We start from the raw sequence: 225,791 nt of genomic DNA on the forward strand, positions 1-225,791 counted from the left end.
CCGCGACCTGATGGTCATGAAGCGGGGTGCCGGTCACGACGCCGGGTCCATCACGTCGCGAAAGCCCGACGGTGCGTGCGGACCGATCACCAGCTGTTCCAGAACCCCCTTGCCGCGCCGCACCGTCCCGTCGGGCCCGGTCATCGTCACCCCGACGCTGGCCTGCACGTGCAGATGGTGCGGCTGCATCGGGTCGCATTCCTCGGGTGTGAAATCCTCGCGCTCGACCGCCAGCGCCTCGCCGTGGCTCAGCCCGTGCGCCCATGTCGGGTGGCCATAGCCCAGCCCTTTCATCATGAAGGTGCGCCCGATCGCGAAGTCGACGCGCGTCTCCCCGTCGGCATCGCGCAGCGTGATGCCGGCCGCCTCCGCGCGCCGCGTGCCGGTGCGCCAGCGCACCGTGCAGTCGGCATCGTCGTAATGATGCTCGTCCGCCGCGCCGCCGCCCTCCGGCCGCCAGGTCGCGCGCCGGTTCCAGAAACGGCCGTGCGCATCGTCGTTAGTGTGGAAATACAGGTCGCCGCCCTCGACCACGCACGGGCTCCACAACCAGTAGAATTGCGGCGCGACCGGCGGGCTGGGCGGCTGCGCGTCGGGCGCGCCGATCGGGCGCACGCCCCAGCTGCGGTCGCGCGTGCCGATCCAGCCGGTGACGTCGGTGCGCACCCCGTCCACCTCGACCCAGCCGGCGTAGCGCCCGTTCTGCGTTAGCCGCGTGACGTCCATCAGCACGCGCGGCCCGTTGCGGCGGGTGAAGCGCGGCTCCTCCAGCGGAAAGGCGCGGCCGGTGAAGGTGATGTCGGCGCGCACGCGCTCGTCCGGCGCGTCCACCGTCACGCGAAGGATGCGCAGCGGCTCGACCACCTCGATCGCGATCGGGCCGACACGCGTGTCCATCCGCTCCATCCCCAGCCCGCGGCTGGCGTGCAGGTTCACCTGCCGTCCCCCGATCAGCCAGCAGAAGCTGGCGTCGATGACGTTGATGTGCGGATAGATGCCCATCGCCGCCGCGAAGAAGCCATCCTCCTCCGCGCCCGGCGCATAGCCGTTGAAATAATAGCGGTCGTAGAAATTCCGGTCGGTCCCGGCATAGGCCACCGGGTCGGGCGTCTGGTGGATGGGGTAGTCGTCACCTTTGGTCAGGACCATCGCTCGCTCTCCCGCATGCGGATCACCGCCCGCCTGTCGTTGCGCCGTGGGTGGACCAGCCGCGCGCCCCGTGTCAACGACAAGATAACAAGAGTTACGGCGAGACGCTTTCGTGCTGCGGCGTCCGCGGCTATCCTGGGGGCGGGCGCCGGCTTGCGGCGACTGTCATATCAACGTAAGACACCAAGTGACCATGCGCCCCGATCCCTACGAACCCGGCCGCGTCCGCTATCATCACGCCCGCGCCGATGCGGCCGATCCCGCGCCGCCGCCCCCGCCGCCCGCCCCGGCGCCGTTGCCCTCGTTCGACGCGTGGCACGGTGGCGGCGATCCCGCCACCGGCAGCGGCGGCGGTGACGGGCATGGCGGCGGCTGGGGTGGCGGCGGCTGGGGTGGCGGCGGCTGGGACGGTGCGCCGCCCCCGCTCCCGCCGCGTCGCCGCCGCTTCGCCGGCGCGGGCAAATGGATCGTGCGCGGCGCGGCGGCGGGGATCGTGCTGTTCGTCCTTGCGGTGATCTGGCTGGCGGTCACCGCACCGCTGTCGCGCTCGCTCAAGCCGCCCACCCCGCCCTCGATCACGCTGACCGCCGCCGACAATACGCCGATCGCGCGGCGCGGCGCGATCATCGGCACGCCGGTCGATGCCGCGAAGCTGCCCGCGCATGTGCGCGATGCGTTCATCGCGATCGAGGACCGCCGCTTCTATTCGCACTGGGGGATCGACCCGCGCGGCATCGCGCGCGCCGCCTTCGCCAATCTCGGTTCCGGCGGGGTGCGCCAGGGCGGCAGCACGATCACGCAGCAGCTGGCGAAGAACGCCTTCCTCGATTCGGATCGCACCGCCGCGCGCAAGCTGCGTGAGGTGATGATCGCCTTCTGGCTGGAGGCGTGGCTGACCAAGGACGAGATTCTGTCGCGCTATCTGTCGAACGTCTATTTCGGCGACAACGTCTATGGCCTGACCGCCGCGGCGAAACATTATTTCGGGCGAACCCCCGATCGGCTCAACGTCGGTCAGGCGGCGATGCTGGCCGGGCTGGTGAAGGCGCCGTCGCGGCTGGCCCCCACCGGCAACCTGAAGGGCGCGCGCGCGCGCCAGGCGGTGGTGGTCGGCGCGATGGTCGACGCCGGTTTCCTGACGAAGGCGCAGGCCGACGCGGTTCAGCCGCAGCGCGTGCTGGCCGACCGGCCCGAGACCTTGCCGACCGGCACCTATTTCGCCGACTGGGTGCTGCCGTCCGCGCGCGAGGTGGCGGGCGATGCCGGCACCGACGCGACGGTGCGCACCACGCTGGACCCCAAGTTGCAACGCACCGCCGAACGGGTGGTGCGCCAGGCCTCGCTGCGCCGGATGCAGGCCGCCTTGGTCGCGATGAAGCCGGATGGCGAGGTGGTGGCGATGGTCGGCGGGCGCGATTACCGCGCCAGCCCGTTCAACCGCGCGGTCCAGGCGAAGCGCCAGCCGGGATCGACGTTCAAGCTGTTCGTCTATCTCGCCGCGATGCGCGCGGGCCTCACCCCCGACACGGTGCGCGACGATTCGCCGGTTGAGATCGCCGGGTGGAAGCCGCGCAACGACGACGGCCGCTATCTGGGGCCGATCACGCTCCAGCGCGCCTTCGCCCGCTCCTCCAACGTCGTCGCCGCTCGGCTGACGCAGGAAGTCGGCGTGCGCAACGTCATCAAGGCGGCGCGCGACCTGGGCATCACCACCCCGATCGCGAACGAGGCGACGATCGGGCTGGGCACGTCGGAGGTGTCGCTGCTCGAACTGACCGCCGCCTATGCCGCGATCGCCGGCGGCCGCTACCCGGTGGTGCCGCGCGGGGTGGAGGGCAACCGCAACGCCAGCTGGTACGAGGCGATCGCGGGCCGCGACACCGCGATGCCCGGCAAGATCCGCGACGAGATGCGCACGCTGCTCGGCTCTTCGATCCGCGGCACCGGGCGCGACGCCAACCTGCCGGTGCAGGCGTTCGGCAAGACCGGCACCAGCCAGAGCGGGCGCGACGCGTGGTTCATCGGCTTCGCCAACGATCTGGTGGTCGGCGTGTGGGTCGGCAACGACGACAATTCGCCCAACCCGGGCCTCCACGGCGGCGGCATCCCGGCGCAGATCTGGCGCCAGTTCATGATGTCCGCGCTCAACATCCCGATCGTCGTCGACCCGGTGGTCGAGGAGGACGAACCCGTCGACATGAACGGCATGGACGTGGAGGGGGTCGACCCGGTCGGCGACCTGATCGAACAGACCCGCCCGGCGATCGGCGACGCCTACGACCGGTTGCGCGACCTGGGCGTCGACCTGCCGCCCCCGCCCGAACCGCTGCGCGGCCCGCGCGATCGTATCCCCGCTGACCGCGCCCCCGCCGACCGTGATCGCCCGCCGCCCCCGCCCGACGAATTCTAGGGCCGGATCGACATCCAGGCATATGACCCGTTCGTGCTGAGGAGGCTGAGCGACGTCGAAGCCTCGTCTCGAAGCACCGTTTCGACGTCGCTCAACGGCGCCTCGGGCAACGCCCGCCATTCCGGTCAGCGATATTGACCCGCCGCGCGCACTGACCGACAGCGGCGGGCATGCGTTTCTTTTCCGACAATGCCGCCCCGGTCCACCCCGCCGTCCTCCGCGCGATCGTCGCGGCGGACGATCTCGACACCGCCTATGACGGCGATCGCTGGTCGAAACAGCTCGACGCGCGCTTCTCCGCGCTGTTCGACACCGAGGTGCGCGCGCTGTGGGTGCCCACCGGCACCGCCGCCAACTGCCTCGCGCTCGCCGCTCTGTGCCCGCCGCACGGCGCGGTCGTGTGCCACCGCGACGCGCATATCCAGAACGACGAATGCGGCGCGCCCGAATTCTACACCCATGGCGCCAAGCTGATGCTCGCCGACGGCGACGGCGCGAAGCTGACCCCGGAGACCGCCGGGGCGGTGCTGTCGCTTGCGCGCTACGACGTCCATCAACAGCGCCCGCATGCGCTGTCGATCACCAACGCCACCGAATATGGCCGCGTCTATACCCCCGCCGAGACCGCCGCGCTGGGCGCGCTGGCGAAGGAGCGTGGGCTGGGCTTCCACGTCGACGGCGCGCGCTTCGCCAATGCGGTGGTGGCGACCGGCGCGCATCCCGCCGACCTGACGTGGCGCGCCGGGGCCGACGCGCTCAGCTTCGGCTTCGTCAAGAACGGCGGGATGAATGCCGAGGCGCTGGTGTTCTTCGACCCCGCCCTGGCCGAGGCGACGCTGTTCCGCCGCAAGCGCGCCGGGCACCTGTTGTCGAAGGGGCGCTATCTGGCGGCGCAGCTGCTCGCGATGCTCGACGGCGACCTGTGGCTGGACTGCGCGCGCGCCAGCAACGCCGGCGCTGCGCTGCTCGCCGCCGCCGCTGGCGACCGGCTGATCCACCCCGTGGAGGCGAACGAGCTGTTCCTGCGCGTCACCCCCGCCGAAGCGGCAGCGCTACGCGCGCAGGGCTTCGACTTCTACGACTGGGGGCCGGGCGAGGCGCGGCTGGTGGTCAGCTGGAACCAGCGCGAGGATGCGCTGCGCCCGCTGGCCGACGCGATCGCCGCGCTGTGAGCGAGGCGCCCGGCGCCCTGATCGGCCACCGCCGCCCCAACAGCACGCGCGCCGCGGTGCTGGTGCCGTTCGCGATCGTCACGCTGATCTGGGGATCGACGTGGATCGTCATCCGCGACCAGCTGGGCACCGTGCCGCCCAGCTGGTCGGTCACCTATCGCTTCCTGGTGGCGGGCGTGGTGTTGCAGGCGGTGGCGATGGCGCGGCGCGAGGTGGTGACCCGCGACGCCGGCTTCTGGCGCTTCGCCGCGACGCTCGGGCTGCTGCAGTTCGTGCTCAACTTCAACTTCGTCTATCGCGCCGAACAGCATATCACCTCGGGGCTGGTGGCGGTCACCTTCGCGCTGCTGCTGGTGCCCAATGCGCTGTTCGCGCGCCTGTTCCTGGGGCAGCGGCTGGGGCGCCAGCTGCTGGCCGGCAGCGCGGTGGCGATGGCCGGCGTCGCGCTATTGTTCGTGCAGGAGGCGCGCAGCGATCCCAACGGCCCCGGCCAGTCGCTGCTGGGCATTGGGCTGACGCTGTGCGCGATCCTGTCCGCCTCCTGCGCCAACGTGATGCAGGCGACGCGCGCCGCCGCGCGCTATCCGATGGTGCCGACGCTGGCGGCGGCGATGCTGATCGGCGCCGGGCTGGACGCCGCCTGGGCGTGGATCACCACCGGCCCGCCGGTGTTCGACTTGCGCCCGTCCTATATCGCGGGGGTGCTGTACCTGGGCGTCGTCGCCTCCAGCCTCGCCTTCACGCTCTATTTCCGCATCATCCGCGCGATCGGCCCGGCGAAGGCGGCGTACAACAGCGTTATCGTCCCCGTCATCGCGATGCTGCTGTCGACCTTATTCGAGGGCTATCGCTGGTCGCCGCTGGCGGCGGCGGGCGGCGTGCTCGCCGGCATCGGGCTGGTCGTCGCGCTTAGCGCGCGCAGGCCGGCACGGTAATCGGGATACAGCGGGCGCCAGCCCAGCACGCGCCGCGCCTTGCCATTGGCGACGCGGCGGTTTTCCAAGTGGAAGGCGCGCGCCGCCGGCGTCAGCGCGTCGAGCGGCACCACCGGCGGCGCGGGCAGCCCCAGCAGTTCGGCCGCGAACGCCAGCACATCGTCCTGCGGCGCCGGTTCGTCGTCGGCCAGGTTATAGACCCCCGGCGGCGCGGCGAACCCCGCCACCACGCCCGCGGCGATGTCCGCCACATGCACGCGGCTGAACACCTGCCCGGCCACCCCGGTGCGCTGTGCCTTGCCCTCCGCCACCCGCTCCAGCGCCGACCGCCCCGGGCCGTAGATGCCCGGCAGGCGGAACACCCGCGCGCCCAGCCCCCGCCATGCCGCATCGGCGGCGTTGCGGTTCGCGCGCCGCCCGCGATCGGCGGGCGCGGCTTCGTCCACCCACGCGCCGCCGGTGTCGCCATAGACGCCGGTGGACGACAGATAGCCCAGCCACTTCCCCGACAGCACATCGCCATGGCGCGCCAGCACCGGGTCGGCGTCGCCCTCCGGCGGCACCGACGACAGCACATGCGTCGCCGCCGCCACCCCCGCGCGCACCGCCGCATCGTCGTCGAAGCGGATCGTGCCGTCGCGCCCGTCGCGCGTCGTCGCCATCGCCACCCCGCCCGCCGCCGCGGCTATCGCGCGCGCGGCGTAGCCCAGCCCGAACACGAACAGCCGCGTCATTGCGCGCCGCCGCCCGCCGCCGGCCGCGCGGGCCGCACGATCGTCGCGCCGGGCACGTGATCCTTCTTCCACTGCATCGCCATGCGGATACGCGTCGCCCCCGACGGATGATCGAAGAACAGCGCCTCCTCCAGCGGCGTCGGCTCCAGCTTGCGATACTCGCTCAGCCGGATCGCGGTCATCGCGAACGCATCGGGCTGCCGCGCCGCGTCCAGCCCGAACGCATCCGCCGCGCTTTCATTGTGGCGGATGATCGTGTTCTTGACCGGCTCCATCACCATCGCCCCCGCCGCGATCAGCCCCAGCAGCACCGGCGTCGCCGCCGGGTCGGCCAGATCGCGCACGCCCCAGCGCGGGTTGCGCCGGATCAACCACGGCCCGATCCGCGACGCGGCGAACAGCAATGCGGCGACCACCGCCGCGAACTCCGCCACCAACCACCAGATATGGTGGAGCACATAATGCCCCATCTCATGCCCCATCACCGCCACCACCTCGTCCGGGGTGGTGCGGTTGAGGAGGTTGTCGTTCAGCGTGATGCGGATCGTCGGCCCCAGGCCGGAGACATTGGCGGAAATCCGCTTCGTCTGCCGCGATGCGTCGGACACGTAGATATGGTCCGCCGGTATCCCCTGTGCGCGCGCCACCGCGACGATCCGCTCGCGCAGCGGCCCGGCCGGCAGTTCGCTATAGGTGTTGAACAGCGGCGCGATGAACACCGGGGTCACCGCCACGGCAACCATCATCGCCGCTACCGTGCCCAGCGTGCCCCATATCCACCACGTCCGCGCGAACCGGCGCAGCGCGGCGAACAGCGCGACGAACAGCACGGCATTGATGACCAGCCCGATCGCCAGCAGCTTCGCCGCATCGCCCGCCCAGGCGGCGAATGTCTGGTTCGACAGCCCGTACTGATGCTCGCGCACGAAATCGGAGTAGACCGACCACGGCAGCAGCATGACGCTGGTCACGATCACGAACGGCAGCGCGTACCACGCCGGCACCAGCCAGCGGCGCCGGGTCCTGCGTTCCGCCCAGTCGCGCCAGCGCGCCGACCAGCCCGTCGCCAGCACCACGCCGTACACCAGCACCGCGACCAGCGCATTCCACGCGATCAGCCAGTATCCGCCCTCGAAATAGGCGTCCGACGCCGCGCGCGCCGGACCGGACAGCAGCTCCAGATACGCCCGGCTCGCCGCCGCCACGTCGAAACCGGGGTTCATCCCCTGCGCCGCCGCCGCGGTCGCCAGCATCCATTCCCCCGGCATCGCTCCCCCTTATGGTGCCATCGGCCCCTTGTAGAGGGTGCCGAAATAATCGCCCTTGTTCCACACCGGGCGCTGCGGCGCATCCGCGATCTCGCGCGCGATGCGGTAATTGGCGTCCAGGAACCTGACGCCCTCGCCCCACAGGAACGGCTGGTTCAGGTCGTCGCACGGCCGGTGGTAGCAATTGTTCATGAACGTATCGAACGCCGCGCGCCCCGGCCCCTTCAGCCCCGGCCACAGGAACACCGACGGCACGCCCTTGCGCACGAAATTGTAATGGTCGGACCGCACGAAGATCGACATTTCCGGGATCGGATCGGGCGACAGCGCGACGCCCAGCGCGCCCGTCGCGCGCGCGATGATCGGGCCGAGCGTCGACCGGTCGCCGCCGAACGCCACCATATCCTCGAACCGGTACGTCAGGATCGGCATGTCCAGGTTCACGTCGGCGACGATCCGGTCGATCGGCACCGGCGGGTGGTTGACGAAATAGTCGCTGCCCACCAGCCCCTTCTCCTCCGCGGTCACCGCCAGGAACAGGATGCTGCGTTTCGGCGCGGCGCCCGCCGCCTTGAACCGGCGCGCTTCCTCGATCAGCGTCGCGATCCCCACCGCATCGTCCATCGCGCCGTTGTAGATCGCATCGCCGTTCACCGGCTTGCCCACGCCGACATGGTCCAGATGCGCGGACAGCACCACCATCTCGCCCGCCAGCGCCGGGTCGCTGCCCGGCAGCATGCCGACGACGTTGCTGCTGGGCATCGCGCGGAACGTCGTGGCGCTGGTGATCGTCAGCGGCGCGACCGAGACGGCGGGCACGCGGCGCAGAGCCTTGCGCGCCGCCGCCTTGACGATCGCGGGCCACGCCTTCCCGAACAGCTTCGCGCCGCCCGCCGGGGACAGCGTGGCGAGCAGCGGGGTGGCGGGCGTCGCGCTGTTGCCCACCCCCGCCGGGGTCGCCCAGGTCACGCGTTCGCTCGCCTGCGCGGTGACCACGCCGGCGAAGGCGGGCGATCCGCGTCCGGCCGCGCGCAGGTCGGCCAGCGCGATCGCGCCCACCGCGCCATGCGCCGCCGCGGCGCGCAGCCGCTCCTGCGGCCCGCCCATCGTCGCGGCCACCTCGCTCGGCAATCCGGCGGGCGCCCCGCCGATGTAGGCGACGATCCTGCCGCGCACATCAAGGCCCGCATAATCGTCGATGCCGAACGCCGGCGCCTCCAGCCCGTGGCCGACGAACACCACCGGCGCGCTGACCGCGGTCGCCTTGGCGGCGGGGTTGGCGGCGAACGCGATATCCTGGCCCGCCTCCAGCGCCGCACCGTCCGCCAGCGCGGCGCGCGCGCCCTCGGCCAGCTTGTACGCGACCAGCGGCACGGGTTGCAGGTAGCTGCCGTTCGCGCCCATCGGGGTCAGCCCGGCGGCCTGGAATTGCGCCGCGACATAGGCGGCGGCGATGTCATATTCCCCGCTGCCGGCATCGCGCCCCTTCATCGCGTCGGACGCCAGGAACATGACGTGCGACTTCAGCGCCGCTTCCTCGGGCGGCAGCGGGGCGGCAGTCTGGGCGGAAGCGACGGCGGACAGCGGCAGCAGGGCAAGCGCAAGCGAACGGGCGATACGGGGCAAGGGGCGGGACTTTCCGGATTATCGGGGGGACGACCGTGACGGATGATACGATCCTGATGCGTTGAGGCAAGCTTTGCGATGGAACCATCGGCCATGCCAGCTATAGTCGCGGTCATGGCCGACACCCGCGCAACCGCCGCCGCCCCCGCCACGCCCGTGGTGACACGGCGCAGCGACTATGCCCCACCCGCCTGGCAGGTGCCGCAGGTGGCGCTCGATGTCGCGCTCGATCCGCTCGCCACGCGCGTCCATGCCCGGCTGGAGGTGGTACGTGCCGGCGCGCACGACGAACCGCTGCGGCTGGACGGCGCGGGGCAGGTGCCGCTGGCGGTGCGGGTCGACGGCATCGCGGTCAACGACTGGCGGATCGTGGGCGAACAGCTGGTGCTCGCGCTGCCCGGCGACGCGCATGTGGTCGAAACGGAGGTGGAGATCGCGCCCGATCGCAACACCCAGCTGATGGGCCTCTACGCCTCGGGCGGGATCCTGTGCACGCAGTGCGAGGCGGAGGGGTTCCGCCGCATCACCTGGTTCCCCGATCGCCCCGACGTGCTGTCGACCTATCGCGTGCGGATGACCGCGGACAAGGCGCGCTTCCCGGTGCTGCTCGCCAATGGCGATCCGGTCGCGGCGGGCGACGGCGCGGACGGCACGCACTGGGCCGAATGGCACGATCCCTATCCCAAGCCGTCGTACCTGTTCGCGCTGGTGGCGGGCGACCTGGCGGTCAATCGCGGCACCTTCACCACCCGCTCGGGGCGCGTCGTCGAACTGGGCATCTGGGTGCGCGCCGCCGATCTGGCGCGCACCGGCCACGCGCTCCATGCGCTGCAACTGGCAATGGCGTGGGACGAGCGGGTCTATGGCCGCGAATACGATCTCGACGTGTTCAACATCGTCGCGGTGGACGATTTCAACTTCGGCGCGATGGAGAACAAGGGGCTGAACATCTTCAACAGCCGCTACATCCTCGCCGACCCGGATACCGCCACCGACTGGGATTATGACGCGATCGCCGCGGTGGTGGCGCACGAATATTTCCACAACTGGTCCGGCAACCGCGTCACCTGCCGCGACTGGTTCCAGCTCAGCCTGAAGGAAGGCTTCACCGTCTATCGCGATCAGGGCTTCTCCGCCGATCAGGGATCGCCCGCGGTCAAGCGGATCGAGGATGTGCGCGGGCTGCGCGCCGCGCAATTCCCGGAGGATGCCGGCCCGCTGGCGCATCCGGTCCGCCCCGAAAGCTATATCGAGATCGGCAATTTCTACACCGCCACCATCTACAACAAGGGGGCGGAGCTGATCCGCATGATGGCCACGATCCTCGGCCCCGAACGCTTCCGCGCCGCCACCGATCTCTATTTCGACCGGTTCGACGGCACCGCCGCCACGTGCGAGGATTTCGTGGCCTGCATGGAGGAGGCCGGCGGCGTCGACCTCACGCGCTTCCGCCTGTGGTACAGCCAGGCCGGCACCCCGCGCGTTTCCGCCACGCTCGATCACCGTCCCGGCAGCGGCCGTGCCACGCTGCATCTGGCGCAGAAGGTGCCCGATACCCCCGGCCAGACGGCCAAGCAGCCGCAGGTGCTGCCGTTGCGGCTGCGGCTGTTCGGGGCCGAAACCGGCCAGCCGCTGGGCGACGAACGGCTCGTCATCCTGTCCGACGCCGCCGCCAGCATCACGTTCGAGACGGTCACCGAACGCCCGGTCGTCTCGCTCAACCGCGGCTTCTCCGCGCCCGTCGTCATCGACAGCGATCGTTCGGCCGCCGATCTCGCCTTCCTCGCGCGGCACGACGACGATCCCTTCGCCCGGTACGAGGCGATGCAGCAGCTGATGCTCGACACGCTCGTCGCCGCGACCGTGGAGGGCGAGGCGGATCATGCCGCGGTGATCGCCGCGGTCGCCGACACGCTCGACGATCCCGCGCTCGACCGCGCGTTCGTCGCCGAGGCGGTGCTGCTGCCCGCCGAAAGCTTCATCGGCGACCAATTGTCGATCGTCGATCCAGAGGCGATCTTCCAGGCGCGCGAGGCGCTGCGCCGCGATCTGGGCCGCGCGCTGGACGCGCGCTGGCGCGCCGCCTGCGACCCCGCGCTGCGCCGCCCGTTCGCCTATACGCCGGAGGACAAGGGCATCCGCAGGCTGCGCAACGTCGCGCTTGGCTATGTCGCCGCATCGGGGGCGGCCGATGCCGCCGCGCTCGCCTATGCGCAGTTCGAGGCGACGGACAACATGACCGACCGCCACGGCGCGCTGACCACGTTGGTCGCGGGCCACTCGGCGGAACGCGACGCCGCGCTCGACGTCTTCTACCATCGCTATGCCGGCAATACGCTGGTGCTCGACAAATGGTTCCAGACGCAGGCGCTGTCGCCGCTGGAGGATACGCCCGCGCTGGTCGCCGAACTGGCGCAGCACCCAGATTTCACGCTCGCCAACCCCAATCGCGCGCGCGCGCTGATCGGCGCGTTCGGCGCCAACCAGCGCGCCTTCCACGCCGATGGGGGCGACGGCTATCGCTGGCTCGCCGACCAGCTGCTCGCGCTCGACGCGCTCAACCCGCAGACCGCGGCGAAGCTGCTGCCCCCGCTCGGCCGCTGGCGCCGCTTCGATCCGGCGCGCGCCGAACGGATGCGCGCCGAACTCGCGCGGATCGTCGCCACGCCCGACATATCGAAGGATCTGTTCGAACAGGCCTCGAAAAGCCTGGAGGGATGACCGGCCCGTTCCCGCTATGCCGGCCTGACGCATGACCGACGCAACCCGCCCCCGCCCCCCGCGCCGCTGGACGCGCGCCCGCTATCTGGCGCTGATGCGCGCCACCGGGCCGCGCTCGGTCCGCTTCCGCACCCGGCTGGCGATCCTGACCGGCGCGGTCGCGGTCGGGCTGGTCGCCACCTTGTTCGCCGCCGCCGCGGATGCGGCGGGCGCCTTCTTCGCGACCCAGGCGCGCGCCCATCGCTACGCCCCGCTGGTCGTCACCCCGCTGCTGTTCGTCGCGCTCGCGTGGCTGACCCGTCGCCTCGCCCCGCTGGCACGCGGATCGGGCATCCCGCAGGTGATCGCCGCCAGCGAGGATCCGCAGGGCGCCACCCGCTCGCTGATCTCCCCGCGCACCGTGTCGGTGAAGGCGGTGCTGACGCTCGGGGCGGTCGCGGGGGGCGCCTCCGTCGGCCGCGAGGGGCCGACGGTACAGCTCGCCGCCGCGGTGATGGGCTTCAGCCACCGGCTGCTGCGCGTGCCGCTGCGGATGCCGGTGGTGATCGCGGGCGGCGCGGCGGGCGTCGCGGCGGCGTTCAACACCCCGCTTGCCGGGCTGCTATTCGCAATCGAGGAACTGGCCTCCGCCTATGAACAGCGGGTCACCTTGCTGGTCCTGTCGGCGATCGTCATCGCCGGCATGGTCGCGCAGTCGGTACAGGGCGACTATGTCTATTTCGGGCTGATCGGCGCGCATATGCCGATCCTGTCGGCATTGGTGGTCGCGCCGGTCGCGGGGGTCGCGGGCGGCATCGCCGGCGGATTGTTCGCGCGGCTGATGCTGGGGATGGCCAATGGCGGCCATCGCCTGTCGCGATGGGCGCGCGCGCATCCGCTGCTGTTCGCCGGGGGCTGCGGCACCGTCGTCGCGGTGCTGGGCGTCGCCACCGGGCTGACCTGGGGCACCGGCTATTCGGCGGCGCGCGCGATGATCACCGGCGTCGATGCACCCTTGTGGTTCGGCCCCGCCAAGTTCGCCGCGACGCTCGCCACCGCGGTCGCGGGGCTGCCGGGGGGCATCTTCGCCCCCTCGCTCGCGGTCGGTGCGGGGGTGGGCAACCTGCTGCGCGAACTGTTCCCGTCCGATCCGGCCTCCGCGGTCGTCATCCTGGGGATGGTCGGCTATTTCGCGGGCGTGGTGCGCGCGCCGCTGACCGCGGTCATCATCCTGTCCGAAACTACCGCCAGCCGCGGGCTGATGCTGCCGATGTTCGCCACCGCCTTCATCGCCGACGCCGCCAGCCGCTGGGTCTGCCGTGAAAAGCTGTACCACGGCCTGTCGCGCACCTTCGTCGGGCAATAGCGGGCGCTATCCCCGCGCGCGCCCGGTCAGCATCGCCGCCACATCGCCGCGCGCCCGCACGCTCAGGAACAGCAGATACGGCAGCAGGAACCCCGCCCCGCCGAAGAACGCCACGACGCCCAGCGCCATTCCGCCCGGCGAGAAGCGGTTCCGCCAAGCGGTCCACAGCGCCGACAGCGTCAGGAAACACAGGAAATCGGCATTGAACTGCCCCGGCCAGCCACCGCGCGCGATATCGCCGAGGAATATCGGCAGCAGGTCCATGCCATGCCGCGCCACGACCATCCCGGTATAGCCGGCCAGCGCCAGCCACGCCGCGACCAGCAGCACACGCAATCCGCGCATCCCCCTGTCCTCCCCTGTCCGCGCCGGTCGACCGGCGCCTTGTCCGCCGACAGCCTATCGCGTCACTTGCCGGATGCAATGCCGGGCCGCGGGCCGATCCCCGCCGCCGGCGCGGGCTGTCCTACACGCCCCGCCTCTGCCATGGTCGCGACGCTCCTTCCCAGCGTCGATCCCCCGACCAGCGACCTGCCCGCCCTCGGCGGGGCCGCGACGAAGAACCATCCCGGGCCGGATCGCCCTTCCCCCTCCGTTCGTGCCGAGGAGAGGCTGAGCCTGCCGAAGCCTCGTCTCGAAACATCCTGCGAAACGCCGTTCCGACAAGCTCGACGGCTCCTAGGGACGAACGGAGGCGAATGTTGATCGGTCCTGGAGCGGCTTCCTCCGTCAGGCCTGCCGCCTGCGCTTTCAGACGAGCACGCCACACCCGCGCTACCGCGACGCGCCACCCACGCGCCGCCCCGGCGCCGCACGCGCGACGAATCACCGCGCCAGCGGCTCAACATTCGCAACATTCGCGGCCGGCGATCGACCCCGCCGCGTCGGTCAGCCTGAATTGCGCAACGCGGTCGCGATCGCATTGATCGACAACAGGATGCCCTGCCGCACGCGCTCGTCATCCTCACCCGCGCGGTGCCGCTTCATCAGCTCGATCTGCAACAGGTTCAGCGGCTCGATATAGGGCAGGCGCAGCCGGATCGACGCATCCAGTGCCGGGTGCCGTTCCAGCAGATGCGCCTGCCCGGTCACGTCCAGCAGCCCGTCGTGCGTCTGCTGCCAGCCGTCATGGATGCGGCCGAACACCGCGTCGCGCAATGCCGTGTCCTCGACCAGCCCGGCATAGCGCCCGGCGATCCCCATGTCGGACTTGGCGAGCACCATCTCCATGTTGGCCAGCGTCGCGGCGAACAGCGGCCAGCCCTGCGCCATCTCGCGCAACAGCCCGCGGTCCTCGAACGCCGCGATCGCCTGCCCCACGCCGTACCAGCCCGGCAGCATGACGCGCGCCTGCGCCCAGCTGAACACCCACGGGATCGCGCGCAGGTCCTCGATCGCGTCGGATTGCTTGCGGCTGGCCGGGCGGCTGCCGATCTTGAGGCCGGCGATCTCGGCGATCGGCGTCATCTGGCGGAAGAAGGTGCGGAACCCCTCGGTCCCGTACACCAGCCCGCGATAGGCGTGGAACGCCGCATCGGACAGTGCATCCATCGCCGCGCCGAACGTCGCATTCTCGCCGTTCGACAGCTGCGCCGGCTCCAGGCTGGCCAGCAGCGTCGCCGACGCCATCGCCTCCAGGTTGGTCGTCGCGCTTTCGCGCGTGCCGTATTTGCCCGCGATCACTTCGCCCTGTTCGGTGATGCGGATGCGGCCCTGCACCGTGCCCGGCGGTTGCGCGCGGATCGCGGCGAAGCTGGAACCGCCGCCGCGCCCCACCGCGCCGCCGCGCCCGTGGAACAGCTGCATCCCGACGCCGACCGCATCGAACACCGGCTTCAGCGCGGTCGACGCCTTCGACAATTGCCAGGTGGACGTCAGGTATCCGCCGTCCTTGTTGCTGTCGGAATAACCGATCATCACTTCCTGGTGGCCGCGCGCGGTGGCGATCGCGCGCACCTCCGGAATCGCGAACCACTCGGTCATGATCGCCGGCGCCGCCTCCAGATCCTCGATCGTCTCGAACAGCGGAACCGCCATGATCGCCGCGGTCGCCGGATGGCCGTTGCCGGGTCGGTACAGGCCGACTTCCTTCAGGAGCAGGTGGACCTCCAGCAGGTCCGACACTGACTTGGTCATCGACACGATATACTGGCGGATGCATGCCGCGCCGTAGGTGGCATGCGCCGCCGCCGCCGCGCGGACGATCGCCAGTTCGGACGCGGTCTCCTCCGAATAATCGGCGAACGGGCTGGTCAGCGGGCGCGCGGTGGCCAGTTCCTGGCGCAGCAGCATGACGCGCGCATCCTCGCCCAGCGCGGCGTAATCGTCGCAGACGCCGGCCTTGGCCAGCATTTCCGCCACCACGCGCTCATGCACCGCGCTGTTCTGCCGCAGGTCCAGCGTGGCGAGGTGGAAACCGAACACCTCGACCGCGCGGATCAGCCGCCCCAGCGCGCCGCCGGTGCCCAGCAGGCCGTCGCCATTGTCCGACAGCGGCCGCGCCAGTGTCACCACATCGGCGCGCAGCGCGGCCGGATCGGGATAGGGTTCGCCGGTCAGATGCCCCGGCCGCGGCGGCGCCTGCCCGGTGATCGCGCGGTACGTCGCCGCGACACGCGCGTAGATCCCCGACAGCGCGCGGCGATACGGCTCGTCGCTACGGCTCTCGGCGGTGTCGCCGCTCGCCTCGGCCAGCGCCAGCACGCCCTCGTCGACCACCGCATGGTGCGCGGAGATCGACAGTTCCGCTCCCATCGCGTGCAGCTGGTCCATGTAGAAGCCCAGCACCGCCTGCGCCGCCTTCGCCAGTGCGGTGCGCAGCGAATCGGCGGTCACGAACGGGTTGCCGTCGCGGTCGCCGCCGATCCAGCTGCCCGGCTTCAGGAACGACGGCACCCGCTCGCCCATCGCGCGGTCCCACCTTTGGTACAGCGCCGGGATCACCGGCAGGAACACCTCGCGCAGATAGCTCAGCGCGGTGTCCACCTCGTCGACGACGTACAGCCGCTCGCGCCGCAGCACGCGCGTCTGCCACAGCAGCGCGACCTGGCGCACGATCGCCTCGTCCACCCGGTCGCCGTCGGGCGTCGTGTCGATCCCGCGATCGCGCAGCGCCATCAACTGGGCGATGCGGTTGCGGTGGTCGATCATGCTCTTGCGCCGCACCTCGGTGGGGTGCGCGGTCAGCACCGGGGCGATCAGCGCATCGTCGAGCAGCGCGGCCACCGCCTCGCGCCCGATCCCCTCGCGCGCCAGCCGGTCGAGCGCGGCGGCCAGGTCGGCCCCCTCCTCCGCGGCGATGCCCTGCCGGTCCTCGGCCAGGTTGGCGAGCATCGAGAACAGCATGAACCCGCGCACAAAATCGAGCGTCTCGTCCAGGTCCAGCGTCCCCAGTTCCGCATCGGGCGATGCCTGGTGGTTGCCGCGATGCCGCTCCACCGATGCTGAGCGGATCGCCTCGGTCCGCTCGTAGAGCTTTTCCCCGCCATACGCGCGGATCACGTCGCCCAGGACGCGGCCCAGATAGCGGACATCGGGATTGTTGGTGATCGGGGGAAGCGTGGCCATGGCGCCTTTGCTGCGCTGCACCAGCGCCGCGGTCAACCCGCCTTCGACGCAGCGGTGTTGCTCGCCGGCTCGTCTGCGGGGGTCGGCAGGTCGGTTTCGTGCTGCTCGCGCGCCCGCTCGCGCTCGTCGCTGGTCACCGTGCCGTCGTGGTTGGCATCCTGCCGGTCGAACCGCGCCATCATCCAGCGGCTCCATTCCTCGTTCGAGATCGCGCCGTTTCGGTTCGCGTCGATCTCGTCGAACCGGTCCTGCAGCCGCTTCGGCAGTTCGTTGCGGGTCAGCTTGTCGTCGTTGTTGACGTCCAGGCGCCGGAACCGCCGCTCCACTACCCCGCCGAAATCCAGCCGCGACATCACGAAGGGCGGGACGTAATTGTCGAGCGCGCCGTTCTCCAGCGCCTTCTGCTCCTCGCTCGTGCCGGAACAGGCGGCCAGCGCGATCGCGCCGGCTACCACCACCAATGTCGTGCGCATGCTTGTCCCGGCTCCGTCGTTACGCTTCCAGCTCAACATCCCAATAGAGCCAGTCGTGCCATGTTTCGTGCAGATAATTCGGCGGGAAGCGCCGGCCGTGTTCCTGGAGGTGCCAGCTGGTCGGGCGGATCGGCTCGATCGCCAGCGGCATGCCCGCCTGTCGCGGGGTACGCCCGCCCTTCTTCAGGTTGCACGGCGCGCACGCGGTGACGACATTCTCCCAGGTCGTCCGCCCGCCCTGCGCCCGCGGGATGACATGGTCGAACGTCAGCTCGCGCTTGGTGCTGCCGCAATATTGGCAGGCGAAGGTGTCGCGCAGGAACAGGTTGAACCGCGTGAAGGCGGGGAATTGCGACGGCCGCACGAACTGCTTCAGCGCGATCACCGACGGCAGGCGCATCGTCTGCGTCGGGCTGCGCACCTCGCGCTCGTAATGCGCGACGATGTCGACACGGTCCAGGAACACCGCCTTCACCGCGGTCTGCCACGGCCAGATGCTCAGCGGGTAATAGGACAAGGGCGTATAATCGGCGTTCAGCACCAACGTGGGGCAACTGTCCGGATGCCGGATCAGATCGGGATGGAACACGCTTCGACGTCCCCCTTTCCGCTTTCGTGCCGGGGCATGTCGCCCATCGGCGTGACGACATGATGACACCCCGCGCGACCGGGTCAAGGCTGGTCGCGGCGAAGCGGTTGTGCCACGACGCCGGGCACCCCTTATCAACGGACCTTCCATGTCGACCCATTCCGCCCGCCTCGCCGCGCTTCGCGAACAATTGTCGCAGATGCGCCTCGACGGTTTCGTCGTGCCGCTGACCGACGAGCATATGAGCGAATATGTCGGCGCCTATGCCCAGCGGCTGGCGTGGCTGACGGGGTTCCAGGGGTCGGCGGGCGCCGCGGTGGTGCTGCCGGCGGAGGCCGCGATCTTCACCGACGGGCGCTATACGCTGCAGGTGCGCGAACAGGTATCCGCCGACGACTGGCAGTTCGTCGGCGTCCCGGACACCAGCATCGCCGCCTGGCTGCGCGACCATGCCCCGGCCGGCGCGCGGGTCGGCTACGATCCGTGGCTGCACACCGCGGCCTGGGTGGAGGAGGCGCGCGCCGCGCTGGCGGCCGCCGGGGCCGAATTGGTCGCAGTGGAGGCCAACCCGGTCGACGCGGTGTGGCCCGACCGCCCCGCCCCGTCCGATGCGGTGATGACGGTGCAGCCCGATGCGGTCGCCGGACGCTCCTCGGCGGCCAAGCGCGCCGATGTCGCCGACTGGCTGGGCAGCGCGGGCGCCGATGCGACGGTGATCGCCGCACTCGATTCGATCGCCTGGCTGCTCAACGTGCGCGGCGCGGACGTTGCGCGCACCCCGGTCGCGCTCGCCTATACGATCGTCCATGCGGACGGCACCGCCGACCTGTTCGTTTCCCCCGACAAGGTGACGCCGCCGGTCGCCGAGCATCTGGGCAACGCCGTCCGCGTCCATGATCGCGCCGCCTTCGCCGCGGCGTTGGCGGGCCTGTCGGGCAAGCGCGTCGCGATCGACCCGGCCTTTTCCGTGGCGGCGATCGCGCAGGCGGTGGAGCAGGGCGGCGGCACCGTCCTGCCGCTGCGCGATCCGGTGATCGTGGCCAAGGCGACCAAGAACCCGGTCGAGATCGCCGGCCACCGCGCCGCCTCGATCCGCGACGGCGCGGCGCTGACGCGGTTCCTGCGCTGGATCGCGGCGGAGGCGCCCAAGGGCGGGCAGACCGAATTGTCCGCGGCGGCGCAGCTCCACCGTTTCCGTGCCGAAACCGGGGTGCTCAGGGATCTGTCGTTCGACGCCATTTCCGCGACCGGGCCGCACGGCGCGATTCCGCACTACCATGTGACCGAGGAATCGAACCTCGCGATCGCGCCGGGCCAGCTCTACCTGATCGATTCGGGGGGACAGTATCAGGACGGCACCACCGACGTGACCCGCGTCGTGCCGATCGGCGCCCCCGCCGCGGAGATGCGCGATCGCTTCACCCGCGTGCTGAAGGGGCATATCGCGCTGGCCACCGCGGTGTTTCCGCGCGGGACGACCGGCGGGCAGCTCGACGCGCTGGCGCGGCTGCCGCTGTGGCAGGCGGGGCTCGATTTCGCGCACGGCACCGGCCACGGCGTCGGCAGCTTCCTGTCGGTGCACGAAGGGCCGGCGCGGATCGCCAAGCCCAGCTATGGCGGCACCGGCCCGTCCGAACCGCTGCTGCCCGGCATGATCCTCTCGAACGAGCCGGGATATTACAAGGCGGGCGACTTCGGCATCCGCATCGAGAATCTGTTGCTGGTGGTCGAGCGCGACCTGCCTGGCGGCGAAGCGACGATGCTGGCGTTCGAGACGTTGACGCTGGCGCCGATCGACCGCGATCTGATCGATCCGGCCCTATTGACGGAAGCCGAACTGATGTGGCTCAATGCTTATCACGCCCGCGTCGCCGACGAATTGGCGCCGGCGCTGGGTGGGGAGGATCTGGCATGGCTCACATCAAGGTGTTCGCCCGTCGTACGCTGATCGTCGCGGGACTTTTCGGGGCGCTGGGCGCCGCCTCGCTGGGCGCGTGGCAGGGGATCGCCGCCGCCTTCACGCTGGGTCATTACGCCGCGGCGACGCGCTGACCGGCTGCTCGCCGTCGCCGAGCGGGGGACCGTCCTGCGCCGCGGCAGCGCGCGCCTGCGCCTTGCGCCGTTTCAGATTGGCGCGCAGCTGCTCCGCGAGCCGCGCCGCCCGCCCGTTCCGCGCGTCTTCATCCCGATCGCTCATCCTTTTCGCGCTAGCCGCGCCGATCCGGCTTGACAATCGGCCCTACCTCGTCTCTTAGGCCCGCTCCCGCCCGCAAGGTGGTGAGTGCTGCCGTAGCTCAGTGGTAGAGCGCATCCTTGGTAAGGCTGAGGTCGTGAGTTCAATCCTCACCGGCAGCACCATTTTTCCCTGACAGATCATCCGGCCGGACCGTGCGGCGCACGCGGGACGCACCGCCGTGCCGGACATGCCGGACGACGGCGCCAAACGCCTCAATCCTCCGCGATCAGGCTGTCCTGCCGCGTGTCGCGCATCCGCAGATAGACGATCAGCGACACGCCGATCATCGCGGTGACATACCAGTAGAAGCCCTGTTCCCACCCGGACGACTTGAATTTCAGCGCCACCCATTCGGCGGTGCCACCGAACAGCGTATTGGCCAGCGCATAGGGCAGCGCGACGCCCAGCGCGCGGATGTGCGCGGGGAACAGCTCCGCCTTCACCACCGCGTTGATCGAGGTATAGCCCGTCACGATGATCAGTGCGGCCATCACCAGCAGCCCCGCGGTGAACATGTCCTGCGTATGCTGGAGCGCGGTGAAGATCGGATAGGTGAACAGCATCCCCGACACGCCGAACGTGATCATCAACGGCTTGCGCCCGATCCGGTCGCTCAGCGCGCCGGCCACGGGCTGGAGCAGCATGAAGACGAACAGCGTCACCGCATTGATCTGCGTCGCGGCTTCCTTGGTGAAGCCGGAGGTGTTGACCAGGAACTTCTGCATGTAGATCGAATAGGCGTAGAAGGCGAGCGTACCACCCGCGGTCAGCAGCATGACCAGCGCGGTTTCCTTCGGATGATGACGCAGCAGCGCAAGGAAGCCCGATTTCGGCGCATCGCCCTTGCTGACGTTCTTGAAGCTCTGCGTCTCGGCCAGCCCGCGGCGCAGGCGGAAGACGACGACGGCGAGCACCGCGCCGACCGCGAACGGGATCCGCCAGCCCCATTCCTCCAGCGCCGGCTTGCTCATCACGTTCTGGAGCAACAGCAGCAGCAGGATCGCGAGCAGCTGGCCCGAGATCAGCGTGACATATTGGAACGACGAGAAGAAGCCGCGCCGGTCCTTGCCCGCCATTTCCGACAGATAGGTCGCGCTGGCGCCATATTCGCCGCCCACCGACAGTCCCTGCATCAACCGCGCGATCACCAGCAGCGCCGGCGCGGCGACGCCGATCGTGGCATAGCCGGGAGTCAGCGCGATGATGAGCGAGCCGGCACACATCAGCGTGACCGACAGCGTCAGCCCCGCCTTCCGGCCGTGGCGATCGGAATAGACGCCCATTACCCACGCACCGATCGGCCGCATCACGAAGCCGACGGCGAACACCGCTGCGGCGCTCAGCAACTGCGCGGTCTGATTGCCGCTGGGGAAGAAGTGCGGCGCGAAATAGAGCGTGAAGGCGGCATAGACGTACCAGTCGAACCATTCGACCAGATTGCCGGTCGATCCGCCGATAATCGATTTCAGCCGCATGTTGGTCGTCGGTGGCGCGTCCTGCGCGGCATCGGTCATGGGTAGGGTCGCCATCTCGTCTCTCCCGATTTCGTTCGGTTGCATCATCAGAAGCGGAAACTGCCCGGCTGCGCGAGCATGGCGCAACGGGCATCGCCCGCGCCCGCCGGCACGACGGTGCGGCGGGCGAAGCGGGGACCATCACAGGTGGGAAAAGCCATCATCCATCCTCTCGCGCCCGATGTTTCGGCACGTCGGCAGCATGGGGCCGGCGGCGCGATCGGCCAAATCGCCGGACCCGCGGGTTTTTTATATGTTATTCCAATGACCTACATCATATCAAGCTTGTCGACGGCCGCCCGCCCGTGCACGATTCCGCATGACAGGCACCGCAAAAGTGCAGCATCCTGCAACGATGCCGCCCCGCCGCGTCCTTCCGCTGACCCTGGCCTGCGTTGCCGCCGCGACGATCGGGCTGCTCGTGTGGGTGGCGGCGGGGGCGTGGCTCGGCCGGTCGGCGATCACCGATCTGCGCGACGAGGCGCAGCGCGTGGCCGCACAGCAGAACCGGCTGTTCGCCAGCGACCTGATGCAGTTCCGGCTGCTGCCGCTGGTGCTGGGCGAGTATACCGATCTGGACGAGGCGCTGCGCCGCGGCGACACCGACGCGCGGCGACGGATGGATGGCAAGCTGAAGCTGCTGGCGGAGCGGACCGGCGCGCCCGTCCTCTACCTGATCGACAGGAACGGCCGCACCGTGTCGGCATCCAACGCCGATACCGCCGAAAGCTTCGTCGGGCGCGATTACCGGTTCCGGCCTTACTTCATCCGCGCGATGCAGGACGGCGCGGCGGAATATTATGCGGTCGGCAACGTCAGCGGACGTCCCGGTTTGTTCCTGACCCGGCGGATCGGCACCGCGAACGATCCGGCGGGGGTGATCGTCGTGAAGGTGGAATTCGACAAGCTGGTGCGGATCTGGCGCGGCGATCCGGGCCAGACCTTCATCATCGACGGGCGCGGCATCATCCTGCTGGCGACCGACCCAGCCGAACGGTTCCGCGTCACGCGGCCGCTGACCGCCGCGGCCCGCGGCGCGATCGCCGGCGCATCGCAGTTCGGCGCGGCCCCGCTGGCGCCCAGCCGCTATGTATGGGCCGGCAACGGCACCGCGCGGGCGCCGGACGGTGCGCGTCTGATCGTCGGCTCGGCGGCGATGCCGGTGCCCGGCTGGCGGCTGGTCCACGTCGCCCCGGTGGCCGCCGCGCTGCGCGACGCGGCCAATCTCGCGCGACTGATCGGTCTGGTCGCGGCATTGCTGGCAGGGATCATCGCCGGCCTGCTGCTATGGCGGATGACCCGCGCCGCGGATGCCGCCCGCGAACGCGCCGCGCTGGAAGCCGCGGTCGCGACCCGTACCGCCGAACTGCGCGACGAGATCGCCGAGCACGCGCGGGTCGACCGCCGCTTCCGCGAGGCGCGCGAGGAACTGGCGCAGGCGAACCGGCTGGCGTCGCTGGGGTCGATCACCGCTGGGCTGGCGCATGAGATCAACCAGCCGGTCGCGACGATCCGCACCCTGTCCGAAAACGCGCGGGCGCACCTGGACGCCGGGCGCCTGGACCGGGTGGCCGCCAACCTGGACAGCGCGATCGCGCTGACGGCGCGGATCGGCGCGATCACGCACGAAATGCGCGGGTTTGCGCGGCGCGGGACGGGGACGATCGGCCCCGTCCCGCTCGACGCGGTGATCGCGGGGACCCGCCTGCTGATCGGCGACCGCTTTCGCGCCGCCGGGGTCGCGCTGGACTGGCCTCCGCCCGGGCAGCCATCAGTGATCGCGGGGCGCGTCCGGCTGGAACAGGTGCTCGTCAATCTGCTCCAGAACGCGCTCGACGCAGTGGCGGGGCGTGCCGGCGCGCAGGTCGCGCTGACGGTCGACGCCGACGGCACCAGCGTCGCGCTGACTGTCGCCGACAATGGCCCGGGGATCGACCCGGCGATCGCCGGCCAGATTTTCGACCCCTTCGTCACCGGCAAGCGCGACGGGCTGGGACTGGGGCTGGGGATCGTGCACGATATCGTCACCGCCTTCGACGGAAAGGTCGCCGTCACGCGCTCGCCGCTGGGCGGGGCGGCGTTCCGCATCACCGTCGCGCTGGCGAGGGAGACACCGGAATGAACGTCCTGCTGATCGACGACGACGATGCGCTGCGCGCCGCGATCGCCGACACGTTCGCGATCGCCGGGATCGCGGTGGAATCGCATGCCGATCCGCGGATCGCGCTGCGCCGGATCGACCCCGATTTTGCGGGTGTCGTCGTCACCGACATCCGTATGCCGGGGATGGACGGTCATGCCGTGTTCGATGCGGTGCACGCCGCCGACCCGGAGCTGCCGGTGCTGCTGATGACCGGGCATGGCGACATCCCGATGGCGGTGGCCGCGATGGAGCGCGGCGCGTTCGATTTCATCGCCAAGCCGTTTGCGACCGACCATCTGGTCGCCAGCGTGCGGCGCGCGCTGGAAACGCGGCGGCTGGTGCTGGAGAACCGCCGCCTGCGTGCCGAACTACCGGTCGCGGAGGAGGATTTCCCGCTGATCGGCACCACTGCGGCGATGGCCGGCCTGCGCGCCGCGATCCGCCAGCTGGCTCAGGTCGAGGTCGACGTGCTGATCGAGGGCGAGACCGGCACCGGCAAGGAACTGGTCGCGCGGATGCTCCATCGCCAGAGCCGGCGCCGCGCGCGCGAGTTCGTCGCGATCGACTGCGCCGCGCTGCCCGATCATCAGGCGGACGAGACGCTGTTCGGCGGGCGGTTGCAACAGGGGCGGATCGGCGATGCCGACCGGGGCACGCTGTTCCTGGACGAGATCGACAGCATGTCGGCGACCCTGCAGGGCAAGCTGCTGCGCGTGATCGAGGAGCGCGAACTGCCCGCAGTCGGCGGCGGCTCGCCGCGCAGCATAGACCTGCGCATCGTCGCCGCGGCAAAGGGCGACCTGGCGCAGGCCTGCACCCGCGGGCGTTTCCGCGAGGATCTGTTGTACCGGCTGGAAACGGTGCGCGTGCGCATCCCGCCACTGCGCGAGCGGCGCGCGGACGTGCCGCTGCTGTTCCGGCATTTCCTTCAGGATGCCGCCGAGCGGTTCGGCCGCCCGGTGCCCGACCTGACCGCACCGGTCGAGGCGCGGCTGATGACCGATCCGTGGCGCGGCAACGTGCGCGCGCTGCGCAATTTCGCGGTGCAGACGGTGCTCGCGCTTCCACCGACAGGGGGCGAGGCCGACAGGGTGCCGCTCGCCGAACAGGTCGCGCGCTTCGAGACCGCCGTCATCGTCGAGGCGCTGGCCAGGGCCGCCGGCGACGTCACCAGCGCCGCGCAGGCGCTGTCGATATCGCGCCGCAGCCTGTACGATCGCCTGCAACGCTATGGGCTGGATGCCAGCGAGCATCGCCGTCCGGGCTGACCGGCGGCGACCGCAAGAAATGTCGAAAAGCCGGACAATCACGTGCAACGCCCGCTGGCGTCGGCTGCGCTACCTGTGACAGCCTTGCGAGGCCGTTCGAAAGCGTTTGCAGGAGAGGGACCATGGGGTGCGCGTTCGCCACGATGCCGCCAGCGGCCGATCCGGCGATGACGCGAACGACGGTCGTCATCACGTCGCAGGGGAACGGCGCCGGGTGCCGTTCCGCAACCATGAACGGAGCTGGGACATGACCGTCGCCCCCTTCTCGCTCGCCGGCAAGCTGGCGCTGATTACCGGCGCCGGTTCCGGCATCGGCGCCGAAACCGCGCGCCAGTTCGCCGCGCTCGGCGCGCGCGTCTTGGCCGCCGATATCAACCCCGACACTGCCGCCGCGACCGCCACGGCGATCGGCGGCGGCGCACAGGCCATGCAACTCGACGTGTCCAGCCCGGATGACTGGACGCGCGTGTACGGCACGATCGGGCGCGAGCACGGACATCTGCACGCGCTGGTCAACAATGCGGGGATCATGATGTCGGCACGGTTCCAAGATGCGCCGATCGCCACGCTCCACCGTCAACAGGCGATCAACGTCGACAGCCTGTATGCCGGCATGCAGGGCGCGCTGCCGCTGCTGCGCGCGGCGCGGGCGGCGGGCGCGGAAACCACCGCGATCGTCAACGTCTCGTCCGTCTATGGCATGGTCGCAGGTTCGCAGTTCGCGGCGTATAGCGCTACCAAGGGTGCGGTGCGCGGCCTGTCGCGCGCGGTCGCGTTCGAGCTGGCGAAGGAAGGGATTCGCGTCAACACCGTCCTGCCCGGCCCGGTCGCCACCAACCTCGGCGCGGACTGGGATCCGCCCGTCGATGCCGATGGCAACCCGATTTCCCCGGAAGCGGCGCTCGCCGCCTGGACCAGCCTGATCCCGATGGGGCGGCTGGGCGAACCGCGCGACATCGCGCCGGTGATCGCCTTCCTGGCCAGCGACGCGGCGCGGTTCGTCACCGGGGCGGAATTCGTCGCTGATGGCGGCTATACCGCGGGCTGACCCCCACGCGCGCGATATTCGCGATGATCGGGTACAGCTGTTCTATAAGTCCGCTGGTCGTGATACATCGCTCGCGGTGCAAGCGCCGCCGCGACGGTGCCGCGCGACCCTCCCGGATGGGCGCACGGACCGCGACGTCATCCCGCGGCCTGCCGACGGAGTGGGAGAGGTCGATCATGCGCGGCAACGAAGCCATTATCGCCGAAACGCTGGGCCGCGCGCCCGATCGCAGCGTCGGTATCGGCGCGTGGCGGTTCGCGCGCTGGCGCCAGTTCATCGGCAGCTATGATCTGCCGGCGCTGGTCGATCCCGTGTTCGTCGTCCATGTCGGAGGAAAGCCCGATACGCGCTTCTGGGAAGTGGACCGGTGGAGCGAGGCGCGCTCGATCCCCGGCTGCGCCACGATCGTCCCGGCAGGCGTCGCCACCGGCTGGCGCATCGACGGCGAACTGGACGTCGTCACCGTCTCGATCCCGGTCGAACAGCTGCAACGCCAGCAGGCCGCCGAGCAGTTCGGCGCGATGCGCTTCGCCTTCGCCGACCCGCTTGCCATCGCACTGACGCGCCAGATCTTGGCCGAGCTGTACGCGCCGCAGACCGTGGAGAGCGCCGCCTATGTCGACACGCTGCTGACGGCACTGCGCGCGCATACGCTCCGCGGCGCGTCACCGGAAACCGGCATGGCGATCCCGAATGCGGATACCTCGTCCTATCGCATCCACCTCATCATGAACGAGATTCTGGCGCATCCCGAGCGCGGCCACACCCTGGAGGCGCTGGCGCAGCAAGCGGGCCTGACGCCGTCGCACTTCTGTCGCGTATTCCGGAAATCGACCGGCACCACGCCGCACCAATATGTGATGAAGGCACGGCTGGACCGTGCGCAGGAACTGTTGGGCGGATCCGACATGTCGATCGCTGCGATCGCCGACCGGCTGGGTTTCGCCAGCCAGAGCCACTTTACCCGCGCCTTTCGCCAATATGCCGGCCAGACGCCCAGCGGCTGGCGCCACACCATCCAGTAATCGGAGAGAGATGAGATGCAGACCACCGCCGCCGTCGCCCGCATGCCGAAAGGTGATTTTTCGATTGAGGAGGTGACGATCGACGCGCCGCGCGCGGGCGAGGTGCGCGTCAGGATCGCGGGCGTCGGGCTGTGCCATACCGATCTGATCTTCCGCGACCAATTCGCCCCCTACCCCCTTCCCGCGGTGCTGGGGCATGAAGGCGCCGGCGTGATCGAGGCGGTGGGCGACGGGGTCGAGGGGCTGGCCGTCGGCGATCGCGTCGTGCTGGGCTTTTCCAGCTGCGGGCAATGCGCACGCTGCGCGGAGCACCTGCCCAGCTATTGCCGCGACTTCCCGCCGATGAACTATGCCGGGATGCGGCTGGAGGACGGGTCGAAGGCCTATTCCGCGAACGGCGAGGCGGTCTCTTCCCACTTCTTCGGCCAGTCGAGCTTCGCCGAACACGCGATCGTACGCGCGCGCAACGTCGTGAAGGTGGAGGATGCCGACGCCCCACTCGACATTCTCGGCCCACTGGGCTGCGGGTTGCAGACCGGCGCAGGCGGGGTGATGCGGTCCATGGCATGCCCCGCGGGCAGCTCGATCGTGATCGTCGGCGGCGGCCCGGTCGGGCTTGCCGCGGTAATGGGCGCGAAGGTGCAGGAATGCGGCATGATCGTGCTGATCGAACCGGTTGCCGCGCGCCGCGAACTCGCGCGCGAACTGGGCGCCAACCATGTCGTCGATCCCACGGCCGGCGACGTGACCGAGGCCCTGCGTGCATTGCTGCCCGACGGATTCGATTTCGCGTTCGATACCAGCGGGCGCGTCGACACGATCCAGGCGGCGCTGGGGGCGCTGACGTCGCGCGGCATGATGGGGCTGGTCGGGGTGCCGCCGTCGGCGGAGGACGGCATCATGATCAACATCGCCGGCATGATTACCTATGGCCAGCGCGTCGTGGGCATCATGGAGGGCGACAGCGACCCGCAGGTTTTCATCCCGCAGCTGATCGCGCTGCACCGCGAGGGCCGCTTCCCGTTCGACCGGCTGGTCCGTACCTTCCCGCTGGCGCAGATCAATGAGGCAATCGCCGCGCAGGCGCGTGGCGATTGCGTAAAGGTGGTGTTGATCCCCTGATCAGGTGATCGTGGGGCACCACGCGCCCCGCGCCTCATCCCTCGATCGCGGCGATCGAATCCCAGTCGATCGCCGCCGAAAGGTTGCGCCGCAGCAGCGCCAGCAACAACGCCTTGACCGGATCGGTCAGCGGGATCAGCGAATAGGCCGCAATCGTCGTCATCAACCCGCCGAGCAGCTGGACGCGATAATCCTGCGTGATCTGCTCCGGCGGATAACCGTCGCCGAACACGGCAGCATAATACGCGAGCAGGTCGCGCTCGTGTGCGCGGCGATCTGCCCGGGTCACGCTGCCCGACAGGAAATAGCCGACATCGTGCATCGGGTTGCGCCACCCCGTCATCTGCCAGTCGATCAGCACCGCCTCGACGGACCCGTCATCATGGTCGAGGAACAGGATATTGTCGACGCGCGGGTCGCCATGGGTCAGCGTCGCGCGCGTCACCGGCAGCGAATACCAGCGGTGCGCCGCAGCGACGGCGGCGGCCACGGTCGCCATCTCCGCCTCGCTGATGTCTCCCGCGGCGACGTCGCGGATCAGCGGCAGCGAATTGGCGATCGCGCCGCTCCAGTAATCAGCGGTCGCTGCCATGGTCATCGCCCAGTCGGGCGCCGATGCGGCCGCCATCGGATAAAAGGTGCGGTGCAGCTTCGCCAGTTCGCCGACGACCGCCCGAGCATCGCGCAGGTCGCACCCGGCGATCTGGTCGCCCGCACGCGACACGCGCGACAGGTCTTCCATGACGAGGTTAATGTTGTCGTACCCGCCCGCGATCCAGTACAGCCGCGGCGTCCGGCAGGCGCCCGCGACCGCCGGAAAGCTGCCGACCTCGCGATAATAGGAACCGCTGCTGATCCCGTGGGCATGTGCCTGTTCGCCGGAGCAGCGGAACTTGCACACCAGCGACGGCGGCTCCGCGCCGGCCTGGCGATGCGTCAGGTCGACGCGCACCGTGTCGCTGACGTTGCCCGCGCCGATCGGTGTCAGCACGAAACCGGTCAACTCGGCGTCGGGGTGCCCGGACTGGCGCAGCACCGCGGTCAGCCAGTCGGTATCGATCTCGTCCAGACGGGACAGCAGCCGCGGTGGGTGCGCGGGGGCCGCGATGACGTTCATTCACCTCTCCTTGCCGTCGCCGTTCCCCGGCGATCGCAAGCACAGGTGGCATCACCGCCGCCGCGGCACCAATCGAAACACGCGCGGCATTGATCGGCAGGGATGATGATCCGGCATGGATTTCCGATTGGCCATCCCGGCGCGCCGCCATCACGTTCTGACGAGAAGAAACGACAGGAGAGCAGCGCGTGGCACGATCGGCCGTCGACATCGTCAGGGCGTATGGCGTCCAGGCCTGGACCGAGGGGCGCGACGACTGGATTCCGGAGCTGTGCGCCGATCCGATCATCCGCCACGATGCCAATCGCGAGGTGCGGCTGAGCCACGCCGAACAGCGCGCCCGGATGCGCCACAATTACGAGGAGCTGCGCCCCGTCTTCGAGGAAGTCGTGCTGGCCGGCGACGATGAGTATGTGACGTTGGTGTGGAACGTCACAGGGCGCGACCCGAACTGGAAATTGTGCGGGATTGAGGTGTTCCGTGTGGTGGATGGCCGCATCGCGGAGGTGTGGAACTCCACCTACATGGACGGGCGCTGGGGACTGTCGAAGTCGCTGGGCGCGCACTTCGGTGGCGGAGCCGGCGCACCCGTCGCGCTGCCGCTGGTCCACGCCGATGTCGCGGTGGAAGGGCAGCGTGCGACCGGTACCCTGCTGGTTCCGGCCGAAACCACGGGGCTGACGCACTGGTTGACCCAGCTTCTGGGCGCACCCACGCCGGACGGCGACGCGCCCTGCGCGCGCTTCGCGCCGGGCAAGCCGGCGACGCCGCTGTCGCTGACGCTGGCGGATACACAGGCGCCAGCGATCGGGTTGGAGGGGGTGGCGGTCGCCAACCTGTCGATCGCGCTCGAACGGTCCGGCCTGGTCAACGCCGCGGTCGCGCTGTCGGCCGACGTGGCACCGGCGCGTGCCGACGGCCCCTTCCTGCCGCCAGCGCTCCACCGGCTGGCCGATACGTTCGGGACATTCGAGCGCGACGGGCTGCACGCCGCGGTGGCCGACGCGGCGGTGACGATCGATTCGCGCGGCGCCGCGCATGGATGCGTCACGCTGCTGTTCGACGGTGCCGATGCCGCGGCAGTGGCGGGCGAAGGCGTGCTGACGTTCGGCTGGCGCGACGGCGATCACCAACTCGCCTTCACCGGACCGGCACGATTGTCGTCGCCCTTCAACGACTTCGCCGAAGAAGCGCGCGTCCAGGCCAGCTACGAATGGCACAGCGACGCCATGTCCGCCCTGGTGACCACGCCCCGCGCATAGACGATGGTCGCCATTGTGCTATCCTGGGCACAACGGCGGATCATCGGCCGGGCTGGAGAGGTTGAGATGTTTCACCCGGAACTGCGCCTGTTGCGCAGCTTCGCCGCGATCGCCGCCGAAGGATCGGTCACGCGCGCCGCGGAACGGCTGAACCTGACCCAGCCGACCGTTTCGGGGCAGCTCAAGGAACTGGAGCAGGCGATCGGCCACCCGCTGTTCCACCGCACCACGCGCAGCATCACGCTGACCAGCCACGGAGCGCGGCTGCTGCCGTTGGTCGACGCGCTGCTAGTTAAAGCCGACGTCGTGCGCCACGAAGTGGAAGCGATGCAGGTCGCGGGGCGCACGCAATTCCGGCTGGGCGCGGCGATGTACACCATGGACATTCCCGAACGGGTCGCGCTGCTCGACGCGTTCGCCGCCGAGCATCCGCAGATCGACTTCGTGATCGACAATCGCCTGCAAAGCGCGCAGATTCCCGACCTGCTGAACGAACGGCTCGATGCGTCCGTGCTGCTGGGCCTGAGCGCACCGTGGCACGGACCGGATGCGACCGCGGGCGCGATCTACAACGAAACCCAATATCCCGAGACGCTGGACCGCGTCGTGCTGCGCCGCCAGCCGATGACGCTGCTGGTGCCGCGCGATTCGTCGCTGGCGTCGCATGTCGTGATCCCGCGCGCCGCGCTTCGCGGCCAGTGCGTCGCGATGCTGGGCCACGAGCACGGCGCCGCCATCACCCATCCGATCGAGACGTTCTTCGCCGCCTGTGGTGCCGATGCGGTGATTCCGTCGGAAGGCAATGCGCTGGCGGTGGAGCGCTATGCCGAGCGGCGCGGCATCTGCGCAATGGGGATCGGGTGGTTCCCGGTCCCGGCCGGGCTGGTATCGCGACCGGTCGAGGGGATGGACTTCTTCCTCGATTTCTCGGTGGTGCTCGGGGTCGGTACCAATCGTGCCGCGCGCCAGTTCTTCGCCTTCGCGCAGCGCTGGCAGGCCGGGCGCGACGGCGAAGCCGCCCGCGCCGCCTGACCCCTCGCGGCTGCCGGCACCCTGCCGGCCCGATCGCGCGGCGCCGCGCACCGGGCCGGCATCGTCATCAGAACGCGACCCGCACCGCCCCACCGAACGTCCGCGGCGCAGCGGGCGTCAGGAACGGATAGGGGAAGCCCGCCCCGCGCAGGTCGAGACCATACACGTAGGTCTTTCGGTCGAGCAGGTTGTTGACGAACCCCTTGATCGTGAAGCGCCCGATCGTCCACGCCGCCGTCGCGTTAACCTTGGCATAGGCGCGCTGTTGCAGCTCGGCATTCTGCTGCGCGGAACCGGGGGCGTTGGTCTCGTTCAGCGGAGTGAAGAACTGCCGGCTGAAATAGACGACGTTCGGCGAGAAGACGAGCTTCGAACTGCCGGTGTCGAACAGCTTCAGGTCGACGCCCCCCTGCACGGTCCAACGCGGCGCGAACGGCAGGTCGTTACCCGCCAGGTTCGCGCCCTGCAAGATCAGCTCCTTGTACTTGGCATGCAGGTAGCCGACCGCCGCGTTGATCGTCAGCGCGCGGCCCAGGCGCAGATTGCTCTCGACCTCCGCGCCATAAACCTCCGACTTGGGCGCGTTGACCAGGATGCCGACCGGGCCGGGGCGCAGATCCTGCAGCTGCTGCTTCGAATAATCATAGTAAAAGCCTGCCGCCGACAGTGTCAGCGCGTTGTCGATGAACCGGCCCTTGGTCCCGATTTCATAGGCGTTCACGCGCTCGGGATCGACGAAATTGATACCCGAGGACGACGTGTAGCTGCCCCCGTTGAACGCGCCCGACCGGTAGCCGCGGTTGTAGCTGGCGTAGATCAACGGCCCATTGTCGAACTGATAGGACAGCGACGCGCGGCCGGTCAGCGCGTTGTTGCGCCCGTTGGTGGCGAAGGTCGCATCGGGGTTGTACGCGCACGTCCCCGGCTGGCCCGCGCACGGCACGGTCGTCGCCAGTGGCGTCTTCACCGTGTCGACATAACCGGCATAGAGGAAGGCATAGCCGTCGCGATATTGCAGCCGGTCCCAGGTATAGCGCGCGCCCAGCGTCAGCGTCAGGCGCGGCGCGATCTCGTAATCGCCCTGCGCGAACACGGCGTAGGACCGGCGCTCCTGACGGTAATGCTGGAAGAAGCCGCCACTTGCGCCGGGGCCGAACACGCTGCCGATGCCGAAGTCGTTGTCGGTGACGACACGATCCCAGCCGTAGAATACGCCACCGACCAGGTTCAGCCCCTTGGCGCTGTAGTTGAACCGCGCCTCTTCGCTGAACTGCCCGAACTTCGACTGCCACCACACGTCGAGGATGTCGAACGGCGATCCGTCGGCCGCCTGCTGGATATATTGCGACCCGCCGTCGCGCGACGTGATCGACGTGAAGCTGAGGTTGGGCGACAGTTCGTAGCGGATGTTCGCCGAAATGCCGTAGGCGTCGGTACGGTTCAGACCGATGCGATTCTCGTTCACCTGGAAGAAGTCGAGTCCGCTGCGCGCGGACAACAGGCCGTGGATCGCCGCCTGCGTGCCGTGGTCGCGCCCGCCATAGATCTTGATCTTGATGTCGAGCGGGCCGCTGCCCGGATTGATGCGCAGCGTCGCGCGACCCTGCAGCGTGTTCTGCCGGTTCGGGTCGCGCCCGCCGGGATAGACGTTCTCGAACAGCCCGTCGCTGCGCACGTAATTTCCCGCGATCCTGAGACCCAGCTGGTCCTCGACCATCGTGGTCTCGATCGCGCCCTGCGCGGTCCAGCTGTTGTAATTGCCGTAGCCGACCTCGGCATAGCCTTCATTGCCGTTCAACGACGGGCCGCGCGTGATGAAGTTGATCGCACCGCCGGTGGTGTTGCGCCCGAACAGCGTACCCTGCGGGCCGCGCAGCACCTCGACACGGTCCAGATCGAATAGACCCATGCCGTGCGACGACCGGCTCGCCATATAGACGTCGTCGATATAGACGCCGATAGGCGATGCCTGGTTCGAATTATATTCGTTGGCCACGGAAATGCCACGCAACGAGAAGTTCGGCTGCGTATTGCCGTAGGGGCTGCTGACCTGAAGGTTGGGGACCGCGTCCGACAGGTTCGCGGAATTGACGATCCCCTTGGTCGCCAGCGCAGCGCCGCCCACCGCCGAAATCGCGATCGGCACCGACAATACGGTCTGTTCGCGGCGGTTGGCGGTCACGATGATGTCGTTCGCGGCGCCGTCGTCCTGCGTCGCGGCGGGCGCGGTCTCGGGCGCCGTACCGACCACTGGCGCGGGCTGCTGATCCTGCGCCAACGCGGCGACGGGATGGAGCGCGGTTGTGGCGGCCAGCATGGCCCATGCCAGGTGCTTCATGTTTCCTCTCCTTTTCAGTGCGGCGACATTCGCTGGCGCCGTCGTTATCGTGATATGTGTTGCAGCTACCGCCCCAGCGCACCGACGCGATCGCCCGCGTCCCCGCCGACCGTCGCCCAAGCCGATCCCGCGGCGCGGCCCGCCAGGAAATCGATCGTCGCGGCGGTGTCGAACGCCTCGGCGACATGGCGGATGCCGGCATCGTCGGCGCGGACGAACAGCGAATATTCGTTCTCGTACCAGTCGCCGCGGAAATGCGACCAGGCACGATAGGTGAAGCGCACCGCGCTACGGTGATCATCGCCCGCCTCGTCCAGAATCGTGACGGTGCAGTCGGGGCGGTGATGTTCGGTCCACACCTGCATGTTGAACGCGGCCACCGCCTCCACCCCCTCCAGCCGGGGCACGCCGAGCGAGGCGGAGATCAGCCAGACGACGTCGGGCGCGTAGAGCGACCGCATCGCCGCGGGATCGCCGAACCGCTCCGCCAGTTGGCGCGCCGGGGTCACGCGGCGGCCGCCCGGTAACGGACCGGCAGGCTCTTCAGCCCCGACACGAAGCTCGCCTCCACCCATTTCGGGTCGCCGGCCAGCTGGAAATCGTCGATCCGGCGCAGCATTTCGGTATAGAGGATGCGGATCTCCAGCTTCGCCAGCGCATTGCCAAGGCAGGTGTGCGGGCCATAGCCGAACGCCAGATGCTTGCGCGCATCGGGGCGGTCGACGCGGAATTCGAACGGCGCCTCGAATGCGGCCTCGTCACGGTTGGCGGACGGGTAGCACATCATCAGATTGTCGCCGGCCCGGATCGTCTTGCCACCCAGCTCACACTCCTCCACGGCGGTGCGGAAAAAGTGCTTCACCGGCGTCGTCCAACGGATGAATTCATCCACCGCCTTGCCGATCAGCGCCGGGTCGGCACGCAGCTTCGCCATCTCCGCCGGGTTCTGGATCAGCGCCAGCAACCCGCCGGAGATCGACGAACTGGTCGTATCGTGCCCTGCGGCGGCAACGATCAAATAATAGGCGTTGCGCTCCGCCTCGCCGATCGGTTCGCCGTCGATGGTGGCATTGGCCAGGATCGTCGCGACGTCGTTGCGCGGGTTGCTGCGGCGATCCTGCGTGACCTTGCTGAAGTAATCGTTGAAAGCGTTGAAGGCGTCGACCATCCCGGCCATCCCCTCCACTCCGCCGACGGCGCCGAACAGCTTCTGCGACAGATGCAGCATCAGCGGCTCGTCCTCACGCGGGACGCCCAGCACGATCATGATCGTGCGCAGCGGGAACCATGCCGCGATCTCCGCCGCGAAATCGCATTCGCCGCCCATGTCGATCATCTTGTCAACGGTCTCGCGCGCCAGCGCGTTGATCTCGTCCTCCAGGCTCTTCAGGCTCTTGGCCCCGAACCACGCGGAGGTCAGCGCGCGATAGGCGCGATGCTTGGGGTCGTCCATCGCGACCAGATTCTCGGCGAACTTGCGACTGCCGGTCTGTTCGAAGAGCAGGTCCTCGTCCTTCGCCGTCACCAGGAACTGGCGCGGATCATTCAGGAAGTTCTTCGCGTTGATCTCCACCGCCATGATATCGGCGTGCCGCGTCACGGCCCAGAACGGCCGGTACAGTTCAGGCGTCGCATAATGGACGGGATCGTTGGCGCGCAACCAGCGAAACGCGTCGTGATAGCTGTGTTCGTCCCCATAGGTCCGGGGATCGACGATGATCTCGTCGATGTTGCGCGACAGCGTCTGTTCCACGCTTTGTCTCCTCTCCGCCTGGCAGGTTGCGCGGGTGCCGCCTGTGCGTCCAATCGGCATTATCAACCCATTCATCGCCGCTGCCGATCGCTCGCATCCTGCTGCACGCACGCGCGGACGGGCGCGCCGACACGCGCGCGCCGGTCCATCCGGTTGCTTGTGAGTGCCGGTGCGCCTAGGCGGCGTGTGCGGTGTGGATCGTTTGCGGCGTGGTGAATTCCAGCAGCCCCTCCAGCCCGTTCTCCACGCCGAAGCCTGACTGCTTGGCACCGGCGAAGGCGGCATAGGGCGTCAGGTTCTGCGTCGAATTGACCCACACCGTGCCCGTTTCCAGCCGCGCGGCGACGTCGGCGGCGCGTGCCGGGTCCGACGACCACACCGATCCCGCCAAGCCATATTCGGACGCATTGGCGCGCGCGATCGCATCCTCCAGATCGTCGAACCGCAATAACGGCACGATCGGGCCGAATGCCTCCTCCTGCACCACGCGCGACTGTTCGGGCGGATTGTCGACGATTGTGGCGGGTACGAAGTAACCCGCGCCGTCCCATTCGCCGCCGCCGGTCAGGAACCGGTGCCCGGCATCGCGCGAATCGGCGACCAGCGCCTTGACCCGTTCGAACTGCTGGCGGTTCTGCACCGGTCCCAGCGTCACGCCCTGCGCGGTGCCGTCGCCCATCGCCACGTCGCGCGCGACGCGCACCAGCGCGGCGGCCAGCGCGTCATAGACCCTGGCGTCGACATAGATGCGCTTGGCCGCGACGCACACCTGCCCGCTGTTCTTGAACGCCGCCCAGAACAGCGGCTCCGCGATCGCATCGACATCCACGTCGTCCAGCACGATCGCGGCATCGTTGCCGCCCAACTCCAGCGTCAGCCGCTTCAGATTCGCCGCCGCGCTCGCCATCACGCGTCGCCCGGTCGCGGTCGATCCGGTGAAGCTGATCTTGTCGATCCCCGGATGCTCGGTCAGCCACGGCCCGAGCTGGTCGCCGCCGGTGACGATGTTGAGCACGCCCGCGGGCAGCTGGTCGCGTAGCAGCTCGGCCAGCCGCAGCGTCGCCAGCGGGGTGAACGGCGACGGCTTGAGCACCATCGTATTGCCGGTCAGCAGCGCGGGCCCGATCTTCCACAGCGCCAGCAGCACCGGGAAATTCCACGGCACGATCGCGCCGACCACTCCTAGCGGGACGTGCCGCGTCGTGCTGCGCTGCCCTGGCATCGCGTCGGTCACGGTGACGGGCAGCTCGTTCTTCGCCACCTCGCCGATCCACCACGCGCCCGCCTGGATCTCGCCCAGCGCATCGGCCAGCGGCTTGCCCTGTTCGGCGGTCAGCAGGCGCTGCAGTTCCTCGGCATGGGTCATCAGCGTCGCAGCGATCCGCCCCAGCGCCGCCTGGCGATCGGCATAGGGCGTGTCGCGCCATGCCGGATAGGCGGCACGCGCCGCGGCGACCGCTTCGTCCAGCTGCGCGCGCGAACAATCGGGAACCTGACCGATCACCTCCTCGGTCGCCGGATTGACGACGTCGATCCAGCGGTCGGCAACGGCAGCCTTGCCGTCGATGGTCATGGCCGGATGATAGGGTTCCATGTCGCGTCGCTCTCCTGCTCGGGCGGTCGGCATCGTCGCGCGCGGCGGCGGCCGGTTCGACGCTGCGCGTGCGCGTCGCATGGCTGCATCCGATCCTCTCGACCTGGCCGTCCCCGCCGGTTCGATCGCAGACTGAGACGCGGTCCCGCCGTCGTCAAATCAATCCTGCTTCGCCAATCATCGCGGTTGCCGATCAATGGATCGGCGGGCCATTCATCGCGCGCGCCGATCGATCGCGGCGCAACGCCGATTGGACCGGCGCGTCTCCCCGCATCTACCCCATCGGTCGCCGACACGACGAGAGATCGGCTGGGGAGAAGGACGACCATGGACTTGCGGCATGTCACCGGCAGGCGGGCGCGCTGATGCATCCGTCGATCCATGCGCAGACCGTGCCCGATCGCCCCGCCTATATCATGGCGCCCTCGGGTGAGACCGTCACCTATCGCCAACTGGACGAACGCTCCTCGCAGGGCGCGCACCTGTTGCGCGCGCTGGGGCTGCGGCGCGGCGACGGCATCGCGCTGATGCTGGAGAACGACGCCCGCTTCTTCGAGATCGTGTGGGCGGCGCAGCGCGCCGGGCTTTACTACACCTGCATCTCGACCCGGCTCGCCCCGCCGGAGATCGCCTTCATAGTCCGCGATTCGGGGTCGCGCGTGCTGGTGTCGACCGCCGCCGTCGCGCCCGAAATGAGCGATGCGGTGGAGATCGTCTTCGCCCCCGGCGCGCGCGATTTCGTGGGCGAGCGCGCGGCCTTCCCGACGCACCCGATCGCCGACGAGGCGCCGGGCATGGACATGCTCTATTCGTCCGGTACCACCGGCCAACCCAAGGGCATCCGCCCGCCGCTGCCCGAAGGGTCGCTGGACCAGTCCAATGCGCTGACCGAATTCGGGCGCACCACCTTCGGCATGGGGCCGGACATGACGTTCCTGTCGCCCGCGCCGCTCTATCATTCGGCGCCGCTGCGCTGGTGCATGGCGGTGCACAAGCTGGGCGGCACCGCCATCGTCATGGAGAAGTTCGACGCCGCCGCCGCGCTCGCGCTGATCGAGCGATATCGCGTCACCCATGCGCAGTTCGTGCCGACGCATTTCATTCGCATGCTCAAACTGCCCGAGGACGTGCGGAAGCGTTACGACCTGTCGTCGCTGCGCGTCGCCTATCATGCCGCCGCACCCTGCCCGGTCGACGTCAAGCAGGCGATGATCGCGTGGCTCGGCCCGATCGTCCATGAATTCTATGCCGGCACGGAGGCGAACGGCCTGACCACGATCGGGCCGCAGGAATGGCTGGAGCGTCCCGGCTCGGTCGGCCGCGCGGTGTGGGGGACGATTCGCATCTGCGACGAGGATGGCGAGCCGTTGCCGCCGGGCGAGACGGGCGCGATATACTTCGCGGACGGCCCGGCGTTCGAATATCACAACGATCCCGCCAAGACCGCCGCCAGTCGCAACCACCACGGCTGGACGACACTGGGCGATGTCGGCCATGTCGATGCCGACGGCTATCTCTACCTCACCGACCGACAAAGTTTCATGATCATCTCCGGCGGGGTGAACATCTACCCGCAGGAGATCGAGGATGCGATCGTGGCGCATCCCAAGGTGATGGACGTCGCGGTCATTGGCGCACCCGATGAGGAAATGGGCGAGCGGGTCGTCGCGGTGGTGCAGCCCGGCGACTGGGCGGATGCCGGGCCGGCGCTGGCCGCGGAGCTGACCGAGTGGCTGCAAGGGCGGATCGGCCGGATCAAGCAACCACGGCAGATCGACTTCGTACCGGAGCTGCCGCGCCATCCGACGGGCAAGCTGCTGAAACGGCTGGTCCGCGAACGCTACTGGCCCGCGCCTGCGGTCCGCGCCTAACGTCACATCTCCGTGCGGACGCGCCACAATTCCGGGAACAGCACCACGTCGAGCATCCGCCGCAGATAGGCGACGCCGGATGTGCCCCCGGTGCCGCGCTTCGATCCGATGATCCGTTCCACCGTGGTGACGTGGTTGAACCGCCAGCGCCGGAAGTAATCCTCGAAATCGACCAGCTTCTCGGCCAGCTGATACAGGTCCCACTGCCCCGCGGGATCGGCATAGACGCGCGCCCAGGCCGCGACCAGCGCATCGCTGTCGGCGCGCGGCTGCGACAGGTCGGCGCGCTCCGCCTCCACCGCAAAGCCGCGCCGCGCCAGCAGCCGGATCGCTTCGTCATACAGGCTGGGACGCACCAGGATCGCCCGCAGCCGCGCCTCCAGGTCGGGGCGATGCGCGTGCGGTTTCAACATCGCGGCGTTGCGATTGCCCGCGACGAATTCGACCGCGCGATACTGATACGACTGAAATCCCGACGACTGGCCGAGCGCGTCGCGGAACTCCGAATATTCCGACGGCGTCATCGTGCGCAGCACGTCCCACGCGCCGTTCAGCTGTTCGAAGATGCGCGCCACCCGCGTCAGCATTTTGAACGCCACGTCCAGCCGGTCGGTCGCGATCGCGGTGCAGGCCGCCTCCATCTCGTGCAGCGCCAGCTTGAGCCACAATTCGCTGGTCTGGTGCTGGACGATGAACAGCAGTTCGTCATGCGCCCGCGACAAGGGGCGCTGCGCGTCGAGGATCGTGTCGAGCGACAGATAGTCGCCATAGGACATGCGGCCGCGGAACGACATCTGCGCACCGTCGGCGGCCGGATCGGCCGGGGCGGGATCAGGCGGGGCGCCCTCGTCGCTCACGTCACCGCCTGCCGCTGCTGGAAGCGCGCCTGGCGCCACGTCCCCTCGCGCATGATCTGCGCCAGCACCCCCGCGGCGCGCACCACTTCATCCTCGCTCAGGTACAGCGGGGTGAAGCCGAAGCGCAGGATATCGGGCGCGCGCACGTCGCCGATCACGCCGCGGTCGATCAGCGCCGCCATCACCGGATAGGCGTGCGGGTGGCGGAACGACACCTGGCTGCCGCGCCGCGTGGCCTCGCGCGGGCTGGCCAGTTCCAGTGAGGGGCACTGCGCCTCCACCTCGGCGATGAAGCGTTCCGACAGCCGCAGCGATGCGGCGCGGACGTCGCGCATGTCGACCATGTCCCATACGTCGAGCGCCGCCTCCAGCGCGGCGAGCGCGATCACCGGCGGGGTGCCGACGCGCATCCGCTCGATCCCCGCGCCGGGGCGATAGGCCGCATCGAACGCGAACGGCGCCTCATGCCCCATCCATCCCGCCAGCGCCGGGCGCGCCACGCCGGCATGGCGCGGCGCGACATGGATGAACGCCGGCGCGCCCGGCCCGCCGTTGAGATATTTGTATGTGCACCCGACGGCGAAATCGGCGTCGGCACGCGTCACGTCGACCGGCATCGCGCCCGCCGAATGCGCCAGGTCCCAGATCGCCAGCGCGCCCGCATCATGCGCCGCGCGGGTCAGCGCGGCCATGTCGTGCAGGCGGCCGGTGCGGTAATCCACCTCGGTCAGCAGCATCGCCGCGACCTCCTCGGTGATCGCGCCCGCGACCTCCTCCGGGGCGACGACGCGCAGTTCGTGCCCCTGCCCCAGCGTGTCGAGCAGCCCCTGCGCGATATACAGGTCGGTGGGAAAATTACCGCTGTCGGACAGGACGATGCGCCGTCCGGGACGCAGCGCCAGCGCCGCGGCCAGCGCCTGATAGACCTTGATCGACAGCGTGTCGCCGACGACGACGCTGCCGCCCGGCGCACCGATCAGCCGCGCGATCCGGTCACCAACGCGCGCGGGCTGGGTCATCCAACCGGCATCGTTCCACGCGCGGATCAGCCGTTCGCCCCATTCGCCGCGGATCGTCCGTTCCACGCGCGCCGCCGCACCGCGCGGCAACACGCCCAGCGAATTGCCGTCGAGGTAGATCACCCCCTCCGGCAGGTCGAACGCCGCACGGGTCGCCGCGAAATCGGTCACGCCCCGGGCTCCGTCGCGATGCCGCGCCGCTCCTCGGTCAGGATCTGCCATCCGGTGATGAACAGCGCGGCGACCAGCGGGCCGACCACGATGCCGCTGAGTCCGAACATCTCGATCCCGCCCAGCGTCGTCACCAGCACCACCCAGTCGGGGATGCCGGTGTCACGGCCGACCAGGATTGGGCGCAGGATATTGTCGGCAAGCCCGATCACCAGCACGCCCGACACGATCACCACCACGCCCTGCCACACCCCGCCCGTCGCCAGCAGGTATACCGCCACCGGCACCCAGACGAGGCCCGGGCCGATCGCCGGCAGCAACGCCGCAACCGCCATCAGCAACCCCCACAGCAGCGCCGCCGGCACGCCCACGATCCAGAAGGTGATCGCCCCCAGCGCGCCCTGCACCAGCGCGACGATCACCGACCCCTTGATGGTCGCGCGCACCACCGCCACGAACTTGTCGACCAGCCGCACCGCGACGCCGCGCTCGACCGGCAGCGCGTCGCGTACCTGCGGCCCCAGCCGCTCGCCGTCACGCAGCAGGAAGAAGGTCGCATACAGTCCGACGCCCAGCGCCAGCAGGAACGACAGGGTGTTGCGCCCGATCGACAGTGCCTGGTTGGCGAGCGTCTGCACGCTGTTGCTTGCCAGTTCCGACACCTGCGCCTGCGCGCGTTCGAACGTGCCGAACCCTGCATTGTCCAATGCGGTGCGCAGCCGCACCGGCAACGCATCGCGGATCTGGCGGAAATACTCGCCGAAGTCGATCTGCCCCGAACGCACCTTGGCATAAACGCCGATCGCCTGGTCGAGGATAAGGCTTCCGAGCAGGAACGCGGGCACCACCACCGCGACGGTGATGATCAGCAGCGTCAGCGCCGCCGCCGCGTTGCGCCGCCCGCCGATGCGCGGCAGCAGCCAGCGGAACAGCGACTGGAACAGGATCGCCGCCAGCGTCGCCCACAACAATGCGCCGGCAAAACCCGACACGATCGTCGCCAGCCCGATCGTGATCAGCGCCAGGAACAGCAGGAATCCGCCCGTCTCCAGGCGACGTGGATCGATCATCGTGTTCGCTTACCCCCAAACAATCGCGCGATGAACCCGCGTCGCGCCGCGGCGGTTCCGGGCGCCTTCCTAACGCCGCGTTAACCATGCCACCCTACACCCCGGCGACGATCATCGGTAAAGGTCCATCATGGCGGGCAGCCTCGACAGCGCATTGCACAAGGCGGCCCTCGCCGAAAAGCGCGGCGACATGGCCGAGGCCCGGCGCGTGCTGGACGCGGTGCTGGCGCGCTTCCCCGCCAACCGGCGCGCGCGCGTCGCCGCCGACCGGCTGGCACAGCGCGCGGCCGAGGCGGATGCCGCCCCGATCGCGGAGCTGTCGCGGCTCCACGCATTCTATGCCGCGGGCGATCATGCCGGCGCGGCGGCGGGCGCTCGCACGCTTGCGGCCGCCTTCCCGCGCGACGCGCGCGTCCATGCGCTGCTGGGCGGCGCGCTGCTGGCGGGGGACGATGCGCTGGCGGCGATCGCGGCGTTGCGTGCCGCGATCGCGCTCGCCCCGGCGGAGGGCGCCTATCACAGCAACCTGGGCGTCGCGCTGCGCCGTACCGGCCGCGCGGCGGAAGCGGAGGCGGCCTATCGCGCCGCGATCGCCGCCGCGCCCGATCATGCCGATGCGCATTTCAACCTCGCCAACCTGCTGGGCGCGGAGCGGCGGTTCGACGATGCCTTCGCCGCCTATGACCGCGCGCTGGCGCTGGCGCCGCGGCACGTCACCGCCTGGTACAATCGCGCCAACCTGCACCGCGCCGCGCGCGATGCGCCTGCGGCGCTGCGCTGCTATCTCGCGCTGCTCGACCTCGCGCCCGATCATGCCGACGGCCTCAACAACATGGGGTCGCTGTTGATCGAGCTGGATCGCCCGGCGGAGGCCCTCGCCGCCTGCCGCCGCGCGACGCAGGCCGCGCCCGGCAACCTCAAGGCGTGGCTCAACCTGGGGCAGGCCGCCGAAATGGCCGGCGCGCTGGACGAGGCGCAGGCCGCGCTGGCGCGCGCCACCGCGCTCGATCCCGACGATGCACACGCACGCGCGCACCTGCTGTTCCTGGAAGCCTATATGGCCGACTGGCGCGGGCGCGACACGTTCGCCGCGCTGCCGATCGCGATGGCCGCGGCGGACCGGGTGATCGAACCGTTCGTGGCGCTGCCGTTCGAGGACGATCCGGCGCGCCAGCCCGCCCGCGCGCGCGTCTATGCGCAGTCCAGCTTCGCGCGCACCGCACCGCCGCTGGTCCCCGCCGCACCGCGCGCCGATGCCCGGATCCGCATCGGCTATGTCTCCGCCGATTTCTACGACCATGCCACGCTCTACCTGATGGCCGGGCTGCTGCGCGAACACGACCGTTCGCGGTTCGAGGTTCGCGCCTACAACTACGGCCCCGGGGAGGGCAGCGCGGCGCGCGCGGCGATCCTCCCGCACCTCGACGCCTTCGTCGACGTGCGGGCTCTGGACGATGCCGCCGCGGTCGCGCGCATCCGCGACGATGCACTCGACATCGCGATCGACCTCAAGGGCTATACGAAGGGCGCACGCGCGCCGCTGTTCGTCGATCGCATCGCGCCGGTGCAGATCGGCTGGCTGGGCTATCCCGGATCGCTGGGCAGCGACGCGCTCGACTATATCATCGGCGACGCGGTGGTGATCCCGCCGGGCGCGGAGCGTGATTACAGCGAACAGGTGATCCGCCTGCCCGGCAGCTATCAGGCCAACGACGATCGCCGCGCGATCGCCGATGCCGCGCACACCAGCCGCGCCACGTTCGGGCTGCCGGACGAGGCGCTGGTGCTATGCTGCTTCAACCATCCGTACAAGATCGGCCCGCGCGAGTTCGACCTGTGGACGCGACTGCTCCATGCCGTCCCCGATGCGGTGCTGTGGCTGCTGCGCCCCAATCGCTGGGCGGAGGCGAACCTGCGGCGCGAGGCGGCGGCGCGCCGCGTCGACCCGGCCCGGCTGGTCTTCGCCGACATGGTGCCGCATGCCGAGCATCTGGCGCGCCACGTCCACGCCGACCTGTTCCTCGATACCTTCGCGGTCAATGCGCACACCACCGCCAGCGACGCCTTGTGGGGCGGCGTGCCGGTGCTGACGCTGGCCGGGCGGCAATTCGCCGCGCGCGTCGGTGCCAGCCTGGTGACCGCGATCGGCCTGCCCGAACTGGTCGCGCAGAGCGAGGCGGAATATGAGGCGATCGCGCTGGCGCTGGCCAACGACCGTGCGGCGCTGGCGGCGCTGCGCGCGCGGCTGGCGGCGAACCGGCTGGTAATGCCGCTGTTCGATACCGCGCGCCATGCCCGCGCGATCGAGGCCGCCTATGCCACCGCGCACCGCCGGCGGCTGGACGGGTCGCCGCCCGCCGCGTTCGACGTCGCGGGCTGATGCCGGCGGCTCAGGCCGCCAGCTGCATGTCCTGTTTCGACAGCAGCGCCAGCAGCGACGCACCGTCGAAGAACCACAATTGCTCCATCGTCAACGCGCGCGACCGGCGGATCGTCTGCGCGAACGTATAGGGTGTGTACCAGGCGAGGTGCCCGGGGTGGACCACCTCGACGAAGGTCTGGCGCTCGGCGCTATAATCGAACCGCTCACCACGGCACTGGAACACGTCGGGCACCGCCACGAAGAAGCACGGCGCGTCGATCGTTTCCAGCCGCGCCAGGAACGCCGCCGCATCGGGCACCTGCGCCATCATCGCGGGTGCGATCACCACGTCGTAGCGGCCGGCGATCTCGTCCCACTCCGTCACCAGCCGCCCCGCCGCATCGGGAGCCAGCCGCGTGAGCGCGGCAAGATCGGGGTCGTAACCGTCCAGCACCCCGCACGCCGGCGCCAGCTGGCGATACAGCGCACCCTCGTCGGCGGCACAGCCGATGTGCAGCACGCGCTTGCCCGCGCACATGTGCGCGAACACCTCGGCGGGCGGCAGCGTGGCGATCGCGCTGCTGACCGCGACACGGTGCACCCAGGGCGCGGCATGGCGCGATTCGAGCGGCGATACGGTATCGACCGGCGCCGCCGCGACGGGCACCGGCACGAGCGCTGGCGCGGCCACCGCCGTCGCTTCCGCGGTCACGTCGCTGGCGTGCAGCTGGTCGTAGACGCCGCGCGTCGACCCCCAGAATTGATGCGCATAGACCGGGTCGCGCCCCTGATACGCCAGGCCCGTGAAATGCGTCGGGATGAAATAATGGCTGGGATAGATGCGTAGCGCCGAATAGGTATAGCGGCGATAGCTGTCGGTCAGCCGCTGCGGCCCCACCGTCACCCACGCCATGTCCTCCACGACGCTGGGCATCGCGGCGATATCGTCGATGATCCGCTTCACGAACGGATTGGCCGGAACGCTGCCGAAATAGCCGGCGGCGATCAGCCCCGGCCGCGCGATCTCGTTCTCCCAGCAGGCGAACGCCTCGCAATCCAGCAGATGGTCGTCCAGCGCGCGCAGGCAGATGCTGTCGGCGTCGATCACGATCCCGCCGTGCGTGTGCAGGATTTCCCAGCGCATCATGTCCGCGACGCCGTTCAGCTCGCGCGCGCACATCGCGGCCATGTGGCGGCGGTTGACCCAGTCGGTGCCCTCCAGCTCGGCATTGCCCCACACGCGCACGTCCCAGTCGGGATGGAGCGCGCGCCAGGTGTCGATGCAATTGTCGGGACGGATCGTCTCGTCGCCCACCCAGATGAAGTGCAGGATCTTGGGTATCACATGCATCGTCCCATGAAGCGCGCCGGCCGCGTACGCGCGCATTCTGGGTGGATATGGTTAACACGCCGCTAAGGGCCGACCTTTCGGTCAGGCGGCGACGACGTGCGCCAGCGGCAGCGGCGCGGGCCGCCCGATCAGATAGCCCTGCACCTCGTCGCACGCCCATTGCCGCAGCATCGCCAGCTGCGCCTCGGTCTCCACGCCCTCGGCCACCACGGGGATACCCAGGCTGCGGCCCAGCGCGATGACGCTGCGCACGATCGACGCCGACGGCGCATGGTCGGCCATCGACATGACGAAGCTGCGATCGACCTTCAGCTTGTCGAACCGGAATTCGCGCAGATTGCCCAGGCTGGAGTAACCGGTGCCGAAATCGTCCATCACCACCCGCGCGCCGCGCGCCTGCAATTCGCGCAGCGTCGCCAGCACCGCCTCGCTGTTGCGACCCAGCAGCGTCGCGCTTTCGGTCACCTCGAATTCCAGCCGTTCCGGCGCGATGCCGTGGCGGCGGGCGGTCGCCAGCAGATAGCCGGCCAGCGCCGGTTCGCGGAACTGGATCGGCGACAGGTTGAGCGCGATCGACAGCGACGGGTCGACGCGCGCGATATGCGCCATCGCGCTGTCGGCGACCCAGCGGCCAATCGCCGCGATATCGCCGCTCGCCTCCGCCAGGGGCACGAACACGTCGGGGGCGATCTCGCCCAGCTCCGGGTGCGACCAGCGCAGCAGCGCCTCGTAACCCGTGGTCGCCAGCGTATGCGCATCGGCGATCGGCTGGAACAGCAGCCGCATCTCGCCGCGGTCGATCGCGCCGTCCAGGTCGCGGCCCAGCCGCCAACGCAGCCGCACTTCCTCCTTCAGCCGGTCGTCGAAGAAGCGCGCGGTGTTCCGCCCTTCGGACTTGGCGCGATACATCGCCATGTCGGCCAGGTTGTACAGCTCCTCGAAGTCCTGGTCGGGGCCGGAAACCGCGATGCCCACGCTCATCCGCAGCGTGATCTCTTCCTTGGCGGTTTCGGCCAGCGCAGCGAAGATCCGCTGCAACAGCGCCTCGGCCGCGCGCGGCTGCTGCGCGGCGGCCTGGATGATCGCGAATTCGTCGCCGCCCAGCCGCGCGACCAGATCGTCGCCGCGCGCCGCATCGCGCAGCAGCTGCGCCGCCCGCTTCAACGCGCGGTCGCCGCCGGCGTGGCCGAACCGGTCGTTGATCGCCTTGAAATCGTCCAGGTCGATCGCGAACACCGCCACCGTGTCCCCGGTGCGCGCGCTGCGCGCCAGCTCGTGCGCCAGCCGCTCCTCGAACAGCAGGCGGTTGGGCAGGCCGGTCATCACGTCATGATGCGCCAGGAACGCCACCCGCCGTTCCGCCCGCCGCCGCTCCTGCATCGCACGGCGATATTCGGCCAGCCCGCGCGCCAGTTCTCCCAGCTCGTCCGGGCGGTCCGCTCCGGGTACGTCCGCGCGCTCGTCCTGACCGGCGTTGAACTGGCGCAGCCGTTCGGCGATCGCCAGGATCGGGCGGATCACTGTCTGGCGCATCCATATCACCAGCAGCAGCAGCACCGCCAGCATCGCGGTTCCGCCGATCAGCACGTGCAGGCGGTTGCGCCGCACCTTGAAGGCGCTGCGCGCCACCGCATCGTCAATGCCGTGCGTCAGCGCGCGGCGCAAATCGGCGCGTACCTGCTCCAGCCGGTTCAGCGTGCCCAGGAATTGCGGCATCCGCCGCTTGATCGCGGCCGGATCCTGCTGCGCGGCGGCCAGCATCGCGGCGCCCTCCACCGCGAATTCGCGCGTGGCTGCGCCGCGTTCGGCCAGCAGCGGCGCGATATCGGCGGGCACGTCCTCGTCCTTGCGAGTCGCGGCGCCCGCGGCGAACGCGCGCAGCTCGCGCCGGACGCGAGCGGCCTGGCTCGGCTCCACCGGTTCGCCGCGCTCGGCCACACGGGTCAGGTCGCCCAGCGCGAGCCGCAGGTGCTGCTGCGCCTCGTCCCCGGTGTTCTCGTCGCGCAGGATCTGGCTCAGCCGGCCGACGCGCACATTTTCCAGGCTGACGTCGCGCGCGATCACGCCGCCGCTGAACAGCAGGCCGAGCGCCAGTGCGAGCACCAGGCCGAAAGCGCACAGGGCGCGGAACGAGATCGAGCGCGGCAACATCGTGGCAAGTGCCGAACGAGGTGACAGAATCAGGTTACGTAATCCTTTATCGTCCGCGGCTCGCCACCGAACACGTGCGGCGGCGTTATTCCCTTCGGATCAGTCGCGATGGACGATGGAAGGAAGGCCGCGATGCTCGAACATCTTCCCCACTGGCTGGGCAGCATGTTGCGCCCGGTACGTGCCGGTCATGCCAAGCTGGCGATCGTGCAGGACGGCATCGCGCCGCCCGCCGCGCGCCTGTCGCTGACCAGCCCGGCGTTCGCCGATGGCGGACGGTTACCGGTGCGGTTCACTGCCGACGGCGACGGCGTGTCGCCGCCGCTGGTCTGGCACGGCGTCCCCGCCGACGCCGCGGCGCTGGCGCTGCTGGTCGAGGATCCCGACGCGCCCACCCCCAGCCCGCTGGTCCATGCGCTGCTATGGGATCTGCCGCCCGCCGACGGCGCGCTGGCCGAAGGTGCGATCGCGCCGGATTCGGGTGAGGATATCGGGCGCAACAGCTATGGCGCACACGGCTGGCTGCCGCCCGATCCGCCCAACGGCCATGGCAACCACGATTATGTATTCCAGCTGTTCGCGCTGTCGCGCGTCCCCGCGCTGGACGAAGCAGCCGGCCGCGCCGCGCTGCTCGATGCGATCCGCGGGCATGTGATCGATGCCGCGCTGCTGACCGGCACCTATTCGCGCGGAGAAGAATCGCCCATCGGCCCGGTGGGAACAGGGGAAGCAGCGGTGGCGACCGGCGGCTGACGGGCTCGGCCCGCCGCCACGCCGCCACGCCCCGGCGTCCAACGCTCTTGCTTTGCCCGCTGCTGCGATGCAGCGTCCCGCCGACCTTGCGGGAGCCCGGGCTTGCCTTTTCTCATCAGTCCCGTCCGCTTCATGCTGCATTATGTGGCGGCGCGACCGTGGATCTTCCTGTTGCTCGGCGTGCTGGTCGCCGGCGCGTCGGTCAGCTCGATCGGCGTGCAATATGCGATGAAGCTGTTGATCGACGCGATGACCGGCACCGACCGGTATCGCAGTCACGTCTATGCGATGCTGGCGGTGTTCCTGGGTTTCGTCCTGCTGGAAAGCCTGCTGCAACGCGCCGCCGCACTGACGCTGGGCCATGCCACGGTGGTGTCGGGGGTGGGCATCCGGCTGGACATGGTGGATTACCTGACCGGGCACCAGATGCCGTTCTTCCAGAACCAGCGCGCGGGATCGCTGGGGCACCGCATTTCCGGGCTGGCGGGCATCTTCGGCGCGATCGTCCACCGCCTGCTGCAGGAAGTGACCCCGCCGCTGATCGCCTTCGCGGGCGCGATCATCATCTTCCTGACGATCGACGTGCGCATGGCGCTGGTGCTCGGCGCGATCTTCATCGTCGTCACCGTCGCGCTGGTGCTGCTGGGGCTGCGCGGGCACGTCCATCACAAGGCGTTCGCCGAAACCGCCGGCACGGTCGGCGGCGAGCTGGTCGACCTGATCGGCAATATCTGGGTGGTGAAGGCGTTCGCGGCGCGCCAGCGCGAGCTGTCGCGGCTGGAAAGCTTCCTGGACGACGAAGCGACCGCGCAGCGGCGCGGCTGGTTCTTCGTCGAACAGATCCGCGGGCTGCACGATCTGGTGCTGGCGGTGCTGGTCGGCGGCACGCTGATCTGGGCGATCGGGCGCTGGTCGACCGGCGCGATCTCGACCGGTGACGTCGTCGTCATCAGCACGATGACCTTCCGCATCCTCCACGGGTCGCGCGATCTGGCGATGGCGCTGATCGATACCAGCCAGCAGTTCAGCTACCTGCGTGAGACCCTGGACATCATCGGCGTGCCGCAGACGCTCAGCGATGCCCCAGACGCCGCGCGGCTCAGCGTCGGCGAAGGGCGGGTCGAGCTATCGCATGTCACCTTCGGCTATGATCCGCGCCACCCGATCCTCCACGACCTGTCGCTGGAAGTGCCCGCCGGGCAGAAGGTCGGCATCGTCGGCCCGTCGGGCGCGGGCAAGTCGTCGCTGCTGCAACTGATCCAGCGGTTCCACGATCCGCAGATCGGCAGCGTGTCGATCGACGGACAGCGGATCGACCGGGTGACGCAGGAATCGCTGCGCGACGCGCTGGCAGTGGTGCCGCAGGAAGTGCTGCTGTTCCACCGCTCGGTGATGGAGAACATCCGCTTCGCCAAGCCCGATGCCAGCGACGCGGACGTGCACCGCGCCGCCGAGGCCGCCGGCTGCGACGATTTCATCCGCCGCCTGCCGCACGGCTATGACAGTATCGTCGGCGAACGCGGCACCAACCTGTCCGGCGGGCAGCGCCAGCGGATCGGCATCGCGCGCGCCTTCCTGAAGAACGCGCGGATCGTGCTGCTGGACGAGGCGACGTCCGCGCTCGATTCCGAATCCGAGCTGGAGGTGCAGAACGGGCTGGAGGCGCTGATCGAGAACCGCACCGTCATCGCGGTGGCACACCGCCTGTCGACAATCGCCAATTTCGATCGCGTCGTAGTGGTCGATCAGGGCCGCGTGGTCGAGGACGGGCCGCCGCAGCAGCTGCTGCGCAACCGCGGCGGCGCGTTCCGCCAATTGTGGGTGATGCAGGTGGAGGGGCTGGACCGCGCCTCGAACATCTCGCTGGCCGGCGAACGGCTGCGCCACATGTCGGAACGCAGCCGCGAACAGTTGCAGCGGATGGTCCGCCGCGCGTGGCCGGGGGCGGCCGACCGCACCTGACCCGGCGTGTGTGTAGGCGGGGGTGTCACCCCCCGCGGCGCGCCTCGATGTAACGGCCGACATTCTGCGCCAGCACGTCCAGCGGCACGTTGCCGCCGTCGACCACCGCCTGGTCGAAATCGCGCAGGTCGTAACGCGCGCCCAGCGCCGCCTTGGCGCGGTCGCGCTGCGCGTTGATCTCGATCTGCCCCAGCTTGTACCCGCACGCCTGACCGGGCCAGGCGCAGTAGCGGTCGATCTCGCTGCGCGCATTGCTGTCGGGCAGGCCGGTGGCCGCGACGAACGCGGCCAGCGCGCGCTCGCGCGACCAGCCCATCGCATGGATGCCGGTGTCGGTGACCAGCCGCACCGCGCGCCACGACAGTCCCATCAGATACCCCAACCGCCCGGCCGGATCGCTGTCGTACATCCCCAGTTCGTCGGCCAGCTGCTCGGCATAGAGCGCCCAGCCCTCCGAATAGGCGTTGAACGCCAGGATCGATCGGATCAGCGGCAGCTGCTGCGCATATTCGCCCTGCCACACATGGCCGGGGATCCCTTCGTGAAACACCAGATCGGGGATGGTGACGCGGTTGTGGATCGACGGATCGCCCAGATTGACCCACACGCGCCCCGGGATCGACCCGTCGAGCGACCCCGGCCCGCCATAGGCCGCGGGTGCGCCCGCTTCCTGCGCGGCGGGCATCCGCCGGATCTCCAGTCGCCCCGCCACCAGCCGCCGGAAGGCACGCGGCAGCTTCGGGCGAATCGCGTCGATCTTGCCCTGCATATAGGCGACGATCTGCCGCCGCCCCTCGTCCCCGTCGGGAAAGGCGATGCCGGGGCGGCGCTGCAACGCGATCGCGCGCTCGGCGACACTGCCCTGCGTCAGTCCGAAGCCCTTCAGGATGACGTCCATCTGCGCCTGCAGCGCCGCGACCTGCTCGATGCCGATGCGGTGGATCTCCTGCGGGCTGCGCCGCGTCGTCGTGCCCGCGCGCAGGCCCCAGGCATACCATTCCGCGCCATGCGGCCGCGCGCCCATCCCCGCCGCATCGGTGGCGACCGCACGCTGCGCGCGGATCTCCGCCAGCTGGCGCTCCAGTGCCGGGACCACCACGGTCCGTGCGATCCGTGCCGCGCGCGCGGGGCCGTCGCCGCCCAGCGCCGCGCCCTTGCGCCGTAGCGGGCCGACCAGCGGACCGTCGTCCGCTCCCGCCTCCGCGATCGTCCGCGTGATCCCTTCGATCGTGCGGTCCAGCAGGAACGATGGCGGCACCAGTCCCTGCCCGCGCGCGGCGCGAATCCGCACCGTTTCCCCGTCCAGCTGCGCCGCCATCCCCTCGACCCGCGCCAGATAGGCGTCGACATCGGCGGCATCGCGCACCGGCTGGTCGCCCTCCAGCAACTGCGGCACGTCCAGCCATGCGCCGACGTTCTGGACCACCGCATAGGGGGTGTTGCGCCAGTCGCCGATCGTCGCCACGCCATAGGGCAGCGCCATGCCGTCGCGCGCGGTGGCAAGCGCACTGTCGACCACCGCCAGGCTGGTCTGCGTCGCGGGGTCCAGCCCCGCGCGCGACACTTTGGCCAGCGCGGCGATGCCGTCCTCCACGAAGCGGCGCCGCTTCTCCATTCCGGCGGGCGAGCGATCCTCCAGTCGCCCGCGCAGCGCCGCATGCGCACCGGTGTCGACGCCCAGCCGCGTCGCATCGCCCGGCTGCAGCTCCAGCAGTTGCCATGCCAGCCGGTCGAGCAGCGCCGCCGCCTCCCCCGCCGGGGCCTGCGCGCGTGCGGGCAGATGGGTCAGCAGGGCACCGGCCGCCAGGCCGGTCAGGGTGTCGCGCCGCGAAGGCCGAAAGTGCGTCATCCCGCGCAGCTTAGCCGCGCCGCCGGGCCGGTCAAACCCGCGCGGGCGGCGCGCTGTCCTCGGTCAGTTCGACGACATCGAAGTCATAGCGCCGCCACCCGCGCTGGCGCGCCGCATCGGCGGCCGCCTCGCGCTTGCCGCGCGCCTCCTTCAGCGACGCTTCATGGCCCCAGAACACCTCGGTGGCGCCGTTTTCCAGCACCGCGACGATCCGCCAGTAATGCGTGAACGGCGCCGCGGTCGGCCCGATCGTCTTGACATAGCCGTCGGGCAAGGTCGCGGTCAGGTAGCGTTTGCGCCGCGCCACCGCGGTCAGTCGCCGCTGTGCTGCGACATCGCCAGCGCCTGAACGCGCAACCGGGGGAACACCGCCTCCAGCGGCTTGGTATCGGGCATGACGTAGACATAGCCGCCCTTGCGCCGGAACGCGGGCGACAGCGTCTTCGCGTAGAAGGCGCGCGGCACGTTGATGCAGCCGAAGGTGATGCGGTTGTCGTCGGGCGTCGGCGACAGCATCCGCTCGCGCCGCCGCTCCGATCGCGCGGCATCGGCAGGGATCGGATGGATCGCGACCGAATTGGCATAATCGACCCACAGAATCCGCTCGCGCCCCAGCGCCAGTCCGAACCGCGCCAGATAGCGGCCGGCGGGCGTGGTCTTCTCGGCCGGGCCAATCTGCGCCAGTGTCTTGGCACCGACGCCCGGCGTGGCATCGTCGCCCGGCGCGATGCCGATCAGCACCGGCTCGGCCGCCAGCGCACGCCCCTTGGCATCGAACAGGAAGATCGCCGCCGACAGCTTGTCGACGATGGCATAGGGCAGGCCGTGATTGTCCTTCGCCGCCGCGATCCATTCGGCGACGCGCGCGGCGCCTTCCGACGGAAGGATGGCGGGCGCGGTGGCCGGCGCGGGCCGGGCCGCTGCCTTGGGCGTCCGACGCGGCGCGGCGTCGGCCGCCTCCATGGCAATGGCCGGGGCGAACGCTGCCGCCCCGGCCATCATCCAGCCGAGCATCGTGGGATGCCGGATCATTCCTGCGCCGCGATCAGTGGCGCGGACGCTTCGGGCGCGATTCCTGCGCCTGCAACCGCTGCTCCACGCTGTCGACGCGGCCATTCAGCTGGTCCAGCCGCTGCCCGTTGCCCTGCGACTGCTGCGATGCCGCCTGTGCCTCGGCCAGCGCGGACTTGGCGGTCGCGTCGGTCGCCTGGAGCCGCGTTTCGAGCGAATCAACGCGCTGGCTGACCGGCGCGATCTGTTCGCGGACATAGGATTTGGTGGCACAGCCGCCGAGGGCGACGGCCCCCGCCAGGACGGCGATCGGGGCAAGCTTGGACGCAGTACGATACATGACTGTTTTCCGTAATGGTTAACCAGTCGTAACAACCAAGCCGAGCCGTGGCGGGGCAACAATGCGGATTGTGACCGTCCGTGCATCTTCTCCGGCCAGCCGTTCGCCGCGGCGGACGTCAGCGACGCGACTCGCGGCCCGCGGATGGCGCGAACGGATCGCGCGGAATCGCGCCGTCGCGCTGGCGTTCCGCGCCGCGCTTGCCGGCCAGCGCGGCGACGCAGCGGCGCAGTGCCGCCACCGCCGCACCGCTGCCGTCCAGCGCCAGCCGCTCGACCGGCACGTCGCCGCGCGCGATGTCCAGCGTGCGGGTCGCGGCGAACTGCGCCGGGAAGTCCTTGCCGAACGTCGTCACGAACCCCTGCCTGCCATCGGCCGCGATGCCGATCGCGGCATGGCGCGGATAGGCCGCCTTCGACAGCCGGAACGTCAGCCTCACCCGCTCGCGCGCGCGGATCGACCAGTTGGCGTTGAGCACCGACAGGCGGTTGCTCCCGTCACGGTCCAGCCCCAGCAGCACCGTCGTCTCGCCCGCCCGGTCGAAGGTGCGGGTGACGAAACATCCCGCGCCATCCTCCGCGGGCGCGACCGTCCACCCCGCGACCGTCGCCGGTGCCGCCACGGCACTCGCGGCACTGCCCATGGCCAGCCCGAGGGCCAGCAGACGATCGCGCAACCTTGCCATGGACGATGCCTCCTTCGTTCCCGGCCCTTAACGCGCCGCCGCCGGGCTGGCCACTGGCGGCGGGTCTGGCGGTGGGAGGCGATCGATGACATGCAGCGCGGATGAGCTCCTGGCATTTCTGGATCGACCGCGGCGGCACCTTCACCGATGTGGTGGCGCGCCGCCCCGACGGCAGCTGGGCGACCGCCAAGCTGCTGTCCGAAGACCCCGATCACGCGCATGACGCGGCGGAGGCCGCGATCCGCCAGCTGACCGGCATCGCCGATGGCCCCCTTCCCCCCGCCGACATCCGCATCGGCACCACCATCGCCACCAACGCGCTGCTGGAACGGCGCGGCGAACCGATGCTGCTGGCGATCACGCGCGGGTTCGGCGATGCGCCGGTCATCGGCTATCAGGACCGGCCCGATATCTTCGCGCGCGACATCCGCCGCGCCGCGCCACTGTTCGCCGACGTGGTGGAGATCGACGAGCGCGTCGCGCAGGACGGCAGCGTCCTCATTCCCCTCGACCACGATGCCGCGGCGGCGGCGTTCGCGCGCGCTCATGCCGCCGGGCTGCGCGCGGTCGCGATCGTGTTGATGCACGGCTGGCGCCACCCCGCGCATGAAGCCGCGCTCGCCGATCTGGCGGCGGCGGCCGGCTTCACGCAGATATCGGTCAGCCACCGCACCGCGCCGCTGATCCGGCTGGTCGCGCGTGGCGATACCACGCTGGCCGACGCCTATCTGTCGCCGGTGCTGCGCCGCTATGTCCACGGGCTGGAAACGTCGCTGGGAAGCGCCTGCGCCGATCGCGGGCTGTTGTTCATGCAGTCGAGCGGCGGGCTGGTCGCCGGCAGCGCGTTCGGGGGCAAGGACGCGCTGCTGTCCGGCCCGGCGGGCGGAATCGTCGGCATGGTGCGCACCGCCGCCGGCGCGGGCTTCGACCGGGTGATCGGGTTCGACATGGGCGGCACCTCCACCGACGTGTCGCTCTACGCCGGCCAGTACGATCGCCGCTCCGACGCGGTGCTCGCGGGGGTGCGCGTCGCGGTGCCGATGATGCGGATCGATACCGTCGCGGCGGGCGGCGGGTCGATCTGCCGCTTCGACGGCGGGCGCTTGCTGGTCGGCCCGGCATCGGCGGGGGCGGATCCCGGCCCGGCCTGCTACCGGCGCGGCGGGCCGCTGACCGTCACCGACTGCAACCTGATCCTGGGGAAGATTCAGCCTGCGCATTTCCCCGCGCTGTTCGGCCCCGACCGCAACCTGCCGCCCGATCGCGCCGCGTCCGAAGCCGCGCTCGACGCGCTGCTCGACGAGGTGGCGGCCGCCACCGGCCAGCGGATGACCCGCGCCGCCGCGGCGGAGGGGCTGGTGGCGATCGCGGTCGCCAACATGGCGCGCGCGATCCGCGCGGTATCGGTGGCGCGCGGCGAGGATCCGGCCGGCTATGCGCTCGCCTGTTTCGGCGGCGCGGGCGGGCAACATGCCTGTCTGGTCGCCGACGCGCTGGGGATGACACAGGTGCTGATCCACCCGCTGGCCGGCGTCCTGTCCGCGGTCGGCATCGGGCTGGCCGATCGCAGCATCGTGCGCGAGGCGACCGTCGCACTGCCGCTGGGCGACACCGCGCTCGCCTCCGCACTGGCGGGGCTGCGCGATGCCGCGGTCGCCGCGCTGGCGGCGCAGGGCGTCGCTGCCGGCGCGGTCGACGTCGCCGTGCAGGCGCAGCTGCGCTACGCGCGCAACGACCAGAGTATCGAGGTGCCATGGGGCGACGCCGATGCGATGCGCGATGCCTTCGCCGCCGCGCATCGCCAGCGGTTCGGCTTCGTCTCTGACGATGCGCTGGTGGTCGAGCGGCTGCGCGTCGAGGCAATCGCGCGCGCCGACGACCGCCAGTTGCCCGCCCCCGCGCTGCCCGCGACCAGCGCCGCGCCGCTCGACCATGTCGCCATGTATCTGGCGGGCGCGGACCGGCAGGTGGCCGTGCACGCGCGCGACACGCTGGCGGCGGGGGCGATGCTGGCCGGCCCGGCGCTGGTGATCGATCCGGTATCGACGGTGGTGGTCGAACCGGGCTGGCGCGCGCGCGTACTGGCGGACGGCACCTTGCTGCTGGAACGCGCCGCCGCCGCGCGCGACGGTGCCGCCGACGACACGGTCGATCCGGTGCGGCTGGAAATCTTCTCCGGCCTGTTCATGGGCATCGCCGAGGAGATGGGCGCCGCGCTCCAGCGCAGCGCCGCGTCGGTCAACATCCGCGAACGGCTCGACTTTTCGTGCGCGCTGTTCGATGCCGAGGGTGGCCTGGTCGCCAATGCGCCGCACATCCCGGTGCATCTGGGGTCGATGGGCGAAAGCATCCGCACCGTCATCACCGCGCGCGCCGGCACGATGCGCGATGGCGAGGTCTATGCCCTCAACGATCCCTATCGCGGCGGCACGCACCTGCCCGACATCACCGTCATCATGCCGGTGTTCGCCGGCGGCGACGCGCCCGCCTGGTTCGTCGCCGCGCGCGGCCATCATGCCGATGTCGGCGGCACCACTCCCGGATCAATGCCCCCCGACAGCCGCACGCTGGCGGACGAGGGCGTCGTGTTCGACGACGTGGCTGTCGTCGCCGACGGCGCGATGCGCGAAGCCGCGATCCGTGACCTGCTGGCGGGCGGCCCGCACCCCGCGCGCAACATCGACCAGAATATCGCCGATCTGGCGGCGCAGGTCGCGGCGTGCGCGCGCGGTGCCGCGGGGCTGCGCGACCTGGCGGCACGGCAGGGCGCGGGGGTCGTCACCCGCTACATGGCGCATGTCCAGTCGCATGCCGAGGCGATGGCGCGGCGGATGATCGCGACCCTGTCGGACGGGCATTTCCGCTACGAACTGGACGACGGCGCCGCGGTCGAGGTGGCGGTGCGCATCGATCGCGCGGCGGGCCATGCGACGATCGACTTCACCGGCACCAGCGAACAGCGCCCCACCAATTTCAACGCGCCGCTGGCGGTGACGCGCGCGGCGGTCCTCTACGTCCTGCGGCTGCTGGTCGACGAACCGGTGCCGCTCAACGAAGGGTTCCTGCGCCCGGTGACGATCCTCGTCCCCGACGGATCGATGCTCAACCCGCGCTTTCCCGCCGCGGTGGTCGCCGGCAATGTCGAGGTAAGCCAGGTCGTCACCGATGCGCTGCTCGGCGCGCTGGGTGCGATGGCGGGCAGCCAGGGGACGATGAACAACCTGACGTTCGGCGACGACAGCTATCAATATTACGAAACGATCGCCGGCGGCGCGGGTGCCGGCCCGGGTCATGCGGGCGCCGATGCGATCCAGACGCACATGACCAACAGCCGCCTGACCGACCCGGAGGTGCTGGAGACGCGCTATCCGGTGCTGGTCGAACGCTTCGCGATCCGACGCGGATCGGGCGGCGACGGGCAATGGCGCGGGGGCGACGGGGCGGTACGGCGGCTGCGCTTCCTGGCGCCGCTGCGCGCGGGCATCCTCAGCAACCGCCGCCGCGTCGCGCCGTTCGGGCTGGCGGGCGGCGCCGACGGGCAGACCGGCGCCAACCGCATCGAGCGCGCCGACGGCCGCATCGAGCCGCTGGCGGCGACCGCCACGGCGCAGATGGCGGCGGGCGACGTCATCGTCATCGAAACCCCCGGCGGCGGCGGTTACGGCGCGGCGGGCCAGCGCTGATGCTGGTGCTGGCCGGCATCGCCGTCATCGCGGGCGGTTTCCTGCTGCGGTTCAACCCGCTGCTGGTGATCGTCGCCTCCGCCGCGGTCACCGGCTGGGCGGCGGGGCTGGACCCGCTGCGCATCCTTGCCACCTTCGGCCATGCGTTCAACGAAACCCGCTACGTCACCGCCATCTACATGGTGCTACCGGTCATCGGTTTGCTGGAACGGCGCGGGCTTCAGGAGCGCGCGCGCGGGCTGGTCGCGGGGCTGCGCGGCGCCACCGCGGGGCGGCTGCTGGCCGGATACCTCCTGTTCCGTCAGGTGACCGCCGCGCTGGGCCTCACCTCGGTCGCCGGGCCGGCGCAGACCGTCCGCCCGCTGGTCGCCCCGATGGCGCAGGCCGCGGCGGAACGCCAGGGCGCGACCGACGATGCCGCGACCGAACGGGTCAAGGCGATGGCCGCCGCCACCGACAATATCGGGCTGTTCTTCGGCGAGGATATCTTCATCGCGATCGGGTCGATCCTGCTGATGAAGGGCGTGCTCGACGGCTATGGCATCGTGCTGGAACCGTTCCAGCTGTCGGTGTGGGCGATCCCCACCGCGATCGCCGCCTTCGCGATCCACGGCGCGCGGCTGATGTGGCTCGACCGGCGGCTGGCGCGAAAAAGGCCGGCGGCATGATCGGGCTGAACCTGGTCTATGGCATCGCCGGCGCGGTGTTCGCGATCTTCGCGGTGCTGGCGCTGCGCGACCGGCGGCTGGCCAACGCCGGTTTCCATGCGCTGATCGCGGCGTCCTTCCTGATCGGCGACCGGCTGGGCGATATCGCCAACGGCCTGCTGGTGCTCGCGCTGGTCGCGATCGCCGCCTCGGGCCGGATGCGCCGCGCGGATCCCGCCCCGCCGCCCGCCGCGCGCCACGGCGCGCGCGTGTTCGTCCCTGCGCTGGTGATCCCCGCCGCCGCGCTGGCGGGCACGTTGCTGTTCAAGCAGCTGCCGGGGCTGGTCGACCCGAAACAGGCGACATTGGTGGCGGTGACGTGCGGCACGCTGATCGCGCTGGCGCTGTGCCTCGCCCTGCTGAACGCGCGCCCGGCCGAGCCGTTCGTCGCCGGACGGCGGCTGATCGACGATATCGGCTGGGTCGCGGTGATGCCGCAGATGCTGGCCAGCCTGGGCGCGGTGTTCGCGCTCGCCGGGGTCGGCGGGGTGGTCGGCGAGCTGGTCGGCGCGGTCGTGCCGGCCGGCAACGTCGCGGGCGCGGTGCTGGCCTATGCGCTGGGCATGGCGGCGTTCACGATCGTGATGGGCAATGCCTTCGCAGCCTTTCCGGTGATGGCCGCGGCGGTCGGCGTGCCGCTGCTGATCCGCGGCGCGGACGGCGATCCGGCGGTGGTCGCGGCGGTAGGGATGCTGGCGGGCTTCTGCGGCACGCTGATGACGCCGATGGCCGCCAACTTCAACCTGATGCCCGCCGCGCTGCTCGACCTGAAGGACCGTTACGGCGTGATCCGCGCGCAATTGCCCACCGCGATCCCGCTGCTCGCGTTCAATGCCGCGCTGCTGTACGCGATGATCGCATGACGATGCTCGACCGCGCGCTGGCGCAGCGTTTCGCCGCCCTCACGCTGGGGCATGTCGGCCGCGAATATCCCAATGTGCTGGTGCATGTCCTGAACGGGCCGCAGGACGCGCAGCCGCCGTCGGCGCTCCACCCTGTCTTCTACGGCAGCCTCGACTGGCACAGCTGCGTCCACGGCTGGTGGCAGTTGCTGCGCCTAACGCGTCGCGTCCCCGACATGGACGCCGCGCCCGCGATCCGCGCCCGCGCCGACGCGATGCTGACGCCGGAGGGAATCGCGGCCGAGATCGCCTATTTCGAACGCCCCGGCGCGGCGGGGTTCGAACGCCCCTATGGCTGGGCCTGGGCGCTGGCGCTGCATGACGAGGCGAGCCGCCACGACGCCCCCTGGGCGGCCGCGCTGACCCCGCTCGCGCGGCTGATCGCGGCGCGGTTTCGCGCGTTCCTGCCGCGGCTCACCTATCCCTTGCGCGTCGGCACGCATTTCAACACCGGCTTCGCGCTGACGCTGGCGTGGGACTGGGCGGGGCGCCACGATCCGGCCCTGCGCGTGCCCATCGCCGATGCCGCCACCGGCTGGTTCGCCAACGACCGCGATTGCCAGGCGTGGGAACCGGGCGGCGACGAATTCCTGTCACCCGCCTTGTGTGAGGCGCTGGTGATGAGCCGCGTGCTCGATGCCGCCGCCTTTCGCGACTGGTTCGATGCCTTCCTGCCGCGCGTCGCCACGGGGGAGCCGGCGACGCTGTTCACCCCCGCGATCGTCTCGGACCGGTCGGACGGGAAGATCGCGCACCTCGACGGGCTGAACCTCAGCCGCGCGTGGTGCTGGCGCACGATCGCCGCCGCGCTCGGCCCGGCGCATCCGGTCGCCGCGCGCGCGCAGGCGGCGGCCGCCGACCATCTCGCCGCCAGCCTGCCGCACCTGGGCGACGACTATATGGGCGAACACTGGCTGGCGACCTTCGCGCTGCTCGCACTCGATCAGCCCTCTACCTGATCCAGATAGGCGCCATAGCCCGCGGCCTCCATGTCCTCCTTGGGCACGAAGCGCAGCGCGGCGGAATTGATGCAATAGCGAAGGCCGCCGCGATCGCGCGGCCCGTCCTCGAACACATGCCCCAGATGGCTGTCGCCATGCGCGGAGCGCACCTCGGTGCGCACCATGCCGTGGCTGCGGTCGGACAGTTCGTTGACGTTCGCCGGCTCGATCGGCTTGGTGAAGCTCGGCCAGCCGCAATGCGATTCGTACTTGTCGGCGGACGCGAACAGCGGCTCGCCCGACACCACGTCGACATAGATGCCAGCCGCGTGGTTGTGCAGATACTCGCCTGTGCCGGGGCGCTCGGTCCCGCTCTGCTGCGTGACATAAAATTGCTCGGGCGTCAGCCGCGCCAGCGCCTCGTCAGTCTTGCGATAATCGGTCATCGTCTTCTCCGAATGGTCCGTCGCTGCGCGATATAGGAAGCCCCAGCGCCCCGCCCAACGCCGCTCAGCGCCACTCCCGCCCGCGCGGCAACTGCCCGACGCCGGGGTTCAGCTGGTTGCGCGGGTCAAGCGTGCGATAGAATTCCGCCAGCGCGGGCTTGGCGCGATACAGATGCCCGACGTTATGCTCGGCAGGATACTCCGCCCCGCGCGCGTCCAGCAGCGTCCACAGCCGGTGTTCGAATGCCACCGGATCGGTGCCGCGCCGCACGATATAATCCTGGTGGAACACGTGGCAGAAGAAATGCCCGTAATACAGCGTGTGGATAACCTCCGCCGCCAGATCGGCCGGCAGCGTCTCGGTCCAGTCGCGCGCGTTGCGCGGCAGCGCGACGTCCAGCGCCACGATATCCTCCACCGTGTCGCGATGCACCGCGCGGTATCGCACCGCCGCCCCCGCCGCGACGAAACGGTGGAGGAACGCCTTCTTCGCCTCGATCGCGTCGCACGCGAACCAGCCGTCGGCGCCGATCGTCTCGTCCAGCAGCGCGCGCGTCGCCGCCGCCGCCGCGCCCGGCACCTTCAGGATCAGGTGATGCGGATACCGGTCGCGGAACGCCCGCATCCGCAGCGGCAGATGATCGCGCAGCAGGCGTCCCGCTCGCTGCATCCACCGGTCCGCCGCCCCGGGTAGCAACGCATCGACCCGCCCCTTGGCCGCCCACAACGCCGGCAGCCGCGCGGTGCCCAGCCGCTCGATCACCGCGAACATGTCGCGCCCGTAGCGGTCGGCGATGTCGAACGCGGTGCGGTGCATATATTCGCCCGCGATCGGCAGCAGTTCGGGGCGCGACAGGATCGCACGGCGCAGCGCGGTCAACGCCATCGGATCGCCGGTGCCGATATAGAAGGTGGCGGTGTCGCGCTCGACCGGGAAGGTATCCAGCCGCACCGCGAACACGATCAGCTTGCCCGCGCTCCCCGCCGCCTCGCGCAGGCGTCGGGGGTCGGCGTTGAAGCGCGCCGGCGTCTCGGCATCGATCGCGCAGACGTGGGCGGCATAATCATGGTCGTGCGCGCGCGCCGTATCGCAGGCCGCCACGTCGGCATCGGAAAAATCGCCGCGCTCGACGCGGGCCAGCACCTCTTCCGGCGTATCGCCGAGCGCGATGCCCAGCCGGTTGACCAGCCGCAGCACGCCGTCCGCGCCGACCTGCCCGTACAGCGCCAGCTCGGTATAGGCGGGGCCGCGCCGCACCAGCGACCCGCCCGAATTGTTGCACACGCCCCCGATCACCGACGCCCCGAAGCACGACGATCCGATCACGCTGTGCGGTTCGCGCCCCAGCGGCGCCAGCGCCTTTTCCAGCGCGTCCAGCGTCGTCCCCGGCAGGCACACCACCTGGCCCGCATCGCGGATCAGGTGCAGCCCCGCGATCCGCATCGTCGCGACGATCACTACCCCGCCGGGATAATCGTCGCCATCGGGGGTCGATCCGCCGGTCAGCCCGGTATTGGCGGCCTGCATGATGATCGACACGTCGGCGGCGACGCACGCCTGCGCGACATGCCACAGTTCGACCAGGCTGCCCGGCCGCACCACCGCGAGCGCCGCGCCAGCGCCGGTGCGATAGCCGTGGCGGAACCGCGCGGTCGCGCGCTCGCCGGTCAACAGGTGCCGCCGCCCGACGATCGCGCGCAGGCGCGTCAGCAGCGCATCGGGGTCCGGCGATGGTCGGGTCATGCGCACTCTTGTGGCGCCGCCCCCGCCCGGCATCAAGGGCGCGGCCACGGCGCGCGGTATAACCGCAAGACATTCGCGGCCCGCGTCCCTACAGCGACCGGCATGACCATCGCCCAGATCCGGCGGCGCTGATGGTGCGTCGCATCCTCGCCGTGTTCGAACCGTTCGTGCTGATGCTGCTCGGCACCGTCCTCCTCGCCTCGCTGCTGCCGCCGGTCGGGCGTGCGGCGATCGTGTTCGGATGGGCGGCGGATGCCGGGATCGTGCTGCTGTTCTTCCTGCACGGCGCGCGGCTGTCGCGCGACGCGATCGTGGAGGGACTTCGCAACTGGCGGCTGCACCTGGCGGTGTTCGCCACCACCTTCGCGCTGTTCCCGCTGCTGGGGATCGCGGTCGCGCACCTGCCGCTGCTGGCGCCGACGCTGGCGGGCGGGTTCCTGTTCCTGACGCTGCTGCCGTCCACCGTCCAGTCGTCGATCGCCTTCACCTCGATCGCGCGCGGAAATGTCGCCGCGGCGGTGTGCAGCGCGTCCTTCTCCAACCTCGCCGGGATCGTCCTCACCCCCGCGCTGGTCGCGCTGACGATGCAGGGGATGGCCGGCGCCGGGCAGGCGCATGTCTCGCTGGCGCAGGCGGAGGGGATCGTGCTGCAGCTGCTCGCGCCCTTCGTCATCGGGCATCTGATGCGCCCGCTGGTCGGCGCGTGGATCGCGCGGCGCAGGGCGCTGGTGACGACGGTCGATCGCGGGTCGATCCTGCTGGTCGTCTATACCGCGTTCGGCGCGGCGGTGGCGGACGGGCTGTGGCGCCGGGTGACGGGCGGCGATCTGGCGATGCTGCTGGCACTGTGCGCGGCGCTGCTGGCGGTGGTGCTGGCGGTCACCTGGTATGGCGCGAAGGCGCTGCGGCTGCCGCGCGGCGATGCGATCGTGCTGCTGTTCTGCGGGTCGAAGAAAAGCCTGGCGGCGGGGGTGCCGATGGCAGGCGTGCTGTTCCCCGCCGCGCAGGTGGGCCTCGCGATCCTGCCGGTGATGCTGTTCCACCAGATCCAGCTGATCGCCTGCGCGGTCATCGCGCGCCGGCTGGGCGCCGCGGCGCCCGCCGACGCGGACTGACCCGCCTACCGCGCGGCCGCCGCCGCCGGACCGTACAGGATGCCGTTGAACAGCAGCTTGAACGTGGCATAGGGCTGCGCGCGCTGGGTCACTTCCGGCCCCATCGCGAACAGCTTGCCACGCCCCAGGTCGGTTTCCGCCACCGCGACGGTGCCGTTCAGCTTCTCCTGCCCCACGGCCCAGCCGCTGCGCAGCGGCGCGGCGCCCTCGAACCACGCGATCCGGCGCAGGTCGGGGGCGGCGACGAACGGCTGGCTTTCGTCGAAGAACATGTCCACCGTCGGGGTCATGCCATAGGCGAGCGGCTGGCGCGGATCGACGCTGGCGCGGATCAGCGATCCGGGGATGTAGAACTCCTTATGCGGCAAGGCCGCGACGCTGCCGTCGGGCTTCTTCGTCACCAGCGCGAGCTGGATCGTCGGGGTCAGCCACGTCGCCAGCGTGTTCGCGCTGCCCACGGTGATGACGGTGCCGCCCGCCGACGCGAAGTCGCGCACTGCCGGCAAGGTCTTGTCCTGCGTCACCTCGCCCAGCCAGCCGCGATATTCGGCCGGAATGTCCTCCGCCTTGGGCAGAGTGTTGCGATAGCCGCCCGGATAGGCACCGCCGCGCGCCACCGGCACCGTGCCGTCGGCGAACAGCAGCACGTCGTACTTCGCCTTGATGTTCCCGGCGTCGAGCTGCCCCGGATAGACGACCTCGAACGGGAATTCGTACTGTTCCAGCAGCCAGCGGGTCCAGCCGGCGGGCATGACCCCGCCATAGCGGTCGACCAGCCCGACCTTCACCGGCTTCAGCTTCCACGTCGTCCCCGCCGGCGCGCGCGCCATCGCATAGGCATCGACCCCCAGCGGCGCGGACTGCGCGATCACGCCCTGCGCCGCCGGCGATGCCGGCACCCACAGCGCGCCCGCCGCCAGCGTCCGCCCGGCGACCTTGGTCTCGCCCGGCACCCAATGGACGGGCACCCCGGCCTTCAGCAGCCGGTTGGTCAGGATGAAGCCGTTGTTCGCCTCATGCCCGATCAGCCACCCGGCCTTCCCGCTGCCGATCACGCGCCCGGCGGGCGGGGCCAGCAGCTCCTCGGTCACCTTTTCGAACCGGCCGTCGAACCCGTCGACGACGCGGTCGAACTGCACCCCCATCTGATACGCCAGCGTATAACCGGTGATGTCGTACGGGGCCTTGGGCGGGCCGCCGGGATATTCGGCGTCATGCGGGTGATCCTGCGGCTCGAACATGTCGAGGACGTGGGGGCGATACGCCTGCGCGGTGCGCACGACATAGCTGCCCGCCGGATAACGCTTGCCCCCCGCCATGAACGGCGCGGCGGCGCGCTCCACGTCGACGCCGTTCTTCAGCAGCGCGTTGAGGAACGCGATCGTCGTCGGCAGGTCGCGCTGCTGCGCGGGCGGCAGGATATAGCCGCGCGCGTCGCGCATCGCCGGATCGTTGAGCACCGACCGGTACAGCGCCGGATCGACCGCCGGCGGCCCGCGGAAATAGGTCTCGCCGCCCGGCGCGGTCTTGCCCTTCGCCGCCTCCATCACCGCATCGACGCGGCGCGGGGTGATCGTCCAGCTGTCCTGGCTGCCCTTCTCGATCGCGGCATGGCCCATCCGCCAGATGTTCATCAGCAACCGTTCGCGGTTGCGCGCGGCGTAATCCATGACCGCGCGGTTCAGCGTCCACTGATATTCCAGGCTGTCCTTCAGATGCCAGTCGCGCGGGCCGATCGGCAGCGTCTCGTCGTTGCGTGCCAGCTGCGTCTGCGGGATCAGCGGGATCTTCTCGGGCGTCGGGCCGCCGATGATCTCGGTCAGCAGCCCGATCGAATTGTGGAAATAGGCGACCGACCGCACCATGCCGTTGTGCCACGTCGAATAGGGCGCGGCGGACCGCGCGCCCGATCCGGCCTTGTCCTCGGCGACCAGCCGGCTGTGCATCGCCGCGCCGACCTCCTGCAATTCGTTCATCACGATCGGCGAATAATTGTAGTTGAACGGGTCGCGGAACGGCGGGACGAACACCACCATCCCCGCCGGCCCGGTCTGGTGCTGGTTGAAGATGATCTGCGGATACCATTGGCGGAAGAACACGCGGTTCAGCGCGGTCGTCTCGGGCATCTGCGACATGAAGCTGTCGCGGTTGTTATCGTGCCCGACATACTTCTGGTACAGCCGCGGGATCGTGCGGAATTCGCGGTCTTTCGGGTCCTTGTTGCGCATGTACCAGTCGGCGACCAGTTGCAGCCCGTCGGGATTGTCCTGACCGAACAGCACGATCGTCTCGTCCAGGATGCGCCTGGTTTCGGCATCCTGCCCGCTCAGCATCCGGTACAGGACGTGGATCTGGCTCTGCGTCGTCACCGTCTCGGTCGCGTGCAGGCCGGCGTCGATCCACACCACCGCGCGGCCCTCGTTGGCCAGCGCCTGCGCCTGCGTCTCGGTAAGGTTCTCGGCCCGCGCCAGTTGGCGCGCGATGTCGCGATACCGGTCCAGCTTCGCCAGGTTCTGCGGGCTGGAGACGACCGCGACCCACATCGTGCGCCCCTCGGCCGACGTGCCGATATCGATCAGCTTGATCCGGTCCGACTGCGCCGCCAGCGTCTTCAGATAGCGTTCGTAATCGTCGTAATCGGCCAGATAGTAATCGCTGCCCGGCTCGCTGGCGAAGGCTTCGGCGGGGGATGGCAGCGTGCCCGCCTTCGGACTGATGGGGGCGGCCCCGGCGGGCATCGCCAGCGCCAGCGCCGCAGCGCCGATCAGAAAGGCCGTCTTCATCGCCTCAGTCCCCTTATGTCGCCTGTTTCAGCTGTTTTTTCAGCTGTTCTTTCTCATGACGCAGGAACCGGCCGCCCCCGCACCCGGTGGCGCGAAAAAATCACGCCGGCACCACGTCGAACGCCACCGTCAGCCGCGGCGCATCGCCCGTAAACGGCTCGGTCCCGTGCCACAGATACGACGGGAACAGCGCCACCATCCCCGGTTCGGGGCGGATATGGCGGAACGGCGCCAGCACCGGGCGCGTCGGCACCCCCGGCCGCCCCAGCGCCAGCCACCCCTGCGGCGCGCGCTCCACCGCATCGGGCAATGCGACATAGAAGGCGGAGGACAGCCACCCGGCGGGGTGGACGTGATCTTTATGGAAGCCGCCCGCCCGCAACCGTGCCGACCATGCTCCGGCAAAGCGATAGCCGCCCGCCGCCCGGCGCCGCACCGGATCGTCGCCGCTGCCCAGCCCCGCGATATGCGCGCGGATCGGCGCATCCAGCGCCGCGAACAGCGCGCGGACCACCGGCACATCCAGCCGCGACAGGTCGACCTGCGTCTGGCTGCCGTGGCGGATCGACTGTTCCAGCGGATGCGCCTGCCAGCCGTGCAGCGCCTCCAGCGCCGCCGCCAGATCGGCTAGGAACGCCGGCAAGTCGGCCCAGCCGGCGGGCGTCGAAATCCGCTGCGCCGTCACCAGCGCGGGATCCTCGCACAGCGGCGCATGGCGCGGGTCGCCCGCCAGCCGCCACGCGGTCGCCAGCAGCGCGATCGCGGCCTGATCGTCGGGCGCGGCGGCGACCACCCGCTCCGCCAGCGCCGCCGCCTCGCCGATCCGCCCCAGATGCAGCAGCGCCTCGGTCGCGGCGCGCGCCGCCTCGATCGACGCGGGCGCGGCGGCCAGCGCGGCGGTGGCGTGGTCCAGCTGGCGCTGCGCCCGGCCCAGCTGCCCCGCGACGCCCGCCGCCGCCAGCCGCACCCCCACCGCGCCGGGCGCGCGCGCCGCCGCGCGGTCCAGCACCGCCGCGGCGCGTTCGGGCTGGCCGACGCCGTTCAGCACCGCGCCGCGCACCAGCGCCAGTTCGACCGTGTCGGGCGCCGCCTCCAGCGCGCGCAGCGCCGCCGCCGCATCGCCGCTGCGCATCCAGCGCAATTGCGCCCAATCACGGTGCGCCACCGCATAATCCGGGCGCCGCGCGACCGCCGCGGCGAACGCGCGATCCGCCTCGTCCCACCGGCCCAGCGTCTGCAGCGCGCGGGCATGGACCAGATGCGTCTCCGGCGCGTCGCCCCCCGCGGCAAAGGCGCGCGCGCACGCCGCCACCGCGCCCGCGGCATCGCCCGCATCGCCCAGCCGCGCGGCCAGGTTGTGCGCCGATACCGCGTCGCGCGCGCTCATCCCCGCCGCTTCTTCGGCGCCAGCGCCGACAGGACGCCGCGCACGGTGCGCACCTCCTGGCTCGACCATGCCGGCTTGGTCAGCAGCGTGCGCAGCATCCGGCGAGTCGCAACGGTACGGTCGGGCGGGAAGAAATAGCCCGCTTCGTCCAGCATCGCGTCCAGCTGCGCGATCATCCCGTCCAGCTCAAATTGCGATGCGGGCGGGTTCAGCTCGACCTCCGGCGGACTGGCCAGCGCCACCCCCTTCGACCATTCATAGGCGACCAGGATCACCGCCTGCGCCAGGTTCAGGCTGCCGAACTCGGGATTGATCGGCACCGTCACGATCGTGCGCGCCAGCGCGACGTCGTCGGTTTCCAGCCCCGACCGCTCCGGCCCGAACAGGATCGCGGCGCGCGCCGTATTGCGGTGGATCGCGGCGGCGGCGGCCTCGGGCGTTACCACCGGCTTGGTCACCCCGCGCTTGCGCACCGTGGTGGCATAGACGTGCGCACAATCCGCCACCGCCTCCGCCACGCTGTCGAACACCCGCGCCTGCTCCAGCACCACATCGGCCCCGGATGCGGCAGGCCCCGCCTGCGGATTGGGCCAGCCGTCGCGCGGCGCGACCAGCCGCAGCTCGGTCAGCCCGAAATTGAGCATCGCCCGCGCCGCCTTGCCGATATTCTCGCCCAGTTGCGGGCGGACCAGGACGATCACGGGGGGCGGGGCAGCGCTACGGCCATCCGTTAGGGTCACGTCAGCGTCGAGCGAAACCGTGGCTGCCCCCTTCGTTCGGCTTGAGCCAGCGTCGAGCGAAGCCGAAACTGCCCCATCCGTTCGGTTCGAGCCAGCGTCGAGCGAAGCCGAGACGCGCGGTCGAGAACGCGCGGCCGCGGAGACACCGGCCCAATCGCCCGCAAACAGCGCTTCCTTCTTTTTCCGCGACCAATCCTTGACCTGGTGCTCGCGCTCTAGCGCCTCGATCCGGGTCGGGAAATCCTGCGCCCACATCAACGCGGTCGGTCGGCGGTCGTGGGTATAGCCGGGGATCGTCCCCTCCTGATGCTGCGCAACGCGGCGTTCGAGGTCGTCGGTATGACCGGTGTAATAGCTGCCATCGGCACAGCGCAGGATATAGACCCAGAAGCTCATCCGAGAGCGCCTATCCCTCGACACGCCCTCTCGACAAGCTCGATGGCTGCTCGGGATGAACGGAAGGTGGTGGGAAAGCAAAGGATCGCGCGACACGGGGGATGGCTAGCCCCGCCCCACTTCCTCCACACTGCCCGCGAATTCCTCGAAATCGCGCGCCTCGCTGAACTCGCGATACACGCTGGCGAAGCGGATATAGGCGACCGAATCCAGCCCCTTCAGCCCGTCCATCACCATCTCGCCGATTCGCTTGGACGACACCTCGGCCTCACCGCTCGTCTCCAGCTGGCGCTGGATGCCGCTCACCAGCTTTTCCAGCTGGATCGCCTCGACCGGGCGCTTGCGCGCCGCGATCGACACCGAACGCAGCAGCTTGTCGCGTTCGAACGGTTCGCGGCGATGCTCGCTCTTCACCACGGTCAGCTCGCGCAGCTGGATGCGCTCGAACGTGGTGAAACGCGCGCCGCACCCCTCGCACTGGCGCCGGCGACGGATCGCCGCCCCGTCGTCGGTGGGGCGGCTGTCCTTTACCTGGCTGGCCTCATGTCCGCAAAAGGGGCAGCGCATCGTAAGGGGTCACAGCCCCTTGTTCTTGGTGCCCTTGTGATACGCCCAGGCGGCGCCCGCCAGCGCGCCGAACACGGGGCCGACGAACGGCACGGGGATCGCCACCACCGCGCCCAGCGCACCCCATTTGGCCATGCTCTTGCCCAGCCCCGGCGTACCCTTCACGGTCGACTGCACCTCACCGATCTTCTCGTCGAACTTCGCCACCATCGGCCTCCTTACTGGTAGATCGGGAACCGAGCGCACAACGCGCGGACACGTTCCCGCACGTTCGCCTCGACCGCCGCGTCGCCCGCCTCGCCCTGCTTGGCCAGCCCGTCCAGCACATCGGCGACCATGTTGCCGATCTCGCGGAATTCGGCGGTGCCGAACCCGCGGGTGGTGCCCGCCGGGCTGCCGACGCGGATGCCGCTGGTCTTCACCGGCGGCAGCGGGTCGTTGGGAATGCCGTTCTTGTTGCAGGTGATGCCGGCGCGCTCCAGCGCTTCGTCCGCGTCCTTGCCGGTGACGCCCAGCGGGGTCAGGTCGACCAGCGCCAGATGCGTGTCGGTGCCCCCGGACACCAGGTCCGCGCCGCGCTCCTTCAGCGTCGCGGCCAGCACCTTGGCGTTTTCGACGACGCTGGCGGCATAGCTCTTGAACTCGGGCCGCAGCGCCTCGCCGAACGCCACCGCCTTGGCGGCGATGACGTGCATGAGCGGCCCGCCCTGCAGGCCGGGGAACACCGCCGAGTTGATCTTCTTCGCGATCGCCTCGTCATCGGTCAGGATCATGCCGCCGCGCGGGCCGCGCAGCGTCTTGTGCGTGGTGGTGGTGACGACATGCGCATGGCCGAACGGCGTCGGATGGACGCCGGCCGCGACCAGCCCCGCGAAATGCGCCATGTCGACCATGAAGGTCGCGCCGACCTGGTCCGCGATCGCACGGAAGCGCGCGAAGTCGATGTGCCGCGGATAGGCCGAACCGCCCGCGATGATGATCCGCGGCCGATGTTCCTTCGCCAGCGCCTCGACCGCGTCATAGTCGATCAGGTGGGTGTCGGCGGTGACGCCGTACTGCACCGCGTTGAACCACTTGCCGCTCTGCGCCGCGCGCGCGCCATGCGTCAGGTGCCCGCCGGCATCCAGGCTGAGGCCCATCACCGTGTCGCCCGGCTTGGCCAACGCCAGCATCACCGCGCCGTTCGCCTGCGCGCCCGAATGCGGCTGGACGTTGGCATAGCCGCACCCGAACAGCTGCTTGGCACGCTCGATCGCCAGCGTCTCGACCTCGTCCGACGGATGGCAGCCCTGATAGTAACGCTTGCCCGGATAGCCCTCGGCGTACTTGTTGGTGAAGACGCTGCCCTGCGCCTCCAGCACCGCGCGGCTGACGATATTCTCCGACGCGATCAGCTCGATCTGCGTCTGCTCGCGGGTCAGCTCGTGCGTGACGCCGGCGAACACCGCCGGATCGGCATCGGCCAGCGCGCGGGTGAAGAAACCGTCCGGCTGGACGTCATGAAGGGCGGCGGGGTTCGTGCTCATACGGACTCCTTGAGCATGTCGACGCGCGCGGCATGGCGCCCGCCGAGGAAATCGGTGGACAAAAACGCGCGGACGCAGGCGCGGGCCATTTCTGGCCCGATCAGCCGCGCGCCCATCGCGATGGCATTGGCATCGTTGTGGCTGCGCGCCAGTTCGGCGGACAGCGGCTCGGCGACCAGCGCGCAGCGCACCGCCGGGTTGCGGTTGGCGGCGATCATGATGCCGATCCCCGATCCGCACAGCGCGATCCCGCGCTCCGCCGCGCCCGTTGCGATCGCATCGGCCAGCTTGCGGCCATAATCGGGGTAATGGACGCTGGCGTCGTCATGGGTGCCGAGGTCGAGCATCTCATGCCCCTCGGCGGACAGCCAGTCGCGCAGGTCGTTCTTGAGCGGGACGGCGGCATGATCGCAGGCGATCGCGATACGCAAGGGGGGCGACTCCCATGGCGGTGGAACGTCCGCGAGCCTGTAGCCGCGCCCGCGCGCGAACGCCACCCGGAACACGCGCGGATCGCCATGGGTTGGTCGGGGATGACCCGAGCCCTTTCCCTCGCGCTGTGCGCGCTCCCGCTCGCCGCCTGCGGCCAGCCCGCTGCGACCGATACCACCCCCGGCAATGCGGTGATACCGACCGCGACGCCGTCGAACGAGGCGGTCACCCCCTCGGTCGCGCCCGCGGCCGATGCGGTCGCGAAGCCGGAGGCAGAGTATCTCGGCCGCTGGGTCGGGGTGGAGGGAATGGTCCTCAATGTCACGAAGCGTGCGGGCGGCGGCGTCACGCTGGATATGCAATGGGATCTCGACCACCACGGCACCTTCCCCGGAACGGTGACCGCGCAGGGGCTGCGCTTCACCCGCAACGGCGTGGATGAGGTCGCGGAGCCGGGTGACGGCGACGCCACCGGCCTTAAATGGCTGGCAGGAAAAAAGAATTGTCTGACGGTGAAGCCCGGAGAAGGATATTGTCGGACCTGACGATGGGTGGACGCCATCCGGCCCGCGCCATAGGGTCGCGCGGATCGAGAGGGGATAAGCGATGGAACAGCTGCGCGCCTGGATCGGCTCGGAAGAGACCGCGCATGACATCGTCACCCCGTCACTGGTCGAAAAATTCCGGGCCACGCTGGGGCTGGTCGACGAACCCGGGATCGCGCCGCGGCTGATTCACTTCTGCCTTTGCCAGCCCGCGGCGGAAGCCGCGGCGCTGGGACCGGACGGGCACCCGCGGCGCGGCGGGTTCCTGCCCCCGGTGCCGCTGCCGCGCCGGCTGTGGGCAGGCGGCGACATCGAATTTTCCGGTGACCTTCACATTGGCGAGGCGATCACCCGCCGCTCACGCGTGGCCGACGTGGTGGTGAAGCAGGGGCGCAGCGGCACGCTGTGCTTCGTCACCGTCGATCATGCGATCAATCGCGCCGACGGCAGCTGCGCGGTCCGCGATCGCCAGACGATCGTCTATCGCGACGCCGCCATCGCGCAGCCGCCCGCCGCGCCGGCACCCGCGCCGGAGGGCGCGATGGTCGAGACGATGACGCCATCGCCGACGCTGCTGTTCCGCTATTCCGCGCTCACCTTCAACGCGCACCGCATCCATTACGACCAGCCCTATGCCACGCAGGTGGAGGGTTATCCGGGGTTGGTCGTGCACGGCCCGTTGCAGGCGACGCTGCTGATCGACCTGGCGACGCGCCGCGGCGGACGCGCGCCGGATCGCTTCACGTTCCGCAGCCTGTCGACGATCTTCGACACCGACACGCTGCGCTGCCACGCCGGCGCGCGCGACGGCGCGACGATGCGGCTGTGGACCGCGCGCCCCGGCGGCCCGGTGGCGATGCAGGCGGAGGCGACGTGGAACGACTGACGCCGCAGCGCCTCAGCCCGCGGCCAGTTCCTTGAGCGGCACCGACGCGTCCGCCAGCCGCTCCGCCGGAATCGCCGCGCCCGCCACGACCAGCGCGCGTCCCTGCACATAATCCTTGATCGCGTTGACGCAGTCGAGCGCGATCACCCGCCCCTGCTTCAGATACACCAGCGAGAAACTGCGCGTCGCCGGATCGCCGCGCAGCACCGCCGCGTCATGACCGGTCGACAGGCCGACGGTCTGCAGCTTCAGGTCGTACTGGTTCGACCAGAACCACGGGACCGCGTCATATTCCTCCGCCGCGCCGGTCAACAGCTTGGCGACGATCATCGCCTGGTCGTTGGCGTTCTGCACCGATTCCAGCCGGATCGACGCGCCCTCGGCAAAGCGGTTGGCGTGCAGCGCGCAGTCGCCGATCGCCAGCACGTCGGGCAGCGAGGTGCGGCACTGCGCGTCCACCGCCACGCCGTTGCCCCCCTCGGCCCCCGCCGCCAGCAACGGCTCGACCGCGGGGATGATCCCGATGCCGACGATCACCATCTCGCACGACAGCGTCTCGCCATCGGTCATCCGCACCCCGGTGACGCGCGTGCCGTCGCCGACGATGCAATCGACCCGCGCGTCCAGGCGCACCTCGACGCCGTGCGCGCGATGCTCCGCCTCATAGAAGCGCGACAGCGGTTCGCCCGCCACCCGCGCCAGCACGCGCGGCAACGCCTCCAGCAACACCACCTGCTTGCCCAGCTTGGTCAGGACCGCCGCGGCCTCCAGCCCGATATAGCCGCCGCCGATCACCACCACGCGGCGCGTCGCGGGCAATTCGCCCATCAGGCGGTCAACATCCGCTCGGGTGCGCACCGCATGGACCCCGGTCAGGTCGTGGCCGGCGCAGGTCAGCCGCCGCGGGCTGCCGCCGGTCGCCCAGATCAGCGTGCCGTAACCGATCGCCTCGCCGTCCTCGCTCGTCACCCGGTGCGCTGCGGGGTCGACCGACACGATCCGCGTGCCGGGGATCATCGCCACCTGCTTCTCGTCCCAGAAGGCGGCCGGGCGCAGCAGGATGCGCTCGAACGGCTTGTCCTGCGCGAGATATTCCTTCGACAGCGGCGGCCGTTCATAGGGCAGTTCCGGCTCGTCGCCGATCAGCGCAATCGTGCCCTCGAACTTGCGCTGGCGCAGCGCGATCGCCGCCTGCGCGCCCGCATGACCGGCACCGACGATGACGATATCGAACTGCCTCATTGCGCTCTCCCCAGCTTGTCGCCTCGCCGATGCACCAGCGCGCGCGCCGCATCAATAGGGCGGCGGCGCCCGTTCGCGCTGCGCACGCGCCGCCTGCGCCCACCAGATCAGGTCGCGTGCGAAGCGCCCGAACGCACGTTCCAGCGACGCGCCGGCATCGCCGATCGGCCGCCCGTCCGCATCCAGCGTCGCCGCGATCGGCCCGGCGGTCAGCGTGCTCGGGATCACCGGCATCCCCATTTCTGGAAGGATCGCATGCCAGATCGAATTGGCGCGCGCCCCCGCCAGCCGCCCCGCCGAATAGCTGGCGATCGCCGCGGGGCGCCAGAACCATTCCTCCAGGAAATGGTCGGTCAGGTTCTTCAGCCCGGGCTGTGGCCCCCAATTATACTCGCCCGTGACGAATACGAACGCATCCGCCGCACGGATACGCGCCGCCAGCGCTTCCATCGCCGCCGGCGCCTCGCCCTTCGGATGTTCCTTGTACATGCGGTCCAGCATCGGCAGCCCGACCTCCTGCGCGTCGACCAGTTGCGCGTCGTGTCCGTCGCTGCCGAAACGCTCGACAAGGAAGCGCGCCAGCCGGATGCCGGCACGATCGGCGCGATACGAACCATAGAGGATCAGGATGTTCATGCCCCCACCTTGCCGCGCGCAACGGGGCCGGTAAACCGATCGCCGGTAATTGGGAGAGTGTGGCGCGATGGCACCGCATCAGGCGACGGGCGACGGCACGGCGGGAACCGCGGGCGCACCGGGCAGCGCCGACATCCGGCTGGTCATTTCCGCCTCCGCGCTCGGCACCGTGTTCGAATGGTATGACTTCTTCATCTACGGCACGCTGGCGGCATCGGGGATCATCGGCCGGGCCTTCTTCCCCGCCGGCAACGAAACCGTGCAGACGCTGCTGGCCTGGGCCGGCTTCGCGGTCGGTTTCGGCTTCCGCCCGCTCGGCGCGGTGGTGTTCGGCTATCTGGGCGACCGGCTGGGGCGCAAATACACCTTCCTTGCCACCATCGCGCTGATGGGGATCGCCACCGCCGGGGTCGGCCTGACGCCGGAGGCATCGGCGATCGGCATGGCCGCGCCGGTCATCATCCTCTTGCTGCGCGTGGCGCAGGGGCTGGCGCTGGGCGGCGAATATGGCGGCGCGGCGATCTATGTCGCCGAACATTCGCCGCGCGGCCGTTCGGGCTTCTACACCAGCTTCATCCAGGCCGGGGTCGTCGGCGGCTTCCTGCTCAGCCTGGCGGTGATCCTGATCGTCAAGGCGGCGCTGCCCGCCGCGACGTGGAGCACCTGGGGCTGGCGCATCCCGTTCCTGTTCTCGGTCGTGCTGCTCGCCATCTCGCTGTGGATGCGCCTCAAACTGTCGGAAAGCCCCGTCTTCCAGAAGATGCGCGCCGCCGGGGAACAGGTCGCCAACCCGATCAAGGAAAGCTTCACCTATCCCGGCAATCTGAAACGGATGATCGTCGCGCTGTTCGGGATCGCCGCCGGGCTGACGGTGATCTGGTACACCGCGATGTTCACGGTCCTGTCCTTCCTGCAAACGACGATGCGCGTCGAGGAGACGACCGCGCAGGTCATCACCGGCGTCGGCGTGGCGGCGGGGGTCGGCTGGTTCCTGCTGTTCGGGCATGTCTCCGACCGGATCGGGCGCAAGAAGCCGATCGTCGCGGGCTATGTGCTGACCTTGGTGCTGCTGTTCCCGATCTTCTGGCTGATGGGCGCGGCCGCCAATCCGGGACTGGCGCGCGCGGCGGATACGCAGCCGGTGGTCGTCCATGGCCCGACGTGCAGCTACAGCCCGTTCGACAAGGTGCAGGCGACGCCGTGCGGCAAGCTGCTCGACCATCTGTCGAAAAAGGGGGTGCCCTATTCGGTGACGGCCGCACCCGACACCTATGTCGCGGTCGGGTCGGGCGACGTGACGGTGACGACGCCGCAGGAACTGGACGCCGCGCTGACGCGGGCCGGCTATGATCTGACGCCGGTGCGCCCGTCCCCGGGCAATATCGCGCTGATCCTGGTCGCGATCCTTGCCATGTCGATGCTGTCGGGGATCACCTATGGCCCAGTCGCCGCGCTGCTGGCGGAGATGTTCCCGCCCGCGATCCGCTATTCCTCGCTGTCCATCCCCTATCACCTGGGCACCGGCTATTTCGGTGGGTTCCTGCCGTTCATCAGCCAATATATCGTCGCGAAGACCGGCGATCCCTATGCCGGGCTGTGGTACACGTTCGCGGTCGTGGTGATGGCGCTGCTGGTCACCCTGTTCGGGCTGAAGGAGGATCGCGGCGGCGCCGCCGCGGTGGCGTGATCGCGCCGCGCGCGCTACCTGCGCGGGCATGACTGCCGTTCCGCACGCCGCCCCCCACCGCCTGCGCCTGTCCGCCGATGCACTGGTCGCCAACTGGCGCGCGCTGGCGCGGATGAGCGGCGCGGGCGCGGCGTGCGGCGCGGCGGTGAAGGCCGACGGCTACGGCCTGGGCGCGGCGGCGGTGGTGCAGCGGCTGGCGGCGGCGGGATGCCGCGACCTGTTCGTGTCGAGCTGGGCGGAGGCGGCGGCGCTGCCCGTCGCGGCGCCGCTCGGCTTGTCCGTCCTGCACGGCGTCCGCGCCGAGGACATGCCGCTCGCCGCCGCGCTGCCGCATGTCCGCCCGGTGCTCAACACCGCGCAGCAGGTCGCGCGCTGGCGCGATGCCGGCGGGGGCCGGGCGTGCGACGTGATGGTCGACACCGGCATGAACCGGCTGGGCATCGCGCCGGCGGACATCGCCGGCGGGCTGCTCGACGGCCTCGTCATCGACACGCTGATGAGCCATCTGGCCTGCGCCGACGAACCCGCTGCGGCGATGAACCGCGACCAGTTGCATCGCTTCGCCGCGTTGCGCGGGGCGACGCGCGCGCGGCGGATGAGCCTGGCCAATTCCGCCGGGATCGCGCTGGGCGCCGATTATGCCTTCGACCTCACCCGGCCGGGGCTGTCGCTGTACGGCGGCGTCCCCTGCCCCGCGCTCGCCGACACGATCCGCCCGGTCGTGACGATCGAGGCGCAGTTGCTCCAGCGCCGCATCGTGCGCGCGGGCGAGGTGGTCGGGTACAACGCCACCTGGGTTGCCCCCGCCGACACGCCGGTCGGGACCGCCAACCTGGGCTATGCCGACGGCTACGGCCGCGGCTTTTCCGATCGCGGCCGCGCGCAGGCGGTGGCCGGCGACGGGCCATGGCTGCCGGTGATCGGCCGCGTTTCGATGGATCTGGTCGCGCTCGACCTCACCGGCACCACGCTGGCGGAGGGCGACTGGATCGCGTTCGACCCCGACCTGCCCCGCGCCGCCGCCTCGGGCCGCAGCCAGTACGAACTGCTCACCGGGCTGGGCAAAAGGTTCGACCGCGTCTGGGCATAGAAAAAGGGCCGCTTCCCGTGGGGGAAGCGGCCCGTCGGTCACGTAGCGACGACCGGATCAGAACTTCGCGCGGAAACCGGCATAGAAGAACCGGCCCGTCGGATCGTACAACGATCCAGCCTCGTTGCCGAGCAGGTCGTACGGCGGGCGCGTATTGGTGAAATTGTCGACACCGACGTAGAACTGCGACCCCTGCTGAAGGTCGAATTCGGCGCGGATGTTATGATACCATTGCGCCGGGTAATAGGGGAACGGCGTCGCATCGGGATTATAGGGCGCGCGGCCCTGCAGCGGGAAGAAGGTTTCATATTCGAAACCGTTCAGGATCTGCTTCCCGATATACTGCACCTGGTAGTTAAACGACACGGCGCCCGTATCCAGGATGTTGGTCACCTGGAAACGCCATTCCGGATCACCCAGTTCGAACTTCTGCTGGTTGATGAAGTCTGGCTGGCTGATGTCGGTGTAGTTGTCGCGCTTGATGAGGTAGCTCGCCAGACCGCGGATGTTGAACGTCACCCCGTCCCCGAAGTCGTGACGATAGCCAGCGTCGACGTCGATCCCGCTCGTCTTCTGCCGGGCGTAGTTGAACGGGCGACCAAAGGTGGAGAAGCCGGGGTTGTTGATGGTGACGACCGAACCGCCCTGAATGACCGTCGTCTGGCCGGCGAACGTGCCGTTGGGCAGGCGGTTGACGGAGGCGCAGAACGGATTGTCGATGCCCGACGGATTGTCGTAGCATTGCTCGAGAACCGTCTGCGGCGCGAGCGTGAAGATGACGTTCTTCACCTCGATGTTCCAATAATCGACCGACAGGTTGAAGCCCGGCAGCGCGCTGGGCTGGAACACGCCACCCAGCGTGAAGCTGCGTCCACGCTCTTCCCGAAGCAGCGGGTTCCCCGTATTGGCCGCCGCCACGCCGCCGTTCGGACGGTTGGTGAACGGCTCCGTCGTGGTGACACCGCCGACCGTGAAGGTTTGCGTCGTCGGCACACCCGCCGCCGCGCAATTTCGCACACGGTTCGGGTTGTTGTTGATGTTGATCGTGCTGCACGGGTCAGCAAATGCGTTGTTGAAGGTCTGACTCGCCGCATTGAACAGGTTGCCCAGCGTCGGTGCGCGTACCGACTGCTGATAGCTGCCGCGGAAGCGCAGATCGCGCACCGGCGCCCAGGTGACGCCGCCGTTCCAGGCCCACACCGTGCCCGTCTGGCCGAGGTTATAGTCGGAGACGCGCGCCGCCCCCTCGACCGTCAACTCGTGGAAGAAGGGCGTGTTGGCGAGGAGCGGGAAGCGCACCTCGGCATAGGCTTCCTTGATCTTGTAGGTCGGCGGCGTGAACGCCGGGATGATGTTTAGGAAGGTCTCGCCCGCCGCGGTGCGCGGATCATAGGTCGCGAACTGCTTCTCGGTGCGGTATTCGCCGCCCACCGCGAAGCCCACGGGGCCGCCCGGCAGGTTAAAGAAGCTCGCGGTGTCGCCCGAAAGGAAACCCGACAGGACGAACTGTTCGTTGCGCTGCTTGCGCCACGAGGTGTAGCCGAAATACGCCAGCGATCGCGGATCGACGTTGCCGATGCCGAAAAGGTTGGCGGGCACGCAGTTCGGATCATCGTTGGCGGTGCTGGCGTCGCCGTTCACGGCGCAGATCGCACGCACACCGTTGGGGCCGGTAACGAAGTTGGTGCCGGTGTAACCCGCCGGTGCGGCAACCGCGTTGACCGCCTTGCCGAACGGGCTGTTCAGGTTAAATCCACTCCCCGAGGACAGGATGTTGCCGCCGGTTTCGTAATAGCCGTCGTAGCGGCCGTAGTTTGCGGAGACTTCGTAGCGGAAGTTATCGGCGAACGAGCCACCGACACCGCCGACGATGCGGAACGTCTCGCGCTTGTGGCGCTCGCCACGCGGGCCGAAGTCCTGGTTGTTGCGGCCGATCGTGAACGTCGTCACGCCCGGTGCCAGCACGCTCTGCAACAGCGCTCGCGCCTGATCGGTCAGGAACGGGTTGGCGGTGCTGAGCGTGTAGGTGCCGAAGGTGGGGGATGATTCCTGCAGCGCATTCACGCGGGTGTAGGACGCCTCGACGAACGGACGGAACGCCGGGGACACCTCGAACGCGGCGTTGATGTTGGCGTTGAACCGCTCCAGCCCGGGCTGGAACTGGCCATTGCCACGCAGCGTGGAGCCGAGCCCGCCGATGCAATTGCCCGACTGGAACGGGCGGAAATCGGTGCCGCACGGGTTGCGGATCAGCGTGCCGTCGTTCTGGAAGACGAAACCGTTGCCGAACTGCGCCAGCGCGTTCGAGCTGTTCGGGTTGAACAGGCCCGAGCAGGCGAGGCCGCGACGTGCGTTGAAGGCGGCTGTCGATTCACCCGCTGCCGGCGCGACCGGGCAGGTCGCGACGAACAGGCCGTATTCCGACGTTTCCGTGCGGCGCAGCCCGCCGATGAACGCGGTATCGGGGATGCCGTCGCCCGTCGATGGCTCCGCGCCGCGGATCGGCCCGTTCGACGGATTGTTCTGGGACGAAGTGTTCTGCACCAGCTGGAACTGACGACGGTCGCGCCCCTGTTCGCGCTGATTGTAGAATAGCGGATTTGCCTTCGCATATTCCAGGGCAACGGTGATGTTTCCCCGCCCTTCGGCGAAGTTCTTGCCGGCAATGCCGCTCAGCGAATAGGACCCGCGGTCACCCTCGCCGGAAATGCCGCCCTGGCCGCGCAGCTGCAGGCCGTCATAGTCGCGCTTCAGGATGAAGTTGACCACGCCCGCGACCGCGTCCGACCCGTAGATCGCAGAGTTGCCGCCGGTGACGACGTCGACGCGCTCCAGCAGGTCGGCGTTGACGTTGTTCACGTCCCACTGGAACCCGCCGGGCGAGGTCGACACGTGGCGACGACCGTTGATGAGCACCAGCGTGCGGTCGATGCCAAGGCCGCGTAGATCGAGGAAGTTCGAACCGGCGGTGCCGATGAAGCGGGTCGAGTTCGCCTGGCTGTAGGTCGCGCGAAGCTGGGGCAGTTCGTTCAGCTGATCGCCGACCGAGATCGTGCCTGTCGCCAGGATGTCCTGCGGTCCGACCGACGTGATCGGGATCGTCGAGGCCAGATTGGGACGGTTAATGCGCGAACCGGTGACGACGATCTCGGCACCGGCCTCGGCCTCGGCAACCTGCTCCTCGGCGAGTTGCTGACCGGTGTCGTCCCTTGACGACGTCTGCGCAGACACGGACGGAGCGAGCACAAGCGTGCCCATGAGCGCAGTCGCGCCCAGAAAAGCTTTTACTTTCATCTGACCCTCGATGAACGGTGAGTTCGTTCATCTAACAGACAGGTTTTGCGCCGCTGTTGGCAAGATACCGCTAACGACCCATCACTGTTTTTTCATGCGTGTTGCAGATTTGCGACAGAAATGGAAATGCTTCGTTACATTTGTGCATCAGCGTATTGTATCACTCAACCACTCTGCCAGCGGCTCCCACACCGCCGCGCGCGCGCCGCTGCCCACCACCATCCCGACATGCCCCACCGTCAGGTCGCGGCGGTCGGCAAGGCCGGCAGCGGTGGCGGCGGGGACGATGCGGTCGCTGAGCGAGACGAACTCGGCCGCGGGACAGCGCAGCGCCGACGGGTCGATGACGGCGCCGCCGACCCGCCATTCGCCCCGCCCGGGCCGGTCCTGCGCCATCAGCGTGTCGAACAGGTCGGCGCCCGCGGCATGGGTCAGCGGCGCGCCGCCATTGGCCCAATCCTCCAGCAGCACGAACGTCGCGGCGCGCGCCGCGTCCATCGTCGCGAACGCCTCGTATTTGGCGATGGTGCGCGCCGGGTCGAGACGCCAGAACGCGGTCTGCAGCACCTCCATCGGCAACACCCCCAGCGCGCGCGACGCAGGCGCCGCTTCCCGCCACAACGCCGCCAGCGCCGTGTGCGCCGCCTCGCCATATCCGGAGAAGCGCCACGGCGCGGCGATCGTCACGACGCCCGCGACCCGGTCCCCCAGCAGCTGCGCCGCCGCCAGCGCCAGCGTGCCGCCCAGGCAGTAACCCACCAGCACCGGCGGCCGCTCCAGCTTCGCGATCAGCGGCAGCAGCCGGTCGGTGACATGCCCCGCCAGGTCCAGCGCGGCGTCCTGCGCGCGCGGACTGCCCCAGTCGACCAGCCACGCCGGAAACCCCGCCGCCGCGACATGCCCGATCAGCGAACGGCCCGGCGCCAGATCCAGCACGAACGGCGGGTTGATGAGCGAGGGGACAAACACCACCGGCGGCAGGTCGCCGCGCCCCCGGCCGTCACCGCGCAGCCGCGCCGCGCCCTTGCGGAACCGCGCGGGCTTCATCCGCCGCACCGTGCGCGGTGCCTCCTGATAGCGGCGCAACCCCGCCAGCGCGGCGGCGCGGCGCTCCGGCGATGCTGCGGTCTCGCCGCGCAGCATGTCGATGAACAGCGGCAAAGGCCGGGGCCCGTGTTGCGGCGCGGTATTTTGTGCGGTACCGCATGGAAAAACGGTCATGGGGAGCTTTCACGATGAAGAAGCAGTCGAACGCCGACGGGGCCGTGGTCATCAAGAAATACGCCAATCGCCGGCTCTACAATACCGAAAGCTCCTCCTACATCACGCTCGAACATCTCGCCGCGATGACGCGCGAGGGGCGTGAATTCCGTGTGGTGGACGCCAAGACCGACGAGGATATCACCCACAATGTCCTGACCCAGATCATCATGGAGGAGGAAAGCCGCGGGCAGACGATGCTGCCGGTCAATTTCCTGCGCCAGCTGATCGCGCTGTACGGCGATTCGATGCAGGCGATGGTGCCCGGCTATCTCGATGCGTCGATGGACAGTTTCCGCCGCAACCAGTCGCAGTTCAAGTCCGCGGTGGAGGGCGCCTTCGCCGGTTCTCCCTTCGCGGAAATCGCCAAGCACAACATGGCGATGTTCGAGGCGGCGGCCAATGCGTTCAAATCGGGCGCGGTCGCCCCCGGCACCGCCGCGCCCGCCGCGTCCCCCGCGGGCGGCACCAAGGACAGTGAAATCGCCGCGCTCAAGGCCGAGCTCGCCAGCCTCCGCGAGAAGGTCGACAAGCTCGGCGAATGAGCCGCCCGCGCGCGCGGTCAGCGCGGCTTGACGAACTTCAACGTCATGCGGTCGCTTTCGCCGATCGCGGTATATTTGGCGCGGTCGACGTCCTTCAGCGCGAGGGTCGGCGGCAGCGTCCACACGCCCTGGGGATGATCGTGCGTATCCTTCGGATTGGCATTGACGGCGCTTTCGCCCGCCAGCCGGAATCCTGCCGCCTCGGCCAGCCGGATCACGCTGGACCGCTTGACATAGCCGCTGTCGCGCTCGCGCGCGGCATCCGCTTCCTCGGGCAGGCGGTGGTCGACCACGCCCAGCGTGCCGCCCGGGCGCAGCATCGCGAACCACGCCTTGAAGGCGTTCGCCGGCACGTCGCCGCCCGCCATGGTCAAATTGTGGACGTTGCGGAACGTCAGCACCACGTCCTGGCTGTTCGCGGGCACGTCGGTGGCGCCGGTCGCCGGGTCGATCGTGGCGACCGTCCCCTTCAGCCCCTTCGCCGCCAGCATCGCGCGCGCGGCGTCGGCGCTCTTCCCCGGGGTGGTCAGCGCGGTGTAGCTGCCCTTGCCCGCCGGGATGCGCGCCAGGATCTGGGTGTACCAGCCGCCGCCGGGCGAGAATTCGACCACCTTGGACGCGGGCGTCACGCCGAAGAAGGCGAGCGTTGCCGCCGGATGGCGCGCGGCGTCGCGCGCGCGGTCCTCGGCGCTGCGTTCGGGCGCGGCGACGGCGCGCGCCACCGCCGGGTCGATGCGTGGTGCCGGCGCGGCGTGGAGCATGGCGGCGGTGCCGGCGATCGCGATGACGGCGATCGGCACGGACGAACGGCGGTACGGCATCTCTTTCTCCCGGTGATGATGCGCGCGAAGCTGGCGCAGCGATGAGCGATACACAAGCCCTGCTGGCGGCGCTGGCCGCCGGCTGCGCGCTGGTGGCGCTGTTCGCCGCGTGGCGGCAGGCGCGGCGCGCGGGGCGCCGCCACCTCGATGCGGTCGGCTGGGTCGACTGGACGACGGTGCAGATGGCCGCGCTGATCGCGCTGGCGGTGCTCGCCGGGCTCGCGTTCAAGGCGTAGCGCCCCCGGCCCGAACCGGGGGCGCTTCCCGCTCACTCGCTGGCGGTCTTGCGATAATCGAGCGGCGGCTGGCGATCGCCCAGCAGCGCCTTGTACTGGAAATTCGCGCCCCGCTTGACGGCGAATTCCTGCTTGGCCGCGGCGATCGCGTCGGGCGACCGGAACAGGTCGGCGGCGGCCAGCGCCAGCGTCTTGGTCGCCAGCGCCGCGCCCTTGATGCCGATGCTGCTGCCCGCCGCGGCGACGTTCTGCCAGCTGTGCCCGGCCGATCCGGGGACAAAGGTGGCGGTCGACAGCCCCACCGTCGGCACCACCCAGCTGACGTCGGCAACGTCGGTCGATCCGCCCATCGCATCGTCGACCATCACCGCGGGCTGCACCTCGCCCACGCTCGACAGCGCGGGCGCGCCGGCCCCGCCGCCGGCGAACGTCTGCTGGATCTTCTGCCCGAACGCCATTTCCTCGGGCGTCCAGGTGATCGTGCCCGCGCCGCGCAGCGACCGGTCCATGACCTTCATCAGCGCGGCATTGGGCAGCAGCGAATAGACGCCGCCGGTCACCTCCACGTCGACCTTGGTCTGGGTGCCCATCGCCGCGCCGCTGGCGGCCTGCTTCACCCATTCCCACACCGCCTGCACCACCTTGGGGTCGGTGTGGCGGACGTAATAATAGACCTCGGCCTCGTCGGGCACGACGTTGGGCGCCTTGCCGCCGTTGGTGATGACATAATGGATGCGCGTGCGGTCGGGGATATGCTCGCGCATCATATTGACCATCGCGTCCATCGCCTCGACCCCGTCGAGCGCGGAGCGGCCCTTGTCGGGATTGCCCGCGGCGTGCGCGGAAATGCCGTGGAAGCGGAACTTGCCGGAGATGTTGGCCATGCTCGGCCCCTGCGCCGCGCTGTTGGCGTTGCCGGGGTGCCAGTGCAGCACGGTGTCGACGTCGCGGAACAACCCCTCGCGCACCATGTACACCTTCCCCGATCCGCCTTCCTCGGCCGGGGTGCCATAGACCCGGATCTCGCCCTTGACGTTGTTCTTGACCATCCATTCCTTGACCGCGATCGCGGCATAGGTGCTGGCGGCGCCGAACAGATTGTGGCCGCAGCCATGCCCCGCCGGGCCGCCCAGCGGCTGGCGCACCGGCGCGGCGGCCTGCGACAGGCCGGGCAGCGCGTCGAATTCCGCCAGTACGCCGATCACCGGCCCGGCGCCGTTCTTGAAGCTGGCGACGAACGCGGTCGGCTCACCCGCGACGCCCGGCGTCACGGTGAAGCCCGCCGCCTTCAGCCGCGCCTGCAACAGACCGGAGCTTTGCGTCTCCTGATAGCCGATCTCGGCGAACTTCCAGATCTGCAACGCGGCATCCGCCATCGCCTTCTCGCCCGCGGCGGCATTCGCCAGGATCTGGCTGCTGTCGGCGGGCGCCAGATCGGCCGCGGCGGGGGCCGCCGCCAGCACGGCGCCGGCGGCAAGCGCAACGGCGGCGGTCATCATCTTGGTCATCATCGATCCTCCCTCGTGCCGTCGTATCACGATCAGAACTTCTTCGTCGCGCCGATGAAGAAATAGCGGCCGATCACGTCGTAATTCTGCGGGTCGTAATTGCCCTCCTGATCGCCCACCTGCGGCGGCGCGCGATTGAACAGGTTGGTCGCGCCCATGCGGAACTGGGTATTGTCGTCGACGTCGAACCGGGCGTTCAGGTCGAAGACGTTGTACGCGCGCACCCCGCGCGTCGTGCTGGCGGGCGACACCACCTTGGCCGAATTGATCATGCTGTCGATATAGCGCCAGCGCAGCCCCAGGCTGGCCTGTCCCAGCGTGTAGTTGAACGACGTGATCGCCTTCCACCGCGGATGCGCGGTGCCCGCGGTGGTTTCCACGCCGACGCCGATCGACCCGGCGTAATCGTAATTGGGCGCCCCCGGCAGCGCCTGGATACGGAACCGGTCGAGGTAACTGACCGCCGAGTTGATCGCCAAATTCCCGGGGCCGACCGGGAAGCGCCAGTCGAACTGGATATCCACCCCGCGCACCTCATAAGTGCCCAGGTTCAACAGCGGCTGGAGCGGGTTGACCGGCACGCCGGTGTCGGTGTTGCGGGTGATGAGCGAGCAATAGTAATTGTTCGCCGCATAGGACGGGTTGTTGCCGCCCGAATTGAAGCAGAACTGGAACGCCTGCGCGATCGACAGCGGCCCCACCGCATCCTTGATCTTGATCGAATAGAAGTCGACCGACAGCGACAGGTTGCGGAACACGCCCGCGAACGGCGATTGCAGCACGCCGCCGGCGGAGAAGGTATCGGCGGTCTCCTCGCGCAGCTGCGGATTGCCGCCGGTCAACGCGAAGACCTGCGCGGTGCCCAGCTGGTAGCTGTCGATGACGCTCGTCGGGATGCCCTGCGCCAGGCACAGGTTGCGCACCGCGCTGGCATTGGCGCCGCGGCGATAGGAGGAGCGCGTGTCGCACGGGTCACCGTTCGTCGTCGTGCTGCTGGCGGTGCCGATCGTGACGGATCCGGTCGATACCGGGGCGAACAATTCGCCCACGCTCGGCGCACGGATCGACCGGTTATACCCGCCGCGCAGTCGCAGCGGCTCGAACACGCGCCACGTCACGTCGGCCTTGTACGCATGGACGCCGCCGACCGAATCATAGTTGGAGTAGCGGTAGCCCAGGTCCAGATCGAGTTGCTGGATCAGCGGGATGTCGTGCAGCAGCGGGACCAGCAATTCGCCGAACGCCTCGCCCGTGCTCACCGATCCGCCCGCCGCGCGCAGCACCGAATAGCCCAGGATGTCGCTGGTCCCGTTGGGCAGCGACAGCTGGCTGTCGGGCTGGAAGCCATAGGAATTGTAGCGATAGTCGCCACCGATCGCGAAGCGCACCTCGCCCGCGGGCAAGGTGAACAGCCCGCCCTGGATCGTCCCCTCGACCGTGCGCTGCTTCAGGTCGTTGGTGTTGAGCGTGCGGCGGCTGATGTAATCGATGCACGCCTGCGACGGGGTCAGGTTGCCGAACGGGTTGAACCCGCCCGCGCACAGCTCGGTCCCGCCGGTCGGCGAATTGAGCAGCTGCGCGATCGCGCTGGCCGATGCGCCGCCGCGCTGTTCGTTGCGGAACTTCGCCTGGCTGGTCGATGCGTACAGGTCCCAGGTCCAGTCGCGGATGCCCAGTTTGCCCGACAGCCCGGCGGTCACCTGCCACACGTCATAATCGTACTGCTGATACCGCGGGCCTAGGATGTTCAGCGCCTTGTAGAAGGTGAACGGTGCATTGGGGTTGGCGCGCGATTGCAGGATCGTCCCGAACGCCTGCGGGATGAACGGATTGGTGGTCGGCACGGTCAGGCCATAGACGTTCGACGCCAGCGTCGGGTTGGCGACCCCCAGCGAGGTATAGGTGGTATAGGTCGCCTGGACGAACGCCTTCACATCGTCCGATACGTCGTAATCGACCTTGCCGAACACGCTCCACCGGTCGAGATCGGATTGCAGCGACGCGCCGTTATAACCGAAATTGATCTGCTGCGCGTTGGTGCCCGAATTGACGATATACGCCTCGTCGGTCTGCGGATCGCGGAAGTTGTAGACGGGGACGCCCGACGTCGAAAACAGCGTCTGGTCGGTGTTGAACCCGATCTGCCCGGTGTAGCGGCCCGCGCTGTTACCGGGGAGCGCGGGCGTGCCGTACTGGCCCTGGAACACCGAATTGACCGATGCCAGCGTCGGCGTGTTGCCACCGAACAGCACGGTGCCCTGCGGAATCGTCGCCAATCCCGGCGTCGACTGGCGGAACACGTAATAATCGCGCCCCCGCTGCAACGCGCGCTCGCGGTTGGTATAGTCGATCGACAGCACCGCCGAGCCGCGGTCGTCGGCGAACTTCGACCCCATCGTCGCGGTCAGGCGATAGGAGTTGCCGTCGCCATAGTCGCTGACGCCGGTCTGGCCGTTCAGCTCCAGCCCCTTGAAATTGCGCTTCAGCCGGAAATTGACGACGCCCGCGGTCGCGTCCGAACCATAGGTGGTCGATGCGCCGCCGGTGATGACCTCGATATTCTCGATCAGCGCCTCGGGCAGGATGTTGAGGTCGACCGACCCGTCGGGGTTCGACGGCTGGATGCGCCGCCCGTCGAGCAGCAGCAGCGTGCGCTTCGATCCCAGCCCGCGCAGGCTGGCATAGGCCTGCCCGCCGTTCAGCCCGGTCGACGTGCTGCCGCCGTTGGCCGCGCCGAACGCGCCGCTGAACTGCGGCAGCTGGGTCAGCGCGCTTTCGACGGTGACTCGCCCGGTATTCTCCAGCGTGTCCTGCGACAGCGACACGATCGGCGAATTGGCGACGTAATCGGGGCGCGCGATGCGCGATCCGGTGATGACGATCTCCTCGCCGGCCGATGGCGCGGCGCTCTCGCGCGCTTCCTCGACCGACGGCGGCGGGCTTTCGGGCACCGCGGTCTGCGCGTGCGCCTGCGCGGCGATCAGCGCGAGCGTGCAGGTGCCGGCGGCAAGGAGGAAGCGGCGATCGAGTCGCTGGTGCATGGCATAAGTCCCTGGATGGGCCGCCTCGTTCGCGGGCGGCTTCATCGGGAAAGACGCATGGTTGTGGCGCCCCCTCACGCCGCCATATGAAAAAAGTTTCACCAAACCGGTCGCGCGGGTAACGAACGGTCGCGGTGAAACCGCGTGCCGGATCGGGCATTGTGCGGGAAAACGGGAGGACGCTGATCCATGTTGCGCCACGTCACCATCGCCGCCGCGCTCGCCGCTACCGCGGCGCCCGCGCTTGCGCAGTCGAACGCGGTGCGCAGCATCTCCGCCTCGGACAAGGCGCAGGGCGCGCAAGCCAATCCGCAGCTGCTGGCCGAATTCGGCGGCCGCTATGACGGGCCGCAGGCCGCCTATGTCGAACAGGTCGGCAAACGGGTGGCGGTGCAGTCCGGGCTGTCGAACGCGGCAGGCGATTTCACCGTCGCATTGCTCAACTCGCCGGTCGAAAACGCCTTCGCGATCCCCGGCGGCTATATCTACGTCACGCGCCAGCTGCTCGCGCTGATGAATTCGGAGGCCGAACTGGCCTCGGTGATGGGGCATGAGGTCGGGCACGTCGCCGCGCGCCATTCCGCCGGCCGGCAGAAGACGGGGACGATCGCGGGCGTGCTGGCCGGCATCGTCGGCGCGGTGGCGGGCAATGGCGCGGTCGGCCAGCTGGTCGGCGCGGGGGCGCAGCAGGCGGCCGGGCTGTACACCCTCAAATACGGCCGCGATCAGGAATATGCCGCCGATTCGCTGGGGGTGAAGTACATCACCGCCGCGGGCTACGATCCCTATGCCGCCGCCGACATGCTGGCGCAGCTCAATGCCGCCACCACGCTCCAGGCGCGGGTCGCGGGACGCGATGCCAATGCGGTGCCGACCTGGGCCTCCACCCACCCCAACAGCATCGACCGCATCCGCCGCGCCGCGCGGCTGGCCGCGGCGACCGGGCGCCCCGACGTCGAACCGCTGCAGGACGTGGCGTTCCTGCGCCGCCTTGACGGGCTGCGCTATGACGATGACCCGCGCGAGGGCGTGATCGAGGGGCAGACGTTCCGCCATCCGGGGCTGCGGCTGCGCTTCACCGCGCCGCCCGGATATACGATCGCGAACGGGACGCAGGCGGTCACCGTCGCGGGCAATGGCGGCCAGGCGCAGCTGCGCACCGCTGCCGCGACCGGTGATCTGCCCGCCTTCATCGCGTCGCGTTTTCGCTCGCTCGGCGCGACGTCCGTGCCCGATGACGTGCGCACCGGCTCCGCCAACGGCCTTTCCTATGCCGTGTCCACCCTGCGCGCCGCCGCAAATGGACGCGCGGTCGACGCGACGATCGTCGCCTATCGCTTTCCCAATGCGACCAATTACTGGACGATCGTGACGCCGGCGGGCGCCGGAACGGGCGCGTTGCATCCGCTGGTCGCCAGCATGGCGCCGCTCTCCACCGCGGACGCATCGGCGATAAAGGGCAAGCGAATCCGCATCCTGACGGTGAAGAACGGCGATACGATCGACACGTTCTCGCGCCAGATGGCCTATCCGACGCTCCAGCGCGACCGCTTCCTGACGCTCAACGGGCTGGACGCGGATGCCACGCTTCGTCCCGGAATGTTGGTAAAGGTCGTGACGTCGGGCTGATCCGCCGCTAAAGCGCGGCGCCACCATGCACCGCCCCGCGCTCTCGGTCGTCATTCCCTGCTACAACGAAGAAGCCACGTTGCCGCTTCTCCATGCCCGCGTGTCCGCCGCCGCCTTCGCGGCGGTCGGCGCGGATCATGAGATCGTGCTCGTCAACGACGGCTCGCGCGACGACAGCTGGGCGGTGATGCAGGCGCTGGCGACCGCCGACTGCCACGTCGTGGCGATCAACCTGTCGCGCAACCATGGCCACCAGCTCGCGCTCACCGCCGGGCTGGATCTGTGTTCCGGGCAGCAAATCCTCATCATCGACGCCGATCTGCAGGACCCGCCCGAGTTGTTGACCGAGATGCGCGCGGTGATGGCGCGCGACGGCGCCGACGTCGTCTATGCCGTCCGCCGCCAGCGCGCCGGGGAGACGTGGTTCAAGAAAGCAACCGCCGCCGCCTTCTACCGTGTGCTCGACCGCGTCACCGACACCCCAATCCCGCTCGACACCGGTGATTTCCGCCTGATGACGCGCCGCGCGCTCGACGCGCTGCTCGCGCTGCCCGAACAGGCGCGCTTCATCCGCGGGATGGTGGCATGGGTCGGTTTCCGCCAGGTTCCCTTCCCCTATGACCGCGCGGAACGGCACGCGGGCGAGACTCACTATCCGCTCGCCAAGATGATCCGCCTCGCGCTCGACGCGGTCACCGGCTTTTCCACCGCGCCGTTGCGCTGGGCCAGCCATCTGTCGGTGATCCTGGCGGGCTGTTCGCTGCTGCTGCTCTTCTACATCGGCTTCGGCTATTTCAGCGGCGGGCGGGTACAGGGCTGGACCTCGACGATGCTGGTCGTGGTGGTGCTCAGCGCGATCCAGATGTTCGTGCTGGGGATGATCGGCGAATATCTCGGGCGACTGTATATCGAGGCGAAGCGGCGTCCGCTGTATCTGGTCGCCGATATCGCGGGCGTCGCGCACGGCCGCGCGACGCTGGGCTTCCAGGCGGAGGCGACGCGCATCCCCGACGCGCAGGTGGCGAGCGAAGCGCCTGCAGCGTAGCGCACCAGCGCAGGCTGGGGCCTTCATCGATCGGCGATACGCCTGCCGCACGAGATCCCGGCCTGTGCCGGGATGACGCGCGTTCCTTACGCCGCTTCCTCGGCATCCAGCCCATAGGCGGTGTGCAGCACGCGCACCGCCAGTTCGGTCTCGTCCTCGTGGATCAGCACGCTGACCTTGATCTCGCTGGTGGAGATCGCCTGGATGTTGATCCCACGCGCGCCCAGCGTCGTGAACATCGTGCTGGCGACGCCCGCATGGCTGCGCATCCCCACGCCGACGACGCTGACCTTCGCGACGCGCGTGTCGTGGACCAGATCGGCGAAGCCGATCGCGCCGCGCGCCTGGTTCAGCGCCTCGATCGATCGCGCCAGATCGGCGGCGGGGACGGTGAAGGTCACGTCCGTCGCGCTCGCCGATCCCGCGCTCTGGTGCGCGATATTCTGGATGATCATGTCGACGTTGATGTTGGCCGCGGCGAGCGGTTCGAAGATCGCCGCGACCGAGCCGGGCTTGTCGGGCACCGCGGTCAGCGTGATCTTCGCCTCGTTCTTGTCGTGCGCGATGCCGGTGATCAGCTGGCGTTCCACTTCGGTAATCTCCTCTTCGCCCACGATCATCGTTCCGGGCAGCGTATCCGCCATCGGTGCGTCGTCACCCGTGAAGGACGACAGCACCTGCACGCGGACGTTCTTCTTCATCGCCAGACCGACCGAGCGCGTCTGGAGCACCTTGGCCCCGACGCTGGCCAGTTCGAGCATCTCCTCATAGGTCACCTTGGCCAGCTTGCGCGCGCGCGGCACGATGCGCGGGTCGGTGGTATAGACGCCATCGACGTCGGTGTAGATGTCGCAGCGGTCGGCCTTCATCGCCGCCGCCATCGCCACCGCCGACGTGTCCGACCCGCCGCGACCCAGCGTGGTGATGCGGTGGTCGTCGGAAACGCCCTGGAACCCCGGGATCACCGCCACCTCGCCCGCCGCCAGACTGGCGTCGAGCGCGTCGGTGTCGATCTCGCCGATCCGCGCCTTGGCAAAGGCATCGTCGGTATGGATCGGCAATTGCCACCCCAGCCACGACCGCGCCGGCACGCCGATCGCCTGCAGCGCGATCGCCAGCAGCCCGCTGGTCACCTGCTCGCCGGAGGCGACGACGACGTCATATTCGCGCGGATCGTACAGCGGCGAGGCTTCGCGGCAGAAACCGACCAGCCGATCGGTCTCCCCCGCCATCGCCGAGACGACCACCGCCACCTGGTTGCCCGCCGCCACCTCGCGTTTCACCCGCGCGGCGACCGAGCGAATCCGCTCGATCCCCGCCATCGAGGTGCCGCCGAATTTCATGACGATGCGCGCCACAGCCTGTCCAAACGCCTTGGGATAGAAGGGGCGTCCTGATAGGAAGCACGCATGACCGACGCAAGCGTAACAACCGTAACCATTCCGCACCCGTCGATCGTCGCGGCGGAGGCGGCGCATTTCGGCAAGCTGGCGCAGGAATGGTGGGATCCCAAGGGATCGTCAGCGATGCTCCACCGGCTCAACCCGGTCCGGCTGCGCTATGTGCGCGGCGCGATCGACCGGCATTGGGATCTGGACGACGCCGGCTTCACCCCACTGGCGGGGCGCCGCGCGCTCGACATGGGGTGCGGCGCGGGGCTGCTGGCGGAGCCGCTGGCGCGGATGGGCGCGGCGGTGACCGCGGTCGATGCCGCCGCGGAAAGCATCGCGGTGGCGCGGCTCCACGCCGAAGGGCGCGGGCTGGCGATCGACTATCGCGCCGGCGGGGTCGAGGCGGTGGCGGGGGAGGCGTTCGACCTTGTTACCTCGATGGAAGTGGTTGAGCATGTCGCCGATCCGAATGCCTTCGTGGCGGCACTGGCGGCGGCGGTGGCGCCGGGCGGATTGCTGGTGATGAGCACGCCCAACCGCACATTGCTGAGCCGGGTCGCGCTGGTGGAGGCCGCCGAACGGCTCGGCCACATTCCGCGCGGCACGCATGATTGGGACAGGTTCCTCACCCCCGACGAATTGACCGCGACGATCGCCGATGCGGGGCTGGAAGTCACCGACGTTACCGGCCTGACGCTCGGGACCAAGGGGTTCGCGCTGGGCGGATCGACGGCGCTCGACTATTTCGTCACGGCGCGACGCGCGTGACGCTTAGCTGGGTTTCCGCACGACGCCGCGATCGACCATCTGCGGGCCGTTGCGGCGACACGCGGCGCTGACGACCGGATAATCCACGTCGGTGTTGCGCGCCAATGCAGCGGGCATCGCCGCCTGGCATTGCTGGATGGTGGCGTAGTGCGCCGGCTCGATTCGCGTCTGCGCGCAGTTGGTGACGCCGTCGCCGCAGCCCATGATCGCCAGAACGAAGAATACCGGTTCCATCGCCGCCTCCCTACGCCGCTGAAAACGCTCGATTCGCCGCACCGTTCCCGCTGTCGCCCGCGCGGTTGACGCAGCGCATCACGAAGACGACATGTCACGGCGATGCCCCCCGACACGATGATCCGTTCCGGCGCCGAGCGCCCCCTGCTGCCGACGCTGCGCCGTTTCCTTCCCGATCTGTGGCCCAGCGACGCGCCGGGGATGCGGCGGCGGGTGGTGGGCGCGATGGCGCTCGTCGTCCTGTCGAAGCTGGTGCAGGTCTATGGCGCGCCCTTCGCGTTGCAGGGCGCGGTCGACGGCATGGGGGTGGCGACGACGCCGGTGTCGCTGATCGTGCTGCTGGTCGTCGGCTATGCCGCCGCGCGGTTCGGCACCACCCTGTTCGACAATCTGCGCAATACCGTGTTCGAGCGCGTCGGACAGGAAGCGACGCGGCGGCTGGCGGCGCGCGTGTTCCGCCACCTGCACCGGCTGTCGCTGCGCTTCCATCTGGAACGGCGCACCGGCGCGGTGACCAAGGTGGTGGAGCGCGGCACCAAGAGCATCGACACGATGCTGTACTTCCTGCTGTTCAACATCGCGCCGACGGTGCTGGAACTGGTACTGGTGCTGGGCATCTTCCAGGTGAAGTTCGGCTGGCCGCTGGTCGCGGCGACGATCGTGATGGTGGTCGTCTACATCTGGTTTACGCGCGTCGTCACCGACTGGCGGTCGAGCCTGCGCGAGAATATGAACGACCTCGATACCGGTGCGGTCGCGCATGCGGTCGATTCGCTGCTCAATTTCGAGACGGTGAAATATTTCGGCGCCGAGGAGCGCGAGGCGCAACGCTACGACCGTGCGATGCGCGCCTATGCGCAGGCCGCGGTGAAGAGCGAGAACAGCCTGGCGTGGCTCAACATCGGCCAGGCGCTGATCACCAATGCGATGCTGGGTGCCGGGATGGCGTGGGTCGCATGGGGGTGGAGCCAGGGGCGCTTCACCGCGGGCAATGTCGTGCTGGTGTCGACATTGCTGGCTCAATTGTTCCGCCCGCTCGACCTGCTCGGCATGGTCTATCGCACTGTGCGGCAGGGGGTGATCGACATGGGCGCGATGTTCGACCTGATCGACACGCCGTCGGAGGTGGTCGACGCGCCGGGTGCGCCGCCGCTGGCGGTGGCGCGCGGGCATGTGCGGTTCGAGGCGGTCGAATTCGGTTACGATGCCGGGCAACCGATCCTGAAGGGCATCGACCTGGACGTGCCACCGGGCACGACGCTGGCGGTGGTCGGCCCATCGGGCGCGGGCAAGTCCACGCTCGCGCGGTTGCTGTACCGTTTCTACGACATCGGTTCGGGCCGGATCACCATCGACGGGCAGGACATCCGCGCCGTCACGCAGGATTCGCTGCGCGCCGCGATCGGTATCGTCCCGCAGGACACAGTGCTGTTCAACGACACGATCGGCTACAACATCGCCTATGGCCGTGAAGGCGCAAGCGAGGCCGATATCGCCGCGGCGGCGCGTGGCGCGGCGATATCCGGCTTCATCGAGCGCCAGCCCGAGGGCTATGCCACCCGCGTCGGCGAGCGTGGGCTGAAGCTGTCGGGCGGCGAGAAGCAGCGCGTCGCGATCGCGCGCACGTTGCTGAAGAACCCGCCGATCCTGATCCTGGACGAGGCGACCAGCGCACTCGACAGCCGCACCGAGGCCGAGATCATGGAAACGCTGGAAGCGATCGAGCGCGGCCGCACCACCGTGGTGATCGCGCACCGGCTGTCGACGATCGTTCACGCCGACCAGATCGTCGTGCTGGAGGCCGGCCGCGTCGTCGAACGTGGTAGCCATGCCGAGCTGCTGGCGCACGGCGGCCTCTATGCCGAGATGTGGGCACGCCAGGCCGCCGAAAGCAGCGAGGAAGCAGCGCAGGAAAGCGCGGCCGCATGACCGGGCACCGCGCCGCTTCGTTCAGCGGTACGACAGCAGCCTTGCCGCATCGTTCGGGTCGGTGCATCTGCCTGACATGTATTTCGCGATCACGAGGAGTTCGAATGCGCTCGCTGCTTGCCGCCGCCACCGCGGCGTTGATGACCACCACCGCCGTGTCGGCGCAGACGCTGCCCGCGACCAACCCCTTCGCCACGCCCAGCACGCTGCCGTTCCAGGCGCCGCCGTTCGACCGGATCAAGGACACCGACTATCTGCCCGCTATCAAGGCGGGCATGGCCGAGCAGCGCGCCGAGATCGCGCGCATCGCCGCCGATCCCGCAGCGCCAACGTTCGACAATACGATCGCCGCGCTGGAACGGTCGGGCCGGCTGCTGGAACGCGCCAACAACGCCTTCGACGGCGTCAACGGCGCCAACACCAACGACGTCCTGCAGAAGGCCGAGGAGGAACTGGCCCCGCTGATGGCGGCGCACAGCGACGCGATCAACCTCGACGCGAAGCTGTTCGCGCGGGTGAAGACGCTGTACGACCGGCGCGCCACGCTGGGATTGACGCCGGAACAGGCGATGGTGCTCAGCGAAACCTATCAGGACATGGTCCGCGCGGGCGCGCAGCTGTCGGCTCCCGACCAGCAGACGCTGCGCACGATCAACGGCCAGCTGTCCACGCTGGAAACCAGCTTCAAGCAGCGGCTGCTCGCTGCGGCAAAGGCGGGCGCGCTGGTGGTGGACGACAAGGCGAAGCTGGCCGGCCTGTCCGATGCGGAGATCGCCGCCGCGTCCGCCGATGCGACCGCGCGCGGGCTGGCGGGCAAATACGTCCTGTCGCTGCAGAACACCACGCAGCAGCCGCTGCTGGCGACGCTGACCGACCGGGCGACACGCGAGGCGCTGTTCAACGCCAGCTGGACCCGCGCCGAGAAGGGCGACGCCAATGACACGCGCCAGACGATCGCACAGATCGCGCAACTGCGCGCGCAAAAGGCCAAGCTGCTCGGCTTCGCCAGCTGGGCCGACTACAAGCTGGCCGACCAGATGGCGAAGAATCCGGCGACCGCGCTGTCGTTCATCCGCCAGATCGCCGCGCCGGTGGCGGTCGAGCAGAAGCGCGAAGCCGGAGAGCTGCAGGCGCAGATCAGGGCCGAGGGCGGCAATTTCGAGCTGAAGCCGTGGGACTGGGATTTCTATTCCGAGAAGCTGCGCAAGGCGAAGTACGACCTCAACCAAGACGAACTGAAGCCCTATTTCGAGATCGACAAGGTGCTGAACGACGGCGTCTTCTATGCCGCCAACCAGCTGTACGGCCTCACCTTCAAGAAGCGCACCGACCTGCCCGTCTGGCACCCCGACGTATCGGTGTACGAGGTGTTCGAGGAGGACGGCCGACCGCTCGGCCTGATGTATTTCGACTATTGGAAGCGCGACAACAAGAACGGCGGCGCGTGGATGTCGAACTTCGTCAACCAGTCGAAGCTGCTGGGCACGAAGCCCGTCATCTACAATGTCGGCAATTTCACCAAGCCGGCGGCGGGGCAGCCCGCGCTCATCACCTTCGATGACGTGACAACGATGTTCCACGAATTCGGCCACGCGCTGCACGGCCTGTTCGCGAACCAGGTCTATCCCAGCGTATCGGGCACCAACACCGCGCGGGATTTCGTCGAATTCCCATCGCAGTTCAACGAGCATTGGGCGCTCGATCCGAAGGTGCTGGCGCACTACGCGGTCGACTATCGCACCGGCAAGCCGATCCCGGCGGCGCTGGTCGACAAGATCAAGCGCGCCGGCACGTTCAATTCGGGCTATAGCTTCGGCGAGGCGCTCGCCGCGTCGCAACTCGACATGAGCTGGCATTCGCTGCCCGCCGACGCCCCGCGGCAGGATGCCGATGCGTTCGAGGCCAAGGCGCTGGCGGCGTCCGGCCTCGACACCAACGACGTACCGCCGCGCTACCGTTCCAGCTATTTCCTGCACATCTGGGGCAACGGCTATTCGGCCGGCTATTACGCCTATCAATGGACCAAGATGCTGGACGAGAACGCCTATTCCTGGTTCGAGAAGAACGGCGGTCTTACCCGCGCCAATGGCCAGCGGTTCCGCGACATGATCCTGTCGAAGGGCCATACCGAGGATTATGCGACGATGTTCCGCGCCTTCTACGGCAAGGATCCGGAAGTCGCGCCGCTGCTCAATGGGCTCGGCCTCGATGCCAACGGGAATCGCATCAACCCGTAACTGGCGCTTTCGTGCTCCTGCGAACGCAGGAGCCCGGTGTTGCGCGCGCCGCCATCGGTCGTCGCGCGCCGCGCTGGGTTCCGGCGTTCGCCGGAACCCAAACCAAACCTACGCCAGCAGGTCCTGGACCTCGGGATGCTTGTCGATATAGGCACGCACGAAGCGGCATTGCGGCACCACCTTCAGCCCGCGGTCGCGGGCGCTGTCCAGCGCGCTGCGGATCAGCTTCGATGCCACGCCCCGCCCCTCGATCGCGGCGGGCACCAAGGTGTGGGTGAAGACGATCGTATCGCCCTCCAGCTGATAGGCGGCGACGGCGCGGTGGCCGTCGACGGTGATCTCGAATTCCTGTTCGGAACGGTTGTCGTGCACTTGGGTCATCAGTTCGGTCCTGCCTCGGCCGGCACCGGCGCGTCCACCCCCTTGGCCGCGGGGGCGGCGACCATCGGCGCGACCGCGTTCGCGCCATCGCCCTCCACCCGGCGTTCGCACGCCGACAGGGCGGCCGCAGCGCCGAAGGTGAACAGGGCCAGATTGGGACGCGGGGACATGCGTTGCTCCTGACGGGAATATGAAGCGCCCTACGCGCCGCGCGCCCGTGCGTTCCACCCCCCCTCCCCGCCATCTCATCGGCGACGTCATCGGCGACGGCGGTTGTCCCCCGGCGCTCCCCGCCCTAGATGACGCCGCGATGGCCGCCATCAGCGATCCCGTCGCCGCGCTTCACCGCATCTTCGGCTTCCCCGCGTTTCGCGGCGTGCAGGAGGAGGTGGTCGCGCGCGTGCTCGCCGGGCAGCGGACGCTGGCGGTGATGCCGACCGGCGCGGGCAAGTCGCTATGCTACCAGCTGCCCTCCGCGATGTTGGAGGGCACGTGCGTCGTCGTCAGCCCGCTGATCGCGCTGATGCACGACCAGTTACGCGCGGCGCAGGCGGTGGGGTTGCGCGCCGCGACGCTGACCAGCGTGGACGAGAATCGCGCCGAGACGCGCGGGCGCTTCCTCGACGGCGATCTGGACCTGCTCTACGTCGCGCCCGAACGCGCCTCGACCGGCGACTTCCGCGAGCTTCTGGACCGCGGACGCATCGCGCTGTTCGCGATCGACGAGGCGCATTGCGTCAGCGAATGGGGGCATGATTTCCGCCCCGATTATCGCCTGCTCCGCCCGCTGCTGGACCAGTTCCCGGACGTCCCCCGGCTGGCGCTGACGGCGACGGCCGACGAACATACCCGCGCTGATGTCCTCGAACAGCTCGGCATCCCGCATGACGGGATGATCGTCGCCGGGTTCGACCGGCCCAACATCCGCTATACGATCACCCCGCGCGACAATACGCCGCGCCAGATCGCGGACCTGATCGCACGCACCCCCGGCCCCGGCATCGTCTATGTCCAGTCGCGCGCCGGAACCGAGAAGATGGCCGAATCGCTCGCGCGTACCGGCCGCCCGGTGCGCGTCTATCACGCCGGACTCGACGCATCCGTGCGCGCCGCCAACCAGGCCGCCTTCGTCGAATCCGAGGATATGGTGATCTGCGCCACGATCGCGTTCGGCATGGGGATCGACAAGCCCGACGTCCGCTTCGTCGCGCATGCCGGCCTGCCCAAGTCGATCGAGGCCTATTACCAGGAAACCGGCCGCGCGGGGCGCGACGGCGACCCGGCGGTCGCGCATCTGTTCTGGGGCGCGGAGGATTTTGCGCGCGCGCGCCAGCGGATCGCCGAGGTGGAACCCGCCCGCCAGGCGGGGGAGCGCGCGCGGCTGACGTCGTTGGGCGCGCTGGTCGAGACCGCGGGGTGCCGCCGCGCGATCCTGCTGCGCCATTTCGGCGAGCATCCGTCCGAAACCTGCGGCAATTGCGACAATTGCCTGAACCCGCCCGCCGCGATCGACGCGACGCAGGTGGCGCAGAAATATCTGTCGGCGGTGTTCCGCACCGGGCAGATGTTCGGGGCGGGCTATATCGAGCAGGTGCTGACCGGCCAGTCGACCGAGCGCAGCCTGATGAACGGGCATGAGGCGCTGTCGGTATGGAACATCGTCACCGCGGAGGAGCTGCGGCTGCTCAAGCCGGTGGCGCGCGCGCTGCTGCTGAAGGACGCGCTGCGCACCAATCCGCACGGTGGTCTGGAATTCGGCCCTGCCGCGCGGGCGCTGCTGAAGGGCGAGGCGACGCTGCCGCTGGTCGAGCCGCCCAAGCGCGAGCGGCGGCGGCGCGGCGCGGGCGGCGGTGCGGATGCCAATCCGGTCGACGATCCGCTGTTCGAGGCGTTGCGCGCCTGCCGCCGCGATCTGGCGAAGGAACAGGGCGTGCCGCCCTATGTCATCTTCCATGATTCGGTGCTGCGCGACATGGCGGCGATGCGCCCCGCCACGCCCGCTGCGCTGGGCCGGATTACCGGCGTGGGACAGCGTAAGCTGGACACCTACGGCGATGCCTTCCTGAAAGTGATCGCCGACCACTCGTAATGTCGATTCGGCTGGTTTACGGTCGCCGCATGCTCCGAACCATCGACCCCATGATCGCGGTCGCGCCGCAAATCCGTCCTGACGACCTCCCCGCCATCGCTGCGGCGGGTTATGTCGCGATCGTCAACAACCGCCCCGACGGGGAGGAAGCGGGCCAGCCGGACGGCGACGCGATCCGCGCCGCGGCCGAGGCCGCCGGGCTGTCGTACACCGCGATCCCCGTGACGCACGCGGGCTTCTCCTTTCCGCAGGTACAGGCGATGATCGCCGCGCTGGAGGATGCGGGGGGGCCGGTGCTCGCCTACTGTCGCTCGGGGACGCGCTCGTGCAACCTGTGGGCGCTGGCCGGCGCCGGGCTGGGCGAGGATCCCGACACGCTGACCGCCAAGGCGGCCGGCGCGGGCTATGACATTTCCGGCCTGCGCCCGCTGATGGACGCGGTGGCGCAGCGGCAGGGCTGAGGGCGCGACGATGGGGCTTGCGGCGTTGCTGGGGATCGGCCGACCCGATCGCATGATGCGCACGATCGACGAGGCGCTGGACGCCGCGCTGGACGCGCTGCCGGGGACGCAGGCGGTCGATGCGGTAATCTCCGCCGATGGACGCGCCGCACTGGTGCTGCTGTCGGACGCGCGGATCGCGCTGGTGCGCACCCGCGGGCGACGGGTGTCGGGGCGGGAGGTCGCATGGCCGATGCTGCGCCAGACCTATGACGGGATCGTCGTCGAAACCGGCGACCGGCGTTTCGGCGATGTGGCGTTGGTCGGGGTCACCGCGCTCGACATCCGCCGGCTGGGGCAGGCGCCGATGGCGCCGGCGATCGCCGAAATGGTCGCGATGGACGAACTGGCCGACGCCTGACGGCGGAGGGTCGCCGGACCGCGAGAATTTGTTGCCTGATCGTATCGGCTTGCATCCCGACCGTTCCCATTTCCCGCCGCTTTCCCTAAGGGCAGGACATGACCGACGAGCGCACCGCCACCGAGGACCGCAACATCCAGTTTTCCGAGCGCGAGGCGCTGCTGTTCCATTCGGAAGGGCGCCCGGGCAAGATCGAGATCGTAGCGTCCAAACCGATGGCGACGCAGCGCGATCTGGCGCTCGCCTACTCGCCCGGCGTCGCCGTGCCGGTACGCGCGATTGCCGACGATCCGGCGACCGCCTATGACTACACGGCCAAGGGCAATCTGGTCGCGGTCATCTCTAACGGCACCGCGATCCTGGGCATGGGCAATCTGGGCGCGCTCGCCTCTAAGCCGGTGATGGAGGGCAAGGCGGTCCTGTTCAAGCGGTTCGCCGACGTCGATTCGATCGACCTGGAGGTCGCGACCGAGGATGTCGACGCCTTCGTCAACGCGGTCGCGCTGCTGGAACCGAGCTTCGGGGGTATCAACCTCGAGGATATCAAAGCGCCCGAATGTTTCATCATCGAGCAGACGCTGCGCGAGCGGATGAACATCCCGGTCTTCCACGACGACCAGCACGGCACCGCGATCATCTGCGCCGCCGGACTCATCAATGCCTGTCTGCTGACCGGGCGCAAGCTGGAGGACGTGAAGGTCGTCGTGAACGGTGCCGGCGCGGCGGCGATCGCCTGCACCGAGCTCATCAAGGCGATGGGCGTGCGTCACGACAACGTCCTGATCTGCGATCGCACCGGCGTGATCTACCAGGGGCGCGACGGCGTGAACCAGTGGCAGTCCGCACATGCCGCCAGCACCGACCGCCGCACCCTGACCGAGGCGCTGAACGGCGCCGACGTGTTCCTGGGCCTGTCCGCCGCCGGCGCGCTCAAGCCGGAAATGGTCAAGGACATGGCGCCCGCGCCGATCATTTTCGCGATGGCCAACCCGGAACCGGAAATCCGCCCCGAACTGGCGAAGGCCGCGCGCCCCGACGCGATCGTCGCCACCGGCCGCTCGGACTATCCGAACCAGGTCAATAACGTGCTGGGCTTCCCGTTCATCTTCCGCGGCGCGCTGGACGTGCGCGCCACGGGGATCAACGATGCGATGAAGATCGCCGCCGCCAATGCGATCGCCGAACTGGCGCGTGAGCGCGTGCCTGAAGAGGTCGCCGCCGCCTATGGCGTCCGGCATTCGTTCGGCCCCGAATATATCATCCCCGCGCCCTTCGATCCGCGGCTGATGGAACTGGTGTCGATCGCGGTGGCGAAGGCGGCGATGGATTCGGGTGTCGCGACCAAGCCGATCCTCGACATGGCCGCCTATCGCGATGCGCTGCGCGCGCGGCTCAATCCGACCACGGCCGTCCTCAGCCTTGCCTATGAAGGCGCCAAGGCGCACCCCAAGCGTGTGCTGTTCGCGGAGGGCGAGGAAGAAGTGGTGCTGCGCGCCGCGATCGCCTTCAAGGAAGGCGGCTATGGCACGCCGGTGCTGGTCGGGCGCGACGACGTGTACGACCGGCTGCGCGAACTCGGAATCGCCAATCCGGAAGAATACGAACTACACAACAGCCGCGTGTCGCCACTGGTGCCGCGGATGGTCGATTTCCTCTACGCCCGCCTCCAGCGCCGCGGCTTCCTGCGCCGCGAGGTCGAGCGGATGATCAACCAGGACCGCAACATCTTCGGCTCCGTCCTGCTTCAGCTGGGCGAGGCCGATGCGATGATCACCGGCGTCACCCGCCCCTGGGCGCAGTCGATGCGCGAGGTGCGGCGCGTGATCGATCCGGTGCCCGGCCGCACCGCCTTCGGCATCCATGTGATGGTCGGCCAGTCGCACACCGTGTTCATCGCCGACACCACCGTCAACGAACGCCCGACGGCGGAGGAACTGGCCGACATCGCGGAACAGACCGCCGCGGTCGCGCGCCGCATGGGCCACGAACCGCGCGTCGCCTTCCTCAGCTATTCCACCTTCGGCAATCCGTCGGGCCAGTGGCTGGACAACATCCGCGAGGCGGTGACCGCGCTCGACAAGCGGCAGGTCGGCTTCGAATATGAGGGCGAAATGGCGCCCGACGTCGCGCTCAACCCGCGCCAGCTGGCGAACTACCCGTTCGCGCGCCTGTCGGGACCGGCCAATGTGCTGGTGATGCCGGGCCTGCAATCGGCCAATATCTCTGCCAAGCTGCTGCGCGAGCTGGGCGGCGACCAGATGATCGGCCCGATGCTGGTCGGCATGGAAAAGCCGGTGCAGATCGCTGCGATGACCGCGACCGCCAGCGAACTGGTGACGCTGGCGGTGCTCGCGGCCGGCGGGATCGCACGCTGATCGCCGGCCCTGCCGGCGCGGGCGGCGCGAACGATCGCGCCGCACTGGAGGAACTGCTGCTACGGCTCGACGACGACGGCGTCATGCTGTTGCCGGAGCTGGACGGCTTCCTCACCGGCATCGCGCTCAGCCCCGATCCCGTCCCCACCGCGCGCTGGATGCCGCGCGTGTGGAGCGGCGAGCCGCCGATGGATGACCCCGCGCAGCGTGCCCGCGCCGTCGCGCTGGTGACGCGCCACTACCAGGACGTGTGGCTGGCGGTGCAGGAACCCGGCGCCGTCTCCCCGATCCTCGATCATGACGAGCGGACCGGGGAGACATTGTGGGAGACGTGGATCGCCGGTTTCGATCTCGCCATGACATTGGCGCCCGACGGCTGGAACCGCCTGCGCCGGGCCACCGACCCGGCCGCGGTCGCGGCCTTCGCCGGGTTCAGCCGACTGATCGGTCATGCCGCCGATCCGGGCGAGCTGTCCGACGGGGATTATCAGGCTCTGGACGCGGAAGTTCCCGCGATGATCCCCGTTTGGGCTGACGCGATCGCGCAATGGCGCGACGAAAGCGATGCGCGCCGCACCACTGCAAAGCCGGGCCGCAACGATCCCTGCCCGTGCGGGTCGGGCCGCAAACACAAGAAATGTTGCGCCGCCTGACCGGGCGCGATCAGGGCAGCAGCAGCGATGCGTCGCCGTAGCTGTAGAAGCGATATCCCTGCGCGATCGCATGCGCATAGGCTGCCTGCATCGTCTCCAAACCCATCAATGCCGAGACCAGCATGAACAGCGTCGAGCGCGGCAAATGGAAATTGGTCATCAGCCCGTCGATGCCGCGGAAGCGGTAACCGGGCGTGATGAAGATCGCGGTGTCGCCCTCGAACGGGCGGATCACGCCGTCCTTGCCCGCGGCGCTCTCGATCAACCGTAGCGAGGTGGTGCCCACTGCTATCACGCGCCCGCCGGCGGCACGCACCGCGTTGAGGCGGTCGGCGGTGGCGGGGTCGATCCGCCCCCATTCGGCGTGCATCCGGTGATCGGCGGTATCGTCCGCCTTGACCGGCAGGAACGTCCCCGCGCCGACGTGCAGCGTCAGCGTCGCATGCTCGATCCCCGCCGCCGCCAGCGCCGCCATCAGCTCCGGCGTGAAATGCAGCGCCGCGGTGGGCGCGGCCACCGCGCCGGGTTCGCTCGCGAACATCGTCTGGTAATCGTCGGCGTCACGCGCGTCGGTGGCGCGCTTGCCCGCGATATAGGGGGGCAGCGGCATCCGACCGGCACGCTCCAGCAGCAGCTCGACCGGCTCGTCGCCCGCGAACTCCAGCGCCCAGCTGCCATCGTCCGCCCGGTCGCGCGCCGCCGCCGCGACCCCGGCGCCGAAATCGATCACGTCGCCGTCACGCAGCCGCCGCGCGTTGCGCACGAACGCGCGCCAGCGCCGCGGGCCTTCACGCTTGTGCAGCGTCGCACCGATCCGCGCCTCGCCGCGCGTCCCCTCCAGCTGCGCCGGGATCACGCGCGTGTCGTTGAACACTAGCAGATCGCCGCGCCGCAGCTGCGCGGGCAGGTCGCGCACGATGCGGTCGCCCAGCGCGACGGGCGTCACCACCAGCATCCGCGCGGCATCGCGCGGCGCGGCGGGGCGCAGCGCGATCCGCTCGGGCGGCAGCGCGAAATCGAACAGGTCGACCAGCATCGTCGTCGCGCGCCTCAGCGCGGGCGGGTGCTGGCCCGGACCGGCGGCTTGGCCTTCTTCGGCGTCGTGCCCGGCAGCGTCGGCAGCGTCGCGGGTGCGGTGATCGCGGGCGGCGGCGGGGCATAGGCGGGGGGATTGTCGCTGGCGATATAGGCGTGGAGCACCCGCGACGGATTGGCCGGCGGCTCGCCGCGTTCGATCGCGTCGACATAGGGCATGCCGGTCAGCACGCGGCCGAACACCGTGTATTTCCGGTCGAGCTGGAAGCGCGGCTGGAAGACGATGTAGAACTGGCTGTTCGCGCTGTCCTCCTTCTCCGACCGCGCCGCGGCGACCGCGCCGCGCACATGCGGGAGCGAGTTGAACTCGGCCGGCAGGTCGGGCAGCTGGCTGCCGCCGGTGCCGTCACCGCGCGGATCGCCGCCCTGCGCCATGAAACCGTCGATGACGCGATGGAACACCAGCCCGTCATAGAAATGCTGGCGGGTCAGCGTCTTCACCCGCTCGACCATCTTGGGTGCGACGTCGGGGCGCAGGAGTATCTCCACCCGCCCGCCGGTGGACAGGTCCAGCACCCAGATGTTGCTCTTGTCGGTGATCGCCGGCGGGGCTACCGGCGCCGCGGCGGCGGTGGTCTGCGCAATGGCGGGAAGAGTGACGAACGCGGCCACAAGGGCGGCGAGGATAGCGAACGGACGCATCGTGACTTTCGTTCGAGAAGCGGGAACCCGCGCGGTCCTAAAGCAAAAGCCGGCTTGCGCCAAACTGAATGGATGGCGCCCGCGCTCGGTCTATGGGGGCGGCGGTCAGCTGCCGCGCCGGCCGATCTTATCGACGCGCGCCACGACGTCGCGGCACACGTCGGGGCTGACGAACTTGGCGATATCGCCGCCGAACATCGCGATCTCCTTCACCAGCTTCGACGCGATCGGCTGCAACCCCACGTCGGCCATCAGGAAGACCGTCTCGATCCGGTCGTTCAGCTGCTGGTTCATGCCCGCCATCTGATATTCGTATTCAAAGTCGGCGACCGCGCGCAGCCCTCGCACGATCATGCTCGCCCCCTCGCGCTCGGCGAAGTTCATCAGCAGCGCGTCGAAACTGACGACATGGATCTCCCCGCCGATCGCCTCCACCTCGCGGCGGACCATCGCCATGCGTTCGTCGAGCGAGAACATCGGCGACTTGCTGGGGTTGGTGGTCACCCCGATCACCAGCCGGTCGACCAGCTTCGCGCCGCGCCGGATGATATCCATGTGACCCAAAGTGATCGGGTCGAAGGTGCCGGGGTAGACGCCGATGCGGGGGGATGCGGTCATGATGCTCGTCACCAGCAGGAGGGGATGGGTCGGCGTGCCGCACGTGCGACGGCCGCGTCGGTCACCGGTCGCGCTCCACGACGTAGCGGGCGATCGCGCGCAGGAGGTCGGCTTCGGTGCCATAGGAGCGCAGATGGTCGATCGCCTGGTCGACCAGCAGCCGCGACTGCTGGCGCGCGCGCTCGATCCCCAGCAACGAGACGAACGTCTCCTTGCCCTGTTCGCCGTCCTTACGCAGTTTCTTGCCCGCCAGCTTCTCGTCGCCCTCGACGTCCATCAGGTCGTCGACGATCTGGAACGCCAGCCCCAGGTCGTGGGCATAGCCGCGCAGGTGGACACGCCCCTCGGGCACCACGCCACCCAGGATCGCGCCCGCCTCCACCGCCGCGCCGATCAGCGCGCCGGTCTTCATCTGCTGCAGCCGGGTGACGGTGCCCAGGTCGAAATGCGCGCCGTCGGCGGCCAGGTCCATCGCCTGCCCCCCGGCCATGCCCGACGGGCCGGAGGCGCGCGCCAGATCGGCGATCAGTTCGGCACGGACGAACGGATCGGCATGGGTCGCCGGATCGGCTAGCACCTCGAACGCCAGCGCGTGGAGGCAATCGCCCGCCAGGATCGCGGTCGCCTCGTCAAACACCTTGTGCACCGTCGGCTTGCCGTGGCGCAGGTCGTCGTCGTCCATCGCGGGCAGGTCGTCATGGATCAGAGAATAGACGTGGATCGCCTCCAGCGCGGTCGCCACGCGGCCCGCGGCATCGCGCGACACCTCGAACAGCCGCGCCGTGGCGAACACCAGCAACGGGCGCAACCGCTTGCCCCCGCCAATCGTCGCATGGCGCATCGCGCGGTACAGCGGCGCGCGCGGATCGTCGGGCACCTTCAGCAACGCGTCGAAGCGGCGATCCATTTCGGCCGCGACTTCCTTCAGCGCGGCGTGCAGCGCCGGGTTGGCGGTGGTAACGACGGTCATCCGGCGGCGAACGGCTGCGTGCCGGCGGGCTTGCCGTCGGCGCCCAGGCGGATCGCCTCGATCCGCGCCTGCGCCGCGTCCAGCCGGTCGGCGCACCGCTGGCGCAGCGCGCTGCCGCGCTCGTACAGGCGGATCGCCTCCTCCAGCGGAGTATCGCCGGATTCCAGCCGCCCCACGATCTCCTCGAGTTCGCGCAAGCCCGCTTCGAACGACAGCGTCTCGATGTCCTGCTCCATCGCCCCGCTATGCGACGGGGCCGCCCCGGGGGTCAAGAACGGCGGCGCGAAACTGTTGCCGTCTCGCTGAACCTCGCACGGCGTGATACGTTGACCGCCACCATGTTCCAGAGCATCGACCCCGCGACCGGCACGCCCGGCGCCACCTTCGCCGAACTGACCACCGACGAGCTGGAGGCGCGCATCGCCCGCGCGCACGATGCCTATCGCCAGTGGCGGCGCGTCCCCCTGACCGAGCGCGCCGCGCTGCTCGAACGGATCGCCGAACGGTTCGAGGCGGACAAGCGCCGCCTGGCGGAAATCGCCACGCGCGAAATGGGCAAGACGCTCGCCTCCGCGATCGCCGAGGTCGAGAAATGCGCCGCGGGCTTCCGCCATTATGCGCAGAATGGCCCGGCGATGCTGGAGCCGGTGACGATCCAGACCGCCGCCGGCCCGGCCACCACCCATTACCTGCCGCAGGGGCCGGTGCTGGCGGTGATGCCGTGGAATTTCCCGTACTGGCAGGTGGTGCGCTTCGTCGCACCCACATTGCTGGCGGGCAATGTCGGGCTGCTCAAGCATGCCTCGCTGACGCAAGGGTGCGCCGCCGCGATCGAGGAGGCGATCATCGCCGCCGGCGCGCCCGCGGGCGTGTTCCAGAACCTGCCGATCCGCGCCGACAAGGTCGATGCGCTGATCGCCGACCCGCGCATCGTCGCGGTGACGCTGACCGGCAGCGAGGGGGCGGGGATGAAGGTCGCCGAATCGGCTGGCCGTGCGCTCAAGAAGGTGGTGCTGGAACTGGGCGGCTCGGACCCGTTCATCGTCATGCCGTCCGCCGACCTCGGCCAGGCCGCACAGGTTGCGGCCAAGGCGCGGGTGCAGAACACCGGCCAGTCGTGCATCTGCGCCAAGCGGATGATCGTCCACGCCGATGTGTACGACGCCTTCCTCGACCGCTTCTGCGCGGCAATGCGCGCGGTCACCACCGGCGACCCGATGGACCCCGCCACCGACATGGGGCCGCTGTCCAGCATCGAGCAGCGCGACACCGTACTGGACCAGATCGAGCAGCTGAAGGCCGCAGGCGGGCGCCTGCTGCTGGGCGGCGAGGCGCTGCCGGGGCGCGGCGCGTTCATGTCCGCCGGCGTCGTCGTCGACGTCCCCGTCGACCACCCGGTCGCGCAGGAAGAGGTGTTCGGCCCGATCGCCATGGTGTTCCGCGCCGACGACATCGACGCCGCGATCGCGCTGGCCAACGACGTGCCGTTCGGGCTGGGGTCGTCGGTATGGACCAACGACACCGACGAACAGGCACGCTTCGTCCGCGATATCGAAGCGGGGATGACGGCGGTGAACCGGATGCTCGCTTCTTCGCCGGAGGCGCCGTTCGGCGGGGTGAAACGGTCGGGTCACGGGCGCGAGCTCGGCCCCTACGGCCTCCACGAATTCATGAACCTGAAAACCGTGTTCGGCTGATCCCGGCGGCGGGCGGTCAGCCGCCTGCCGCTGCCCGCACCTCGATCAGCAAATCCTTGCGGCTGAGCTTGCCGATCATCGTCTTCGGCAGCGAATCGCGCACGACGACCGCATCGACCCGTTCATGCTTGCCCAATTGCGGGTTCAGCCACGCCATCAGCGCGGGGCCGCCGATTCCCTCGGCGGCCTCCTCGGCCAGTGTAACATAGGCACGCGGCACCTCGCCGCGATAGGCGTCGGGCATCCCGATCACCAGCGCCTCGCGGATCGCGGGATGGCGGTACAGGATCGCCTCGATCTGGCTGGGGAAGACCTTGAACCCGCCGACCGCGATCATGTCCTTCAGCCGGTCGACGATCGCGACGAACCCGTCGGCGTCGATCGTCCCGACATCCCCGGTCCGCAGCCAGCGCCGCCCCTCGCCATCGGTGGCGAAGGTGGTGCCGTCGGTATCCGGGCGGTTCCAGTAACCCGCCATCACCTGCGGCCCGCGCGCGACGATCTCGCCCGGCTGTCCCGGCAGGGCGTCGCGCGCCGGGTCTTCCTTGTCGACCAGCCGCAGGATCGTCGCGGGCAGCGGCTGGCCGATCGTTCCGGCCTTTTGCGCGCCCTCATAGGGATTGACGCTCAGCACCCCGCTCGATTCGGACAGTCCGTATCCCTCGACCAGGACCGATCCGGTCGCCGCCTCCCACCGTTGCTTCAACTCGGCGTTGAGCGGCGCGCCGCCGGAAATGCAGACGCGCAGTGACGAAAAATCGGTGCCCGCCAGCGCCGGATGATCCAGCAGCGCCTGGTACATGGTCGGCACGCCGGGCAGCGCGGTCGGGCGCGTGCGCGTGATCGCGGCCAGCGCCTGCTTCGCATCGAAGCGCGGCAGCAGCACCATCTCGCCGCCGGTCGCGATCGTCCGATTCATGACGCAGGTGTTGGCGAAGACGTGGAACAGCGGCAGCACGCCGAGGATCCGGTCGGTAGCGTCGCGATGCGGGTCGAGATCGGCGACCTGCCGCGCATTGGCCGCGACATTCGCATGGGTCAGCATCGCGCCCTTGGGCACGCCGGTCGTCCCACCGGTATATTGCAGCAGCGCGATGTCGCGCTCGGGGTCGATCGCGGCGGGCGGCGCATCGCCGCGATTGTCGATCAGCCGCGAAAAGGCGGTGACGCGCGGATCGTCGGGACGCGGCGCGGTCTCGGCGCGCTTGAACCACCGGTACAGCAGCGATTTGGCCGGCGGCAGCGCGCCCGCGACCGACCCCACGATCACCCGCTCCAGCGCGCTCTTGTCCAATACCGCCAGCGCGGTCGGCAGCAGTTGCGCCGCGGTCAGCGTGAACAGCACGCGCGTGCCCGAATCCTCGATCTGATGGCACAGTTCGTCGACGGTATAGAGCGGCGAGAGATTGACGACCGTCGCGCCCGCGCGCAGCGCCCCGTGATAGGCCGCCAGATAATGCGGCACGTTGGGCAGGAACAGCCCGACGCGGTCACCCTTCCCCACGCCGATCTGCGCCAGCCCGGTCGCGACGCGGCGCACCGCATCGGCCAAATGCGCGTAATCGTAACGCCGCCCCATGAAGTCGATCGCCGGCCGCGCGGCATGGCGCGCCGCCGATTGGTCGAACAGGTCGACCATCGACATCGGCGGATAATCGGTGCCCCAGGGCACCGGATGGCTATAGGCGCTGCGCCAGGCTTCCTCATCCGTCATTGACACGACTGTAAGCAAGCGCTGCGGGGACCGCAACCGCCGTCGGCATTCCGGCGCAGAAGGATCGGGGTCGACCGCGTTAGCGAATCAGCCGCCCGCCGATGTCGATCATCACCATCGCGACCCGGTCCAGCGGCGGGGCCAGCGTGGCGGCGATCTGGGGCGCGTGACCCGCGTCGACATCGATCGAGATCGTCCCGATCACGGGCATTTCGCGCTGCGACAGCGCCAGCAGCCCCAGCGCCATGGCCGCGACGACGATCCGACGGCGACGATAATCCGGCTGACGATTCATGGCCTTGCTCCCTCGAACCTGGACCCTACACGCACCGTGGCCCGGATTCGAGCGTTTTCACGCGGCTTTCACCCAGCGCACGCGGTCGCGCCCGGCGCGCTTGGCGTCGTACAGCGCGCGATCCGCCTCGCGGTACAGCACGACCCAATCCGCCTCGGTTCCGATCACGCCCAGCGCGCTGCCGATCGAAGCGGTCACCTTCAGGTCGAACGGCATCTGTGCGCCGCGAATCGTGTCCAGCACCTGTTCGGGCAGTCCGGTCAGATGCGCGGGCACCAGGATCGCGAATTCCTCGCCCCCCATCCGCGCGATCAGCGCGCCCGCCGGCGCCGCTTCGCGCAGCGCCGCGGCGAACACCCGCAGCACCTCGTCGCCGCCGTCATGCCCCAGCGTTTCGTTGACGCGGCGGAAATGATCGATGTCGATCAGCACCAGCAGCCGCGGTGCCGGATCGCCGATCGCCTCGCGCAGGAAGCTGCGGCGGTTCAGCAACCCGGTCAGCGCGTCGCTGTCCGCCAGCATCCGCGCCAGCGTCTCCTTCTCGCGCGCGGCGTCACGCTCCTCGCTGACGACCTTGATCCGCCACGCGATCGCCAGCGCGCTGAACGATGCCTCCAGCGCCATCGATACCAGCGTCGAATTGTCGAGCCAGAAGCTCCACCCGATCCATCCGGCGGCCTGGACGATCCGCAGCATTGCCAGCGTGATCGGCGCGCTCCACGCGATCGCGAAGATCCGTGCATAGGGCACGCGCGCGCGCCATGCACCCCACAGCACCGGCACCACCAGCGCCAGCGCGGCGGAGAACGCCACCAGCAGCAGCCGGTCGACCGCCAGCGGCCAGTGCGGCCACACGATCAGATAGGTCGCCACCGCGCCGGCCAGGAACACCATCGCCGCCTGCGTCAGCCGGCGCACCGCCTCGGGCATCATCTGCCCGCCCAGGAACACGCGCGCGAACGCGATCGCACTGATGATCGCCCCGCCCAGCAGCGCGATATTCAGCTTCAGCCGGATATTGTTGTCCATCCCCGTCACGATGCCCAACCATCCGGACGAACTGGCGGCGTAGACCAGCAGCGACAGGATCATCGCGCAATAATAGGGGTGATACCCCTGCCGCAGCGCACGCCACAGCGCGAAGTTCGACAGCAGCAGCGACAGGCACAGTCCGGCGAAGCCCGCGTAGAAGGCGGTCAGCATCAGGTCGTCGTGCTGCCCCTCGCCGACCGTCAGCAACCGCGGGTTCAGCACCACCCCGCGCGTGTTGGTCGTGCCCTCCACCCGCCACAACAATTGCACGGTGCGTGTATCGGCGACCGGGATCGGCAGTTCGAAGAACGCACCGATCCGCAATCGCTGCCATGCATTGTGCCGGTCGAACGCGTTTCGCGCGATCCGCCCGTCATCGCCACGCGCGTACAACGTCGCGGCTTCCTGATAGACGCTCGCCGATCGCACCAGCGATCGCTGCCCGCCCTCGGTGGGAAGTCGGGCCGACAGCACCCAGAAATCGCCCGCGCCCCAGCGCCGCTCCCGCCCCGAACAGTCGAACCCGTGCGGATGGGCGAAGATCGCCGCGGGCGTGTCACCGGGCGCCACCCGCTTGAGGCAGGTCGCCACCGGCGCCCCGCTCCACGCCGCCGCCGGCGATGCCCAGCCCATGGCGACGCCAGCCGCCACGAACGCAGCAAGCAGGACCAGCCAGGAACGGAACAGGTGCGGCACCATCCGCTGCCCCCTAGCAGCGCGGAGGCAAAGGGAAGGTAAATACCCGGATGACCGGCGAAATTTCGCGCGTGCAGATGACCGCAAAAGAAAACGGGCCGGGTGCGGCACCCGGCCCGTTCGTCAACAACGCCTTTCGGTCGGCGCCGGGGGCGTCAGCCGGCCTCGACCGGCGCGGCCTTGCCACCCTTCTTCTTGCCCGGCTTCTTCGGCGCGGCCGGTTCGATCGCGAAGGTGAGCGCGCCGTCCTTCAGATGCACCGTCACCTCGCCGCCGTGCACCAGCTTGCCGAACAGCAGTTCCTCGGCCAGCGGCTGCTTGATCTTCTCTTGGATCAGCCGGCCCATCGGTCGCGCGCCGTACAATTTGTCATAGCCCTTCTCGGTCAGCCACTTCTTGGCCTCCTCACCCAGCTTGATATGGACGTCACGGTCGGCCAGCTGCAGCTCCAGCTGGAGGATGAACTTGTCGACGACGCGCGCGACCACCTCGGTCGGCAGATAGCCGAACGGCACGATCGCATCGAGGCGGTTGCGGAATTCCGGCGTGAACATCCGCTGCACCGCCTGCTCGTCCTCACCCTCGCGGGTCAGGTTGCCGAAGCCGACCGTCTCGCGCGCCATGTCGGACGCGCCCGCATTGGTCGTCATGATGAGGATGACGTTGCGGAAATCGACGGTCTTGCCGTGCTGGTCGGTCAGGCGGCCGTTGTCCATCACCTGCAACAGGATGTTGAACAGATCGGGATGCGCCTTCTCGATCTCGTCGAGCAGCAGCACGCAATGCGGGTTCTGGTCGACCGCATCGGTCAACAGTCCGCCCTGGTCGAACCCGACATAGCCCGGGGGCGCACCGATCAGCCGGCTGACCGAGTGCCGCTCCATATATTCGCTCATGTCGAACCGCTGGAGCGGGATGCCCAGGATCGTCGACAATTGCTTGGCCACCTCGGTCTTGCCGACGCCGGTCGGGCCGGTGAACAGGTAGTTGCCGATCGGCTTTTCCGGTTCGCGCAGCCCCGCACGCGCCAGCTTGATCGCCGACGCCAGCTTCTCGATCGCGACATTCTGCCCGAACACGACCCGCTTCAGGTCGGTTTCCAGCGTCTCCAGCTGCTTCTTGTCGTCGGTCGACACGCTTTTCGGGGGGATGCGCGCCATGGTGGCGATCACCGCCTCGATCTCCTTGGGGGTGATCGTCTTCTTGCGCTTCGACGGCGGCACCAGCATCTGCATCGCGCCCACCTCGTCGATCACGTCGATCGCCTTGTCGGGCAGCTTGCGGTCGTTGATGTAGCGCGCCGACAGTTCCACCGCGCTCTTGATCGCATCGGGCGTGTACTTGACGCTGTGATGCTCCTCGAACGCGGAGCGCAGGCCCGCCAGGATCTTGATCGTGTCCTCGATCGTCGGTTCGTTGACGTCGATCTTCTGGAACCGGCGCAGCAGCGCGCGGTCCTTCTCGAAGTGGTTGCGGAACTCCTTGTAGGTGGTCGATCCGATGCAGCGGATCGTACCGCCCGACAGCGCCGGCTTGAGCAGGTTCGACGCGTCCATCGCGCCCCCGCTGGTCGCGCCTGCGCCGATCACGGTGTGGATTTCGTCGATGAACAGCACCGCGTCGGGCAGCTTTTCCAGCTCGTTGACGACCGCCTTCAGCCGCTCCTCGAAATCGCCGCGATAGCGGGTGCCCGCCAGCAACGCGCCCATGTCTAGCGAATAGATGACGGCGGGCTTCAGCACGTCGGGCACGTCGCCCTCAACGATCTTGCGCGCCAGCCCCTCGGCGATCGCGGTCTTGCCGACGCCCGGATCGCCCACGTACAGCGGGTTGTTCTTCGACCGGCGGCACAGGATCTGCACCGTGCGGTCGACCTCCGCCGACCGCCCGATCAGCGGATCGACCTTGCCGATCTTGGCCTTTTCGTTGAGGTCGACGGTGAACTGCTTGAGCGCGCTTTCGCCCTTCTTGCCGCCCGCCTCGGCCTTTTCCTTTTTCTCCTCCTCGGCGGCGCCCTTCACGCTCGTCGCTTCGGGCGTGGCATTGCCCTTGCCGACGCCGTGGCTGATATAGCTGACCGCATCCAGCCGGCTCATGTCCTGCTGCTGCAGGAAATAGACCGCGTAGCTTTCTCGTTCGGAAAACAGCGCGACCAGCACGTTGGCGCCGGTCACCTCGTCGCGGCCGGACGACTGGACGTGCAGGATCGCGCGCTGGACCACGCGCTGGAAACCGCTGGTCGGCGACGGATCGGTCGCGGCATCGACCTTCAGCGCGCCCAGCTCGGTGTCGAGATAATGCGCGACCGTGGTCTTCAGCTCGCCCGTATCCACCCCGCACGCGGTCATCACCTGGCTGGCATGTTCGTCGTCGATCAGCGCGAGCAGCAGATGTTCCAGCGTCGCATATTCGTGACGGCGCGAGGAAGCGGCCTCGAGCGCCTTGTGCAGCGTGGTCTCGAGAGCGCTGGCGAATGAAGGCATTACGATACTCCTAGCAGGCGGCACGCAGGGGACATGCCGCCTTTCACACGAATGTCGTGATCGACGGGCCGCGCATCAAGCGCCCCCCGGTCAGGCGCGGGGAATGTCGCACCGCCGGCCGGCCGGGACCGCCGCGTCGGTGCGGAAACGCTCACCGCCTGAACAGCGCGTCGGCGCTGGCCCGGTGGGTGACCGCGCCGTCGATCTTGCGGCGGGTGCGCGCGATCTCCGCCTCAAGCGCCTTCACCCGCGCCTCCAGCTCGGCCACCGACAGGCGATCGAGATCCTGCGCAATCAGCGCGGTCAGCGGGTCGTCGGGCCGCGGCCCAAGGATGTCGTCCAGGTCCACATGACGAACGTTGACCGGCCGCGGCGCCAAGTCAATAAGGCGATCGACCAGCCGCACGAGGGGGACGGGCGAGGCGATGAGCGACGGACCACAGACGATGCGGGCGATCGATCCGGAAGCGGTCGGCGGACCGGAGGTCTTGCGCGTCGTGGAGCGCCCGATCCCCGTCGCCGACGCGGACGAGGTGCTGATCCGCGTCGCCGCCGCCGGGGTGAACCGCCCCGACGTGATGCAGCGTCGCGGCCTCTACCCGCCGCCGCCGGGGGCGCCCCCGATCCCCGGGCTGGAGGTGTCGGGCACCGTCGTTGCATTGGGCAGCGGGGCCGAGCCGGCGCTGCTGGGTCAGCGGGTCTGCGCGCTGGTCGGGGGCGGCGGCTATGCCGATTATGTCCTCGCCCCCGCCGCGCAATGCCTGCCCGTCCCCGCTGCGCTGACGATGGTGGAGGCCGCCGCCATGCCGGAGACGCTGTACACGGTGTGGACCAACCTGTTCGAACGCGCCTTCGCGGTGGAGGGCGATACCGTGCTGGTCCATGGCGGCACGTCGGGGATCGGCACGATGGCGATCGCGCTGTCGCGATTGTTCGGGCTGGAGATCATCGTCACCGTCGGATCGGACGACAAAGCCCGGGCCGCCCGCGCGCTGGGCGCGAATCATGCGATCAATTACAAGATGGAGGATTTCGTCGAGCGGGTGAAGGAGATTACCGGCGGGCGCGGCTGCGCGGCGGTGCTCGACATGGTCGGCGGCGATTACGTGCCGCGCAACCTGAAATGCCTGGCGGACGACGGGCGCCACGTGTCGATCGCGGTACAGGGTGGCGCGAACGCGACCGTCCCGCTGTTCGAGATCATGCGGCGGCGGCTGACGCTGACCGGATCGACGCTGCGCGCGCGCGATGCGGGGTTCAAGGCGCTGGTCACCGACGAGATCGCGCGTACCGTCTGGCCGCATGTCGCCGAAGGCCGGTTGAAGCCGGTGATCGACCGCACCTTCCCGCTCGACCAGGCGGCGGACGCGCACCGCCGGATGGAGGCGGGCGACCATGTCGGAAAGATCGTGCTGACCGTCGAATGACGCCGACGGCGCGGAATGTCCGGGCGGCGAGCGCGCCGCCCGGGGGTAACGAGGCTTAGTTGCTGTCGCTGTCGTCGTCGCCGCCGGTGGCGACCAGCACGCCGACGGTCAGCGCCGCCAGGATGCCGATGCTGATCAGCGTCGTGCCCGGCACGGCGGCGCCGATCTTGCTCGACTTGGCGGCCGGCGCGGCGGCACGCGCGCTCTTGGCGACCGACAGCGACGCGGCCGGATTGGCGGGCGCCGCGGCGGCGACGGTGGACAGCGACAGCAGCGCCGCGGCGGCGACGGCGCCGGTGAACTTGGTGAAACCGATCATCGAACTTCTCCCTGACGCACCCGGCCCTGCATAGCGCGGACGTTACGCCGGGCGCGCATCCCGCCCCTAAAGCAGCGCCATGTTGCAGTCACGCGACAGCGGCATTTCTCGCGCCGACCGTGCCCGCGCTGCAACAGCGGGCGGGCGCGACTGACCCACAACCGTCACGTGGCGGCCGCGCAACCGTCACGGCCGCGTGATGGCGGCGTAATATACCGGCGGCATAGCTGGCGGGCGAGGGAGGATGACCCCGATGCAGCTGACGGACATGACGACCGACGCGACCGACGCCACCGGCCATTTCGCCGACGTCACCGACCTGTTCGATTTCGCGAACTCGCGCCCGCATCGCCCCGAACAGGCGAGCGGCGACCGCCGTCGCTATCGCACGATCTGGATCAGCGACGTGCATTTGGGCACGCGCGGCTGCAATGCCGACATGCTGATCGACTTCCTCGACCATGTCGACAGCGACACGATGTATCTGGTCGGCGACATTATCGACGGCTGGCAGCTGAAGAAGAGGTTCTTCTGGCCCGCCGCGCACAACGACGTCATCTGGCGGTTGATGAAGCGCGCGCGGCGCGGCACGCGGATGGTCTATATCCCCGGCAACCATGACGAGATGTTCCGCCAGTTCGCGGGCCTCGACTTCGGCGGGATCAAGATCCGGCGCAAGGCGGTGCACGAAACCGCCGACGGCCGCCGCCTTTTGGTGCTGCATGGCGACGAATTCGACGCGATCACGCTGTCGCACCGCTGGCTCGCGCATGTCGGCGATGCGGCCTATACCGCGCTGATGACGCTGAACCGCGCGGTCAGCGCGGTGCGCCGCAAGTTCGGCATGCCCTATTGGTCGCTCAGCAAGCATGCCAAGGCCAAGGTGAAGAACGCGGTCGCGTTCATCTCCCGGTTCGAGGAGATCGTGGCGGAGGCGGCGGGCAGCCGCGGTGTCGACGGGGTGGTATGCGGGCATATCCACACCGCCGAGATCCGCGAGATCGCGGGCGTCGCCTATTACAACGACGGCGACTGGGTGGAGGGATGCACCGCGCTGGTCGAGCATTTCGACGGCCGGATGGAGATCCTCCACTGGGCCGACGAGATCGCGCGCCGCGAAGCCGCCGAGGCCCCGCTCGCGCTGGCCGCGGCCTGAGCGCGCGATGCGGATCGCGATCGTCACCGACGCCTGGGCGCCGCAGGTCAACGGCGTGGTGCGCACGCTCGAATCGGTCATCGCCGAACTGCGCGCGCAGGGGCATGAGATACTGGTCGTCTCCCCCGCCGGGGTGCGTTCGGTGCCCTGCCCCACCTACCCCGAAATCCGCCTGGCGCTGATGACCCCGGCCGCGATCGGGCGGCGCATCGCCGCGTTCGGTGCGCAGGCGGTACATATCGCCACCGAAGGGCCGCTGGGCGTGGCGGCGCGGCGCTGGTGCCTGTCGCGGCATCTGCCGTTCACCACCGCCTATCATACGCAATTCCCCGAATATGTCGCCGCGCGCACCGGCGCCGATCCCGAATGGATCTGGCGCTACGTCCGCTGGTTCCACGCCCCCGCCGCGGCGATTCTGGCGTCCACACCGACGATCGAGGGCGCATTGCGCGACCACGGGCTGCCGCGCGTGCGCCGCTGGGGCCGGGGGGTTGCGCCGGTCTTCTCGCCCGCCGGCGCGCGGTTGCCGGCGCTGCAGGGGCTGGCCGGACCGGTATTGCTGCACGTCGGGCGCGTCGCGGTGGAAAAGAACATCGCCGCCTTCCTGTCGGCGGACGTTCCGGGGACGAAGGTGGTGGTCGGCGACGGCCCGGCGCGCGCCGCGCTGCAACGCCAGTTCCCCGACGCGATCTTCCTGGGCGCACTGTTCGCGGACGATTTGGCCGCGGCCTATCGCTCCGCCGACGTGCTGGTCTTTCCCAGTCGCACCGATACGTTCGGCCTGGTGATGATCGAGGCGCTGGCCTGCGGAACGCCGATCGCCGCCTATCCGGTGCCCGGCCCGGTCGACGTACTGACCCCCGACACCGGCGTGATGGATCAGGATCTGCCCGCCGCGATCGCCGGCGCGCTGACGCTCGACCGCGAAACCTGCGCGGCGGCGGGCGCGCGCTTCACCTGGGCGGCCAGCGCGCGACAGTTCCTGGAGGCGCTGGAACCCTTCGGTCCGGCACTGGCACGCGCGGCGTAACCCGCCCGCTTGCCCTCGCGGGCGGCGTGCACTAAGTCGAGGCAGATTTGCGGCCGCTCCGGTAAGGGGCGGCCCTTTGTATTTATGGAGTTCCCCGCATGGCCCAGCCGCTCATGCCGCATGCCACCGCCTCCTGGCTGGTCGACAATACCGCGCTGTCGTTCGAGCAGATCGCGGATTTCTGCGGCCTGCACATCCTGGAGGTGCAGGCGATCGCGGACGATACCGCCGCGACGAAGCTGACCGGCCGCGATCCCGTCCGCGCGCACGAACTGACGCAGGACGAAATCGACAAGGCGCAGGCCGATCCCGATTACCGCATGAAGATGACCAAGGGGCCGGACCAGGTGCGCCGCACCAAGGGGCCGCGCTACACCCCGGTCAGCAAGCGGCAGGACAAGCCCGACGGCATCGCCTGGATCATCCGCAACCATCCGGAAATCTCGGACGGCGCGATCGGCAACCTGATCGGCACCACCCGCACCACCATCGCCGCGATCCGCGATCGCAGCCACTGGAACATCGCCAACATCACGCCCAAGGATCCGGTCACGCTGGGCCTGACGACGCAGCGCGAGCTGGACGCCGCGGTGTCGAAGGCGGCGAAGGCGGCCGGTATCGAGCAGCAGCAGACCGACACGCGCCTGGACGGTGACCGCGAGGCGCTGATCGCCTCGCTGCGCGCCGAGCGCGAACAGGCCAGCCGCGAGGCGGAAGGCGCGGGGGAGTCCGACCGGATCGGCGGGTTCGAGGATCCGTTCAAGCGGTAAGCCCGACCCGACGGGCGGCATCCTTCCTGCTAAGCCGCCCGCTTCACTTAGCGCGTGACATTCTCCGTCCGCCCGGCCTAGCGTCGCGGGCATGGCAACCCATTTCCAGCGCGGCCTGATCGGCGACGAAAGCCTGGTGCCGACCAGCGCCGCCGGCCTTACCTTTCCCTTCGGCGACCGCGCGCCGCAGCCGGGCGAATTGCTGACGATCGCACCCGGCATCCGTTGGTGGCGGGTGCCGATGTCGGGCCCGCTCAAGCACGTCAACGGCCTGATCCTCGACGATGGCGCGGACGGATCGGGGGAGTTGCTGGCGATCGACACCGGCACCGCCTCGCCGCGCTCGACCGAGGCGTGGCGTACGATCCTCGACGGCCCGCTCGCCGGGCAGCGGATCGCGCGCATCCTGTGCACGCACATGCACCCCGATCACATCGGGCTGGCTGGCTGGCTGTCGCGCCGCTTCGGCGATGCGCCGATCCTGATGACGCGCACCGAATGGCTGATGGCGCGGATGCTGTCGGCGGATGCGCGGCCCGAGGTGCCGGAGGAGCAGGTCGCCTTCTGGCGCGCCGCCGGCTGGGACGATGCGCAGATCGCCGAGGCGGCGAAGGGCGGCTTCGCGCAGTTCGGCAAGATGATCGCGCCGCTGCCGCTCGGCTATACCCGCATTCGCGACGGCGAGATGCTGTCGATTGGCGGCACCGCGTGGCGCGTGGTGGTCGGCAGCGGGCACAGCCCGGAACATGCGTGCCTGCTGGACGAGCAGCGTCGGATCCTGATCGCCGGCGACCAGGTGCTGCCGCGGATCAGCTCCAACGTCTCGCTTCACGCCAACGAGCCGGGGGGGGACCCGCTCGGCGACTGGCTCGCCTCGATCGAGCGGTTCCGCGCGCTGCCCGACGACCTGCTGGTGCTGCCGGGGCATGGCGATCCCTTCTACGGCCTGCACGCCCGGCTCGACGCGCTGGAGCGCGAGCATCTCGACCGGCTCGACGCGCTGGAGGCGCATCTGGCGACGCCACGGCGCGCGGTCGACTGTTTCGGCCAGCTGTTCCGCCGCCCGATCGGCCCCGACGTGATCGGCATGGCCACCGGTGAGACGCTGGCGCACCTGCGCCGGCTGGAGCTGAGCGGACGCGCCGTCCATGCGATGCGCGATGGCGTGCGGTGGTATTCGCGCGCCTGAACGCCCACTATACGCCCGATGATGTATCCCCGCCGTACCCAGAGCCAGATCATCCGCGTCATCGACCTGGAGACGACCGGCTCGCCCCCGCCCGTCCACGGCGTGTGCGAAGTGGGTTGGCAGGACGTGGCGCTGGGCGCTGACGGCCGCTGGGAATTGCAGGGCGAGGGCGGCAACATCCTGGTCAACCCCGGCCGCCCGATGCCGCCGATCACGCAGGCGGTCCACCATATCCGGGACGAGGATGTCGCCGACGCACCATGGTGGCAGGACGTCGCGCGACAGGTGCTGGACCCTTGGCCGCGCCGCATCGCGCTGGCCGCGCATCGCGCCGCGTTCGAGGAACAGTTCTGCACGCCCGCGCTGACGCATGGCGCGGAATGGATCTGCACGTGGAAATGCGCACTGCGGCTGTGGCCCGATTCGCCCAGCTTCTCGAATCAGGTGCTGCGCTACTGGCGCAAGCCCGCCGGGCTGGAGCATGAACGCGGCCTGCCCGCGCACCGCGCCTTTCCCGACGCCTATGTCACCGCGCATCATCTGCGCGACCAGCTGAACGAGGCGTCGGTGGCGCAGTTGATCGAATGGTCGAAGGCGCCCGGCCTGTTGCCGCGTGTCCGTTACGGCCCGGATCGCGGCAAGGAATGGCGTGAGATCGAGGAGGAGAGCCTGGTCAAGTTCATGACCGATCGCGATCCCGACATCCGCTTCACCGCGGAAACCGAAATGGCCCGGCGCCGCGGCGGCGGGCATGTCGGTCGGATCAGCCCGCAGGAATTGCTGCTGTAATTCGTCGGCGGGGCTGGCGCCGCGCGGTCGTGCGCGATACGCCGTCCCACGATGGCAGCCCTGGATATTCGCGCGATCCTTCGGGACAAAGGGATCGGCCGCCGCCTGCGCGGGGTCATGGTGGTCGCGTTTCTGGCGCTGATCCTGGCCGGCGGCGCCGCCGTGTGGATGACCGGCCGCAGCCAGCAGCACATCCGCGCGGTATCGCACACCTATGAGGTGGAGAATGCGGTGCTCGACGCGCGCCAGCTGCTGGAACGTGGCGAGACGACGCGGCGCGGCTATCTGCTCGCGCCCGGGCAGCGCGACTTCCTGGCGATCTACCGCCGCAGCGCGCAGGCGCTGCCGGACGCGCTCAAGCGTATCCGCCGGCTGACCAGCGACAATCCGGTCCAGGTCGCCTATTACGCGACGCTGCTCGACCAGGTCCGGCGGCTCGTCGTGCTGCGCGAGGAATCGATCGCGCGCATCACGGCGGGCGACGTCGCCGGCGCGCGCGCCGCATTCGATGTCGAGCATTCCGCGCTGCCGATGGCGTCGATCCGCGCGACGCTCGACCGGATGGCGCGGGAGGAACGCCGGCTGCTGACCATCCGCGAACGCGACGTCGCCACCAGCGAGCGGATGTTCTACGTCGTCCTGGCGGTGGCGGGCATCCTGCTGGCGGTCGCGGTGGTCGCCTCGCTGCTGACCGTGCTGGGCTACACCCGCGACCTGGCGCGCTCGCACGATGCGCTACGCGCGCTCAACGCGGGGCTGGAGGATCGCGTCACCGAACGGACCGCGGACCTGACCCGCGCGAACGAGGAAATCCAGCGGTTCGCCTATATCGTCAGCCATGACCTGCGCTCGCCGCTGGTCAACGTCATGGGTTTCACCGCCGAGCTGGAGAGCGCCACCGGCCAGCTGTCGCAGCTGGTCGACCGGGTCGAGGCGGAGGCGCCGCAGTTGCTGACCGACGACGCCCGCTTCGCCGCGCGCGAGGACCTGCCCGAGGCGATCGGCTTCATCCGCACCTCGACGCAGAAGATGGACCGGCTGATCAACGCCATCCTCCAGCTGTCGCGTCAGGGGCGCCGCGCGCTGGCACCCGAACGGCTCGACATCGCCGCGATGGTCGGACAGATCCGCGAGACGCTGGCGCACCGGCTGGCCGACGCCGACGCTACGCTGGAGGTAGAGGGCGACCTGCCCGAGATCGTCAGCGACCGCTTTTCGATCGACCAGATCCTGTCGAACCTCATCGAGAATGCGGTGAAATATCTGCGCCCGGGCGTGCCCGGACGGATCGTCGTGCGCGGCCACTGCGAGGGCAGCCGCGCGGTGTTCGAGATCGCCGACAACGGGCGCGGCATCGACCCGCGCGATCATGCACGCGTGTTCGACCTGTTCCGCCGTTCGGGCACGCAGGATCGCCCCGGCGAGGGAATCGGGCTTGCCACGGTGCGTGCGCTGGTGTTCCGTCTCGGCGGGCTGATCGATCTTTCTTCTGCCCTGGGTGAAGGCGCCACCTTCCGCCTGTCGCTACCCCTTACCTACGCATCGCAGGAAACCGTCGAATGAACGCGCACCAGTCCGTCAGCATCGTCATGATCGAGGACGACGAAGGGCACGCCCGGCTGATCGAAAAGAACATCCGCCGCGCCGGTATCATGAACGATATCCGTCACTTCACCGACGGCACCAGTGCGCTCGACTATATCTTCAACGATGATGGCGGCCCGGCGCGCAACGGCCCGGCGCTGGTCCTGCTCGACCTCAACCTGCCCGACATGAGCGGCACCGACATCCTGGCGCGGATCAAGGGTGGCGACGCGGCGGTGCGACGCACCCCCGTCGTGGTGCTGACCACCACCGACGACAGCCGCGAAATCCAGCGCTGCTACGATCTGGGCGCCAACGTCTATATCACCAAGCCGGTGAATTATGAGAATTTCGCGCAGGCGATCCGCCAGCTGGGGCTGTTCCTGTCGGTGATCCAGGTCCCCGATCTCGGCGAGGGCGGTTGAGCGACGCGATGGGCCGGCGCGTCCTCTACATCGACGATGACGCGGGCATCCGCCGGCTGGTCGAGCGGGCGCTGACGCGGCGCGGCTATGACGTCACCGTCGCCGACGGCGGCGAGGCGGGCGTGGCCGCGGCGCGCGCGGGCGGGTTCGATCTGGCCGCGGTCGATCACTATATGCCCGGCATCGACGGGCTGGAAACGATGGCGCAGCTGATGCAGCTGCCCAGTCCCCCGGCGATCGTCTACGTCACCGGATCGGAGGAGACGCGCGTCGCGGTCGCCGCCCTGCGCGCCGGCGCGGCCGATTATGTCGTCAAGACGCCGGGCGAGGATTTCTTCGACTTGCTCGACGCCTCGTTCCGGCAGGTGCTGGCCCGCGCCGAGCTCCACGCCGAAAAGTCGCAGGCGGAGGCCGCGCTGCGCGCCAGCAACGCCCGACTGGAAGCGCTGTTGGCCGAGGTGAACCACCGCGTCGCCAATTCGCTCCAGCTCGTCTCGGCGATGGTGCGGCTGCAGGCGGGATCGGTCACCGACGCCGCGGCGCGTGCCGCGCTGGAAGATACCGAACGCCGCATCGTTGCGATCGCGCACGTCCACCGCCGCCTCTATACCGGCCACGACGTCGAGCATGTCGACATGCGCGACTATCTGGCGCAGCTGATCCGGGAGCTGTCGGAGACATGGTCGACCACCGACCGCCCGCGTTCGCTGCTCCTCGACGCCGAATCGGTGCAGTTGCCGACCGACCGCGCGGTGTCGCTGGGGGTGATCGTCACCGAACTGGTCAGCAATGCGTGCAAATACGCCTATCCCGACGGCCAGGGCGAGGTACGCATCGCGCTGATCCGCGAAGGCGATGAGCGGTTCCGCCTGACCGTGGAGGACGACGGCATCGGCATCGGCGATGCCGCGCCCAAGGGCACCGGCGTGGGCACCCGCCTGATCCGCGCGATGGCGCAGAGCCTCGATTCGATCGTCGAATACGATTCGGCGCACGCCGGCACCCGCGCCGTCCTGGCGGCAGCGCTGCGCTGATAAGGTTGAGCGCGGTCAAAACGACGGGCGATCCCCGCCTGATTGCGGAGATTCGCGACACGGCGTAACGTGGCCTGTGTGCCTAAGGAAACGAGAAGCTGGCTGCGCGTCCGCAGTGCCCATAAATCTCAGCGTACGCGCGGTCCCAATAGGCACATTACTAAATTCAGGTCAGATAACGACCTTCACCAATGGCGGTACGTCGTCTGGTTCGCCATTCCCATAACCACGCTGACCTATGGCCTGCTACGGTCGATGGGCGTTCCATTTGGCTATTCATCAGCCGCCGCCATTCCCGCTGTCTGCTTTGCGCTATTCGTCCAATATCGCGCTCGGCACGACCGCAAACTTGGTCGGCGATTTAGCCAGTATGATGCTGATGACCTCAGTTAGATCTCGGCTCCAAACGCCACGAGATATTGATCGGCGAGCTGGGCGAATGACCGATAGCCACCAAACGCAGCCATTACCAAAGTCCGATCGTCCGCCAGAACCGCCGATCAATCCCAACAGGCCCGACCAACCGCTCACATTGACGGCCACCAGCGAACGTTAACCCTTCGCCGCTAAGCGTCGGCGACCATGTACCACGACGCCGCGCTTCCTGCCGTCGCCCCGCGCGCCCGCTCGCGACCCGTTTCCGCCGTGTCGCACGGGGTGGGGCTGGCCGGGCTGGCCGGGCTGATCGCCTGGACCGCGACGGCGCTCCATTTCGGGATGGACGGGCCGTATGCGGCGCTGATCAACGTCGTCGCGTGCGGCGTGCCGATGGTGCTGTGGTCGCTGCTGATCGACAAGGTGCATCGCCGCCCCTCGACCGGGATCGACTGGTCGAACGCCCGCCCGCTGCGCGACACGCTGGACATCAGCATCGTCAAGCTGACCGGGCTGTGGGCGACCTGGGCGGGGATCGCGCTGATCTACGCCACCGGACGCTTTTACTGGGAGGGCAACTTCCTGTTCGCGATGTGGTGCCTGGAACGCGCCGCGCCGGTCGTGCTGGTCGCCTCGATCCCCTATGTCCTGTGGCTCGACCGTTATCTGGTGGAGCCGCGCGACGGCGCGTGGCACATGGGCGCGTGGCTGCTCGGCAGCGGCGATGCGGATCGCGAGGCGATCTATGGCCATCTGCGCGCCTGGGCGGTGAAGGCGCTGTTCTTCGCGTTCATGCTGGCGATCGTCCCCGGCAATTTCGGCGACTTCGTCCGGCTGGATCGGAGCGCGCTGCTGTCCGATCCGGTCGCGCTCGCCAACTGGCTGATCACCTTCATGTTCGTGGTCGACGTCGCCTTCGCCACCGTGGGCTATGCGCTGACGATGCGGCCGCTCGATGCGCAAATCCGCTCGGCCAACCCCTATATGGCGGCGTGGAGCGCGGCGCTGATCTGCTACCCGCCGTTCATCATGATGAGCGACGGCGGCCCGTTCGACTATCGCCCCGGCACCGCCGACTGGACCCACTGGATGCAGGGGCATCCGCTGATGCTCGCGCTGACCGGCGGGGTGCTGGTGGTGCTGACCGCGATCTACGCCTGGGCGACGGTGGCGTTCGGGCTGCGCTTCTCGAACCTGACCAACCGCGGCATCCTGACCCACGGCCCCTATGCCTGGTCGCGCCACCCCGCCTATCTGGCGAAGAACCTGTTCTGGTGGCTGTCGACCATCCCCATGCTGTCGACCGGCAGCCTGGTCGACGCGGCGCGCGCCACGCTGCTGCTGGGCGCGGTCAGCGGCGTCTATTACTGGCGCGCGCGGACCGAGGAGCGCCACCTGCGCGCCGATCCGGCCTATCAGGCCTATGACAGGTGGATCGAGCGCCACGGCGCGATCCCGCGCTTCCTGCGCTGGGCGCGCGGGCGCAGCGGCGCCTAGAAGCTTTCCTCGCCATAGACGCGCGACACGTCGCCGCCCCAGGCGCCGTGATAGCGGTCCAGCAGCGCTTGTGCCGGCACCTTCCCGCCGCGCACGATCTCATGCAGCGGCGCCAGGAAGCCTGTTTCGTCGTCACCCGCCGCATTGGTGCGCGCGCGCGCCGCAAGTCCCGCGTGCGCGACGTCGAGCACCTGCCCGGCCACGTCGCGCAACCGCCGCCCGCCCGCGATCGGCGCGTCCAGACCCAGCTTCGGCACCGCATCGCGCAGCGCCTGCCGCTCCTCGAGCGTCCAGTCCTTCACCACGTCCCACGCGGCATCCAGCGCGCCCTGATCGTAGAGCAGCCCGACCCACAGCGCCGGCAGCGCGCAGATCCGCCCCCACGGCCCGCCATCGGCGCCGCGCATCTCAAGGAAGGTCTTCAGTCGCACTTCGGGGAAGGCGGTGGACAGATGGTCGTTCCAGTCGTCCATCGTCGGCTTCTCGCCGGGCAGGACCGACAATTCGCCCTTCAGGAAATCGCGGAACGACAGCCCCGCCGCGTCGATGTACCGTCCCTCGCGATAGACGAAGTACATCGGCACATCGAGCATATAGTCGGCATAGCGCTCGTAACCGAAACCGTCCTCGAACACGAACGGCAGCATCCCCGTCCGTGCCGGGTCGGTATCTGACCAGATGTGGCTGCGATAGCTGAGGAAGCCGTTCGGCTTGCCCTCCGTGAACGGCGAATTGGCGAACAGCGCGGTCGCCAGCGGTTGCAGCGCCAGCCCGACGCGGAACTTCTTCGCCATGTCCGCTTCGCTGGCATAATCCAGGTTCACCTGGATCGTGCAGGTGCGCAGCATCATGTCGAGGCCCATCGTGCCGACGCGCGGCATGTGGCGCAGCATGATGGCATAGCGGCCCTTGGGCATGATCGGCAGCGCGTCGCGCGTCTTGTCTGGCCACATCCCCAGCCCCAGGAAGCCGATGCCCAGCTTCTCGCCCGCCGCCTTCACCTGCTGCAGGTGGCGGCCGGTTTCGGCGCAGGTCTGGTGCAGGTTGTCGAGCGGCGCGCCCGACAGTTCGAACTGCCCCGCCGGCTCCAGGCTGACCGACCCGTCGGCGCCGGTCAGCGCGATGATGTTGCCGCCCTCCTCCACCGGGGTCCAGCCATGCTGGACCAACTCCAGCAGCAGCGCACGGATGCCCCCCGGCTCGCCCCACGACGGGGCGTGGTGATCGGTGGTGGAATAGACGAATTTCTCGTGCTCGGTGCCGATCCGCCAGCGGTCCGCCGGCTTCTCGCCACCGGCGAAATGGGCGATGAGCTGGTCGCGCGATTCAATGACCGCTGCGTTGCTGTCCGAAACGGTCTTCGTCGTCATGGCGGCGCCTTACTGCGCCGTGAACGCCCGCGCTAGAGGGCGCTGCTTGCGTCAGGTGAAGTGCTGCTTTTCCAGTCCCCGCCAACCGCCATCCATACCGCCACGGCCGCCGCCGCCGCGGTCTCCGCACGCAGGATGCGCGGGCCGAGCGCGATGCCGGTCGCCGCCGGGCAGGCGCGGATCGCGGCGCGCTCGTCATCGTCGAACCCGCCCTCCGGCCCGATCAGGATCGCCGCCGGTCCGGCGCGCGCGATCATCGCCTCCGCCGCGGGCACGCCGCCGGTTTCGTCGGCGAAGAACAGCGCACGCTCCGCGGGCCAGTCGCGCAGCAGCGCCGGCAGCTTCACCGCCTCCACGACCTCGGGCAACGCGGTGCGCCCGCATTGCTCGGCGGCCTCGATCATCTGGGTGCGCAGCCGCTCGGTATTCGGACGGTCGACCACGGTGCGCCGTGTCACCACCGGCACCAGCCGCGCGACGCCCAGTTCGCACGCCTTTTCCGCCATCCAGTCGACGCGCCCCTTCTTCAGCGGCGCGGCGACCAGCCACAGGTCGGGCACCGCCTCGCGCGCGCGCAGCCGCTCGGTCACGTCCAGCGTCAGGTCGCGCTTGCCGACCGTCGCGGCGATGGCCAGCCATTCGCCGGTCGCGTCGTCGAACAGCTTCACCGGATCGCCCGGCCTGATGCGCATCACCGCGACCAGATAATGCGCCGCCGCGCCGTCCAGCCGCAGCGGCCCCGCGGCCAGCCGGGTTTCCACGAACAGCCGCGGCGTCGATCGCGGCGGCCAGGCCGGTTGCGCTCCCATCCCTATCGTCCCCGCACGATCAGCATCCGCGCCACCCAGAACAGGATCGCGCCCGTCAGCGCAATCCCCAGCACCGCCGCCGCCGCGACGCCGGCCACCTTCAGGATTGCGTAGAACAATGCCTCGAAGAAACGGCCGATCGCGACCGACAGGTGGATCACCGCGGCGCGATCGGCGGCATCATCGCACGCTCACGCGCGTCCACCGCTGCTCGCGGCAGCCGAAACCGGCGAACAGGCACCCTTGCGCCACCAGCGTGCCGCGCCCCTCCAGCCGCAGCGTGCCGTCGACGCGCGTGCCGATATCGGGGACGAAGACGCTGCCCGCCCAGCTGCCGTCCTCATCGCGCTCGAACCCTTCGAACAGGCGCGCGCCGACCAGCCGGTCGGTCCCGCCGCGCGCGGCATCCTCACGCGCCTTCGGGCTGGCGGAAATGACGGTACCGCACATGCCAGGCGCATCGCGGCACGGCGCCACGCGGATACGCACGCTGTCGCCGGCATTGCGCCACACGCCAGCCAGGGGATCTGTCGCCGGCGCGGCCACCAGCATCAGAACGGAAAGAAGCATCGCCATATCCGGGATGTAGGCGCGCAACCCGGCCAAGATAAGGCAGCGGGGGGCGACGCGGGCTCGCTCTTGCGCTATCGGCGCCCGCGATGACCCCGCCCGCCGCCCACCGCCGGACCGCCCCTATGGGTGCAGCGTCATGACCGATCGCACACCCGATATCGTCCCCGACAGCCAGCATCGCGGGCTGGTCGCCGCGCTGCCGCCGCTTGCGCGGGCGCTGGCGATGCTGGCGCGGCTCGACCGGCCGATCGGCTGGTGGCTGCTGTTCTGGCCGGGTGCCTGGGCGATCGCGCTGGCGGGCGGCATTCCGGCGCGCTGGGATCTGCTGGCGTGGTTCCTCCTCGGCAGCATCGCGATGCGCGGTGCGGGCTGCGTCTACAACGACATCGTCGACCGCGATCTGGACGCCAGCGTCGCGCGCACCCGCCACCGCCCGCTCGCCAGCGGCGCGGTGTCGGTGACGCTGGCATGGGCGTGGCTGGGGGTCCTGTGCGTGATCGGGCTGATCGTGCTGTTCCAGCTGCACTGGAGCGCCGCGATCGTTGCGCTGGCCAGCATCGCGCCGGTCGCCGCCTATCCGTTCATGAAGCGGATCACCTGGTGGCCGCAGGCGTGGCTGGGCCTCGTCTTCTCCTGGGCGGCGCTGGTCGGCTGGGCCGATGTGTGGGGCACGCTCGCCCCCGCCGGGCTGACGCTCTACGCCGGCTGCATCTTCTGGGTGATCGGCTACGACACGATCTACGCGCTGCAGGATCGCGAGGACGATGCGCTGGTCGGCATCGGCTCGTCCGCGCTGGCAATGGGGGCACACGTCCGCGCCGGCGTGGCGCTGTGCTACGCGATCGCCGTTGCGCTGTGGGGCGCCGCCTTCTGGCAGATGCGTGCCGATCCGCTCGCGCTCGCCGCGCTGCTGCCCGCCGCGCTGCATCTGGGATGGCAGGTCGCGACCTTGGTGCCCGACGATGGCGACGGCGCGCTCCATCGCTTCCGCGCCAACCGCTTCACCGGCCTGTTGATGTTCCTTGCCTGCGCCGCGGTGGGGACGACGCTCTAGCAACGCGCCTTCCCACCTCCTAAGTCCGTACCATGCTCACTCCCGAACAGGCGCAGGACCGCGCCGCCGACCTCGTCCGCCGTGCCGTCGCTGCCGGGGCGGACGCCGCCGATGCGGTCTTTGCCGCCCATGCCTCGACCGAGGTGTCGGTGCGGCTCGGCGCGCTGGAGGATGTCGGCCGGTCGGAGAGCGAGGATCTGGGGCTCCGCGTGTTCGTCGGGCAGCGGTCGGCCAGCGTCTCCACCTCCGATCTGTCCGCCGACACGATCGCCGCGCTGGTCGATCGCGCGGTGGCGATGGCGCGCGAGGCACCGGAGGATCGCTATGCCGGCCTCGCTCCCGCCGAGCGGCTGATGCACGGCGCGCCGCCCGCGCTGGACCTGGCCGACCGCGGCGATGTGACCCCCGCCGAGTTGCGCCATGCGGTACAGGCGGCCGAGGACGCCGCGCGCGCCGTCCCCGGCGTCACCAACAGCGAAGGGGCGGGCGCATCCGCCTCGTCCAGCGTCTGGGCGCTGGCGACCAGCCACGGCTTTGCCGGCGCCTATGCCACCACCGGCTACGGCCTGTCGGCCAGCGTGATCGCGGGCGAGGGCGGCGCGATGCAGCGCGACTATGGCTTCCACTCCGCCCGCCACCGCGCGCATCTCGACGCCCCCGATGCGATCGGGCGGCTGGCGGGGGAGCGCGCGGTGGCGCGGCTCGACCCCGCACGCGTCGCCAGCGGGCCGATGCCGGTAGTGTTCGATCCGCGCGTCGGCGCCAGCCTGATCGGGCACCTCACCTCCGCCATCTCCGGCCAGGCGATCGCGCGGCGCACCAGCTTCCTGCTCGACGCACTGGGCACGCAGGTGTTCGCGCCGGGCGTGACGATCCGCGACGATCCGCACCGCCCGCACGGTCTGCGCTCGCGCCCGTTCGACGGCGAGGGGCTGCCGGTGTCGCCGGTCGCGCTGGTCGCGGACGGGATGCTGGAAACCTGGCTGCTCGATTCAGCCTCCGCCCGGCAACTGGGGCTGGAACCCACCGGCCACGCCGCGCGCGGCATCGCCGGCGCGCCGGGGGTGTCGACCAGCAACCTCTACATGGAACCGGGCAAGGTGCCGGTCGCCACCCTGCTGTCGGATATCACCAGCGGCGTCTACGTCACCGAGCTGATCGGTCAGGGCGTCAATCCTGTCACCGGCGACTACAGCCGCGGCGCGGCCGGTTTCCTGATCGAGAACGGCGTCATCACGCGCCCGGTGGCGGAATTCACCATCGCAGGTAATCTGACCGCGATGTTCGCCGAGCTCACCCCCGCCAACGACCTGGAGTTCCGCCACGGCGTCAACGTGCCGACGCTGCGGGTCGAGGGGATGACCGTCGCCGGTGGATGACCGCCCGGGCCTTGCCGATGCGGTCGCGCAGGTCGCGCGCGAGGCGGCGCAGATGGCGTTCGCCCGCTGGCACACCGATTTCGCGCGCTGGGAAAAATCGCCGGGCAGCCCGGTGTGCCAGGTCGATCTCGACGTCGACCGCTTCCTCCATGCGCGGCTGTCGGCGCTGCTGCCCGATGCCGGCTGGCTGTCGGAGGAAACTGCCGACCATCCCGACCGGCTGGCACGCGGGCGCGTGTGGGTGGTCGATCCGATCGACGGCACCCGCGACTATATCCGCGGGCGCGCCGGCTGGTGCATCTCGGTCGCGCTGGTCGACCATGGCCATCCGGTGATCGCGGTGCTGGATGCGCCCGCCCGCGGGGAAGTGTGGCGCGCGGCCGCGGGGCGCGGCGCGACGCTGGCGGGGGCGGCGGTCCACACCGGCAACCGCGCGGTCTTCCCCGGATCGCGCGTGCCGGTCGATGCGCTGCCCAAGGCGGATCGCGAGCTGGTGGCGGTGGAAAAGCCCAATTCGATCGCGCTGCGGATCGCGATGGTCGCCGCCGATCGTGCCGATCTGGTCGCGACCCTGCGCTGGGGCAACGAATGGGACATCGCCGCCGCCGTCCTGATCGCCAGCGAGGCGGGAGCACGGGTCAGCGACGCGCTGGGTGCGCCGCTGATGTTCAACAAGGCCGATCCGCGCGCCTATGGCGTATTGGTCAGCGCGCCGGGCATCCACGACGCCGCCGTCCACCATCTGGCCGCCCGCGCGCGCGCCGCGATCGGCTGAGGCGCGCGCGGACGATCACTTGCGCCCGCGCAGGTCGCGCCGCCCCATCGGACGCAGCCGCACCGCCAGGCAGATAACCGTCGGCCAGAACATCGTGTGGATCACGTCGCTGATCGTGTCGGGCCAGCGCCAGCTGCCATAGTGCATCCGGTCGAGGATCTCGTTCACCGCCTCCGCCGCCGCCACCACCGACAGGGGCACCAGCGTTCCGAGCGAACGCCCGGTGGCGATCCGCGCGACGATCAGCACCGCCATCCCGGCATGGATGTGCAGCACCGTATCGGGCAGCCCGGTGCCGTCGCCGATCCACCAGATGAATTTGGCCCACAGCCCCGGCGCATCGATCACCGCGCGCTCCCCCCGCCGCGTGCGATCATTTCTGGCAGGCGACGATCGCGGTGACGACGCTGATCGTCTCCTGCGGATCGCGGACCTTCACCGTATCGACGCCCGCTTCCTTGGCCGGATAATCGTTGCCGCCAGGGAAGATCGCGTCGCCCAGGAACAGCATCTCATCCAGCGCGAAGCCGCTCGCCTCCGCCAGCTTGCGGAGGCCATATCCCTTGTCGACGCCCTCGCGCGTGATGTCGATCGACGTCGCGCCGCCCATGTTGATCGCCAGCCCCGGCAGACGCTTGCGCAGGTCCGCCTGAATCACCTTGCGCTTGGCGAAATCGGGGTCCCAATGTTCCTTGGCCTCCAGCGGCGCTTCCTGCCCCAGCGCAGAAAAGGTGATCTGGCTGCCGCGATCCTCGATCCGCTCGCCCCACGTCTGCTCGGGGGTGAAGCCGGTTGCCTCCAGCGCTTCACCGAAGGCGTCGATGATCTTCGTCTTCTCGGCGTCGTCGAACAGCTCGGCATAGACCGGCTTCCACGCGCCCTCCTGGTGCGTGTACAGCTTCGTACCGGTCGTCGGCATCAGCCACAGCCGCGACAGATCGGCGCGCGCCGGCAGCCGGCTGGCGACCTGCTTGTCGAACTGCGGCCAGTCCCCGCCGGAGATCACCGCGACATCGGCAACGCCCAGGAGGTCGGCCAGCGTCTCGGCCATGTCGTCCTTGAGCGCCTGCTTGCTGAGCGCCAGCGTGCCGTCGAGGTCGAAGGCCACGAGTTTCTTCATTCACTGTCTCCGGGGAAGGATGAGGGTATCGATGGCGTGCGCGACGCCATCCTGGGTATTGGCGCGGGTGACCTCGGCCGCGGCGGCCTTCACCGCATCGGGAGCATTGCCCATCGCGATCGACAGCCCGGCGCGCTTCAGCATCGGCAGGTCGTTGGCCTGATCGCCGATCGCGGCGGTATCGGACAGCGAGACCCCCACCGCATCGGCGAGCGCGGCGATGCCGTCGCCCTTGTTGGCCTGCTTCGCGGTGACGTCGAGGTAATAGGTCTGGCTCTGCGCCACGGTCGCGCGGTCGCCGATCGCGGTGTGGATGCGCGCGTACAGCGCGTGGAGCGCATCGGCATCGTCGCTGACGAAGGTGATCTTGTCGGCGCGGTCCAGCAGCGCGTCGGGATCGTCGGTCACTTCCGGTTCCTGCGCCGACGCGCGCCGCTCGCTGGCGGTGTGCGGGCCGTCGGGATCGTCCGCGTACCAGCGGTCGCCCGTGAAGACCCAGGTCGCCACCTCGCTCTCGCGCGCCAGCATCATCGCCTCGCGCGCGGCATCGGCGGGGATGGTGACGTGGCGGACGATCGTGCCGTCGCGGCGGAACACGATCCCGCCGTTGAACGCCGCCACATCGCCGTCCAGCGCCAGCGTGTCGAGCAGCGGGCGCAGCCCCGACATCGGCCGCGCGCTGATGATCGAGAAACCGATCCCTGCGGCGCGCACCCGCGCCACCGCATCGATGGTCGCGGGGGTCAGGTTCTTGTCCTTGTCGACCAATGTGCCGTCGACATCCGACACCAGCAGGCGGATCGCCATTATTGCGGCATCTCGACATGCCCGCCGAAGCCGAAGCGCATCGCCGACAGCACCTGTTCCCCGAACGTATGCTCGACGCGGCTGCGATAGCGCGCGAACAATGCGGTGGTCAGCACGTTGACCGGCACCGCCTCCTCCATCGCCGCCTCGATCGTCCACTGGCCCTCGCCCGAATCGGCGACATTGCCGCTGAACCCGTCGAGATGCGCGTCCTTTGCCAGCGCCAGCGCGCTGAGGTCGAGCAGCCAGGACGAGATCACGCTGCCGCGCCGCCACACCTCGGCGATGTCGGCCAGGTTCAGGTCGTAGCGTTCGCCCTCCGGCAGATGCCCCGACGCCTTGCCCTTCAGCACGTCGAACCCCTCGGCATAGGCCTGCATCAGCCCGTATTCGATGCCGTTGTGGACCATCTTCACGAAATGCCCCGCGCCCGCCGGGCCGGCGTGGATATAGCCCTTTTCCGCACGCGGATCGACCGCGTCATTGCCGTCGCGCCCGGCAGTGCGCGGGATCGTGCCCGCCCCCGGCGCCAGGGCGGCGAAGATCGGGTCGAGCTGGCGCACCACCTCGTCGGGGCCGCCGATCATCATGCAATAGCCGCGCTCCAGCCCCCACACCCCGCCCGAGGTGCCGACGTCGACGAAATGCATGCCCTTGTCCGCCAGCGCACGGGCGTGGCGAATGTCGTCCTTGTAGAAACTGTTGCCGCCGTCGATCACGACATCGCCCGCCGCGCCATGGTCAGCGATCGCGGTAATCGTGGTGTCGGTGATCTCGCCATGCGGCAGCATCACCCACCAGATCGCGGGGCTGCCGGCCTTGCCGCGCGCATCCTCCAGCGAGGTCGCGGCGATCGCGCCCGCCTCCGCCAGCTTCGCCACCGCGGCCTCGTCGCGGTCATAGGCAACGATCTCATGCCCCGCCTGCAACAGCCGGCGTGCCATGTTGCCGCCCATCCGGCCCAGCCCGATCATCACCAGTCGCATTATGCCAATCTCCTCGCTCGCGCGCTCAATCACCGGCGCCGGGCGCAGGTTCCCGCCACCCCTTGCGCGCGACCCTCACGCCGGCTGCGCTAAACCAGATCGCAACCTACCCCCGGATAGGACGGCCAGCGTGATCCACAAGCCCCACATTCTCGTCGTGTTCGGCACGCGGCCCGAAGCCATCAAGATGGCCCCTGTCGTCGCCGCGTTACGCGCGCGTGACGGGCTGGACGTCAGCGTCGCGGTCACCGCGCAGCATCGCCAGCTGCTCGACCAGGTTCTGGCGATCTTCGGCATCGTCCCCGACGTCGATCTCGACCTGATGCAGGCGGGCCAGTCGCTCGATACACTGGCCGCGCGCATCCTCACTCAATTCGGCGCGACGCTAGACGCGCGGCGGCCCGATCGCATCCTGGTCCATGGCGACACGCTGACCTCGATGGTCGCGACGCTCGCCGCCTATTTCCGCCAGATCCCGGTCGGCCATGTCGAGGCGGGGCTGCGCAGCGGCAACATCTACTCCCCATGGCCGGAAGAGGCGAACCGCAAGGTGACCGGGGTGATCGCCGACCTGCACTTCGCCCCCACGCCGCAGGCCGCCGCCGCCCTGCGCGCCGAAAACGTGCCCGGCGCCGCGATCCACGTCACGGGCAATACCGTCATCGACGCGCTGCTGGCGATGCGCGACCGGATCGCCGCACAGCCCGCGCTGGCCGCCGGACTGGACCCGCTGGCGGCGCGCTTCGCCGGCCGGCGGATCGTCGCCGTCACCTCGCACCGGCGCGAGAATTTCGGCGACGGCATGGCGCAGGTCGCCGCCGCGATCGCGCGGATCGCCGATCGGCCCGACGTGGGTGTCATCTTTCCCGTCCATCCCAACCCGGCGGTTCGCCCGGTGATGGAAGCGGCACTGGGATCGCACCCGAACGTCGCGCTGATCGACCCGCTCGACTATCCGCATTTCGTCCGGCTGATGGCGATGAGCGTGGTGATGCTCACCGATTCGGGCGGGGTGCAGGAAGAAGCCCCCAGCCTGGGCAAGCCGGTGCTGGTGATGCGCGACACCACCGAACGGCCGGAAGGGGTCGCGGCGGGCACATCGCAGCTGGTCGGCACCGATCCCGATACGATCGTCAACCGAATGTTCGCTCTTCTCGACGATGACGCCGCTTATGCCGCCATGGCCCAGGCGCATAACCCTTATGGCGACGGGCAGGCGGCGCAACGCATTGCAAGGATCGTGGACGATGCCCATCGACGCTGACACTGCCACCGGCGCACCACTGGGCGCGGTGGTCATGGGGCTGGGCTATATCGGCCTGCCGACCGCGGCGGTGATCGCGCGCGCGGGCGTCCCGACGCTGGGCGTCGACGTCAATGCCGATGTCGTCGCGACCGTCAATTCGGGCCGCGTCCATATCGAGGAAGTCGACCTGTACGGCCTGGTGCAGGGCGTCGTCGGGCGCGGGCTGCTGCGCGCCGCGACCGCGCCCGAGCCGGCGGATACGTTCATCATCGCAGTACCGACCCCGTTCCATGACGATCACCAGCCCGATGTCAGCTACGTGCTGGCCGCCGCGCACACGATCGCGCCGGTGCTGAAGAAGGGCGATCTGGTGATCCTCGAATCGACCTCTCCGGTGGGCACCACCGAACAGCTTGCCGGCCTGATCGCGCAGCTGCGCCCCGACCTGTCGGTGCCCGGTCGCGGCGGCGCGGGCGCGGCCGACCTGTTCATCGCTTACTGCCCGGAGCGGGTGCTGCCCGGCCGCATCCTGATCGAATTGATCGACAACGACCGCGTCATCGGCGGCATCACACCGCGCTGCGCCCGCCGTGCGATGGGCTTCTATCGCCAGTTCGTGCGCGGCGCGTGCCTGACCACCAACGCGCGCGCGGCGGAGATGGTGAAGCTGGTCGAGAACAGCTACCGCGACGTCAACATCGCCTTCGCCAACGAACTGTCGGTGATCGCGGAGAACCTGGGCATCGACGTGTGGGAGGTGATCCGCCTTGCCAACCGCCACCCGCGCGTGTCGATCCTTCAGCCCGGCCCCGGCGTGGGCGGGCATTGCATCGCCGTCGACCCGTGGTTCCTGGTCGCGGGCGATCCCGACAACAGCCGGCTGATCCGCACCGCGCGCGAGGTGAACGACGCCAAGACCGACTATGTCATCGGCCGCGCGATCCGCCTGATCGAAAAGCTGCCCGACGCGCGCATCGCCTGCCTGGGGCTGGCGTTCAAGCCGAACATCGACGATTTCCGCGAAAGCCCCGCGCTGGAAGTGGCGACCGCGCTGGCGCGGCGTTTCGGGGATCGCATCGCGCTGGTCGAACCGCACGCGCGCGCGCTGCCGGCGGCGTTCGACGGCACCGGAGCGGCGCTGGTCGATCTCGACACCGCGCTGTCGGAATGCGACGCGATGATCGTGCTGGTCGATCATGACGTCTTCCGCTCCGTGCCGCTCGACGAACGCGCCGACAAGCTGGTGTACGATACGCGCGGTCTGTGGCCCGATCAGCCGCGGCTGTCAGCGTGGGAAAGCCTTCTCGCCCGGGCCGCGTGACCCACCCTCACCGCATCTGCGGCGTGCGATAGCTTTTCTGCCATTGCGCCGCCGCCCCGCGCGGCGCACATCCCGCGCCGCAACAACGGGGGCATGACGTGGACTGGCTGAGCACGCTGGCGGGCTTTCTGGTCGGCATGATCGTTGGGGTGACCGGCGTCGGCGGCGGATCGCTGATGTCGCCGCTGCTGATCCTGCTGTTCGGGGTCGCGCCGGCGACCGCGGTCGGCACCGACCTGTGGTTCGCCGCGATCACCAAGATGGCCGGCGGCGCGGTCCACCATCGTCAGGACAATGCCGACTGGCAGATCGTGAAGCGGCTGTGCTGGGGCAGCCTGCCCGCGGTCGGGCTGACCTTGTGGTGGCTGTGGAGCCACGGTCAGAAGGCCGAAAGCAGCGGGCTGATCGTGCGCACGCTGGGGATCGCGCTGGTCCTGTCGGCGATCGCGACGCCGTTTCGCGGCGCGATCGCGCGGCGCTTCGCGCGGGCCGATGGCCCGCTCGCCGATACGATGCTGCGCTGGCAGCCGGCGCTGACGGTGGCGGCTGGCGCGCTGCTCGGCACGCTCATCACGCTGACATCGGTGGGCGCCGGCGCGCTGGGCGCGACGCTGCTGCTGATGCTCTATCCGTTCCGCCTGACCGCGCGGCGGCTGGTCGGGACCGATATCGTCCATGCCATTCCCGTCGCGCTGATCGGCGGGATCGGCCATGCGGTGATCGGCAACATCAACCTGCCGCTGCTGGGCTCGCTGCTGCTCGGGTCGATCCCCGGCGTCGTGCTGGGCGCGCGGCTGACCAGATATCTGTCGGAACGGGTGGTCGCGCCGGCGCTGGCCCTCGTGCTGCTGATCGTCGGGATCCGCCTGCTGCTGTAGCTACAGCGTGGCGCGCATGCCGTTGGCGGACAGGATCTCGATCCAATAGCCGTCAGGGTCCATGATGAACGCGATATCCTTCATCGCGCCGTCCTGCGGCCGCTTCTTGAACCGCACGCCCAGTTCCTCGAACCGCGCGCACGCCAGCGCCACATCGGGCACGGAGATGCCGATATGGCCGAAGCCGCGCGGTTCCTCGTTCCCGCTGTGATAGCCAGCGAAACCGGGGTCGCTCTCCGTCCCCCAATTATGCGTCAGTTCCAGGGTGGTCGAGCGGTTGAAGATGAACGCCGCGCGTTCCGCCGGGTCGGCCGGCACGCTCTCGCCCTCTTCTAGATAGGACAGGAAGAACAGCGAGAAGCGCATGTCCGCAAAATCCAGCCGCTGGAGCAACGTCATGCCCAGCACCTCGCGATAGAAGGCCAGCGACGCGTCAGGGTCGCGGACCCGCAGCATCGTCTGGTTCAGGACGAACCCTTCGGTTCCGGGGGTGCGGGGCATGTCGTCTCCGTCAGGCAAGCGTCAGCGTGACGTCGACGTTACCACGGGTGGCGTTCGAATAGGGGCAGATCTGGTGCGCGGCGTCGACCAGCTGCTGCGCCTGTTCGCGGTCCACCCCCGGCAGGTCGACGGCCAGGTCCGCCGTAATGCCGAACCCGCCCTGCGAACGCGGCCCGATGCCGACGGTTGCGTGGACCGCGACGTCGTCGGGCACCTTCACCTTCAGCTGCTGGCCGGCCACCTTCAGCGCGCCGATGAAGCATGCCGAATAGCCCGCGGCGAACAGCTGTTCGGGGTTGGTCCCCGCCCCGCCCGCGCCGCCCAGTTCCTTCGGCGTCGACAGCGCGACGTCGAGCACGCCGTCCTGGCTGCGCGCATGCCCGTCCCGCCCGCCGGTCGCGGTCGCCTGGGTACGATATTTGACGTCGACACTCATCGAAACGCTCCTTGATGGCGCGCGGCCCACGCCGCGCTCCCCGCCCAGGTAGGAGGATCAATTTTGTTTGTCGAGATAATTGTTATCGCGGCATGTTAATCGGGAAGAAGAGAGGCGGGACCGGCCCGCCTCTCTCTGTCGATCGGATCAGTTGGTCTGCATGCGGATGCCGAACCGGAACGACCGGCCAAGGAGGTCCGAATAGGTCGAATTCGCAGCCAGCCCGGTTTCCGGCAGGAGCATCGGCCAGCGATCGAACACGTTCGTGACATTGACGAAGAACTGCGCCTCTGCCCCGCCCATGTCGATCTTCTGCGTCAGGTTCAGATCGGCATAGAACAGCCCCGATGCACGGTTCTGGTCGTAGGTGAAGAAATTGGGGTCGTTCGCCGGGCAATTGTTCGAACATTCGATGCCGTTGGCGACATATTTGCCCGCGCTGACCCCGCGACCGATCGCGGTGATCGAGAAGCTGGGCGTGTCATAGGCGGCGGTCGCGCGGAAAATCCACCTCGGCGTGGTCGACTGCCCGCCGTTCACGCCCACCGAATTGAGTACCACCGTCCCCGGCACGCCGCTGTCGAAGCGGTTCTCGATATAGCGGGTCGCCACGCCGCGCAGCGTGAAGGTGCCGTCGCTGTTCGCGAAGACCTTGTCCAGCGGCAGGCGGTAGCTGGCGTCGATGTCGACGCCGCGCACCTTCTGCGTGGCCGCGTTGAACGGCTGGTTGCGGATGATGAGGTACGGCTGCGCCGGGTTCTGCGTGCGCGCCGCATCGATCGAGATCGCATCGCAGAACGCCTGCTGGTTCTGGAAGCACAGGTTCACGATCTGCTGCGCGCTGAACGTGCTGATGCCGTTGTCGATCTTGATGTCGAAATAGTCGACCGACATGTTGAAGCCCGGCAGGAAGCGCGGCGACAGTACCACGCCGGCATTCCACTGATTCGCCACTTCCGCGCGCAAGTTAGGATTGCCGGTGCCGAAGCCGGAATAGCTGTAGCCCGACTGCGGCGGCTGACCCGCCGGCACGAACGCCGGGCTGCTGCCGGGGAAGCCCGGGTTGGTCACGGCGTCGCTGTTGGCGGTACCCGCCTGGTACAGTTCGTTCAGGTTGGGTGCGCGGATGTCGCGCGACCGGGTCACGCGGAACCGGACGTCGTCGATCGGCTGCCATGTCGCGCCCGCCTTCCACGTTGTGACATAGCCCGCGGTCGAATAGCGCGTCGCGCGCGCCGCACCGTTGAACTCGATCCCCAGGCCCAGCGGCACGACGGTTTCGAGATACGCTTCCTTGACGTCGTAGCTGCCGTTGGTGGGCAGGTAATTGCCCACCGACCAGCGGTTGGTCGCGCCCGTCAGCGCGCCGGCGGCATTGCGAATCGGCACCGGCTGGAATTGGTCCGGGACGAAGCCGGTGATCTTCTCCTTCCGATATTCCGCGCCCACCGCGACGCTCACGTCCCCGGCCCAGGTACGGAACGGGTTGAACGACACGTTGAAGCCGGCGTTATACTGCTCGACCACCTCGTCGCGATACGGGTCGCCCAGGACGTAGTTGATCGCCGCGGGATCGGCGACACCCACCCCCAGCCGGTTGAGCGGGACGCAGGCACGGTCGTCGTTGGTCGCGCTGGCATCGACGTTGATCGCGCACTGAATCGACCCCGCGGCATACCCATTGGCATTGCCCGCCGGCGCAAACACCGCCGCGGTCGCGTTGTTCATCCGCGCGACGTTCATGATGTTGCGCAGCTGCTCGCGCAGTTCGGCGCGGCCGTACTGGGCATAGACGTTCCAGGTCGCGGGGCTGCCGAACGCTTCGGTCTCACCGTTCGCGCCGACCGCGTAACGCTGCACCGCGCGACGGTTGTCGACCGCGCGGAACGGCAGGTCGGCAGCGGTGGTCGCCACCGTCACGCTGGTGATCCCGCGCAGCGCCGCCGGGCCGAGCGTGTTGTAGAGGAAGGCGTTGCAGGTCGCCGGCGCCGCGGCCGCGCTGGCCGCCGCCCCGCATCCCGTGGCGTTCAGGACGATGCCGGTCGCCAGATTGGGACCGGCGTTGAAGAAGATCTTCTGCCGGTTGTACGACCCTTCGGCGAACAGCTCGATGCCGTCGCCGACCTCGTAGCTAAGCCGGCCGAACAGTCCGTAGCGGTCGTCTTCGGGGGCAAGGCCGATGCGCCGGCCCGAATCGTTGACCTGCCACGACCCGCCCTGCGTCAGCGACGGTGCCGCACTGCCGGTCGGAGACGGGAAGGTCAGCGCCCCGTACTGATATTGCAGCGGCTGCCCGTTCGCCCCGAAATAGATGCCGCGCAGGCTGTTGGCGGCGATTCCCGATCCGGTTGCGGCGGCGGAATTGGTGATGAGGCCGCCCGGCGTGGAATTGGCAGCGCCCACCTGCCGGCGGATCAGGTAGCGCGGGGTCGTGCTGCTGGTGGTCCAGTTCGGGTCTTGGATGCGGACGTAGCCGGTAGCGTTCCAGTCGCGATCGACCTGGAAGATTCCGTCGGCGTGCGCGACCTCACCCGACAGCAGGATGTGCCCGCGCCCGTCGCTGCCGAACGACGTACCCGCCGCGACCGCCATCGAGTAATTGTAGCCGTCGCCCTTGTCGGTGACGCCATTGTCGATCTGTACCTTCAGCCCCTTGTACTTCTTGTCGAGGACGAAGTTGACGACGCCCGCCACCGCGTCCGACCCATAAGCGGAGGAGGCGCCGCCGGTGACGACCTCGACGCTCTTCACCAGCATCTGCGGGATGGTGTTGACGTCGACCAGCCCGGTCACCGTCGACCCGACCGAGCGCCGCCCGTCGAGCAGCACCAGCGTCCGCTCCGAACCCAGGTTGCGCAGGTTCAGCGCGTTGATGCCCGCCTGCCCGCTCGACAGGTTGAGCCGCGAGTTGGACGGGCGCGTCGAACCGGCCATCGACGGCAGCTGGTTGACGAAATCGGCGATGTTGTTCGACGGCGAGCTGTTCTGGATATCCTCCAGCGTCAGCACCGTCAGTGGGGTCGGCGACTGGAAACCGTCGCGCACGATGCGCGTGCCGGTGACGACGACGTCGGGACCGGCCGGCTCCGGACCGGTCGTCGGCTCGGGCGTCTGGACGGTCGCCGTGCTGCTCGGCTGCGTCTGCGCCGTCGCCGGAACGGCCAGCGCCAGCGCCGCCAGGCTGCTGAACCCGAAGAGAAAAGCCTTGCGGCGCTCGAACTGCCTTTGAACCGTCATTAAAGCCCCCTATTGGCGCGCTGGCCGCCCGTTCGGCGGCCTTGCTGTGGCGCCTCCCGCGACGACATCGTCCCGCTGTCCGGTCGTTTTCTGCCGGATTCCTGACGGGTGTCGGAACCGGAAGGTGCCGGTCGCGGTCAATCAGCGTCAAGCGCTCCGTCGCTTCCATCGCTTCGCCAGACCATAGACGCGGCCTATACCATCGCACATCGGCAGCCCCCGAACGCCATGCCATAGCCATGCCTTATGCCCGGCCCACCGCTTGTCATATGGACGGCGCGCCACGCCGCGCATTAGCCTTGGCCGGCACAGCAGCGGAAGCCATGCCCATGTTCGCCCGCCCCTCCCCTACCCGCACCCTGTGCGACCGCCGCTCGGTGCTGCTCGGCTCGGTCGCGATCGCCGCGCTGGCTCCCGCCTGCCGCGCCCGTGCGGGGGCGGAGCGGTCGCCCGCCGCATCGGCGGCGGTGCGCCGCGTCACCGTCGCCGGGCCGGGCGCCCCGATCGAGATCGTCGACGACCGGCTGGGCGTGCCGCACATCCGCGCCGGCTCGATCCCCGACGCCTTTTTCGGGCAGGGCTATGTCGTCGCGCGCGACCGGCTGTTCCAGATCGATTTCGGCCACCGGCGCGAGATGGGGCGGATGGCGGAGGCGTTCGGCGCCGATTTCGCGCGCTATGACGCCAATGCGCTGCTGTTCCATTATCGGGGCGATCTGGATGCCGAACTGGCGCGCGTGCCGGCCGACGTGCTGGCCTGCGCGCGCGCCTATTGCGCCGGGATCAATGCACGCATCGATGAAGTGACCGCCGATCCGTCGCTGCTACCCGCGGAATATACGATCCTGAACGTGCGCCCGCTGCGCTGGGACGTGCGCGACCTGGTGCTGGCGCGCGGCGCGTCGATCGGCAATGTCGATGACGAGATCCGCCGCGCGCGGCTCGCCGCGCTGGGGCTGCTGGACCTGGACGCGGTCGTCGCGCCGCTGCGCCCGGCGCACGTCATGCGCATTCCCGCCGGGCTGGACGTCGCCGCGGTGTCCGAAGCGGACATGGGCGTCCTGAACCTCGGCGCGTTGCCGTTCGGGCCGGAAACCCCGGTGCGCGATCCCGCCGGCCCCGGATCGCCGCTGGAACGCGCCAACGCCGGCAGCAACGCCTGGACCGTCGCGCCGTCGCGCAGCGCCACCGGCCGCCCGATCCTGGCCAACGATCCGCATCTGGGCATCGGCGGCTTCGGCCCGCGCCATGTCGCGCACCTGACCGCACCGGGGCTGGACGTGATCGGCGGCGGCGCGCCCGGCCTGCCCGGCATCATGCAGGGGCATACCGACCGGTTCGCGTTCGGCCGCACCAATTTCCATATCGACCAGCAGGACCTGTTCGTCCTGGAACTCCACCCGGAGGACGCCGAACGCTATCGCCACGCCGGGGTCTGGAAACGCTTCGACAAGGTGGAAGTGGAGATCGCGGTGAAGGGCGCCGCGCCGCAATCCGCCACCCTGCGCTATGCGGCGCAGGGGCCGGTCATCAGCCACGATCCGGGCAAGCGCCGCGCGACCGTGCTGGGGTCGATCGGGATGCAGCCGGGCGGCAGCGGCGCCTTCTCGATGATCGCGATCAACCTGGCGAAGGACTGGGTATCGCTGAAACAGGCGTTCCGCCTGCACCCGTCGCCCACCAATTTCCATTATGCCGACACCGCCGGCAACACCGGCTGGCAGGTGATCGGCTTCGTGCCGCAGCGCAAGGCGGGGGACGGGCTGCTCCCGGTGCCGGGCGACGGCCGCTATGACTGGACGGGGTACAAGGATTTTCGCGCGCTGCCATCGGAATATAATCCGGCCAGGGGCTGGTTCGCCTCCGCCAACCAGAACAACCTGCCCGCCGACTGGCCGAAGGCTCGTGTCCCCGCCTATTCTTTCCGCGATCCCTACCGCTACGAACGGATTGCGCAGGTGCTGGCCGCGCAGCCCCGCCACACCCTGGCCGACAGCGTCGCGTTGCAGCACGACACCTTCTCCACCCCGGCGATGCAGTTCGTGGCGGCGCTGCCCGATGCGCCCTCCGCCGCGGCGAAGCCCGCCGCCACGATGCTGGCGGGCTGGAACCTGCGGCTCGACCGCGGCAGCGCGGCGGCGGCATTATACGAGATCGTGTGGCGTGACCTGTCGAAGCGCGTGCTCGCCGAACTGGTGCCCGATCGCGCGAAAGCGCTGGTGACCGATATCGCCCCGTCGATCCTCCTCGCCGAGGCGAAGAAGCGCCCCGCGCTGGTCGATGCCGCGCTGGCGTCGGGCTGGCAGGAGGCGCAGCGGTTGCTGGGCGCGCAGCCCGCCGCCTGGCGGTGGGACACGCTGCATCAGGTGCGGATCACCCACCCGCTGTCGCGCATCCCGGCGATCGCCGCGGCCTTCCCCCCCATCGAGGGGTCGGGGTCGGGCGGCGACAGCTATACCGTGATGGCGCGGTGGCTGGGCGACGGCCCGTCGTGGCGGACCGGCGGCGGCGCCAGCTATATCCAGGTGATCGATGTCGGGGGATGGGACAATTCGCTGATGCTCAACCTGCCGGGCCAGTCGAACGACCCGAAATCACCGCATTACCGCGATCAATATGCCCCGTGGATCGACGGACAGATGCAGCCGATGCCGTTCAGCCGCGCCGCCGTGGACGCACAGGCCACGACCCGCACGCTGCTGCAACCCGGCCAGCCCCGGCGATAGAGGACCAAGGATGACCCGTACCCCGCTGCTCGCGCTGATCGCGCTCCTCGCCGGCCCGGCGGTCGCGCAGAAGACGCGTCCTGTCGACGTCGTGATCCGCGGCGGGACGGTCTATACCGGCGCCGATGCTCCGCCGATCACCGGCGATGTGGAGATCGCCGGCCAGCGCATCGTCTATGTCGGCCGCTCGCGCGGGACGACCGCCAAGCAGGTGATCGACGCGCGCGGGCAGATCGTCGCCCCCGGCTTCATCGACGCGCATACCCATCCGGACAGCTACATCCGCTCCGCCGATGCGAAGGAGCGGCTCAACCTGCCGTGGCTGGCGCAGGGCGTGTCGACGATCGTGATCGGCGTCGACGGCTATGGCACGCCCGACATCGCCGCCGACGCGGCGAAGCTGGAGGCATCGCGGATCGGCACCAATGTCATCCCCTTCGTCGGTTTCGGCGCGGTGCGCGGGCGCGTCATCGGGCGCGACGACCGCGCGCCCACCCCCGCCGAGCTGGCGCAGGAAAAGGCACTGGTCGCCAAGGCGATGTGCGAGGGCGCGACCGGTTTTTCCACCGGATTGTTCTACCCCCCGCAAAGCTACGCCAAGACCGACGAGGTGATCGCCGTCGCGCGAGAGGCGGCGATCCGCGGCGGGATGTACGACACCCACCAGCGCGACGAATCGAACTACAATATCGGCCTGATCGCCTCCACGCAGGAAGCGATCCGGATCGGGCGCGAGGCGGGGATGCCGGTGCATTTCGCCCACCTCAAGGCGCTGGGCGTCGATGTGCAGGGCATGGCGCCGCAATTGATCGCGACGATCGACGCGGCGCGGCGCGCGGGGCAGGAAGTGACCGCCGATCAATATCCGTGGCTGGCGTCGGGAAGCAGCGTCGATGCCGCACTGCTCCCCGGCTGGGTGGTGGACGGCGGCTATGCGAAGATGATCGCGCGCTTCGACGATCCCGCGACGCTGGCGAAGATCAAGGTCGCGATGGCCGAAAACCTGCGCCGCCGCGGCGGCAAGGAATCGCTGTTGCTGACCGCGGCCGGACAGCCCTGGACCGGAAAGACGCTGGGGCAGATGGCGACGCAATGGGGTCTGGACCCGATCGACGCCGCGATCCGCATCCTGCGCGTTCCCAACAAGGACGGCACCGATCCGGCCGGCAGCGCGGTCGCCAGCTTCAACATGGCCGATCGCGACGTCGATCTCATCATGAAGCAGCCATGGGTCGTCACCAGTTCGGACGGGTCGAACGGCCACCCGCGGCAATGGGCGACCTTCCCGAAGAAGTACCAGACCTATGTGCGCGAACGGCACGTCATCTCGCTGGCCGATTTCATCCGCCGCTCCACCGGCGCCACCGCCGACATGTACCGGATCGCCGGGCGCGGCTATCTGCGCGCGGGCCATTACGCCGACGTCGTCGTGTTCGATCCGGTCCGCTACGCGCCGCGCGCCGATTACGTCCACCCGCGCGTCGCCAGCGTCGGGGTGACCGCGCTGTTCGTCAACGGCCGCCTCGCGCTGCGCGACGGCGCCACCACGGGCGAGGCGGCGGGCCGGGTGCTGCTGCGCCCCACGCCACCGGGGTGCCCGGCACGGTCCTGAGGGCCCCGCCTCAGCCGCGCTCCTCGAACTGGCGCAGGACGCGTACCGGCGCGAAGGGCGCGCGCCACAGGATCACGTGATAATGATCCGCGCCGTCCAGCCCGTCGGCGCTCAGCGTGCCCAGCCCGCCGAACTGCGCCCGCACGCGATACATGCCCGCGGGCACCGGCAGCAGGTCGACCGGACCGCCGGTGCATTCGTGGATCTCCAGCCGCCCCGACGGCAGGTCCAGGCTCGCCTCCGCGACATGGTCCCATACGCCAGGCGGATCGTCGGGCGGCGGGGCATCGGCGATCTCCACCGTCACCGGCACGCTCATGTCGCGCGCCGGCTGGATCACCACCACGAACGGCGCCGCCTTGATCCGGCGCGCGACGTCGGCGTCGTCGTAATCGGTCGGCGCGTCGGGTTTCTCGCCATGGTCCCACAGGTAGAACTGGTGATAATCGGCGAAGATCTCATAGCGTTTCTGCACCCGCTCACTTTAACGCCCCGCATCGCCGCGGTCGACCGCCGCCCGGCTCATAGCCCGACGTTATAGGGGCCGGTGCGAGCATGATTGGCGCCCCCGCCCGCGCCGCCCCTACCGTTCGGCTTCATGCTTATTCCTTCAGGTGGAACGATGATCCCCGGCCCCTACCTGCTCTATCTCGGCCATTCGGATGACGAGGTGGGCATCAAGACCTCGCGCGGGCTGGCCGCGTTCCGCCGCGACGATTGCGTCGGCGAATGGCGCCACGACGATTGCCCGCTGACGCTGGGGATGCCGCGGATGGACGTCGCCGCCGCGCGTGAGGCGGGGGCACGCACCCTGGTGCTGGGGATCGCCAATGCCGGCGGGCGGCTGGGCGACGACCTGATCGACGATGCGCTGCTGGCGATCGCCGCGGGGATGAACGTCGCGTCCGGGCTGCACCAGCGGCTGCGCGACGAACCGCGGCTGGTCGCCGCGGCCGATGCGGTCGGCGTGTCGCTGTTCGACGTGCGCGACGCGCCCGCGCACCTGCCGGTCGGCAACGGCCGGCGGCGTGCGGGCAAGCGCCTGCTGACCGTCGGCACCGATTGTTCGGTGGGCAAGATGTACGCGACCTTGTGCCTGCGCGACGCGATGCGCGCGCGCGGGGTCACCGCCCATTTCCGCGCCACCGGGCAGACCGGCATCCTGATCGCGGGCGACGGCGTGCCGCTCGACGCGGTGGTGGCCGATTTCATCGCCGGCGCGATCGAGGTGCTGGCCCCGGCGCGTGACGACGACGGCTGGGACCTGATCGAGGGGCAGGGATCGCTGTTCCACCCCAGTTTCGCGGGCGTGTCCACCGGGCTGCTGCACGGCGCGCAGCCCGCCGCGATCGTGCTGTGCCACGATCCGATGCGCGCGCACATGCGCGGCCTGCCGCACTACCAGCTGCCCGATCTGGCCACCTGTCTGGAGGCGAACCTGCAGGTCGCGCGGCTGACCAGCCCCGACGTGCAGGCGACCGGTATCGCGCTCAACACCGTCAAGCTGGACGAGGATGCAGCGCGGCGGCTGTGCGCCGATACCGCGCAGGCGCTCGGCCTGCCGTGCACCGACCCGTATCGCTTCGGCGCCGACCCGATCGTCGACTGGACCCTGACATGCTTCGCACCTGCCGCGCCCGCCATGACCGCTTCGCGCTGAACACGCCGTTCCGCATCTCGCGCGGGGTGAAGACCGCCGCCGATGTCGTGACCGTCACCGTCGAGGGCGGCGGCCATGTCGGTCGCGGCGAGGGCGTTCCGTATCCGCGCTATGGCGAGACGATCGACGATGCGCTGGCGCAGATCGCGGCGGTGGCGCCGCTGATCGCCGACGGCGCGGGCTGCGCCGATCTGGACGCCGCGATGCCGGCCGGCGCCGCGCGCAACGCGGTCGACGCGGCGCTGTGGGACTGGGAGGCGCGCGCCGCCGACAGCACCGTCGCCGCGCTCGCCGGCATCGCCCCCGCCGCGCCGGTCGCCTCCGCGATCACCATCGCGATCGACACGCCCGATGCGATGGCCGCCGCCGCCGCGCGCCACGCCCACGTCCCGCTGCTGAAGGTGAAGGTCAACCGCGAGGATGCGCTGGCGCAGATCGCCGCGGTGCGCGCCGCTGCTCCCGCCCCGCGGCTGATCGTCGATCCGAACGAAAGCTGGTCCATCGCCGAGGTGCTGGTGTGGCAGGACATGCTGCTGGACCAGCGCGTCGACTTGCTCGAACAGCCGCTGCCCGCCGGGGAGGACGGGGCGCTCGCCGACATCACCTCGCCGATCGCGATCTGCGCCGACGAATCGCTCCATACCCGCGCCGATCTCGACGCGCTGCGCGGCCGCTACACGCACGTGAACGTGAAGCTCGACAAGACCGGCGGCTTGACCGAGGCGCTAGCGCTGGCCGATGCAGCCGTGAACAGGGGGTTCGGGCTGATGGTGGGGTGCATGGTCTGTTCGTCGCTGGGCATTGCGCCCGCGCTGCTGCTGGCGGGCCGCGCGGCGTTCGTCGATCTCGACGGCCCGCTGTGGCTGTCGCACGACCGCGACGGCGGCGTCACCGATCGCGACGGCATCCTCCACCCGCCCGCCGCCGGTTTGTGGGGCGCGGCGGCATGACGCGATGACGCGCCGCTGGTTCGCGATCCCGCTGTGGCAGCGCGTCGTCGGCGGGCTGCTGGTCGGCATCCTGATCGGGACGCTGTGGCCGGAGGGCGCGGCCGCGATCAGGCTGGTCGGCGACCTGTTCGTCCGTCTCATCAAGATGCTGGTGGTGCCGGTCGTCCTCATCACCATCGCCGCCGGGATCGCCGGACTGGGCGATCCGCGCCGGCTGGGGCCGATCGGCGGGCGCACCGTCGGGTTGTTCGCGCTGACCACGCTGATCGCGGTGTCGATCGGCATGGCGACCGGGCTACTGCTGCGCCCCGGGGAGGGGATCGCGCTGGCCGGGGTCGCGCCGCACGTGCTGGGCACGCCCGTGACCCCCGCCGACCAATTGCTGTCGATCGTCCCCGCCAACATCGTCGAGGCGCTGTCGAAGGGCGACATGCTGGCGATCATCTTCGTCGCGGTGCTGCTCGGCATCGGCAGCGTCATGGCGGGCGAGGCGGGCAGGCCGGTCGTCGCTTTGCTCCAGGGGCTGGCCGCGGTGCTGCTGCATATCGTGCGGATCGTCATGGAGGTGACGCCGTTCGGCGTCGCCGCGCTGATCGCCAATGCGGTGGCGACCGGCGGCACCGCGGTGTTCGTCCATGTCGGCTGGCTGGCGCTGGGCGTCGTCCTCGCCTCGCTGTTCCAGATGCTGGTCGTCCACGCCGGTCTGCTCGCCTTCGTTGCGCGCGTGCCGGTACCGCGCTTCTTCCGCGGGATCGTCGATGCGCTGGCGGTCGCCTTCTCCACCGCGTCGTCGTCGGCGACGCTGCCGGTCGCGCTGCGCGTGGCGCAGGACAACCTCGGCATCGCGCGCCCGATCGCCTCCACCGTCCTGCCGCTGGGCGCGTCGATCGGGAAGGACGGGACCGCGATGTACGTCGGGCTGCTCGGCCAGTTCGCGCTCCAGGCGCTCGGCATCGTCCCCGATGCTGGGATGCTGGCGATCATGCTGGCGACGGGCGCGCTCGCCGCGTTCGGGACCGCGCCCGTCCCGTCCGCCTCGCTGTTCATGCTCGCCGCGATGCTCTCCGCGGTGGGGGTGTCGCCCGAACAGACCGCGCTGGTCGTCGGCCTGGTCCTACCGTTCGACCGGCTGCTCGACATGACCCGCACCGTCCCGTCGGCGTCGGCGAACCTGACGGTGGCGACGCTGGTGGCGCGCGGCGAAGGCGCGCTGGACGATGCGCGGCTGCGCGGGCGCGTGGCGGCGTGACACCGATGGCGCTACACCCCGCGCCATGAACCTGCGCCATATCGAAATCTTCCACGCCGTCTACGTCAACGGCTCGGTCAGCGCCGCGGCGCGCGCGCTCAACGTCTCGCAACCCTCGGTGTCGAAGACGCTGCGCCATGCCGAGAGCCTCCTGGGGTTCGAGCTGTTCCAGCGCACCAACGGCCGCCTCGTCCCCACCGAGGATGCGCATGCGCTGTTTTCCGGCGTGGCGGAGATTCAGGACCGCGTGCGCGCGCTGCGCGAGGCGGGACGCAACCTGCGCGCCGGCGCGGGCGCGACGCTGCGCATCTCGGCGCTGCCCAGCCTGGCGCTGGGCGTCATCCCCGCGGCGGTCGCACGCTTCCTGAAGCAGCGCCCCGACGTCCGCTTCGACCTGCAGACCGTCCACCACGACGACCTGTTGCGCAAACTATACGAGCGCGAGGCCGATATCGCGATCGCCAACGAGGTGCCGCGCGGCGCCCCCCTCGGCCAGAGCTGGCTGGGCGAGGGCGAACTGGTCGTCCTCTACCGCGAACAGGATATTCCCGACGCGCCCGCCCGGCTGGAACTGGCGCAGATCACCGGCCACCCGTTCATCACGCTCGCCGCCTCCGGCCCGATCGGGCGGCTGTTCACCGACGAGCTGGAGCGGCTCGGGGTCGAATTCGACGAGGTCGCCTCGGCGCGCACCTTCTACATCGCCGCCGCGCTGGTGCGGGCGGGCGTCGGGTTGACGATCGTCGACAATTTTACCGCCGACGCGACGCGCGGCGACGGGCTGGCGGTACGCTCGCTCAAGCCCCCGCTGACCTTCGACGTCCACGCCATCCACTTGCTCGACCGTCCACCCAGTGCGCTCGCCGCCGAATTCCTGTCGGTGCTGGGCGACGTCATCGAAGGCCGCTGAATGCGCTATCCACTCGCGATCCTGCTGCTCCTCGCCGCGCCCGCCGCGTCCGCCGAACCCGTCGAACAGGCGCTCGCCACCGCGCCGGCCGGCACGCGCATCGGGCTGCTGGTGGTGGACGAGGACGGGCGCGAGGTGGTGGCGATCCGCGCCGACGAACGCTTCGTCCCGGCCTCCAATACCAAGCTGTTCACCACCGCCGCCGCCTTCGCCAATCTCGATACCGCCGCGCCCGATGCCGCGGGCGGCGCCAGCGTCCGGCTCGACGGGGGCGACGTGATCCTGTCGGGGCATGGCGACGCCCGGCTGTCGGCGGCGGCGGACTGTACCGCGGACTGCCTGTCCGAACTGGCGCGCGCGGTGGCTGCGCGGAGGCGCACGGTGCGCGACGTGATCGGCGACGACACCTTCCTGCCCGACGAGCGCTGGCCGGCGGGGATGAGCTGGAACAACATGGCCGGGCGCCACGGCACCGCCATCTCCGCGCTGACGATCGACGACAATGTCGTCACGCTCACCGTCACGCCGGGCGCGGCGGGGGCGCCCGCGGCGGTGGCGGGCGACGGTTACTTCCGCATCGACAACCGCATCCTGACCGCCCCGGCCGGCACTCCCGCCGATCTGGGCTTCGCGCGCGAGCCGGGCAGCGACCTGTTGCGGCTCACCGGGACGATACCGGCGGGCGGCGCGGCGCAGACCGTCACCGTGGGGCTGGACGATCCCGCGCACCGCGCCGCCTGGCTGCTGGCGCGGCAATTGCGCGACGCCGGGGTGCGCGTCACCGGGCGCATCGCGGTGCGCCACCGCGCGATCACCCCCGCCGACGATCCCGCGAAGCGCGGCGGCGCGCCGGTCGCGCGCGCGCCCGAACCCGCGCCGCTCGCCCGCCTCACCCCGCCACCGCTCGCCGAGGACATCCGCCACACCAACAAGGTCAGCCAGAATCTGCACGCCGACCTGCTGCTGCGCCGCGTCGGGGCGGTCAGCGGCAGCGGATCGGTCGCCGACGGGCAGGCGCGCGTCGACGCGATGCTCGCCGCCGCGGGCGTGCCGCGCGACGGTTACGACTTTGCCGACGGATCGGGGATGTCGAACTACAACCGCATCACCCCGCGCACCGCCGTCCGCCTGTTGCGCTGGGCGCAGGCGCAGCCGTGGGGCGCGGCGTGGCGCGCGACGCTGCCGGTCGGCGGACAGGACGGGACGCTCGCGCGGCGCTTCGCCGGCACCGCACTGGCAGGCAAGCTGTTCGCCAAGACGGGCACGCTCAACGCCGCCAACGCGCTGTCGGGCTATCTGGTGACGGCGTCGGGACGCACCTACGCCTTCTCCGCGCTGGCGAACGACATGCCGCAGGATGCCAGCGCCACCCGCGCGGTCGATCGCGCGCTGCTGGCAGTGGCGGCGGCGCACTGAAGCTGAACGAAGGTCGCGCGGCTGCGACATGCCGCGACACTTTTGCCGGCATGTTGCGAAACATCCGCGACGCCCGCCGCCTATCTCTGTTCCCGGGCCGGGGTTTCCCCGGTCACGCGTTATAGGGAGTAACCACCATGAACCGTTTCCAGACGCTGATCGCGGGCCTCGGCCTTGTCGCCGTCGCGCTGCCCGCCGCCGCTTCGGCCGCCCCGTGGCAGTCGATCAATGCGCGCCAAGCGCGGCTCGACATGCGGATCGACCAGGGCATCCGCTCCGGCGCGCTGACGCGGGGCGAGGCGATGCGGCTGCGCGGCGAGTTCCGCCAGATCACCGCGCTCGAATATCGCTATCGCCGCTCGGGCGGGCTGTCGGCGGGTGAGCGCCGCGATCTCGACCGCCGCTTCGATGCGCTGAGCGCGCGCATCCGCTTCGACAAGCACGATCGAAACGACCGGCGCCATTATCGCTGATCGCGTGCGGCCCCGCCCGGTGACGGCGGGGCCGCACTGCAACTTATGGCAACAACGAACATTCCAGCCTGATCCATGACAGGAGGGATGCGATGAAGATGGCGTTGGTGGCGGCAATGGGCGCCGCGGTGATGGTGTCCGGCTGCTCGACCTATGGCGACGGCTATGGCCCGCGCAGTGCCGGCTACAATGGCTGGGGCGCGTATGACTATAACCGCGTCGATCCGGCCTATGGCGGCTATTATGCCGATCGTTACTATCGCGACGCGCCCAATTATCGCGAGCGCCGCCTGTCGCGCCGCGACCGCATCTATGCCGGCCAGGACGGGCGCTACTACTGCCGCCGCGACGATGGTACGACCGGGCTGATCGTCGGCGGGATCGCCGGCGGCGCGCTGGGCGCGGCGATCGCGCCGGGCGGGTCGGGCGTGCTGGGCGCGCTGATCGGCGGTGCCGCCGGTGCGGCGGTCGGCCAGTCGGTGGACCGCGGCCAGGTGCGCTGCCGCTGATGCGACGGATGGGGCCGGGTCGGCCCGGCCCCTATGTCGCCGGGATCAGCGCGTCGTCGATGGCCCGCGCTCGTGCCAGCGCCGGACGCGCCTCGACCCGTTCCAGATAGGCCGCGAACGCCGGGCGCTGGTCAAGCAGCCCGAACTGCGTGAACCATCCGACCGCGCTGCCGACATACACGTCCGCCGCGGTGAACCGGTCCCCGGCGATATAGTCGCTTTCCGACACCGCCGCCTCCAACGCGTCCACCGCCTTGGCGAAGGTCGCGTACCCGACCATCCCCTCGCGCTCCGGCGGCACCGTCACCCCCAGCACCTTGTCCACCATCGCAGCCTCCAGTGGGCCAGCGGTGAAGAACATCCAGCGCAAGTAGCGCGCACGTTCCGCCGCGGTGGGCGCCAGCCCCGCTTGCGGGAGAGCCTCCGCCAGATAGGCGCAGATCGCCGCCGCCTCGCTCACCACTGCCCCGTCATGGACGATCGTCGGTACTTTCCCCAGCGGATTGACCTCCAGCAGTGCCGGCGGCTTGCCGGCCCAGTCGACCAGCACCGTCTCATACGGCTCCGCCACTTCCTCCAGCATCCATCGCACGATCCGCCCGCGCGACATCGGGTTGGTGTAGAACGTCAGTGCCATATCGTCCTCCCCTGCCTCAGCGATCGAGATGCTTGTGCAGGAACGCGATCGTGCGTCCCCACGCCAGATCCGCCGCCGCCTTGTCATAACGCTCCGCCGAGGTGTCGTTGTTGAACGCATGGTCGACACCGGGATAGGTGTACGCCTCCACCGGCTTGCGCGCCGCCTTCAGCGCCGCCACCCACGGCGCGCCGGTCTGCGCGACGCGCGCGTCCTTGCCCGCGTAATGCAGCATCAGCGGCACGGTCAGCTTCGCGGCTTCCGACGGCGCCGGCGCGGGACCGTAATAGCTGACCGCCGCCGATAGCACCGGCCCCGCCACCAGCGCGACACGGTTGGTGAGCGCCCCGCCCCAGCAGAAACCGATGACGCCCACCCGCGCGCGGGGCGCGGCGGCGGCGTAGTGGCGCGCCAGTCCCACCGTTTCGGCGACGACGCGCTCCAGATCCGCCGCGGCGATTAGCGCGCGGGCGCGATCCTCATCGGCCGGCGTGCCGCCCTGGTCGGTCAGCAGGTCGGGCGCAATGGCGACGAACCCGGCCAGCGCGACGCGCCGCGCGACATCCTCGATATGCGCATTCAGCCCGCGGTTTTCATGGAGGACGATCACCGTGCCACGCGGCCGCGCGCCGCGTGGCGCCGCGACATAGCCTTTCAGCGTCCCCTGGCCGTCGGGCAGCGTCGCGTGCGCATCGATCTGCAATCGCGCGTCGTCGGCGGGCACGATCGCCGCTGCCGCGGGGGTCGCGGCGATCCCCAGAATCAGCGCCTCCGCCGCCGCCGCCGATCCGGCCAGCGCGGTCATCTGGCGCAGCAGGGTGCGCCGGTCGCGATGGTCATGGGTATAGGCGTCGTACAGTCGCACCGCGTCGTCGCGCAGCGCGGGGTCGAAATCCGTCATGGCCGCTCCCGAATCGCCCCCCGGCGATCGCGAGGCTAGAGCGGCGCGCGCGCCGGCGAAAGCGGGGTCAGGCCTTTTCCAGCGTGCATTGCAGCGGATGCTGGTTGGCGCGGGCGAAATCCATCACCTGCGTCACCTTCGTCTCGGCCACTTCATAGCTGAACACGCCGCACACCCCGACGCCCTTCTGGTGGACGTGCAGCATCACGCGCGTCGCTTCCTCCACGTTCATGCGGAAGAAGCGCTGCAGGCAGAGGACCACGAATTCCATCGGCGTATAATCGTCGTTCAGCATCAGGACGCGATAGGGCGTCGGCTTCTTGGTGCGCGTGCGGGTGCGCGTGGCGATGCCGACACCGGTGCCCTCGCCATCGGCGTCGTCATTCTGGCCCGCGGCCATCGATGGGGGATATTGCTGCATGGACACGCGGCAAAATATGGCACGCGCGCGCCTTAGGGCAACCCCCCGCGGCACCGATCGCGCGCGTCCGCGCAGCGGCACCGCCTGACGGTCGACACGAAAAAGGGCGCCCGCAACGCGGACGCCCCCTTTCAGCGTCATCCGGGCCGCCGCCGGACGGGCCGGCGGCCAGCGACCGTCGATCAGGCCGCGACCTTGATCTTGTCGGCGGCCAGCGCGACGCGGTTCTGGATCGGCGCGGCGACCTCGCCGGCCAGCTTCAGCGTCGCTTCGGTCGAGCGCGACGCCTCGGCGACCATCGCGTCGAACGCGCCGCGCAGGTAATCGGCCTGGAGCTGGAACAGCTCGGTCGGCGACTTGACGGTCGCGACGGCGTTCACGACCTGCGCCGTGCTGTCGTAGCGCGCGCGGAAGAATGCGGCCGCGTCCTGGCCCATCGTCTCCAGCCCCTTGGCCGCGATGCGCGACGATTCCAGCAGCGCCTCGACGTTGCCCTTGCTGAATTCCGCCATTTCCTCGGCGGCCTTCTTGCTCTTTTCCATCGCGGACTTGGTCTGCTCGCCGGCCTGGCCGAAGAGGTTCTTGGCCTGGTCCTGCGCCTTTTCGGCAAACGCCTTGACGGTCTCGTTCATGGTCTGGTCCTTCGCTGCGATCTGGGGAACGGTCTGGGGTATGGAGGGCATGGTGGCCGGCGCTTCCTCGACAGGAAGGACGGACGGCGCGACCGCCGCGACCACCGACGTCACCGCGGAACGGGCGCGACGGGGACGTGCCGGCTTCGCCACCGATGCGACGCGCGCGCTTCGATCCTTGTCCGACATGCACCTGCTCCTGTCATTTGCTGCGGCGCACAATAAGCCTTTTCAGCTGTTTTGACAAGCCCGTTGTGCGCCGCACCATAATGTCACGGCTGGCGCACGTACGTCCCCGGCGCATCCTCCAGCGCGGCCAGCTTCCCCTTGCCGGGGATGCGCGTGCCCTTCGCCTTGACCGTGTCGGGCGCCTGCGCGGTCAGCCAGGCGATCCAGTCCGGCCACCAGCTGCCCGCCGTCTCCGCCGCCCCGGTGACGAACTCATCCAGCGTCGCGGCGGGCGCTTCGCTGGTCCAGTAGCGGTATTTCCGCGCCGCCGGCGGGTTGACCACCCCGGCGATATGCCCCGACGCCGCCAGCACGAACCGCACCGGCCCACGGACGTGGCGGGTGATCTCCCACACGCTGGCGGGCGGCGCGATATGATCCTCGCGCCCGGCCTGGATATAGCAGGGCGTCTCGATCCGCGTCAGGTCGATCGGCTCACCCAGCACCGACAGGCTGCCCGGCTCGACCAGCCGGTTGTCGCGGTACAGATCGGTCAGGTACGACAGATGCCATTTCGCCGGCAGGTTGGTCGTGTCGCCGTTCCAGTGGAGCAGGTCGAACGGCGCGTAATCCTTCCCCAGCAGGTAATTGTTGGTGACGTAGTTCCAGATCAGGTCGCGCCCGCGCAGCAGGTTGAACGTCGCGGCCATGAACCGTCCGTCCAGGAAGCCGTCGGGGCTCAGCTGCGCGATCATCGCCAGTTGTTCGTCGGTGACGAAGTTCATCAGGTCGCCGGCCTGCGCGAAATCGACCTGCGCGGTGAAGAAGGTCGCGCTCGCCACCTTGTGCGCCTCGCCGCGTGCCGCCAGCAGCGCCAGCGTCGCCGCCAGCGTCGTGCCCGCCACGCAATAGCCGATCGTGTGCACCGCCGGCACGTCCAGCGCGGCGCGGATCGTGTCGATCGCATCGATCTGCGCCGCGACATAATCGTCCCACGACACATCGACCATGGTGGCATCGGCGGACTTCCACGATACCATGAATACGCTGACGCCCTGTTCCACCGCCCAGCGGATGAAGCTTTTCTCCGCGGTCAGGTCGAGGATGTAGAAGCGGTTGATCCACGGCGGGAAGATCACCAGCGGCGTCGCCAGCACCCGCTCGGTCGTGGGCGCGTAATGGATCAGCTCGTACAGCGGCGTGCGCTTCACCACCTTGCCCGGCGTCGTCGCCAGGTTGCGCCCCAGTTCGAAGGCATCCGCGGCGGTGTGCGTCAGCTGCCCGCGCGCCATGTCGGACAGCATGTGCTGCAACCCGGCGATCAGGTTTTCGCCGCGCGTCTCGATCGTTCTGGCGATCACCTCGGGATTGGTCAGCGCGAAGTTCGACGGACTCAGCGCATCGATCATGCCGCGCGTCGCGAAGCGCAACTGCTCGCGCTGGCGCGCGTCCAGCCCGTCGACCGCATCGACCCCGCGCAGCAGGTGGTCGGCGATCAGCGCATAGCTCTGCCGGATCCAGTCGAACATCGGGTTGGCGCGCCACGCCTCCGCCGAAAAGCGCCGGTCCTTTTCCGCCGGGCGCTCCGCCGCCGCCGCGCCGGGAGTGGCAAACCGCTGCCACAGGCCCAGATAATCGGTCCAGAAATCGCGCGCCTGCGCCGCGATCGCCTCGCCATCGGCGATCGGCAGCCCGGCCTCCAGCATCAGTTGCTGCGCGCGGCCCAGCATCCAGGTCCAGTGCTGCATGTCCGCTAACGTCGGGATCGGCGGGACGGGCGGCTGCTGCTTGGGGTCGGTCACGGGCGGGCCTCCTCTCCTTCCCCCCGGTGTAGACCAGCGGCGCGCGCCCGCCACCGTTTTTCTTCGCGTGGCGCGACGCAATGGCGTTATAGCGGACGCTCCAAAGGAGTAAGATCGTGTCCGACGAATTCTACCGCATGAAACGCTTGCCCCCGTACGTCATCGCCGAAGTCAATGCGATGCGGGCAGCGGCGCGTGCGGGGGGTGAGGACATCATCGACCTGGGCATGGGCAATCCGGACCTGCCGCCGCCCGACCATGTCATCGACAAGCTGGTGGAGGTCGCGCGCAAGCCCGACGCGCACGGCTATTCCCAGTCGAAGGGGATACCGGGGCTGCGCCGCGCGCAGGCGAACTATTACGCGCGCCGCTTCGGCGTCGACGTCGATCCCGAAAACGAGGTGGTCGTCACCATGGGGTCGAAGGAGGGGCTGGCCAGCCTCGCCACCGCGATCACCGCGCCGGGCGACGTCGTGCTGGCGCCCAACCCCAGCTACCCGATCCACACTTTCGGCTTCATCATCGCCGGCGCGACGATCCGCGCGGTGCCGACCACGCCGGACGAACATTATTTCGAAAGCCTCGACCGCGCGATGGCGTTCACCGTCCCGCGCCCCAGCGTGCTGGTGGTCAACTATCCGTCGAACCCGACCGCCGAATCGGTCGATCTGGCCTTCTACGAACGGCTGGTCGCCTGGGCGCGCGAGAACAAGGTGTGGATCATCTCCGACCTTGCCTATTCGGAGCTCTACTATGACGGAAACCCGACTCCCTCGATCCTGCAGGTGAAGGGCGCGAAGGACGTCGCGGTCGAATTCACCTCGCTCAGCAAGACCTATTCGATGGCCGGCTGGCGGATCGGCTTCGCGGTCGGCAACCGCACGCTGATCGCCGCCATGTCGCGTGTGAAATCCTATCTCGACTATGGTGCGTTCACCCCGATCCAGGCCGCCGCCTGCGCCGCGCTCAACGGCCCGCAGGACATCGTCGAGAAGAACCGACAGCTGTATCACAAGCGTCGCGACGTGCTGGTGGAAAGCTTCGCGCGCGCCGGCTGGGACATTCCCTCGCCGCGCGCCTCGATGTTTGCCTGGGCGCCGCTGCCGCCGGCGCTCCAGCATCTCGGCTCGCTCGAATTCTCCAAGCAACTGCTCACCCAGGCGAAGGTCGCGGTCGCGCCCGGCGTCGGCTATGGCGAGAATGGCGAGGGCTTCGTGCGCATTGCGATGGTGGAAAACGAACAGCGCCTGCGCCAGGCCGCGCGCAACGTGAAACGCTATCTGCAGAGCATGGGCGTCAACACACCGGGCAAGGCGACGGGCTGACGCCCTGTCGTCCCCCTCGCGTCATCCCAGCGGAAGCCGGGATCTTTTGCGATCGGTAACGCGCCACCGCAAAAGACCCCAGCCTGCGCCGGGGCGACGCTTATCCCGCGATCACTTGCCCCCGCCCCCGCCGGTTGACCCGCCTCCGGCGCACGGCCAAAGCATCGCCATGACCCGCCCCGGCTTCGCTTTCTCCACCCGCTTCAAGGTCCGCTATGCCGAGATCGACGGCCAGAAGGTCGTCTTCAATTCGCGCTACCTCGAATATGCCGATGTCGCGGTCACCGAATTCTGGCTGTGGACCGGGATCGGCGAGGCGCTGGGCGCGCTGTGGCACGACACCGAATTCCACGTCCGCCGCGCCGAGGTCGATTATCTCGCGCCGTTCGTGTGGGGGGACGAGGTGGAGGCGTGCGTCCGCATCGAGCGGCTCGGCAACTCCAGCATCACCAAAAGGCTTGAACTGGTGAAGGCCGGCGAGGACATGCTGTGTGCCGTCATCACCATGGTCAGCGTCAACGTCCACCTGCCCACCGGCCGCCCGGTGCCGATCCCGGACGCGATCCGCGACCATATCGCCGCGCTGCCGCAGGGCTAAGCGGGCGGCGTCAGGCCGCGGGCGTATCGACCGGTACGTCGCCCGGCAGCGCCCAGTGCAGGTCGTGCTTGCTCAGCTTGCGGCCGTCGTGGCTCAGCACCGCAACCTCCTGGATCGGGCGGCCGTCGCGCACGTCGACCAGGATCGGGAACGCCGGCTCGCCGGTCTCCCACCGCTCGCCCCACTGGCGCAGCGCGATCATCGTCGGCAGCAGCGCTGATCCCTTGGGCGTCAGATTGTAGACGATCTTGCGGCGATCCTCGGGCACCGACGCGCGTTCCATGATGCCATGTTCGACGAACCGTGCCAGCCGGTTCGCCAGGATGTTGCGCGCGATCCCCAGCTCCTGCTGGAACTCCTCGAAATGGTGCAGGCCGTTGAACGCCGCCCGCAGGATCAGGAACGCCCAGCGTTCGCCCATCGATTCCAGTGCCGCCGGAAGGCTGCACTCCGCCAGATTTTCGCGCACCTTGCCCACGCATCACTCCTCGCGCCGAACGAAGCCCGGCGTCAACCCGCATCTATCGGACCGTATCCGTCGAATGTGCCTATATAGGTTTTATAATAAAACTCGCAAATGCGAGTTGCCTCTTGCAACTCGCATGCGCAGCAACTAGGTGGCGATCAGCAACTTACTCACGGAGTCGCCGTCATGCTTCGCACCGTCCTGTCCGCCATCATCGCTTCCGCCGCTACGCTGGCCGCCGCCGGCGTCTCCGCCCAGCCGGTCACCGGCTATTACGTCGCGACCCCGGCGTCGGCGCCGGCGAAGGCGCGCTTCATCACCCGCGCGACCGCATGGCAGCTGCAGGACGGTTCGTACGTCGCCGCCCGCGCGCCGGAACGCGACACCATCCTGTGCCAGCTGGTGGTGCGCGACATCGGCCCGCTCAGCGCGTTCAGCGCCGGCGGGAAGAGCTATGATGCCGCGCAGCTCGAAAAGTGCAACGGCAAGGCGGCGACCGCCACCGCCTCGGCACAGCGTTAACCGACCGCATCTCCCGCCCCTCTGATCGGGAGCACCATGGGCCTCTGCCGGAACTCCCCCGGCGGAGGCCTTTTTTGTTGCGCCCGTGTTGCCATCGGGGGGCGTTCGGCGGCATCCTCCTCGACGTGCCAGTGCTGAGACAATATGAACTCGTCGACCGGGTTCTCGATTACGATCCCGACGCCGACGAGGCGATGCTCAACCGCGCCTATGTCTTTTCCGTCAACGCGCACGGCACGCAGAAGCGCGCCTCGGGCGATCCCTATTTCAGCCACCCGATCGAGGTGGCGGGCATCCTGACCGAACTGCACCTCGATGACGAGACGATCGCGACCGCGATCCTCCACGACACCGTCGAGGACACCGTGGCCACCCCGGAGGAGATCGAACGCATCTTCGGCGCCAATGTCGCGCGGCTGGTCGACGGCGTGACCAAGCTCAGCAAGATCGAGGCGCAGACCGAGAACGAGCGCGCCGCGGAGAACCTGCGCAAGTTCCTGCTGGCGATGTCCGGCGACATCCGCGTGCTGCTGGTCAAGCTGGCCGACCGGCTGCACAACATGCGCACGCTCCACTATATCCCCAAGCCGGAGAAGCGCCGCCGCATCGCGCGCGAGACGATGGATATCTACGCCCCGCTCGCCGAGCGGATCGGCATGTACGAGTTCATGAAGGAGATGCAGACGCTCGCCTTCCAGCAGCTCGAGCCGGAGGCGTATGAATCGATCACCCGCCGGCTGGAACAGCTCAAGCAGGGGTCGGACGGCGACCGCATCGCCAAGATCGGCTCGGGGCTGAAGCTGCTGCTCGCACGCGCCGGGGTCGATGCCGAGGTGTCGGGGCGCGAAAAGCACCCCTATTCGATCTGGCGCAAGATGCAGGAACGCCACATCAGCTTCGAGCAGCTGTCCGACATCATGGCATTCCGCGCGATCGTGCCGACCGTGGAGGATTGCTATCGCGCGCTCGGCGTCATCCACCGCCGCTGGCCGATGGTGCCGGGGCGGTTCAAGGACTATATCTCCACCCCCAAGCGCAACGGCTACCGCTCGCTCCACACCAGCGTCATCCATGCGGAGAACCGGCGGATCGAGATCCAGCTGCGCACGCCCGAAATGCATGCCGAGGCGGAATTCGGCCTCGCCGCGCACTGGGCCTACAAGCAGTCGGTGCCCGCCACCGCCGGTACGCCGCCCCCCGCCGGGCGCCGCGCGGCACAACCGGGCGCGCAGGCCGGGTGGATCGCGGACTTGGTCGAAATCCTCGACACCGCCGCCACGCCGGAGGAACTGCTCGAACATACGCGAATCGCGATGTACCAGGATCGCATCTTCGCCTTCACCCCCAAGGGGGAGCTGATCCAGCTGCCGAAGGGCGCGACCCCGATCGACTTCGCCTATGCGGTGCACACGGATCTGGGCAACCAGGCGGTCGGCGCGAAGATCAACGGGCGCGTCGTCCCGCTGTCGACCGTGATCGAGAACGGCGACCAGGTGCAGGTGCTGCGGTCGAAGGCACAGGTGCCGCAGCCGGCGTGGCTCAACCTGGCGATCACCGCCAAGGCGCTGGCCGCGATCCGCCGCCACCTGCGCAACGAGGAACGCGACCAGTCGGTCGCGCTGGGGCGCAAATTGTACGACGACATCGTCCAGCGCCTGCCCGCGACGCTCGCCGCCAATGCGCTGGACGAGGCGCTCAAGCGGCTGAAACTGCCCGACGAGGCCGCGCTGATGCAGGCGATCGCGCGCCGCACGCTCGGCGATGCGCAGGTGATGGAGGCGCTGATGCCCGGTTCGGCGGGCGCCGACCTGGCGGACGCCCCACCGCAATCGAGCGCGATCTCGATCCAGGGGCTGGCACCCGGGGTCGCCTACGAACTGGCCGAATGCTGCCACCCGGTGCCCGGCGACCGCATCGTCGGCTTGCGCCGCCCGGATGCCTCGATCGAGGTCCATGCAATCGACTGCCCGGTGCTCGCCGCGCTCGCCGAACGGTCGGAGGAGGAAACCGACTGGATCGACGTCCAGTGGGGCGAAAAGACCGAGGGCGCCGTCGCGCGCATCTCGGTGGAGGTGCGCAACGAACCCGGTGCGCTGGGGATGCTGGCGACCGTCATCGGTCAGCACAAGGCGAACATCATCAACCTGCGCCTCGACAACCGCGACACGCAATTCCACACCAACACGATCGACGTCGAGGTCCACGACGCGCACCAGCTGATGCGCCTCCTCGCCGCGCTCCGCGCCGCCGAAGCGGTCAACGCCGCGGAACGCATCTGAGCGGCCCGCCGCGGCCCCGGGACCCGGCCTGAACCCGAACAGCAAAAACCCCGCCAGACCGGTCGGCCTGGCGGGGTTTTTAATGGTGGGCGTGGCAAGGATTGAACTTGCGACCCCTGCGATGTCAACACAGTGCTCTACCACTGAGCTACACGCCCACGTGAGGAAGGCGCCTCTACCGGGGTCGGCGGGGGAGCGCAAGCGGTATTCCGCACGTTTCCCGCCATCCGCCCGGCGCGCCGCGCGTCAGATCAGTTCGGCATTGTCCACGTTGAACAGCCGGTCGACCTCCAGCACCAAGTCGCGCAGGTGGAACGGCTTCGACAGGACGCGCGCATGCGGCATCGCGCTGCCGGCCTTCAGCGTGACCGCGGCGAAGCCGGTGATGAACATCACCCGCATCCCCGGCGCCATTTCCTGCGCCTTCTGCGCCAGTTCGATGCCGTCCATCTCGGGCATGACGATATCGGTCAGCAGCAGGTCGAACGTCTCGCGTTCGATCAGCGGCAACGCCGCGGTCCCGCGGTCCACCGCGCTGACGGCATAGCCCGAGCGTTCCAGCGCACGCGCCAGATACTCGCGCATCACGTCATCGTCTTCGGCCAGCAAAATCTTGATCATCTTGGTCCTAAGCTCCCGTGCACGCCTTATGACCGACACGGCTTGAAGTTTCCACCAGCGGACATGGTGAACCGACGTCGTTAACCGGCTGAAATGCGACGAACGGTTGCGGGCGGCGCGACGCTTCCATAGCGTGCGGGCAGATGCCTTCGTTCCGCCTCGTCGGGCCGGTTCCGCCGGAAAGCCCCGTGATCCTGTCCGTGCCGCATGCCGGCCGCGACTATCCGGCGGCGTTGCTCGCGGCGCTGCGTGCGCCCCCGGCGGCGCTGCGCACGCTGGAGGACCGGCATGTCGACGCGGTCGCGCTGGCAGCGCGCGGTCGCGAGACGGTGCTGATGCAGGAGGTGCCGCGCGCCTGGATCGACCTGAACCGCGCCGAGGACGAGCGCGATCCGCTGCTGGACGAAGGCGCACGCGCCGCACCACTGTCGGCGAAGGTGCGCGCTGGGCTGGGGCTGGTCCCGCGCCGCACCAGCGCGGCGGGCGAACTGTGGTACGGCCGGCTGTCCGCGGCGGAGGTAGACGAACGCATCGCCGCCGCGCACCGCCCCTATCACGACGCGCTGGCGCAGGTGCTGGCGGCCACTCGCGCGCGATTCGGCGTGGCGGTGCTGGTCGACGTCCATTCGATGCCGCCGATCGCGGGCAGCCGCGCGCGGATCGTCATCGGCGACCGCTTCGGCCGGTCGGCGGCGGTCCGCTACGTCGCGCGGGTCGCGGGGGCGATCGGCGCGACACGTATCCCCTACGCCGTCAACACTCCCTATGCGGGTGGGCATATCCTCGATCGCCACGGCGATCCGGCGGGCGACGTCCATGCCATCCAGATCGAGCTCGACCGCTCGCTGTATCTCGACCGGCGGCTCGACGCGCCGTCGGTCGATCTGCCGGCGGTCGCCACGCTGCTGCGCGCGGTGGTGGACGCGCTGACCGACGAGGCGCTGGGGACCGGGCTGGCGCAGGCCGCGGAGTAGCCCCGGCCGACGGATCGGGCCTGACGATTCGCCGTCCATCGCACTGGCCCGCGCACCGCGGTCAGCCGCTCACAACCGGTCGAAGTCGATCGCCGCATGGCGGTCCAGCCGCTGGTCGGCGGCGGGCAGCGGATATTTCAGCCCGGTGGCGCAGTTGAACAGCACCACCTCCTCATCCTCGTCCACCTCGTCGTCGCGCAGCGCCTGGCGATACGCCGCCAGCGTCGCGCCGCCCTCGGGGCACAGCAGCAGCCCGTCGCGCCGCGCGGCATCGTCTGCCGCCGACAGGATCGCCGGGTCGCCCACCGCCAGCGCCTTGCCCCCGCTCTCGCGCACCGCGCGCAGGATCAGGAAGTCGCCCACCGCGCGCGGCACGCGGATGCCGGCGGCGACGGTGTGTGCGTCCTCCCACCGCTCGGCATGTTCCTCGCCCGCCTCGAACGCGCGCACGATCGGGGCACAGCCCGCCGCCTGCACCGCATACATCCGCGGCCGTTCGCTGCCGATCCAGCCGAGCGCCTCCAGCTCGTCGAACGCCTTCCACATTCCGACCAACCCGGTGCCACCGCCAGTGGGATAGAAGATCGCGCGCGGCAGCCGCCAGCCCAGTTGCGCGGCCAATTCCAGCCCCATCGTCTTCTTGCCCTCGATCCGGTACGGCTCCTTCAGCGTCGAGAAATCGAACCAGCGTCCCTCGGCCGCGCCTTTGGCGACGATCGCGCCGCAATCGTCGATCAGCCCGTTGACCCGCCACACGCGCGCGCCCTGTGCCGCGATCTCGCGCACGTTCACTTCCGGCGTATCCTCCGGGCAGAAGACGATCGTCTCGATCCCGACGCGCGTGGCATAGGCGGCCAGCGCCGCCCCGGCATTGCCGTTGGTCGGCATCGCGATACGGGTGACGCCCAGTTCCTTCGCCATCGCCACCGCCATGACGAGGCCGCGCGCCTTGAAGCTGCCGGTCGGCAACCGCCCCTCGTCCTTGACCCACACGTTCGCGCCGCCGCTCTTCGGAATCGGGATCAGCGGCGTCTCCACCTCGCCCAGGCTGACGACATTCGCGGTGCGCCGCACCGGCAACAGCTCGCGCCACCGCCACAGGTCGGTGCCGCGCGCGTCCAACGCATCGCGCGACAGCGCCGCCGCCACCCCGTTCAGGTCATAGCGGACCAGCAACGGCCGCCCGGCGCGCGACAGGTTGTGGAGCGTGTCGGCGTCATACCGCTCCCCCGTCAGCGAACATTCCAGATGCGTGACGAAGGTCGCGCGCTCGGCGGTCAGATTGTCGTTCATGCCCCGCGGTCTAGGCGTCACTGCGCGATCGCGAAAGCACCGATGATCGTGTCGCGCAACGTGGCGGGCGTGCCGTACCCCGGCACCCCGCAACGCGCGTTCAGTCGGGCTTCTTCGCCACCGCCACCAGCGCCGGGCGCAGCAACCGGTCCTTGATCATCCAGCCGGTCTGCATCTCCTGCACGATCGTGCCCGGCTCGGCATCGCTCGCCACTTCCATCATCGCCTGGTGGCGATTGGGGTCGAGCGGCTGGCCCATCGCCTCGATGCGGCTCAGCCCGTGGCGCCCGAACACGCTGTGCAGTTCGCGGCCCGTCGCCTCCAGACCGACGACCAGCCCCTTCATCTTCTCGTCCTCGCGCAGATCCGCGGGGATCGCGGCCAGCGCGCGGTCGAGGTTGTCGGCCACCGACAGCACGTCGCGCGCGAACGCGGTCGCGGCATAGGCGCGCGCATCGGCGGCGTCCTTCTCGGCGCGGCGGCGCACGTTCTGGATATCGGCCTGCGCGTACAGCGTCTCCTGCTTCGCGGCGGCCAGCTGGTCCTCCAGCTCGGCGATGCGCGCCGCGGCGGCATCATGTTCGGCCACTTCGGGCGCCGCCTCCGCCGTTTCGTCACGCAGGTCGTCGGCGGGCTTGTCGGTATCGGTCATTCTTTCCCTGTCTTTACTCAACGTATCGTGACGGCCGCTCATCCCATCAGCCGGGCGAGCGTCGCTGCGGTAAAATCCACCATGGGTACGACGCGCGCATAGTTCAACCGCGTCGGGCCGATCACCCCCACCACGCCGACGACGCGGCCGTCCTGACCGCGGAACGGTTTGGCGATCACCGACGATCCGCTCAGCGCGAACAATTTGTTCTCCGCGCCGATGAAGATCCGCGTCGCATCGCCTGCGCGCGCCGAATCGAGCAGCGCGGCGACCTCCTGCTTGCCCTCCAGATCGTCGAGCAGCCCGCGCACGCGCTCCAGGTCGGCGGCATCGGCATCGTCCAGCAGCCGCCCCTGCCCGCGCACGATCAGCACCGGGCGGCGCGCGCCGTCCTCGCTCCACACCGCCAGCCCGCGCTCGACCAGCGCGCGCGCCGCCGCGTCCAGTTCGCCGCGCCCCGCCGCCAGTTCGCGCTCCACCCGCGCGCGCGCCTCCGCCAGCGTCAGCCCGCCCATCGTCGCGGTCAGGTAATTGCCCGCTTCCACCAGCGCGCCGTGGGGAAGGCCGATCGGCAGCGCCACGACGCGATTCTCGACGGCGCCATCCTCCGCGACCAGCACCGCCAGCGCCTGTCCCTGCCCCAGCGGCATGAACCCGATCGAGCGCAGCACCGCCTCGCGCTTGGGCACCATCACCAGCCCCGCGCACGCCGACAGGCCGGACAGCGCGGCGGTGGTCGCCGCCAGCGCCTCCTCGACCGGCCCGTGGACGCCCGCGCGCGCCTCGATCTGCGCGCGCTCGTCGGCGCTCGGTTCGTGCGCCTGCATCATCCCGTCGACAAACAGGCGCAGCCCCGCCTCGGTCGGCATCCGTCCCGCGGACGTGTGCGGCGCCGCCAGCAGCCCCAGCGATTCCAGCTGCGCCAGCACGTTGCGGATCGACGCGGGCGACAGGTTCAGCCCGGCCTGCGCCAGCGTCTTCGATCCCACCGGCACGCCATGTTCCAGATAGCCGTCGACGACGCGACGGAAGATGTCGCGCGCGCGATCGGTCAGTTCCGCGATCGGGGGCGTGGCGGCCATGACGCGAATGTAGGCTCAGCCGAGATCATGCTCAACGCCTCCCGCACGAGTCGGCGCGCAAACGGGCGTTGACAGCACCGCACCGGGCGGGCATTGGGCGCCCTCGCTTTTTGGCAAGCGCCGCTCGTGGAAGGGTGGCCGAGTGGTTAAAGGCAGCAGACTGTAAATCTGCCCACGCAAGTGTACGCTGGTTCGAATCCAGCCCCTTCCACCACCCCCCGCCCGGTCGGGGTTCCGCGATCGCCAGCACCCCACCCCGCGCGTCATGGCGCGCCGGTCCGCCTGCCCGATCCGCGGCAAGGCCATTGAACGCCGCCCGCACATGACCGATCAACGGCGCCGGACCCCGGGGGACGTGCATGAAGAAGGATCTGACCATCACCACCGGCGTCGCCGCCGCGCTGCTCCTGTCGGGATGCGGCCAGCGCGACGACTGGACCGCGCAGCGCGACACCGCCGTCTGCACGGACCGGTCGGGCAACCGCGTTCCCGACGACCGCTGCGACCGTCGCCACGCCGGCGGCCGTGGCAGCGGCTTCCTGTGGTATTATCTCGGCCGCAACAGCGGGATCCCCGCTTATGGCGAGCGGGCGACGGGCGGATCGTGGTCGCGTCCCGCGGGATCGACCTTCTACCGCGCGCCGGCATCCACCGCGATGACGCGCGCCGCGGCGGTGGCGCGCGGCGGCTTCGGCTCCTCGGCGCACCGCTTCGGCAGCATCCACGCATGATCCGCGAGACGATCGAACCGCGCCGGGGCTGGCGCACGACGGTCGAGGCGGAGGGGCTGATCTGGCATACCGCCGATGGACGGCCATATTGGAACGAGGCCGCCTGCTACCGCTTCACGCCCGCGCAGGTCGCCACGATCGAGGCCGCCACCGCCGAGCTGTACCGCCTCTTCCTGGTCGCGGGCGACGCGATCGTCGGCGATCGCGCCATGCTGCGCCGGTTCGGCATCCCGGAGGCGTTCCATGGCCCGATCGCCGATGCGTGGAACGCCGAACCGCCCGCGCTCGACTATGGCCGGTTCGACCTGGGCTATGACGGCCAGGGCGCGCCGAAGCTGTTCGAGTTCAACTGCGACACGCCGACCTCGCTGCTGGAGGCGGCGGTGATCCAGTGGACGTGGAAGGAGGAACGGTTTCCGCACGCCGACCAGTTCAACAGCATCCACGATCGACTGGTCGCACGCTGGTCGGCGCTTCGCGGCGACCTGCCCGCGACCGTCCACTTCGCGCATGTCGCCGATGATGAGGATGCCGTCACCAACGCCTATCTGCGCGACACCGCGCAGCGCGCCGGGCTGGCCACGGTGCCGATCCTGATCGACGATCTCGGATGGGACGGGGACGCACGCTGCTTCGTCGATACCGGCGACCGGCGGATCGCGGCGCTGTTCAAGCTGTACCCGTGGGAATGGCTCGCCAACGAAGCGTTCGCACCCCAGTTGCTCGACAGCCTGGCGCACGGCGAGACGCGGTGGCTGGAACCGGTGTGGAAGATGATCTGGTCGAACAAGGGCATCCTGCCCGTGCTGGACGATCTGTTTCCCGGACACCCCAATCTGCTCGCCGCCGCCTGGTCACCACCTGCCGACGCGGACGCGGTGGCCAAGCCGCTGCTCGCGCGCGAGGGGGCGAACGTCTCGCTTCGCCGCGCCGGCACGATCGTTGCCGAAACCGGCGGCGATTATGGCGACGAGGGATACGTCTTTCAGGAACTCTACCCGCTGCCCCAGCCCGCGCCGGGTATCTTCCCCGTCATCGGCAGCTGGGTCGTGGGTGGCGAGCCGGCCGGCATGGGCATTCGCGAGGACGGGCTCATCACCAGGAATGGCGCGCGCTTCGTTCCGCATGTCATCGTCCCGGCGGTCCGCGGCGATTCCTTATGAATTACCCGATTTGATGAACCTAAGACCCCTTCGTAAATCGTCATTAAGCAACCTTGGTTCACAAGCCGGGTCATGGCGGGGGGCGCAAGGTGCTGATCAAGATCAAGACGTCGGAGGCACGGGTCGGAATGTTCGTCCATATGGTGGACGGCGGCTGGCTCGCGAGTCCCTTCTGGCGCTCGCAACTTCTACTGACGCGACAGGCGCAGATCGACAAGCTGGTCGACGCGGGGATCGCGGAGATAGTTATCGATACGAGCCGCGGCGTCGGCCCGGCCGACGCCGGCGCCGCGACCGCCTGCGCTGTCGTCGTCGATCCGCCGGAGGAATCGGAGCCACCCGCGGCGTTCGCCCCCGCTGCGCCCTATAACGGGCCGGAGCGGCGCGCCCGCCGCCGTCCGGCGACCGAGCTGGACCGCGCGCGCGAGACCGTCGAACGATCGAAGGAAGCGGTATCGCGGATGTTCTCCGAAGTGCGGCTGGGCCACGCGGTCGACGCCGCCGCCATCTCGCCGCTGGTCGATGAGATCGCCGCCTCGGTCGCGCGCGATTCGACCGCGATCATCAAGGTCACGCGGCTGAAGAACAAGGACGAATACACCTACCTCCATTCGGTGGCGGTCTGCGCCCTGCTCATCAACCTCGCGCGCCGCATGGGGCTGCCGGAGGATGAGGTCCGCGACCTCGGCATGGCCGGGATGCTCCACGATATCGGCAAGATGGCGGTGCCCAGCGCGCTGCTCGACAAGCCCGGCAAGCTGGAGCCGAACGAATTCAGCGTGGTGCAGACGCATCCGGTCAAGGGACATGCGCTGCTCCTGGAAAGCGACGGGGTCGCGCCGCCGGTCCTCGACGTGTGCCTGCATCACCACGAACGGATCGACGGCAGCGGCTATCCGCACGGGCTGAGCGCGGCGCAGCTCAGCCTCCACGCGCGCATGGGGGCGATCTGCGACGTCTATGACGCGGTCACCTCCGATCGCCCGTACAAGCGCCCGTGGTCGCCCAGCGAAGCGCTGTCCCGCATGTCGTCGTGGACGGGGCATTTCGATCCCGAACTGCTGGCGATCTTCATCGAGAGCATCGGCATCTACCCGGTCGGCACGCTGGTGCGGCTGCGCAGCAACCAGCTGGCGATCGTCACCGCGGTGAACGACGAAGACCCGACGCTGCCGGTGGTCCGCGCGTTCTTCGACATCCCGACGCAGGCGTTCGTGCCGCAGCGCGACCTGGATACCGCGCGGTCGCGGTCGGAGGATACCGTGCACCGCACCGAACGGGGCAGCTACTGGTTCGGCGATGCCTGGCCGCAGGTGATGGAAGCCGTCAGGACCGGCCGCACCCCGCCGCGCGCCAGCGCCGCGCCCGCCGCGCCGACGCCCCTGGCGATGGGGGCCTGATCCGATGCGGACATCCGTTTCGCCCCGCCACCGGCTGCTTGCCTGGCTGTCGCCCGACGTCGCCGGTGCGGCGGCCGCCGTCGAGGATCACGATCAACCGCCGCGCGACAGCGGCCGCGGCGCCGTGCACCGTCGCCTGTACGACGACATCGGCGATTTCCTGTTCCGCAACGGCCTGGCCCCGTCGCCGGCCAATTTCGCGGTGGCACACGCCTATATCTCCGGCGAGGACTGGGACATCGCGCAGGCGGTGGCGACGCATCTTCAGAGCGGCGCGGCGCTTCTCGACGACGATGTCGCGCGCATCCTGGAATCGCGCGCCGCCGATGAACTGACGCCGGAAGCGCTGACGCAGCTGGCGCAGACGCTGGAAAGCGGGCTGGTCGACTATCGCCTGATGATCGGCGAATCGCGCTCCAACGCGACCCATCTCGGCGACGAGCTGGATCGCGAAGCCGCCAACCTGGACAGCGATCCCGTCGGCGCGCTGCACCGTATCATCACGGTCACGCGCGAGGCGGTGGAAAAGACCCGGCGGATGGAGGAACAGCTCCAGCGCAGCCAGCGCGAGGCGGACCAGCTCAAGGCCGACCTGGAAAGCGCGCGCCGCGCCGCCGAGCAGGATCACCTGACCGGGCTTCCCAACCGCCGCAGTTTCGAGCGTCACCTGCGCGAGGCGCTGGCCGCGGACGGCCCGCCGCCCACGCTGGCGCTGTGCGACATCGACGATTTCAAGCAGATCAACGATCGCTTCGGTCATCCGGCGGGCGACCGGGTGCTCAAATTCGTCGCCGGCTTCCTCGAAGGGCAGCTGGGCAAGGCCGCGATCGTATCGCGCTACGGCGGGGAGGAATTCGCCTGCCTGTTCCGCGAGGCGGACACGCTCGAGGCGCGCGACCTGCTCGATACGGTGCGCGAACGGCTCAGCACGCGCTCGCTCGTCAACCAGGAAACCGGCGAGGCGATGGGATCGCTGACCTTCTCCGCCGGGGTCGCCCCGGTCGAGGGCGATCGCACCGCACAGGCGTTCCACGATGCCGATCACGCGCTCTACACCGCCAAGCGCAGCGGGAAGAACATGGTGATCGCGGCGCGCTGACCGCGCCGCGATCGCTTCGTCGGCGGCCCGTCGTCAGCGAATCGTGTCGACCATCGCGGCCCAGGCGGCGATCTCCGCATCCATGTGGCGGATCACCGTCAGGTCGCCGGCGCGCGCATGGACCGGGTCGATCGTCACCTCGCCCTCCCATTCCCAGGTGGCGTTTCCGGTGATCGTCACCATCCCCTCCGCCGTCGCGCTGGCGCGGACCAGCCCGCCGCGGTTGAGCACCGCGATCTCGTGCGCGACGGCGATCCGCCCGGTCAGCCCCGCGGCATAGGTGGACGCCGCCATCGCGCTGCCACAACTGTCGGTCAGCCCGACGCCGCGCTCGAACGTGCGCACGAACAGCGCGTCGGGGCCGCGCACCTCGACGAACGACACATTGGCGCGGTTGGGTAGCCAGTCGGGTGCCGCCTCGCACGCCATGCCGACGCGCACCAGTTCGTCCTCGTCGATACGCTCGACGAAGGCGATCAGGTGCGGGTTGGGGATGGCCACCGCCGTGAACGCGCGCGCAGTCGGCAGCATCGCGATCGGTGCCTCGACGATCCGGTCGCGATCGCCCGCCAGCGGCCAGGCGGCGACGTCCAGCGTCGCCGGGCCGGCGGTCTCGCGCACCGCATAGACGCCGGACGCGACGTCGGGCGCGCGCGCCACCTCCGCGCGGCTGGTCTTCAGCCGCACCGTCGCGCGCGTGATCCCCAGCGCCTCGAACCCCGCGCGCGCGACGCAGCGCAGGCCGTTCAGGCACGTCTCCGCCTCCGATCCGTCGCGGTTGAACATCCGCATCCCGAATGCCGCCCCGTCAGCGGTATCGTCTCCCGCGGTCAGCACCAGCAGCCCGTCGCCCCCGACCGGCCCCGCGGGGTCCGCCAGCGCGCGCGCCACCTGCGCCCATTGCGCCTCGTCCAGCGACAGCGCGCGCCCGTCGATCAACGGGAAATCGTTGCCCGACCCGTGGCATTTGGTGAACCGTATCCGCATCGCCCCGACGTGCGCCGCCCGGCGCGTCAGGGCAAGCCCCTATCACGGCAGCCGGTAATGGTCGGCGACGCGATCCAGCGCCAGCGTCAGCACCAGCCGCCCGCTGCGCGTCGGCCAGCCCAGCGCACGCTCGCTGGCGGGCAGCCCCTCGCCCGCGCAGACGACGCGCCACAGGATGTCGGACAGCCCCGCGCCCGCCGCGGCGATCGCGCCGTCGAAGCGCCGCTTCGCAGCCAGCTGCGCCTCGGTCGGGTCCAGCCCGTCGCGGCGTCCGCCATCGACGCGCGGCTGCCACTGCATCGTCACCGACGCGCCCAGCGCCGCGCGCTCGTAATCGGTGCGCAGCCGTTCGCCCGCCTCGTTCTGCCGCGCCGTCACCAGCCCGCGCGCCGCCAGCCACGCGAGCGCCGATTCGCGGCGATTGACCGTCACCGTGCGCCCCCGCGCCCCGCCCGTGACGACCGCGCCGCGGCGCCCCGCGCCGTCGATCCTCTGTTCCACCAGCTCGCGCATGTCCGCTCCTGCCTCGCCTTCGATGACGGCACGGCTGGCGCAAGTTGGAAGATGTAGGACAGCAACACCCCGCAACCGGATGGAAGATGGTGGGCGCTGACGGGTTCGAACCGCCGACCTACTCGGTGTAAACGAGCCGCTCTACCAGCTGAGCTAAGCGCCCGGCGCCTAGAAACCTAGGATTTCTGCCGTTGCCCGCCTCTCTACAGACGGAAGCGGAGGGATCAAGAGGGAGCGAAACGGGAACGCAGGGAACCAGAAGTCCCGAACTATTCCCGAACCGCCACTTACAGGAACATGACGTGAACAAAATGCTGGCGCATTGCCGCCGCCCGCGCCATCCTGTCGTCATGAACGTCCGCCAGAACCTGCTGCGATTCGCAAGCGAACGCGGCGAAAGCCTCACCTCGCTGTCGCTCAAGCTTGGCCGCAACTCGGCATACCTTCAGCAGTTCGTCGGCCGCGGTTCCCCGCGCCGCCTGCCGGAGGATGAACGCCGGATGCTCGCCATCACGCTCAACGTCGATGAGCGGCAGCTGGGCGCCCGTGACCCTTGGGCGCCGTCCGCGTGAGGCAAGTCAACCGCGACGAACTCATCTACATCGTCGCCGGGGCGCTGCGCGACGTGCCTGCCAGCATCCGCAAGGATCTGCTCGACCACAGCATCGCGCGCCGCGACATGGCCCGTGTGCTGACCGCGACGACGATCGTGGATCGCGCGCTTAACCGGTATGAGGTGCTGTCGGCCGCGCCCTACACCGATCAAATGGGCGAAGGCGCCTTTTCCAAGCCGATCGCGCGAATGATGGGCGAGCACGTCGAAAGCGGGCCGCGTTACGAGGTCGACCCGGATGCGTAACCGCCGCCTCCCCCCGATCGAAGCGATCATACTGGCCACCCTCATGGCGGTCAGTATGATTGCGACGATTTGGGGCTGGATCAGGTAGCATCAGCGCGGCCACGCCTCCCACAGGAGCCGCCGCTTGGCCTCGCACGCCGCCAGATCGAGCCGCCCCGATCGGATCGCGTCTTCGGCATCCGCCGACGTGGCGCTACCGTCGGGCTGGCGCGGCACCGGGGTCGGGGTGCATGGCGTCGCCGCCGCGCCCGGCCGGGTCGGGATCGTCGGCAAGCTCGGCATCGAGCGCGTCGATCCCGCGCACGCGGTCAGCGCCAAGGCACATAGCCCGGCCAGCAGGGGTCGCAGCATATTCCCTCACGGTGTTGGTGGACTTCAGGATGATCGGCTGGCGCGCGGCCAGCCGGTCGGCGTAGCTGGCGGTCGCGCTCGACAGCCGGGCGGCATAGTCGCGCTCCGCCGCCAGCCGTGCGACATCCGCGCGGGCGATCTCCGCCGTCCACGCCGCGCGCTCGTTGGTCAGGGTGTGGCGCACGTCGGCAAGCCGCGCGCGATCGTAGAGCCAGCCCGCCGCCAGCGCGACGATCGGGATCGCCCACCAGAAGCGGCGCAGCAGCGCGAACGCAGCGGTCACGCCTCGTCCCGCGACAGCGGCTCCCCGTTGCTGGCCAGCTCCACCCGCCCGCCGACGCGGGGACGGCTGGCGGGCCAGCGCCGCGCCACGCACCGATCCTTGCCGATCCACGCCAGCGTCACCGCATCGCCCTGATTGCCGCCCAAGACGCGATAGGCGTCCGCCCGCTCGCCGACGTAGAAGCCGACATGCCCGCCGCCGGGCCGCTCGAACACCAGCACCGCGCCGGGCGCCAGGCTGTCCGCGTTGATCGGCACGCCCCACGACGCCCAGGCCTTGGCGCGCACCGCGATCGGGGGCGGGATCAGCCCCGCCTCGCTGACGCATTGCGCCACGAACAGCCCGCACCACGGCACGCTGTCCGCGTTGTAGACCATGCCCAGCACCCTGGTGCCCAGCCGCTTGGCCCAACCCATGATCGTCGGGTTGTTGGCGGCACCGGGCGCCTCGCGCGTGCCCAGCTTCGCCCGCGCGGCCATCAGCCACGCCGGTTCCTTTGCCATATCTGTCCTTTCTAAGGTGGCGGGTCAGCCCCGCGACAGTCGCCGCACGGCGACGTCCAGCGGCAGACCGTCCAGATCGTGTCGCGTGGGATCGTCGGGGTCGGCGTCGGGCCGGTGACGGCTCAGCGGATGGGGAGCGGCCGTCAGGGGCCGCTCCCTCGCGCGATCACTCCGCCGGGGTGAAGTCGACATAGAACCGCTGGCCCGGCTCGAACTTCCCGACCAAGGCGGGGTTCATGATCGTGATGTCCAGCGACACCGACGGCGAGAACTTCGCGAAGGTGTTATCCTCGTCGGAGCCATCGGCCGGATAGGACTTGGCGGCGACGCCGTGGAACTTCAGCTGTTCGCATTCGGCGCTGTGCTTCGTGACGGACGCGATCTGCAATTTCGCGCGCATGATGGTCATTACCGTTCTCCAGATGATAGGCGCGCGTCGCCGCCACGACCAGCGCGCGGGTCAGTTTCCGTTTGGGCGGGAAAGTGAGTGCGGGATCAGTCCGCGCGGGTGCGCGGCAGCGTCGCCAGCAGGCGTTCGTTCGCGCGCCGGTGCCGCCACAGCCGCTCGGCGCGGCCGAACAGGTAGAGGAACGCTCCCAGGCGCAGGATCGCGGGCGACCAGTCGTCGAAGGGCGTGGGCGCTTCGGTGATAAGCGGCGGGATCGTCATCAGGACGCTGCCCGCCATCAGGCCCAGCCCGACGCGCTCGACAGCCTTCAGCATGTCGAAATGGACGATCAGCTTGTACGTCGCGCAGGCGGTGACCCCCAGCGCGAACACGACATTGAGGATATCGACCAGGATCATGCCGCCTCTCCCGAACCGAGGATGCGCTTCACCCATCCGATGACCAGCGGCAGCAGGATGTTGCTGCCCGATCCGAAGACATAGGTCAGCGCGGCGATCGCCCGCACGTTGCTGTCCTCGACGCCCATCACCTCATGCGCGATCCACGGCGTGACGAAGATCGCGAAGGAAAAGCCGCCAAGCAGCGTCAGCGTCAGTTCCATCGCGCCCATGTCCTTCCAGCGGACGAACGACAGCGCCGTGAACGCGCCCGACACGGCGGCCAGCGCGATATAGCCGTAGCGCAGCAGCGTGCCCGGCTCTTCGATGTTCATACGCGCACTCCGGTCATCGTTGCGGGGTTCCGGCCGGCGCCCATCGCCGGCCGGCTGTGGATCACTTCGGCGCGCCGTCCGGCCAGTGCGGATCGTTGTCGACGTAGTTGGTGCTGGTCGCGCCCGGCGCGGGCGGGCGATCGTCGCCGCACGACGCAAGCAGGATGGTGGCGAGCAACAGGGCCGCAAGTTTCATGGCATTGTCCTTTCGAAGTTACGCGGGCCAAGTGATCCCGGTGACGACGGCCCGCATCGCCGCCACTGTCGTTGCCGCCTTCAGCGCGGCGCAGGCCTTCGCCTCGGTCGCCGCGATTGTCGGCACCTTGTTCGATGCGGTCATCCCGACGCGGAACCGCTCGATCGCGGCCGGCACCGTGTCGCCGAACGCCCCCGCATCGGCGAGCGCGAAGCCGAATTTCGCCTGTTTCACGGCCGCCGGCATCGCGTTCAGCGCCGCCAGCGCCAGCGTCACCGTCGCGCCCAGGCTGTCGAAAAACGCTACCTCCGCGGCCTTCTGCGCGTATTCGGCCTTCTTCGCGCCGCCATTGGAGAGGAACGTCATCTTGCGCCCCTCCGCCTCGGCTTTGACCGCGGCCAGCAGCTGCGCACGGACCTTCGCGGGATCCTCGATCCATGTGTTGCCCGACAGTGTCAGCAGGTCGAGCGGCACGCCCGCCGGCAGCGCACCGCCCAGCTGCGCCCAGCCGGCCCCATAGCCGGCGAGCGACGCCACGAACTGCACCTCACCGGTGCCGCTGTGCCTGATCGCGATCATCATGCCACCTGCTTGGCGATCAGGACGCATCCCACGCCGGTCGCCGGTTTCGCGCTGGCCACACCGGCGTCGTAATAGGCCAGCGCCCGCACCTCATAGTACGTGCCGGCGGTCAGCCCGGTGATGTGCCCAATCGCACCATAGGGGCTGCCGGGGCTGTTTTCCGGCGGTTCGCCGGGGCCGCCGTTCGCGCGCGTCGCATCGCTGCCTGCTCCCTCCGTGCCCGACACGTCCACCCATGACCCGCCCGGCAGACGATATTGATGCTTGGTCACGAGCCGCGTCGTCCCGATCGCGCCGCTGCCGCCCGAATAATAGGTGCCCGTCAGCTGCGTATCGACCTTGCCCGACGATCCGGCCTGGATCGAAATCGTGCCGCCAAAGACGTCGTAGCTCGTCGAGGTGCCACCGGAGCCGATGTTCAGCCCCCTTTCTTCCAGCGACGTCGGCGCGCGCAGCACGGTGATCCCCACCTTGACCTGCTGTGACAGCCCGGCCGCCGACACGGTATAGCTGACGCTCGCGGTTGCCTTGCTGATCGCCGTGATCGCGATCGTCGTACCGTCGTCCGCAACGCTCGCGGTGCAGCCCGAAGCGGCATCAATCGTCACGTCCGTGATCGTCGCGGGCACACCGGCGCGCGCCGCGCCGTTTTCGATGTACGCCGGCAGCGCCCCCGGCACCGCCGCACCCGCCGCATCGCCCTGCAATTGCAGCGCGGCCGGCTGCGCCGTCACCAGCAGCGGGCTGATGCCGGGCGCGCCATCCTGCGCCAGCTTCTCGACAGTCGCCCACTCGCCCGGCGCGATCGTGTCCGTATCGCTGGTCGACAGCGCCGATGCTGTCGTCACCCACAGGATGCCGGTGCCATCCGGGATCGCTGCCGACCAGCCGTTGTTGAGGCCCGACAGCGTTGCTGTCGAAAAGGTGTAGGTCGCGTTTACCGATGGTGCGGATGGCGCGGATGTGGCGCGCTGGTACGCGAACACCGACTTGTTGTTGAGGCCGCTCCCGCCGGCTGCGCCGTTGGCAAACGCCTGCACTGGCGCGGCCCACTCGCCGGGCGCGATCGTGTCCGTTGCGTCGCGCGAACTGGCCGTCGCGCTCGACGCCCACACCGGGTCGGTGCCGTCCGGGATGCCGTTGGTCCACCACCCGTTGTTGATCCCCGTCAGGCTGGCGGTCGCAAAGGTGTAGGTGCCCGTGGTCGTGGGCAGGGGCGGTGCCGATGCCGCGCGCTGGTAGATCGCCACCGCCGCGTTGTTATACCCCGGCACACCGTCCTGCCCACTTGCCCCGTCCCGGACCTTGAGGAGCGTCTTGCGGTCGCTCGCACCGGGCACAGTGACGCGCACGCGGAGACCGCCGCCGCCGTCGCCGCTGTCCCCCACCCGCCCGTCGATCCACGCCTCCGTGATCGTCAGGTTATCGGGGCCGGTCGACGACAGAGAGGAGGAATAAGCCGCCGCCAGTGCCGCAGCGGTATCCTCGGCGTAGCTGTTCCCGCTTAAGCCTTCCAGCCGGAAGACGGGCGCGTCGGTCGTGTTCTTCCGCGTCGTCGTGAACGTGATCGGTCCCGACGCGATGACGTTGGCCCCGGTGTACTTGACGACGTCGGCCGATGCCGACAGCTGGATATCGACGGCTGGCGCGCCATTCGCCCCCGCATTGGTCTTGGTCACGCTAAAGGTGGCGTCGATCGGCGGGTAACCGGGATAGGTTGCCCGAAACACCGCGTATCCCGACGACGATCCGGTCGGAAAGCCGGTCAGGCCATAAGCACCGCTGCTGTTGATCGCAGCGGTGATGATGCTGTCGGACACCAAGGCGAACGTGCACGCGCTGGTGACGTCGGTTCCGCCCAGCAGCACCCGGAATTGGCCCGACGCACCGGCATAGGTCACCGGGTTGCCCGCCGCATCCGCCGCGACATTGTGCGCCTCGTTGGTGAGGTATCCGACCAGCGCGCTTTGCCCGTTCTTGCCCGCCGCACCCGCCGCCGATAGCGTTATATCCCTGAGCTGCGCATTGGCTGCCAGCGCCGTGCGGAAACGCAGCGCGTTGGCAGCTGCGTTCGGATCGCCCGTCGTGCCCATCCAGTCGAAGACATAGATCAGGGTGCTCGCCGCATACCACCGGACATAGCGCCCGTCGAACTGCACCCGGCATTTCACCTCGCCCGTATTGGTGTAGGCGGTCGTGCCGTTCTGCTGGCCGCCATTGACGTAGGCGTAAAACTGACCGAGCTGATCGCGGTAAAGCGCGAAGGTGATGCTGTCGAAGCTGTTGCCGGGGTTGGAGCCGGGGTCGCCCTGCGTCAGGCCCGCCATGACATATTCGGTAGCCGCCGGGATTGTGAACGTCGCGACCGCGCCACCCGTGTACGCCTCACGCGAGTAAGCCGCGTCAGTGCCCCAGTTTCGGTTATTGTTGACCTCGTATGCGCTGACGCTGTTGCCCTCGACGATCGTCGTCGCGGACCCCGCCACCAGCGTCACCGCCCCCGCGCCGGGATCGCCCTTTACCGACACCACCGCCGTCGTCACCGGCCCGATCACCCGCCGGTCGCTCGCCACCCCCGCCTTGGTATAGCTGACCGCCACCTCGTAGGCGGTGCCCGCGCGCAGGCCGGTGATCTCGCGATACGTCGCGGTCGGCGCATCGCTTCCCGCTGCCGTCCACGGCGCGCCGCTGTCGAAGACGCGGTATTCGAACACCACGCCGTCCACGTTCGCCGCGCATGCGCCGCTGATCGCCAGCGTCGGGGTCACGAGCTGCCCGCCCGCCGCCAGCGCCGCCAGCGTCCAGTCGCCGTCACGCGGCATCGGCACGATCGGCTGCGCGGTCACCCCCGGCGTGGGGGGCGGCGTCGTCGTCTGCCCCAGCGCGAAGGCGTGCTTGCCCGGCGTCTCGCTGCGCGCGGTCATCGTCACCACGCCGCTAGCCGGCGCCAGCTGGCGTTGCAGCAGCAGGATCGGCTGCGCGTTCAGCCCCAGCTCGGGCAGCGTCGCGGTGACGCAGTCGCCCGGCTTGTACCCCATCCACACCAGCTTCAGCGGCAGCGTGATCGGCCCGAACTCGCGCGCATTCTCGATGTCGTAGCGGACCGCCGTGGCCACCTGCTTGGTGTCCTGGATCAAAGGATAGTCGTACAGCTTCGATCGCTTGCCGCCGTCGAACGCCACATGCTCCGGCACGCTGATCGGCGCGCCGGGCAGATACTGCCAATTGTTCGCCTCCAGCCGGTAACGCGGCGTGATCGTGTTGACCCGGTCGCGCCGCGACTGCGTCGCCGTCACGCTCGCCGCGCCCACGACGTCGTCGGCCGTGATCGTCGCCAGCGACACCTTGGGCGCGTTGACGAAACAGCTGATCCGCGCGCCCAGCGCCATCGGCTCGCCCATCCCGGCCTGAAGGATGCGCTTCATCGTGTCCCACTTGCCGTCCGTGGAATAGACGATCCCGCCGGCCTTCCAGCCGTTCGCGACCGCGATGTTGCGCCCCTCCACGAACGCCGCGACGTCGATCAGCGCCCAGGGCGCGCCGATCCCCATCACCCGCTGGTACGTCGATCCCGCAACGCCGGGATCCCGCTGCCACACCCCATGCGCCCAGCGCATCGCCAGCAGATACGGGTTCTCGGTCCACTCCCACGTCGCCATCGCCGCGTCATAGGCCGCGGTGTCCGACGGATCGGCCATGCGCTGCGGCCCCGATCCGCCGGGATAGGTGCTGTCCTTGGTCGGATCGTAGCAGCGCACGCCCCGGCCGACCCACATCGGCGCGGGAACACCCGCCTGGAACATCTTGCCCTTGGTATCGAACCGCAGCGTCCACGATGCCGCCGCCTTGCCCGACAACCGATGCATCGGCCCCCAGCCGGGCGGCGTCCCCGCGCCCGCGCCGAACCCCAGCGGCGACCCCTCCGGTAGCGCGCCCAGCTGCGTCCGGCTCCACATCCACCCGGAATATTGGCCGATCGCCGCGCCGGTCGCGGTGTAGCTGACCGGCACCTGGTCAACCGTCTGCCCCTCGATCGCCGCGATCGGCCCCACCGACAGGACGCTTACGAAGCTTTGCCGGTCATTGTCGCCCGCGTCGCGGGTGTCGAAACCGGTGCGGTACACGATCTTGCCCGCCGTCCCGGTGCGGCCCAGCATCAACGGCAGGCCATCGTCGGGGTTGGCCGAAAAGCTGGTCTGACTGCCGGTGACCATCGTCGTCGGCTTCTTGGCCGTCAGCGTCGCGCCGATCTGCAAGGCGCCGGCCGCTACCGACGCGACGGTCGCTATCGTCGAAATTGACGCGCCAGCGATCATCGGGGTCGCGGCAGCAGCGCCAAGTGCGGCACCAACACCGGTCGCGACGAGTGCCACAGCGCCCACCACTACGGCGGCTGTTCGGATAACCTTGGATATGGCAACCTCCGCCCATAGGAGTTTGAGATGGCTGGACTGCTGTTTGGTGCGCTGATGATGACCCTCGCGGCCGGGGAGGATCGTCACGACACGAAGGTCGAGGTTGACGGTGCTCGCTACAGGGTCACGACGACGGGACAGATCGTCACCGTCGCCCGAAAATCATTCATCGTTCAGTTCAACATCGAAGAGCGTGACCGCATGAGGAAGGCGGTTCGCGTGGCGACAGGCTGCAACGTGGTCGACGAAATACCCAACGGCGCGAAGCTTCGCGGCAAACTTGATTGCCCAGCTAAACCGGCACCCGCCACGCCGTGACATAGTCGACCGGCTGCAACACCGTCGCCCCGCCCGGCACATCCTCATGCCAGCCGACGACGCGCCCGTTGCCCAGCGCGATCGTCAGCGCGCCCAGGCGATCGACGCCGGGCAGCATCAGGATGTCGCCGACGATCGCCGCTGCCGGCGCGATCCGCTCCAGCCCGTGCGCGTCCAGCGCCTCCGCCAGCGAGGCATGGCCCGCCGCCTTCAGCGCCTTCATCGCGCCCGGCACCGTCCGGTACGAACCGGATGGCGGCAACCGCACCTTCGTCCCCAGCTTGCGCAGGTGCGACGCGACCATGCGCACGCAATCCGACGTCCCCAGCCGCATCGGCCGCGCGGACCATCTGTCCAGCGCCGCCTGCGCCGCGTCGCGCCGCCGCACCATCGGGTCGGTCACTGGTACAGCCGATCGATGAAATAGCCGCCCAAGCCGCCGAACGCCGCGGCGGCATTGGTCTGCACCGACGTCTGCGTGCCGGCGACACCCCAATAGACCGGCCGATCAACGCCGGTGACGTAATCCATGCCCGCTTCGTTCGGAAAAATGCTGCGATGATGCCCCGGCGACAGGCGCGCGCTTTCGTCATCCTCGAACAGCCGCTCGAACACCGACGTCACCTCATAGTCGAGCGACCGGCCATGCTCCTCCGATCGCAGCGACGGCACGTCGATTTCCCCCGCGAAGATCAGGTGCGGATCCGGCACCGGCTGGCCGGACACCTCATCCACCGCCCCCATCCACACCAGCACCGGCGCGCCCTGCATCTGCGGCCCCGCCAGCGTCGCCGCCGCGGCGTCGCTGGCCGGCAACAGCGTCAAGCTGAACGCCGGTGCGCTGTCACCCGTCCCGTCGGTCAGGTCCTCGACTTCGGAGATCGTGCCGAACACGTCGTCCTGCCCAGCGAACGTGCGCCCCCCGAACGACAGCACGCCGGCACCGTCCAGCAGGTTGATCGTATAGCCGGGCAGTTCGATCGCCACGGCGCCGAAGATGATCGGCGCATCGGTGCGCAGCCGGGCGTCCAGCGCGGGGGTCAGCTGCGTCATCGCGTTTCCTGCAATCCGAACGACAGCCCCGTCGTCCGCGCGGTCGACAGCGACCAGCTTTGTTCATCGCCCATCAGCAGCCCCTCGATCATCGGCTGGGCGAACTCACAGATCGCGCCGCTCGCGGGCGACACGCGCATCATCGGGCGGATCGCCAGCCCGTCGATCCGCCCGTCCGTCGCGGTGCGCGTCTCAGCCGCGACGTGCAGGTAGCGTCGGCCGCCATGCACGAACGAGAAGAACTGCCCCTCGCGAACCGTATAGCCGGCGGTGAAACCGTCGATCGTCAGCAGCGATCCGGCCTGTCCGCCGCCCGCCACCTTGGGTGCACCGGGCGCGCCCGTATCGAATCCCGGCTGGGGCCACGGCATCACCGCACCTTCGCCGCGCGCCGCGATCAGCCGCGCCACCCACGTCATGCCGGTTTCCGCTGACAGCATCGGCGGCATGTTGACCGACAGCGCGAAGCGGTCACCCATCCGGCGCAGCTTCTGCAACGTGCCCCCGAAGATCGGGCGCAACGTGCCGCCCCAGTCGAGGAACGACGGCGTTGCGTCGCTTGGCGCCGGGTCGGTCGGCAACAGCACGCTCATCGCGCGATCCTGCGTCGGCTGGCCTTCGCCGCGCGCGACGTCGCCATCTCGCTGCCGCCCATCGCCGCGCGCACGCCCATTCGCTGGATCGACGGCTCCGCTGCCGATGCTGCGACGACGTCGAAATACGGGCTGGGCACCACCATCACGCTGCCCGCGCCGCCATTGTCGTTACCCGGCTTGCGGATATCGACCATCTCGCCCTTGGTGGCGCGGAACGCGATCAGGTTGTTGTCGATCCCGCTCATCCCGCCGACCCGGAACGATCCGCCGGTCGCGAACTTCGGCAGGTCGGCCCATACCTTGCCCATCTGCGGCAACGACGTGGGCAGGTCGGGCACCCCCAGCATCCCCGGCGTGATGTTGATCCCCCCGCCCAGCAGCGTGCCGACGAACGACCCCACCTTGCCCAGGATGCCGCCCCCGCCCGATCCCTTGCCGATGTTCGCGAACAGGCGGCTCACCAGGTCGGCCAGCGAGTTGATGGCTTCCTCCATCCCCTTGGCCACGCGGTCCTTCCACCAGTTCTTCATGAAATCGCCCAGGTTGCCATCCAGCGCCGCACGAATGCCCTCCTGGAATGTCGCGCGGACGTTGCCGATCAACCGCGCGCGATTTTCCTGATCCCATTCGGTCGCGGCACGCGTCATCGCCTCGCCGCTCGACATCCCGCCGTTCTGCTCCAGCTCGCGCGCGCGACGCCGGATATCGATCTCGCGTTGCAGCTGGCGGATACGCTCCTCGCTGTCACCGCGCGCCTGCGCGATCCGCACCGCCTGTTCGCGCGCGTCATCCTCGAACCACCGCTGGCGCACCTGCGCGCGCGCGGCATCGACCTTCGCCTGGTCAGCCTCCGCCAGCCGGGTGGCCTCGGCAAGGTTCTTGGTCAGTTCGTAATAGGTGGCGATCCGCCGCTTGAGGTCAGCTTGCCGCTCCAGCGCCTCGATCGTCTGCTGGTCGCTGCCCAGGCGCGCGGCGTCGAGCGCCGCGGATGCCTGTTCGTCCGCCACCTCGCGCGCCACGCTCACCGCGCGCGCCTGCTGGATCGCAGTCATGTCGCGTTGCGCCGCGGCGCGCGCCTGATCCAGCGACAACCCGGTGCGCTGATACGCCTCCACCTGCTTGGACAGCGCCAGCTGGTCCTGAATGCGCTTCTCCGCCTCCTTGTCGCCACGCGCGCGCGCAGCCTCCAGTTCGGCTTCGATCTTCAGCTGCTCGCGATTGGCGCCGTCGAACCGATGGCTCGCCCCGCCACCCTTCGCGCGCGTCGTCTTGGGCGGGGTGAAGTCGACGGTGCGCGTGCCACCGGTCGGCGCCGCGGGCGCCTCCGGTTTCGGGGCGGGCGGCGCGCCGGCCGGCCCGGCCGGCGCCGCGGCACCGAAACCCAGTCGCGCCTTCAGCCCGGCATATTGGTCGCCGATCCACTTGGCGGTGCTCCCGATCCACGCCGCAATCCCGCCGAACTTGTCGACCAGCCAGGACTTGACCCCTTCGTACACGCTCTTCGCGGTCGCGACGACGCCCGGCATCGCGCTCGCGAACCAGTCGATCGCCCCCGACACCACGCCGCTGAACATCTGCGCGATCGACGCGAAGCCATCGGCCAGCCACGCCTTCGCCGCGGCGTAGATCGCTTGCAACGGCGCCGTCAGCCCCGGCACCGCCATCGTGATGATGTCGATGACCGTCTGGATCGCCTTGTCGACCGCGTCATATGCGGCCTGCCACGCCCCGGCGAAATCCCCGGTCAGCAGCGCCGACACCGCCCGCACGACATCGGCCACGACGTCGACCACGCCGGTGATGGCGCGGATCGCGATCTCCAGCCCGGCGACCAGCACCGATCCGATCATCTCGACGATGCCGGCGATCAGCGTGCCGACGACGTCCAGCACACCCTGTATCAGCGCCACCAGCCCGCCGATCGCATTGCCGATCGGGCCATTGACCACACCGCCGATCAGCGCGCCGGCCTTATCCCACAGCGCGGCCAGCGGCCCGCCCAGCGTGGCCTGCATCTGCTGCCACACGACGTCCAGCGCGGTCAGGATACTGTCCTTGAACAGCAGCACCGCCGCGATCGCCCAGCCGATCGGCCCGGTGATGCCCAGGATGCTGCGCCCGATCAATGCCAGCCCCTCGCGGATGCCCGCCTGCGCCACCAGCCGGATCAGCGCCGCGCCCAGCGTCCCGATCGGCTCGATCACCGCGCTGATCGCCCAGCCGATCAGCCCGAAACCCCGCGCCACCTTCGCCAGCACGAACGACGCCACCAGCCCGAACCCTGCGGCAAGCGGCCCCAGCGCGGCAGCCACGGCACCGACGGCCACGCCCACCTTCAGGAGCGCGGGCGGGGCATGCGCGATCGATTCGAGGAACCCGGCGAACCCGTTCTTCACCCGCGCGATCATGTCGGTCAGCCCGGCTTCGCCGATCGCGATCTTGACGCTTTCGAACGCATTGGCCAGCCGGGTCGTCGCCGCGGCCTCGCCCTCCAGGCGCTTGTCGATCTTAGCGCCCACATCGCCACCCGCGATCTCGCGTTGCAGATCGGCGATGCCCTGCCGGCCCTTCTCCATCAGCCCGATCGCGGTGCGCGCCGCGTCAGAACCGAAGATGTTCTTCAGCGCCTCGGTCTTGGACTTGTCGGACAGCCCCGCCAGCGCCTTGCGCAGGATCTCGGCCTGCTCGGCCAGCGGCTTCATCCGCCCGGTGCGGACGTCGAAAAACTCGATCCCCAGTTTCTTCATCGCGAACTCGGCCTCTTTCGTGGCCGGCACCAGCGACTGGATATAGGTCTTGAACGACGTCCCCGCGTCGCTCCCGCTGCTGAACTGCGTGCTGGTCGCCGCGACCGCGGTCGCGAAGTCGCGGAAGTTGATACCCGCCGATGCCGCGATGCCGCCGCCCTGCGCCAGCGCCTGCTGAAAATCGACGAACCCGAACTTGCTGGCATCCAGGGCACCGACGACGTCGCCGACGACCTGCGGCAGTTGGGCAGCGGTCACCTTGAACTGGCCCATCGCGTCGGTGACCAGCGCCGCGGCATCGGACACCGGCGCCGCACCAGCGGCGGCAAGGTTAAGCGACGCCTTCAGCGCACCGCCAAGGATGTCCGCGGTGCCGACGCCCGCCAGCCCCAGCGCCTCGATACCGTCCGCCGCCTCGGTCGCGCCCTTGCCGACCCGCGGCCCCAATTCGCGCGCCTGGTCCGACAGCCGCTTCAGTTCGATCCCCGACACGCCCTTCAGCGCGGCCTCGACGCGCTTCATGCTCGCCTCGAAACCGCTGGCCGTCTTGTTGGACACGGCCGCCAGCGCGCCCAGCGGCAGGGTGATGCCCGCGGTCAGCCCGGCGCCCATCCTCTTCGCCTTGCCGGCGACCTCGTCCATGACGCCGGCCACCTGCTCCAGCGCCCCGCGCAGCCCCGACAGGTCACCGCGCGCGCGGCCGATCGCGGGCGACCAGTCGCGCGTGTCGAGGATCAACACGCCGCGCAGCGCGCCGATCACTGCACCTCCCGTGTCCATCCTCGCATCACTCCATCTTGCCGCCCGTGGCGGCGGTCCACATGTGCGCCATCGTCATCAGCGCCTCGACGCTGGCCGCGCGGCGCTTTGGGGTACGCTTCTTGTTGCCGGCGATCTCGGTCAGCGCCGGCAGGCGCTTCGCCCGCTGCAGTGCGGCGATCGTCCACGCCAACCACGCCCGCTCCTGGTGGGCATTCTCGGCGCCACGTCGCTTGCCCTCGACGATCGACGCCATCAGGCGCGGCGTCGATCGCCAGAAGGCCTCCGGGTCGAGGCCCAGCTCGACCCAGATTTCTAGCGCGCGCGACCACTCCCACGCGGTTTCGGCTTGGCCTGCCTCGCCTTTCCCTCCGCACTCGCATCGGGAAAGGCACCCTGGAACGCCTTGGTGATGAGCGATCCGGCCTCCTCCAGCCCCAGCTGGTGGATCAGGTTGCCGGCCTCGATATCGCTCAGCTGGCCGTGATGCGCCTCCAGCCCGATGCGGAACATCGTCCGCACCGCACCGACGGTGTCCATCTTCGCGCCGACATCTTCGATCGACACGCCAAGGTCGCTTTCCATCGTGCACAGCGCGTTGAAGTCGTAGGCCAGCGTGAAACGACCTTCGCCCACACTGAACCCCACCTCACCCTTGATCGGGTTCGCCATCGTCAGGCGCCCCCGCTCGGGGCCGGCGTGATGACGACGGAACCGCTGACGCGGCCGGTCACCTCCGCGGTCAGGCGATCGTTCAGCGGCGCGGTCGGCTGGAACCCGCGGATCAGCAGGTCGAACGTCCACGTCACCCCGTTCGGCCACGTCAGCTTGAAGCCACGCGGCTTGCGCAGCGCCTTCGCCCCAAGGATCAACCGCTCGGTCGCGCCGTCAGGAATATAGTTGATCGTGAAGGTGCATTCGCCCGGATCGGTCAGACCGCCGATGAACTCCTTGGTCCCGTTCGGCGAGTTGTAGTGCGTGACCTCGATCTCGTCGTCCATCGACTGGGGCGGCGTGATGTCGGTCGGTTCGCCGATATCGGTATAGGTCGTGGCATTCGCCGTCGCTTTCATGGCGATGACGATGCCAAGCCCCGTCATCGCCTGGCTGTTGCCGGCCATAGGTCGTCTCCTTGCTTACGAGTGGTGCCAGATGCGGAAATCGAGCGACGTGCGGGCCAGCGGCTTGCCGTCGGCATCCTCATCCTGATCGTCGCGCTCGCCTTCGACGAAACAGGCATCCCATTGCGGCCGCGTCAGCGCCTCGACCGCTGCGACGACGGCGCGCGCCACGCGCTTCGCCTCGCCGTATCTGCCGCCGAAGCAATCGGCCTGGACGCGGTACGGCGTGAAGCCGATCCGGCCGGCATAGGTGTAGAGCGGCACCTTGCTGACCAGTTGGAGCCGCACGCTGGGCACCGCCCCGCGCAACCCCCAGTCGATGCGCGTGCCGACCAGCGCCGCCAGCCCGCTATGGGCCAGCAGCGCCGCACGAAAGGCTTCCTCCATCGTTCAGCCCTTCACGATCCGTTTCAGACGTCGCCCGGCGCCGCTGCGCAGCCGGGCGATCACGTCGCCCAGCCGCATGTCCCACGCCGGCCGCATGTACGGGTGCCCGGCCTCCCGGACGGTGCCGAACTCCTCGGTAATCGCCTGCGCCATCGACCCCGGCCCGACATAGACTTCGACAGTCCCCGGCTCCGGCGAAACGCGCGCGGCCTGCGCCGGGCTAAGCTGCGTCCCAACGCCGATCGACCGCATCAGCCGACCGGTGCGCTGCCGCACCATCCCCCGCGCCGCATCCGCGACCGGCTCCAGCGCCTCCACGCCCAGCGCGCGCAGGTCGTCCGCGTCCGCCAACCGCTCCAGCGCCGCAAGATTGCGATCGGCCGCGTCGAAGCCTTCGACCTGCATCCCGGTCTTCACGGCCGGATCGCCTTGGCAGTGATCTCTATCCCGACGCGGCGTCCGCGCGCCTCGCGAATGCCGACGACCTCGTACCGGACGCCTTCGCAGTCGAGTTGGTCACTTGCCGCGAGGGCCGACGTCACCTCATCATAGCGGACAAGGAACCGCGCCTCGATGATCTGGCCATTGGCCGCCGCGGCCAGCCGCTCGCCGTCCCGAATGTCGGATTTCTTCGCCCAAACCTCACCGACCTTTACCGGCGTGCCCGGCGACGACGAAAATCCATCATCCTCGGCTGGGCGCCGATAGATGCCGATTTGCCATTCCAGTTCGCCGGCCGCGATCATCGATACACCCGGAACGGTTCCAGCAACGCCTGCACGGTGACGGAAATCGGAATGCTGGTCGTAGCAACCGGCGACGTTGTTTCACGATGTGCGTACAGGTCGCCGACCATCAGGAGGATAGCAACGCGGATCGGCGCCGGCAGAACCGCATAGCCCGCGACGAACCGCACGCGCAGCGCCTCCCGGCCGGAATAGGCATTCGCCCAGGCGGGCGCGCCGATCGCGATCACGTCCTCGCCGATCAGTTCATACGTCGCCGGGTCCGCGACGATCGGGGCGCGGTTGGCGTCCAGATAGGTCACGCTCGTCACCGACGTGATCGGCGGAAACGACAGGCGGATCAGGCTGGGGTGACACGACAGGTCGAGGCGCGCTTCCAGTTCCTGCACGCCCAGCGCACGGCCCAGCCAGCCGGCCGGGCCGTCCAGATGCTGCGTCGCCGCCGCCACCATGCCTTCGATCAGCGTATCCTCGGCGGTGCCGGTGACGCGAAGATGCGCCTTGGCCTCCGCCAGGGTGACGACCGGTGCCGGCGGGGTGACGACGACGATGCGCATCACCACAGGTTCCGCGCCTGCACCGCGCGATCCAGCACCGCGGCACGGGCGCGCTGCGCCGGGGCGTTGAAATGGATCGTGTCGCCTTCCATCGCCGGGATGGTGTGCGCCCGCGAGGCACCGACCGACGCGGCGCTGGGAATGACGCCCAGGGCGTATCGCGAGTTATCGCCCGCGACGACCTTGGGATTGCCCGCGAAGTAGCGCAGCGCATCCTGCCATCCGCCGATCCCCGGCGCGGTGTCCGTTGCCGGATCGGTCGCCGGGGTCGCGGCCGGGTTGCTGGTCAGCCACGTGTCGAAGTCGCCGGCCGCACCGTAGCAGGTGACGCCCAGGATCACCGTCGCACCGGCGTCGAGCCAGTAATTCGCGGCGTTGATATACCCCTGCGTGAACTCCGCACGCGTGGTGCCCAGCGTCCAGTCCTGCTGACCGAACGCGATATAGGCGGCGCGCAGGTCGTACCCGCGCGACTTCAGATACTGCGCCTTGGCCGCCGCGAAATAGCCGTTCGGATCGAAATAGCTGTCGGTGAACGGGTAGATGTAGCCGGCCACATCCTGCGCGCGCGCCGCCGCCATATATGTCCAGGTGATGTTGTCGGCGCCGGTCTGCGTAGCGCCCGTACCGGCCGGCTGCACCGTCGACGCCGTGGCCTGCGCCGGCACCGCCGTCGCCTTGTAGACGTTGCCGCTGGCCAGCACGTAGGTGCCCTTGTCCACCTTCAGCCCGTTCGCCCAGGCGCGCAGCACGCCGCACCAGTCGTGGACCAGCGAGGTGGAGCCGATCGCGAAGTTCGCCGCCATCAGATGCGTGCCGCGCTCGGCCGCCAGTTCCGACAGCCGCGGCCAGATCGACCCCTTGTTCCCGCCCAGCGGCCGGACGCCGTCCGCCAGTAGCGGCCCGCGCGAGCGCGTGGCATCCGGGACGCTCGCCGAACCGTTTTCGTTGGACTGGCCGTTGACGATCACCATCACGCGCCGCGACGCGGTCGCCATCAGGTCGCCGTTGGTCAGCGCGCGGCGCGGCAGCGCGTTCAGCTGCGCGGCGACCATCGGCAGGTTGATCGGCAACCCGTCCTTGAAGACCAGCAGGTGCATCGCGGCGAGCTTCATCGCCGGATACTGCGCCGCGGTTCCGCCGACGCTGGAGCCGCCGATGAAGAAATCGGTTGCCTGCCGCGTCGCCGCGCCACCGGCGGTCGCGTCCACCAGCGCCGGCATCACCGTCAGCGGCGCACCGTCGAGCGCGACGCTCAGATCGCCGCTCTTGTGATCCCACGCGATCACCACACGGTGATCGGTGCCGTCGATCGCGCCGCCAAATGAATTTCCGAACACGTTCTGGCCGCCGACAGTCACCATCGGCTGAAGGTTGCCGTTCGCCGCCGCGATCAGCTTCAGCCCCGGCGACGTGGTATCGACCTGATTGCCCAGAACGAACACGCTGCCGCTGGGCAGCGCCATGTTGATCGTGAACGCCAGGATGAAGCTGTCGGTCGACAGGTCCAGCGCGACGCGGCTGCGGTCCACCACCAGCGGCTGGGTGGCGATCCCGCCGGGGAAGGTGATGTAGCCCGGCGTGGCGGCGTATTGCGCCTGCGTCGGGCTGGTCAGGCTGGCGGGCACCGCATCGTTCATCTGGCCGGACGCATCGCGCGCGGCATACTGGCCGCTGCGGTAGCCCTCGGCCAGCAACAGGAAGCCGCCCTTGTATTTGGACGATCCGCGGGTGGGGTCGATCTCCGCGGTCTTGCCGACGACGATCGTCTGCATGACGGTACGCGGGCTGTTCGCGCGCCCCGCCAGCGTCTCCGTCACCTTCACCGCATAGCTGCCCGGCAGCGCCACCGATCCCGTGATCGTGCGCGCGGCGCTGTTGAGCGTCAGCCCCGAAGGAAGGCCCGACGCGGTAAGGGCCGACCCCGCCGTCGCGCCGACGATGTCGATCGTGACGGGGACGTTGGGCACGATCGGCGCGCGCGGCGTGAGCAACAGCTCGGCCAGCACGCGATTGCCATTGGCCGCAACGAAGCGGCGGAGCCGGGTCGCCATATCAGGCTTCCTTGTTCTTCGCGGCAGGCGCGTTCTTGTTCGACGGCGCCTTCGCGGCCTTCGCCTCGCGCTCCTCGGCCGCGGCTTCGCTTTCGAAGTCGGGGCGATAGCCCTCCTTGGCTTCCTGTGCGGTCGCCGCGCGGACCAGGCCGTGCTTCTCCAGCGCGTCGAATCGCTGGTTGCTGATGTCGCGCAGGATCATGCCCTCGCGCACCGTGCCGTTGTCGCCGTGATGGTCGACCAGGACATATGCGTCCTTCATGGATCTTCTCCTTTCAACGCAGGGGTATGGGGCGCCGCACGGGCGCCCCGCTCACCGGCTCATCACAGGCCGGTGAAATTGCCCTTGGTCAGCGCGGCGAGGCGGCGAACGACCAGCGCCAGGCGCTTCTCGGCGCGGATCGTCAGCATGTTGTGTTGTTATTGATATGTCAGGGTTTTTACCGCCGTGCGCAATTCTTGCGCAACGGTGCCCTCGATCAAGGCTGCGGACATGGTGTCGATCGCGCTCGCGCGCTCCTCCGCTTCCATGATCGCATGGCTGTAGATGCCGAGCGTGATCGTCGGGCTGGAATGGCCCAGCAACCGCGACGCCTCGGTAATCGGCATCCGGTTTTGCAACCACCAGCTCGCGGCGAAATGGCGCAGCGCGTGGAAGTGCAGCGCGTCGTCGGGATCGCCCAGCCCCGCCGCCTCGACCAAGGGTTGCCAGTAGTTGCGGACGAAGCCGTTGGCGACGACCTTCCCACCGGCCGCCCCACCCCGACCAAATGAGGTGCGGATGATGATTTCGCGGTCGTTGGGGGTGTAATCGTTACGGATATAGTCGGCGATCAACGTTGCGACAGCTTGGGGGATCGGCACCACGCGCCGGCTGTCGCGTGTTTTCGGCGTCGTCAGTTCGTCCCAATCGTTGAGCGTGTGCCGAACATGCACGCGCCGGCCGGACAGGTCCACGTCGCACAGCCGCAACGCCAGTATCTCCCCGATCCGCAGCCCCGAGAACGCCGCGAGGTGGACCGCCAGCTGTGTCACGCGCCACGAATGGTGCGTCTGGTGCTTCCGCCGCACGCTCGCCGTCGTCAGTAGCTGCCGCAACTCGTTGGCGGTGATCGTGCGGATCGTCGTGCGCGGCATCTTGCCGATAATCGCCAGCGCCTCCGATGCCGGATTCTCGCCCGACACCAGTTTCCGGCGCTTGGCGAATGTCCAGAACGTGGCATAGCCGATCAGGCGTTCCATAGCTGTTCGAGCGGACAGCCCTTCGACCTCGCGTAGCGTGTAGAACCAGCGTTCAAGGACCGTGCCGTCAACGTCCGCCATCCTCATCTTGCCCAGGTGCGGCACGATGGCGTTGGCGATCAGATTGACCAGGTTACGGTGCGACCCCCGCTTGATCTGGCCATCCTCAAAACGACGATCGTTGTGGATGCCGTATTCGGTCGCGGCCTGCGCAACGGTCGCGTCGATCGCGACACCCGTTAACTTGTTCTGCGCCGCGCTACTCTCGATCTTGAGCCGGAATGCATCGGCTTCCTTCTTGCGCGCGAACGTGCGTTGCTTGTGCTGTTCGCCCGCCAGATAGCGCACGATCCACTTTTCCCCGGTCGAGCCGTCCGGCCGCGTCCAGCGCCTTTTGTTCACACTCGCCATCAGCGCGCCTCCCGCTCTAATGCGGCGAAGTATTTCGCCAGCGTGGAGCGGCGGGCGCATACCTTGCCGCCAATCTTGAAGGTCGGCAGGTGCCCCTGCGCGTGTAGATGATAGACCTGCTTTGCAGACATTCGGAGGTGCCCGGAAATCGCGGGAACCCCATAAAGCAAATCGGCCGCTTGCGGCTGAATATCCATGGTGCTTTCCTCTGCTGGCCCCGCCCGCACCGCGAGCGGGGCGGGATCATCAGTTCTTCGCCGGATCAGCGAGGCAACCCAAGTGATTGCCGATTTCGCCGGCCATCCACCCCATCGCCTCGACCGCTTCGCCCAGCCCGCTTGTGGCAGGGTCATCGGACAGGCCGGACGCGACCGCATAGCAAAGCTGGCGCAGCCCCTCGGCGCGATCGGCCATCGTGCGAACGGTCGCTATCTCCGCGCCGGTCATCTCCGGACCTCATGCCGGCGCATGGGAGGATGCCGCAGCTGGTAGCTATTACCCCACGGTCCCGCCACAACAGCACAGCGCGACGCGCGAATGCGATCGCGGTGCCGTTCCAGCAGGTCGACCACGTCCGCTTCGTCATCCTCGCCAGCAGCATCGCCGCCCGGATCGGCCAAGTCGCAACCGGGACCGCTCCCGGCGTGCGTCATGAATTCGTCCTCGGCACCCCATGTGCCATCGGCTTCGTCGCCGTTCGGCTCATCGTCTTCATGCGCGCCATCGCCCATCAACTCATGCAGGGCACGCCGTTGCGCGCGCGGGTGGCGGCTCTCCCACTCCACCCAGGCGCCGTCGATCGCGTCGGCATCGTCGGAAGGGCGATGCTCGGCGAGCGTGCGATAAGTGAGGTGCCGCCCGCGATCGTCGATACAGGTTTGCCCAGCCTCGCTATCCTCAAGGTCAATATCGCCGTCGCGCGCGTCCAGCAGGGCAATCAGGCCCTCGACGGCCTCCTCGATCGTCCCGCGCTCGCAAAGCGCCACAGTCGCCAGCAGACGCGCCACGCGGCGCTCTGACGGCGGGTGTATCGTTCCCATGTGCATGTTCGTTCTCTCTAGTCGGAACGGCTTTCCACAGCCGTTGACCGGGTCGGCCGGTCGCCGGGGGGTGGAAACCTGCTAGAGAGACAGGTCGACGGCTTTTACGCTTTCGCGCTGGACATGACGCGCCGCCCCCGGCTACGAAGCCGAAGTCGGAGCGCCGCCAAGCGCTCACGCGGGGCCGGCCGCCAAGCCTGCCCTTCACGATCGGGGTCCGGCGCCAACCGGCTCGATCGCTATCTCTAGTCCGGGTTTCCACACCCACGGACAATGTGCCGATTTCAGACACCAAGCGCAAGCCATCCCCCGCCAAGGGGATCGCTTCCGCGCGCTCGGTTCGTCGCATTTTTCGTATGTGCGTTTTATTGTTGCACCCGGCCTTTTCCGTAGCTACAAACAATCTATGGACATTGAGTTCGACCCCGCAAAGGACGCCGCCAACGTCGAGAAGCACGGCGTCTCGCTGGCGCGGGCCGTCGAACTGGCCGGGATCGTGGTCGTGCAGGACGATCGGTTCGAGGAACCGCGCTTCCGCCTGTACGGCACGATCGACGGGGTGGCCCATTGCGCGGCGGTGACGATGCGCGGCAGCGTCGTCCGCGTCATCAACCTGCGCCGCGCCCATGCAAAGGAGATGCGCCGACATGGCCTCTGACACCCCCCCGGTCGTTTTCGATGACGACAACCCTGAATGGACGGCGGAAGACTTCGCCCGCGCCCGCCCGATCAGCGACTTCCCCGCGCTCGCCAAGGCGTTCCCGAATGGGAGCCGCCCGGTTGGCCGTCCGAAGGGGTCCACCACGTCCAACAAGACGCAGGTGACACTGCGGCTGGATAACGACGTGCTGGCACGCTGGCGCGCCACCGGCCTCGGCTGGCAGTCGCGCATCAACGAGGCGCTGCGCAAGGTCGCGCCCTGACGATAGGAAAGGACAGGACAGGATCAGCCGGCCGTCGCGATCGGCCGGCCGATCCGATCCGGCCAGGTCGCGACCTTCTCTTGATCGATGCCCCCAGCGCCGACGCTGGTCAGCTCGCCCCAGCCACCGACGAAGCACAGGCCGTCGTTGGCCAGCGACCATGCACGCTGCTCGCGAAGCGCGGTCGCTGCGGCCGAAGCCGTTACACCCGCCGCGAACACGTCATCCGCAACCGGCGGCGACGAAAGCGCCATGATCGCCGCGAGGGTGAAGGGCGTGTATTGCGAGCCAAGATAGGCTTGGCTCGATGCCACCACCCACGCCTCGGCGCGCTGGCGCTGGTCGCTCCACATCGCGGCGAACAGCATCAGGTCATTGTGCCCGTTGATCCTGCCCGTTGGATTGCCGCGATCGTTCCTGTCGCGGATCGCCGACGTGATCGCCGGCAGACGACGCAACGCCTCCTCAGTGGTGGCGCTGGTCTCGCACGCGCGCGCCACGTCGTTCAGATCGACACAGCCGGAACCGGCGATGGCAATGCGCAGGGACGGCGACACCGTAACCTTGCTGCGCAGCTGCGTGACGATCCCGGCCGCGTCGTAATAGGCCGTGTCGGTGACGAGGTAGGCGACTTGCTCATCCGCCGACACGACCGCGCTTACCGCCGTCACGGCGAGGCTCTCCACCTTACGCTACCCCGGCCCGCCATGCGGCCAAGGATGAGTGGCAACCCATCGTCAGGATTTGCGCTAAACGACGTCTGATTGCCGGTCACCGGAGGCGGTTTCGCCGTGGTCATGGCACCGATGGAAAGCGCAGCCCCCGCGACAGTGGCCACCTTCCCCACGGTTGCGATCGTGGCGAGCGTGGACGTCGACAGGCCCAGGCCAATGCCCGCGCCCGCGACCGCACCGATACCAGTGGCCACGAGCGCAACAGCGCCTACGACGATCGCGGCGGTTTTCAGTACCTTCGACATGCTGGTGTTCTCCGCGCGACGCTTTTCAGGATCAGACTTCGACTTCCCAGGTCGCGAGCGATTCCGGGGTGGGCGGCCACGGCGGCGGGTTGGGCACCTCTGCTGCCGATGGCACGAATACCACCCCGTAGGAGGCGTACTTCACCTCCTCCAAAGGCGGGTCGACGTACTCCACCACCCCGAGCGCCAGAAGCTGGCCCGCCTCGCTCGCGGGGGCTTCGTACACGTCACCCGGCGCCTTCGTGCCAAGAGAACCCTTGTCGTGATGGACAAGGGTTCGCACGCGAATGGTCATTTCTGCCATTACGCATCTCCCGAGAAGTCGCCGCGGATCAGCGCGCCATTCTGCTTGATCGCGAGCGCCAGGCGCTCTTCGGCAAGGATCGTGACCATGTTGCGAATGAAATTATCACGGTCCGAAACCGACGCCTCGACGCGCGCTTCCCAGCGATCGTACAGGGTTGCCGCGACCGCGAACTCGCCGACAAGAAACTTGCCGACGCCGATGCCCTTGGTCGGGATTACGGGAACCCCCCACAGCATCGGGACTGACGCCTCATTGGTGGACACCTTGCCCGTGATCGGGTCGGAAACGAGATAGGCGCCGGTCTGATCCTTCGTCAGCTTGATGCGCAGCCAGTCGGCGGGGTGCATGACGATCCCCGTGCCCGTGAAGTCGTTCAGCGCCAGCTGAAGGAGCGCCGACCCGATACGATCCATCTTGTTGGGCGCGGTGAGTGCATAGGGGGCCGCGTAGTCCAACGCGTTCGTGTAGAGGCCGGTGAGGTTCTGGCCGGTGCCGTCACCCAGCAGCAGCTGCGTATCTTCCTTGTCGTCCAGCCCATAGATCAGATCGGTTTGGATCAGACCTTCCAGCTGGCCCACATCTTCGAGGATTTGACGCGACGCCTGCACCCAATGCGCGATCGTGCGGACCGGGACAGTCTGAAGCGTCCACCCCAGGTTGCTTTCCGGCTTGAGCGCGCCCTCCGCCACCGGCGCGGCGTTCAGGTCCCGCGTCGTCTGCTTCGGATACTCGATGGCCCCCTTATCGGTCCGCACCACCGGCAACAGGCTCCGCACCATCAGCTGGCGGCGCGGGACGGAAACGACGTCATCCCGGTACGGATCGTGGAGGCCGCCGCCCGACGTGCTGCCGGACGTGACCGTCTTCACCGACATGGCGACCGCGCCCGTTGACACCTCTTTCAGTGCCCCGACATCGGCCCCCTTCTCGCGCAGAAAGCGAGCACCCAGCGTTTCCATCTGGACCGGATCGCCCCCGCCACGGCGGCCTTGCGCCATCTTCTGCGAAAGCTCGGTGAGTTCGCCTTTCAGGCCCGCCAGCTTCTCTTCGGTCGTCGCGTGGACGGCGTTCGCCTTCTCCAGCGCCCTGGTGACCGTCGCGATGTGCTCTTCCAACACGATATCCAGCGACTTCGTGTTTTTCGTGTGGAGCGGCAGGTCAAGCGCGGCGCCGGCACGAAGGGCCATCTGATGGCGCAGCAATTTGTCGGTGAACATCTTCTATACTCCCATGAGGGTCGCGATTGCCTTGGTGGATGCGGTGAGCCGGGCGGCAATCTGCGCGGCCTCCTGTTCGTCTGCGGCGTCTTCCGCCGCTCGGAATGCTGCCGTGGCGGCTGCCTTCGCGCGCCGGCTGGACAGGCCCAGCGTGCGCAAATGCTCCTCAAGCTCGCGGACGTTGCCTGCGGCCTTCACGTTGCTGACATAGGTCGATGGGTTCGACGGCACCGACACCAGCGAGACTTCGTAGAGATCGGCGCGGATGATCGTCGCGCCCTTCCGCTCCAGCGGGACGAAGCCGACCGAAAGTCCGGTCAGCGCGCCAGCCTTGAGAAGCGCATAGGCTTCCGTGCCATCGGCCGTGCCCAGCGCGATCGTCCCGGATGCCTCCAGCCCGGTACGCGTTTCCGCAAACGCGTCCCACCTACCGACCGGCCGCTTCATGTCGTGATGCAGGAGCATGGCGACCCGTCGCCCGCCCGCGAGGGACGCAGCGAACGCACCCGGCGCGAAGGTGTCGCCGTGTGAATCCTCGTTGCCGTACCCGGCAGCGATGCCGTCCAGCCTGCCCTGTTCCGACAGGGCCTTGACGTTGAGGGGAAAGGAAACGTGATCCATGATGCGCAGTCCGACAGCTCGCCCGTTGGGCGTTTCAGGAGCCGTCGCCGGCGCGCATCTCACGCGGTAGGCGGGGTGTCGTCGCGCGTCACACGCGTTGACCCCCCGCTCGATAGCGCAGCCGGCGCGGAAATGAAAGGGTTAATGCGACTGCGCGGTGACTTCGATCGCGTCGGCGTTCGCATCTACCAGCGCAGCGAGCCTGCGCAGCCAATCGGCCGCCCCAGCTGCGCCACGCACTCGCGCGACACGCTCCACCAGCACGTTGCCCAGCACCGTCACCACGACGGGTTCCGCAATCCCCGCCACCTGCAGCGTGTTGATGAACTCGTGCCCCGTGCGCGCCAGGTCGACAAGCTCGCGTTCATTGGGGGTCATATCCTTCGTGCGCGGCAACCCGCCCTCGATCGCCGCCGCCCTCATCCGCAGCGCTGCGGCCAAGGCCTCCCCAGGCGCGCCAGCGGCCAGCAACTCGGCCGCGATCGTGGCAACCGCGCTGGTGAAGCGCGCCACGGCCTCTCCGCGATCATTCTCATTCAACATCGACATTCTCCATGGTGGATAGAAAGGGCAATTCACCCTGTTGTGGCGCGCACGCGGTCGCGACGACGGATCGCTTGGCCTTGGCACGTCCGCTCAACTGCGACCGGCTGTCGCGCCAGTGGGCGCGGACGAAGGCGGCAGCGGCATCAAGGTCGATCAGGTACGGCGTGCCCTTGCCGCCATGCTCGATGACCGGGAAGTCAGGTCGAGCGCGCATGAACTGGCGCAGGGTCGGTTCGGACGGCATGTCCGGGATCGCCGCCAACTCCCACAGCTTGCCAACCGGCATGACGCCTCCAAAATCGACCGATGATTTTTAATCCGGCACGCGGCCGGTGATCGTGACGACGCGACAGCCGCTAACAGCGGCCACCCACGGCCCCACAGAAGCCACGGGAGCGCGTTTCCCGCCTCAAGGTACTTCCGGGGGTCACAAGGTCGCGGATCGCATCCAACGGGGCCGTGCCAGCAAGCGCGGCGCGGAAATTCCCGCCGCGCTGAAATAAAATCCCCAGATGAGACAATGAGTGGTCCGGGGGGCGCCGCCCCTCTGGACTTTCTACCCCCCTACCCCCTGCCACGTCCCGTGCGACAAGCGCCACGCCCGCATGATCCCGACCGCATAGACCGCGTTTGGACGCGTTTTTTCGGTTGGGGCCTTACGCGTGTGCGCGTGCGTGACGCGGGCGCGTAAGCTGGTGAACCGAGAAAATGCGTCCAAACGCGGTCTACGCGGTCGGAAACGTCCTACGGATCGGTCGATCAAGGCGGCATCTCGCGATCATCAAGCGGATGAGCGGCACCAGCATGGCCAGCACCGGCAACGGCCGTCGCGCCCGCAACCTGCCCCAGATCGTCCATCGGTAGCATCAGCCGCACCCCACGATAAACCCGCGTACGCTCGACGTTCGCCAGCCGATCGGGCTTGAACCCTCTCTTGCGCAGGGCCGACCCGAACGCCTTCTGCTTGCCCGGATATTCGCCAGCAGCGTGAGCGTACTTCTCCCACGCCGCGAACAGGCTGGCCGTGGTGTCGAACAGGTCCCCTCCCGTCTCGCACCGATCGGCGAGGAACTGGCCCAGCAAGTCCTGTTCCTCAAAATAGCGATCGGTCTGGCGCACCACGCTGGCCGGGCGCACAAGCCCGCTAGCCTGCCAGTCGAGACACCCGTCGATCATCCAACGTAGGATGCGCGGATGCTCGGCACGGAGCCGCGCTTCCAACGTGCGGTCAACTTTGGGCGGCTTGTGATTGAACGGCACGATATGAAAGCGACGTCGCATCGCCTCATCGACGTTGCGCAACACGGGTTCATGATTGCCGATGATGACCAGTTTGAACGCGGGCAGGAACGTGAAGTTGTCCTGTCGCATGAACCGCGCCGTGATCGGGTCGCCGCCCGTCATTTGCTTGATACGACTTTCGGCCCATGACCGTCCCTCTTCCGTCTCCGACGCAGTGACCAGCCGCGCCCCTCGTAGCACCGCCAATTCGGTGGAATGCCGGTCATTGCGCGACGCGATGAATGTTTCCATTGCGGCCGTGACAGCATAATCCCCAAGTATCTGCGTGAAGGTATTAAGGAACACACCCTTACCATTGCCGCCCGGACCATGAATGAAGAACAACGCATGTTCACGCGTGTCAGCGGTCAGTGAATATCCGGCAATCTGTTGAAGGAACCGGATCAACTCAAGGTCGCCGCCCGACGCCTGCATCAGAAACTCTTTCCACAACGTCGCCTCCCCCTCTTGAGGCGTGACGGACGTGGATCGCGTCAGCATGAACGCGTGATCGGCGGGCAGTACCTTGCCGGTGCGCAGGTCCACCGCGCCATCTGGCGTTCCCAGCAGGAACGGGTCGGGGTCCCAATCATCAGCGCAGGCGGAAAGCAACGGATCGGCCCGCGCGAATTGCTCTACCCCGCTCGCCGCCGCAGCCTTCCCGAACTTCGCGCCCGCGCCGGCCTCCCGGATCGAGCGCCGCGCATAGTCGAAGGCGCGCCGACGTTTGTCCTCGCGCCATATCGCGCCGTCGAACTCCAGCCACTTCCCCCGGCTGTGGCAGAACCGCAGCTGACCCACATGCTCCCCGACGAAGGCCCGCGCCAACGCATCCTCGGAGAAGCCCTCGGCCTTCGCCTGGTCGACCCCGGCCGCCTTCTCGCCGGGATCCATTGGCACCATTGCGATTGTCACCGACGGTTCACCATGATCGGCACCCGCGAACCGGGAACCGGCCCAGCCATGTAATCCCCGTCGATCCATTCCACGATTGGCCCGCCGGTCAGGTGCGCGGCGCGCTGCATCGCCTCGTACATGGCGGAATCGAAGCGCCGGAAATACGAAACACGGTAGCGAAGGTCGAGCGTCAGCCCCCATACGAACACGGCCACGCCCCAGCGCCGGTTTTTCGCGCAGCCCTCCCACCCCTCCATGACCTGGATTGAAGGCCCGACGACGTTCCACGCCCGCGCGTTCGCCAACTCCGGCCCGATGATGCAATGGCCCGGCACCTCCGAACACAACTCACAACGGTTCAGCAGCGCCGCCCGGCGGATCGACAGCCCGTCGCCCGCCCGTTTCCCGCAATACCCCATCAGTCGCACGCCCCCTCGCCCGCCTCGACGCGCAACAGCAGCATGTCGCCCGCGTCCGCCAGCTGGCGCGCCGCGCCGATCGCCTCGCGCTCCATCAGGAAGGCCGTCCGGTCACGCTCGATCCCGCGCGCCATCAGCCGGCCGATTCCCACGGCCCAGCCCAGCCCGGCGCGTTCGATCAGCACCACTTCCAGCCGGTCGCGATCCGGCACCCCCACCAGCGCCGTCACGGCCGCACCGCCGTCGCTGCGGCTTCCTGCGCGGCGAAATGCTTGGCGAGGGTGGATCGGCGGGCACAGACGATGCGACCTTGCTTGAAGGTCGGAATAAGCCCCTTCTCATGCTGGTGCAGCGTCTGTCGTTCTGTCCACCCGAGATGGCACGCTATCGCGGCGATACCGGTTAGGAGGTCAGGTGTGTGTCGTTCCATGCCTCTTTCCTTGCGCAACTGTTGCGCAACGGGCGTCCCGTTGCCTGTTGAAGATCGTTGGATTTCTGCGGGTTTCGGCGTGACGCTGCGTTGGTCGCACGCCGAACAAAAAAAGGGGGCTTTCGCCCCCTAAGTCACGGATTAATTTCGATTTTTCACACGTCGTATCTAGCTGTCAGCATGTTCTTGATGAAGTTGTCGCGATCCTGGTCGGAAATGCGCACCTCGGTGTCCATGCGATCGAAGATCTGCGCGGCCAGCTTGAACGCACCCACCAGGAAGTTGCCGGTGCCGATCCGCTTCGTCGACACGACCGGGCGACCCCACAGCGTGTTCGACGCCAGCCCCTGCGGATTGGCGAAGACGTAGCCGCCCGCGGCGTCCTTCGTCAGTTCGATGTTGGTCCACTGCGTCGGGTGCAGCACCATGCCGTCCGGCGCATAGTCGGCCAGCTCGACCATCAGGATGGCGAGGCGCAGCCGGTCGATCCGGGTTTCGCCGGTGATCGCCACGCCAGACGGCTGCACATAGGCGGGTGCCTGCGTGTAGAGGCCCAGCACGTTCTGACCGGTGCCGTCGCCCAGCAGCAGCTGGGCGTCTTCCGCGTCGTCCAGGCCGTAGCGCAGTTCGCCGTCGATCAGGCTTTCCAGCTGCGGCACGTCGTCCATCGCCTGCCGCGACGCCGGCACCCAGTGCGCGATGGTGCGCACCGGCGCGTTGGCCACGTCCCAGCCATAGTTCGATTCGGGCTTCTGCGCGCCTTCCGCGACCGGCGCGGCATTGTTCGTGCGAACCGTCTGGTAGGCGTATTCGATCGAGTTGCTTTCGGTCTGACCGGGCGTCAGCAGGTCGCGCACGCGCAGCTGCGGACGCTGGAGGCCGACGATCTCCGGCTGGCGCTCCGGGCGGATCAGGCCGCCGGCCGAACCGGTCGCGCTGGTCACCGCCTTCACCGAAAAGCCGATCGTGCCCTTGCATCCGCCCTCGGCGTAGGACTTCACATCGGCGTGGCGTGCGACCTCATAGCCCAGGCTCTTCATCTCGGGCGTGTCGTCACCGCCGCCGCGCCGGCCCTGCGCCAGCTTCTGCGACAGCTCCTTCATGTCGCCGCGGATCGCTTCCAGTTCGACCAGCGCCTTGTCGGCCTTTTCCTTGGCCTCCTCGCTGATCTTGGTGCCCTCGGCGCTCTTGGCGCGGAACTCGACCGCAACCTCCTTCACATGACCCAGCGCCTGGTCGAGGTTCTTCTGAACCTGCTCCAGCGTCGCCGCGTCGTTGCCGTCGCCGGCCGCCTTGTGGCCGAACTCGCGCGCCAGCATGGGCGCCGCGGCCTGCGCCGCGACCTTCGTCATCATGTTCATGCGATTGTTCCTTGTTCGCGCGGCCTACAGCGTGAAGCCGCGCAGGGTGTCCGAAAGGCTCTTGAGAACCGTGGTCGTCGCCGGGTCGCAGTCGGACTCCCTCCGCCGCATTTCCGTCAGGCCGTGGGCGACGACACCCGCGGCTCGCGTCTTGGAGAACCCTAACTCCCTCAGGGCTTTCTCCATTTCCCGCTCGGTCGGCAGTTCGCCGTGCGCGAGCTTGAACTTCACCGCCTCGACCCGCGCGTCATCGTTCGCCGGGAAGGTGACGAGGCTGATTTCGACGAGGTCCAGCTTGGTCAGCGTGCGGATGCCGGTCTTTTCGTCGTAGCTGCTCTCGCGCACCCAATAGCCGATCGACAGACCGGTCACGATCCGGCGCTTGGCCAGCGCGTGCGCTTCGCGCGCCTGCGCGACGTCGGCGATCAGCAGTTCGCCGTCGCCCCACAGGCCGCGCTCATCTTCCTTCAGGTTGGTCCACGCGCCGATCGGCTCGCCTGCGCGGTGCTGCCACAGGATCGGCACCGGTCGCCCCTTCGCCGCGATCTCGGCAAGGCTGTCGGTGAACGCCCCGCGCGCGACGATCTCCTGATAACTGTCGACCACGTCCCATACGGAACCGTAGCCGCTGAACGTGCCGTCATCGCCGACCGCTTTCACCTCGAAATCGAAGTCGCGCACCTTCAGCGCGCCGGTGTGCTTGCGCCCGAAGACGCGACCCATGTGCATCGTCAAGCCTCCTGCGCCTGTGCGGGTGCACGCACGAACGGGTCGGCCCCGCTGATCCAGATGGGCGGGTGGGTGCCGCCCCAGCAATTGAACCAGATGGTGCCCCCCGTCCGGACCACCTCGGCCAATTCTTCCGCCGACAACTGCCACTTGCTCAACACCTGCGGATTGCCATCCAGGTCACGGTAACGGTGGACATGCAGGTCACAGACCGTCCCCGCCGCCGCATCTTCCGGCGTAGGAGCGCGAAGCACGAGATTGGCTTCCGGAAAAGGGATACCATCGGCCATCGTCATTCCTCCAGGCGGGGGCCGGCGTTGTGCCCCATCATCGATTGAACCTTGGCGGCGATCAGCGCTTCGATGTCGCCGCCCTGCACGCCCAGCATCCCCAGCAGCGCCGATCGCAGCTGCTGTTCGGATGACGCCGCGCCGTCCATGCCCATCTGATCGAGCCGCACCAGATTGGACTGGACGGTCAGATATTCGCCGCCGGGACGGTGATCGAGGTTCTCGCGCGACCGCATCTCGTTGCGGTCCATCACGCCATTCTGACCGAACGCGCTGTAGAGGGCGGCGCGCCCGGCGCTGTCGGTCGCCATCACCGCTTCGCGGTTGAACTCCGGATAGATCAGCTTGCGTTCGGCGCGCGTCAACAGTTGCTTCTTCGCCGCCTGCTCGATCCGGCGCAGCAGCGGGTTGAGGCGCAGCGTCTGCCAGCCCAGCAACAGCTGCTCGATGCCGCTGCCCCACATCGTCTGACCCTTGGCGGCGTGCCCGATCAGGATCGGCAGCATCCCGAACCACCGGCAGATTTCCTCGACGTCCCAGCCGCGCGATTCCAGCAGCTGAACCTCCGCCGGGTTCATCTTCAGCGGATGCCACTTGAAGTCCTTCTCCAGCGGCACGATCCGGCCGCGCATCGCCTCGCCGACGAAGCGATCGAAAATCTCCTGCAGGTCCGCCCGCTGTTCCGGCTTCAGGTTCGTCGAACCCGTCTCCATGAAGCCCGCGGCCTGCATGCCCGCGCGAAAGGTGTCAGCGGCGGCCTTGTTCGCGGCCATCGCACCGCCCAGCGTGCGCCGGCCATACTCGATCGCCGACAGGCCGACGTCACCGCCCAGCGTGATCCCGCGCAGGTGGAATATCTTGTCCGCCGGCAGGCGCTCGGCCTTGCCGCGGTCAGCGAACACATAGATGCGCTCGCCGTTCGCATTTCGCGTCACCTGCATCAGGTGGGGCGGCAACGGCGTCAGCGCCGTCACCCGGTCGCCCAGCGTCTCCTTTTCGGCATAGGCGTTGCCCCACAGATCCATCGCCGCGACCTGACCCGCCCAGAATTCGGCCGGGGTCTGATCGGCGTTCGGCTCTTCGTGCAGCAGGTCGTACAGCCAGTGATCCTCGCGCGCCTCGCGCCCGCCACGCGCGCTCTTGCTGTACGCGCCGCATCCCATCGACCCGACCAGCTCGGATTTCAGGCTGATGCACGCCCACGCCGCCGCCAGCCCCAGCGTCGTGCGCTGATTGACCACCTGCCCCGCGCTGTCGATCGCCGAACCGAACGCGATCGCCTTGCGCGTCGGTTCGTCTTCCGGGGCGCCGCTCAGCTTGCCCGATGCGCCGCTACTGCCGAACCACGACAGCACGGATCCTACCCATCCGGCCATCAGGCGGCGGTCTTCATCTGGGCGATGAATTCATCCAGCGTCTGATCGTCCGACGCCTCCGGCCGCAATGCCATCAGCATCCCGGCGGAAAACATCGCTGCCGCCGGATCGATCTTGGCGGACGGGGACTGTTTCGTGATGACCACGCCACTTGCTCCCCTCGGTTCCTGTTTCAGATTGCCGATGCACCAGGTCAGCAACTTCTGCCCGCCGTGGCGCAACGTCCGCGCGGCCACCTTGCGCGCCATGCCCTTGATCGCGCTGGTAAGCCGCCAGCCCTGCGGGATCGTCTTCAGCTGGTCGTCGGTGAAACCGCGACGCATCAATTCGTCCACCAGCGTCGCCACTCCCGCCGGGTCCAACCCGATCGCCTCGCTGGCCGGGAACAGCCCCGCCGCGCGCACCTCCTCCAGCACGTCGACGACACCGACGATGTCCGCCGTCAGCTCCTGATCGTCCTCGGGCGGCGCCTCACCGTCGCTGATCGACGCCAGCGCAGCCGCTTCGTCCTCGTCGGGCAGTTCGCATCGCACCAGCGATCCTTCCGCGATGAACTCATCCAGCTTCGTCGCGATATCCTGCCGGCGCTTCCACACGACCGACCATGCCCAGGCTTTCGCCCAGACCAGCCACCGCTGCGACCCCTTCTCGCGCCCGATCAGGCACAGGCCCAACAGGTCGTCCAGGCCGCCCCCGTCGATCCCGGCCACGATCACCTCGCTTCGCCGGATCAGATCATCCAGCGTCACCAGCGTGACGTCAGCCGCGCGATCCCAGAAGTCCGCTCCGTTCCACCGGTCGTTCGACAGCCGGGTGCCGATCTCGACATTCAGGTGCTTCGACAGGAATATCTGCAACTCGCCCTGGTCGCCGCGCTCCGCCTCGATCAGCTTTTCCGCCAGCCACTCCGGGTCGACCGACCGGCCGATGTTCGGGTTCGTGACGTAGAAGTTGGCCGGATCGCGATAGGCGCGGCTGGCGATCATCGCCGCGGGAAACTCGTACAGCATCCCCAGCTTGCGCTTGTCGACGATCGTCCCGTCACGGATGCCCCGGAACAGGTCCAGCAGCTTCTTGAACACCCCGCGCGGCGCTTCGTCCGAATGCGTCGACAGATACACGATGAACCCTTCCGGCCGGCTGACCAGCCCGCCGGTCGCTTCCATCAGCATCGCCGCGGCCTTGGGGTTCTTGCCGAACAGCCAGACTTCCTCGACCAGCACGAAGCCGGCCTTCTTCCCGCCGACGATCTCGCTGTCGGCCGCCACGACCTTCAGTTCGGACCCGTTATCCAGGTGCTTGATCGTGCGCAGATGCTCGATCGGCTTCAGGAACGCCTTCAATTCCGGGTCCGCGTTCACCATCCCCATCGCGGGGGTGAAGACGTTGTTGGCAATCTCCTTGGTCGGCGCCAGCACCAACAGTTCGTTGGCGTGGCGCCAGTTGAGGATCAGCGCCGTGACCATGATCCCGGCGGCAATGGTGGACTTCGCGTTCTTCTTGCTGATGAGCAAAAAGAACTCGTTGATAAGTTGCCGGGTCTGGCCCGGATCGTAGGCGCCGAAGATCGCGGCGACGAAATCGAAAACGAAGTCGTCACACGCCTCGCCGAACGTCGGCTGGCCCGGCACGTCGACGATGCGCAGGCTTTTGAAGATGGCTAGCGCCGCTTCCGCCTCATCGGGGAACAGCGGTGGGGGGACCAGGCTGCGCCCCTCCACGATCCGCGTCTCCCAGTCGGGACACGCGGTCGACCACTCCACCGGGCGCATGCCGTCAGTTCAGCAGGTTCGGCCCGGCGCGCGGCCGGAACTTCTTCACCGCCTCCTTGGCCGCCGCGCGCGCCGCCTCCTTCTTGCCGATCGGCGCCGCCTTCTTGGGACGGCCGCGATCCACAACGCTTTCCGCCAGCTGCTGCATTGCGGCCTTGTCGAGCCGCTTGAACAGTTCCTTCTCCGCGGCGACCTTGCCATCGGCAGCGGCCTTGTTCAGCCGCGCCAGCTGCGTCATCTCCATGCGCAGCCGCGCCGCGTTGCGCTGTTCGATCTCGTTCAAATAATGCTTGCGCAGCGTGCCGACCGACACCCCGATCGCGGTTGCCGCCTCTTTGACGCTTAGGCCGCGCGCGAACGCCAACAGCACCTTGTTGGAGTTTTCGAGGCTCCACCGATGCTCCGGCCTCCCACGCCCTTCTGAGCGCGGCACGATCGGATCGCCGAACAGATCGGTCTCCGAAAATCCATCCGCGCCCAAAAAAAGTCTCCACGTGAGAGCATGAGTGGTCCGGGCGGCGACCGCCCTCCCGACTTTCGACCCCCCCCTACTCCCAGGCGGTCGCCTGCTCCTCGCGCTGCTTGGCGCCGGAGTGGCACGCGCCGCACAGGCACTGGAGGTTGTCGAAGTCCCAGAACAGCGCCTCATCGCCGCGATGAGGCTTGCGATGGTCGGCGACCAGCTGCGACGTGTCAGCCCCGATCACGCCGCACCGGCAGCAAGTGAACACGTCGCGGACCAGCACGGCCCAGCGCAGCTTGGCCCATCGCGCCGTCTTGTACCATTTGCGCCACGGCCGAAGCTCGCGGCGCCGGTCCATCTCCGCCCGCGCATCGTCGCGCTGCGCCAGCCGTGGCCGCAACGTGCCCAGCCGTGGCTTGACGCTGCTCAATCGTGCCATGGCCACCACAACGGCGAAGGGCGCCCCGATCGAAACCGGGACGCCCTTCGCAGGATCAGGGAGAGAGGATGCCTCGCCGCGCTCACAAGCCCGCCTCAGCGTATCAATAAATACGCCCAAAACCGGCGACAGGCGAACACCCGAAATTGTGTTAACGACCAACTAAATCGCTTGACACGAAAGCCCGTGCATTTCCGCCATTCAGCCGCGCGGCGATGCTAGAGATGGCCCGTCCGTAGCGCATCCGCAGGCCATCGGTGCCCCGATCCAGACCAAACGAACGCGCCACGCGCACCCAGCTGACCTGCCGCTGACCGCGGGCCAGCTGCGCCACGGCCGCCGACACCAGCCGCCGCTGCCCAGCCTCCAGCGCCTCGACCCATCCGAACGCCTCCTCCATTTCGTCGACGTCGCGGCGTGTCAGCGCGGCGGGGCGGATCGCCGCATCCGCGCGCTGTTCGGCCGCATCGCGCCCGCCGTCATAGGCCGCATCCGGCAGCACCATGTGCCATGGTCCGTCCGCCCCGCCGCGCAGCCACCCGCGCTCGCGGTCGCCTCCGCGCCAGCAGGTCAGCATCGCCTCGACCAGCCGGTCCTGGACGTCATCGAACGTCCATTCGCGCCCGCCTTCCACCGGAACCGCCGTCCCGCCGCACTGCGCTTCCATATCGGCCCGATGATCCATCGAAGAATTCCCTGTTTCGCGCGGCATCCGAAGATGCCAGATTGTTGATTGGAAGGGGTGGAAGGAAATCAAAGGTAAATCATCATGTGCGCACATATGCGCACACACATCATGGCGGGTGGCGTCATTCGATTTCCAAGCGTTCCAACACCGCACAATTCCTCATGTTCTGCGCTTCCACCCCCACATTCCGCCGGAACCACCGCCTGTTCCTAAACCGGGTAATCGTCGGCCGAATACGGCGGTGATCCATCATCCCGCGCATCACGTTCGGCGAAGTCGGAAGGCTGCTTGACCATCTCGATGTCCAGCCACTGGATGCCGTTCGATCGTTTGTTCTCGAACCCGCGGTCCTGCATCGCCGCGGTGAAGCCGGCCTGCTGCCACTCCGCCGCGCCATTGGCCTTCGCCCATGCGCTGTAGAGCGCGAACAGCTCGCTCGACTTGGCCTTGGCCCCGTCCACGATGCGCACGCAATCGTCCAGGAACCGCCCCAGCTGGTCGCTTTGCTCGCGGTACTTGGTCGTCGCCGCCTTCACGCTGTCCGGCTCGATCAGCCCATGCTCGCGCCAGTCCAGCAACCCCTCCAGCAACCTGTTGAGCACGCCTGGCGCCTCCGCGCGCAGCTTGTCGGGCAGCGCGCGGTCGACCTTGTCCGCCGCGATCTGGACGTCCCACGGCACCAGCATCACGCGTCGCCAGATGCCGTCGTCATGCCCGGTGATCTTGGGCTTGTGATTGCCCGACACCGTCACCTTGAAGCTGGGCAGGTAGGTGAAGAACCCCTTGTGCAGATACCGCGCGTCGATCGGCTCGCCCCCGGTGATCAGCTTGATCAGCGCCTCGGCCAGCTTCGCCCCCTTCTCCGGTTCGGAGGTCCGGAGGAACCGGATGCCCGGCAACCGCGCCAGATCGGGCGTCGCATCGCCGCCCTTGCGCCCCTTGCCCTGGTCCAGCAGCGTCTCGATCGCGATCGACCCGCCGTAATCCCCCGCGATATGGCCCCACAGGTCGACCAGCGTCGACTTGCCGTTGCGTCCCTTGCCGTGGAAGAACGCCAGCTTCTGCTCGCTGATATCCCCCGTGATCGAATATCCGCCCCATTGGTGCAGAAACCGCCGCACCACCGGGTCTGGCTGCACCGCCTCCAGAAACGCGTCATAGACCGGGCTGTCGGCGCCCGGATCGAACCGGACATGCGCGACCTTGCTGATAAGGTCGTCGGGCCGATGCCGGTCGAGCCGCAGCCCCCATCGATCCCCGATCGTGACCTGCTTCAACCGGCCCTCGACCACCGCCCAGCGCTTGCCCTCGCGCGTCAGCCGCAACGTGCCGTTCTGGACGTTGATCGCCAGCCGGTCGACGTCCATCGCATCCGCCCCGATCGCGATCCCGTGGAACGACTTTACCAGGTTGGCCACGCAATGCAGCCGCTGCGCGCCCTCGCTCGACATGGCGTGATCGCGCAGCATGTCGCTGAAATAGATCGGCACCTTGTTGTCGCCGCTCCCGCGCCACTTGACGATGAAGTCCAGCGTCGCCTCCCGCTCGGCATCGCTGGCGTCGGACGGCAATTCCTCCTTCAGTCCCGACGCCGCGACCAGATCGGCTTCGTGCCGGATCGCACGCACCGTCTCGAACACCGCGTAGCTGACCTTGCCGGGCACCTTGTCCTTTTCCTCGGACAGCAACTCCCACCGCCGGCCGTCCCACACGAACCACCCCAGTTCGGCGCAGAAACGGAATTTCCAGCCATGCCGCCGCCAGAACCGCTCGGCATTGCCCAGATCGGTGCGCGGCAACATCGCGCATTCGCGGTCCACCACGTCGTCACGGGCCGGCGCGATCCGCCCCCCACCCCCCATAGGGGAACCCATGGCCGCGGTTCCGTCGTGGAAGTCGTCCGCTTCGCCCCCCGCGTCGGGTCCGGGTTCCGCGACGTCGTCGGAATAGGCGTCGACCGGCGGCAACGGGGGGAAGGACGATCCAGCGGACCCGCCGCTGTCGCGGCGGCGCGCATTCGATCCGGCACGCGTGCCGATGCCGCTCAGGTCGTGCGGATGCTGGCGCCCGCCCTCGATGCCGTTGTCGATCGCCTGGACGTGCCGGTCGAACGCAGCCGGATCGAACCCCTGCACCACGGTCACCAGCGTCGCGCGCACCACCGCCTCGCTGATCGCGCCGGCGCCGACGAACCCGCCCATGTTGAACGCCGCGGCATAGGCGGCCTTGTTACGCCCGCCGTGCCGCCCCCCGCCGCGCGGCGTCGCCGCCAGCTCCGCCGCGGTGCGGTCCAGCGCGCCGATCGCATAGCGCCGGTGCGCCTCGTCGACGTCGACCGGGAACACGTCCGACGCGGCATAGTCGCGCGGCCCGCGCGCCGCCGCGACCGGCCGCGCCTGGTCGTCGCCGCGCCCCGCGCGCCGCTTCGGCGTGCGCAGGATCTCGACCAGCGCCGCCGGCATGTCGACGATCGCCGCCCCCGCATCGCCGCGCAGCCAGCCATAGCCGCCCGGCACGCACCGCCGGCCGTCGCCGACGCACACGCTGGGCGGCGCGATCACATACCCGCCCTCGCCGCGCACATCGATATGATCGGGCAGGCTCCCGACGTTGCCGATCGGCGCGCCGTCCGGCATCCGAAAATAGCAGTGCACCCCGCCCGACGGCGTGCGCACCGCCAGCGTCACCGGCAGCGCGCACCCCATCTGGGCTTCCAGCTCGGCCTTCAGCCGCTCCAGCGTCCACACCTCCTCGCCGGTCACCTCGCCGGTGTCCGGATCGACGATCTCATCGACGCGCGGATCGAAATCGATCACCAGCATCCCCGCCCGGCCGACCGCGACGCCAATCATCGCCTGCGGCCAGCGTCCCCACCAGCCGCGGATCGTCGCTTCGTCGGTGCTGGCCTTGGTCACCCCGCCCGAACCGCGGATCGGCTTGCCGTCATCGTCCAGGTCGCGCCCCAGCAACGGCGCCTTGTTCGCCGGGCTGCAGGGGAACACCGGCCAGCCACGGCGCGCGAAATCGATCGCCGCGTCGACCATCGACGCGGGCTGTGTATCGGTCATTGTGATGATCCCTCCCGGATACGAAACACGGCGCGCATCACCCGGCGCGCCCGCGGGTCACCGCCCGTCAGAACGGGATATCGTCATCCAGGTCGGCCGCGCTGCGGAAGGCGCCCGCGGTCGATCCACCGCCGCCGGCCGCCGCACCCCCGCCGCCCGTCGCGCCGCTCCCCCGCGTATCCGAATAGCCCGAATAATCGTGCCGCCCCGGATCGGCCTCGCGCCGGTCCAGCAGCACCAGCGCGGCGTTGAACGCGCCCAGCACCACCTCGGTCGAATACCGGTCGACCCCCGCCTGGTCCTGCCATTTGCGGGTGCGCAGCTGGCCCTCGATATAGACCTTGCCGCCCTTGCGCAGATATTGCGTCGCGACCTTCTGCAACCCCTCGTTCATCACGACGACCGAATGCCATTCGGTGCGTTCCTTCTGCTCGCCCGTCGTGCGGTCCTTCCACCGCTCGCCCGTCGCGACCCGCATGTTCACGACGCTGCCGCCGTTCTGGAAGCTCCGGCTTTCGGGATCGGCGCCCAGATGCCCGATCAGGATGACCTTGTTGACGCTGCTCATGATTCCGACCTCTTGAAAGGATGGACCTCGAACTTCGTCGGGCCGAAGATCGGATCGTTGATGGTGATGGTGGCGCGATCGCCGTGCGCCGTCCGCCGGAACGGGAGCGCCAGCGGTTTGCCGGCGCCCTTGCAGACGATCGACGCCCCATCCACGCGCACGTCGGTGACCCAATGAAAAGCGTAGGGCGCGTTCAGGCTCGCGCCCTCCAGCATCCCCATATCGGCATCCGCGAACCGGCGAACGTAACGGCCGACGATCATCACATCATCCCCAACGCGCGCATGTAGACCTCCAGGATTGCCGTCTCTTCCTGCTGCTGCTCGCGCGGCTTGGCGCGGATGCGCAGGATCCCGCGCAGCGCCTTCGGATCGTATCCGCGCGACTTCGCCTCCGCGAACACGTCCTTGATATCCTCGGCGATGCCCTTGCGCTCTTCGTCCAGCCGCTCGATCCGCTCGATCAGCAGCCGCACCTGGTCCGCCGCCACACCCTCGACCGTCTCGCCGCTATTGTGCCCGGCCGATACGCCGGCATCATCGTCGCCCGCGTCATCACCGGCGCCGTCATCCGCCGGCGCCGGCACATACACCACCGCCCCGCCGTCGCGACGCTCGCCGATCCACCCAGCGCCGGTCAGCGCCCGCGCCATGCATTTCAGCGACGGCCCCGCCGCGCGGATATGCCCCGGCAGCAGGTCAGCCACCTCGCCCAGCGTGATCGCATCGCGCCCCACCAGCATCGCGCCCACCGCGGTCGCGACCTGCACCTCTAAGCGCGTCCTCATGCCGCCGCCTCGCGGTCGTCTTGCGCATCGACCCCGGCGAACAACCCCACCTGGTGCGCATCGACGCTGTCGAGGTTGCGCAGCGCCTGCGCGAAATAGGACGGCTTCAGCTCCACCCCCAGCCCGCGCCGCCCCATCTGCGCCGCGACGAACACCTCGCTACCGATCCCTGCGAAGGGCGACAGCACCACATCGCCCGGATTGCTCCACAGATCGACGCACCGCCGGATGACGCCCAGCTGCAACGGCGCGATATGGCGTTCGTCGGCATGATCGCGCGCGGCGCGATACTGCAGCGTGTCACCCGGATCGATATCGTCCCACACCGGGTCCGCATACCGCTGCCAGATCGCGATCGACCGCGCGTCGCCCTCCATCGTCGCCGCCGCAAGCTGCGTCGCGGGATCGTCGCCGAAATAATGCTCGAACACGCCCGACACCGGCTCGGGATTCAACCCCGGCTTGTACAGCGTGACGACATAGTCGGCATAACCCTGCCGGCTGCGGCAACTGTCCTTCTTGACCTGCTTGTGCAGCAACCCGATCGCCTTGGTGCGCTGCATCGCCGTCACCGGATCCTTACGGATGCACACCCGGCTGTGGAAGATGAACCCTTGCGCCTCCGCCGCGCGGATAAGATCGCCGGGGAAGTCCCATGTGCCGATGAAACCGTTGCGCGCCTTCGATCGCGGCATGTCCATGCAATGCATCGACACCAGCCGCCCCGGCTTCAGCACGCGATACAGGCCCGCCAGCACGAACGCGAAGTGTGCGAAGAACTCCTCGTCCGTCCGGCAATTGCCCAGGTCGCGATCACTGTTGGAATAGGTGTACAACGATGAGAAGGGCGGCGAGAACACGCTGAATCCGACGCTCTCGTCGGGCAGTTGCCCCAGCACCTCGACGCAGTCGCCATTGTACAGGCCCCAGCCGCCGCCCCCGTCGCCCTCGCGAAAGTCGATCGCATCGATCATGCCGCCTCCAGAAATGACGGCAGCGCCAGCGCCCGCCGCGCATAGCCCGCCTTCTCGCGCGCCGCCGCGCTCACCCCGACCGTCGAGAAGCCGGCCATGGCCGCGACCATCGCCTCCTGCATCCGCGCCGCATCGGCTTCCTTGCGCTTCAGGTTGGCCAGCACCGCGCCTTCGGTGCGCGCCGCGATCAGATGCGCGTCGACCGCATGCTGCTGGCCGAACCGCCAGAAACGCCGCACCGCCTGGTACAATTGCTCGAAACTGTCGTTCAGCCCGGTGAACGCCGTGTCATGACAATGCTGCCAGTTCATGCCGAACCCGCAGATCGACGGCTTGGTCACCAGCACGCGTACCTGCCCCGCCGCGAAGGCGCCCAGCACCTCTTCCTTGCGTCCCTCCGCGTCGCCCCCGCGGACCTCGACCGCGCCGGGGATCGCCCGCGCCAGCGCCTCGCTTTCCGCATTCAGGTTGCACCACGCCACCGCCGGGCGATCATGCGCCGACAGCAATGCCGCCGCCGTGTCGACGCGCGGAACGATGCTGTCGCGCCGCGCCGCCAGCCGCTCGGACAGCGTGCGCGCCTCCATCGCGAACAGCGTCGCCATTCCTGCCTGCGGCCCGTCCACCTCGACCAGATGTTCGTGCATCCGCAGCGGCGGCAGCTGATACGCCCCGTCCGTAAAGCCCAGGTCGCCCGGGCGCGTCAGCATCACCGCCCAGCTGGCGACCCAGCGCCAGAATTCGCCCTCGGCATGCCGTTTCAGTCGCCATTTCGACGTATCGCCGCCATCATGGATGAAGAACGTCGCCAACATTTCGGCGTGCGTCATCACACCCAGAAACTCGGCATGATTGCCCAGCTCCATGAAGTCGTTCGGCGCCGGGGTCGCCGATGCCGCCAGCCGGAACGCGATCCGCCGCGCACCGGCGATCAGGGCGTGGCGCGTCTTGCCGTCGAACGCCTTCAGGATGCTGCTCTCGTCCAGCACGATCCCGCCCAGCCGGTCCATGTCGAACCGCGCCAGCTTGTCGTAATTGGTGACATAGGCACCGGCCCCGCGGACGTCGCTGTCCTGCGACGCCCGCGTGACGCCGATCCCGAACTTGTCGCCCTCACCGACGAACTGCGCGGCGACGGCCAGCGGGGTCAGGATAAGCACGGGGCGATTGGTGTGCCGCGCGACCGCATCCGCCCACGCCAGCTCCATCAGCGTCTTGCCCAGCCCGGTCCCCGCGAACAGCGCCGCGCGCCCGCGCCGCAATGCCCACGGGACGATCGCCGCCTGGAAATCCGACAGTGCGGCGGGCAATCCGTCCGGCGCGGAAATCCCGGTGGGCGGATCGATCGCAGCCTTGGCGGCGAGGAATGCCGCATAGTCGCTCACGCCAGCCCCCGCATCGCCGCGGCCAGATCGGCATCCTCGAACACCCGCTCGAACATCGCCCGCGCCATCGGCAGGTCGCCGTCGCGCACGTAGCGGAAGCCATCCTCGATCGCGCGATCCTCGGTGCCAGTCAGCCCCATGTCGCGATAGGCGTCGATGATCGCGTCATCGTGCAGGGCTTCGATCACCTCGTCTTCGTCGACCGTGACGACGACCGTGATCTCCTCGTCCGCGTCGAATTCCCGCCCCGCTCCCGCGATGATCCGGTCGAGCGTCACGTCGCCGGGGATTCCCGCCTCGCGCAGCATCTTCGCCAGTTCGCCCGGCTCAAAGTGATTGTCGAAATCATAGGTGCGCATCATCATCGCCTCCCTCGTCAGACCCGCATCGGCATGATGACCGCCAGCAGGTCGGGGTCCTTGTCGCTTTCCACCCGCGCCGCCGCATTGGGATCGGCCAGCGCCATCGACACCGACGCCCCCTCGGCGAAGATCGCCAGCGTCGTCGTGAACAGCTTGTGGTCCATGCCCAGCGCCGCGGCCGTGCCGCTCGCGCTGGCGTCGATCTCCTCGACCGCCGACGATCCGCCCATGTCGCGCGCGCTCATCGTCTGCACCTCGGCATCCGGGGTCAGGTCGATGCGGATCGACCGCAACTTGCGGTCACCCTCCGCGTCCACCACCGACGCGACACCCGCCGCCGCCGACAGCAGCATGTCGCGCCCGCCCGTCATCCGGATCGCCCCCGCATCCCCGGCCGGGATGATCCGCTGGTAATCGGGGAACGTCCCGTCGACCGCCTTGGCCACGATCTGCACGCGCCCGATCGTCAGCTGGATGGCGTGTTCGTTGACCGCCACCGCCACCTCGCCGCTCGGCTTGGCCAGCAGCTTGCGCATCTGCGCCACCGCCTTGGACGGCACGATCACCTGCGGCATTCCGTCCGCGGCGTCGGGCTGGGCGCAGCGCGCCCGGATCAGCCGGAACCCGTCCGCCGCCGCCGCGCACAGCTGCCCGTCCACCAGGTGCAGGTACACGCCCATCAGGTAATAGCGCGTCTCATCGGTCGACTGCGCGACGTGGCACGCATCCAGCAGCCGCCCCAGCGACGCCGCCGGCATCGCGAATGACGTCGCGCACTCCAGCGGCTTGCGCTTGGGGAAGTCCGTCGCCGGCAGCGTCGCCAGCGTGCGCACCGCGCGCCCGCTCTTGATCGTCACCGCGCCCGCCCGTCCGTCGACCGGCGCGATCGCCAGCCGCCCCGGCTTAAGCCCGGTGACCGCCGCCACCAGCTTGTCCTTGGCGATCGTCGTCGCGATCGACCCGGCCGCCTCCACCGTGACACTCGCCTCGATGTCAAGATCGGTCGCGGTGATCGTCAGCGTGCCCGCCTCGGCCACCAACATCAGATTGGCCAGCACCGGGATCGTGGTGCGCCCGGGCACCACGTCCGCCACCTGCCGCAACGCCGCCAGCAGCGCGTCGCGCTCCACCTCCAGCGTCATGCCATCAGCCCCGTCTGCGCGCCCGTCGCCAGGATGGTCACCCGCCGCAACGTCGGCGCGGGTACGGCATGGACGACGATCAGCTTGGCCGATCGCAGCGCCAGCAACCCCGACGCCACCAGGTCGACCGGAATCCGCGCCTTCTGCGCCAGCTGCTTGTCGGTCGGGCACGGCCGCCCGAACTCCGCCGCACGCGTCAGGATCGGCAGCAGCCGGTCGCCCGCCTCGTAATCGCCCGCGTCCTGCTGACGCGGCGACAGCTTCGCGTACGCCCGATCAACCTTCGGCGCGGGCACGGGATCCTGCAGCGCCCGCGCCGTGCGCTGCGCGTAATAGCAGAACTCGCCATGGAACAGCTGGCTGCGCTGCTGGAACAGGATCACCAGCCCCTGCGCCTGCAACTCGCGCAGCCGCGCGGGGCCGGGCGCGCCCGCGGGCAGGTACGGCCGCGTCGCATAGTGGAACCGGTCGCGATGCGACGCCACCGCCAGCCAGCGGTTGACGTCGTCGACGACCGCGGTGACGCGGATGCGCTCGGCATCCTCGTCGCACGCCGGGCGCAACGCCAGGTCGATCGCGCTCATGCCGCCACCGCCCCGGCATCCGCCCAGCCCGACGTTTCCGCCTCCAGCCATCCGCCCGCCGCCGGCATCGCGAACATCCGCGCGCGCAGCCCGAAAAGACGCCACATCCTCTCTCCCGTCACGCGCGACGGGACGACCTCGCCACTGACGATCCGCTGCAAAAAACCGCCCTTCATCCGCGCCGGGCCGGTGGGCCACAGGACGCGCGCCGCACGCTCCAGATCGCCCCCATGGGTGAACGCCACCCACCGCGCCAGCTGCCGCGCGCCTTCGTTCGGCACGCGCGCCGGCAAATGCAGTTTCAGCACCCCATGCATCACCGTTCTCCCTCGATCGTCGCCAGCTCGGCATCCATCAGCGCCAGCAATTCCATCAGCTCGGCGATCTCGCCGCGCACCCGCCGCGCCTCGCGCCCGTCGATGCGGCCATCGGCCAGCGCCTCGCACAGCGCGGCGGACACATCGGCGCCCTCCTTGGCCTTGCGCGCCAGCAGCGACCACAGGTCCGCACCCGTCGCACGCGCCTCCGGCACCCGCACGAACACGCCGCCGTTGGCGCGGCACAGCGCGCGCGTCACGTGCGGCCAGCCCGATCGTTCGCTCGCCAGCGGCTCCAGCGCCGCGACGACGTCGATCGCCATGAAGCTGTCCGGCTTCGACACCGATTGATTGTCACCCAGCACGGATTTCCCGACGCGACAGAACCCCGCCGCAGCCTCCAGCCCGCCGACGCCCTTGATCGTCTCCGCGGTCGCCCGCTTCAGGTCGAGAAGCTCGGGCGTCATGCCGCCACCCCGCCGGAAATTGCGCTGGCCTTTCCGGATGACGACGCATCTGCGCAACGTGCATCAGTGGCGTTATGGATACGATCTCGCTCCATCATGCCGCCTGCTCCTGCTCGTTGGCTGTTACGCCGGCCGCCGCTACGATCGCCGCCTCATTGCCCACCAACAGGAGATCACCATGCCAGCGAAGCTCGTTGCCTTCCTGTGGCCGACCCCGGAAAACTATGCGCGCTACGTCGCCGTCAGCGACGATCGCATGCACCCGACGCACGCCGCCTTCGTCGCCGCCAACGCACCCAAGATCGAAGCATTGGCCGCGCGCGGCATCATCGTGCAGCGCGTCGAGTTCGACCCCGACGAGATGGCCGCTTGGTGCCGCCGGGAATTCGGCGCCGTCAATGCCGAGGCACGCGGCGCTTACGCGGCCACCATCCTCATGCAGCGCCATGAAAGCGGCGGACAGCCGAAACACTGACACGATCATGCGGCGTGCTCCTGCTCGATGGGGTCGCGACCCATCGGGAACACCACATCTTCGGCCGATACGGCCAAGCCGAGTTGTGCCGCTCGCGCGAGCACGCGGCGCTGATGCCCCGCTGGGACTTGCCCAGCCGCCTTCCAACTCTGAACCGTTGAAGGCGGCTGCTTGAGATGCTCGGCCATCGGCCTCACCCCACCGAACTTGTCGAAAAGCGTCTCCATGGCGAGGGCTTGTGCGACAACGTCGTACAGAAAGCAACGATTAAATCGCACATACTTTGTGCGAGATTTTCGTCACAGGGCCATATGCCTGAACTCGGCCCTGTAACCGCCCGGCTCAAAGCCCTCCGCGAACGCACCGGCATGACGGTTCGCGGGCTTGCTGAAGCTCTTCATATGCCTGCATCGTCGTACGCGGCTTACGAAGACCCGAAGAAGTTCAAGAAGCCCCTATTGCCGGTGCCTCTCACGATGAAGCTCGCTGACATTCTTGTCGAAAAGGGCGCGCCTAGGGAGCTGATACTGGGGCTGGCGGGGATTTCGCCGTCCGGCGACCTTATGGTCGAGCCAGCGGACCTTGCCGAGCAACTTGACGCAGTCCTCCTTGATGAGGTCGAGGTCGGGTACTCAATGGGCGGTGGCAGCGATATCGCGGATTTTCCCGTTATCCAGCAGGTTCCTTTCAGTCGGGCGTGGCTTAGCTCTCTCACCTCATCCCCTGCCTCTTCACTATTCGTGGCCCGAGGTGACGGCGACTCTATGATGCCAACGCTCCTGGATCAGGATATCGTCATCATCGACCGGTCGCAGAACATGATGCGGCAACAGGACCGCATTTGGGCTGTCGTATACGGCGGTTTCGGGATGATTAAGCGCTTGCGCGCCCTCCCTGATGGGTCAGTTCAGATCAACAGCGACAATCCGGCGGTTAGCCCGATCATCGCGGTTGACGGTGAAGCATTTATCGTCGGGCGAGTGGTGGCGATCGTCCGACGAATTTAGGCTGTACGATTTTTTCGTTGACCTTGTACGACTAGATCGCACATATACGGCTTCGAAAGGAGCCGCATATGCCGCGCCATCAGACCCGACAGGTTATCGAAACTCTTTACCCCGTCGAACTCGACGGCCCCGCCCAATACGAGCCGCCCGCCTGGGCACGCGGTAAAGCGGCCGACGCCGCGCCCCGCCAGCCCCGCCGCCTGCGCCGCGCCGACGAACCGGGCCGCACGCTGCCGATCTGCTTCCAGCCGCTCGACCGCGAGCCGATCCGCCCGATGGCCGATCCCGACGAACATCACCTGCGGCGCGCCATGGCCTGGGGCGCCGCCCTCTCGCTGCCCTGGTACATCGCCGTCGGCATCGCCGCCGCCATCCTCCGCGCGAAGGGGCTGCTGTGATGAGCGGGCTGCCATATGCGGATCCTGCGACCATGCAATCGTGGGCACGCGCTGTCATGGACAGCCGCTCACCGGACTTTGTGATCGGCCCTCCGCCGGCGCCTTATCTTCGGCGCTGGTGGATCGTTCCGCGCAACGAACAGTGTAACGTCTATCTCCACGAAATCCTGCGCAGTGATGACGATCGCGCGCTGCACGATCACCCGTGGCCGAACACCAGTTTCCTGCTCGCGGGAAGGTACGTCGAACACACCTATTATGGCGCCTTCACCCGTGAGGCGGGTTGGGTCGGCAGTCGCCCGGCCGATACTGCGCACCGACTGGAAATCCTTCCCGGCGAACGCGCGGTGTCGCTGTTCATCACCGGCCCAAAGGTGCGCGAATGGGGCTTCCATTGCCCCAAAGGCTGGGTGCACTGGCGCGACTTCACCGGCGGTGAACATGGCAAACTCGTTGGCCGTGGGTGCGGCGAATGATGCGCCCCCTCATCATCGACAATTTCGCCGGGGGTGGCGGCGCCTCCACCGGCATCGAACGCGCGCTGGGCTGCGCGGTGGACGTCGCGATCAATCACGATCCCGAAGCGATCGCGATGCACACCGCCAATCACCCCGACACGCGCCACCTGATCCAGTCGATCATGGCCGTCGATCCGCTCGACGCCACGGGCGGCGTGCCGGTCGCGCTCGCCTGGTTCTCGCCCGACTGCAAGCACCACAGCAAGGCGAAGGGCGGCAAGCCGCGCGAGAAGAACATCCGCGATCTGGCCTGGGTCGTGCCGCACTGGGCGGAGCGGTGCCTGAAGGGCACGCCGAACGGCCGCGGCGCGATCCAGCTCATCATCCTGGAGAACGTCGAGGAATTCCGCCAATGGGGGCCGCTCGACGCGGACGGCAAGCCGATAAAGGAACGCCGCGGCGAGGAATTCGACCTGTGGGTGCGCAAGCTGCGCCGGCTGGGCTACAAGGTCGAATGGCGCGAACTGCGCGCCTGCGACTATGGCGCCCCCACCAGCCGCAAGCGCCTGTTCCTGATCGCCCGTCGCGACGGCCACCCGATCGTCTGGCCCGAACCGACCCACGGCAAGCCCGGCTCGCCCGACGTCGTCGTCGGCCGGCGCCTGCCATGGCGCACCGCCGCCGAATGCATCGACTGGTCGATCCCCTGCCCGTCGATCTTCGACCGCAAGCGCCCGCTGAAGGACGCCACCCACCGCCGCATCGCCCACGGCGTGATGCGCTACGTCGTCAACGCCGCACGCCCGTTCATCGTCGGCACCGACTTCACCAACACCCGCGCCGCACGCGTCTTCGATCCACAGGATCCGTTGCGCACCGCGACCGCCCAGTCGGCCTATGCGACCGTCGACGCCGCGATCGTCCCGATCACCCACACCGGCGATCCCGATCGCGCGCACGATCCCGCGCAGCCGCTGCGCACCATCACCACCGCCAACGGCGGGGAATTCGCGCGCGCCACGGTGACGCTGGCCCCCCACGTGACGAAATTCCGCTCCGGCTCGGTCGGCAGCGACGCGGGCGATCCCATGCCCACCGTCACCGCCAACGGCGACAGCGCCCGCCCGGCCGGCGCCACGCCGCTGGGCGTCGTCACCGCGCATCTGGAAAAGTTCGCGGAGAACGCGCGCGGTCGCCCGGCCGACGCGCCGCTGGATACCGTCATGGCCGGCGCGCCGCGCCACGCCGCCGTCACCGCGTTCCTGTCGCACTTCTACACCAGCAACACCAACGGCGGTCGCGGCGATCCGCTCCAGCCGGCGAAGGCGATCACCGCCGAAGGCCAGCATCACGCCGTCGTCTGCGCCCACATGGAACAGGCCAGCACCGGCGGCATGATCGGCCGCGCCGTCGACCAGCCGCTGACGACGATCACCACGTCGGGGTCGCAACAGCGCCTGGTGCAGACGACGATGATCGAGGCGGACGCGCTGCCCGCCCCGCTGATGGCCCGCGCGGTGCAGGTCGCCGCCTTCCTGGTCAAATACTACGGCACCGGCTTGGGCGCCCCGGTGGATCAGCCGGTCGGCACCGTCACGACGCTACCGCGCTACGCCGTCGTCACGGTGACGATCGACGCGGTGACCTATGTCATCGTCGACATCGGCATGCGGATGCTGACGCGCCGCGAACTCGCCAACGCGCAGGGCTTCCCGCCCGGCTACATCCTCGACCCGATCGGCCCGGCCGGCAAGCCGCTCAGCATCAGCAGCTCGATCCGCATGATCGGCAACAGCGTCTGCCCCGACATGGCCGAAGCCCTCGCCCGCGCCAACGTCCGCCTGGGCGACGCCGAAGCACAGGAGGCGGCATGACCACCCATCCCACCCCAAACGACAGCGTAGAAGCGATGCAATACGAGCGCGCCTATTTCGAGCGGGGGTTCATCGCAGCATACGCATGGGCCGCCACGAAG

222 protein-coding genes and 4 tRNA genes (2 of these 226 only partly in view) are annotated in these 225,791 nt (G+C 69.1%); 88 read left to right on the forward strand and 138 right to left on the reverse strand.

Annotation, left to right across the window (positions count from 1 at the left end; translation table 11 throughout):
• A protein-coding gene (locus COA17_RS06415) for a phosphotransferase family protein (protein ID WP_082741094.1) crosses the window boundary here: on the reverse strand, window positions 1-37 show its beginning. 977 nt of this gene lie to the left of the window's left edge; only the first 37 of its 1,014 coding nucleotides appear in the window; the start codon lies at window positions 35-37; its stop codon lies beyond the left edge, outside the window.
• Complete coding sequence (locus tag COA17_RS06420; protein ID WP_066491527.1) at window positions 34-1,149, reverse strand: Rv3169 family protein; 1,116 nt, start codon at window positions 1,147-1,149, stop codon at window positions 34-36. The genes COA17_RS06415 and COA17_RS06420 overlap by 4 nt, the downstream gene beginning before the upstream one ends.
• A 193-nt stretch (window positions 1,150-1,342) precedes the next feature.
• Between COA17_RS06420 and COA17_RS06425 the strand changes: the two genes are divergently transcribed.
• The 3 genes from COA17_RS06425 (at window position 1,343) to COA17_RS06435 (ending at window position 5,666) form a co-directional block, all read left to right on the forward strand.
• Window positions 1,343-3,559: a transglycosylase domain-containing protein gene (locus tag COA17_RS06425; protein WP_096611064.1), complete on the forward strand. Its 2,217-nt coding sequence runs from the start codon at window positions 1,343-1,345 to the stop codon at window positions 3,557-3,559.
• 170 nt (window positions 3,560-3,729) lie between these two features.
• A complete protein-coding gene (locus COA17_RS06430) occupies window positions 3,730-4,731 on the forward strand; it encodes a threonine aldolase family protein (protein WP_096611066.1) in 1,002 nt (333 codons plus the stop codon).
• Window positions 4,728-5,666, forward strand: coding sequence for a DMT family transporter (locus COA17_RS06435; protein ID WP_245857495.1), 939 nt, complete (start codon window positions 4,728-4,730; stop codon window positions 5,664-5,666). The genes COA17_RS06430 and COA17_RS06435 overlap by 4 nt, the downstream gene beginning before the upstream one ends.
• On the opposite strand, the gene COA17_RS06440 is transcribed toward COA17_RS06435, so the two are convergent.
• Genes COA17_RS06440 through COA17_RS06450 form a run of 3 tightly spaced genes read right to left on the reverse strand, consistent with a single transcriptional unit; the run spans window position 5,576 to window position 9,294 of the window.
• Window positions 5,576-6,400: a Rossmann-fold NAD(P)-binding domain-containing protein gene (locus COA17_RS06440; protein WP_096611626.1), complete on the reverse strand. Its 825-nt coding sequence runs from the start codon at window positions 6,398-6,400 to the stop codon at window positions 5,576-5,578. The two genes, COA17_RS06435 and COA17_RS06440, sit on opposite strands and share 91 nt — an antisense overlap.
• Entirely contained in the window at window positions 6,397-7,668 is a 1,272-nt protein-coding gene (locus tag COA17_RS06445; protein ID WP_245857498.1) for a M48 family metallopeptidase, read from the reverse strand. Before COA17_RS06445 ends, COA17_RS06440 begins: the two co-directional genes overlap by 4 nt.
• Window positions 7,669-7,677: 9 nt before the next feature.
• Window positions 7,678-9,294, reverse strand: a complete 1,617-nt coding sequence (locus COA17_RS06450) for a M28 family peptidase (protein ID WP_245857500.1) — start codon at window positions 9,292-9,294, stop codon at window positions 7,678-7,680.
• A gap of 114 nt (window positions 9,295-9,408) precedes the next feature.
• Here COA17_RS06450 and pepN point away from each other — a divergent pair, with 114 nt between their 5' ends.
• Both pepN and COA17_RS06460 read left to right on the forward strand, forming a co-directional pair.
• A complete protein-coding gene (pepN, locus tag COA17_RS06455) occupies window positions 9,409-12,015 on the forward strand; it encodes an aminopeptidase N (protein ID WP_096611068.1) in 2,607 nt (868 codons plus the stop codon).
• A 31-nt stretch (window positions 12,016-12,046) separates the two neighbouring features.
• Window positions 12,047-13,360: a chloride channel protein gene (locus COA17_RS06460; protein WP_096611070.1), complete on the forward strand. Its 1,314-nt coding sequence runs from the start codon at window positions 12,047-12,049 to the stop codon at window positions 13,358-13,360.
• 6 nt (window positions 13,361-13,366) lie between these two features.
• Here COA17_RS06460 and COA17_RS06465 read toward each other — a convergent pair whose 3' ends face one another.
• From COA17_RS06465 to COA17_RS06480, 4 genes are all read right to left on the reverse strand, one after another.
• Complete coding sequence (locus tag COA17_RS06465; RefSeq protein WP_066488736.1) at window positions 13,367-13,705, reverse strand: hypothetical protein; 339 nt, start codon at window positions 13,703-13,705, stop codon at window positions 13,367-13,369.
• A 543-nt stretch (window positions 13,706-14,248) separates the two neighbouring features.
• Window positions 14,249-16,927 (reverse strand): phosphoenolpyruvate carboxylase, encoded by a 2,679-nt coding sequence (gene ppc, locus COA17_RS06470; RefSeq protein ID WP_066488744.1) that lies wholly within the window; start codon window positions 16,925-16,927, stop codon window positions 14,249-14,251.
• Window positions 16,928-16,959: 32 nt separating this feature from the next.
• Window positions 16,960-17,400: an EF-hand domain-containing protein gene (locus COA17_RS06475; protein ID WP_066488735.1), complete on the reverse strand. Its 441-nt coding sequence runs from the start codon at window positions 17,398-17,400 to the stop codon at window positions 16,960-16,962.
• Between the two features lie 19 nt (window positions 17,401-17,419).
• Entirely contained in the window at window positions 17,420-17,989 is a 570-nt protein-coding gene (locus tag COA17_RS06480) for an HNH endonuclease (protein WP_066488732.1), read from the reverse strand.
• Between the two features lie 148 nt (window positions 17,990-18,137).
• On the opposite strand from COA17_RS06480, the gene COA17_RS06485 reads away from it, so the two are divergent.
• From COA17_RS06485 to COA17_RS06495, 3 genes are all read left to right on the forward strand, one after another.
• Window positions 18,138-19,937, forward strand: coding sequence for an aminopeptidase P family protein (locus COA17_RS06485; RefSeq protein ID WP_096611072.1), 1,800 nt, complete (start codon window positions 18,138-18,140; stop codon window positions 19,935-19,937).
• A complete protein-coding gene (locus COA17_RS19305) occupies window positions 19,901-20,041 on the forward strand; it encodes a hypothetical protein (protein ID WP_156445774.1) in 141 nt (46 codons plus the stop codon). Before COA17_RS06485 ends, COA17_RS19305 begins: the two co-directional genes overlap by 37 nt.
• Window positions 20,042-20,272: 231 nt before the next feature.
• Window positions 20,273-20,347, forward strand: a tRNA-Thr gene (locus COA17_RS06495).
• A 90-nt stretch (window positions 20,348-20,437) separates the two neighbouring features.
• Here COA17_RS06495 and COA17_RS06500 read toward each other — a convergent pair.
• Window positions 20,438-21,754: an MFS transporter gene (locus COA17_RS06500; protein ID WP_245857502.1), complete on the reverse strand. Its 1,317-nt coding sequence runs from the start codon at window positions 21,752-21,754 to the stop codon at window positions 20,438-20,440.
• Window positions 21,755-22,058: 304 nt separating this feature from the next.
• On the opposite strand from COA17_RS06500, the gene COA17_RS06505 reads away from it, so the two are divergent.
• The 5 genes from COA17_RS06505 to COA17_RS06525 all read left to right on the forward strand — a co-directional run bounded on the left by COA17_RS06505 (window position 22,059) and on the right by COA17_RS06525 (window position 28,345).
• On the forward strand, window positions 22,059-23,861 hold the full coding sequence (locus COA17_RS06505; protein WP_217990993.1) for a sensor histidine kinase: 1,803 nt from the start codon (window positions 22,059-22,061) through the stop codon (window positions 23,859-23,861).
• Window positions 23,858-25,150, forward strand: a complete 1,293-nt coding sequence (locus COA17_RS06510; RefSeq protein ID WP_096611080.1) for a sigma-54-dependent transcriptional regulator — start codon at window positions 23,858-23,860, stop codon at window positions 25,148-25,150. Before COA17_RS06505 ends, COA17_RS06510 begins: the two co-directional genes overlap by 4 nt.
• A 247-nt stretch (window positions 25,151-25,397) precedes the next feature.
• Complete coding sequence (locus tag COA17_RS06515) at window positions 25,398-26,198, forward strand: SDR family NAD(P)-dependent oxidoreductase (RefSeq protein WP_096611632.1); 801 nt, start codon at window positions 25,398-25,400, stop codon at window positions 26,196-26,198.
• A 176-nt stretch (window positions 26,199-26,374) separates the two neighbouring features.
• Window positions 26,375-27,223, forward strand: a complete 849-nt coding sequence (locus tag COA17_RS06520; RefSeq protein WP_096611082.1) for a helix-turn-helix transcriptional regulator — start codon at window positions 26,375-26,377, stop codon at window positions 27,221-27,223.
• 15 nt (window positions 27,224-27,238) lie between these two features.
• Window positions 27,239-28,345, forward strand: a complete 1,107-nt coding sequence (locus tag COA17_RS06525) for an NAD(P)-dependent alcohol dehydrogenase (RefSeq protein ID WP_066488709.1) — start codon at window positions 27,239-27,241, stop codon at window positions 28,343-28,345.
• 34 nt (window positions 28,346-28,379) lie between these two features.
• Here the strand turns inward: COA17_RS06525 and COA17_RS06530 are convergent, their stop codons facing one another.
• On the reverse strand, window positions 28,380-29,462 hold the full coding sequence (locus tag COA17_RS06530) for a phosphotransferase (RefSeq protein ID WP_217990994.1): 1,083 nt from the start codon (window positions 29,460-29,462) through the stop codon (window positions 28,380-28,382).
• Between the two features lie 188 nt (window positions 29,463-29,650).
• Here COA17_RS06530 and COA17_RS06535 point away from each other — a divergent pair, with 188 nt between their 5' ends.
• Complete coding sequence (locus COA17_RS06535) at window positions 29,651-30,724, forward strand: nuclear transport factor 2 family protein (protein ID WP_096611084.1); 1,074 nt, start codon at window positions 29,651-29,653, stop codon at window positions 30,722-30,724.
• A gap of 66 nt (window positions 30,725-30,790) precedes the next feature.
• On the forward strand, window positions 30,791-31,756 hold the full coding sequence (locus COA17_RS06540; protein WP_066488704.1) for a LysR family transcriptional regulator: 966 nt from the start codon (window positions 30,791-30,793) through the stop codon (window positions 31,754-31,756).
• A 67-nt stretch (window positions 31,757-31,823) separates the two neighbouring features.
• Here the strand turns inward: COA17_RS06540 and COA17_RS06545 are convergent, their stop codons facing one another.
• The 4 genes from COA17_RS06545 to COA17_RS06560 form a co-directional block, all read right to left on the reverse strand.
• Window positions 31,824-34,094, reverse strand: a complete 2,271-nt coding sequence (locus COA17_RS06545; protein ID WP_096611088.1) for a TonB-dependent receptor — start codon at window positions 34,092-34,094, stop codon at window positions 31,824-31,826.
• 65 nt (window positions 34,095-34,159) lie between these two features.
• A complete protein-coding gene (locus tag COA17_RS06550; RefSeq protein ID WP_066488701.1) occupies window positions 34,160-34,603 on the reverse strand; it encodes a nuclear transport factor 2 family protein in 444 nt (147 codons plus the stop codon).
• Entirely contained in the window at window positions 34,600-35,847 is a 1,248-nt protein-coding gene (locus COA17_RS06555; protein WP_245857505.1) for a cytochrome P450, read from the reverse strand. The genes COA17_RS06550 and COA17_RS06555 overlap by 4 nt, the downstream gene beginning before the upstream one ends.
• 175 nt (window positions 35,848-36,022) lie before the next feature.
• Complete coding sequence (locus tag COA17_RS06560; protein ID WP_096611092.1) at window positions 36,023-37,441, reverse strand: aldehyde dehydrogenase family protein; 1,419 nt, start codon at window positions 37,439-37,441, stop codon at window positions 36,023-36,025.
• A 365-nt stretch (window positions 37,442-37,806) separates the two neighbouring features.
• Between COA17_RS06560 and COA17_RS06565 the strand changes: the two genes are divergently transcribed.
• Window positions 37,807-39,312, forward strand: coding sequence for an acyl-CoA synthetase (locus tag COA17_RS06565; RefSeq protein ID WP_096611094.1), 1,506 nt, complete (start codon window positions 37,807-37,809; stop codon window positions 39,310-39,312).
• 2 nt (window positions 39,313-39,314) lie between these two features.
• Here COA17_RS06565 and kynA read toward each other — a convergent pair whose 3' ends face one another.
• From kynA to COA17_RS06580, 3 genes are read right to left on the reverse strand one after another with little or no spacing between them, the layout of a single operon-like run.
• Window positions 39,315-40,169 (reverse strand): tryptophan 2,3-dioxygenase, encoded by an 855-nt coding sequence (kynA, locus tag COA17_RS06570; RefSeq protein ID WP_342746837.1) that lies wholly within the window; start codon window positions 40,167-40,169, stop codon window positions 39,315-39,317.
• Entirely contained in the window at window positions 40,166-41,359 is a 1,194-nt protein-coding gene (gene kynU, locus COA17_RS06575) for a kynureninase (RefSeq protein WP_096611096.1), read from the reverse strand. Before kynU ends, kynA begins: the two co-directional genes overlap by 4 nt.
• The gene (locus tag COA17_RS06580; RefSeq protein ID WP_066488697.1) at window positions 41,356-42,429 is read right to left on the reverse strand and encodes an AI-2E family transporter; all 1,074 of its coding nucleotides are present in this window, start codon (window positions 42,427-42,429) and stop codon (window positions 41,356-41,358) included. Before COA17_RS06580 ends, kynU begins: the two co-directional genes overlap by 4 nt.
• 130 nt (window positions 42,430-42,559) lie before the next feature.
• On the opposite strand from COA17_RS06580, the gene COA17_RS06585 reads away from it, so the two are divergent.
• A complete protein-coding gene (locus COA17_RS06585; protein WP_096611098.1) occupies window positions 42,560-44,809 on the forward strand; it encodes an O-linked N-acetylglucosamine transferase, SPINDLY family protein in 2,250 nt (749 codons plus the stop codon).
• 10 nt (window positions 44,810-44,819) lie between these two features.
• On the opposite strand, the gene COA17_RS06590 is transcribed toward COA17_RS06585, so the two are convergent.
• Entirely contained in the window at window positions 44,820-46,136 is a 1,317-nt protein-coding gene (locus COA17_RS06590; RefSeq protein WP_096611638.1) for a glycosyltransferase, read from the reverse strand.
• A gap of 87 nt (window positions 46,137-46,223) precedes the next feature.
• Window positions 46,224-48,293, reverse strand: a complete 2,070-nt coding sequence (locus COA17_RS06595) for a putative bifunctional diguanylate cyclase/phosphodiesterase (protein ID WP_096611100.1) — start codon at window positions 48,291-48,293, stop codon at window positions 46,224-46,226.
• A gap of 132 nt (window positions 48,294-48,425) precedes the next feature.
• On the opposite strand from COA17_RS06595, the gene COA17_RS06600 reads away from it, so the two are divergent.
• Together COA17_RS06600 and COA17_RS06605 are read left to right on the forward strand one after the other, a co-directional pair.
• The gene (locus COA17_RS06600; protein ID WP_096611640.1) at window positions 48,426-49,046 is read left to right on the forward strand and encodes a YbhB/YbcL family Raf kinase inhibitor-like protein; all 621 of its coding nucleotides are present in this window, start codon (window positions 48,426-48,428) and stop codon (window positions 49,044-49,046) included.
• Window positions 49,047-49,148: 102 nt separating this feature from the next.
• Complete coding sequence (locus tag COA17_RS06605) at window positions 49,149-51,008, forward strand: ABC transporter ATP-binding protein (protein ID WP_096611102.1); 1,860 nt, start codon at window positions 49,149-49,151, stop codon at window positions 51,006-51,008.
• Between the two features lie 25 nt (window positions 51,009-51,033).
• On the opposite strand, the gene COA17_RS06610 is transcribed toward COA17_RS06605, so the two are convergent.
• The 5 genes from COA17_RS06610 to COA17_RS06630 all read right to left on the reverse strand — a co-directional run bounded on the left by COA17_RS06610 (window position 51,034) and on the right by COA17_RS06630 (window position 54,893).
• Window positions 51,034-52,857: a DUF885 domain-containing protein gene (locus tag COA17_RS06610; protein WP_096611104.1), complete on the reverse strand. Its 1,824-nt coding sequence runs from the start codon at window positions 52,855-52,857 to the stop codon at window positions 51,034-51,036.
• A 31-nt stretch (window positions 52,858-52,888) separates the two neighbouring features.
• Window positions 52,889-53,164, reverse strand: a complete 276-nt coding sequence (locus COA17_RS06615; RefSeq protein WP_066489835.1) for a hypothetical protein — start codon at window positions 53,162-53,164, stop codon at window positions 52,889-52,891.
• A 5-nt stretch (window positions 53,165-53,169) separates the two neighbouring features.
• Window positions 53,170-53,889 carry a hypothetical protein gene (locus COA17_RS06620; protein WP_096611106.1) on the reverse strand — a complete coding sequence of 240 codons (720 nt, stop codon included), beginning with the start codon at window positions 53,887-53,889 and terminating at the stop codon, window positions 53,170-53,172.
• Between the two features lie 13 nt (window positions 53,890-53,902).
• Window positions 53,903-54,208: a hypothetical protein gene (locus tag COA17_RS06625; RefSeq protein ID WP_066489838.1), complete on the reverse strand. Its 306-nt coding sequence runs from the start codon at window positions 54,206-54,208 to the stop codon at window positions 53,903-53,905.
• A gap of 118 nt (window positions 54,209-54,326) precedes the next feature.
• Entirely contained in the window at window positions 54,327-54,893 is a 567-nt protein-coding gene (locus tag COA17_RS06630; RefSeq protein WP_096611108.1) for a hypothetical protein, read from the reverse strand.
• Window positions 54,894-54,994: 101 nt separating this feature from the next.
• Between COA17_RS06630 and COA17_RS06635 the strand changes: the two genes are divergently transcribed.
• The 4 genes from COA17_RS06635 to COA17_RS06650 are packed head-to-tail and all read left to right on the forward strand — an operon-like array spanning window position 54,995 to window position 61,144.
• Complete coding sequence (locus tag COA17_RS06635) at window positions 54,995-58,576, forward strand: hydantoinase B/oxoprolinase family protein (protein WP_096611110.1); 3,582 nt, start codon at window positions 54,995-54,997, stop codon at window positions 58,574-58,576.
• Window positions 58,576-59,244, forward strand: a complete 669-nt coding sequence (locus tag COA17_RS06640) for a DUF969 domain-containing protein (protein WP_096611112.1) — start codon at window positions 58,576-58,578, stop codon at window positions 59,242-59,244. The genes COA17_RS06635 and COA17_RS06640 overlap by 1 nt, the downstream gene beginning before the upstream one ends.
• The gene (locus tag COA17_RS06645) at window positions 59,241-60,146 is read left to right on the forward strand and encodes a 5-oxoproline transporter, DUF979 family subunit (protein ID WP_096611642.1); all 906 of its coding nucleotides are present in this window, start codon (window positions 59,241-59,243) and stop codon (window positions 60,144-60,146) included. The genes COA17_RS06640 and COA17_RS06645 overlap by 4 nt, the downstream gene beginning before the upstream one ends.
• Window positions 60,143-61,144 (forward strand): DUF2891 domain-containing protein, encoded by a 1,002-nt coding sequence (locus COA17_RS06650; protein ID WP_096611114.1) that lies wholly within the window; start codon window positions 60,143-60,145, stop codon window positions 61,142-61,144. The genes COA17_RS06645 and COA17_RS06650 overlap by 4 nt, the downstream gene beginning before the upstream one ends.
• On the opposite strand, the gene msrB is transcribed toward COA17_RS06650, so the two are convergent.
• Together msrB and dld are read right to left on the reverse strand one after the other, a co-directional pair.
• Window positions 61,129-61,572, reverse strand: coding sequence for a peptide-methionine (R)-S-oxide reductase MsrB (msrB, locus tag COA17_RS06655; protein WP_096611116.1), 444 nt, complete (start codon window positions 61,570-61,572; stop codon window positions 61,129-61,131). The genes COA17_RS06650 and msrB overlap by 16 nt on opposite strands.
• Window positions 61,573-61,636: 64 nt before the next feature.
• The gene (dld, locus tag COA17_RS06660) at window positions 61,637-63,316 is read right to left on the reverse strand and encodes a D-lactate dehydrogenase (protein WP_096611118.1); all 1,680 of its coding nucleotides are present in this window, start codon (window positions 63,314-63,316) and stop codon (window positions 61,637-61,639) included.
• 131 nt (window positions 63,317-63,447) lie between these two features.
• On the opposite strand from dld, the gene COA17_RS06665 reads away from it, so the two are divergent.
• Window positions 63,448-64,431, forward strand: coding sequence for a bile acid:sodium symporter family protein (locus COA17_RS06665; protein ID WP_066485613.1), 984 nt, complete (start codon window positions 63,448-63,450; stop codon window positions 64,429-64,431).
• Window positions 64,432-64,436: 5 nt separating this feature from the next.
• Here COA17_RS06665 and COA17_RS06670 read toward each other — a convergent pair whose 3' ends face one another.
• The 7 genes from COA17_RS06670 to rpiB all read right to left on the reverse strand — a co-directional run bounded on the left by COA17_RS06670 (window position 64,437) and on the right by rpiB (window position 72,261).
• A complete protein-coding gene (locus COA17_RS06670) occupies window positions 64,437-67,214 on the reverse strand; it encodes a M14 family metallopeptidase (protein WP_096611120.1) in 2,778 nt (925 codons plus the stop codon).
• A 100-nt stretch (window positions 67,215-67,314) separates the two neighbouring features.
• On the reverse strand, window positions 67,315-68,601 hold the full coding sequence (locus tag COA17_RS20040) for a 2OG-Fe(II) oxygenase family protein (RefSeq protein ID WP_096611122.1): 1,287 nt from the start codon (window positions 68,599-68,601) through the stop codon (window positions 67,315-67,317).
• Entirely contained in the window at window positions 68,598-69,737 is a 1,140-nt protein-coding gene (locus COA17_RS06680; protein WP_096611124.1) for a TrmH family RNA methyltransferase, read from the reverse strand. The genes COA17_RS20040 and COA17_RS06680 overlap by 4 nt, the downstream gene beginning before the upstream one ends.
• Before the next feature lie 105 nt (window positions 69,738-69,842).
• Complete coding sequence (nrdR, locus tag COA17_RS06685) at window positions 69,843-70,304, reverse strand: transcriptional regulator NrdR (protein ID WP_096611126.1); 462 nt, start codon at window positions 70,302-70,304, stop codon at window positions 69,843-69,845.
• Window positions 70,305-70,313: 9 nt separating this feature from the next.
• Window positions 70,314-70,511 (reverse strand): hypothetical protein, encoded by a 198-nt coding sequence (locus tag COA17_RS06690; protein WP_231738787.1) that lies wholly within the window; start codon window positions 70,509-70,511, stop codon window positions 70,314-70,316.
• 11 nt (window positions 70,512-70,522) lie between these two features.
• Window positions 70,523-71,830, reverse strand: a complete 1,308-nt coding sequence (gene glyA, locus COA17_RS06695; RefSeq protein WP_066488448.1) for a serine hydroxymethyltransferase — start codon at window positions 71,828-71,830, stop codon at window positions 70,523-70,525.
• Window positions 71,827-72,261 (reverse strand): ribose 5-phosphate isomerase B, encoded by a 435-nt coding sequence (gene rpiB, locus COA17_RS06700; protein WP_066488453.1) that lies wholly within the window; start codon window positions 72,259-72,261, stop codon window positions 71,827-71,829. The genes glyA and rpiB overlap by 4 nt, the downstream gene beginning before the upstream one ends.
• A 102-nt stretch (window positions 72,262-72,363) precedes the next feature.
• Between rpiB and COA17_RS06705 the strand changes: the two genes are divergently transcribed.
• Window positions 72,364-72,807, forward strand: coding sequence for a hypothetical protein (locus tag COA17_RS06705; protein ID WP_096611128.1), 444 nt, complete (start codon window positions 72,364-72,366; stop codon window positions 72,805-72,807).
• 61 nt (window positions 72,808-72,868) lie between these two features.
• Window positions 72,869-73,693 carry an HTD2 family dehydratase gene (locus tag COA17_RS06710; RefSeq protein WP_096611130.1) on the forward strand — a complete coding sequence of 275 codons (825 nt, stop codon included), beginning with the start codon at window positions 72,869-72,871 and terminating at the stop codon, window positions 73,691-73,693.
• A 12-nt stretch (window positions 73,694-73,705) separates the two neighbouring features.
• On the opposite strand, the gene COA17_RS06715 is transcribed toward COA17_RS06710, so the two are convergent.
• Together COA17_RS06715 and COA17_RS06720 are read right to left on the reverse strand one after the other, a co-directional pair.
• On the reverse strand, window positions 73,706-74,935 hold the full coding sequence (locus COA17_RS06715; RefSeq protein ID WP_096611132.1) for an NAD(P)/FAD-dependent oxidoreductase: 1,230 nt from the start codon (window positions 74,933-74,935) through the stop codon (window positions 73,706-73,708).
• A gap of 51 nt (window positions 74,936-74,986) precedes the next feature.
• Window positions 74,987-75,571 carry an NADPH-dependent FMN reductase gene (locus tag COA17_RS06720; protein ID WP_066488469.1) on the reverse strand — a complete coding sequence of 195 codons (585 nt, stop codon included), beginning with the start codon at window positions 75,569-75,571 and terminating at the stop codon, window positions 74,987-74,989.
• A 67-nt stretch (window positions 75,572-75,638) separates the two neighbouring features.
• Between COA17_RS06720 and COA17_RS06725 the strand changes: the two genes are divergently transcribed.
• Both COA17_RS06725 and COA17_RS06730 read left to right on the forward strand, forming a co-directional pair.
• A complete protein-coding gene (locus COA17_RS06725) occupies window positions 75,639-77,258 on the forward strand; it encodes an MFS transporter (protein ID WP_096611134.1) in 1,620 nt (539 codons plus the stop codon).
• Window positions 77,259-77,286: 28 nt separating this feature from the next.
• Window positions 77,287-78,348: an alanine racemase gene (locus tag COA17_RS06730; protein ID WP_096611136.1), complete on the forward strand. Its 1,062-nt coding sequence runs from the start codon at window positions 77,287-77,289 to the stop codon at window positions 78,346-78,348.
• A gap of 57 nt (window positions 78,349-78,405) precedes the next feature.
• Here the strand turns inward: COA17_RS06730 and COA17_RS06735 are convergent, their stop codons facing one another.
• Together COA17_RS06735 and COA17_RS06740 are read right to left on the reverse strand one after the other, a co-directional pair.
• Window positions 78,406-81,579 carry a TonB-dependent receptor domain-containing protein gene (locus COA17_RS06735; protein WP_231738790.1) on the reverse strand — a complete coding sequence of 1,058 codons (3,174 nt, stop codon included), beginning with the start codon at window positions 81,577-81,579 and terminating at the stop codon, window positions 78,406-78,408.
• Window positions 81,580-81,789: 210 nt separating this feature from the next.
• Window positions 81,790-82,803, reverse strand: coding sequence for an alpha/beta fold hydrolase (locus COA17_RS06740; protein ID WP_245857508.1), 1,014 nt, complete (start codon window positions 82,801-82,803; stop codon window positions 81,790-81,792).
• Window positions 82,804-82,877: 74 nt separating this feature from the next.
• On the opposite strand from COA17_RS06740, the gene phaR reads away from it, so the two are divergent.
• Complete coding sequence (phaR, locus tag COA17_RS06745) at window positions 82,878-83,447, forward strand: polyhydroxyalkanoate synthesis repressor PhaR (RefSeq protein ID WP_066488481.1); 570 nt, start codon at window positions 82,878-82,880, stop codon at window positions 83,445-83,447.
• Window positions 83,448-83,464: 17 nt separating this feature from the next.
• Here phaR and COA17_RS06750 read toward each other — a convergent pair whose 3' ends face one another.
• Window positions 83,465-84,268, reverse strand: a complete 804-nt coding sequence (locus COA17_RS06750) for a class I SAM-dependent methyltransferase (RefSeq protein WP_096611140.1) — start codon at window positions 84,266-84,268, stop codon at window positions 83,465-83,467.
• 41 nt (window positions 84,269-84,309) lie between these two features.
• Here COA17_RS06750 and COA17_RS06755 point away from each other — a divergent pair, with 41 nt between their 5' ends.
• Window positions 84,310-84,504: a hypothetical protein gene (locus COA17_RS06755; RefSeq protein WP_096611142.1), complete on the forward strand. Its 195-nt coding sequence runs from the start codon at window positions 84,310-84,312 to the stop codon at window positions 84,502-84,504.
• 32 nt (window positions 84,505-84,536) lie between these two features.
• On the opposite strand, the gene COA17_RS06760 is transcribed toward COA17_RS06755, so the two are convergent.
• Window positions 84,537-86,012 (reverse strand): amidohydrolase, encoded by a 1,476-nt coding sequence (locus COA17_RS06760; RefSeq protein WP_096611644.1) that lies wholly within the window; start codon window positions 86,010-86,012, stop codon window positions 84,537-84,539.
• Window positions 86,013-86,044: 32 nt separating this feature from the next.
• Window positions 86,045-89,053, reverse strand: a complete 3,009-nt coding sequence (locus tag COA17_RS06765) for a TonB-dependent receptor domain-containing protein (RefSeq protein ID WP_141397038.1) — start codon at window positions 89,051-89,053, stop codon at window positions 86,045-86,047.
• Window positions 89,054-89,242: 189 nt separating this feature from the next.
• Between COA17_RS06765 and COA17_RS06770 the strand changes: the two genes are divergently transcribed.
• Window positions 89,243-90,682, forward strand: coding sequence for a M48 family metalloprotease (locus COA17_RS06770; RefSeq protein ID WP_096611144.1), 1,440 nt, complete (start codon window positions 89,243-89,245; stop codon window positions 90,680-90,682).
• Between the two features lie 25 nt (window positions 90,683-90,707).
• On the forward strand, window positions 90,708-91,727 hold the full coding sequence (locus tag COA17_RS06775; RefSeq protein ID WP_066488491.1) for a glycosyltransferase family 2 protein: 1,020 nt from the start codon (window positions 90,708-90,710) through the stop codon (window positions 91,725-91,727).
• An 86-nt stretch (window positions 91,728-91,813) separates the two neighbouring features.
• Here COA17_RS06775 and COA17_RS06780 read toward each other — a convergent pair whose 3' ends face one another.
• Window positions 91,814-93,085 (reverse strand): aspartate kinase, encoded by a 1,272-nt coding sequence (locus COA17_RS06780; RefSeq protein WP_096611146.1) that lies wholly within the window; start codon window positions 93,083-93,085, stop codon window positions 91,814-91,816.
• Between the two features lie 51 nt (window positions 93,086-93,136).
• Here COA17_RS06780 and ubiG point away from each other — a divergent pair, with 51 nt between their 5' ends.
• The gene (gene ubiG / locus COA17_RS06785) at window positions 93,137-93,886 is read left to right on the forward strand and encodes a bifunctional 2-polyprenyl-6-hydroxyphenol methylase/3-demethylubiquinol 3-O-methyltransferase UbiG (protein WP_096611148.1); all 750 of its coding nucleotides are present in this window, start codon (window positions 93,137-93,139) and stop codon (window positions 93,884-93,886) included.
• Window positions 93,887-93,889: 3 nt separating this feature from the next.
• Here ubiG and COA17_RS06790 read toward each other — a convergent pair whose 3' ends face one another.
• Window positions 93,890-94,120, reverse strand: coding sequence for a hypothetical protein (locus tag COA17_RS06790; RefSeq protein ID WP_096611150.1), 231 nt, complete (start codon window positions 94,118-94,120; stop codon window positions 93,890-93,892).
• Between the two features lie 102 nt (window positions 94,121-94,222).
• Here COA17_RS06790 and COA17_RS06795 point away from each other — a divergent pair, with 102 nt between their 5' ends.
• On the forward strand, window positions 94,223-96,049 hold the full coding sequence (locus COA17_RS06795; protein WP_096611152.1) for an ABCB family ABC transporter ATP-binding protein/permease: 1,827 nt from the start codon (window positions 94,223-94,225) through the stop codon (window positions 96,047-96,049).
• A 104-nt stretch (window positions 96,050-96,153) separates the two neighbouring features.
• Window positions 96,154-98,286, forward strand: a complete 2,133-nt coding sequence (locus COA17_RS06800) for a M3 family metallopeptidase (protein ID WP_096611154.1) — start codon at window positions 96,154-96,156, stop codon at window positions 98,284-98,286.
• A gap of 108 nt (window positions 98,287-98,394) precedes the next feature.
• Here COA17_RS06800 and COA17_RS06805 read toward each other — a convergent pair whose 3' ends face one another.
• Window positions 98,395-98,667 carry a GNAT family N-acetyltransferase gene (locus COA17_RS06805; protein ID WP_066488514.1) on the reverse strand — a complete coding sequence of 91 codons (273 nt, stop codon included), beginning with the start codon at window positions 98,665-98,667 and terminating at the stop codon, window positions 98,395-98,397.
• Entirely contained in the window at window positions 98,667-98,837 is a 171-nt protein-coding gene (locus COA17_RS19310; protein ID WP_156445768.1) for a hypothetical protein, read from the reverse strand. The genes COA17_RS06805 and COA17_RS19310 overlap by 1 nt, the downstream gene beginning before the upstream one ends.
• Window positions 98,838-98,977: 140 nt before the next feature.
• Between COA17_RS19310 and recQ the strand changes: the two genes are divergently transcribed.
• The 5 genes from recQ to COA17_RS06830 all read left to right on the forward strand — a co-directional run bounded on the left by recQ (window position 98,978) and on the right by COA17_RS06830 (window position 104,645).
• A complete protein-coding gene (recQ, locus tag COA17_RS06810) occupies window positions 98,978-100,756 on the forward strand; it encodes a DNA helicase RecQ (RefSeq protein WP_096611156.1) in 1,779 nt (592 codons plus the stop codon).
• A gap of 29 nt (window positions 100,757-100,785) precedes the next feature.
• A complete protein-coding gene (locus tag COA17_RS06815; protein WP_066488545.1) occupies window positions 100,786-101,217 on the forward strand; it encodes a protein tyrosine phosphatase family protein in 432 nt (143 codons plus the stop codon).
• Window positions 101,218-101,227: 10 nt separating this feature from the next.
• Window positions 101,228-101,617, forward strand: coding sequence for a hypothetical protein (locus COA17_RS06820; protein ID WP_141397039.1), 390 nt, complete (start codon window positions 101,228-101,230; stop codon window positions 101,615-101,617).
• Between the two features lie 98 nt (window positions 101,618-101,715).
• Window positions 101,716-103,992 (forward strand): NADP-dependent malic enzyme, encoded by a 2,277-nt coding sequence (locus COA17_RS06825; protein WP_096611160.1) that lies wholly within the window; start codon window positions 101,716-101,718, stop codon window positions 103,990-103,992.
• Window positions 103,993-104,045: 53 nt separating this feature from the next.
• Window positions 104,046-104,645 (forward strand): UPF0149 family protein, encoded by a 600-nt coding sequence (locus COA17_RS06830; protein WP_281253305.1) that lies wholly within the window; start codon window positions 104,046-104,048, stop codon window positions 104,643-104,645.
• A gap of 10 nt (window positions 104,646-104,655) precedes the next feature.
• Here COA17_RS06830 and queA read toward each other — a convergent pair whose 3' ends face one another.
• The 5 genes from queA to COA17_RS06855 all read right to left on the reverse strand — a co-directional run bounded on the left by queA (window position 104,656) and on the right by COA17_RS06855 (window position 108,206).
• Window positions 104,656-105,681, reverse strand: a complete 1,026-nt coding sequence (gene queA, locus COA17_RS06835) for a tRNA preQ1(34) S-adenosylmethionine ribosyltransferase-isomerase QueA (protein ID WP_096611164.1) — start codon at window positions 105,679-105,681, stop codon at window positions 104,656-104,658.
• Between the two features lie 14 nt (window positions 105,682-105,695).
• A complete protein-coding gene (locus tag COA17_RS06840; protein WP_096611166.1) occupies window positions 105,696-106,382 on the reverse strand; it encodes a peptidylprolyl isomerase in 687 nt (228 codons plus the stop codon).
• Window positions 106,383-106,487: 105 nt separating this feature from the next.
• A complete protein-coding gene (gene coaD / locus COA17_RS06845) occupies window positions 106,488-107,000 on the reverse strand; it encodes a pantetheine-phosphate adenylyltransferase (protein WP_066488533.1) in 513 nt (170 codons plus the stop codon).
• Between the two features lie 61 nt (window positions 107,001-107,061).
• Window positions 107,062-107,970, reverse strand: coding sequence for a polyprenyl synthetase family protein (locus COA17_RS06850; RefSeq protein ID WP_096611168.1), 909 nt, complete (start codon window positions 107,968-107,970; stop codon window positions 107,062-107,064).
• Window positions 107,967-108,206 (reverse strand): exodeoxyribonuclease VII small subunit, encoded by a 240-nt coding sequence (locus COA17_RS06855; protein WP_066488537.1) that lies wholly within the window; start codon window positions 108,204-108,206, stop codon window positions 107,967-107,969. The genes COA17_RS06850 and COA17_RS06855 overlap by 4 nt, the downstream gene beginning before the upstream one ends.
• Window positions 108,207-108,308: 102 nt before the next feature.
• Here COA17_RS06855 and COA17_RS06860 point away from each other — a divergent pair, with 102 nt between their 5' ends.
• Window positions 108,309-109,667, forward strand: a complete 1,359-nt coding sequence (locus COA17_RS06860) for an NAD-dependent succinate-semialdehyde dehydrogenase (protein WP_096611170.1) — start codon at window positions 108,309-108,311, stop codon at window positions 109,665-109,667.
• A 16-nt stretch (window positions 109,668-109,683) separates the two neighbouring features.
• On the opposite strand, the gene COA17_RS06865 is transcribed toward COA17_RS06860, so the two are convergent.
• The 5 genes from COA17_RS06865 to COA17_RS06885 all read right to left on the reverse strand — a co-directional run bounded on the left by COA17_RS06865 (window position 109,684) and on the right by COA17_RS06885 (window position 116,236).
• Complete coding sequence (locus tag COA17_RS06865) at window positions 109,684-111,381, reverse strand: long-chain-fatty-acid--CoA ligase (protein WP_096611172.1); 1,698 nt, start codon at window positions 111,379-111,381, stop codon at window positions 109,684-109,686.
• 79 nt (window positions 111,382-111,460) lie between these two features.
• A complete protein-coding gene (locus tag COA17_RS06870; protein WP_070321418.1) occupies window positions 111,461-111,676 on the reverse strand; it encodes a hypothetical protein in 216 nt (71 codons plus the stop codon).
• Between the two features lie 57 nt (window positions 111,677-111,733).
• The gene (locus COA17_RS06875) at window positions 111,734-113,407 is read right to left on the reverse strand and encodes a GGDEF domain-containing protein (protein WP_096611174.1); all 1,674 of its coding nucleotides are present in this window, start codon (window positions 113,405-113,407) and stop codon (window positions 111,734-111,736) included.
• Window positions 113,408-113,559: 152 nt separating this feature from the next.
• Window positions 113,560-115,887: an ATP-dependent Clp protease ATP-binding subunit ClpA gene (clpA, locus tag COA17_RS06880; protein ID WP_096611176.1), complete on the reverse strand. Its 2,328-nt coding sequence runs from the start codon at window positions 115,885-115,887 to the stop codon at window positions 113,560-113,562.
• A gap of 151 nt (window positions 115,888-116,038) precedes the next feature.
• Entirely contained in the window at window positions 116,039-116,236 is a 198-nt protein-coding gene (locus COA17_RS06885; protein WP_066486774.1) for a DUF1192 domain-containing protein, read from the reverse strand.
• A 76-nt stretch (window positions 116,237-116,312) separates the two neighbouring features.
• Between COA17_RS06885 and COA17_RS06890 the strand changes: the two genes are divergently transcribed.
• Window positions 116,313-117,314 (forward strand): NAD(P)H-quinone oxidoreductase, encoded by a 1,002-nt coding sequence (locus tag COA17_RS06890; protein ID WP_231738648.1) that lies wholly within the window; start codon window positions 116,313-116,315, stop codon window positions 117,312-117,314.
• 55 nt (window positions 117,315-117,369) lie between these two features.
• Here the strand turns inward: COA17_RS06890 and COA17_RS06895 are convergent, their stop codons facing one another.
• Window positions 117,370-117,633, reverse strand: coding sequence for a hypothetical protein (locus tag COA17_RS06895; protein ID WP_070321420.1), 264 nt, complete (start codon window positions 117,631-117,633; stop codon window positions 117,370-117,372).
• 268 nt (window positions 117,634-117,901) lie between these two features.
• Here COA17_RS06895 and COA17_RS06900 point away from each other — a divergent pair, with 268 nt between their 5' ends.
• The 9 genes from COA17_RS06900 to COA17_RS06940 all read left to right on the forward strand — a co-directional run bounded on the left by COA17_RS06900 (window position 117,902) and on the right by COA17_RS06940 (window position 127,482).
• Window positions 117,902-118,789 carry a UDP-2,3-diacylglucosamine diphosphatase gene (locus COA17_RS06900; RefSeq protein WP_066487450.1) on the forward strand — a complete coding sequence of 296 codons (888 nt, stop codon included), beginning with the start codon at window positions 117,902-117,904 and terminating at the stop codon, window positions 118,787-118,789.
• Window positions 118,790-118,796: 7 nt separating this feature from the next.
• Window positions 118,797-119,819: a glycosyltransferase family 4 protein gene (locus tag COA17_RS06905; protein ID WP_096611178.1), complete on the forward strand. Its 1,023-nt coding sequence runs from the start codon at window positions 118,797-118,799 to the stop codon at window positions 119,817-119,819.
• Window positions 119,820-119,917: 98 nt separating this feature from the next.
• Window positions 119,918-120,589 carry a DUF1013 domain-containing protein gene (locus COA17_RS06910; protein ID WP_096611180.1) on the forward strand — a complete coding sequence of 224 codons (672 nt, stop codon included), beginning with the start codon at window positions 119,918-119,920 and terminating at the stop codon, window positions 120,587-120,589.
• A 91-nt stretch (window positions 120,590-120,680) separates the two neighbouring features.
• Window positions 120,681-121,778 carry an MBL fold metallo-hydrolase gene (locus tag COA17_RS06915; protein ID WP_066487444.1) on the forward strand — a complete coding sequence of 366 codons (1,098 nt, stop codon included), beginning with the start codon at window positions 120,681-120,683 and terminating at the stop codon, window positions 121,776-121,778.
• An 18-nt stretch (window positions 121,779-121,796) separates the two neighbouring features.
• Window positions 121,797-122,567, forward strand: coding sequence for an exonuclease domain-containing protein (locus COA17_RS06920; RefSeq protein ID WP_231738704.1), 771 nt, complete (start codon window positions 121,797-121,799; stop codon window positions 122,565-122,567).
• 51 nt (window positions 122,568-122,618) lie between these two features.
• The gene (locus COA17_RS06925) at window positions 122,619-124,130 is read left to right on the forward strand and encodes a sensor histidine kinase (protein ID WP_096611182.1); all 1,512 of its coding nucleotides are present in this window, start codon (window positions 122,619-122,621) and stop codon (window positions 124,128-124,130) included.
• Window positions 124,127-124,576, forward strand: coding sequence for a response regulator (locus COA17_RS06930; RefSeq protein WP_066487434.1), 450 nt, complete (start codon window positions 124,127-124,129; stop codon window positions 124,574-124,576). Before COA17_RS06925 ends, COA17_RS06930 begins: the two co-directional genes overlap by 4 nt.
• A gap of 8 nt (window positions 124,577-124,584) precedes the next feature.
• Entirely contained in the window at window positions 124,585-125,610 is a 1,026-nt protein-coding gene (locus tag COA17_RS06935; RefSeq protein WP_066487432.1) for a sensor histidine kinase, read from the forward strand.
• A gap of 582 nt (window positions 125,611-126,192) precedes the next feature.
• Window positions 126,193-127,482: a methyltransferase family protein gene (locus tag COA17_RS06940; RefSeq protein ID WP_096611184.1), complete on the forward strand. Its 1,290-nt coding sequence runs from the start codon at window positions 126,193-126,195 to the stop codon at window positions 127,480-127,482.
• On the opposite strand, the gene COA17_RS06945 is transcribed toward COA17_RS06940, so the two are convergent.
• Genes COA17_RS06945 through COA17_RS06955 form a run of 4 tightly spaced genes read right to left on the reverse strand, consistent with a single transcriptional unit; the run spans window position 127,479 to window position 130,231 of the window.
• Window positions 127,479-128,852 (reverse strand): glutamate--cysteine ligase, encoded by a 1,374-nt coding sequence (locus COA17_RS06945; RefSeq protein ID WP_096611186.1) that lies wholly within the window; start codon window positions 128,850-128,852, stop codon window positions 127,479-127,481. The two genes, COA17_RS06940 and COA17_RS06945, sit on opposite strands and share 4 nt — an antisense overlap.
• Window positions 128,853-128,884: 32 nt before the next feature.
• Complete coding sequence (locus COA17_RS06950; RefSeq protein WP_096611188.1) at window positions 128,885-129,661, reverse strand: 16S rRNA (uracil(1498)-N(3))-methyltransferase; 777 nt, start codon at window positions 129,659-129,661, stop codon at window positions 128,885-128,887.
• A 2-nt stretch (window positions 129,662-129,663) separates the two neighbouring features.
• The gene (locus COA17_RS18740; protein WP_176484826.1) at window positions 129,664-129,822 is read right to left on the reverse strand and encodes a hypothetical protein; all 159 of its coding nucleotides are present in this window, start codon (window positions 129,820-129,822) and stop codon (window positions 129,664-129,666) included.
• 19 nt (window positions 129,823-129,841) lie between these two features.
• Window positions 129,842-130,231, reverse strand: a complete 390-nt coding sequence (locus COA17_RS06955) for a DUF2147 domain-containing protein (protein ID WP_245857513.1) — start codon at window positions 130,229-130,231, stop codon at window positions 129,842-129,844.
• Between the two features lie 139 nt (window positions 130,232-130,370).
• Between COA17_RS06955 and ubiA the strand changes: the two genes are divergently transcribed.
• The 3 genes from ubiA to COA17_RS06970 are packed head-to-tail and all read left to right on the forward strand — an operon-like array spanning window position 130,371 to window position 133,442.
• Window positions 130,371-131,288: a 4-hydroxybenzoate octaprenyltransferase gene (gene ubiA / locus COA17_RS06960; RefSeq protein ID WP_096611192.1), complete on the forward strand. Its 918-nt coding sequence runs from the start codon at window positions 130,371-130,373 to the stop codon at window positions 131,286-131,288.
• A 32-nt stretch (window positions 131,289-131,320) separates the two neighbouring features.
• Window positions 131,321-132,667: a TldD/PmbA family protein gene (locus tag COA17_RS06965; protein ID WP_096611194.1), complete on the forward strand. Its 1,347-nt coding sequence runs from the start codon at window positions 131,321-131,323 to the stop codon at window positions 132,665-132,667.
• Window positions 132,660-133,442 (forward strand): 3'(2'),5'-bisphosphate nucleotidase CysQ, encoded by a 783-nt coding sequence (locus tag COA17_RS06970; RefSeq protein WP_281253296.1) that lies wholly within the window; start codon window positions 132,660-132,662, stop codon window positions 133,440-133,442. Before COA17_RS06965 ends, COA17_RS06970 begins: the two co-directional genes overlap by 8 nt.
• 15 nt (window positions 133,443-133,457) lie before the next feature.
• Here COA17_RS06970 and COA17_RS06975 read toward each other — a convergent pair whose 3' ends face one another.
• The 4 genes from COA17_RS06975 to gnd are packed head-to-tail and all read right to left on the reverse strand — an operon-like array spanning window position 133,458 to window position 136,355.
• Complete coding sequence (locus tag COA17_RS06975; protein WP_231738778.1) at window positions 133,458-133,790, reverse strand: hypothetical protein; 333 nt, start codon at window positions 133,788-133,790, stop codon at window positions 133,458-133,460.
• Window positions 133,791-133,815: 25 nt separating this feature from the next.
• A complete protein-coding gene (locus COA17_RS06980) occupies window positions 133,816-134,562 on the reverse strand; it encodes an HAD-IIB family hydrolase (RefSeq protein WP_066488313.1) in 747 nt (248 codons plus the stop codon).
• Window positions 134,563-135,369 carry a Cof-type HAD-IIB family hydrolase gene (locus COA17_RS06985; protein WP_096611196.1) on the reverse strand — a complete coding sequence of 269 codons (807 nt, stop codon included), beginning with the start codon at window positions 135,367-135,369 and terminating at the stop codon, window positions 134,563-134,565. It abuts the gene before it with no gap.
• Complete coding sequence (gene gnd, locus COA17_RS06990) at window positions 135,369-136,355, reverse strand: phosphogluconate dehydrogenase (NAD(+)-dependent, decarboxylating) (RefSeq protein ID WP_096611198.1); 987 nt, start codon at window positions 136,353-136,355, stop codon at window positions 135,369-135,371. Before gnd ends, COA17_RS06985 begins: the two co-directional genes overlap by 1 nt.
• Before the next feature lie 130 nt (window positions 136,356-136,485).
• Between gnd and wecB the strand changes: the two genes are divergently transcribed.
• The 3 genes from wecB to COA17_RS07005 all read left to right on the forward strand — a co-directional run bounded on the left by wecB (window position 136,486) and on the right by COA17_RS07005 (window position 139,800).
• Complete coding sequence (gene wecB, locus COA17_RS06995) at window positions 136,486-137,619, forward strand: non-hydrolyzing UDP-N-acetylglucosamine 2-epimerase (protein WP_425442677.1); 1,134 nt, start codon at window positions 136,486-136,488, stop codon at window positions 137,617-137,619.
• A complete protein-coding gene (wecC, locus tag COA17_RS07000) occupies window positions 137,603-138,922 on the forward strand; it encodes a UDP-N-acetyl-D-mannosamine dehydrogenase (protein WP_096611202.1) in 1,320 nt (439 codons plus the stop codon). Before wecB ends, wecC begins: the two co-directional genes overlap by 17 nt.
• A gap of 98 nt (window positions 138,923-139,020) precedes the next feature.
• Window positions 139,021-139,800 carry a sulfite exporter TauE/SafE family protein gene (locus tag COA17_RS07005; protein WP_096611204.1) on the forward strand — a complete coding sequence of 260 codons (780 nt, stop codon included), beginning with the start codon at window positions 139,021-139,023 and terminating at the stop codon, window positions 139,798-139,800.
• Here the strand turns inward: COA17_RS07005 and gloA are convergent, their stop codons facing one another.
• From gloA to COA17_RS07020, 3 genes are all read right to left on the reverse strand, one after another.
• Window positions 139,801-140,301: a lactoylglutathione lyase gene (gloA, locus tag COA17_RS07010; RefSeq protein WP_096611206.1), complete on the reverse strand. Its 501-nt coding sequence runs from the start codon at window positions 140,299-140,301 to the stop codon at window positions 139,801-139,803.
• Window positions 140,302-140,311: 10 nt separating this feature from the next.
• Complete coding sequence (locus COA17_RS07015) at window positions 140,312-140,737, reverse strand: organic hydroperoxide resistance protein (protein WP_096611208.1); 426 nt, start codon at window positions 140,735-140,737, stop codon at window positions 140,312-140,314.
• A 147-nt stretch (window positions 140,738-140,884) separates the two neighbouring features.
• Window positions 140,885-143,974, reverse strand: a complete 3,090-nt coding sequence (locus COA17_RS07020) for a TonB-dependent receptor plug domain-containing protein (protein ID WP_096611210.1) — start codon at window positions 143,972-143,974, stop codon at window positions 140,885-140,887.
• A 323-nt stretch (window positions 143,975-144,297) separates the two neighbouring features.
• Between COA17_RS07020 and COA17_RS07025 the strand changes: the two genes are divergently transcribed.
• Window positions 144,298-146,700, forward strand: coding sequence for a penicillin acylase family protein (locus tag COA17_RS07025; RefSeq protein ID WP_245857515.1), 2,403 nt, complete (start codon window positions 144,298-144,300; stop codon window positions 146,698-146,700).
• A 10-nt stretch (window positions 146,701-146,710) separates the two neighbouring features.
• Window positions 146,711-148,312 carry an N-acyl-D-amino-acid deacylase family protein gene (locus COA17_RS07030; RefSeq protein WP_096611212.1) on the forward strand — a complete coding sequence of 534 codons (1,602 nt, stop codon included), beginning with the start codon at window positions 146,711-146,713 and terminating at the stop codon, window positions 148,310-148,312.
• Between the two features lie 10 nt (window positions 148,313-148,322).
• Here COA17_RS07030 and COA17_RS07035 read toward each other — a convergent pair whose 3' ends face one another.
• Complete coding sequence (locus COA17_RS07035) at window positions 148,323-148,787, reverse strand: hypothetical protein (protein WP_096611214.1); 465 nt, start codon at window positions 148,785-148,787, stop codon at window positions 148,323-148,325.
• Between the two features lie 147 nt (window positions 148,788-148,934).
• On the opposite strand from COA17_RS07035, the gene dgcN reads away from it, so the two are divergent.
• The 7 genes from dgcN (at window position 148,935) to COA17_RS07070 (ending at window position 155,479) form a co-directional block, all read left to right on the forward strand.
• A complete protein-coding gene (gene dgcN, locus COA17_RS07040; RefSeq protein ID WP_096611216.1) occupies window positions 148,935-149,972 on the forward strand; it encodes an N-acetyltransferase DgcN in 1,038 nt (345 codons plus the stop codon).
• Window positions 149,930-150,922 (forward strand): N-acetyl-D-Glu racemase DgcA, encoded by a 993-nt coding sequence (gene dgcA / locus COA17_RS07045; RefSeq protein ID WP_096611218.1) that lies wholly within the window; start codon window positions 149,930-149,932, stop codon window positions 150,920-150,922. The genes dgcN and dgcA overlap by 43 nt, the downstream gene beginning before the upstream one ends.
• Before the next feature lie 4 nt (window positions 150,923-150,926).
• Window positions 150,927-152,171, forward strand: coding sequence for a dicarboxylate/amino acid:cation symporter (locus COA17_RS07050; protein ID WP_096611220.1), 1,245 nt, complete (start codon window positions 150,927-150,929; stop codon window positions 152,169-152,171).
• Between the two features lie 25 nt (window positions 152,172-152,196).
• Entirely contained in the window at window positions 152,197-153,081 is an 885-nt protein-coding gene (locus COA17_RS07055; protein ID WP_066490135.1) for a LysR family transcriptional regulator, read from the forward strand.
• The gene (dacB, locus tag COA17_RS07060; RefSeq protein WP_096611221.1) at window positions 153,082-154,497 is read left to right on the forward strand and encodes a D-alanyl-D-alanine carboxypeptidase/D-alanyl-D-alanine endopeptidase; all 1,416 of its coding nucleotides are present in this window, start codon (window positions 153,082-153,084) and stop codon (window positions 154,495-154,497) included.
• Window positions 154,498-154,634: 137 nt separating this feature from the next.
• Complete coding sequence (locus COA17_RS07065) at window positions 154,635-154,970, forward strand: hypothetical protein (protein WP_066486847.1); 336 nt, start codon at window positions 154,635-154,637, stop codon at window positions 154,968-154,970.
• A 92-nt stretch (window positions 154,971-155,062) separates the two neighbouring features.
• Window positions 155,063-155,479 carry a hypothetical protein gene (locus tag COA17_RS07070; RefSeq protein WP_176484827.1) on the forward strand — a complete coding sequence of 139 codons (417 nt, stop codon included), beginning with the start codon at window positions 155,063-155,065 and terminating at the stop codon, window positions 155,477-155,479.
• A 31-nt stretch (window positions 155,480-155,510) separates the two neighbouring features.
• Here the strand turns inward: COA17_RS07070 and COA17_RS07075 are convergent, their stop codons facing one another.
• The 4 genes from COA17_RS07075 to COA17_RS07090 form a co-directional block, all read right to left on the reverse strand.
• Window positions 155,511-156,116 carry a glutathione S-transferase family protein gene (locus tag COA17_RS07075; RefSeq protein ID WP_096611223.1) on the reverse strand — a complete coding sequence of 202 codons (606 nt, stop codon included), beginning with the start codon at window positions 156,114-156,116 and terminating at the stop codon, window positions 155,511-155,513.
• Between the two features lie 16 nt (window positions 156,117-156,132).
• A complete protein-coding gene (locus tag COA17_RS07080) occupies window positions 156,133-157,017 on the reverse strand; it encodes a dienelactone hydrolase family protein (RefSeq protein WP_096611225.1) in 885 nt (294 codons plus the stop codon).
• A 67-nt stretch (window positions 157,018-157,084) separates the two neighbouring features.
• Complete coding sequence (gene clpS / locus COA17_RS07085) at window positions 157,085-157,438, reverse strand: ATP-dependent Clp protease adapter ClpS (RefSeq protein ID WP_420542547.1); 354 nt, start codon at window positions 157,436-157,438, stop codon at window positions 157,085-157,087.
• A gap of 182 nt (window positions 157,439-157,620) precedes the next feature.
• Window positions 157,621-158,070: a phasin family protein gene (locus COA17_RS07090; RefSeq protein WP_176484828.1), complete on the reverse strand. Its 450-nt coding sequence runs from the start codon at window positions 158,068-158,070 to the stop codon at window positions 157,621-157,623.
• Here COA17_RS07090 and COA17_RS19315 point away from each other — a divergent pair.
• Window positions 158,054-158,314, forward strand: coding sequence for a hypothetical protein (locus COA17_RS19315; RefSeq protein ID WP_176484829.1), 261 nt, complete (start codon window positions 158,054-158,056; stop codon window positions 158,312-158,314). The genes COA17_RS07090 and COA17_RS19315 overlap by 17 nt on opposite strands.
• Before the next feature lie 28 nt (window positions 158,315-158,342).
• Here COA17_RS19315 and COA17_RS07095 read toward each other — a convergent pair whose 3' ends face one another.
• Window positions 158,343-159,986, reverse strand: a complete 1,644-nt coding sequence (locus tag COA17_RS07095; RefSeq protein ID WP_096611229.1) for a PHA/PHB synthase family protein — start codon at window positions 159,984-159,986, stop codon at window positions 158,343-158,345.
• Window positions 159,987-160,156: 170 nt separating this feature from the next.
• Here COA17_RS07095 and COA17_RS07100 point away from each other — a divergent pair, with 170 nt between their 5' ends.
• Window positions 160,157-161,365 (forward strand): LL-diaminopimelate aminotransferase, encoded by a 1,209-nt coding sequence (locus COA17_RS07100; RefSeq protein WP_066486829.1) that lies wholly within the window; start codon window positions 160,157-160,159, stop codon window positions 161,363-161,365.
• A gap of 169 nt (window positions 161,366-161,534) precedes the next feature.
• Window positions 161,535-161,963: an acyl-CoA thioesterase gene (locus tag COA17_RS07105; RefSeq protein WP_066490288.1), complete on the forward strand. Its 429-nt coding sequence runs from the start codon at window positions 161,535-161,537 to the stop codon at window positions 161,961-161,963.
• 10 nt (window positions 161,964-161,973) lie between these two features.
• Here COA17_RS07105 and COA17_RS07110 read toward each other — a convergent pair whose 3' ends face one another.
• Window positions 161,974-162,384, reverse strand: coding sequence for a winged helix-turn-helix transcriptional regulator (locus COA17_RS07110; protein WP_082741009.1), 411 nt, complete (start codon window positions 162,382-162,384; stop codon window positions 161,974-161,976).
• Window positions 162,385-162,615: 231 nt separating this feature from the next.
• On the opposite strand from COA17_RS07110, the gene COA17_RS07115 reads away from it, so the two are divergent.
• Both COA17_RS07115 and COA17_RS07120 read left to right on the forward strand, forming a co-directional pair.
• Entirely contained in the window at window positions 162,616-162,951 is a 336-nt protein-coding gene (locus tag COA17_RS07115; protein ID WP_066490283.1) for a CC_3452 family protein, read from the forward strand.
• Window positions 162,952-163,082: 131 nt separating this feature from the next.
• Window positions 163,083-165,230: a RelA/SpoT family protein gene (locus COA17_RS07120; RefSeq protein ID WP_066490281.1), complete on the forward strand. Its 2,148-nt coding sequence runs from the start codon at window positions 163,083-163,085 to the stop codon at window positions 165,228-165,230.
• An 83-nt stretch (window positions 165,231-165,313) separates the two neighbouring features.
• Here the strand turns inward: COA17_RS07120 and COA17_RS07125 are convergent.
• A tRNA-Val gene (locus COA17_RS07125) sits at window positions 165,314-165,388 on the reverse strand.
• Between the two features lie 88 nt (window positions 165,389-165,476).
• On the reverse strand, window positions 165,477-165,851 hold the full coding sequence (gene cpdR, locus COA17_RS07130; protein WP_066490276.1) for a cell cycle two-component system response regulator CpdR: 375 nt from the start codon (window positions 165,849-165,851) through the stop codon (window positions 165,477-165,479).
• A 143-nt stretch (window positions 165,852-165,994) separates the two neighbouring features.
• Between cpdR and COA17_RS07135 the strand changes: the two genes are divergently transcribed.
• Window positions 165,995-166,825: an N-formylglutamate amidohydrolase gene (locus COA17_RS07135; protein WP_066490274.1), complete on the forward strand. Its 831-nt coding sequence runs from the start codon at window positions 165,995-165,997 to the stop codon at window positions 166,823-166,825.
• A gap of 69 nt (window positions 166,826-166,894) precedes the next feature.
• Here the strand turns inward: COA17_RS07135 and COA17_RS07140 are convergent, their stop codons facing one another.
• From COA17_RS07140 to hrcA, 3 genes are all read right to left on the reverse strand, one after another.
• Window positions 166,895-168,118 (reverse strand): threonine synthase, encoded by a 1,224-nt coding sequence (locus COA17_RS07140; RefSeq protein WP_096611231.1) that lies wholly within the window; start codon window positions 168,116-168,118, stop codon window positions 166,895-166,897.
• Between the two features lie 100 nt (window positions 168,119-168,218).
• Complete coding sequence (grpE, locus tag COA17_RS07145; protein WP_096611232.1) at window positions 168,219-168,770, reverse strand: nucleotide exchange factor GrpE; 552 nt, start codon at window positions 168,768-168,770, stop codon at window positions 168,219-168,221.
• A gap of 38 nt (window positions 168,771-168,808) precedes the next feature.
• Window positions 168,809-169,852: a heat-inducible transcriptional repressor HrcA gene (gene hrcA / locus COA17_RS07150; protein WP_096611234.1), complete on the reverse strand. Its 1,044-nt coding sequence runs from the start codon at window positions 169,850-169,852 to the stop codon at window positions 168,809-168,811.
• 128 nt (window positions 169,853-169,980) lie between these two features.
• Between hrcA and COA17_RS07155 the strand changes: the two genes are divergently transcribed.
• The 5 genes from COA17_RS07155 (at window position 169,981) to COA17_RS07175 (ending at window position 174,245) form a co-directional block, all read left to right on the forward strand.
• Window positions 169,981-170,066 (forward strand) — tRNA-Tyr (locus tag COA17_RS07155).
• Window positions 170,067-170,211: 145 nt separating this feature from the next.
• Window positions 170,212-170,583, forward strand: a complete 372-nt coding sequence (locus COA17_RS07160) for a hypothetical protein (protein WP_066486186.1) — start codon at window positions 170,212-170,214, stop codon at window positions 170,581-170,583.
• A complete protein-coding gene (locus COA17_RS07165) occupies window positions 170,580-171,746 on the forward strand; it encodes a glutathionylspermidine synthase family protein (protein WP_096611236.1) in 1,167 nt (388 codons plus the stop codon). Before COA17_RS07160 ends, COA17_RS07165 begins: the two co-directional genes overlap by 4 nt.
• Before the next feature lie 89 nt (window positions 171,747-171,835).
• Entirely contained in the window at window positions 171,836-173,146 is a 1,311-nt protein-coding gene (locus COA17_RS07170; protein ID WP_096611238.1) for an HD-GYP domain-containing protein, read from the forward strand.
• 4 nt (window positions 173,147-173,150) lie between these two features.
• On the forward strand, window positions 173,151-174,245 hold the full coding sequence (locus tag COA17_RS07175) for a GGDEF domain-containing protein (protein ID WP_066486180.1): 1,095 nt from the start codon (window positions 173,151-173,153) through the stop codon (window positions 174,243-174,245).
• A gap of 33 nt (window positions 174,246-174,278) precedes the next feature.
• Here COA17_RS07175 and dapF read toward each other — a convergent pair whose 3' ends face one another.
• The 3 genes from dapF to COA17_RS07190 form a co-directional block, all read right to left on the reverse strand.
• Window positions 174,279-175,232: a diaminopimelate epimerase gene (dapF, locus tag COA17_RS07180; protein ID WP_096611240.1), complete on the reverse strand. Its 954-nt coding sequence runs from the start codon at window positions 175,230-175,232 to the stop codon at window positions 174,279-174,281.
• Between the two features lie 42 nt (window positions 175,233-175,274).
• Window positions 175,275-175,745: a DUF6456 domain-containing protein gene (locus COA17_RS07185; RefSeq protein ID WP_096611242.1), complete on the reverse strand. Its 471-nt coding sequence runs from the start codon at window positions 175,743-175,745 to the stop codon at window positions 175,275-175,277.
• Between the two features lie 87 nt (window positions 175,746-175,832).
• Window positions 175,833-175,908: transfer RNA gene (locus COA17_RS07190), tRNA-Val, on the reverse strand.
• A 187-nt stretch (window positions 175,909-176,095) separates the two neighbouring features.
• Here COA17_RS07190 and COA17_RS07195 point away from each other — a divergent pair.
• Both COA17_RS07195 and COA17_RS07200 read left to right on the forward strand, forming a co-directional pair.
• Window positions 176,096-176,317 (forward strand): hypothetical protein, encoded by a 222-nt coding sequence (locus COA17_RS07195; protein WP_096611244.1) that lies wholly within the window; start codon window positions 176,096-176,098, stop codon window positions 176,315-176,317.
• Window positions 176,314-176,604, forward strand: coding sequence for a hypothetical protein (locus COA17_RS07200; RefSeq protein WP_141397040.1), 291 nt, complete (start codon window positions 176,314-176,316; stop codon window positions 176,602-176,604). The genes COA17_RS07195 and COA17_RS07200 overlap by 4 nt, the downstream gene beginning before the upstream one ends.
• 193 nt (window positions 176,605-176,797) lie before the next feature.
• On the opposite strand, the gene COA17_RS07205 is transcribed toward COA17_RS07200, so the two are convergent.
• From COA17_RS07205 to COA17_RS07235, 8 genes are all read right to left on the reverse strand, one after another.
• A complete protein-coding gene (locus tag COA17_RS07205) occupies window positions 176,798-177,238 on the reverse strand; it encodes a hypothetical protein (protein WP_096611248.1) in 441 nt (146 codons plus the stop codon).
• A complete protein-coding gene (locus tag COA17_RS07210; RefSeq protein WP_096611249.1) occupies window positions 177,235-177,741 on the reverse strand; it encodes a TIGR02594 family protein in 507 nt (168 codons plus the stop codon). Before COA17_RS07210 ends, COA17_RS07205 begins: the two co-directional genes overlap by 4 nt.
• Window positions 177,742-177,907: 166 nt before the next feature.
• Window positions 177,908-178,150 carry a hypothetical protein gene (locus COA17_RS07215; RefSeq protein ID WP_217990996.1) on the reverse strand — a complete coding sequence of 81 codons (243 nt, stop codon included), beginning with the start codon at window positions 178,148-178,150 and terminating at the stop codon, window positions 177,908-177,910.
• 86 nt (window positions 178,151-178,236) lie between these two features.
• Complete coding sequence (locus tag COA17_RS07220; RefSeq protein WP_096611250.1) at window positions 178,237-178,548, reverse strand: hypothetical protein; 312 nt, start codon at window positions 178,546-178,548, stop codon at window positions 178,237-178,239.
• Entirely contained in the window at window positions 178,545-178,862 is a 318-nt protein-coding gene (locus tag COA17_RS07225; RefSeq protein ID WP_096611251.1) for a hypothetical protein, read from the reverse strand. The genes COA17_RS07220 and COA17_RS07225 overlap by 4 nt, the downstream gene beginning before the upstream one ends.
• A 61-nt stretch (window positions 178,863-178,923) precedes the next feature.
• Window positions 178,924-179,058, reverse strand: coding sequence for a hypothetical protein (locus COA17_RS20045; protein ID WP_281253298.1), 135 nt, complete (start codon window positions 179,056-179,058; stop codon window positions 178,924-178,926).
• Window positions 179,059-179,076: 18 nt separating this feature from the next.
• The gene (locus tag COA17_RS07230) at window positions 179,077-179,640 is read right to left on the reverse strand and encodes a hypothetical protein (protein ID WP_096611253.1); all 564 of its coding nucleotides are present in this window, start codon (window positions 179,638-179,640) and stop codon (window positions 179,077-179,079) included.
• Window positions 179,637-184,013: a hypothetical protein gene (locus COA17_RS07235; RefSeq protein WP_141397041.1), complete on the reverse strand. Its 4,377-nt coding sequence runs from the start codon at window positions 184,011-184,013 to the stop codon at window positions 179,637-179,639. Before COA17_RS07235 ends, COA17_RS07230 begins: the two co-directional genes overlap by 4 nt.
• A gap of 69 nt (window positions 184,014-184,082) precedes the next feature.
• Between COA17_RS07235 and COA17_RS07240 the strand changes: the two genes are divergently transcribed.
• Window positions 184,083-184,373, forward strand: coding sequence for a hypothetical protein (locus tag COA17_RS07240; protein WP_096611257.1), 291 nt, complete (start codon window positions 184,083-184,085; stop codon window positions 184,371-184,373).
• On the opposite strand, the gene COA17_RS07245 is transcribed toward COA17_RS07240, so the two are convergent.
• The 17 genes from COA17_RS07245 to COA17_RS18745 all read right to left on the reverse strand — a co-directional run bounded on the left by COA17_RS07245 (window position 184,348) and on the right by COA17_RS18745 (window position 197,053).
• Window positions 184,348-184,776: a DUF6950 family protein gene (locus tag COA17_RS07245; protein WP_245857518.1), complete on the reverse strand. Its 429-nt coding sequence runs from the start codon at window positions 184,774-184,776 to the stop codon at window positions 184,348-184,350. The genes COA17_RS07240 and COA17_RS07245 overlap by 26 nt on opposite strands.
• Complete coding sequence (locus tag COA17_RS07250; protein WP_096611259.1) at window positions 184,773-185,426, reverse strand: hypothetical protein; 654 nt, start codon at window positions 185,424-185,426, stop codon at window positions 184,773-184,775. The genes COA17_RS07245 and COA17_RS07250 overlap by 4 nt, the downstream gene beginning before the upstream one ends.
• Window positions 185,423-186,019 carry a hypothetical protein gene (locus tag COA17_RS07255; protein WP_096611261.1) on the reverse strand — a complete coding sequence of 199 codons (597 nt, stop codon included), beginning with the start codon at window positions 186,017-186,019 and terminating at the stop codon, window positions 185,423-185,425. Before COA17_RS07255 ends, COA17_RS07250 begins: the two co-directional genes overlap by 4 nt.
• Window positions 186,016-189,549, reverse strand: coding sequence for a phage tail tape measure protein (locus COA17_RS07260; protein ID WP_096611263.1), 3,534 nt, complete (start codon window positions 189,547-189,549; stop codon window positions 186,016-186,018). The genes COA17_RS07255 and COA17_RS07260 overlap by 4 nt, the downstream gene beginning before the upstream one ends.
• A gap of 7 nt (window positions 189,550-189,556) precedes the next feature.
• Window positions 189,557-189,784: a hypothetical protein gene (locus tag COA17_RS07265; protein WP_096611265.1), complete on the reverse strand. Its 228-nt coding sequence runs from the start codon at window positions 189,782-189,784 to the stop codon at window positions 189,557-189,559.
• 59 nt (window positions 189,785-189,843) lie between these two features.
• The gene (locus COA17_RS07270; RefSeq protein ID WP_096611267.1) at window positions 189,844-190,200 is read right to left on the reverse strand and encodes a hypothetical protein; all 357 of its coding nucleotides are present in this window, start codon (window positions 190,198-190,200) and stop codon (window positions 189,844-189,846) included.
• Window positions 190,201-190,202: 2 nt separating this feature from the next.
• A complete protein-coding gene (locus tag COA17_RS07275) occupies window positions 190,203-190,649 on the reverse strand; it encodes a phage tail tube protein (RefSeq protein ID WP_096611269.1) in 447 nt (148 codons plus the stop codon).
• Between the two features lie 15 nt (window positions 190,650-190,664).
• A complete protein-coding gene (gp17, locus tag COA17_RS07280) occupies window positions 190,665-191,036 on the reverse strand; it encodes a tail completion protein gp17 (RefSeq protein WP_096611271.1) in 372 nt (123 codons plus the stop codon).
• A gap of 3 nt (window positions 191,037-191,039) precedes the next feature.
• On the reverse strand, window positions 191,040-191,453 hold the full coding sequence (locus tag COA17_RS07285) for an HK97-gp10 family putative phage morphogenesis protein (protein WP_096611273.1): 414 nt from the start codon (window positions 191,451-191,453) through the stop codon (window positions 191,040-191,042).
• Window positions 191,450-191,782, reverse strand: a complete 333-nt coding sequence (locus COA17_RS07290) for a phage head completion protein (protein ID WP_096611275.1) — start codon at window positions 191,780-191,782, stop codon at window positions 191,450-191,452. Before COA17_RS07290 ends, COA17_RS07285 begins: the two co-directional genes overlap by 4 nt.
• Window positions 191,779-192,339, reverse strand: a complete 561-nt coding sequence (locus tag COA17_RS07295) for a head-tail connector protein (RefSeq protein ID WP_096611277.1) — start codon at window positions 192,337-192,339, stop codon at window positions 191,779-191,781. The genes COA17_RS07290 and COA17_RS07295 overlap by 4 nt, the downstream gene beginning before the upstream one ends.
• On the reverse strand, window positions 192,339-194,393 hold the full coding sequence (locus COA17_RS07300) for an Ig domain-containing protein (RefSeq protein ID WP_096611279.1): 2,055 nt from the start codon (window positions 194,391-194,393) through the stop codon (window positions 192,339-192,341). The genes COA17_RS07295 and COA17_RS07300 overlap by 1 nt, the downstream gene beginning before the upstream one ends.
• Before the next feature lies 1 nt (window position 194,394).
• Window positions 194,395-194,655: a hypothetical protein gene (locus COA17_RS07305; RefSeq protein ID WP_096611281.1), complete on the reverse strand. Its 261-nt coding sequence runs from the start codon at window positions 194,653-194,655 to the stop codon at window positions 194,395-194,397.
• A 158-nt stretch (window positions 194,656-194,813) separates the two neighbouring features.
• Window positions 194,814-195,983 carry a tyrosine-type recombinase/integrase gene (locus COA17_RS07310; protein ID WP_176484830.1) on the reverse strand — a complete coding sequence of 390 codons (1,170 nt, stop codon included), beginning with the start codon at window positions 195,981-195,983 and terminating at the stop codon, window positions 194,814-194,816.
• A 62-nt stretch (window positions 195,984-196,045) separates the two neighbouring features.
• The gene (locus COA17_RS07315) at window positions 196,046-196,243 is read right to left on the reverse strand and encodes a DNA-binding protein (RefSeq protein ID WP_096611652.1); all 198 of its coding nucleotides are present in this window, start codon (window positions 196,241-196,243) and stop codon (window positions 196,046-196,048) included.
• Window positions 196,244-196,292: 49 nt separating this feature from the next.
• On the reverse strand, window positions 196,293-196,493 hold the full coding sequence (locus tag COA17_RS07320; RefSeq protein ID WP_096611285.1) for a hypothetical protein: 201 nt from the start codon (window positions 196,491-196,493) through the stop codon (window positions 196,293-196,295).
• A complete protein-coding gene (locus tag COA17_RS18745) occupies window positions 196,490-197,053 on the reverse strand; it encodes a hypothetical protein (RefSeq protein ID WP_141397043.1) in 564 nt (187 codons plus the stop codon). Before COA17_RS18745 ends, COA17_RS07320 begins: the two co-directional genes overlap by 4 nt.
• 439 nt (window positions 197,054-197,492) lie before the next feature.
• Between COA17_RS18745 and COA17_RS07330 the strand changes: the two genes are divergently transcribed.
• Both COA17_RS07330 and COA17_RS07335 read left to right on the forward strand, forming a co-directional pair.
• Window positions 197,493-197,744 carry a BrnT family toxin gene (locus COA17_RS07330; RefSeq protein ID WP_096611289.1) on the forward strand — a complete coding sequence of 84 codons (252 nt, stop codon included), beginning with the start codon at window positions 197,493-197,495 and terminating at the stop codon, window positions 197,742-197,744.
• Window positions 197,734-198,009, forward strand: a complete 276-nt coding sequence (locus tag COA17_RS07335) for a BrnA antitoxin family protein (RefSeq protein WP_096611291.1) — start codon at window positions 197,734-197,736, stop codon at window positions 198,007-198,009. The genes COA17_RS07330 and COA17_RS07335 overlap by 11 nt, the downstream gene beginning before the upstream one ends.
• A gap of 23 nt (window positions 198,010-198,032) precedes the next feature.
• Here COA17_RS07335 and COA17_RS07340 read toward each other — a convergent pair whose 3' ends face one another.
• From COA17_RS07340 to COA17_RS07480, 30 genes are all read right to left on the reverse strand, one after another.
• Window positions 198,033-198,695 carry a hypothetical protein gene (locus tag COA17_RS07340; protein ID WP_096611293.1) on the reverse strand — a complete coding sequence of 221 codons (663 nt, stop codon included), beginning with the start codon at window positions 198,693-198,695 and terminating at the stop codon, window positions 198,033-198,035.
• A complete protein-coding gene (locus COA17_RS07345; RefSeq protein ID WP_096611295.1) occupies window positions 198,677-198,988 on the reverse strand; it encodes a hypothetical protein in 312 nt (103 codons plus the stop codon). Before COA17_RS07345 ends, COA17_RS07340 begins: the two co-directional genes overlap by 19 nt.
• Before the next feature lie 31 nt (window positions 198,989-199,019).
• Window positions 199,020-199,292: a hypothetical protein gene (locus COA17_RS07350; protein ID WP_096611297.1), complete on the reverse strand. Its 273-nt coding sequence runs from the start codon at window positions 199,290-199,292 to the stop codon at window positions 199,020-199,022.
• The gene (locus COA17_RS07355; protein ID WP_096611299.1) at window positions 199,292-200,512 is read right to left on the reverse strand and encodes a phage major capsid protein; all 1,221 of its coding nucleotides are present in this window, start codon (window positions 200,510-200,512) and stop codon (window positions 199,292-199,294) included. Before COA17_RS07355 ends, COA17_RS07350 begins: the two co-directional genes overlap by 1 nt.
• Before the next feature lie 3 nt (window positions 200,513-200,515).
• Window positions 200,516-201,133, reverse strand: coding sequence for an HK97 family phage prohead protease (locus tag COA17_RS07360; RefSeq protein ID WP_096611301.1), 618 nt, complete (start codon window positions 201,131-201,133; stop codon window positions 200,516-200,518).
• 141 nt (window positions 201,134-201,274) lie between these two features.
• Window positions 201,275-201,646: a hypothetical protein gene (locus COA17_RS07365; protein WP_141397044.1), complete on the reverse strand. Its 372-nt coding sequence runs from the start codon at window positions 201,644-201,646 to the stop codon at window positions 201,275-201,277.
• A 19-nt stretch (window positions 201,647-201,665) separates the two neighbouring features.
• Window positions 201,666-201,965, reverse strand: a complete 300-nt coding sequence (locus COA17_RS07370; protein WP_096611305.1) for a hypothetical protein — start codon at window positions 201,963-201,965, stop codon at window positions 201,666-201,668.
• A gap of 473 nt (window positions 201,966-202,438) precedes the next feature.
• Complete coding sequence (locus COA17_RS07375; protein WP_217990997.1) at window positions 202,439-203,875, reverse strand: phage/plasmid primase, P4 family; 1,437 nt, start codon at window positions 203,873-203,875, stop codon at window positions 202,439-202,441.
• Window positions 203,872-204,285: a hypothetical protein gene (locus COA17_RS07380; RefSeq protein WP_141397045.1), complete on the reverse strand. Its 414-nt coding sequence runs from the start codon at window positions 204,283-204,285 to the stop codon at window positions 203,872-203,874. Before COA17_RS07380 ends, COA17_RS07375 begins: the two co-directional genes overlap by 4 nt.
• Entirely contained in the window at window positions 204,276-204,506 is a 231-nt protein-coding gene (locus COA17_RS07385; protein ID WP_096611311.1) for a hypothetical protein, read from the reverse strand. Before COA17_RS07385 ends, COA17_RS07380 begins: the two co-directional genes overlap by 10 nt.
• Window positions 204,503-204,706, reverse strand: coding sequence for a DNA-binding protein (locus tag COA17_RS07390; RefSeq protein ID WP_096611313.1), 204 nt, complete (start codon window positions 204,704-204,706; stop codon window positions 204,503-204,505). The genes COA17_RS07385 and COA17_RS07390 overlap by 4 nt, the downstream gene beginning before the upstream one ends.
• A gap of 155 nt (window positions 204,707-204,861) precedes the next feature.
• Complete coding sequence (locus COA17_RS07395; RefSeq protein WP_245857521.1) at window positions 204,862-206,067, reverse strand: phage major capsid protein; 1,206 nt, start codon at window positions 206,065-206,067, stop codon at window positions 204,862-204,864.
• Window positions 206,068-206,091: 24 nt separating this feature from the next.
• Complete coding sequence (locus COA17_RS07400; RefSeq protein WP_217990998.1) at window positions 206,092-206,790, reverse strand: HK97 family phage prohead protease; 699 nt, start codon at window positions 206,788-206,790, stop codon at window positions 206,092-206,094.
• An 8-nt stretch (window positions 206,791-206,798) separates the two neighbouring features.
• Window positions 206,799-207,086, reverse strand: a complete 288-nt coding sequence (locus tag COA17_RS07405) for a hypothetical protein (protein WP_096611656.1) — start codon at window positions 207,084-207,086, stop codon at window positions 206,799-206,801.
• A gap of 2 nt (window positions 207,087-207,088) precedes the next feature.
• Window positions 207,089-208,462 carry a phage portal protein gene (locus COA17_RS07410; RefSeq protein ID WP_096611317.1) on the reverse strand — a complete coding sequence of 458 codons (1,374 nt, stop codon included), beginning with the start codon at window positions 208,460-208,462 and terminating at the stop codon, window positions 207,089-207,091.
• A complete protein-coding gene (locus tag COA17_RS07415) occupies window positions 208,462-210,234 on the reverse strand; it encodes a terminase large subunit (RefSeq protein WP_096611319.1) in 1,773 nt (590 codons plus the stop codon). The genes COA17_RS07410 and COA17_RS07415 overlap by 1 nt, the downstream gene beginning before the upstream one ends.
• Window positions 210,235-210,238: 4 nt before the next feature.
• Window positions 210,239-210,715: a helix-turn-helix domain-containing protein gene (locus tag COA17_RS07420; protein WP_245857524.1), complete on the reverse strand. Its 477-nt coding sequence runs from the start codon at window positions 210,713-210,715 to the stop codon at window positions 210,239-210,241.
• Window positions 210,716-210,782: 67 nt separating this feature from the next.
• Entirely contained in the window at window positions 210,783-211,136 is a 354-nt protein-coding gene (locus tag COA17_RS07425) for an HNH endonuclease (protein ID WP_096611321.1), read from the reverse strand.
• Between the two features lie 151 nt (window positions 211,137-211,287).
• On the reverse strand, window positions 211,288-211,821 hold the full coding sequence (locus COA17_RS07430) for a hypothetical protein (protein ID WP_245857527.1): 534 nt from the start codon (window positions 211,819-211,821) through the stop codon (window positions 211,288-211,290).
• A gap of 212 nt (window positions 211,822-212,033) precedes the next feature.
• The gene (locus COA17_RS07435; protein ID WP_096611323.1) at window positions 212,034-214,892 is read right to left on the reverse strand and encodes a phage/plasmid primase, P4 family; all 2,859 of its coding nucleotides are present in this window, start codon (window positions 214,890-214,892) and stop codon (window positions 212,034-212,036) included.
• Between the two features lie 67 nt (window positions 214,893-214,959).
• Window positions 214,960-215,460, reverse strand: coding sequence for a single-stranded DNA-binding protein (gene ssb, locus COA17_RS07440; protein WP_217990999.1), 501 nt, complete (start codon window positions 215,458-215,460; stop codon window positions 214,960-214,962).
• Window positions 215,457-215,723, reverse strand: a complete 267-nt coding sequence (locus COA17_RS19320; protein ID WP_176484817.1) for a hypothetical protein — start codon at window positions 215,721-215,723, stop codon at window positions 215,457-215,459. Before COA17_RS19320 ends, ssb begins: the two co-directional genes overlap by 4 nt.
• The gene (locus COA17_RS19870) at window positions 215,723-215,950 is read right to left on the reverse strand and encodes a DUF2312 domain-containing protein (protein WP_245857555.1); all 228 of its coding nucleotides are present in this window, start codon (window positions 215,948-215,950) and stop codon (window positions 215,723-215,725) included. The genes COA17_RS19320 and COA17_RS19870 overlap by 1 nt, the downstream gene beginning before the upstream one ends.
• Before the next feature lie 293 nt (window positions 215,951-216,243).
• The gene (locus COA17_RS07450) at window positions 216,244-217,221 is read right to left on the reverse strand and encodes a DNA-methyltransferase (protein ID WP_096611325.1); all 978 of its coding nucleotides are present in this window, start codon (window positions 217,219-217,221) and stop codon (window positions 216,244-216,246) included.
• Window positions 217,218-218,606: a DEAD/DEAH box helicase gene (locus COA17_RS07455; RefSeq protein WP_096611327.1), complete on the reverse strand. Its 1,389-nt coding sequence runs from the start codon at window positions 218,604-218,606 to the stop codon at window positions 217,218-217,220. Before COA17_RS07455 ends, COA17_RS07450 begins: the two co-directional genes overlap by 4 nt.
• Window positions 218,603-218,968: a hypothetical protein gene (locus tag COA17_RS07460; RefSeq protein ID WP_141397046.1), complete on the reverse strand. Its 366-nt coding sequence runs from the start codon at window positions 218,966-218,968 to the stop codon at window positions 218,603-218,605. The genes COA17_RS07455 and COA17_RS07460 overlap by 4 nt, the downstream gene beginning before the upstream one ends.
• A gap of 14 nt (window positions 218,969-218,982) precedes the next feature.
• Window positions 218,983-220,110 (reverse strand): DNA polymerase III subunit beta, encoded by a 1,128-nt coding sequence (gene dnaN / locus COA17_RS07465; protein ID WP_096611331.1) that lies wholly within the window; start codon window positions 220,108-220,110, stop codon window positions 218,983-218,985.
• Window positions 220,107-220,694: a hypothetical protein gene (locus tag COA17_RS07470; protein ID WP_096611333.1), complete on the reverse strand. Its 588-nt coding sequence runs from the start codon at window positions 220,692-220,694 to the stop codon at window positions 220,107-220,109. The genes dnaN and COA17_RS07470 overlap by 4 nt, the downstream gene beginning before the upstream one ends.
• Complete coding sequence (locus tag COA17_RS07475; protein ID WP_096611335.1) at window positions 220,691-221,011, reverse strand: hypothetical protein; 321 nt, start codon at window positions 221,009-221,011, stop codon at window positions 220,691-220,693. Before COA17_RS07475 ends, COA17_RS07470 begins: the two co-directional genes overlap by 4 nt.
• Window positions 221,011-221,478 (reverse strand): phage regulatory CII family protein, encoded by a 468-nt coding sequence (locus tag COA17_RS07480; protein ID WP_096611337.1) that lies wholly within the window; start codon window positions 221,476-221,478, stop codon window positions 221,011-221,013. Before COA17_RS07480 ends, COA17_RS07475 begins: the two co-directional genes overlap by 1 nt.
• Window positions 221,479-221,515: 37 nt before the next feature.
• On the opposite strand from COA17_RS07480, the gene COA17_RS07485 reads away from it, so the two are divergent.
• Complete coding sequence (locus COA17_RS07485; protein ID WP_096611339.1) at window positions 221,516-221,953, forward strand: hypothetical protein; 438 nt, start codon at window positions 221,516-221,518, stop codon at window positions 221,951-221,953.
• 5 nt (window positions 221,954-221,958) lie between these two features.
• Here COA17_RS07485 and COA17_RS19325 read toward each other — a convergent pair whose 3' ends face one another.
• A complete protein-coding gene (locus tag COA17_RS19325; protein ID WP_176484832.1) occupies window positions 221,959-222,180 on the reverse strand; it encodes a carph-isopro domain-containing protein in 222 nt (73 codons plus the stop codon).
• 9 nt (window positions 222,181-222,189) lie between these two features.
• Here COA17_RS19325 and COA17_RS07490 point away from each other — a divergent pair, with 9 nt between their 5' ends.
• The 5 genes from COA17_RS07490 to COA17_RS07510 form a co-directional block, all read left to right on the forward strand.
• Window positions 222,190-222,960, forward strand: coding sequence for a S24 family peptidase (locus tag COA17_RS07490; RefSeq protein WP_176484833.1), 771 nt, complete (start codon window positions 222,190-222,192; stop codon window positions 222,958-222,960).
• Between the two features lie 68 nt (window positions 222,961-223,028).
• Complete coding sequence (locus tag COA17_RS07495; protein ID WP_096611343.1) at window positions 223,029-223,358, forward strand: hypothetical protein; 330 nt, start codon at window positions 223,029-223,031, stop codon at window positions 223,356-223,358.
• Window positions 223,358-223,834, forward strand: coding sequence for a hypothetical protein (locus COA17_RS07500; RefSeq protein ID WP_096611345.1), 477 nt, complete (start codon window positions 223,358-223,360; stop codon window positions 223,832-223,834). Before COA17_RS07495 ends, COA17_RS07500 begins: the two co-directional genes overlap by 1 nt.
• The gene (locus COA17_RS07505; protein ID WP_096611347.1) at window positions 223,831-225,690 is read left to right on the forward strand and encodes a DNA cytosine methyltransferase; all 1,860 of its coding nucleotides are present in this window, start codon (window positions 223,831-223,833) and stop codon (window positions 225,688-225,690) included. The genes COA17_RS07500 and COA17_RS07505 overlap by 4 nt, the downstream gene beginning before the upstream one ends.
• On the forward strand, window positions 225,687-225,791 hold the 5' portion of the coding sequence (locus COA17_RS07510; RefSeq protein WP_141397047.1) for a hypothetical protein. Its footprint extends 933 nt past the window's final position; 105 of the gene's 1,038 nt are visible here — the first part of the coding sequence; its start codon is at window positions 225,687-225,689; its stop codon lies off the right edge, out of view. The genes COA17_RS07505 and COA17_RS07510 overlap by 4 nt, the downstream gene beginning before the upstream one ends.

This window comes from Sphingomonas ginsenosidimutans (assembly GCF_002374835.1).
GTDB lineage: Bacteria > Pseudomonadota > Alphaproteobacteria > Sphingomonadales > Sphingomonadaceae > Sphingomonas > Sphingomonas ginsenosidimutans.

Bases quoted from the DNA above. Each gene is read 5' to 3' on its own strand.
- COA17_RS06420 (WP_066491527.1), bottom strand. From the start codon at position 1,149: ATGGTCCTGACCAAAGGTGACGACTACCCCATCCACCAGACGCCCGAC.
- COA17_RS06425 (WP_096611064.1), top strand. From the start codon at position 1,343: ATGCGCCCCGATCCCTACGAACCCGGCCGCGTCCGCTATCATCACGCC.
- COA17_RS06430 (WP_096611066.1), top strand. From the start codon at position 3,730: ATGCGTTTCTTTTCCGACAATGCCGCCCCGGTCCACCCCGCCGTCCTC.
- COA17_RS06440 (WP_096611626.1), bottom strand. From the start codon at position 6,400: ATGACGCGGCTGTTCGTGTTCGGGCTGGGCTACGCCGCGCGCGCGATA.
- COA17_RS06445 (WP_245857498.1), bottom strand. From the start codon at position 7,668: ATGCCGGGGGAATGGATGCTGGCGACCGCGGCGGCGGCGCAGGGGATG.
- pepN (WP_096611068.1), top strand. From the start codon at position 9,409: ATGGCCGACACCCGCGCAACCGCCGCCGCCCCCGCCACGCCCGTGGTG.
- COA17_RS06460 (WP_096611070.1), top strand. From the start codon at position 12,047: ATGACCGACGCAACCCGCCCCCGCCCCCCGCGCCGCTGGACGCGCGCC.
- COA17_RS06465 (WP_066488736.1), bottom strand. From the start codon at position 13,705: ATGCGCGGATTGCGTGTGCTGCTGGTCGCGGCGTGGCTGGCGCTGGCC.
- ppc (WP_066488744.1), bottom strand. From the start codon at position 16,927: ATGGCCACGCTTCCCCCGATCACCAACAATCCCGATGTCCGCTATCTG.
- COA17_RS06475 (WP_066488735.1), bottom strand. From the start codon at position 17,400: ATGCGCACGACATTGGTGGTGGTAGCCGGCGCGATCGCGCTGGCCGCC.
- COA17_RS06485 (WP_096611072.1), top strand. From the start codon at position 18,138: ATGTCGACCCATTCCGCCCGCCTCGCCGCGCTTCGCGAACAATTGTCG.
- COA17_RS19305 (WP_156445774.1), top strand. From the start codon at position 19,901: ATGGCTCACATCAAGGTGTTCGCCCGTCGTACGCTGATCGTCGCGGGA.
- COA17_RS06500 (WP_245857502.1), bottom strand. From the start codon at position 21,754: ATGGCGACCCTACCCATGACCGATGCCGCGCAGGACGCGCCACCGACG.
- COA17_RS06505 (WP_217990993.1), top strand. From the start codon at position 22,059: ATGACAGGCACCGCAAAAGTGCAGCATCCTGCAACGATGCCGCCCCGC.
- COA17_RS06510 (WP_096611080.1), top strand. From the start codon at position 23,858: ATGAACGTCCTGCTGATCGACGACGACGATGCGCTGCGCGCCGCGATC.
- COA17_RS06515 (WP_096611632.1), top strand. From the start codon at position 25,398: ATGACCGTCGCCCCCTTCTCGCTCGCCGGCAAGCTGGCGCTGATTACC.
- COA17_RS06520 (WP_096611082.1), top strand. From the start codon at position 26,375: ATGCGCGGCAACGAAGCCATTATCGCCGAAACGCTGGGCCGCGCGCCC.
- COA17_RS06525 (WP_066488709.1), top strand. From the start codon at position 27,239: ATGCAGACCACCGCCGCCGTCGCCCGCATGCCGAAAGGTGATTTTTCG.
- COA17_RS06530 (WP_217990994.1), bottom strand. From the start codon at position 29,462: ATGAACGTCATCGCGGCCCCCGCGCACCCACCGCGGCTGCTGTCCCGT.
- COA17_RS06540 (WP_066488704.1), top strand. From the start codon at position 30,791: ATGTTTCACCCGGAACTGCGCCTGTTGCGCAGCTTCGCCGCGATCGCC.
- COA17_RS06545 (WP_096611088.1), bottom strand. From the start codon at position 34,094: ATGAAGCACCTGGCATGGGCCATGCTGGCCGCCACAACCGCGCTCCAT.
- COA17_RS06560 (WP_096611092.1), bottom strand. From the start codon at position 37,441: ATGGAACCCTATCATCCGGCCATGACCATCGACGGCAAGGCTGCCGTT.
- COA17_RS06565 (WP_096611094.1), top strand. From the start codon at position 37,807: ATGCATCCGTCGATCCATGCGCAGACCGTGCCCGATCGCCCCGCCTAT.
- COA17_RS06580 (WP_066488697.1), bottom strand. From the start codon at position 42,429: ATGATCGATCCACGTCGCCTGGAGACGGGCGGATTCCTGCTGTTCCTG.
- COA17_RS06585 (WP_096611098.1), top strand. From the start codon at position 42,560: ATGGCGGGCAGCCTCGACAGCGCATTGCACAAGGCGGCCCTCGCCGAA.
- COA17_RS06595 (WP_096611100.1), bottom strand. From the start codon at position 48,293: ATGTTGCCGCGCTCGATCTCGTTCCGCGCCCTGTGCGCTTTCGGCCTG.
- COA17_RS06600 (WP_096611640.1), top strand. From the start codon at position 48,426: ATGCTCGAACATCTTCCCCACTGGCTGGGCAGCATGTTGCGCCCGGTA.
- COA17_RS06610 (WP_096611104.1), bottom strand. From the start codon at position 52,857: ATGACGCACTTTCGGCCTTCGCGGCGCGACACCCTGACCGGCCTGGCG.
- COA17_RS06620 (WP_096611106.1), bottom strand. From the start codon at position 53,889: ATGATCCGGCATCCCACGATGCTCGGCTGGATGATGGCCGGGGCGGCA.
- COA17_RS06625 (WP_066489838.1), bottom strand. From the start codon at position 54,208: ATGTATCGTACTGCGTCCAAGCTTGCCCCGATCGCCGTCCTGGCGGGG.
- COA17_RS06630 (WP_096611108.1), bottom strand. From the start codon at position 54,893: ATGGCAAGGTTGCGCGATCGTCTGCTGGCCCTCGGGCTGGCCATGGGC.
- COA17_RS06635 (WP_096611110.1), top strand. From the start codon at position 54,995: ATGAGCTCCTGGCATTTCTGGATCGACCGCGGCGGCACCTTCACCGAT.
- COA17_RS06640 (WP_096611112.1), top strand. From the start codon at position 58,576: ATGCTGGTGCTGGCCGGCATCGCCGTCATCGCGGGCGGTTTCCTGCTG.
- COA17_RS06645 (WP_096611642.1), top strand. From the start codon at position 59,241: ATGATCGGGCTGAACCTGGTCTATGGCATCGCCGGCGCGGTGTTCGCG.
- COA17_RS06650 (WP_096611114.1), top strand. From the start codon at position 60,143: ATGACGATGCTCGACCGCGCGCTGGCGCAGCGTTTCGCCGCCCTCACG.
- msrB (WP_096611116.1), bottom strand. From the start codon at position 61,572: ATGACCGATTATCGCAAGACTGACGAGGCGCTGGCGCGGCTGACGCCC.
- dld (WP_096611118.1), bottom strand. From the start codon at position 63,316: ATGACCCGACCATCGCCGGACCCCGATGCGCTGCTGACGCGCCTGCGC.
- COA17_RS06665 (WP_066485613.1), top strand. From the start codon at position 63,448: ATGGTGCGTCGCATCCTCGCCGTGTTCGAACCGTTCGTGCTGATGCTG.
- COA17_RS06670 (WP_096611120.1), bottom strand. From the start codon at position 67,214: ATGAAGACGGCCTTTCTGATCGGCGCTGCGGCGCTGGCGCTGGCGATG.
- COA17_RS20040 (WP_096611122.1), bottom strand. From the start codon at position 68,601: ATGAGCGCGCGCGACGCGGTATCGGCGCACAACCTGGCCGCGCGGCTG.
- COA17_RS06680 (WP_096611124.1), bottom strand. From the start codon at position 69,737: ATGAGCTTCTGGGTCTATATCCTGCGCTGTGCCGATGGCAGCTATTAC.
- nrdR (WP_096611126.1), bottom strand. From the start codon at position 70,304: ATGCGCTGCCCCTTTTGCGGACATGAGGCCAGCCAGGTAAAGGACAGC.
- glyA (WP_066488448.1), bottom strand. From the start codon at position 71,830: ATGAGCACGAACCCCGCCGCCCTTCATGACGTCCAGCCGGACGGTTTC.
- COA17_RS06705 (WP_096611128.1), top strand. From the start codon at position 72,364: ATGACCCGAGCCCTTTCCCTCGCGCTGTGCGCGCTCCCGCTCGCCGCC.
- COA17_RS06710 (WP_096611130.1), top strand. From the start codon at position 72,869: ATGGAACAGCTGCGCGCCTGGATCGGCTCGGAAGAGACCGCGCATGAC.
- COA17_RS06715 (WP_096611132.1), bottom strand. From the start codon at position 74,935: ATGAGGCAGTTCGATATCGTCATCGTCGGTGCCGGTCATGCGGGCGCG.
- COA17_RS06720 (WP_066488469.1), bottom strand. From the start codon at position 75,571: ATGAACATCCTGATCCTCTATGGTTCGTATCGCGCCGATCGTGCCGGC.
- COA17_RS06725 (WP_096611134.1), top strand. From the start codon at position 75,639: ATGGCACCGCATCAGGCGACGGGCGACGGCACGGCGGGAACCGCGGGC.
- COA17_RS06730 (WP_096611136.1), top strand. From the start codon at position 77,287: ATGACTGCCGTTCCGCACGCCGCCCCCCACCGCCTGCGCCTGTCCGCC.
- phaR (WP_066488481.1), top strand. From the start codon at position 82,878: ATGAAGAAGCAGTCGAACGCCGACGGGGCCGTGGTCATCAAGAAATAC.
- COA17_RS06750 (WP_096611140.1), bottom strand. From the start codon at position 84,268: ATGCCGTACCGCCGTTCGTCCGTGCCGATCGCCGTCATCGCGATCGCC.
- COA17_RS06755 (WP_096611142.1), top strand. From the start codon at position 84,310: ATGAGCGATACACAAGCCCTGCTGGCGGCGCTGGCCGCCGGCTGCGCG.
- COA17_RS06760 (WP_096611644.1), bottom strand. From the start codon at position 86,012: ATGACCAAGATGATGACCGCCGCCGTTGCGCTTGCCGCCGGCGCCGTG.
- COA17_RS06765 (WP_141397038.1), bottom strand. From the start codon at position 89,053: ATGCACCAGCGACTCGATCGCCGCTTCCTCCTTGCCGCCGGCACCTGC.
- COA17_RS06770 (WP_096611144.1), top strand. From the start codon at position 89,243: ATGTTGCGCCACGTCACCATCGCCGCCGCGCTCGCCGCTACCGCGGCG.
- COA17_RS06775 (WP_066488491.1), top strand. From the start codon at position 90,708: ATGCACCGCCCCGCGCTCTCGGTCGTCATTCCCTGCTACAACGAAGAA.
- ubiG (WP_096611148.1), top strand. From the start codon at position 93,137: ATGACCGACGCAAGCGTAACAACCGTAACCATTCCGCACCCGTCGATC.
- COA17_RS06790 (WP_096611150.1), bottom strand. From the start codon at position 94,120: ATGGAACCGGTATTCTTCGTTCTGGCGATCATGGGCTGCGGCGACGGC.
- COA17_RS06795 (WP_096611152.1), top strand. From the start codon at position 94,223: ATGCCCCCCGACACGATGATCCGTTCCGGCGCCGAGCGCCCCCTGCTG.
- COA17_RS06800 (WP_096611154.1), top strand. From the start codon at position 96,154: ATGCGCTCGCTGCTTGCCGCCGCCACCGCGGCGTTGATGACCACCACC.
- COA17_RS06805 (WP_066488514.1), bottom strand. From the start codon at position 98,667: ATGACCCAAGTGCACGACAACCGTTCCGAACAGGAATTCGAGATCACC.
- COA17_RS19310 (WP_156445768.1), bottom strand. From the start codon at position 98,837: ATGTCCCCGCGTCCCAATCTGGCCCTGTTCACCTTCGGCGCTGCGGCC.
- recQ (WP_096611156.1), top strand. From the start codon at position 98,978: ATGGCCGCCATCAGCGATCCCGTCGCCGCGCTTCACCGCATCTTCGGC.
- COA17_RS06815 (WP_066488545.1), top strand. From the start codon at position 100,786: ATGCTCCGAACCATCGACCCCATGATCGCGGTCGCGCCGCAAATCCGT.
- COA17_RS06820 (WP_141397039.1), top strand. From the start codon at position 101,228: ATGGGGCTTGCGGCGTTGCTGGGGATCGGCCGACCCGATCGCATGATG.
- COA17_RS06825 (WP_096611160.1), top strand. From the start codon at position 101,716: ATGACCGACGAGCGCACCGCCACCGAGGACCGCAACATCCAGTTTTCC.
- queA (WP_096611164.1), bottom strand. From the start codon at position 105,681: ATGCTGGTCGACCTGTTCGATTTCGCGCTGCCGCCCGAGCGGATCGCG.
- COA17_RS06840 (WP_096611166.1), bottom strand. From the start codon at position 106,382: ATGCGTCCGTTCGCTATCCTCGCCGCCCTTGTGGCCGCGTTCGTCACT.
- coaD (WP_066488533.1), bottom strand. From the start codon at position 107,000: ATGACCGCATCCCCCCGCATCGGCGTCTACCCCGGCACCTTCGACCCG.
- COA17_RS06850 (WP_096611168.1), bottom strand. From the start codon at position 107,970: ATGACCGTCGTTACCACCGCCAACCCGGCGCTGCACGCCGCGCTGAAG.
- COA17_RS06855 (WP_066488537.1), bottom strand. From the start codon at position 108,206: ATGGAGCAGGACATCGAGACGCTGTCGTTCGAAGCGGGCTTGCGCGAA.
- COA17_RS06860 (WP_096611170.1), top strand. From the start codon at position 108,309: ATGTTCCAGAGCATCGACCCCGCGACCGGCACGCCCGGCGCCACCTTC.
- COA17_RS06865 (WP_096611172.1), bottom strand. From the start codon at position 111,381: ATGACGGATGAGGAAGCCTGGCGCAGCGCCTATAGCCATCCGGTGCCC.
- COA17_RS06870 (WP_070321418.1), bottom strand. From the start codon at position 111,676: ATGAATCGTCAGCCGGATTATCGTCGCCGTCGGATCGTCGTCGCGGCC.
- COA17_RS06875 (WP_096611174.1), bottom strand. From the start codon at position 113,407: ATGGTGCCGCACCTGTTCCGTTCCTGGCTGGTCCTGCTTGCTGCGTTC.
- clpA (WP_096611176.1), bottom strand. From the start codon at position 115,887: ATGCCTTCATTCGCCAGCGCTCTCGAGACCACGCTGCACAAGGCGCTC.
- COA17_RS06890 (WP_231738648.1), top strand. From the start codon at position 116,313: ATGAGCGACGGACCACAGACGATGCGGGCGATCGATCCGGAAGCGGTC.
- COA17_RS06895 (WP_070321420.1), bottom strand. From the start codon at position 117,633: ATGATCGGTTTCACCAAGTTCACCGGCGCCGTCGCCGCCGCGGCGCTG.
- COA17_RS06900 (WP_066487450.1), top strand. From the start codon at position 117,902: ATGACGACCGACGCGACCGACGCCACCGGCCATTTCGCCGACGTCACC.
- COA17_RS06905 (WP_096611178.1), top strand. From the start codon at position 118,797: ATGCGGATCGCGATCGTCACCGACGCCTGGGCGCCGCAGGTCAACGGC.
- COA17_RS06910 (WP_096611180.1), top strand. From the start codon at position 119,918: ATGGCCCAGCCGCTCATGCCGCATGCCACCGCCTCCTGGCTGGTCGAC.
- COA17_RS06915 (WP_066487444.1), top strand. From the start codon at position 120,681: ATGGCAACCCATTTCCAGCGCGGCCTGATCGGCGACGAAAGCCTGGTG.
- COA17_RS06920 (WP_231738704.1), top strand. From the start codon at position 121,797: ATGATGTATCCCCGCCGTACCCAGAGCCAGATCATCCGCGTCATCGAC.
- COA17_RS06925 (WP_096611182.1), top strand. From the start codon at position 122,619: ATGGCAGCCCTGGATATTCGCGCGATCCTTCGGGACAAAGGGATCGGC.
- COA17_RS06930 (WP_066487434.1), top strand. From the start codon at position 124,127: ATGAACGCGCACCAGTCCGTCAGCATCGTCATGATCGAGGACGACGAA.
- COA17_RS06935 (WP_066487432.1), top strand. From the start codon at position 124,585: ATGGGCCGGCGCGTCCTCTACATCGACGATGACGCGGGCATCCGCCGG.
- COA17_RS06940 (WP_096611184.1), top strand. From the start codon at position 126,193: ATGTACCACGACGCCGCGCTTCCTGCCGTCGCCCCGCGCGCCCGCTCG.
- COA17_RS06945 (WP_096611186.1), bottom strand. From the start codon at position 128,852: ATGACGACGAAGACCGTTTCGGACAGCAACGCAGCGGTCATTGAATCG.
- COA17_RS06950 (WP_096611188.1), bottom strand. From the start codon at position 129,661: ATGGGAGCGCAACCGGCCTGGCCGCCGCGATCGACGCCGCGGCTGTTC.
- COA17_RS06955 (WP_245857513.1), bottom strand. From the start codon at position 130,231: ATGCTTCTTTCCGTTCTGATGCTGGTGGCCGCGCCGGCGACAGATCCC.
- ubiA (WP_096611192.1), top strand. From the start codon at position 130,371: ATGACCGATCGCACACCCGATATCGTCCCCGACAGCCAGCATCGCGGG.
- COA17_RS06965 (WP_096611194.1), top strand. From the start codon at position 131,321: ATGCTCACTCCCGAACAGGCGCAGGACCGCGCCGCCGACCTCGTCCGC.
- COA17_RS06980 (WP_066488313.1), bottom strand. From the start codon at position 134,562: ATGAAGAAACTCGTGGCCTTCGACCTCGACGGCACGCTGGCGCTCAGC.
- COA17_RS06985 (WP_096611196.1), bottom strand. From the start codon at position 135,369: ATGGCGATCCGCCTGCTGGTGTCGGATGTCGACGGCACATTGGTCGAC.
- gnd (WP_096611198.1), bottom strand. From the start codon at position 136,355: ATGCGACTGGTGATGATCGGGCTGGGCCGGATGGGCGGCAACATGGCA.
- wecC (WP_096611202.1), top strand. From the start codon at position 137,603: ATGCCCATCGACGCTGACACTGCCACCGGCGCACCACTGGGCGCGGTG.
- gloA (WP_096611206.1), bottom strand. From the start codon at position 140,301: ATGCCCCGCACCCCCGGAACCGAAGGGTTCGTCCTGAACCAGACGATG.
- COA17_RS07015 (WP_096611208.1), bottom strand. From the start codon at position 140,737: ATGAGTGTCGACGTCAAATATCGTACCCAGGCGACCGCGACCGGCGGG.
- COA17_RS07020 (WP_096611210.1), bottom strand. From the start codon at position 143,974: ATGACGGTTCAAAGGCAGTTCGAGCGCCGCAAGGCTTTTCTCTTCGGG.
- COA17_RS07025 (WP_245857515.1), top strand. From the start codon at position 144,298: ATGCCCATGTTCGCCCGCCCCTCCCCTACCCGCACCCTGTGCGACCGC.
- COA17_RS07030 (WP_096611212.1), top strand. From the start codon at position 146,711: ATGACCCGTACCCCGCTGCTCGCGCTGATCGCGCTCCTCGCCGGCCCG.
- dgcN (WP_096611216.1), top strand. From the start codon at position 148,935: ATGATCCCCGGCCCCTACCTGCTCTATCTCGGCCATTCGGATGACGAG.
- dgcA (WP_096611218.1), top strand. From the start codon at position 149,930: ATGCTTCGCACCTGCCGCGCCCGCCATGACCGCTTCGCGCTGAACACG.
- COA17_RS07050 (WP_096611220.1), top strand. From the start codon at position 150,927: ATGACGCGCCGCTGGTTCGCGATCCCGCTGTGGCAGCGCGTCGTCGGC.
- COA17_RS07055 (WP_066490135.1), top strand. From the start codon at position 152,197: ATGAACCTGCGCCATATCGAAATCTTCCACGCCGTCTACGTCAACGGC.
- dacB (WP_096611221.1), top strand. From the start codon at position 153,082: ATGCGCTATCCACTCGCGATCCTGCTGCTCCTCGCCGCGCCCGCCGCG.
- COA17_RS07065 (WP_066486847.1), top strand. From the start codon at position 154,635: ATGAACCGTTTCCAGACGCTGATCGCGGGCCTCGGCCTTGTCGCCGTC.
- COA17_RS07070 (WP_176484827.1), top strand. From the start codon at position 155,063: ATGAAGATGGCGTTGGTGGCGGCAATGGGCGCCGCGGTGATGGTGTCC.
- COA17_RS07075 (WP_096611223.1), bottom strand. From the start codon at position 156,116: ATGGCACTGACGTTCTACACCAACCCGATGTCGCGCGGGCGGATCGTG.
- COA17_RS07080 (WP_096611225.1), bottom strand. From the start codon at position 157,017: ATGACGGATTTCGACCCCGCGCTGCGCGACGACGCGGTGCGACTGTAC.
- clpS (WP_420542547.1), bottom strand. From the start codon at position 157,438: ATGCAGCAATATCCCCCATCGATGGCCGCGGGCCAGAATGACGACGCC.
- COA17_RS07090 (WP_176484828.1), bottom strand. From the start codon at position 158,070: ATGAACGAGACCGTCAAGGCGTTTGCCGAAAAGGCGCAGGACCAGGCC.
- COA17_RS07095 (WP_096611229.1), bottom strand. From the start codon at position 159,986: ATGCAGCACTGGACCTGGATGCTGGGCCGCGCGCAGCAACTGATGCTG.
- COA17_RS07105 (WP_066490288.1), top strand. From the start codon at position 161,535: ATGACCCGCCCCGGCTTCGCTTTCTCCACCCGCTTCAAGGTCCGCTAT.
- COA17_RS07110 (WP_082741009.1), bottom strand. From the start codon at position 162,384: ATGGGCGAACGCTGGGCGTTCCTGATCCTGCGGGCGGCGTTCAACGGC.
- COA17_RS07115 (WP_066490283.1), top strand. From the start codon at position 162,616: ATGCTTCGCACCGTCCTGTCCGCCATCATCGCTTCCGCCGCTACGCTG.
- cpdR (WP_066490276.1), bottom strand. From the start codon at position 165,851: ATGATCAAGATTTTGCTGGCCGAAGACGATGACGTGATGCGCGAGTAT.
- COA17_RS07135 (WP_066490274.1), top strand. From the start codon at position 165,995: ATGCCTTCGTTCCGCCTCGTCGGGCCGGTTCCGCCGGAAAGCCCCGTG.
- COA17_RS07140 (WP_096611231.1), bottom strand. From the start codon at position 168,118: ATGAACGACAATCTGACCGCCGAGCGCGCGACCTTCGTCACGCATCTG.
- grpE (WP_096611232.1), bottom strand. From the start codon at position 168,770: ATGACCGATACCGACAAGCCCGCCGACGACCTGCGTGACGAAACGGCG.
- hrcA (WP_096611234.1), bottom strand. From the start codon at position 169,852: ATGGCCGCCACGCCCCCGATCGCGGAACTGACCGATCGCGCGCGCGAC.
- COA17_RS07160 (WP_066486186.1), top strand. From the start codon at position 170,212: ATGAAGAAGGATCTGACCATCACCACCGGCGTCGCCGCCGCGCTGCTC.
- COA17_RS07165 (WP_096611236.1), top strand. From the start codon at position 170,580: ATGATCCGCGAGACGATCGAACCGCGCCGGGGCTGGCGCACGACGGTC.
- COA17_RS07175 (WP_066486180.1), top strand. From the start codon at position 173,151: ATGCGGACATCCGTTTCGCCCCGCCACCGGCTGCTTGCCTGGCTGTCG.
- dapF (WP_096611240.1), bottom strand. From the start codon at position 175,232: ATGCGGATACGGTTCACCAAATGCCACGGGTCGGGCAACGATTTCCCG.
- COA17_RS07185 (WP_096611242.1), bottom strand. From the start codon at position 175,745: ATGCGCGAGCTGGTGGAACAGAGGATCGACGGCGCGGGGCGCCGCGGC.
- COA17_RS07195 (WP_096611244.1), top strand. From the start codon at position 176,096: ATGAACGTCCGCCAGAACCTGCTGCGATTCGCAAGCGAACGCGGCGAA.
- COA17_RS07210 (WP_096611249.1), bottom strand. From the start codon at position 177,741: ATGGCAAAGGAACCGGCGTGGCTGATGGCCGCGCGGGCGAAGCTGGGC.
- COA17_RS07215 (WP_217990996.1), bottom strand. From the start codon at position 178,150: ATGACCATCATGCGCGCGAAATTGCAGATCGCGTCCGTCACGAAGCAC.
- COA17_RS07220 (WP_096611250.1), bottom strand. From the start codon at position 178,548: ATGATCCTGGTCGATATCCTCAATGTCGTGTTCGCGCTGGGGGTCACC.
- COA17_RS07225 (WP_096611251.1), bottom strand. From the start codon at position 178,862: ATGAACATCGAAGAGCCGGGCACGCTGCTGCGCTACGGCTATATCGCG.
- COA17_RS20045 (WP_281253298.1), bottom strand. From the start codon at position 179,058: ATGAAACTTGCGGCCCTGTTGCTCGCCACCATCCTGCTTGCGTCGTGC.
- COA17_RS07230 (WP_096611253.1), bottom strand. From the start codon at position 179,640: ATGATGATCGCGATCAGGCACAGCGGCACCGGTGAGGTGCAGTTCGTG.
- COA17_RS07240 (WP_096611257.1), top strand. From the start codon at position 184,083: ATGGCTGGACTGCTGTTTGGTGCGCTGATGATGACCCTCGCGGCCGGG.
- COA17_RS07250 (WP_096611259.1), bottom strand. From the start codon at position 185,426: ATGACGCAGCTGACCCCCGCGCTGGACGCCCGGCTGCGCACCGATGCG.
- COA17_RS07255 (WP_096611261.1), bottom strand. From the start codon at position 186,019: ATGAGCGTGCTGTTGCCGACCGACCCGGCGCCAAGCGACGCAACGCCG.
- COA17_RS07260 (WP_096611263.1), bottom strand. From the start codon at position 189,549: ATGGACACGGGAGGTGCAGTGATCGGCGCGCTGCGCGGCGTGTTGATC.
- COA17_RS07265 (WP_096611265.1), bottom strand. From the start codon at position 189,784: ATGGCGTCGATCGTCGAGGGCAAGCGACGTGGCGCCGAGAATGCCCAC.
- COA17_RS07270 (WP_096611267.1), bottom strand. From the start codon at position 190,200: ATGGCGAACCCGATCAAGGGTGAGGTGGGGTTCAGTGTGGGCGAAGGT.
- COA17_RS07275 (WP_096611269.1), bottom strand. From the start codon at position 190,649: ATGGCCGGCAACAGCCAGGCGATGACGGGGCTTGGCATCGTCATCGCC.
- gp17 (WP_096611271.1), bottom strand. From the start codon at position 191,036: ATGGAGGAAGCCTTTCGTGCGGCGCTGCTGGCCCATAGCGGGCTGGCG.
- COA17_RS07290 (WP_096611275.1), bottom strand. From the start codon at position 191,782: ATGATCGCGGCCGGCGAACTGGAATGGCAAATCGGCATCTATCGGCGC.
- COA17_RS07295 (WP_096611277.1), bottom strand. From the start codon at position 192,339: ATGCGCATCGTCGTCGTCACCCCGCCGGCACCGGTCGTCACCCTGGCG.
- COA17_RS07300 (WP_096611279.1), bottom strand. From the start codon at position 194,393: ATGGCGACCCGGCTCCGCCGCTTCGTTGCGGCCAATGGCAATCGCGTG.
- COA17_RS07305 (WP_096611281.1), bottom strand. From the start codon at position 194,655: ATGAAGGACGCATATGTCCTGGTCGACCATCACGGCGACAACGGCACG.
- COA17_RS07315 (WP_096611652.1), bottom strand. From the start codon at position 196,243: ATGGATATTCAGCCGCAAGCGGCCGATTTGCTTTATGGGGTTCCCGCG.
- COA17_RS07320 (WP_096611285.1), bottom strand. From the start codon at position 196,493: ATGACCGGCGCGGAGATAGCGACCGTTCGCACGATGGCCGATCGCGCC.
- COA17_RS07330 (WP_096611289.1), top strand. From the start codon at position 197,493: ATGGACATTGAGTTCGACCCCGCAAAGGACGCCGCCAACGTCGAGAAG.
- COA17_RS07335 (WP_096611291.1), top strand. From the start codon at position 197,734: ATGGCCTCTGACACCCCCCCGGTCGTTTTCGATGACGACAACCCTGAA.
- COA17_RS07345 (WP_096611295.1), bottom strand. From the start codon at position 198,988: ATGTCGAAGGTACTGAAAACCGCCGCGATCGTCGTAGGCGCTGTTGCG.
- COA17_RS07350 (WP_096611297.1), bottom strand. From the start codon at position 199,292: ATGGCAGAAATGACCATTCGCGTGCGAACCCTTGTCCATCACGACAAG.
- COA17_RS07355 (WP_096611299.1), bottom strand. From the start codon at position 200,512: ATGTTCACCGACAAATTGCTGCGCCATCAGATGGCCCTTCGTGCCGGC.
- COA17_RS07360 (WP_096611301.1), bottom strand. From the start codon at position 201,133: ATGGATCACGTTTCCTTTCCCCTCAACGTCAAGGCCCTGTCGGAACAG.
- COA17_RS07370 (WP_096611305.1), bottom strand. From the start codon at position 201,965: ATGCCGGTTGGCAAGCTGTGGGAGTTGGCGGCGATCCCGGACATGCCG.
- COA17_RS07390 (WP_096611313.1), bottom strand. From the start codon at position 204,706: ATGGAACGACACACACCTGACCTCCTAACCGGTATCGCCGCGATAGCG.
- COA17_RS07395 (WP_245857521.1), bottom strand. From the start codon at position 206,067: ATGAACATGATGACGAAGGTCGCGGCGCAGGCCGCGGCGCCCATGCTG.
- COA17_RS07400 (WP_217990998.1), bottom strand. From the start codon at position 206,790: ATGGGTCGCGTCTTCGGGCGCAAGCACACCGGCGCGCTGAAGGTGCGC.
- COA17_RS07405 (WP_096611656.1), bottom strand. From the start codon at position 207,086: ATGGCCGATGGTATCCCTTTTCCGGAAGCCAATCTCGTGCTTCGCGCT.
- COA17_RS07410 (WP_096611317.1), bottom strand. From the start codon at position 208,462: ATGGCCGGATGGGTAGGATCCGTGCTGTCGTGGTTCGGCAGTAGCGGC.
- COA17_RS07415 (WP_096611319.1), bottom strand. From the start codon at position 210,234: ATGCGCCCGGTGGAGTGGTCGACCGCGTGTCCCGACTGGGAGACGCGG.
- COA17_RS07425 (WP_096611321.1), bottom strand. From the start codon at position 211,136: ATGGCACGATTGAGCAGCGTCAAGCCACGGCTGGGCACGTTGCGGCCA.
- COA17_RS07430 (WP_245857527.1), bottom strand. From the start codon at position 211,821: ATGGATCATCGGGCCGATATGGAAGCGCAGTGCGGCGGGACGGCGGTT.
- COA17_RS07435 (WP_096611323.1), bottom strand. From the start codon at position 214,892: ATGACCGATACACAGCCCGCGTCGATGGTCGACGCGGCGATCGATTTC.
- ssb (WP_217990999.1), bottom strand. From the start codon at position 215,460: ATGAGCAGCGTCAACAAGGTCATCCTGATCGGGCATCTGGGCGCCGAT.
- COA17_RS19320 (WP_176484817.1), bottom strand. From the start codon at position 215,723: ATGATCGTCGGCCGTTACGTTCGCCGGTTCGCGGATGCCGATATGGGG.
- COA17_RS07450 (WP_096611325.1), bottom strand. From the start codon at position 217,221: ATGATCGATGCGATCGACTTTCGCGAGGGCGACGGGGGCGGCGGCTGG.
- COA17_RS07460 (WP_141397046.1), bottom strand. From the start codon at position 218,968: ATGATGCGCACCTATGATTTCGACAATCACTTTGAGCCGGGCGAACTG.
- dnaN (WP_096611331.1), bottom strand. From the start codon at position 220,110: ATGACGCTGGAGGTGGAGCGCGACGCGCTGCTGGCGGCGTTGCGGCAG.
- COA17_RS07470 (WP_096611333.1), bottom strand. From the start codon at position 220,694: ATGAGCGCGATCGACCTGGCGTTGCGCCCGGCGTGCGACGAGGATGCC.
- COA17_RS07475 (WP_096611335.1), bottom strand. From the start codon at position 221,011: ATGCATGGGGTGCTGAAACTGCATTTGCCGGCGCGCGTGCCGAACGAA.
- COA17_RS07480 (WP_096611337.1), bottom strand. From the start codon at position 221,478: ATGACGCCCGAGCTTCTCGACCTGAAGCGGGCGACCGCGGAGACGATC.
- COA17_RS07485 (WP_096611339.1), top strand. From the start codon at position 221,516: ATGACGACGCATCTGCGCAACGTGCATCAGTGGCGTTATGGATACGAT.
- COA17_RS19325 (WP_176484832.1), bottom strand. From the start codon at position 222,180: ATGGAGACGCTTTTCGACAAGTTCGGTGGGGTGAGGCCGATGGCCGAG.
- COA17_RS07495 (WP_096611343.1), top strand. From the start codon at position 223,029: ATGCCGCGCCATCAGACCCGACAGGTTATCGAAACTCTTTACCCCGTC.
- COA17_RS07500 (WP_096611345.1), top strand. From the start codon at position 223,358: ATGAGCGGGCTGCCATATGCGGATCCTGCGACCATGCAATCGTGGGCA.
- COA17_RS07505 (WP_096611347.1), top strand. From the start codon at position 223,831: ATGATGCGCCCCCTCATCATCGACAATTTCGCCGGGGGTGGCGGCGCC.